A 226259-nucleotide genomic window follows, 5' to 3' on the forward strand; every position below is an offset into this window, starting at 1 on the left:
ACCCCCCGCCAGAAACGCACCATCGATGTCGGCCGTCACCGACGACAGATCCAGCACCCGGCCATCCGGCCCGAGCACACACGGCCGCTCCTCACCCACCGGTCCCACCCGCAACAGCTTCACGATCTTGGCCTCTCCGCTGGTTCACAGGGCCGCATGCCGTGCCGAGCCTGCCAGATTCATCGGGTTGAAGTAAAGGCTTTGGACGGATATCTGGCGACTTGCCTTGACCTTCTCCCGGCGCGACCCTACTGTTCCATACATATTCATCGGATCAATTGGAGTTCGCCCATGCCGACGATCACCTCTGTGAACGTGATCGACATCAGGTTCCCGACCTCCGCGACGCTCGACGGCTCGGACGCCATGAACCCGGACGGCGACTACTCCGCGGCGTACGTGGTGCTGGAGACTGACGACGCCGACCTGGCGGGGTACGGTCTGACGTTCACGATCGGGCGGGGCAACGACCTGTGCGTGGCCGCGGCCCGGCAGATCGGGGCGCGCCTGGCCGGACGCGACGTGGACGAGCTGGCCGGGAACCTCGGCGGCCTCTATCGGGAGATCATGGCCGACAGCCAGATGCGCTGGCTCGGGCCGGAGAAGGGCGTGGTGCATCTGTCCGCCGCGGGCGTCCTCAACGCGGCGTGGGACCTGGCGGCCCGCCGGGCCGGCAAGCCCCTGTGGCGCCTCGTCGCCGACATGACACCCGAGGAACTGGTCGCCGCCTGCGACTTCCGTTACCTGTCCGACGTGCTGACCCCCGCCGAGGCCGTGGAGATGCTGGCCGCGCTCGCCCCCACGCGCGAGGAGCGGATCGCCGAGCTGGCCGAGCACGGCTATCCGGCGTACACGACCTCTCCGGGCTGGCTCGGCTACGACGACGGCAAGCTGCGCCGGCTGTGCCGCCAGGCCGTCGCCGACGGCTGGACCCACGTCAAGCTCAAGGTCGGCGCCAACGTGGAGGACGACGTCCGCCGCCTGTCGATCGCCCGGGAGGAGCTCGGCGACCGCGTCCTGATGATCGACGCCAACCAGGTGTGGGACGTGCCCCAGGCCATCGAGTGGGTCAACCGGCTCGCGCCGTACGAGCCGCTGTGGATCGAGGAGCCGACCAGCCCCGACGACGTGCTCGGCCACGCGGCCATCCGCAAGGCGATCGCCCCCGTCGGCGTCGCCACCGGAGAGCACTGCCACAACCGGGTGATGTTCAAGCAGCTCCTGCAGGCGGGCGCGATCGACTTCTGCCAGATCGACTCCTGCCGCCTCGCGTCGGTCAACGAGATCGTGCCGGTGCTGCTGATGGCCGCCAAGTTCGGCGTGCCGGTCTGCCCCCACGCGGGCGGCGTCGGTCTGTGCGAGCTGGTCCAGCACATGGCCGTGGTCGACTACGTGTGCGTGAGCGGCAGCCTGGAGGGCCGCGTTCTGGAGTACGTCGACCACCTGCACGAGCACTTCACCGACCCCGTCCGCATCGAGCGCGGCCGCTACCTGCTGCCCGAAGAGCCGGGTTACAGCGCTCGTATGCACTCCGAGTCGATCGCCGCGTACCGCTACCCTGATGGTCACCACTGGGGAGGCTGACGTGGGCGTCATCGAGACGGCGATCGACACGATCAAGCAGATGATCATCGATGGGGAGCTGCGCCCGGGGCAGAAGCTCCCCGTCGAGAAGAATCTGGCCGAACAGCTCGGTGTCGCCCGCAACACGCTGCGCGAGGCCGTGCGCGCGCTGGTCGCCATGCGGGTCCTGCAGACGCGGCAGGGCGACGGCACCTACGTCACCAGCCTCTCTCCCGACCTGCTGCTCGACGGGATGAGTTTCGTCGCCGACATCCACGTGGACGCCGGGGCGGGGGAGTTCCTGCACGTGCGCAGGATTCTGGAGGCGGAGGCGACGGCGCTGGCGGCCACGCGCATCCCGGACGCCGATCTCGTCCATCTGGGCGATCTGCTCGACGAGGCCGAGACAGTCGCCGCCTGCGATCCCGTCGACCACGAGAAACTGATCGCTCTCGACCAGGACTTCCACGCCCTCATCGCCTCCCACTGCGGCAACGCCGTCCTCGCCGCCGTCATCCAGAACATGTCCGGCCGCACCGTGCGCGCCCGCATCTGGCGGGGCATGAGCGACCCCGAGGCCGTTCACCGGACCCTCCGGGAGCACCGGGCCGTCCATCGGGCTCTGCTGGCGCGCGACTCCGAACGGGCCAGGCTCCATGCCGCCCTGCACGTCCTCGGCGTCGAGGAGAGCCTCACCGGCCCGCGTGCCTTCGAAGGCGAGGCCGCTCGTGGCTGATCGTCCCGCTTCCATGGGAGAAAGGACGCCGGACGCCGGTCAGGCGGGCGCGATGAGCGACGCCATGGACAGGCTGACGGCCCGGCTGCGCCGTGAGGACGCGGTCGTCGTCGCCTACTCCGGTGGCGCCGACTCCGCGTTGCTCGCCTTCGCCGCCGCGAGGGCGCTCGGCAGGCGCGCACTGGCCGTCACCGCGGTCTCACCCAGCCTCGCCGCCTCCGAGCGGGCCGCGGCCCGTGACTTCGCGCGAGCCCACGGTCTGGCCCATCTGGAGGTGTGCACGGACGAGGCCGACCGGCCCGAGTACGCCGCCAACGGCGCCGACCGCTGCTACCACTGCAAGTCGGCGCTGTTCGACGCGCTCACGCCGCTGGCGGCCGCCATGGGTGCCAGGATCGCGCTCGGCACCAACCTCGACGACCTCGGCGACCACCGCCCCGGGCAGCGGGCCGCGGCCGAGCGCGGGGCCATCGCGCCGCTGGTGGAGGCCGGGCTCACCAAGACCGACGTCCGCGCGGTCAGCCGGGAGCTCGGCCTGGTCACCGCGGACAAGCCCGCAGCGCCCTGCCTGGCCTCGCGGGTGAGCTACGGCGACCCCGTCACGCCGGAGGTCCTGCGCAGGATCGAGACCGCCGAGGGCGCGCTGCGCGATCTCGGCTTCCCGGTGTGCCGGGTGCGCGCCCACGCCGGCGGCACGCTCGCCCGGGTCGAGGTTCCGGGCACTGAGATTCCCCGCGCGTGCGAGCTGCGCGAGCGCGTCGATGCCGCGGTCCGTGGCGCCGGCTTCACCTTCTGCTCACTGGACCTGTCCGGTTTCGCGTCCGGACGCCTCAACGCCCTGCTGCCGCTGCTCCCGTCCTGACGGGCTCTCCCCGGCCCGAGCCGGAGGGCCGGGTGATCCCCGTCCGCAGTCGAAGCGGGAACCACCCGGCCGTCTCTGAACCCGTACGCGGCGATGAGCGGGGGGACCGGTCCGGGGATCGGCCTCCCCTTCTCGTCATTCCTGCGACTTGCCGCCGGTCAGGCGGGAGATCGCGAGCGCGGTGAGGATGATCGCCCCGTTGAGCGCCTGGATCCACTGCGCGGGGACGCCCGCGAGGGTGAGGACGTTCTGGATCATGTAGAGCAGCAGGATGCCGGTGAACGCGCCGAACACCGTGCCCTTGCCGCCGTTGAGGCTGACTCCGCCGATGACGGCGGCGGCGAACACGGTGAAGATCGCGCCGTCGCCCTGGGCGGCGGCTACGGAGGCGAGCCTGCCGGTCAGCAGGAGACCGCCGATCGCGGCCAGCAGGCTCGCGGAGATCAGCACGATCCACAGCACCCGGTCGGTGCGGATCCCGGCCGCCTTTGCGGCGTCGACGTTTCCGCCGATCGCGTAGAGCGCCCGGCCGAACCGGGTGAATCCCATGACCACGACGCCGGCGGCGAACAGCAGCAGGCATATCCAGATGGACGCGGGCACGCCGAGCCACATCGCCGAGCCGAGGTAGGTCATCGAGTCCGGGAGGTTGAAGAACGTCTGCCCGCCGGAGATGCCGGTGAGGAGGCCGCGGAGCACGATGAGCATGCCCAGGGTGACGATGAAGCCGTTGAGCCCGAAGCGGACGATGAACAGCGCGTTCACCGCCCCGATCAGCACTCCCACCGCGAGGGTGACGGGGATTCCCCAGGCGCCGGGCAGCAGTCCGAGCCCGGGTCCCGTTCCGGCGGCGACCGTCAGCCAGGCGGCCACACCGGGGGCCAGCCCGAAGGTCGACTCGAGCGACAGGTCCATCCTGCCGGCGATCAGCACGAGCGTCTGCGCCAGGACGAGCAGCGAGATCTCCGACATGGTCTGCAGGATGTTGATCAGGTTGTCGCTCTGCAGGAAGATCGGGTTGACGATCTGCCCGACGATCGCGATCACGATGATCGCGGGGACGAGCGCGAAGTCCCGCAGCCGCGCCAGGGGGATCGCCGGACGGCGCCTTCCCGCCTCCTCCGGCGCCGCCGGGCTCGGCGGGTGTCCCGTCGTGGCGTGAGCGGTGGTGCTGTCAGGCATCGAGGTCGACTCCTTCCATGGCGGCCACCATCTCGTGGTCGTGCCAGCCGGCGGCCAGTTCCGCGACGACGCGGCCGTGGAACATCACGAGCACCCGGTTGCACAGCCGCAGGTCATCAAGTTCATCGGAGGCGATCACGACGCCGGTTCCGTTGTCGGCGATCTCCTCGACCTTGCCGAGCAGGAACTCCTTCGACCGGACGTCGACTCCGGCGGTCGGTGTGATCAGTACGAGCAGGCGGGGGTCGCTGGCCAGGGCGCGAGCCATCACGACCTTCTGCTGGTTGCCGCCGGACAGCCCGGAAACGGGGAGCTCCGGGCCGGGTGTCTTGATCGCGAGATTCGTGATCATCTCGCGGGCCAGCGCGTCCTTGCGCCGGCCGCTGACGAAGCCCGCCTGACCGAGCCGCTCGGGCACGGTCATCGTGGTGTTGTCGGCGATGGACATCAGGGGGACGAGCCCCTGGTGGTGACGGTCGCGGGGCACGAAGCCCACCCCGGCGGCCAGCGACTCCGGCACACTCCCGGGGCGCGGGCGGCTCCCGGCCACCTCCAGGGTCCCGTCCTTGGGAGCCCGCAGCCCGGCGATGGTCTCGGCGAGCTCGGTCTTCCCGCTGCCGCCCAGGCCCGCCAGCCCCACGATCTCCCCGGCCCGGACCCGCAGGTCGACGTCCTGGTAGACGTCGCCGTCGCACAGGCCCCGTACGTCGAGGACCACCGGGGCCTGCGCCGGGGCCGGCGGACGGACCGCGTGCTCCCGCAGGCCCGCGGCCTCACCGGTCATCGCCGCCACCAGCTCGCCCTGCGGCAGGTCCGCCACCGGCGCGGTGAGGATGTGCCGGGCGTCCCGGAACACCGTGACCACGTCGCAGATCTCGTAGATCTCCTGCAGGTGATGACTGATGAACAGGAAGGTGACTCCCTGCTCCCGCATCGCCCGCATCCGCTCGAAGAGCCGGGAGATCGCCGCGCCGTCCAGCTGGGCGGTGGGCTCGTCCAGGATGATGAACCTCGCGCCGAACGACAGCGCCCGGGCGATCTCCACGAACTGCCGCTGCTCCACCCCGAGCTCCCCGGCCGGCCGGCGGACGTCGACGTCCACCGACCACGCCTCCAGCAGGTCGGCGGCCTTCCGCCACAGACCCTTCCAGCCGACCAGCCCCAGCCGGTTGCGGTCGTGCCGGTTCAGGTAGAGGTTCTCCGCCACGGTCAGCTCAGGGATGATCGTGGACTTCTGGTAGACGCAGGCGACCCGTTCCCGCCAGGCGTCACGGTCCGACAGCCGCGGCGCCGGGGACCCGGCGAAGCGGACCTCGCCCTCGTCCGGCGCCTGCAGCCCCGTCAGGATGGAGACCAGGGTCGACTTCCCCGCACCGTTGCGCCCGACCAGCGCGTGCGTCTCACCGGGCCCGATCGCTATGTGGGCGCGGTTCAGTGCCGTCGTCTCGCCGTACCTTTTGGTGATGCGCTCCGCCTCGGCGACGGGCGGGTCCGACCGGACCGGCCCGCCGTCACGGGCGGGTGGAGGGCTCGCGGGCCCTCCCGCGAACTCTTCCATGGCCACGCCCTCTCAGCTCAGGTTGTTGCCCCACAGCGACTTGTCGTCGTGCTTCACGCTGGGGATGCCGCCGTAGGTGCCGCCGTCCGCGGTGACGAGCGGTGCGGACAGCTGGTCCTCCAGCAGGCCGGGCCGCACCTGGATGATGGTGCTGTCGTGATCGGTCTTGCCCGGCTGGAAGGTCTTGCCCTCGATCGCGGCCTGGGCGTACGACAGCGCCCACTTGGCGTACAGGTCCGCGGGCTGGGAGACGGTGGCGTCGATGTTCCCGGCGGCGATGTCCTTGAGCTCCTGCGGGATGCCGTCGTTGGAGACCACGAAGACGTGCTTGGGGTCAGTCGGCGGCACCAGGAGGCCGCGCTGCTTGAGCACCTGCAGCGTGCCGGCGAGGGCGAAGCTCGACTGCATGTAGACGCCCTTGACGTCGGGGTTCGCGGTCAGGACCGTGGAGAGCTTCTGCGAGGCCACGGCGCCGTCCCAGTTCGTCGCCTCGCCGAACACGGTGATGCCGGGGTAGTTCTGCTTCATGCAGTCGTTGAACGCCTCGGTGCGGTCCCGGCCGTTGATGGAGGCCAGGTCGCCCTCCAGCATGACCACCTTGCCCTTGCCGCCGAGCTTCTCACCCAGGAACTTGCAGGCCTTCTCCCCGTACGCGCGGTTGTCGGCCCGTACGACCATGAAGGCGTTGCCGGTGTCGGGCCGGGTGTCCACCAGCACGGCGGGAATCTTCTTGCTCTCGAGCTGCTGCAGGGTGGGCGCCACCGCAGCGGTGTCCTGCGGCGCCATGACCACGCCCTTCACGCCCTGACCCACCAGGGTCTGCACATTGGCGGTGAGCTTGGCGATGTCGTTCTGGGAGTTGGTGGTCTTGACCTCCGCGCCCAGCTCGCCGGCGAACTTCGGCACGTAGCTGATGTAGGAGTTCCAGAAGTCCGTATCGGAACGTGGATAGTCGACGCCGATGACCGGCTTCGCCGCTGCGTTGTCCCCGCCGCCGGAGTTGTCGTTCCCAGTACCGCTGTTCCCGCCGCAGGCCGCGGCGAGGCACCCCGAGATGACTAAGGCCGCGGTGAGCGCGAACCGTCTGCGTTCCATCGTCTCTCCTTCTGAAGCACCACGGCTCCATGCCGTCGCTGACCGCGCCACGCTCAGGTGACGCCCGGGGCTTGGGCGAGACTCGCCGTGAGCGGGCTCATCACGCACAGGACATGGGATGTCTTTCTATGCTCTAACCCCGCCAGTGTCCAGACCTTGAGGACAGAATGGTGATATTCCGTTATTTGGGCGGCTCTTATCGGCAAGGGATCCGACGTATCGACTGTCCGGGCCGGACCGGAGATCAAGACACATCGCATGTCTGTCCCGGCTGAAGGCACGGCACGATGGGTCCGTGCCAGGCGGCCCACGCCACGGCGCCCCTCATCCGGCAGAGGCGCGGCTGGTTCCGAGAGCGTTCCCACGCACCCGGAGGGACCGTGTGGAGGTCCGCTGTCCTGACATACCAAAATGCAGGTATGTCGTTGACGGAGCAGGCGATCGAACGCATCAGGCAGCTCATCAAGGACGGGACGCTTCCCCCGGGCGCCCGGCTGCCTCCCGAACAGGAGTTGGCCGCCGAGCTGGGCCTGTCCCGCAACCTGCTCAGAGAGGCCGTCCGCTCCCTCGTCACCACGCGCGTGCTGGAGGTACGCAGGGGCGACGGCACCTACGTCACGAGCCTTTCGCCGGAACTGCTGCTCGAAGGAGTCGGCCTCGCCGTCGAGATGATGCGGGGCGACGATCTGCTCGAGATCACCGAGGTGCGGCGCCTGTTCGAGCCGGTGGCCACGGGTCTGGCCGCCGCCCGGATCACCGCCGACCAGCTCGCGGACGTCGAACGGCACCTCAACGCGATGATCGCGGCGCAGGACGACATCGAAGCGCTCAACCACCACGACGACGCCTTCCACCGGACGGTTTTCGAGGCGACGGGCAACAAGTCCCTGTCCGCCCTGCTCGGCGGCATCGCCAGCCGGACGCTCCGGGCCCGTGTCTGGCGCGGGCTCGTCGAGGAGAACGCGGCCGGCCGTACGATCGCCGAGCACGCCGCCATCTACCGCGCACTCGCGGCCGGCGACGCCCCCCTCGCCCAGGCGGTCGCGCTCGTGCACGTCAGCACCACGGAGACCTGGCTGCGGGAGAACCTCGGCCGTTCGCGGTCCGGCGCGGACCCGGATCCGGTGAGGTAGTCACGGCGGAGATCGCGCCGGGCGGCGCGCGGGGCATCGCCCCATGCCCCATCAGGCACCCCACGACGGCCCCCACCCGGCCCGAGGTCAGCCGGCCGCGGGCTCGGACGGCGCGTCGCCGTCGTCGGGCAACCGGTGCAGGGACTCCTCGACCCCGATGAGATGGTTGGCCATCCGGATGCGCGCCCGTTCGGGATCGCGCGCCGCGAGCGCCGCCCAGATCGCCACGTGCTCTTCGTGAGTGCGCCGGTCGGCCCCCTCCTCGTGCAGGCTTCGCCACAGCCGGCCGCGGACGGTGCGCCTGGCGAACGCCTCGATCAGGCCGACCATGACCGGGTTGTCGGTATGGGCGGCGATGATGCGGTGGAAGGCGATGTCGATCTCGATGAGACGCTCGTGGTCGTGGGGTGCCTGACCGACGATCCGGGCCGACTCGCCGAGCAGGTCCCTGGCCTGGCGGAGCGCCTCATCGGTGATCCTGGTCGCGGCCAGCCGTGCCGCTTCCGACTCGAGCAGGCGCCGTACGGAGTACACGTGCCGCGGGTCGCCCTGGCCGTGCAGCTCGACGACGAAGCCCATCGGCGCCAGCAACTGCGTCGCGTCGAGGTTCGTGATATACGTCCCGTCACCCTGCCGGGTGCTGACGATCCCGAGGATCGACAGCGCCGACACCCCTTCGCGCAACGCCCCGCGCGAGACGCCCAGCGACTCGGCGAGGTCCTTCTCGACGGGCAGGCGGTCGCCGGGCCGCAGGACGCCGTCGAGGATCATCCGCTTGATGCTGTCCACTACATCGTCTGTGCGTGACATGGCAGGTAGGTTCCTAGAGTCCGGCCGGGGCGGGGAGTTCACCCGTCCACCACGGGCAGCGAGGGGGCGGAGGCCTGCCCGCACGTCGCCGTCGCCCATGGTCATCGGGTGGTCATCGGGAATCGGTGCTGCTCTACGGATACAGGACGCGACCTCGTACCGCTACTCGGCGGTCTGTGGCCTTCCCCGGCCCGGTCCCGCCCGGGCCCACTGCCCGGTGGCGCGGGTAACGCCCTCTCGTGGCCGCCCGCGACGTCCGGCTCCCTCCGTCGCCCACGTCCCACCCATCGCGACCTGGATTAGTGCCCAAAGGTTAGATGTTTCCCAGCGGTCGAGGGGCCAGATGACCTCCTTTCGGGCGGTTCTATAAGAATCGTTGACCGATACATCAAATCTTTGTAGCTTTGCCATCACCCCCTACACAGCCTCGTCACGCAGCCGGTCCCGCCGAACTCCGCCAGTCTCCTCGATGCCGGATTCGCAGCCCCATTGGCGCGGTGCCGGCCGTCGGCAAGGCCGCAGTGCGCTTGGAGAGCGAATGCCAGATCTGACGCGAAGGCAATTGATGAAGATCGGCACGGTCGGAGCCGGAGCTCTGATGCTGCCGATGCAATGGACAGCGGTCGCCCGAGCCGGATCGGTGGCGCCTTCGGAGGTGCGCGCGGCCGACGACCTGGCGCTGTGGTACGACAAGGGCGCCGGCACGGACTGGCTCCGCGCCCTCCCCATCGGCAACGGGCGCCTCGGTGCCATGGTGTTCGGCAACGTCGACGCCGAGCGGCTGCAGCTCAACGAGGACACCGTCTGGGGCGGAGGGCCGTACGACCAGAGCAACCCCAAGGGCCTGGCGGCGCTGCCGGAGATCCGGCGTCTCGTCTTCGAGGACAAATGGACCGAGGCCCAGAATCTGATCGACCAGAACATGCTGGGCAGACCCGCGGGCCAGCTCGCCTACCAGACGGTCGGCAACATCAGGTTGAACTTCCCCGGCACCAGCGGGTTCTCGGAGTACAACCGCCAGCTCGACCTCACCACCGCCACCACGTCCGTCAACTACCTTCTGAACGGCGTGCGGTACAGGCGTGAGGTGTTCGCGAGCGCACCCGACCAGGTCATCGTCGTTCGCCTGACCGCCGACAAGCCCGGCTCGATCACGTTCACGGCGACGTTCGACAGCCCTCAGCGCACGACACGCTCCAGCCCGGACGGCACGACGGTGGCGCTCGACGGCGTCTCGGGCAACTTCGAGGGCATCACCGGCTCGGTCAAGTTCCTGGCGCTGGCCCGGGCCCTCGCCGAGGGCGGCAGCGTCACCAGTTCCGGCGGAACGCTCCAGGTGTCCGCCGCCGACAGCGTGACACTGCTGATCTCCATCGGCTCCAGCTACGTGAACTACAAGGACGTCGGCGGCGACTACCAGGGCATCGCACGACGGCACCTCGAGGCCGCCCAGCAGACGCCCTACGACGAGCTGCGCAGCCGGCACGTGGCCGACTATCAGGCATTGTTCAAGCGGGCGACGCTCGAACTGGACCGTACAGACGCGGCCGACCAGCCCACGGACGTCCGGATCGCGCAGCACTCGGCCGTCGACGATCCGCAGTTCTCCGCCCTGCTGTTCCAGTTCGGCAGATACCTGCTGATCAGTTGCTCGCGTCCCGGGACCCAGCCGGCCAACCTGCAGGGCATCTGGAACGATTCCCTGACCCCGTCGTGGGACTCGAAGTACACCATCAACGCCAACCTGCCGATGAACTACTGGCCCGCCGGATCGACGAACCTGTCCGAGTGCTACGAGCCGGTGTTCGACATGATCCAGGACCTCACGGTGACCGGTGCCCGCACGGCCCAGGTGCAGTACGGCGCCGGCGGCTGGGTCACTCACCACAACACCGACGCGTGGCGGGCCACCTCGGTCGTCGACGGCGCGTTCTGGGGCATGTGGCAGACCGGCGGCGCGTGGCTGGCCACCATGATCTGGGACCACTACCTGTACACCGGCGACGTCGAGTTCCTCCGGAAGAACTACCCGGCGATGAAGGGCGCCGCCCAGTTCTTCCTCGACACCCTCGTGGAGGAACCGAAGCTGGGATACCTGGTCACGAACCCGTCGAACTCGCCCGAGCTCAGCCATCACGCGAACGCCAGCGTGGCCGCCGGTCCGACGATGGACAACCAGATCCTGCGGGACCTGTTCGACGGCTGCGCCGAGGCGAGCGAGGTTCTCGGCATGGACGCCGGCTTCCGGGCGCAGGTCCTGGAGGCCCGGAAGCGGCTGGCTCCGATGAAGATCGGCTCGCGCGGCAACATCCAGGAGTGGCTGTACGACTGGGTGGAGACCGAGCGGACCCACCGGCACATCTCGCACCTCTACGGTCTGCACCCCAGCCACCAGATCACCAAGCGAGACACCCCCGAGCTGTTCGAGGCCGCGCGGCGGACGCTGGAACTGCGCGGCGACGACGGCACGGGCTGGTCGCTGGCCTGGAAGATCAACTATTGGGCGCGGATGGAGGAGGGCAAACGGGCGCACGACCTGGTCCGCCTCCTCGTGACGCCGGCCAGGCTCGCCCCGAACATGTTCGACCTGCACCCTCCGTTCCAGATCGACGGCAACTTCGGCGCGACGTCCGGCATCGCGGAGATGCTGCTGCACAGCCGCAACGGCGAGCTGCACCTGCTGCCGGCCCTGCCGGAGGCCTGGCGGAAGGGACGGGTCAAGGGCCTGCGGGGCCGCGGCGGTTACACCGTCGGCGCGGCGTGGAGCGACGGGCAGGCCGACGAGTACCTCATCACGCCCGACCGTGACGGCGTCGTCAAGGTACGCGGCGCGATCTTCGCCGGGCGCTACAAGGTGGTCGACGACACACGCGGCGGCACGGCCCGCACCGAGAAGGCCGAGTCCGACCTGATCGAACTGACCGGGAAGGCCGGGCACGCCTACCGCGCCTACGCCCTGCAGAAGGTCAAGATCAGCGCGCCCGTCGAGGTGAGCCCGGGCCAGGAGGCGAAGGTCGGCGTCACCGTCCGGGCGGTCGAGATGCCGCTGGCGCCCAGGACGATCGTGACGGTCGAGGCTCCGGAAGGGTGGAGCGTCTCACCGGAGCGGGTCGAGCTGCCGCCCCTGCCGCCCGGCGCGGAGCGCACCGTCGATTTCACCGTCATCCCCGCCCAGGGCCAGGCCGCGGGCGACGTGGCCCTGATCGGCAAGGCGAGCGGCACCCAGGCCGGCAGCGACTGGACCGCGTCCGCGAAGGTCACGGTCCGGGTATGGGACGGCAGGGAGAAACCGCTGGAGGAGCTCTTCAGCAACGTCGCCGTCACCGACGACGCGAACACCGCTCCCGGGAACTTCGACGGCAACGGCGCCAGCATCTCCGCCCAGGCGCTGGCCCAGGCCGGTGTCACCCCGGGGAGCACCGTCACCAAGAACGGGGTGAACTTCACGTGGCCCGGCGTCGCGGTGGGCACCCCCGACAACGCCATCGCCTCGGGGCAGTCGCTCAAGGTGACCGGCACCGGCAAGACGCTCGGCTTCCTGTTGTCCGGCACGTACGGCGCGGTGTCCGGACCGGCCACCGTCGTCTACAAGGACGGCACGAGGCAGACCTTCACCCTCAGCTCGCCGGACTGGTACGGCGGACCCAGGCCGGAGGGCGACGCCGCCGTCGTGGCCGCCTACCAGAACCGGCCGAACAACCAGCGGCAGAACACCGCCGCCACCATCTACTACGCGGGCGTGTCCCTGCAGAACAAGGAGGTGTCCCGCGTCGACCTGCCCAACATCAGCGCGCGGGCGGCGAACGGGGTGGCGACCATGCACATCTTCGCCATCGCCATCGGCGGATAGCACCCGCCTGAGCTAGCCGGACGACGTGGCCGGGGGCGTGGTGTGGGACAACCCGCACCGCGCCCCCGGCTCACGCATGCCGATCGCCTCGCTTCGTGATCTTCCACGATCGATGAAACTTTCAGACATCCCATTTCTCGGCAGCCGGGGGATCATTGCTCTCCCATACGTGGGTGGGCTGCCGGCCGTGCAGGGGAGGGTTCGACGCTGCGGACGCGGCATGCGCAAACGTGTGGACTCGCGCTCCTCGTGCTCGTCTCCGCTTGTCGCGCGCCCTAGGATCAGCCGCGCCGGATCGCGTCGCCTTCCCGTCCGGCGGTGGGGGAGTGTAGACAGATCGCCGCGCTTGGCATACAACGACATCCAATGTCTCTGCGGTGACCGTCCTTTCATCTTCGTGAAACATCCCGGGGATCGTGTCCATAGCGTCCCGTTGTCGAATCCCCCGATCGTGAGAGGTGCCTCCCCATGTCCGCATCCTCGTTCCGGCTCAGTCGCAGGCAGTTGCTCGTCGCAGCGGGGGCCGCCACGGCCGCCGGTGTGCTGAAGGCCGGTCCCGCGTGGGCCACCGCCGGTCCGCAGAGCTACAGCCCGAGCTGGTCGTCGGTGGACCAGCACCCGCCGGCGGCCGAGTGGTTCCAGGACGCCAAGTTCGGCATCTACTACCACTGGGGCGTGTTCAGCGTCCCCGCGTACGCGAACGAGTGGTATCCGCGGAACATGTACAACAACGGGTCGAATGAGAACAATCATCACAAGAGCGTCTATGGCGACCCGTCGGTGTGGCCGTACCACAACTTCATCAACGGTGCGCGGGACAAGGCCGGCAACTGGGTGCAGTTCGCACCGAAGCTGACGTCGGCCGGGGGTAGCTTCGACCCGAACGAGTGGGCGCAGCTGTTCGCCGACGCCGGTGCCAGGTTCGCCGGGCCGGTGGCCGAGCATCACGACGGTTACTCGATGTGGAACAGCCGGGTGAACGAGTGGAACTCGGTCGCCACCGGCCCCAAGCTCGACCTGCTGCGGTTGCACGCCGACGCCATCCGGGCCAAGGGCCTGAAACTGCTCGTGGCCATGCACCACGCCTACAACTTCACCGGCTTCTACCAGTGGGTGCCGGCCCAGTCCTCGACCTCCCTGAAGAAGCTGTACGGCCAGCTTAGCTTCGCCGAGGAGCAGCAGCTGTGGTACGACAAGCTCAAGGAGGTCATCGACGGCTACCAGCCCGACATCATCTGGCAGGACTTCAACCTCAGCCGGCTGGATGAGTCCCGGAGGCTGGACTTCCTGGCGTACTACTACAACCAGGCGGTGGCCTGGAACAGGGACGTGGTGGCGACCTACAAGGACGGGTTCAACACCCGGGGCGAGGTCTTCGACTACGAGCGCGGCGGCCCGGCCGCCATCCAGAACCCCTACTGGCTGACCGACGACAGCATCTCCAGCTCCAGCTGGTGCTACACCGTCGGCATCGGCTACTACTCGCTCAACGCCATGCTGCACTCGCTGATCGACCGGGTCAGCAAGAACGGTAACATGCTGCTGAACATCGCCCCGATGGCCGACGGCACCATCCCGTCCGGGCAGCGGTCGATCCTGCTGGGCATCGGGGACTACCTCAAGCGATTCGGCGAGTCCATCTACGCCACCCGGGCCTGGGCGATCCACGGCGAGGGCCCCACCCAGATGGGCGGCGGTTCCTTCACCACGCCGCGGGCGGGCACCAACACCGACATCCGCTTCACCCGCAGCAAGGACAACACCGTGCTGTACGCCACCGTGCTGGGCTGGCCGGGCAGCACCCTGCACATCACGACGCTGAACTCCAACCGGATCAACCTGAGCAACCTGGCCTCGGTGCAGCTTCTCGGCTCCTCGGCCGGCCAGTACACCACTCTGCCCAACCGCACGCAGGATGGCTCGGGGCTGCACATCGCGATGCCCTCGTCGACCGCCCCGTTCAGCGCCCCGGCGTACGTGGTCAAGCTGACCTTCAACGGCCAGATCCCCGCCCTGGGCTCCGGCGGCACCCCCACCGGCTACGTGCGGATCGCCAACGTCGCCACCGGCCTGGTGCTGGACAGCGGCGGCAACGTGGCGTCGGGGTCGAACCTCAAGCAGTGGAACTGGGACGGCAGCACGAACCTGCAGTGGCAGCTGGTCGACCTGGGCGGCGGGTGGTATCGGATCGTCAACCGCACCAACGGCATGGTGGCCGACAGCTGGGGCAACACCGCCAACGGCGCCAACGCCAGGCAGTCGGCCTGGAACGGCGGCAACAACCAGCAGTGGCGCCTCAACGATCTGGGCAACGGCCGCTACCAGATCGTCAACCGCGGCACCGGGACGTCTCTCGACGGCATGGGCTACACCACCGCCGGCTCGGCCGTCGGCATGTGGACGCCCAACAGCAGCACCAACAACCAATGGACCATCACCGCGCTCTGACCAGACGCACCACGCATCCGCTCTCGACCCGTGCGGCTCGACGCGGGACACGGCTGCGACGACTTGTGCCTCAGCGCCTTAGCCTTCTCCCGCTCGGACACAGCTGCTGACCGTCACCTTCCTGGCGAGGGGAGGTCTCCGATGCGAAGGGACTTCGTTCCTCCGCGTCGGAGACCCTCGGGTGAGGGCCCCTCGATGGACGGCGTCGCGGCCGAGGGTGAGGCAGCGCCTCGCCCTTCGTCGTCCGCGGCGGACGGACAGGCTTGTCGCGAAGCGGCCCGGCAGCTCGTGGGAGCGGGGGTGGTCAACTGCCCGCGGCCATGGCTTTCAGCTCGTCGAACGACTCGCGAACGAGCCGGGCCAGGTCCGGCTCGCCGGTCCCGCTGATCCAGCGCTCGAACGCTATTTTGAACACGGCGATCCCCGCCTCGGCGGCCAGGCTCGCGGCCGGGTCCGGGACGCCGCGCCGCCGCAGGGCGTCGGCGAGCGCCGCGGACAACGACGCGAGCTTGATCAGCTCGCGTTCCCGGAGTTCCGCGTTGGCCGCGATGACGGCCTGCCGCTGCCGGGCGCTCTCGCGACGCTCGTCGAACAGGACGCCGACGCTCTCGACGGCTCCGGCGATCACCTCGATCGGCGCCGCGGAGTCCGGCGCGGCGCCGACGGCGTTCACGAGGTGATCCCGCAGCGTGCCCGAGCCCCAGAACAGCACCTCGCGTTTGTCGGCGAAGTGCCGGAAGAACGTGCGCTCCGTCAGCCCCGCCCGCTTGGCGATCTCAGCCACCGTGGTCTGCTCGTATCCGCGCTCGACGTAGAGCTCGATCGCCGCCTGCTCGAGACGGCCGCGCGCGTTCGGCTCCCATCGACCCATGCCCCGGATCCTACCCTGATGACAGCGACTGACATCAGTGCTATGTTGATGACAGTCACTGACATCGCCATCCGCTCGGGGTGCACGGGAGTCTCGGCGTGCACCGGTGCGGAGGGCAATCGACCACTTGGAGTACGTCATGCGCGTATTCGTCACCGGCGCATCCGGCTGGATCGGCTCCGCCGTCGTCCCCGAACTCATCGACGCGGGGCACGAGGTCGTCGGCCTGGCGCGGTCCGACGCCTCGGCCGCCGCACTCACCAGGGCCGGGGCGCAGGTGTGCCGTGGCACCATCGACGATCTCGACACCCTGCGGAGCGCGGCCGCGGCGTCGGACGGCGTGATCCACCTCGCGTTCAAGCACGACATCGCCTTCACCGGCGACTTCCAGGGCGCCGCCGACGCGGATCGCCGCGCCGTCGAGACGTTCGGCGAGACGCTCGCGGGCTCCGATCGGCCGTTCGTCCTCGCCTCCGGACTCCTCGGGCTCACACCGGGGCGGGTGGCGACAGAACGGGATGGGCGTGACCCCGGCTCCGACGCGGGCCACGAGGGCCCGCGGGCCCGGCAGGCCACCGCGCTGAGGACGCTCGACCTCGCCTCCCAGGGCGTCCGCTCGTCGGTGCTGCGCCTGCCCCCCACGGTGTACGGCGAGGGAGACCACGGCTTCATGGCGGCCCTGGTCGGCATCGCCCGCGACAGGGGCGTCTCCGGTTACGTCGGGGACGGGTCCAACCGCTGGCCCGGCGTGCATCGGCTCGACGCCGCGCACCTGTTCCGCCTCGCACTGGAGCAGGCCCCGGCGGGATCCGTGCTGCACGCGGTCACCGACGAGGGCGTGCCGATCCGCGCCGTCGCCGAGGTGATCGGCCGCCACCTCGGCCTGCCGGTGGTCTCGATTCCCCGCGAGGAGGCGGGCGAGCACTTCTCCTGGCTGGGCGGCATGATCGGGACCGACGCCCCGGCGTCCAGCGCCCTGACCCGTGAACTGCTGGGATGGCAGCCGGTGCAGCCGGGGCTGATCGACGACCTCGACAAGGGCCACTATTTCCGTGCCGGGTGACCGGCGACCGCCGGCGCGGCGGTGCGGGCTTGTCAGGGCCGGGGGAGGGCGATCGAGGTCGCGATGTGCCCGTCGCTCACCAGCCACCGGCCCTGCAGGGCGTTCGTTCCCATGGCCGGGTCGGCGGCCAGGAGCCGTGCGCGGAACGTACCGGAGGGCTCGATGTCCACGACCGCCTCGGAGAAGTCGAGCCAGCGGCCGGTCAGCGGAAACCACACCTTGTAGACGGACTCCTTGGCGCTGAACAGGATTCTGTCCCAGCAGACCTCGCCGTCCGCGCCGCCCAGCGCCCGGAGGGCGGCGATCTCCTCGGGCGAGGCGATCGTGGCAAGGACCTCCTCCGGGAGGGGTTCGTGCGGTTCCGCGTCGATGCCGACCGCGCGGGCGACGTCCGCGGAGGCGACGGCCGCCGCGCGGTAGCCCGAGCAGTGCGTGATGCTGCCGACCGTGCCCGCGGGCCAGACGGGCGCGCCCCGCTCGCCGCGCGGGATCGGCACCGGCGTCACGCCGATCCGGGCCAGCGCGAGCCGGGCGCAGTGGCGTCCGGTGACGAACTCGCGTCGCCGCCGGTCGACGGCCCGCGCGATGAGCGGCCTCTCTTCCGGGAACAGCGTCTCCTCCGGCACGTCGCCGAACTTCTCGGCCGACGCCACCCACGGCGGCAGGATCTCGCTGATCATGCGGCGGTGCACCGTCCCCCCATGCTGCCCTCCGAAGCGCTGTCGCAGATAAGCGGTGGGAGTCGCCTGCGCCGCGGCGGGGAGTTCTCCCAGGAGGGCACCGAGGTTATCGCAGACAATGGCTTACTTTCTGGGATAACTAGTGTGGTGACGACCGAATCCAACGCCGGATGGCGCTACTACGAGGGGCAACACCGTGTGGCGGCCCAGTCGACCAGGGGGTGCGGCAGACCGTTGTGCAACAGTGGGAGCCGTGCAACAGTGGGAGCCGTCCGACCCCGCCACCGGCCTGCCGATCCGGCAGTAGACGGGATGGTCGTGGGAATCACCGCAGGAGCCCCAAACGACGATCATCTCGATCGCTTCCGGCCTCAGTCCGTCGGCACGCTTTCTCGCAGACGGGGGGCGTTCGCAAGACCGAGCCGTTACAGCGAGCGGTTGCTCGCGGCGGCGAACATCGGATGGTTCTCAGGGGAGCGGCCAGTTGCGTAGGGCGGCTTCGGCCATCTCCTGGAGTTCATCGCGGCCGACGCCACTCGCGGCTTGCACGGCGATGCCGAATGCCAAGGTGGTGACATAGCGGGCAAGGAGCCCCGGATCGGTATCCGGAGGCAGATCGCCGTCGTCGACGGCTCGCTGGAACCGCTCTCGGACGCGGGCGCAGCCGTTGTTGCGCCAGGCGGCGAGAAGGTCACGGACTCCACGCCCGGAGTCGCTGGCGGCCAGGGCGCCCTGGACGCCCAGGCACCCGTGGGGGTGGGCCGGGCGGGTGGTGGTTCGGACGGTGCCGGCCAGGATCGCGGTGGCGACGCCCAGGGCGGTCGGCTCCTCCAGGGCCCGGGCCAGGTATGCGCTCGGGCCTTCGGTGTAGCGCTCCAGGGCCTTGCGAAACAGCTCTTCCTTGTTGCCGAAGGCTGCGTACATGCTTTTGGCGGAGATGCTCATCGCCTCGGTCAGCCTGGCCAGGCTGGCTCCCTCGTAGCCGTGCTCCCAGAAGACCAGCATGGCGCGCTCGAGAGCGTCGTCGGCGTCGAATCCTCGCGGCCGGCCCATGAGACCGCTCCGGTTAGTCTCCACCCCCGCAGCCTACCCCTTCCGCAGCGATCGCTGCAGAAGTGCTACCGTTCGACTTCTGCAGCGATCGCTGCAGAAGTCGAAAGAGGTTATTCACATGGGACTACTTGAGGGCAAGACCGCTCTCGTCACCGGCGGCAGCAGCGGAATCGGCCTGGCCAGTGCCCGACGGCTGGCAACCGAAGGCGCACACGTGTTCATCACCGGCCGGCGCAAGGCCGAACTCGACGCGGCCGTCGAAGCGATCGGCTCAGCGGCTACCGCGGTGATCGGCGATATCTCGAACCTCACCGACCTGGACCGGATCTACGAGACGATCCGCAGCCGGGGGCGGGGCTTGGACGTCCTGTTCGCGAATGCCTCCGTCGCCGCGTTCGTGCCGCTTGAGCAGGTCACAGAGGAGCACTTCGACACCCTCTTCGGCATCAACGTCCGGGGCACGCTGTTCACCGTTCAAAAGGCCCTGCCCCTGCTCAACGACGGCGCCTCGGTGATCTTGAACGGCTCTACCAACGTGGACGTCGGCGCGGAGGCGTTCGGAGTGTACGCGGCGACCAAGGCCGCCACCCGATCGTTCGCCCGGACCTGGGCCAACGAACTCAAGGGACGCGGCATCCGGGTCAACACCATCACGCCCGGCCCGACCGACACCCCTGGTCTGTCGGGGCTCGCTCCCGACCCGGAACAGGCCGCCGCCCTCAAGCAGCACCTGGCCACACAGGTGCCGCTGGGCCGGCTCGGGCGCCCGGAGGAGATCGCCGCCGCCGTGACCTTCCTCGCCTCCGAGCAGAGCAGCTTCATCACCGGTTCGAGCCTGTACGTCGACGGCGGCCTGAACCAGATCTGAGTTCCGTGGCCGCACATCCGGCGAGGACGACACCTGGCCGGCCGCGCTCGCTCGGGCGGGCGAGCCCGGCAGCCTCGATCGCAAGCCGGCCGGCGGACAGAGGCCAAGCCCCCAGCAGCACGAAGGTGATCCAGTGCACCAGCGGCTTCCTGCCGCTGGGCACCGGACACGAGCCACGCTGCTGAACGCGGCGCGCCAGGCGCTCGCCGCGGTCTCGGCCTGCTACCGGCGCCTCGCCGAGCAGACCCGCGGCCAGGGCATCACCGCCGACGGCTCGGCCGAGGAGCCGATCCCGGCCGACCGGGGCCTGCCCGGCCACGGCGATCCACTACCGCTTCCCGATTGACGCTCGATCACGGCGAGCGATCAGCGGGCCCATCCGCGGACCGGAACCGGCCTGGTGCCGAGCCGGCCGCGTCGGCCGGCCCCTGCCGGAGGGCTGCCGCGCGCTCCTCGCGGCGGTTCCTGTACTGGCTCGCCCCCACGGAGATCACGAGGCAGGCGCAGATGACCGTGAGCGACAGCCATACAGGGATCTTGTACACGTCCGCCAGGAGCATCTTCGCGCCGACGAACACGAGGATCGCCGCCAGGCCGTACCGCAGATAGCCGAACCGGTGCATGGCCCCGGCCAGGAGGAAGTACATCGCCCGCAGCCCCAGGATCGCGAACGCGTTGGAGGTGAAGACGAGGAACGGCTCGGAGGTGACGGCGAAGATCGCCGGGATCGAGTCGACGGCGAAGACGATGTCGCTGGTCTCCACCGCGACCAGGACGGCCAGCAGCGGCGTCGCGGCCCACCGGCCGCCGGGCCGTCCGTCCGCGTCCTGCCGTACGAGGAACCGCTGGCCCTGGAAGGAGTCGGTCACGGGGATGAGCCGGCGCATCGCGCGCAGCACCGGGTTGCGGTCGGGGTGCACCTCGATCGCCGAATGCCTGGCCATCTTCACGCCGGTGTAGAGCAGGAACGCGCCGAAGACGTACAGGATCCAGTGGAAGCGGTCGAGCAGGACGGCGCCTGCGCCGATGAACGCCGCGCGGAAGACCAGTGCGCCGAGCACGCCGAAGAACAGCACGCGATGCTGCAGTTCGCGGGGGACCGCGAAGAACGAGAACAGCAGCGCGATCACGAAGACGTTGTCGACGGCCAGGGACTTCTCGATGAGATAACCGGCCAGGTACTGCCCGCCCGCGTCCGGCCCCCAGACCAGCCAGACCACGACCCCGAAGCCGAGGCCCAGCGCGATCCACACTCCCGACCAGGCCAGCGCCTCGCGGACGCCCACCACGTGGGCGCGGCGATGGGCGAACAGGTCCACGGCGAGCATGGCAAGGATGACCGCCAGAACCACGGCCCAGATCCACAGGGGCACAGACATCGTCAACCTCCTCACCGCCGCATGGGCGGGCTCGGCAGGCCGACGGTCTCCCCGTGCCACCGCCAGCGGTGACCCTCGCGCCGGGACGCCCTACGACGGCGGCCGTGATGACGACGCTGAGGAAGCCGGGTACTCCCCCTCGAACTGTGTTCAAGTATTCACGAAATCAGTTTCGTGCGTCAACCGCAGCCCCGAACAGTTCGAGGAACTCGCCGATGTGCCGGTGCCGCTCGATCGGGTGGCGGAACGGGGCGAGCGGGTTGATCGTGTAGTGGTTGCGCCGTCCCACGCGCTCACGGCGCAGGTAACCGGCCGCCTCCAGGTCGGAGACGATCGCCTGGGCCGCCCGCTCGGTGATGCCGACCGACTCGGCGACGTCTCGCAGCCGCGCGTCGGGATCGCGGGACAGCGCGAGCAGGACGTGGGCGTGGTTGGTGAGGAACGTCCAGCCGCCCGCAGGGGAGGAGGTGCTCATACCTCATTATGCGATGGGCGATTCACGAAACCCAGGTCGGCCACCCGCGGCGCCGTCATGGCGAAGACCGGCCCTGGCCGTCGAGGCGTACGTGCACGCGGAGAAGTGGGCCGCATATCGGGCAGAATGGGGCTTTCGGGATCTTTGGGAGGCCTCACGTGACCATCGACGTCGAACAGGTACGGGCGGATACGCCGGGGTGTGAGCACGTCGTCCACCTCAACAACGCCGGTTCGTCCTTGCCGCCCCGTCAGGTGACCGAGGCCGTGGTCGACCACCTGCGTCTGGAAGAGCGCGTCGGCGGCTACGAGGCGGCCGCCGCCACGCTCGATCTGTCCGAGCGGACCTACGACGCGCTGGCCGATCTCGTCGGCGCGGACCGCGACGAGATCGCCCTCGTGGAGAACGCCACCCGCGCCTGGGACATGGCCTTCTACTCTCTGCGGTGGAAGCCGGGCGACCGCATCCTCACCTCGCGCGCCGAGTACGCCAGCAACGCGATCGCCTTCCTGCAGATCGCCAGGCGGCACGACGTGCGGGTCGAGGTGGTGCCCGACGACGAGACCGGTGCCCTGTCCGTCGAGGCGCTGCGGGACATGATCGACGAGCGGGTCAAGCTGATCGCCGTCACCCACGTGCCGACCCAGGGCGGACTGGTCAACCCGGCGGCCGAGATCGGCGCCGTGGCGCGGGAGGCCGGGGTGACGTTCCTGCTGGACGCCTGTCAGTCGGTCGGGCAGTTGCGGGTCGACGTCCGCGAGATCGGTTGCGACCTGCTGTCCGCGACCGGCCGCAAGTTCCTGCGCGGGCCGCGCGGCACCGGGTTCCTGTACTGCTCGCGGCACATCCTCGACCGCCTGGAGCCGCCGTTCCTCGACCTGCACGCCGCCACCTGGACCTCCGCCGACTCCTATGAGGTGCGCGGCGACGCCCGGCGGTTCGAGAACTGGGAGGGCTACGTGGCCGGCAAGATCGGTCTCGGCGTGGCCGCCGACTACGCGCTGAGCCTCGGGCTCGACGCCATCGAGGAGCGGGTGACCGGCCTCGCCGAGGCGCTGCGCGGGCGGCTGGCCGCGCTCCCCGGAGTGACCGTGCACGACCGGGGCGCGCGACGGTGCGGCATCGTGACGTTCACCGTGGACGGGCACGACAGCCGGGACGTGGCCGCCCGGCTGTCGGCCGCGAAGGTCAACGTCTCGGTGTCCGCCGCGTCCTCCGCCCGGTGGGACTTCGAGGCCCGCGCGCTGCCCTCGCTCGTGCGGTCCTCGGTGCACTACTACAACACCGAGGAGGATCTGGACCGGCTGTGCGAGTCGCTGCCCTCGGCGTGAGCTAGAGGCTCCAGTCGATGACCGGCCCCGCGGGCACGATGCGCAGCGGGTTGATCTTCGGGTGGGTGCCGTAGTAGTGCCGCTTGATGTGGTCGAAGTTCGTCGTGCCGCCGAAGGCGGGGTTCGCGTACAGGTCGCGGGCGTAGCGCCAGAGGTTGGGGTAGTCGGCCAGGCGGCGGAGGTTCGCCTTGAAGTGGGTCACGTACACCGTGTCGAACCGGGCCAGCGTGACCCACAGGCGCACATCGGCCTCGGTGAGCCGGTCGCCGAACAGGTAGCGGCGGCCGGCCAGGCGCTCCTCGAGCTCGTCGAGCGCCGCGAACAACGTCGTCACGGCCGCGTCGTACGCCTCCTGGCTCTCGGCGAAGCCGCACTTGTACACGCCGTTGTTGACGTCGGCGTACACGCGCTCGTTGAGCGCGTCGATGTCGCGCCGCAGGTCCTCCGGGTAGAGGTCCATTCCCGGCCTGGCCCACCGTGCGAACGCCTGGCCGAGGTCGAGGCTGATGTCGGGGAAGTTGTTGCTGACGATCCGGCGGGTGCGCCGGTCCCACAGCACGGGCACCGACACGTGGCCGTCGTAGCCGGGCTCGGTCGCCTCGTACGCCTCCCGCAGCAGGGTGAAGCCGTTGAGGTCGTCGGGACCGTGGCCGGGGCCCTCGCGGAACGCCCACCCGCGCCCGTCGCGGACGGGATCGACGACGGACATCGACACGACGTCCTCCAGGCCGAGGAGCGCCCGCACGATGACCGAGCGGTGGGCCCACGGGCAGGCCAACGACACGTACAGGTGGTACCGGCCGGGCTCGGCGGGATATCCGCCGCTCCCGTCGGCCGTCACTCGGTCGCGGAAGCGGTACAGGGGCCGCTCGAACGACCCGTCCGGCCGGGTGGCCGCCTTGATCGTGTAGTCGCCGTAGGCCGCGAAGTCCACCGGACTCGCGACGGGGGCCGTTGTCGTCACGCCGCCACCGTCCTCTCGTCTCCGACGAGACGAGAGTAACGGGAGCCGGTGACATGACCGGCCATGGCATCGACGGCGCAGCCGGCCACCCCTCGCCGTCCTCGCGACTGATGACCTCCAGCCCCGACCTCTGACCGCGCCACGCCGCCAAAGCCTCTGAAAGGCGTCGTACTCGCTGCGCCGGCAGGCCGGGTCGACCCACCATCGGGCCGGCATCGCGGGAGCGGCCGCGTCGGACGGCGGTGCCGCGCCTGCGCGCCGCGTGACCGGTGCGGGGCGCCGCCCGCCGTCGGCAGGGGGCCGGTCAGTGGGCCGGGCCCATGTGTGCTGGTCCCGTCGTGCGGAAGCCGCCGGGCTGCCCGCGCTCCATCATGCCGAACCGCATGGTCGCCAGGCCGAAGAGCAGGATGAGCGCGCCGACGACCACGTTGCTGATGATCGTCGAGGTGGTCGCCATGCCTCCGCGGATCACCCAGGGGGCGATGATGGTCCAGATACCGAGCAGCGGGGCGACCCAGGAGATTCCGTAGGTGCGCCCGAACGCCGAACTGTACCCCATCGCCAGGAGCGCCACGGCGAGGCCCGTGATCAGGTTGTTCACGGCAAGCGGAGTTCGCGTGCCGCTGAATCCGACGATCCACGGCGAGAGCGCTAGATACAGGCCGCTCAAGAGCGTGAGACCGTCGGCGAGCTGCGCGGCGGGATTCGCCGCGGCGGCCTCGTAGCGAGCGCGCATCTGCATGATGTCGGGATGCGTCCCGATGTCGGCACCGTGTGTCATACGTCACACCACCCTTCAGAGGTGTGTGCTGTAGTCCTTATTCCTAGCGTACGCCCGATTCGTCACCTTTTCCCGTTTTGGTGGGATTGTGTTTGCGGGGTGTGAGCGGCGACACGCCGGGCGGCGTTTAGCCCCTTCACCAGCGGAAAGAGGGAGTTCGTCAGCTTCTGGAACCGAGAGGAGAGCCCGGATGAGCACGGAGGACAAGTTCCGCAACAAGTCGGAAGAGGTCGCCGGCAAGGCCAAGGAAGGGCTCGGCAGGGTCACCGACGACGAGAGCCTGGAGGCCGAGGGCCGGGCCGACCAGTCCAAGAGCCACATGAAGCAGGCCGGTGAGAAGGTCAAGGACGCCGCCGGCAAGGTGAAGGACGCCTTCAAGGACTGACCCGCGCGACGACGATTTCGCGGGAGGCGACAGGCCGTACAGGGCCCGTGCGAACGGGTCGGTGGCCGTCGCCGGGAGACGAGGGGCCGCCGAGCCGGGCACGATGTGCCCGGCGCTCCCGTCCCCTTGATGGTGTGGAGAGCGGCCGGCTCCCTAGGGAGCCGGCTTCCGCGTTCACCGGGCGTTCAACTGTGCTTTCACTGGCTGTGGCTCACGTGATGACGGGCGACGGTCGTCTCCGGACCCGTGATTCGGGCGGGCGACGCCGGCCCGCGATGACGAAAGACGTCCGCCGGTCAGGTCGCGTGCGGCAGTGAGACGCGGAAAGTCGACGTCACAAGAGCCTGGATGAGACGCACGAGCAGCGCCTCCAGGACCATGAGGGCCGCCCGGGAGAGTACGGCGGCGAGGAACTCAGACACTTCACACCTCGATAGGACAAATCGGCTTCTAGGGAAGAGTGACGCATCAACCTCCCAAAACGGCGTAGTTAAGGTTACCGTTCGGTGAACGGTCGGTGACCGTTGCGGATACACGTCCTGATCATGCGTCCCCTGCCATGTCCCCGATCATGATTGGTCCCTGCGTGGCCGGGCGTGCCGCGGCCTCGCATCGCCCCCTGCCGGTCCTCCGCCGGCTGCCTCCGGACGCGCGCCGGTCGCGCGGTGCCGCCGGTTCGCGGACCCGCGCGAGGCGCCCTGCGTTACTTGGCGCCGGCCCTGGTGCGCCGGGTGGTGGTGGCGGGGGTCTTCGCCTCGCCCTTGGCCGTGGTGGTTCTCCTCCCGGCCGCCCGACCCGTCGTCGGCGCCGCCGGCTCCTGCATGGTTCCGGCTCCGGTGGCGGCCGTCCCCGGAGTGGGCGCCGCCGTCCCGCGGGTCTCCCGCTGCGGGCCGCCCAGCGGGGACCAGCGCTGCTCGCGGGCCCTGGCGCGCTGGGCGATCAAGGTGCCCGCGCCGATCGCCGCCGCCACCGGCCATTCGAGGATGCCGAGCGCGGCCAGCGCACCGAGACCGCCGTAGTACATGATGCGCTCGGGCGGCGGAAGGAACGTCCGGGCGACGTCCATGGCGTGCCCGACGTCACGGCCGCTGATGTGCGGCATTTCCACGTGCGGCAGGTGCATTTCGGGCGCCCGCAGCTGGAGTCGCAGGAACGGCAGGTTCAGGTCCAGCTGAGGCCGGTGCTCCTCCTTCATCTCCATGCCCGGGCCGGTGGGCGGAGTGGGCGTGGGTGTGGGCGGCTTGGTCGTCGTCCGGGCACGGGTCGTCCGGCCCCGGGCGGTCGTCGTGCCGGTCGTGGCCGTGCCGGCAGTCGTGCCTGCCGTGGTCGTGCCCGGCGTCGCCTCGGTCGTGGTCATGGATCCTCCCCGATGACGTGTCCCCCGACGCGGATCTCTGCCGACCCGCGAGAGCTTCGGGAAAATGACCTTTCTATCCTCTATCGAGCCTCCTGTGGTTGCTGGTGCTGATAGCGACTATTTGCCCATTTTTGCCGGTGCTTTCGTCTCCGAACCCCCCTGCGCGAGGATGGCGGGCATGACACGGATAGGGATCTTGCTGTTCGACCGGGTGGAGGAACTGGACGCGGTGGGTCCGTGGGAGGTCTTCGGCGTGTGGGCCAAACTGCGTCCGGACGAGGCGGAGGTCGTCGCGTTCGCGCCTCGGGCGGGAGCCGTACGGGCATCCAAAGGGCTCACCCTGCACGCCGACAGGTCGGCGGCCGACGTCGGCCACCTCGACGTCCTCGTGCACCCGGGCGGGGCCGGGACCCGTCCCCAGCTCACGGACCCGGACCACCTCGCATGGGTGCGGGACCAGTGCGAACGCGTGCCCCTGATGACCAGCGTCTGCACCGGATCGCTCGTCTTCGCCGCGGCCGGGCTGCTGGCGGGCCGCCCCGCGACCACGCACTGGGGCGCCCTCGACCTGCTCGCCGAGCTGGACCCGACCATCGACGTCCGCCGCGAGGAGCGCTTCGTCGACGACGGCGACATCGTCACCTCGTCCGGGGTGTCGGCGGGCATCGACATGGCGCTCCACCTGGTGGCACGGCTCGCGGGGGTCGAGCGGGCCCGCGAGGTGCGCCGGCACATGCAGTACGACCCGGAGCCGCCTGTGTAGTGAAGCGGCTCGACGGTCTACCGGTCGAGGACGTGCAGCGCGCGGGAGCCGGTGCTGAGCAGCTCCGGTCCCTCCTCACCGCACACGACCACGTCGGCCACCCGGGCGCCGAAGAGGTCGGGCAGGTAGATGGCGGGCTCCAGGCAGACGGTCATCCCGGCCTCGAACCTCTCCCCGGCCGCCAGCCAGGGCCCCTCCGCCGGGCTCAGCCCGATGCCCCGGCCGGCCCGGGCGGCGGCGTAGTCGCCGTAGCCGCTGCCGTCGATGACCTCGCCGGCGATCGTCGCGGCCTCGGCGCAGGCCACTCCGGGCCGTACGCGGTCGACGGCGGCCCGCTGGGCGGCGAGGACGACCGAGTACATGGCGTCGAAGTCCTCCGGCGGCTCGGCGACCGCGAAGACCCGGGCGACCTCGGCGCAGTAGCCGTTCCAGCGTCCGCCGACCGAGACGAGCAGCGCGTCGCCGGGGTTGATCACCCGCTCGCACGGCCGGTGACGCGCGTCGGCGGAGTGCTCGCCCGCGGCGACGAGCACGGAGGGCGCCCCTTCGCAGCCCGTCTCGGCGAGCATCGCCCGCAGCCTGCGGGCCATCGCCTGCTCGGTCGCGCCGAACCACGCCAGTTCGCGCGCGGCGAGCAGCACGGCGTCGGCCGCCGCGGCGGCGTGCCGCATCGCGGCCACCTCGTCGGTCCGCTTGCGCAGGCGGAGCGGCGCGAGCACGGCCGAGGCCAGCACGAGTTCCGCGTCCAGGCGCAGCGCGAACAGCTCGGCGGCGTGCATCTGCGGGTCCACCGCCACGCGGCGGGCCGTCGGCGGCACGAGGGCCGCCGCCTGCGCGGGGTCGTCGGCCGGAGCGGGCGGCCCGTCGAGCGCCACCACGAGGTAGCTCTCCTCGCCGCCCGCGGCCGACGGCGGGGCCGCCCGCAGATACCGGAAGTCCGGGGAGGGCCGCAGCACGAGGGCGTCGATGCCCGCCCCGGCCATCCCGGCGCGTACGTCCTCCAGCATGAGCGGGTCGATCATGACGTGGAGGACGGCTCCGGCGCGTGCAGCCAGCAGGCCGCCGGCCCGAAGTCCGGCTCCCGCTCCCGGCACACGTCCATGACGAACGGGCAGCGGGGATGGAACCGGCAGCCCGCCGGGGGATCGGCGGGGTCGGGCACGTCCCCGGGCAGCTCGGCGGGCAGCACCCCGGCGCCGTCGGGGGAGGGGATCGCGGCGAGCAGCGCCCGCGTGTACGGGTGCTTCGGGTCGGCCCACACCTCCGCGGTCGGCCCTGTCTCCACGACCTTGCCGAGGTACATGACCGCGATCCGGTCGGCGATCAGCCGTACGACGGACAGGTCGTGGCTGATGAACAGCAGACCCGCGCCGGACTCCACGGCGAGGTCGCGCATCAGCCGGGCCACCTGCGCCTGGGCGGAGGCGTCCAGGGCGGAGATCGGCTCGTCCCCGATCAGCAGCGAGGGCCGGGCGGCGAGCGCCCGCGCGATCGCGACGCGCTGCCGCTGTCCTCCGGAGAACTCGTGCGGGTATCGGCCGGCGAACGCGCGCGAAAGCCCGACCCGTTCGAGCAGGTCGTCGGGCTCGGTCGCGGTGTCGCCCGCCGTACGCAGCCCGTCGGCGATCTGCGCGCCGACGCGGCGGCGCGGGTTCAGCGAGGAGTACGGATCCTGGAACACCATCTGCACGCCGGTCAGCGCCGGGTCCCTGCGGCGCAGCCCGAGGGGCGTCACCGGGTGCCCGCCGACGAGGATCCGTCCCGAGGCCGCGCCGTGCAGCCCGCACACCGCCCGGGCCAGGGTGGACTTGCCGCATCCCGACTCGCCGACCAGGCCGACGACCTCGCCGGCGGCGACGTGCAGGCTGGCCCCGGCCACGGCCTTCACGACCGGGCGGCCCGGCGTGCGATGCTCCACGACCAGGTCCTCCACGGACAACAGGGGCCCAGTAAGAGGCACGGTCATGGCGAGTTCTCCCCAGGAGGCACGGGCAGGGCGTCGAGCAGCGAACGGGTGTAGGGGTGGCGCGGCTCGCGCAGCACCTGGCCGCGCGGGCCGGTCTCCACGACCAGCCCGTCCTTCATCACGCTCACTTCGTCGGCGACCGCCGACATCACGCCGAGGTCGTGGGTGACGAGGAGGACGGCGAGGCCGAGGTCGTCGCACAGGCCGCGCAGCAGGCGGAGGATCCCGGCCTGCACGGTCACGTCGAGCGCGGTCGTCGGCTCGTCGGCGATGAGGACCTCGGGCTCGCAGGCCAGCGCGACGGCGATGGCGATCCGCTGCCGCATGCCGCCGGAGAACTGGTGCGGATAGCGCTTCAGCGCCTCCTCCGGGCCGGGGATGCGCACCTTGGCGAGCAGGCCGGCGGCCCGCTCGCGCGCTTCCTTCCTGCCGATGCCCAGGTGGTGGCGCATGTGCTCGGTGAGCTGCCGCTCCACCGTCAGCATCGGGTGCAGGCTGGTCGCCGGGTCCTGGAAGACCATGGCGATCTTCGCGCCGCGCACCTCGTTGAGCTCACGGGCCGGCATCCCCAGCAGGTCCCGGCCGCCGAAGGCGATCCGTCCCGACGCGCGGGAGCCGTGGGGGAGCAGGCCGAGCACGGCGAGGCCGGTCATGGTCTTGCCCGAGCCGCTCTCGCCGGCGAGGCCGTGCACACGGCCCGCCTCCAGGCTCAGGTCGACGCCGTGCAGGACGTCGTGGCCGCCGATCGACACCCGCAGCCCCTCGATCGTCAACGTCGCCGTCCCTGATTCGGCTGTCACAGGGCACGCTCCTTGATCGCCCGGGCGGTACGCGGGTCGAGCGCGTCGCGCAGCGTGTCGCCGAGGAAGTTGAACGCGAGGACGACCGTCAGGATCGCGAGCCCGGGGAACGTCGCGACCCACCAGCTGTCGAAGACATCCACCCCGGCGGCGACCATCGCGCCCCACTCGGGCGACGGCGGCTTGGCGCCGAGCCCGAGGAACGACAGGCCCGACAGCAGCAGCAGCGCGGTGCCGATGTCGAGGGTGGCCAGCACCAGGACGGGCCCGGTGACGTTCGGCAGCACGTCCACCCGCAGCGAGCGCCAGGCGGAAAAGCCCAGCAGCCGCCCGCTCAGCACGAACTCCCGCTCCCGTACGCCGAGCACGAGCCCGCGGGTCACCCGCGCGTACGCCGGCCAGGCGACGACGAGCACGGCGAGCACCGCGTTGCCGAGGCTCGCGCCGAGGGCGGCGGCGACGACCATCGCGAGGATGACGGTGGGGAAGGCGAACACGAGGTCGGCCAGGCGCATGATCGTCTCGTCCACCCACCGGCCGAAGTATCCGGCGCAGGCGCCGAGCAGGCCGCCGATCAGCACCGACAGCACCACGAGCAGCAGCGTGAGCGGGATGGACACCCGCGCGCCGTACATGATCCGGCTGAGGATGTCGCGGCCGAGCTGGTCGGTGCCGAGCCAGTGGCCCGGGCCGGGCGGCGCGAGCCTGGGCAGCTCCTGCGCCAGCGGGTCGTGCGGCGCGAGCGCCGGCGCGGCCAGCGCGACCATGATCCAGGCCAGCGCGACGACGGTGCCGACGATCGCCAGCGGCCGCCGCCACGCCTGCGGGAGGCGGCTCACGCGGGTGCGCGCGAACAGGCCGGCGCGCTTCATGAGACCCTCACCCTCGGGTCGATGACGCCGTAGAGCACGTCGACGACCAGGTTGATGACGAGGTAGACCACGCCCACCACGAGACCGACGCCCATGACGGCGGGCAGGTCGAGGGTGGTGGCGCTCTTGTAGGCGTACTGGCCGACCCCCGGCCAGGCGAAGACGGCCTCCACCAGCACGGTGCCGGACAGCAGGCTGCCGAACGCCAGGCCGGCGACGGTGATGACGGGCACGAGCGCAGGACGCAGGACGTAACGGAACAGCACCACCCGGCCGGGCAGGCCCTTGGCGCGGGCGGCGCGTACGTAGTCCTGCCCGAGCACCTCAAGCACGGCCGAGCGGGTGAACCGCGTCAGCAGGCCGATCGTGTAGAGGGCCAGCACGAGCGCCGGCGCGGCCAGGTGGCCGACGGCAGAGGAGAACGCGTCCCAGCGTCCCGACAGCAGGGCGTCGACCGTGTACAGGCCGGTGACCTGCGGCGGCGGGGTCATCCCCGGATCGATGCGGCCGCTGCCCGGGGTGACCTGCAACCGGAAGAAGAACACGTAGAACGCCACCAGCGCGAGCCAGAACGTCGGCACCGAGATGCCGACCAGGCTCAGCACCCGCAGCACGTGGTCGGAGAGCCGGTCGCGGCGCAGCGCCGCGACCACCCCGAATCCGACGCCGAGGACCAGCGAGACGAGGATCGCCGCCCCGGCCAGCTCCAGCGTGGCCGGCACGGACTCGGCGAGGTCGTCCAGCACCGGGCGGTGGCTCTGCTGGCTCGTCCCGAGGTCGCCGTGCAGCAGTCCTTCGAGGTGCATCAGGTATTGCTGCGGCAGCGGCCGGTCGAGGCCGTGATCGGCGCGCCACTGGGCCACGATCGCCGGGTCGCCGAGAGCCCGCTGGCCGAGGTTGGCCGACACCGGGTCGCCCGGCACCAGGTTGGTCAGCACGAAGGTGACCAGCGTGATCCCCACCGCCAGCAGCACCGCCGTGACGATCCGCCGGACCAGGAACCGGGCGAGCGGGCTGCGCAGTGCCCGGTTCCCCGTACGGCGGCTACTTGGCGCCGAGGCCGGCGACATTGATCGTCCACACGGGGTGGTACTCCACACCGGTGACGGACGCCGCCGTCACGATGTTCTGGCCGGGCTGGATCAGCGGCATGAACGGACCGGTCGCATTGAGCTTCTGCTGGAAGTCGGTGTACGCCTGCTTGCGGTCGTCGTCGATCACCGCGGCGCCGGCCTTGTCGGCCGCGGCCTCGACGTCCTTGTCCGCGCCCGCCTTCCATCCGGCCCGCAGGCCGACCAGCTTGCCCGGGGCGAACGACAGGTAGTTGCTGGGATCGGGGAAGTCGGGGCCCCAGTACCACAGGCCCAGCTCCTCCTTGCCGTTGCGGTAGTTGTCCAGCGCGGTGGTGACCGGAGCGGGGGTCAGCTCGACCGTGATGCCGACCTCCTTGAGATTGGCCTGGATGCGCTCGGCCAGCGGCTGGAAGGACAGGCCGTTCACGGTCAGCTCGCTGGGGTACTCCAGCTTGACCGTGGGGTCGGTCACGCCGCTCTGCTGGAGCGCCGCCTTGGCGCCCTCGACGTCGCGCTTGGCCGCCTGGTCGGCCGGGAGCGCGCCGAGGAACATCGACGGGATGATGCCCGACGCCTGCGTCGAGCCCTCGCCGGCCAGCTCCAGCAGGCCCGGGTAGTCGATGCCCTTGCGCACGGCCTCGACGAACTTGGGGTTGGAGGTGACCTTGCTGACGCCCGAGTCCTGGTTGGCGAGCAGGAAGAACACGTACGCCGACGCGGTCCGCTTGACCTGCAGGCCGCCGGAGATGCCGGCCACCTGGTCGCCGGACAGGTTCAGCGCCACCTGGCTGTCGCCGCGCTGCACGTTGAGCTTCTGCGTGGCCGACTCGACGTTGCGGATGACCACCTTGTCGTAGTACGGCTTCTTCGCGCCCCAGTACTGCGCGTTCGCCTTCAGCACGACCTGGCTGCTCACGTTGAACGACTCGATCGTGTACGGACCCGAGCCGGCCGAGGCGGAGTTCAGGTACTGCTCGGCCTTGTCGTTCGGGTCGTTCGTCGCGCCGTGCTCCTTGGCCACCTTCGAGTTGAGGATGCCGAGAGCCGGGTTCGGCAGGATGTACGGAAGCGCCGGGTTGGGGGTCTTCGACGTCAGCGTGATGGTCGTGTCGTCGGTCTTGGCGATCTCCACGCCGTCGAGCAGGAACGACGGGGTGCCCTTCATGTCGCGCACGCGGGTGAGGGAGAACACCACGTCGTCGGCGGTCACCGGGGAGCCGTCGGCGAACTTGGCGCCCTGCCTCAGCTTGAGCGTGAGCTCCTTGCCGTCGGGCGACAGTTCGTACGACTCGGCGAGCGCGGGCACCGGCTTGGTGACGTCGGAGCCTTCGAACGTGAGAAGCGTGTCGTAGGTCGCCTTGTCGACGATGAGACCGGTGGGCTCGTAGGTCCGTCCCGGGTCGGCCGTCTTGAGGTCGAACGAGGTGTCTATCACGAGCGTCTTGCCCGCGGCGCCGCTTGGGGTGCTGCTGGACGAGCCGCCGCCGGAGCAGGCCGCGAGGGCGAGTGCGCCGGTCAGCGCGACCGGCAGAAGGCCGGCCCTCGCCTGCCACGAACGGGTCGTCATTGTGGTCCTCCGAAAATTGGCCAACCCTTGGCCGTGTGGACGTTTGGTCGCCGATCGTCCAGGATTGTCCGGCAGAAAGTCCAGCTCCTGCGGCCAAGCCGAGACGAATCTCCCACGGAGGATGAACCAGTGACCGAAATGTCAAGCAACTCGGGGTCCGGGGGCGGTGCCACTGGACGGATCGGCATCGGCCTGGAGCTGGACGCCACCCATCTGAAGATCCTCGAGGTGCTCAGGGACAACGGGCGGGTCTCGGTGTCCGCCCTCGCCGAGCGGGTGGGGATCTCCCGGGCCAACGCCTACACGCGCTTCGAGGCGCTGCGCGCCGACGGCGTGATCAGGCGCTTCACGGCCGAGATCGACCACCAGCGGGCCGGCCTCGGCATCGTGGCGCTGATCTTCGTGACCGTGCGCCAGCAGATGTGGCGGCAGTTCCGCGCCCAGCTCGCGCAGATGCCGGAGGTGGAGTACTGCGCCATCACCACCGGTCAGCACGACGCCATGATCCAGGTCAGGATGGCCGACGTGGCCGAGGTGCACGCGATGGTCACCGAACGCCTGGCCAACATCCCGGCCGTCAAGGCCACCGAGACCGTGTTCATCCTCGACGAGGTGCTCAGGCGGCCGTACGTGCTGCCGAGCGACCGGGAGCGGGACCGGGGCCGCGGCGCCCCGCGGCGGCCCGGCCCCTCGCCCTCGCCGGACCCCGAGCAGGGACAGGGGCAGGGGCTGCCGCTCGGCAAGATGCGTTTCGTCGGCGCGGCCGAGGGCCGCGCCGCGCTGCGCGACGCGACCTAGCTAGACCACTTCGGCGCAGACGCTGACGTGGGTGGCGTCGTCGCCCTCGAACTGGAACTCCTCCACTAGGCGCAGCCGGCCGTCATCGGCCGTCTCGATGCGGCTGGTGCTGCGGCCGCTCGCGCGCTCGCCGGTCTTCAGCAGGTGGACGTAGGACAGCTCGATGCGGTCGGCGTCCCGCGTGCCGACGAACCGGCCGTGGACGACGGTGTCGCCCGTGTAGTGCCCCCAGATGACGCCGCCCGACTCCTCGTAGGCGAACTCGGTGGGCGCGTCGGCGTCCACCTCGCTGGCCGTGGAGCTGATCATGACGAAGCGGCGGCCGTTGAGCAGGTCTGTGTCGTTCACGAGTCCGCATCGTGCCGGACCGAACGAGATTCGCAACCCGTTCTGGACGTTCCGTTCACCGGACCCAGGCCGGGTGTGTGATCCGTCCAGATCATCCGCCGCGGCCGGGCCCGATCGCGAACAGGTGTCAGCGGCCGACGATCTCGGCGAGAGCGGCGAGCGCCGCGCCCCGGGCGCCGGCCATGTCGAGGTCCTCTACCAGAGTCACCGCGGCCACCCGCCGCTGCTCCTCGCGCAGCAGGGTGTGCTCGCGGACCTTCTCGAGGAACCACTCGCGGAAGTGCGGGGCCGCCTCGACCACCCCTCCGCCGAGGAAGTACGCGTCCGGGTCGGTGAAGTTGGCCGCGATGGTGAACAGCCTGCCGATGGCCATGGCCTGCTGCTCGAAGACCTTGAGCGCGAGCGGGTCGCCGTTCTCGGCGTAGCCGCGCAGCAGCTTGGCGGCCTTCCCGACGGGCTCGACCCCGTGGAGCTCGTGTCCGGGGAAGCGGGTCAGCCAGTAGGGCAGCAGGTTCTTCTCGATGCCGGTCAGCGAGGCGACGCTCTCGGCGTCCCCGACGAAGCCGCAGTTGCACTCGGGCAGCGGCTGGCCCTCCTCCAGCAGGCCCTGCAGGGGGATGTGGACATGCCCGAGCTCGCCGGCCATCCCGGCGGCGCCCTTCACCACGTGTCCCGACTGGATGACCCCGCCGCCGAGGCCGGTGCCGACGATGGCCGAGACCGACGAGTGCTGCCAGGCGTCCGGCCCGAAGCGTACGTGGTGGGAGTAGAGGGCGGCGGCGTTGCCGTCGTTGTTGTAGACGACCGGCAGCCCAAGCCGGGACTCCAGGGCCCCGCGGAAGTCGAAGCCGAACCAGCCGGGATCGACGAAGTTGGTCGCGCCCTTCGAAGAGATCACGCCGTCGGCGCTGGCCGGGCCCGGGGTGTCCAGGCCCACCGCCCGTACGGTGGAGCGCGGCGTGCCGGTCAGCTCCAGCACGTTGTCGAGGGCGAGCAGAAGCTGCTCGACCGCGACCTCGGGACCCTCCCGTACGAGGCTGGGCGTCTCGACCATCCGGTCCACGAGGAACCGCCCTGAGGCGTCGAGAACGGTCGCGTTGTTGCTTGTGCCGCCGTTGTCGAGCCCGACGACGACCCAGGACCCTGCATCTGCCATTGGGGGTTGTCCTTTGCGTTCGCGCGTGTCAGTGCGAAGACTACGAGAGTCGGACGCCCGGGGCACCGGCCAGGGCACAACAGGCGGCGGGCGGCGGGCGTGGCGCGTTCCGCGTGCGAGCGCGCGCGGGTGCCCAGGGTGAAAGATTCAGTTCGCCCCGTGCTCCGCGCCCGGCGGTCTCCGGCCGCCGCCGTGCCCCTGAGCTGCGCGGGTGCCGTCGCCGCGCGGGCGGGTCCGGCCCGGGAGCGGCGGCGTCCGTTGACCGGTTCCGCGACCCGGAGAAAACATCTGCGTCCGGGGGCCGCAGCGTCGCGACCCATCTGTCCCAGTGGCCGCGGCCCCGAGCGGGAGCGCCTGACCTCGCCTGTCCGTGCTCGTTTTCTGGAGGGGGCGGGGCGCGCGAGCCGGGTGGCGTGCCGAACGAGCAGATGCGCAGAAATCGAGGTACGCATGAAGCAGTTCCGTCCCGTCCGAGGGCTTCGCCCCGCCGCCCGCGGCCTGCCGGGCTCTCCGGCGGCGCGCCTGGTCGCGGCCCTGGCCGCCCTGGTCGCCGGCCTCGTGGTCGTGCTGGTGCCCGGCGCCGCCTCCGCGGCTCCCGTCTGCAAGGTGGACTACACGACCAACCAGTGGCCGGGCGGCTTCACCGCGTCGGTGCGGCTCACCAACCTCGGCTCGGCGGTCAGCGGATGGACGCTGCGCTGGACGGCGGGCACCGGCCAGCAGATCACCAACGCCTGGAACGCTCAGGTCAGCCAGTCGGGCACGACCGTGACCGCGACCAACGTCGCCTGGAACGGCTCGCTGGCCACCGGCGGCGCCGCCGATTTCGGATTCCAGGGCACCTGGTCGGGCAGCCTCACGACGCCGTCCGACTGGTCGCTGAACGGCGTGCCGTGCGGCGGCACCTCCTCTCCCTCGCCGTCGCCGACCCCGTCGCCCACGGTGGACCACTCGCCGTCGCCGTCCCCCTCGCCCACGCCGTCACCGACGGTGGACCACTCGCCGTCGCCCTCACCTTCGGTGACGCCCTCCCCGTCCATCGACCCGTCGCCCTCGCCCTCGGTGACGCCCACGCCGTCCGGCTGCTCGGGGACGGGTCTGGTCGTCTGCTCCGGCTTCGAGGACCAGTCGGGCACGCCGTCGGGTGAGTGGCAGGTGACCACCCCGAACTGCTCGGGCACCGGCACCGCCACGATCGACACCGCCACCGCGCACAGCGGCGGCAGGTCGCTGCGGATCAACGGCGGCGGCAACTACTGCAACCACATCTTCGCCGCGACCACCAAGAACGTCTCCGGTGTCTCGCCCGTGGTGTACGGGCGCATGTGGGTGCGCCACACGACCGCGCTCCCGGCGGGCCACGTCGCGATGATCACAATGGCGGACTCCAGGGACGGCGGCAAGGACCTGCGGATCGGCGGCCAGAACGGCGCGCTGCAGTGGAACCGGGAGTCCGACGACGCCACGCTGCCCGAGCAGAGCCCCTCCGGCGTCGCGCTGAGCGCCCCGCTGCCCGTCAACCGCTGGGTCTGCCTGCGCTTCCAGATCGACACCACGCAGCAGGCCATGCGTACGTACCTGGACGACCAGGAGATCGTCGGCCTGCGGGTGGACGGAACGCCGACCACCGACGTGGACGCCCAGTGGCTGCGCCGCTCCACCGCGCCGCGGCCCACGACGTTCCGCCTGGGCTGGGAGAGCTACGGCGGTGACTCGGACACCGTCTGGTACGACGACGTGGCGCTGGGGTCGAGCCCGATCGGCTGCTGATCACCCCACGGCAGGGGTAGATAGCCGGGTGTCCGCCATGTGCGGTCAGGCTCGACCGTGGTCCCGTTTCGTCCGGCGCCCGGCCTCCCGCGGGGAGGCCGGGCGCCGTATCCGAGGGGAGAGGGACATGACCGACGTGCAGCACCCGGTGCCCGAACTGATGAAGGAAGGCGACGTCGTCGACCTGCTCGTCCACCAGCACTCGCTGATCAGGGACATGTTCGACGAGGTGGAGCAGGCCGCGCCGGGCAGGCGCCACGAGCCGTTCCGGCGGCTGGTGCGCATGCTGGCCGTCCACGAGACGGCGGAGGAGGAGATCGTCCACCCCTACACCCGGCTGCGGGTGGACGGGGGAGCGGGTGTGGTGGCCGACCGGCTCAAGGAGGAGCACGAGGCCAAGGAGATGCTCCGCAGGCTGGACGTGATGGGCCCGGAGCACCCCGGCTTCATGCCCGAGCTGAACAAGCTGCGGATGGCCGTGCTCACGCACGCGCGGGCCGAGGAGCGCTACGAGTTCACCAGGCTCCGAGCCGAGACGACGGCGGCGGAGCGGCGGGCGATGGCGCTCGGCGTCCGGGCCGCCGAGGCGATGGCGCCGACCCGTCCGCACCCGGGGGTGGAGTCGATGACGAAGAACCTGCTGCTGGGCCCGCCCGCGGCGATCATGGATCGGGCGCGCGACCTGATCCGCCAGGCGCTGCGCAGGTAGGAGCGTGATCCCCGGCTCGGGTCCGTACGCGTGGGTGCGGGCCCGGGCCGGGACCCGTCCTCAGCGGGTGCGCAGGCTGTAGAGGGGGTGGGCGCCCTCGGTCTCCATGCGGTACTCGTCGCCCGACCTGGCGCGGTTCTCGTCGATGACGCGCTCGCTGGGCGGCTCCTCCCCGCCCATCAGCTGCTCCTGCCAGCGCTGGAAGCGCTCGTGGGCCTCCTGGACGTACCCGGTGCCCAGCGTCGTGTAGTCGATCTGCGTGGCGATCAGCTCGCGCAGGTACTCCTTGTTCGGCTCGAACGTCACCGGCTTCGGCAGCTCCCGGGCCACCAGCTGCTCCGGATCGCGCCCGTCGTGCTGGCGGAACAGGTCCGCGGCGATCCGCAGGTGCTCCAGCTCCATGTTCAGATGCAGCTCCCAGATCGCCTTGATCCTCGGGTCGGACTCGGTCTCCATGAACGAGTGGTACAGGTAGCACTCGTTGTACTCGTGGTTGAGCCACTGCTCCCACCACGTCTCACCTGGGTCGAGCAACGACTCGTAGTGCGTGACGTGCTCTTCCTCGATGAGCCCGATCTCCTGGTAGAGCTGCCGCGCGATGGGCTCCATGTACATCGGGCCCACGTTCATGTAGAAGTTCATCGTCTGCTGCTCCGCGGACATGATCGTCAACGCGTGCAGCTTCGAGATCGGCTTCGCCTTCTCCCGGTCGTAGTGCTCGCGGACGTTGTCGATCGGGTGGCGGTGGTGCATCTTCGTCGGCCGGCCCGGCATCACCTCGGTCAGCCGGTCGACGATCTTCTCGGCCTTGCGGTGCTCGATCATCTCGTACAGGTTGGCGTACCGGTACAAGTGGTCGAAGTCCTCCAGCACGCCGAACTGGTAGGCCTGTTTGAGATAGGGATCGGGCTCCATCCGGGCCACCCAGGCGGTCAGGTCCACCGCCACCTGCTCGTAGGCGAGGGTCGTCTCCAGCACCGAGGCCAGACCCGGCAGCAGCCAGTTGACCGCCTTCTGCTGCTGGGCCTCGATGTAGCGCACCTCCGCCAGGCGCTGCCGCACCTCCAGGTCGGGGCAGCGCCTGGCGAAATGATGGCTGAACATGATCGCTTCGATCTCGATGCCGTTCATCGTGATGATCCGGCACCGGGTGTAGGGATCGGCGCGGTCCGGATCGATCGGCGTGACATTCAGCTCGCGCCAGTTGCGCACCTGCCGATCCAGCGGGATTCCCCGCTCCTGCAGCGGATTGAACGTCATCTCGGTGCTCCTCCCCACGATTGGCGCTGGGCGTACCCAAACCGTGGAATGCGACAAACGTGGACATTCGGAGGCTTTGACCGGGATTGTCATCCGGTGGCGTGGGGTCCCTCAGCCGGTGGACGCCGTCTCGGAGTGCGGATCGCCGACCTTCTTCGACTGCGGTGAGCCCCGCTCGCGCAGGAAGATCGCCAGCAGGACCATGGAGGCGACCGCCAGGAACTCCGACTGCCAGTTCTGCAGCGTGCGGTTCCAGAAGTCGGGGGAGGTCACGTAGCCGGCCCAGCCGACGGGGTCCTCCAGCCGGGCGAGCTGCTCGTTGTTGTAGGCCGCGAGACCGGCGACCGACTGGGCCAGCCAGGACAGCAGGAAGAGCAGGCCCATCACCATGCCCAGGGAATGACTGAAGACCGTCCGCCGCCAGCCGGGCGCCGCCGCCCAGGCGGGGGAGCCGGGGCCGGCGTACGGGCCGACCTTCTGCTCGGCATCGGACTCCAGGCCCTCCTCGCCCCTCTTCTTCGACTCCGGCGAGCCGCGCTGGATCAGCCAGACGGTGATGAGGATGTAGAGGAAGAACTGCAGATACTCCGACTGCCAGTTCTCGGCCACGTCGACGGCGAAGCTCGACGAGGTGACGTATTGGGTCCAGGTGACGGGGGAGCCGCCGTCGGCCACCTGTTCCTCGTTGAAGGCCGCCGCGCCCGCGACCGACTGCCCGGCCAGGGTGATCAGGAACAGCAGCAGAAAGCACAGCGCGAGCGCGTTCTCCCTGACCAGACGCTTCATCGGCGTCACCTCCCCGCCAGGCCGACGACGATCACGTACGCGAGGACCAGTGCGATCGTGACCAGCAGCACCGCGTAGAGCGTGCGCGCACCGTTCACGTGTCCACCTCGCATTCGTACGGCTGCTCCGGGCGGGGCTCGCAGCCCGCGGCCCGCACCCGCCAGCCGTCGGGGAACCGGTGCAGGAAGAGTGTGTCGCCGTCCACCCGTACGCGTGCCTCGTCGCCCCAGACGTCGACACCGCGTACCGCGCCCGCCCGCAGTCCGGCCGACACGATCTGTTTCTCGCAGTCGTCCAGTGACCGCGCGGCCCTGGGTGCCAGGAGCAGACACGCCTCCCCTCCCCGGCCTTCCCCGGCCGCGGACAGGAACCGCTCCGCCGTCCCGGCGACCGAGGTGTCCTCCGCTGAGGCGCACCCTGTGACGATCAGCGCGGGGGCGACCAGCGCGAGGCAGACGACCGCCGTTGCTCGTATGCCCATGGACCGCGACTACCCGGGCGGCGGAAGTGAAACCTGAACAGAGTTTTCGTCGGTTATATGGGATTAATCACCCGTCACGCGTAATATGGGCGAGGCCGGAAGCGGTCCGGATAGGGTCGTCTCACCAGCGGAGGTGGGACCCTTGCACGACTTCCAGGTGTCGGTGGCGCAGTCGCCTCCCTTCACCCTCGTCACGCTCAGCGGCGAACTCGATGTGATCACGGTCCCCAAGCTGCGTGAGCGGGTGGCTCCCCTCCTGGCCTGTCCCGCGACACGGATCCTGTTCGACGTGGAGAAGCTGAGGTTCATCGACAGCGCCGGCATGAGGGTGCTCATCGACGCCTGCGTCCGCACCCCGCCGAAGGACGGTGACGGCGCCGTCTGCGGGATGAGCCCGCAGATGCGTCACCTGTTCTCGCTGCTCGGCCTCATCTCGCGGCTCATCGTGTATCCGACCCGCGCCGACGCGTTGCGTCATCCGGCGGCCATGCCCTCCGACACGGCCCGGATGAACTGACCGGCCGGCGCGGAACCGGCTTCTCACAAAATCGTCTGCCACCAGCCGTCCACCGGCGGCGGGTCGTCGACCGTGACGCGTTCGCCCGGTCGCGGCACCACGAGGCGCACGTCGCGTGCCTTGGCCTCCCGCCACAGCTGGTCGATCGGGTCGTTCCAGGCGTGCGGGGCGAGCGCGAACGTGCCCCAGTGCACCGGCAGCAGCACCCGGGCGCGCAGGTCGAGGTGGGCGAGGATCGCCTCCTCCGGCGTCATGTGGATGTCCGGCCAGCCCTTGCTGTAGGCGCCGATCTGGATCACCGACAGGTCGAACGGCCCGTGTGCCTCGCCGATCGCCGCGTACCCGTCGAAGTAGCCGGAGTCACCGCTGTAGAAGACCCGCCTGCGCTCACCCGCGACGACCCACGAGGCCCAGAGGGTCTGGTCCCTGCGGAACCCGCGGCCGGAGAAGTGACGGCCGGGGGTCGCCGCGAACCGGAGGCCGGACACCGTGGCCTCCTCGTTCCAGTCCAGCTCGATGATCCGGGACGCGGGCACCCGCCACCGTTCGAGATGGGCGCCGACCCCGAGCGGCACCAGGAACGGCGCGGACTGCGTGCGGGCCAGCAGGCGCACCGTGTCCATGTCGAGGTGGTCGTAGTGGTCGTGCGAGATGACGATCGCGTCGAGTTCGGGCAGCTCGTACAGCGGCACCGGCGGAGGGTGCAGACGGCGCGGCCCGGTGAACGACGCCGGGGAGCAACGCTCGCTCCACACGGGATCGAGCAGCACCCGCCGCCCCTCGATCTCGATCAGCGCCGAAGAGTGGCCGTACCAGACGGCGTCGAGGTCGCCGCCCCGGAACGAGCCGGGAGCCATCAGGGGAACGGGCAGGCGGGGCTTGCGCTGCGTCCGGCGGAGGAACTCGCGGGCGACCTGCTGCCTGGTCCCCGGAGGGAGGACGGGACTGGGCGTGGTGTTGCGGAACGCGCCGTCGCGGAACTGTCTGGAGCGCCGCACCCGCAGCGCCCGCTCGCCCGACGGCCGCGCCCCCAGCGCGGCGGGGACGTTCCGCACCGCCCACACCGCCGCCGCCAGGGCGGCCGCTCCCGCGACGAGCCCCACACGACGGCCCAGGTCACTACTTCTCAAACCACCGGTCTTCAACGGCAATCTCCTTGCTGAGTTCTGCCGATCAGACTAGGCAATCTCCGCGCCGGTCGCGCCGACGGCGCCTTGTCTGTGGACAACCCTCCCTGGAGACTGCGTGGTGAATGAAAGCATGCAGAAGCGATCGGCCCGGCGCGGGCCGGCGAGGTGGGGGATGATGAACACCGGCCACAACGCGGATGACGGCCCGGCCGCCCACCGCGACGACTCCGCCGACTTCGGCGGCCGTGACGCCCTCGGCGATCGGGGCGACCGTGACGGCGACGCCGCGTCCCGCCTGCTGCGGCTGTTCGAGGGGCACCGCCTGACACCCGTGCAGCGCAGGATCGCCCACTGTCTCGCGCAGCACGCCGCCGACGCGCCGTTCCTGTCGAGCATCGAAGTGGCCGAGCTGGCCGGGGTCAGCCAGCCGTCGGTGACCCGCTTCGCGATGGCGCTGGGCTACAGCGGATACCCCGGCCTCCGGCGCAGGTTCCGTGAGCTCGGCGTACGGCCCGGCCGGAACGGGGAGGGCACCGGACCGGATGCCCGCGCTTCCGCGCCCACGACCGCCCGCCGGCTTTCCGACGGCGACACGGCCGGGCAGGACGGGGGCAGAGGGCAGGGGCCCGCGGAGACGCTTCGTGCCACGCCGGAGGACTCGCGTCGCCCGTCGTCGCGACCCGGCGCGCCCGTGCGCCCCATGCCTGTAGACACCGGGCCCGAAGACACCCCGCCGGAAGACACCCCGCCGGAAGACACCCCGCCCGAAGACACCGCGCCTGAGGATCCCGATCCTGGCCTGGAACGGGCGACGGGACCGGGCGGCGAATACCGGCGGGCCGTGCTGGCGGAGATCGAGAACCTGCGCGCCCTCGCCCGGTCGCTGGACGACCCCGGGCCCGTCGCCGAGGCCGCCCGCCTGCTCGCCGCCTCGCGGCCGCTGCCGGTGCTGGGCCTGCGGGCCGCCGCGGCCCAGGCCGCCGGGTTCGCCTACTTCGCGGCGAAGGTTCACCCCGACGTACGGCCCCTGCACGAGGCGGGGTCGCTCCTGGCCGACCGTATCGAGCAGGCGGCGGCGGCCGGGGCGACGGCCCTGCTGTGCTTCGCCCTGCCCCGCTACCCGGCCGAACTGGTGGACGCCCTCCGGGCCGCCCACATGGCCGGACTGACCGTCGTCACGGTCGCGGACCGGCGGGTGCCGTCCCTCGCCGGCCTGTCGCACGTTCTGCTCATCGCCGCGGTGGGCACGCACCTGGTGTTCGACACGGCGTGCGCGCCGATGATGCTCGGCCGGGTGCTGCTCGAGGCGATGTGCGACGAACTGCCGGGGGCGCAGGCACGCCTGGAGGCGTTCGAGACGTCGGCCGCCGCCCGTGGGGTGTTCCTCATTGACTGAATCTATTCATTCACCCAGGATGGATGGGACTCACTGAATGGGACCATGCGCCGCGGGCGCGGGTGGAAGGAGGACTCGTGGCTGACGACGGCGGCAGCGCCCTCAACGACCGGGCTCACCACGGCCAGGCTTCCGGCGACAGGGCTCCCGTCCGGGCCCCGCGCGGCGGCACGCTGAACACGCGCGGCTGGCAGCAGGAGGCCGCCCTGCGCATGCTGATGAACAACCTCGACCCCGAGGTCGCCGAGCATCCGGAGCGGCTCGTCGTCTACGGCGGCAGCGGCAAGGCGGCCCGCGACTGGCCGTCGTACGACGCCATCGTGCGCGAGCTCACCACCCTGCGGGCCGACGAGACGCTGCTGGTGCAGTCGGGGCGGCCGGTCGGCGTGATGACCACCCACGAGTGGGCCCCCAGGGTGCTGATCGCCAACTCCAACCTCGTCGGCGACTGGGCGACGTGGCCCGAGTTCCGGCGGCTGGAGCGGCTCGGACTCACGATGTACGGCCAGATGACGGCCGGTTCGTGGATCTACATCGGCACCCAGGGCATCCTGCAGGGGACGTACGAGACGTTCGCGGCGGTCGCCGCCAAGCGGTTCGGCGGCACTCTCGCAGGGACGATCACCCTCACCGCCGGGCTCGGCGGCATGGGCGGCGCCCAGCCCCTCGCGGTCACGATGAACGGCGGCGTGGCGATCTGCGTCGACTGCGACCCGCGCAGCGTCGAGCGCCGCATCGACCACCGCTATCTCGACGTGCGGGCCGAGAGCCTGGACGAGGCGCTGCGCCTGGCGTACGAGGCCAGGGACGCGCGCCGCCCGCTGTCCATCGGGATCGTGGCCAACGCCGCCGAGGCCGTGCCCGCGCTGCTGGCCGGGGGCGCGGAGATCGACATCGTGACCGATCAGACGAGCGCGCACGACCCGCTGGCGTACCTGCCGCTGGGCGTCGCGTTCGAGGACATGGCCGCACTGGCGCGCAAGGACCCCGAGGGGTTCACCCGCCGGGCCCGCGAGTCGATGGCCCGGCATGTCGAGGCGATGGTCGGCTTCCAGGACGCGGGCGCGGAGGTGTTCGACTACGGCAACTCGATCAGGGGCGAGGCGAGCCTCGCCGGGTACGCGCGGGCGTTCGACTTCCCGGGGTTCGTGCCGGCCTACATCCGGCCGCTGTTCTGTGAGGGGAAGGGTCCGTTCCGGTGGGCGGCGCTGTCCGGCGACCCGGCCGACATCGCGACGACCGACCGCGCGATCCTCGATCTGTTCCCCGACAACGAGCCGCTCGCCCGCTGGATCAGGATGGCGGGGGAGCGGGTGCGGTTCCAGGGCCTGCCCGCGCGGATCTGCTGGCTGGGGTACGGCGAGCGCGACCGGGCCGGCGAGCGGTTCAACGACCTCGTGGCCTCGGGGGAGATCTCCGCGCCCATCGTGATCGGGCGCGACCACCTCGACTGCGGCTCGGTCGCCTCGCCCTACCGGGAGACGGAGGGCATGCTGGACGGCTCCGACGCGATCGCCGACTGGCCGCTGCTCAACGCCATGGTCAACGTCGCCTCCGGCGCGTCCTGGGTGTCGATCCACCACGGTGGCGGGGTCGGCATCGGCCGTTCCATCCACGCCGGACAGGTCACCGTCGCCGACGGCACGCCGCTGGCGGGGGAGAAGATCCGGCGGGTGCTGACCAACGACCCCGGCATGGGCGTCATCCGGCACGTGGACGCCGGATACGACCGGGCCGCCGAGGTCGCCGGTGAGCGCGGCGTACGGGTTCCGATGGCCGGGGCGGAGCCCGCCGGCTCCGACGCCGATGTCTGAGGGGGCGGCGCGGGTCCTGCCTGAGGAGGTGGCGGACGGCTTCCGCCGCATGTGGCGCGACCTGCTCCCCGTGGGTCGGCACGACGCGACGGGCGGATACCGCAGGCACGCCTGGACGGCGGCGGACGCGGAGTGCCGGGCCTGGTTCGCCGAACAGGCCCGGGAGCGCGGCCTGACGTACGAGACCGACCGCAACGGCAACCAGTGGGCCTGGCTGGGCGATCCCCGGGCCGGGAACGCCGTGGTGACCGGCTCCCACCTGGACTCGGTGCCCGACGGCGGCGCGTACGACGGCCCGCTGGGCGTGGTGGGGGCGTTCGCCGCGCTCGACGCGCTGCTGGCGCGCGGGTTCCGGCCGGAGCGGCCGCTGGCGGTGGTGAACTTCACCGAGGAGGAGGGCGCCAGGTTCGGCCTGGCCTGCCTGGGATCGCGGCTGATGACCGGCGCCGTCCGCCCCGAGACGGCGGGGGCGCTGCGCGACACGGACGGCGTCACCCTGGCGGCGGCGATGGAACGGGCGGGACGCGACCCGGGGGCCGCCGGGCGTGACGACGAGCGCCTCGCGCGGATCGGCGCGTTCGTGGAACTGCACGTGGAGCAGGGCCGCCACCTCGCCGCCACGCCGCACCCGGTCGGCGTCGCCTCCGCGATCTGGCCGCACGGCCGCTGGCGCTTCGACTTCCGGGGAGAGGCCAACCACGCCGGGACCACCCGGCTGGAGGACCGGCGCGATCCCATGCCGGCGTACGCGGCGGCGGTGCTGGCCGCGCGGGCGAACGCCGAGCGCCTGGGGGCCCTGGCCACCTTCGGCAGGATCAGGGTCGAGCCCAACGGCACCAACGCCATCGCCTCGCTGGTCAGCGCCTGGCTCGACTGCCGGGCGCCGGAGGCCGCCCTGCTGGACAGGCTCGTCGAGGAGACGGCCCAGGCGGCCGAGGGGGCCGAGGTGACCCGGGAGTCCTACACGGCGGTCGTGAACTTCGACGTGCCCCTGCGTGACCGCGTCGCGCGTGCCCTCGGTGGCGCGCCGGTGCTGCCCACGGGGGCGGGGCACGACGCGGGCATCCTCGCCGGCGAGGTTCCCGCGGCCATGCTGTTCGTGCGCAACCCCACGGGCGTCTCGCACTCGCCGTACGAGCACGCCGAGGAGGCCGACTGCCTCGCCGGGGTCGCCGCCCTCGCCGCCGTTCTCGAGGACCTGCTCGCGACGGCCGCCGCCGGCCCCGGCGCGGCTCGCTGAGCGCGCGGGCGGGATGGGACGGTCGCCCCGCGTCCGCTGCCTCGCGGGGCATTTTCTGTTACCGGACACGGGCCCGGCGCACCGAAGGGGGCGCCGGGCGCGAGCGGCCGGCTGATCGGGATGGGCGCGTCAGCGGGAGCGGCGGTCGCCGGAACCGGGATCGGCCAGACCGGCCCGGCGCAGGGCCTCTGCCATGGCCCCGCCGGCGGCGCCGCCCGAGCCCCGGCCGTTGCCGCGGCCCGATCCGCCCCTGCCGTTCTGGTTCTGACCACCCTGGTTCTGGCGGGACTGGTTCTGGCGCGGCTGGCCGCGCCGGCCGCCCTGCCGGTCGTCGCGGGCCTCGCCGTTCGGCCCGCCCCTGCGGCCGTTGCCCGACGTCTCGTCCTCCAGGCGCAGCGTGAGGGAGATGCGCTTGCGCTGGAGGTCCACGTCGAGCACCTTGACGCGGACGATGTCGCCGGGCTTGACCACCTCGCGCGGGTCCTTCACGAACGAGTTGGACATCGCGGACACGTGGACCAGGCCGTCCTGGTGCACGCCGACGTCGACGAACGCTCCGAACGCGGCGACGTTGGTGACAACGCCCTCGAGGATCATGCCGGGCGACAGGTCGGAGGGCTTCTCGACGCCCTCCTTGAACGTGGCGGTCTTGAACGCCGGGCGGGGGTCGCGGCCCGGCTTCTCCAGTTCCTTGAGGATGTCGGTGACGGTCGGCAGGCCGAAGGTCTCGTCGACGAAGTTCGACGGCTTCAGCGAGCGGAGCGCGGAGGTGTTGCCGATCAGCGTGCGCAGGTCGCTCTTGGTGAAGTCGAGGATGCGGCGCACCACCGGGTAGGCCTCCGGGTGCACGCTGGAGGCGTCGAGTGGGTCGTCGCCGCCCGGGATGCGCAGGAAGCCCGCGCACTGCTCGAACGCCTTCGGGCCGAGCCGCGGCACCTCCTTCAGCCCGGTCCGGGAGCGGAACGGCCCGTTGGAGTCCCGGTGCGCGACGATGTTCTCCGCGAGTCCGGCGCTGATGCCGGAGACGCGGGTCAGCAGCGGGGCGGACGCGGTGTTGACGTCCACGCCCACCGCGTTCACGCAGTCCTCCACCACCGCGTCAAGCGAGCGCGACAGCTTCACCTCGGACACGTCGTGCTGGTACTGGCCGACGCCGATGGACTTGGGGTCGATCTTGACCAGCTCGGCCAGCGGGTCCTGCAGGCGCCGTGCGATCGACACCGCGCCGCGCAGCGAGACGTCCAGGCCGGGCAGCTCCTGTGAGGCGTAGGCCGAGGCCGAATACACCGAGGCCCCGGCCTCCGAAACCACGATCTTGGTGAGGTGCGGCATGTGCTTGACCAGCTCACCGGCGAGCTTGTCGGTCTCCCGCGACGCGGTGCCGTTGCCGATGGCGATCAGCTCCACCTTGTGCTCGGTCGCCAGCCGGGCCAGCACCGCGAGCGACTGGTCCCACTGCCGCTTGGGCTCGTGCGGGTAGATCGTCTCGGTGGCCACGACCTTGCCGGTGCCGTCCACGACCGCGACCTTCACACCGGTGCGCAGCCCCGGGTCGAGGCCCATGGTCGGCCTCGTCCCGGCGGGAGCGGCCAGCAGCAGGTCGCGCAGGTTGGCCGCGAACACGCGCACGGCCTCCTCCTCGGCCGCCTGCCACAGCCGGGTGCGCAGGTCGATGCCCAGGTGAACGAGGACGCGTGTCCGCCAGGCCCAGCGCACGGTGTCGAGCAGCCACTTGTCGGCCGGGCGGCCGAGGTCGGCGATGCCGAAGCGCCGGGCGATCCGCGCCTCGTAGTCGTTCGGCTCCTCGGCCTCCGGGTCGAGGGTGAGCGTGAGCACCTCCTCCTTCTCGCCCCGGAACATCGCGAGGATGCGGTGCGAGGGGAGCCGGGTGAAGGGCTCGGAGAAGTCGAAGTAGTCGGAGAACTTGGCCCCGGACTCCTGCTTGTCCTCCCGCACCTGGGAGATCAGACGCCCGCGGGACCACATCCGCTCCCGCAGGTCGCCGATGAGGTCGGCGTCCTCGGCGAAGCGCTCGACCAGGATGGCCCTGGCGCCCTCCAGCGCGGCGGCGGCGTCGGCCACGCCCTCGCGCACGTAGCCCTCCGCGGTCGCCTGGGGGTCCAGCGACGGGTCGGCGAGCAGCGCGTCCGCCAGCGGCTCCAGCCCCAGCTCCCTGGCGATCTGCGCCTTGGTGCGGCGCTTGGGCTTGAAGGGCAGGTAGATGTCCTCCAGCCGGGCCTTCGAGTCGGCCTCCATGATCCGCGCTTCCAGGGCCTCGTCGAGCTTGCCCTGGGAACGGATCGAGTCGAGGATGGCGGCCCGCCGCTCCTCCAGCTCGCGCAGGTAGCGCAGCCGCTCCTCCAGCGTGCGCAGCTGGGCGTCGTCGAGCGCGCCCGTGGCCTCCTTGCGGTAGCGGGCGATGAACGGCACCGTCGCCCCGCCGTCGAGCAGGTCGACGGCCGCGGTGACCTGACTCTCGCGCACGCCGAGCTCTTCGGCGATCCGCTGCTGAATGGACGTCGTCACGATCCTGATCCGCCTTCTTCCGAGTCCGCCCTCTCCGCGGGGCCGCCCTCTCCGGGGGCTCTCATTCTGCCGGATCCGCCGGGCCCCCTCGCCCCACCTGTGGATAACCCCGTGCGGCCCCGATGTCGGCCGCCACCGCTATCGTCTGTCCCGCCGCCCTCGAAGAGACGAGGGCCGACGAGGAGAGTGAGCCGGGGTGACGACGTCCACACGGCGGCAGTCCGCGGGCGACAGAACCGGGGACGACCGAGCCCGGAGCGGCGGGACCGGGGCACTTCGGGCCTGGTTGCTCGAGGGCCTCCAGCGCGACCCGGGCGCGACGGGGCCGCACGCCGGCCAGCCGGGCACACGCCACCCGTGGTGGCAGGTGATGTGCCTCACCGGTGTCGACTACTTCTCCACGCTCGGCTACCAGCCGGGCATCGCCGCCCTGGCCGCCGGGGCGCTGTCGCCGATCGCGACGGCGATGCTGGTGGCGCTCACGCTGTTCGGCGCCCTGCCCACCTACCGCGCGGTCGCGGCGCGCAGCCCGCACGGCATGGGGTCGATCGCGATGCTGGAGCGGCTGCTGCCGCACTGGTGGGGCAAGCTCCTGGTGCTCGTGCTGCTCGGCTTCGTCGCCACCGCGTTCGTCTTCACCATCACGCTGTCGGCGTCCGACGCGACCGCGCATCTGATCGAGAACCCGTTCTTCCCCGACGTCCTGTCGGGGCAGCGGGTGCCCATCACGCTGCTGCTGATCGCGATCCTCGGGGTGATCTTCCTGCGGGGGTTCAGCGAGGCGATCGGGCTGGCCGTGGTCCTCGTGGGGGTCTACCTCGCCCTCAACACCGTGGTCGTGGTGGTGGCGCTGCGCGAGGTGGTCACCCACCCGGACCTGCTGGCGAACTGGCGGGGCGCGTTGAGCGCCGATCACTCCGGCCCGCTCGCGATGATCGGCATGTCGCTGCTGGTGCTGCCCAAACTGGCCCTCGGACTGTCGGGCTTCGAGACAGGCGTCGCGGTGATGCCGCAGATCAGGGGCGAACTGGACGAGCGCGTCCGCGGCACCCGGCGCCTGCTCACCACCGCCGCGCTGGTCATGAGCGTCTTCCTGCTCGCCAGCAGCGTGGCGACCAGCGTGCTCATCCCGGCCGCCGAGTTCCGGGAGGGCGGCAGTGCCAACGGGCGTGCGCTGGCCTACCTGGCGCACCAGTATCTGGGCGACTGGTTCGGCAGCGCCTACGACCTGAGCACGATCGCCATCCTGTGGTTCGCCGGGGCCTCGGCGCTGACCGGCCTGCTCAACATCGTGCCGCGCTACCTGCCCCGATACGGCATGGCGCCCGACTGGGCCCGCGCCGTACGGCCCCTGGTGCTGGTGTTCACCGCGATCGCGTTCGGCATCACGATCCTGTTCCGGGCCGGGGTGGAGGCGCAGGGCGGCGCGTACGCGACGGGGGTGCTCGCGCTGATCCTCTCGGCGGCGGTGGCCGTCACGATCAACGTCGCCCAGGAGGGCAGGAAGGGGCCGGCGATCGCCTTCGGCGTGATCTCCGTCGTGGTCCTGTACGCGGCCGTGGAGAACATCAGGGAACGGCCCGACGGCCTGAAGATCGCGCTGTTCTTCGTCGTCGCCATCGTCGTCACCTCGCTCATCTCCAGGGCGACCCGCTCGACCGAGCTGCGCGCCACCCGGGTCGAGCTCGACGAGACCGCACGCGCGATCGTGCTGGGCGTCAAGGGAGAGCTGCGGCTGATCGCCAACGAGCCGGACGCACGCGATCCGGCCGAGTACGCCGACAAGGACCGGGAGACGCGGGAGTACCACCACCTCCCCGAGGACGAGCCGATGATCTTCCTGGAGGTCACCCTCGACGACGCCTCGGAGTTCGAGTCGGAGTTGCGCGTCGAGGGGGAGGAGCGGCACGGCTACCGGGTGCTCACCGTGCGGAGCCCCGCCGTGGCGAACACGATCGCGGCGATCCTGTTCCACCTGCGCGACCTCACGGGCAAACGGCCGCACGTGTACTTCCACTGGGCCGAGGGCAATCCGGTCGGGGCCCTGCTGCGTTACCTCGTCTTCGGCGGCGGGGACGTGCCGCCGCTGACTCGTGAGGTCATTCGCAAGGCCGAACCCGATCTCGCCCGGCGTCCCCAGGTCCACGTGAGCTGACCGACAGCGGCGATCCGGCGCCGGGAGTGCCCGGCACGGGACTCAGCGGGCGTGGAGCCGCTCGTACAGGCCGGCGCCGGTCAGCAGCAGGAGTGTGAGGGTGATCAGCGCGTGCGGCGCGAACGGCGCGCCCCGGGTGGGGCTCTCGCCGGCCGGGGCCCGCAGCGCGGGCCGGCCCAGCGTGATCTCCGGGTGGTGCGCCAGGTAGCCGGTGGGGAACGTGGTCACGGTCCCGCAGCCGCACCCGGGGCAGGTCGTCCCGGACCAGGGCGGCTCGACGGTCACGTCGTCCCGGATCCACACCACGACGTCGATGCCCTGCTCGTCGCGTGCGCGGTGGACGACATACTCCTCCTCCCAGACCCGCAGGCAGTGCAGGCACTCGAACGGCCACGTCTCCCTGCTGCTGATTCCCTCCCGCACCGGTACCACCCCCGAATTCACGCCCCCCGCCTATGAGTCTCAACACAGGGTGAAACCACTGCAAGTGGTGCTAAGGCCACGATCGGTAATGATTGCCCAGCCGGGGTGAGTGCTTCTCGTGATCCGTCAGACCACTTCGAGCAGCTCGTCGACCAGGCCGAGCGCCAGCGTCTTGTAGCCCACGGAGTCGAACAGCACGGTGATCCGGTCCTGCTCGCGGCTCATCACGATCCCGTGCCCCCACTCGGCGTGCCGTACGTCCGCGTGCATGGGGAACCGCCCGTCGCCGGTCTCCGGCGCGGTCGCCGTCCCCGAGCGGCAGGTGTCGCAGTCGCCGCACGACCGCTCGTACGGCTCGCCGAAGTACTCCAGCAGGAAGCGGCGCCGGCAGCCGGTCGTCTCCGCGTAGCCGCGCATCATCTCCAGCCGGGAGTCCTCCATCCGGTGCCGGAGGTCGTCGATCTCCACCGCGTGGGCGGCGGCCTCGTCCGGCGGCGGGCCGTCCGGCGCGTAACGCAGGGCGCCGCCGTGGGTGACCTCGACCGCGCCCGCCCGTTCCAGCAGGTTGACGTGCGAGGTCAGCCTGGCGGCCCCGATGTCGAGGAGTTCGCGCAGGTCGGCGGGGGCCACCTCCCCGCCGTGCTCGTGGACCAGCGTCGCGACGCGCCGCATCAGGGACTCGTCCGCGCGGCCCGCGGCGAAGAACTTGCGCAGCCCCAGGTCCTCGGGCCGGTAGAACAGCACGGCGTCGGCCGGGTTGCCGTCCCGGCCCGCCCGGCCGATCTCCTGGTAGTACGCGTCGAGCGACTCGGGGGGCGCGGCGTGCAGCACGTAGCGCACGTCGTGCTTGTCGATGCCCATCCCGAAGGCCGAGGTCGCCACGACGGTGTCGAGGTCGTCGTCCTGGAACCGCTCGTGGATGCGGCGGCGTTCCTTCGCCTTCATCCCCGCGTGGTACGCCTCGGCCCGGCGGCCCCGCTCCTTCAGCAGCTCCGCGTACTCCTCGGCCTGGCGCCGCGTCGCCACGTAGATCAGCCCCACGCCGTCCAGCCCGGCGGCGTGGTCGGCCAGGGCCCTGCGCTTGTCGTCGTCGCTCGTGAACCGGTGGACCTCGAGGTGCAGGTTGGGCCGGTCGAATCCCCGCACGATCTGCTGCGCCCCGACCAGGCCGAGCGACTCGACGATCTCCTCGCGCACGGTCGGCGCGGCCGTGGCCGTCATCGCGATCACCGGGGGATGGCCCAGACGCTCGATGACCTTGCCGAGCCGCAGGTATTCCGGCCGGAAGTCGTGGCCCCAGGCGGACACGCAGTGTGCCTCGTCCACGGCGATCAGCGAGGGCCGGGCCTGGGCCAGCCGCTCGACCACCTCGGGCTTGGCGAGCTGCTCCGGCGACAGGAACACGTACTCGGCGTCGCCCGCCGTGACCTGGTCGAGCCCCGCCTCGACCGAGCCGGCCGAGTTGACCGCCACCGCGCCCGCGGCCCCCGCCTTCAGCAGGCCCATGACCTGGTCCCGCTGCAGGGCGATGAGCGGAGAGACGACGACCGTCGGGCCCTCCAGGAGCAATCCGGGCACCTGGTAGACGGCCGACTTCCCGCCGCCCGTCGGCATCACCAGCAGCACGTCGCGCCCCGCGAGCAGGAGCTCCATCGCCTCCTGCTGGCCCGGACGCAGCTGCTGCCAGCCGAACGCCTCCCTGGCCGTGGCCCGCAGGCGCCTGCCCCTGCGTCCGAAATGCCGTCCGAAGCGGCCCCCCGCCCAGCCCCTGGCCCAGCTTCCCGACCAGTCCCTCGACCAGCCGCCCCCCGTGCCGCCGAGCCTGTCACCGGGCCTTCCACCGGACAGGCCCCCATACCTCTGCCTGACGCTCATTCCACCGCACCCCCTCGCCCGATCGGCCTGCAACTACCCGAGCGGAAAGGGCCGAACCGGAATAGCGTCGCCGACCCGGCGGCTTAGAGCCGGTATGAGAGCGATCGTGTATTCCGAGACCGGTGACAGCGGCGTCCTGCGCCTGACCGACCGGCCGGTGCCCGAGCCGGGGCCCGGCGAGGTACGAGTGCGAGTGGTGCGGTCGGGCGTCAATCCCACCGACTGGAAGGCGCGGCGCGGCGCGCTGAGCCATCCGGAGGCCGTGCCCAACCAGGACGGCGCGGGAATCGTGGACGCCACCGGGCCGGGCGTGACGGGGGTGGCCCCGGGAGACCGGGTGTGGCTGTGGGAGGCCGCCTGGGGGCGGCCGGACGGCACCGCCCAGGAGTACGTCGTGCTGCCCGAGCGGCAGGTCGTGCCGCTGCCGGACGGAGCCTCCCTGGACCTCGGCGCGAGCCTCGGCATCCCCGCGCTGACCGCGCATCGCTGCCTGACCGTGGCCGAGGGCGGGCCGGACCGGCTCGCCCCCGGCGCCCTCGACGGCCGGACCGTCCTCGTCGCGGGCGGCGCCGGGGCCGTGGGCAACGCGGCGATCCAGCTCGCCCGCTGGGCCGGGGCGACCGTGGTGGCCACGGTCAGCGGGCCGGAGAAGGCGGCGCTGGCCAGGGCCGCGGGGGCGCACCACGTGGTCAACTATCGCACCGGGGATCCGGCGGCGGAGATCCGCGCCGTGGCCCCGGATGGCGCCGACATCGTGGTTGAGGTCGCGCCGGGGCCGAACGCCGCCCTCGACGCGGCGGTCACCGCGCCGCAGGGGGTCGTCGCGGTGTACGCGAACAACGGGGGAGACGAGGTAACGCTGCCGGTGCGCGCGCTGCTCACCCGCAACGTCCGCTACCACTTCGTGCTCGTCTATACGGTCACCGCGGCCGCCAAGGACGCCGCGGTGGCGGACGTGCGCGCCGCGGTCGAGGCGGGGGCGCTGCGGGCGGGAGAGGAGGCCGGGCTGCCCCTCCACCACTTCCCGCTGGAGCGTACGGCGGACGCCCACGACGCGGTCGAGTCGGGCGTGGTCGGCAAGGTGCTCGTGGACGTCGCGCCGGAGTGAGCCACAGGTGGGTCCGGGGCCGGGAGGGGCCATGGATCTTTTCCGCGCGGGCGGTAGCGTCGAGGGCATGCGACTCGGAGTCCTGGACGTCGGTTCCAACACGGTGCACCTGCTGGTGATGGACGCGCATCAGGGTGCCCGGCCTCTGCCCGCGTTCTCCCACAAGGAGGAGCTGCGGCTGGCCGAGCATCTCGTCGACGGCGACAGGCTCAGCGGGGAGGGCGCGGCGCGGCTTGGGGCCTTCGTCCGCGAGGCGGCCCGCATCGCCGAGGACAAGGGCGTGGAGGACCTGGTCGCCTTCGCCACCTCGGCCGTCCGCGACGCGGTCAACGGCGAGGACGTGCTGGCTCAGATCAAGGCCGACACCCGGGTGGACATCCAGGTGCTGTCGGGGGACGACGAGGCCAGGCTGACGTTCCTGGCCGTACGCCGCTGGTTCGGCTGGTCCTCCGGGCGGTTGCTGGTGACTGACATCGGGGGCGGCTCGCTGGAGATCGCCTCCGGCATCGACGAGGAGCCCGATGTCGCCGTCTCCCTCCCGCTCGGCGCGGGGCGGCTCACCCGCGACTGGTTCACCGCCGACCCGCCCGACCCCGAGGAGGTACGCGCGCTGCGACGGCACGTACGCACCGAGATCGCGCGGACGGTCGGGGCGGTCGCCAGGTACGGCAGGCCGGACCACGCGGTCGCCACGTCCAAGACCTTCCGCCAGCTCGCGCGCATCGCCGGGGCGGCGTCGTCCGGCGAGGGCCCGTACGTCAAGCGGACGCTGACGCACGAGGACCTGGTCGAGTGGACGGCCCGGCTGGCCACGATGCCGGCGGCCCGCCGGGCGGAGCTTCCCGGCGTGTCCGCGGGGCGGGCCGCACAGCTTCTCGCCGGCGCGGTCGTCGCGGACGCCGCGATGGACCTGTTCGAGCTGCCGGTGCTGGAGATCTGCCCGTGGGCGCTGCGGGAGGGAGTGATCCTGCGCAGGCTCGACGGCCTGCCCATGGGTGGGCCCCCGCTGGCCGATCAGTAAGGTATGAGGGTCATCCAAACGGGGCAAGGCACCAATAACCGGCAAATTCCGTTCCTCTACGTGGCGGGTGATGTTCCACCGGCCACCGGAGTGCCGTAATCGGGGTCGACCTCTGGAGGAATCTAAATGGTGGAGCTGCTGGGAGCCGTGGTCTCCCTGGCGGCGGTGGCGGTGCTGGTGCTCGGAGCCGTGGTGGTGATCGCGATCGTGACCCTGCTCTGGCTGGGCGCGATGGCGGTGAGCACCGGGCGCGAGTCCTACGGGCGGGCGGCACCCGTCCCGGTGGGCACGGGCACGGACGGGCGCGCGCGGAACTCCCTGGCCGGGGAGACCGGTGCGCCCGCCGGCGGATCCGGCAAGGCACCCGCGATCGGGCTCGTCAACGGGTCCGGCAAGGCACCCGGGAAAGCGTCCGTCAACGCGTCCGGCAACGGCCACGTGAACGGGCGCGCCGCGGGCAGGGGCGCGGACCGGCAGGTCCGGGCCGTCGCCGCCTCCGCACGTCGCTAGCGAGGCCCACACCGGCGTCAGCGTCCCCGTCAGGTCTTCCCTGGCGGGGACGCCGTCGTTCTGGCGCCTCGCGGCCGGACGGGGGCGCCGTCAGCGGCTCTCCCTGCCCTGGCCGGACAGCGACTTGACCAGCTCGGTGAGGTGGGCGACCTGAGTCTCCAGCCCGCGTACGCGTGCCTCGAGCTCGGACAGGGTGGGGGCCTGGTAGCCGTCGGCGATCTGCCTGCTCATCGTTCCTCCCGAGCGGGACCGGCCGGGGGAGACCGGTGTAGGGGTGCAGGGCATGAGGGTCGTGCGAGTCCTGAATCCCTATTCCCCGAATACGTGATTTGGCACCTCTTCTCTGCGGGGAAGATGGAACGGTGAAGGTCGTCGTGCTCGCGGACACCCACGCTCCCCGGCGCTGGAAGTCCTGCCCGCCCGCGGTCGCCGAGCACCTGCGGGGGGCGGACCTGATCCTGCACGCCGGCGACGTCTGCACCGCGGACGTCCTGGTGGAGCTGTCCGCGTACGCTCCGGTCCACGCGGTGCTCGGCAACAACGACGGCCCGGACGTCGCGGCCTGGGGTGCCCCCGAGACGCTCGAACTCGACTTCGGCGGGCTCCGGGTGGCGATGATCCACGACAGCGGGCAGGCCGCCGGGCGGACCGCGCGGATGCGGCGCCGCTTCCCCGAGGCCGACATGGTCGTCTTCGGCCACTCGCACATCCCCATGGACCTGACCGGCGACGGGGTGCGGGTGTTCAACCCCGGCTCGCCCACCGACCGCCGCCGCCAGCCGCACGGCACCATCGGAATCCTCGACGTCGAGGGCGGCGTACTGCGGCGGGCCGAGATCGTCCCCGTCACCTGACCTGCCTAAGGGCCGTACGGCGGGGCATGGGGCCGGTATGAGAGAGAACAGACCACAGCCCGACCCGCGTTCGCGGTTCGAGGACGAAGGCATTCCGGACCTGCAGGAGGGCACGCCCGAGCAGCAGTGGGCCGAGGACCCGCAGGAGATGCCGCTGCCCGGCGACCGGCCCCTGGGCCTCGACGAGTACGGCACCACGCCCAACGAGATGCGCGAGGGCGAGTCCCTCGGCCGTCGCCTGTCCCGTGAGGTCCCCGACGTGGACGTCCGGTTCGGCACGGAGCCCGGCACCGCGGGTGGCCGCCGCGAGGAGAAGGCCGGCGAGGCCGACGACGAGTTGCTCGACTCCTCCGAGGACGAGCTTGCCTACTCCTCCAGAGCCGAGGCCGACGTCCTCGGCGAGAGCGGCGACCAGCCGTACGAGAGGTACGGGACCGGCACCGGCGACGAGGCCGGCGGCTACGGGTCCGGCGATCCGGCCGATTACGCGACGGTCAACCCGGCCCAGCCCGGCAGGTACGGCACCGCGGAGCCCGGCCAGGCCGGCCGGCTCGTCGATCCGGACGGCGGCATGGGCGTGGACACCGAGAAGGACATGATCGCCGAGGACGTGGGGCCGGATTTCGGCGGCTACACGGCCGAGGAGCAGGCGATGCGCGTGGAGGACGAGACGCCGTAGGACGGGACGCCACAGGGGGAGACGGCGGCGGCCGTGCGACCGGGCCGCCGCCGCGTGGCGTGGAGGGCCGGGAAGGAGCCGCGAGACGTCCTCGCATTCGTTACGCTGCCTCGATGGCGGGAGTTGAGGAGCCGCGGCACGAATGGCGGGTGCCGCGCGGGATCGTTGCGCTGAAGGCCGTCGGCACGGTGCTGTGCGGTGTGCTGGCCGTCGCAGGCGACGGCGCGCAGCTCTTCCTCGCCGGCGTCGCCACTCTGGGGTTCGGCCTGCTGACCGGCCGCGACCTGGTCGCGCCGGTGCGGCTCGCGGCGGGGCAGGACGGGCTGGTCGTCACCGGGCTGGCCGGCCGGGAACGCATCTCCTGGAACGACGTGGACCGCATCCGGGTGGACTCCCACCGCCGCTACGGCCTGACGACCGAGCTGCTGGAGATCGACGCCGGCGAGCAGATCCACCTGTTCAGCCGTTTCGACCTCGGCGAGCCGGTCGTCGACGTGGCCGAGACGCTCATGCGGATGCGCCCCTGAGCCGGGCGCGCGTCGCGGTTCGGGAGCCGCGATTCGGGAACCGTGCAAGCAGATCGCAAGCGCCGGGCCCTAAGGTCCGATCGTGTCACAAAGCGCTCTCATCACACTGATTCTGTCGGGTCTCGGACTCGTCTTCGGCCTCATCGGCGGTGGCATCACCATGAACGCCCGGGAGTTCCGCCGCCGGGCGCAGCGCACCCGCGGCCTGGTCGTAGGACTGCGGGCGAGCCGGTCCGACGACGGCACCTCGTACTACCCGACCATTCGCTTCACCACCATTTACGGCCAGCAGGTCGAGGCCGAGACCACCTACGGGAGCAACCCGCCGCCCGCCCGCCCGGGTGAGGAGGTCACGGTGCTGTACGACCCGGCCAAGCCGACGCGGATCCGCATCGACAGCGCGGCGGGGAGCGGCACCCTCCTCGGTGGCATCTTCCTCGCGGTCGGCATCGTCCTGTTCACCGCGGGGGCGGGGGTCGCGCTGGCCCAGATGTTCTGAGCACAGTCGTTCTGAGCCCAGACGTCTCGAGGGCCCGGGCGTCCCCGCCCCCTCCGGCGCATGGTCATCCGGTCGCGCAGGCCGTCCCGTTCAGGGTGAACGCGGTGGGGGCGGGGTTGGCGCCGCTGTAGGACCCCTGGAAGCCGAAGCTCGCCGTGCCGCCGCCCGCGCCGATGGTTCCGTTCCAGGTGGCGTTGGACGCGGTGACCTGCTGGCCCGACTGCGTGATCGTCGAGTTCCAGTAGCCGGTGACCTTCTGGTTGCCGGCGTAGGTCCACTGCAGCCGCCAGCCGTCGACCGGGCTCGACGACCTGTTGGTGATCGTCACGTCGGCGGTGAACCCGCTGCCCCAGTCGTTCACCTTGTACGTCACCACGCACCCGCCGGAGGACGGCGACGGCGACGGCGACGGGCTGGCGCTGGGCGAGGGGCTGGGGGACGGAGAGACCGACGGAGACGGGGACGGCGACGGCGATGGCGAGGACGACGGCGAGGGCGAAGGGGAGGGGGACGGGCTGGAGCCTGTGTAGGTCAGCCCGAAGCCGTACTCGAACAGCGCCTGCTTGCCGTCCCCGGCGTTGATCGGCTGCTGGTCGGCGCTGCGCATCCAGGTCATCGGCAGCTTCGCGGTGGGGGCGTAGTCGCCGAACAGCACGTCGGCCACGCCGCGGCCCTCGGTGCCCGGAAGCCAGGCCGCCACCAGCGCGTTCCACTGGTCGATCTGGCCGGCGATGTCCAGCGGCCGGCCGGAGACGAGCACCACGACCAGCGGCACGCCGGACGCCTTGAGCCGCTGCAGCGTGGCCAGGTCGGTCGAGTCGAGGCCCATCGACCCGGTCCGGTCGCCCTGGCCCTCGGCGTACGGCGTCTCGCCCACGACGGCGATCGCCGCGCGGTAGGAGGAGTCGATGCCGCTGCCGTCGCGGTTGTAGGTGACCTGCGTGCCGGAGCCGACGGCGTCGCGGATGCCCTGCAGGATCGTGGTCCCCTGCGTGATGTTCCCGGACGAGCCCTGCCAGCTGATCGTCCAGCCACCGCTCTGGTTGCCGATGTCGTCGGCGCTCTTGCCGGCCACGAAGATCTTGCCGCCGCTCTTGCCGAGCGGGAGCACGTTGCCCGCGTTCTTCAGCAGGACCAGCGACTTGCGCACGGCCTCGCGGGCGATGGCGCGGTGCGCCGCGCTGCCCACGGTGGACGTGTAGGACCGGTCGGTCAGCGGCCTCTCGAACAGCCCCAGCTCGAACTTCTTGGCCAGGATGCGCCGGTTGGCGTCGTCGATCCGCGACATCGCGATGCGCCCGGCCTGCACCTCCTGCTTGAGCAGCGAGATGAACTTCTTGTAGTCGGTCGGCACCATCACCATGTCCACGCCCGCGTTGATCGCCGTGGTGATCTCGTTCGCGGTGAAGCCGGTCTGGCCGTCGAGCTGGTCGATGCCCGCCCAGTCGGTGACCACGAAGCCCGTGAAGCCCAGCTCGCCCTTCAGCACGTCGGTGAGCAGGTACTTGTTGCCGTGCATCTTGACGCCGTTCCAGGAGCTGTAGGACACCATGACGGAGCCCACGCCGCGCTGCACGGCGGCCTTGAACGGCGCGAGGTGGATGGCCCGCAGGTCGGCCTCGCTGAGCTCGGTGTTGCCCTGGTCCTTTCCGCCCGTGGTGCCGCCGTCGCCCACGTAGTGCTTTGCGGTGGCGAGGATGGAGGCGTTCCCGGCCTTCTGGAAGCCGTCCACGATCGTCGTCATCTGGGTGACGAGCTGCGGGTCCTCGCTGAAGGACTCGTACGTGCGGCCCCAGCGGTCGTTGCGGGCCACGCACAGGCAGGGGGCGAAGGTCCAGTCGATCCCGGTGCCCGACACCTCCTCGGCCGCCGCCCGCCCGACCCGCTCCACCAGGTCGGGGTCGCGGGTCGCCCCCAGCCCGATGTTGTGCGGGAAGATCGTCGCGCCGACGACGTTGTTGTTCCCGTGCACGGCGTCGATCCCGTAGATCATCGGAATGCCGAGCGGGGTGGACAGCGCCTGCCGCTGGAAGTTGTCGTACATGTCGGCCCAGGACGACGGGGTGTTCGGTGAGGGCGCCGAGCCGCCGCCAGACAGGATCGACCCCAGCCGGTAGGTCGCCACGTCGGAGGCCGTCGTCAGGACCGACCGGTCGGCCTGGGTCATCTGCCCGACCTTGTCGTCCAGCGACATCCTGGACAGCAGGTCGTCCACTCGCGCCGCCACCGGAAGGCTCGGATCCTTGTAGGGGGCGTCGGCCGCCCGCGCGACCCCGCGGTCGGCGGTGAAGACGGCGCCCAGCGCCACGGCGAGCAGCGCCACGAGCGCGGTGACCCAGACGGGTCTCAGGCGGGATGTCATCAGGTCCTCCTCGATGTTCCCGCCGACCGTAGGAATCGCCGCGAATTCGGGTCAAACGATGTGACTCCCGGACAGTCGCCACCAGCCGCGCACCACGAAACTTTCACGCACGCATCCCGGTTTTGCGCTCCTGGCGGATCCGCTGCCGGCGAAGTTTCCGCCTACGGCCGTTCCGCCGGTTCTAGCGTCGCGGCATGGACGTCGTCGAACTTCTGCCCAGCCTGTATTTCCTGCGGTTTCCCGTCGGGCACGTCTACGTGTGGCGTGACCCGGACGGGCTCACGCTGATCGACTCCGGGGTTCCCGGCTCCGCGCCGCTCATCGAGGATGCCGTCCGTTCGCTCGGGCACGCTCCGTCCGACGTACGGCGCCTGGTGCTGACGCACTTCCACGAGGACCACACCGGCTCGGCCGCCGACATCGTCTCCTGGGGCGAAGTGACCGTGTACGCCCACCGCGACGATGCGCCCTTCGTCCGGGGCGAGGCGGCCGGGCCCCCGCCGGTCCTGTCCGGGTGAGAGCGGGAGCTGTGGGACGCGGTCCACGCCGGCATGCCGCACGTGCCCGCGCCGCCCGTGCGCGTGGACCGCGAACTGGGCGACGGCGACACCCTGGACTTCGGCGGCGGGGCCCGGGTGCTGGCCGTGCCCGGTCACACCCCCGGCAGCCTCGCGGTGCACCTGCCCGGGCCGGGCGTGCTGTTCACCGGCGACACCATCGCCCGCGCTCCCGACGGGCAGGTCATCCTCGGCGTGTTCAACGCCGACCCGCCCGCGGCCGTCGCCTCGTTCGCGCGGCAGGCGGCCCTCGACGTCGAGATCGCCTGTTTCGGCCACGGGGAACCCGTCACGGAGGGCGCGTCCGGCCTCCTGCGGGCCGCCGCCCTGCGGATGTCACCGGATCCCGAGTGAACGGGCCGCCGCAGGGGCATGAACCCTGCCGGTCCCGTCCCCCAGCCTGTCCGAGCCAGCCGAGCCCGATCGTCCGAGCCTGACCGTGTGTGCCGGGGTGCCGGCCGCGACCAGAGGGGCGCCATGCGCATCACCGCCGTCGAATCCACCGAGCTGTTCGTCCGCACGGTCACCGGCGACGGCCCTCGCCAGGTGGTCCGCGTCGTACTCGACGAGGTGCCGGACGGCGCGTCCCCGGTAGTCGAGGTCACCGGTCCCGGGGTGCGGGGCGAGCACCCGGAGGACGGCCGGTCCTCCAGCCTGGTGGTGGAGGTGCCCGTGGAGGCCGCCGCGCCCGCCGCGGTCCCGGGCGCGCGCGTCCCGATCGACGTGCGCGCCGCCGCGGGCCGGGAGCGGTGCACGGCCGAGGGCGAACTTCTCGTGGCCGAGCCGGGGTGGACGGTCTGGATGATTCCCCACTTCCACTACGACCCGGTCTGGTGGAACACCCAGGCCGCCTACACCGCCACCTGGGACCACGCGGGCGGCCTGGCGCAGGCGAACCGGCAGGAGTTCCAGCACGCGGGATTCGACCTCGTCCGGCTCCACCTGGACACCGCCAGGAGGGAGCCCGGCTACACGTTCGTCCTCGCGGAGGTCGACTACCTCAAGCCGTACTGGAACGCCCACCCCGAGGACCGGGCATACCTGCGCCGCCTGCTCGCGGAGGGCCGGCTGGAGATCATGGGCGGCACCTACAACGAGCCGAACAGCAACCTGACCGGCCCCGAGGCGACGATCCGCAACATCGTCCACGGGATCGGCTTCCAGCGCGACGTGCTCGGCGGGGATCCGGCGACGGCCTGGCAGCTCGACGCGTTCGGGCACGACCCGCAGTTTCCCGGGCTGATCGCCGAGGCGGGGCTGACCTCCAGCTCGTGGGCGCGCGGGCCCTACCACCAGTGGGGCCCGATGCTCGCCGGCGGCGGCTGGGGCGACCCGTCGGTCATGCAGTTCCCCTCGGAGTTCGAGTGGCTGTCGCCGTCGGGACGCGGGGTCACCACCCACTACATGCCGGCCCACTACAGCGCCGGGTGGTGGATGGACTCCGCGCCGGACCTGGAGCAGGCCGAGGCCGCCGTCTACGAGCTGTTCACGCTGCTCAAGAAGGTCGCCGCGACCCGCAACGTGCTGCTGCCCGTCGGCACCGACTACACCCCGCCCAACAAGTGGGTCATGGAGATCCAGCGCGACTGGAACCGGCGCTACGTCTCGCCCCGGTTCGTCTGCGGGCTGCCCAGGCAGTTCTTCGCCGCCGTGCGGGACGAGGGCGTCCGCCTGACGCCGCAGACGCGGGACATGAACCCCATCTACACCGGCAAGGACGTGTCGTACATCGACACCAAGCAGGCGCAGCGGCACGCCGAGACGCGGCTCGCCGACGCCGAGAAGTTCGCCGCCGTCGCCGCGGCGACCCTCGGCGCGCCCTACCCGCACGCCGCCCTCGACAAGGCCTGGCGCCAGATCGCGTACGGCGCGCACCACGACGGCATCACCGGATCGGAGTCCGACCAGGTCTACCTGGACCTGATGACGGGCTGGCGGGAGGCGTACGACCTGGGCGGGCGGGTCCTCGACGCGTCGCTGCGCCGCCTCGGTGAGGGGCTGACCGGCGTCGCCGTCTGGAACCCCTCCTCCTGGCCCAGGACCGACCTCGTCCGCGTACGGCTGACGCTGCCCGAGCCGGGATCGTACGGCGTCGCGCTCGACCCGCCCGCGCGCGGTCTGCTGCTGGAGCATCCCGAGCGGCACCCCGACGGCAGCCTCGCGGCCGTGGACGCGGTCTTCGTCGCCGACGACGTGCCCGCGCTCGGGTATCGCACCTTCCGGCTGGTGCCCACCGCCGCGCCCGCCCCGATCGGCTGGGCCGTACGCGAGGGGACCCGCATCGGGAACGCCACACACGCGGTGGAGGTCGACCCCGAACGCGGCGGGACGGTGTCGAGCCTCACGGTCGAGGGCCGCGAACTGCTGCAGCAGGACCGGGTGGGCAACGAACTGCTCGTCTACGACGAGCACCCGGCGCACCCCCGGTTCGGCGAGGGCCCCTGGCACCTGGTGCCGAGCGGCGGGGTGAGCGGCTCGGCCGCGGCCCCCGCCGAGGTCGCCGTCGCAGAGTGCCCGGCGGGGCGGCGGATCACCGTCGGCGGCAGGGTCGGCCCGGTCGTCTACACGCAGGAGATCACGCTCTGGGACGGGCTGCCGCGAGTCGACCTCACCACCCACGTGGACGAGTTCCACGGCTCCGACGTGCTGGTGCGGCTGCGCTGGCCGGTGCGGGTGCCGGGGGCGCTGCCGGTCAGCGAGGTCGCCGGCGCCGTCGTCGGCCGGGGGTTCGGCCTGATCGACGTGGACTCCGGGCAGCACCCGTGGACGCTGGACAACCCGGCGCACAACTGGTTCGCGCTGTCGTCCACGGCCCGCGTCGTGCTGCGCTCGCCCGCCGGACGCCTCCTCGGCGCGCGGGCCGTCGGCGTCGCCGAGATCATCGCGCCGCCGGACGCGGCCGCCGACGACCTGAGAGACCTCGCCGTGGCGCTCGTACGGCAGGGCGTGACCTCGACGTGCTCCACCGGGCCCGGCCCCCGATACGGGAACCTCGCCGTGGACTCCAACCTGCCCGACGTGCGCATCGCGGTCGGCACGCCCGAGGAGAACCCGTTCGTCGCGGCGCTGCTCGACGACGCGGAGGCCGCGGAGCTGCGCGTGCGCCTCGACGCCGAGGGCCGGGCCCGCCTGTGGGTGCCTGCCGACGAGCCGCTGGAGAAGGTCTGGGTGCCGGGCGCCGACCTGACCGGCCTCCGCGACCTTCCGGTGCTCGTCGTCTGCGGCGAGGGCGCGGTCGAGGAACTGGTCGCGGACCTCGCCGACGCGGCCGTGGAGGTGGTGACGGACGCCGAGCCTGCCGACGCGATTCTCGACGACTACACGATCGGGCTGGTGAACCGCGGCATCCCGGGCTTCGCGGTCGATCCGTCGGGGGCGTTGCACGTGTCGCTGATGCGGTCGTGCACCGGCTGGCCGTCCGGCGTGTGGATCGACCCGCCGCGCCGCACCGCGCCCGACGGCTCCGGCTTCCAGCTCCAGCACTGGACCCACACGTTCGAGTGCTCCCTGGTGGCCGCCCCCGGCGACTGGCGCGCGGCCGACCTCGTGCGGCTCGGCCACGACGTCAACCACCCGCTGGCGGCGACCGTGGGGCAGGACGGGCCGGCCGGTGAGTCGCGGTCGTTCCTGGAGACCGGGCCCGGCCTGGTCCTCACCGCGCTCAAGGCGGCCGGGAACCCGATCGCCTCGGGCCGGACGCCCGGCGCGGTGACCGCGCTGACCGCCCGCGTGTACGAGGCCGGCGGCCGGACCGTCCCGCTGTCGATCGCCACGACACTGCCCCTGGGCACGGGCTCCGGGGGAGCGGCATCGTGGCGGCGGGCCGACCTCCTGGAGAACGCCACCGGGGACGCCCCCGGCACGCTCGACGGCATGGAGATCGTCACGCTGGTCGCCCCGCTCCGTCCCCCGCCCGCGACCACGGACGGCACGCAGGCGGCCCGCGGCACCGCATCGGACGCCGCGGACGTGGGCGGGGGGCGGGCCGGCGGCCTTGAGGCGGGCGTCGCGGCGGGCGGCCGGGCGGTGGCCCGCGGGAGCGCGCCGCCGGTGCCGGAGACCGAGCCGCACCAGCCGGTCCACACACGCTACTGGTTGAACAACACCGGGCCCGCCCCGATGGGCGACCTGCCGGTCGCCGTGCACCTGTCCCCGCCCGACCTCGACGTCGCGGGGCCGGTGGACCTGACCCTGACCATCGCCTCCGGCCTCACGGAGGAGCGGGCGGAGGGCGTGGTCACGCTCACCGCCCCCGACGGCTGGTCGGTGGCGCCCGCCGTCCGGCCGTACGTGCTGCCTCCGGGGGGCCACGCCACCGTGCCGGTGCGGCTCACGCCGCCTCCCGGCGCCGAGGGCGGCCTCCACCTGTTCACCGCGCGCACCGAGTTCGGCGGCCAGGCGTACGAGGACGTGACCCGGCTGCACGTGTTCCGGCCGGGCGAGGGCGGACGGCGGTCGCCGGGCCTGGAGGTGACGCTGGAGGGTCTCGGCCACCCGCCACACCTGCGGCTGACGCCCGGCGGCCGGGCGGAGGTCGTGGTCCGGCTGCGGTCCGAGGCGCGGTCGCCGGTTTCGGCGCAGGCACAGGTCGTCAGCCCATGGCAGACGTTCGAGATGTTCCCCGAGTGGAACGGCGGGGCCGTCGTGCCGCCCGAGGGCGAGGCGGAGGTGCGCTTCCCGGTGCGCGTGCCACCGGGCACTCGTCCGGGCCGCTGGTGGGCGCTCGTGAAGATCGCCTGCGCCGGGTGGCTGCACTACACCGACACGATCGAGGTCGAGGTCGAGCCGTGAACGGCCCGGGCGCTTCCCGGACCGGCGGCTCCGCACAGGTGTCCCGTGGAGAGGACGGCGGGCGGCGCTCCGACGGTCGCCCACACCCCGATACGAGAACCGCGGCGACGGTGGGGGATCGAGTGATCACGGTCGCCGAGGTGGACCGGCGGCTGCGTCTGATGCGCAGCGGCCCGCTCGCGGCCCGGCTGCCGCGCCCGGAGACCGCCGAGGGCCGCAACCTGCGCCGCTGGCTGGTGCAGGTCATGGTGGCCGAGGCGCTGGCCGAGCAGGAGGCGGCCCGCCTCGGTCTGCCGGCCGGGCACTCGGCGCCGCCGGGACAGTCGCTCTCGCCGGGGCCGCAGGCGGCGCTCACGCTGGCCGGCGCGCTCCGGACGGGCGGCGTCGCGGCCGCCGTCCTGGCGACGAGCCCTGCGGCCAGGGCGGTGTGCCGGGCGCTCGCCGCGGGCCGCGAGCCGTCCGAGGACGAGGTGCGCGACTACTACCGGCGCAACCTCGACCGGTTCGCCACGCCGGAGACGCGCTGGGTCCGCACGTTCGGGCCGGTCCGGCGGGGGCAGATGGCCGGGCCGATCGAGGACGCCGTGTTCGCCGCCCGGGAAGGTGAGACGGTCGGGCCCGTGGAGGGCCCCGGCGGCCCCTGGATCCTGGTGGTCGAGCGGATCGAGGCGGCGCGGCGGGAGCCGTACGCGGCCGTGCGGGGGCGGATCCGCGCGGAGCTGGCGAAGGAGAGCGGGGAGCGGGCCTTCGCCCGCTGGCTCGACGCACGGAACGCCGACTCGGTCGTGCTCACGCCGGGGCACGAGCATCCGGCCGACCCGGCCCAGCCCGACGCCGACCACCGGCACTGACCAGCGAAATCTCCGGTTCGGGGGTGGCCCGGGCGGTCCGACCCCGGCGTTTCGGGGCACGTGAGTAGGCATGGCACAGCAAGTCAGCGCCTTCGACGCGCAGTTCCTCAACTTCGAGACGAGCACCAACCTCGCGCACATCGCGGCGCTCACGATTCTCGACCCCTCCGGCAGGCCGGGCGGCGTGCTGACCCGCGAGGACCTGATCGGGCTGCTCAAGCGGCGGCTCCATCTCGCGCCGCCGCTGCGCAGGCGGCTGGTCGAGGTGCCCTTCGGGCTCGACCACCCCTACTGGGCGGAGGACCGCGAGGTCGACTTCGACTACCACGTACGGGACCTGGCGCTGCCTCCTCCCGGCGACGACCACAAGCTCGCCGAGCAGGTGGCCCGGCTGCACGGGGCACGGCTCGACCGGGGGCGGCCGTTGTGGGAGATCTACCTGATCCAGGGCCTGGCCGGGGGCCGGGTGGCCATCTACACGAAGGTCCACCACGCCGCCGTCGACGGCGTCACCGGGGCCGAGGTGCTTGCCGCCGTGATGGACTTCGAGCCCGAGCCCGCCGCCGTTCCCGCCCCGGAGGCCGGGGCCGAGCCGCAGCCGGCCCCCGACGCGGTGGAGATGGTGATCAGGGGCGTCGCGCGGGTGCTCGACAACCCGTTCGCCCTGCTGCGATTCATCGCCGAGGCGGTGCCGCGGCTGGACGAGGTGCCGTTCGTGGCGCAGCTCCCGGGTGCGGGGCCGGTCTCGCGGTTCGTCCGGGGCATCGGGGGCGGGGATGCCGAGCCTCTGCCCGAACTGCCCCGCATGGTGGTGCCGCGCACGCCGTTCTCCGGGCCGATCTCGCGGCACCGCCGATTCGCATTCGGCCAGTTGCCCCTGGACGAGGTCAAGCGGATCAAGAACGCCTTCGGCGTCACCGTGAACGACGTCGTCATGGCGATGTGCGCCACGGCGCTGCGGCGCTGGCTGGCCAAGCGCGACGAGTTGCCCCGTCAGCCGCTCGTCGCCGGGATCCCGGTCTCCACTCGGGGACAGGCCGCCAACGGCTCGGCCGCCAACGAGGTCATGCTGACCATGACCACCCTGCCGACGGACGTGGCCGACTCGCGTGACCGGCTGCTGTCGGTGAACCGCTCGATGGGCCTGATCAAGGAACGGCTCGCCGCGGCGCCGGCGGCCTGGCTCCTGGAGTTCAGCCAGGCGATGCCGGCCGCGCTGAGCGCACTGGCGGCCAGGTCCGCCTTCCGGATCGCCTCGCGTGCGGCTCCCGCCATGAACCTGCTGGTCTCCAACGTGCCGGGGCCCCAGACGCCGCTCTACGTGTGCGGGGCGCGGGTCACCGCGCTCTACCCGATGTCCGTGATCACGGACGTCAGCGGGGGGATCAACATCACGGTGTTCTCCTACGACGGCAGGCTCGGCTTCGGGATCGTCACCGACCGCGACATGGTGCCCGACGTGTGGGATCTCATCGACTACCTGCGGGACTCCCTGGCCGAGTACGGCGCGCTGGCGGCCTCCGCCGAGCCGGGTACGGCGGGCCCGGGAAAGCGCGCAGAGCCGGGAAAGCCCGCGAAGCCCCGGAGGACGGCGAAGGCCGGCGCGGCGGCGGCCCGCGGCGCGCGGGCGGCAGAGGGGCCGCAGCAGGAGCCGGCTACGGCGCCGAAGCCGAGGCGGACGCGCAAGCCTCCGGAGGCGCCGCCCGCCTGAGGTCCGTTGGCACGTCCCGGCCCATGACCGGCCCGTCGGTCAGGAGTGGGCGTCGTCCGTCGTGTGCGGTCCGGTGTGGTCCGCGCCGAGGCCGGACGTGGAGCCGGGGACGGTAGGGGGCCGTGTCCCAGGCCATGTCCCCTGGCCGCCGTCTCCCAGGGCCAGCGCCGCGATCCCGGCGGTGAGCAGCAGCGCGAAGACGGCGGCGATCACGGCGAACACGATCGACTGCCGGGACATGCCGGTGCGCGGCGGGAGCGCGGGAGCCGACCCCTGCCGGGGGCCCTTCGGCCGGTCACCATCTGACCGGTGACCACGTGGCCGGGGGCCCGGCGCCGCGTTCGGCGCGGTCGCCGCGCGGCGCAGGTCCTGACCGCTCGCGGGAACGCCTCCGGCCGGGCCGGTGAGCGAGTGCCCCGCTGCGGCCGGGGCTCGGGTCTCGACAGGCCGCCGCTCCCCGGGGTGCTGACTGGGCGCCGCGACCGGCCCGGAGGGGGACGGAGCGCTCCACCCCGGGGTGTCGCCGGCCGGGCCCCCGGGTGTGCCGGAGCGCCCGTGATCCGCGGAGGCGGAGCCGTCTGGCGCCAGGGCGGCGAGCGCGTCCCGCAGCCCGGCGGCCGTCCCGATCCGCTGGGCCGGATCGGTCGCCATGCCATGGCGCAGGACGGCGGTGAGCGCGGCGGGCACGCCGGGGATGTCGGGGATCGGCAGGCGATGCAGCGCCATGATGGCGGCGATGTTCACCACGCCGCTGTCCGGGAAGCGCGGCGGCCTGCCCTGGAGCAGGGCGTACAACGTGGCCGCGAGCGCGTACACGTCCCCGGCGGCCGTGGGCTCGGTGAGGTCGAACGCCTCCGGCGGGGCGTAGGCGGGCGTGAGCGACTCGCGCGTGACCGACACCTCGCCCCGCGCCGCGCCGCCCTGCCCCGGCATCGTGGCCAGCCCGAAGTCCGACAGGGCCACCATGCCGTACGAGTTGACCAGGATGTTGGCGGGCTTGACGTCGCGGTGGAGGACGCCCACGGCGTGGGCGGCGGCCAGCGCGTCGGCGATCTTGATGCCGATGTCGCGCACCTCGCGGGGGCCGAGCGGGCCGGCGTCGCGCAGCCGGTCGGCCAGCGAGCCGTTCGGGCACAGCTCAAGCACCATGTACGGCCGGCCGTCGGGCAGCACGCCCGCGTCGTACACGTCGGCCACGTGGGGGTGGCCGGACAGGGCGCCGGCGGAGGTCACCTCGCGCATGAACCTGCGCCGGTCGCGGTCGGAGACGAGCACGCGGTTGTCGACCTTGAGCGCGACCTCGCGGCCCACCGCGAGCTGCCTGGCCCGGTACACGACCCCGAAGCCTCCCTGGCCGAGGATGCCGAGCACCTCGTAGCCCGGCACCAGCGGCCCGCCCGCCTCGCCCACCCCGCACCTCCAGAGGACCCGGCGGAACCGGGACACCACAACCGTGACACCACAACCGTGACACCACAAAAACCCGGACCAGAAAACCCGCGTCCGGCACATTACCGGAGTGATCGCCCATAGGGCCCTGTCTTGATCCAGGAGACGCGGAATCGGCACCTATGCTGTGCTCATGACGGGGCTCACGACGGGAGGCACCAGCACGGGCGGCCGGAGCCCGGAGCGGCGCAGGGACCTGCTCGACGCGGCCGACCGGGTGATCCGCAGGGAGGGCCCGCAGGCGTCGATGGCCGCGATCGCGGCGGAGGCGGGGATCACCAAGCCGATCCTCTACCGCCACTTCGGGGACAAGAGCGGCCTTTACCAGGCGCTCGCGGAACGCCACACGCGCGTCGTGATCGACCTGCTGCGCCCGGAGTTCGCCAGGGCCATGGCCGACCCCCGGGTCCGCGCCCGGGGCACCATAGAGGCGTACCTGGAGACCATCTCGGCCAACCCCAACCTCTATCGCTTCCTGTTCCACCGGGCCAGCGCCGAGGACAGCCGCACCCGCACGCAGATGGCGGCCATCGTGCGCAGCGTCGGCGAGGAGCTGGGCGCGGTGCTCGCGGAGGAGGGCGTCGCCGACCCCGTACGCGCCCGGGTGCTCGGCCACGCGTTCGTCGGCATGGTGCGGGCGATCGGCGACTGGTGGCTGGAGAACCCCGGGCTCGACCGGGACACGGTGGTGGACAGCCTCGTCGACGTGATCGCCGGGGCGCTCACGTCCTGACGCGGCCTCCTCCGTCGCCCTCAATCAGGTCAGATAACGCCCAAATCCGTTTAAGGGCCCCATAGGGGCCTTCATTGCGCATGCCCGCGAAACATCGATGTCACCCGGTCGGGGTAATTTAGTTGCGCTAACTAACTGTCCGTCCGTCGCGCCGCGCGGAAACAGGCCGTGCGCTGTACGGACCAAGAGGAGGGGAACCACTCCGTGGCCGTAGCGAACCAGTCCCTGGCGGGGGCGTCGCCGCACTCGGCGCCGTCCTCGCGGTACAAATGGATCGCGCTGTCCAACACCACCCTCGGCGTCCTGATGGTGACGATCAACCAGTCCATCGTGCTGATCGCCCTTCCGGACGTCTTCCGCGGCATCCACCTGAACCCGCTCGACCCCGGCAACACGGGCTACCTGCTGTGGATGATGATGGGCTTCATGGTCGTCACGGCCGTGCTGGTGGTGATGTTCGGCCGCCTGGGCGACATGTTCGGCCGGGTCCGCATGTACAACCTCGGGTTCGCGGTCTTCAGCCTGTGCTCGATCATGCTGTCGCTGACCTGGATGGACGGCGACGCCGGGGCGATGTGGCTGATCGGATGGCGGATCGTGCAGGGCATCGGCGGCGCGTTGCTGTTCGCCAACTCCACCGCGATCCTCACCGACGCCTTCCCCGTACGCCAGCGCGGCACCGCGCTCGGCATCAACTCGATCGCCGCCATCGCGGGCTCCTTCCTCGGCCTGGTCATCGGAGGGGTCCTCGCCCCGGTGAACTGGAAGGCGATCTTCCTCGTCTCCGTGCCGTTCGGCGTCTTCGGCACCATCTGGGCGTACGTCAAGCTCAAGGACAACGGCGTGCGGCGCCGGGCGCGGATGGACTGGTGGGGCAACGCGACCTTCGCCGTCGGCCTCATCGCGCTGCTGGTCGGCATCACCTACGGCATCCAGCCGTACGGGACCGGCGTGATGGGCTGGGGCAACCCCTGGGTGATCGCCGCGCTCGGCGGAGGCGTCCTGCTGCTCGCGCTGTTCGCCTGGATCGAGACCAGGGTGGACGAGCCGCTGTTCCGGCTCGCGCTGTTCCGCAACCGCGCCTTCCTCGCGGGCAACGTCGCCAGCCTGCTGACCGCCCTCGGGCGCGGCGGCCTGCAGTTCATGCTGATCATCTGGCTGCAGGGCATCTGGCTGCCGCTGCACGGCTACAGCTTCGAGGAGACGCCCCTGTGGGCGGGCATCTACATGATCCCGCTGACCGTGGGCTTCCTGCTGTCGGCTCCGGTCTCCGGCTGGCTGTCGGACCGGTTCGGGCCGAGGATGTTCACGGTCGGCGGCGCCCTGGTCACCGCGGCGAGCTTCTACGCCCTGATGACCCTGCCGACGGACTTCGGCTACGGCGTCTTCGCGCTGCTCATCCTGATCAACGGCGTCGGGTCCGGCCTGTTCTCCTCGCCCAACCGGGCGGAGATCATGAACTCGGTCCCGGCGGAGTCCCGCGGTGTCGGCGCGGGCATGACCGCCACCTTCCAGAACTCCTCGATGGTCCTGTCCATCGGCGTGTTCTTCAGCCTGATGATCGCGGGTCTGGCGCAGTCGCTGCCGCACACGATGCACGACGAGCTGGTCGCCCAGGGCGTGCCCGCCGCGCAGGCCGAGGGCATCGCCCAGCTGCCGCCGATCGCCGTGCTGTTCGCGGCGTTCCTCGGGTACAACCCGTTCCGGCAGCTCCTCGGCGGCATCCTGGACCGGCTGCCCGACGGCGGCGCCCACCTGACGAGCAAGGAGTTCTTCCCGCACCTCATCGCGGGCCCCTTCCATCAGGGCCTGGTCATCGCCTTCTGGTTCGCCGTGGCCGCGTGTCTGGTGGCCGCCCTGTCGTCGCTGCTGACCGGCCGCGTCGGCCGCAGGCACCGCGCCGCCGCCCACGAGTCGCTCGGCTCCGAGCTCGCCGCGGTCTCCGGCGAGGCCGGCCTGGCCGGCAACGAGCTGGTCATCCCGGACGAGGAGTTCGGCGCCCGGCGCGCCGCACCGGACACGACGAAGCCCTGACGTTCCCGCCGCGTCCCCGGCTCGTCCTCACGGGGCCGGGGCGCGGCGGGTCGGGCCGGCACCTCGGCGGGCCGGATCACGCCGTACCGGCGGGGTGGCGGCCCGCCGTACCGGCGGGCCGGATCACGCCGGGAGGGCGTCGAGGGGGTCGAGCACCACGACCGGGATGCGGCGCGGCGTCATGCCCTTGTAAACCTCGTAGACGGGGTGCCGCCGGCTCATCGTCCGCCACAGGCGCTCGTACTCCTCGCCCGTGGCCTCGACGGCGCGCACCCTGAGCGCGGTGAGCCCGGCGTCGCCGCCCACCTCGATCTCGGCGACGGGGTCGTCCCGCAGGTTGAGCCACCAGGCGGGAGTGGTGTCGTCGCCGCCGTTGGAGGCGATCACGACGAAGCGCCGGCCGTCCCTGCCGTAGCCGACCGGCCGGGTCCGGGGCAGGCCGGTCCTGCGGCCCCGGGTGGTGAGGAGCAGGACGGGGATGCCGCGCATGGTGGCGGGCCTTCGCCCGCCGGTCCTGCGGTAGGTGCGCACCTGCCAGTCGCAGATGCACTTGATCGCCAGGTTGAACAGGCGGGAGCGTCGTGCCATGTCCGCTCAGCTCCCGAAGACGATCCGCCGGCGGCGCCGGTGTCCGGGGCGGAGCAGTATCAGCAGCAGGCTGAGGACCGGCCCGGCGAGCTTGCGGATGTGCGCCATCTCGTCCGGGCTCGCGTACCGGTCGACCCAGGCGAGCTCGAAACGCGGGTCGCCGCCCCTGAGCGATTTCTCCATCTCCTTCCAGTCGGCCGCCGGCACGTACTTCTCGATGACCGGGAAGATCCTGCGCTCCTCCTCCTCGATGTGCTCGTCGATGAGCTCCGACAGCGTGCGCAGCGCGGCCGCCAGGTCGCCGACGCCCCGGCCGCCCGCGAAGGCCCGTGCCGTCGCGCGGACCCGGTCGAGCAGGGGGTCGAGTTCGGAGTGGTCGTCGGAGAGGTCGGCGAGGTCCACGGCGGCGCCCGCCGACCGTTCGATCACCGGCCAGACGACCTCGTCCTCCCTGCTGTGGTGGTGATGGATCGCCGCGCAGACGTCCTCCGCGTAGCGGGCGACGGCGGCGGCGCGGGCGGAGTCGGCCCGTCCGCGTCCCGCGTCGAGGTCCTCGGCGAGCGCGCGGAGCCGGTGCAGGTCGCCGCGCATGGCGCGGTGGATGATGCGGATCCCGGTGAGGTCGGGCGTGTCCAACGTGAGCCTCCATGATGTCCGAATCGGTCTCGGAACCACGGTGGCCCCGCCCGCTAAACGCCTGTTTGGCGGCCACTTGGCGGTGTTGTCCTCACGATTTCAGCATGTCGAGCGCCCGCGTCGCCTCCTCACGCCAGTGCGGCGAGCCGAGCCGTCCGGCGACGCCCGCCGCCGTGGCGTAGTGCTCCGCCGCCGCGGCGGGATCGCCCAGGAACTCCGCCAGCCGCCCGAGTACGAGGCCGGTGGGGCCGAGCGTGATCGCGACGGTGTGCAGGCCGGCCATCTCTCCCCGGAACGGAAGGAGAAGCCGGTAGCACTCCTCGGCCACCTCCCGGGCGCCGAGGGCCATCGCGGTGCCGGCGCGGAGCGCCACGTTGATCGTGTGATAGACCCACCGGGTCGGCCAGCGGTCCGGCCAGGCGGACCGGGCTTCCTCAAGACGCCCGGCGGCGACCAGCGCGCCGACGTAGAACTCGTCGATCTCGTCGGGGATGGCCTCGCGGGCGGCGGCGAGTTCGGCCACCGACTCGTGCGCACGGCCACAGGCGAGGCGTACGACGAACCGGGCCAGGCTCCCGAAGACCATGTCGTTCTGGCCCCCCGCCTCTCCCATCCGGTCGGACAGCACCGTGTAGGCCGCCTCGGCCTGCTCGAACTCTCCCTCAACCAGGAGGCGGAGGGCGTCGAGGAACGCGATGATGGCCAGGACGAGGCCCAGCTGGCCGCTGGTGGAGTATTCCACCGCCCGCGCGGCGTGCGTCTGGGCCGTGGCCCAATCGTTTCGCCCCAGCGCGACCATGGTCAGCGCGTGGTGGGCGACGGTCTGGTAGCCGAGCAGCCCGTCCCGTGCGGAGATCTCCAGCAGTTCGTGCCCGATCGCCTCCAGCTCGTCGCGGTGGCCCGGCACGAACGTCGACCAGTAGCGTGCGCCGAGCGCCAGGCACAGCAGGCGGGGGTCGCCGAGGCCCCGGGCGATCTCGACGGCCTCGGCGCTCGCGACCCCGACGAGCTCTTCGTCGTGACCGCCCATCTCGTAGGCCAGGGCGGCGAGCAGCCGGCAGCGGAGTTCGCCGGCCACGACCGGCAGACAGGAGCGGATGGCGTCCACGAGGTCCGGGTCGGCGGTGGGATCGTTCTTCCAGATCATGGGCGCGTCGTTGGCGACCGCGGCGCGGGCGACGGCGAGGGGGTCGCCGAGCCGCCGGGCCGTCGCCAGGGCACGCGTGCGCGTGGCCGTCGCCCGTACGAGATCGCCCGCGCTCGCCTGCGCGGAGACCAGGCGGCACAACAGGTCCAGCCGGAGATCGTCCGCGGGCTCGGTCGCGAGATCCAGGGCCTCGAGTGCGCCCTCGAGCAGGGTCGCCGCCTCCCTGTGGGCGTACACGCCGGACGCCTGCTCGGCCGCCCGGCATGCGTACTCCGCGGCCGCGCGCGCCGTGGCCGGCGTGGCGGCGGCGAGCGCGTGGTAGCCGAGCGCGCCGACGTCGCCCGGGTGCACCCGCTCCAGTGCGGTGAGCACCCTCGCGTGCAGCCGCGTACGGCGCAGCCGGGGGATGTCCTCGTAGAGGGTCTCGCGGACCAGGACGTGCGTGAACCGGACCCTGCCGGGGGTCGGCTCGGTGAGCAGCCCGGCGAGCACCCCCGCCTCCAGGCCGTCGAGGACGGTCTCCTCGACGGCGTCCTGGACGGCGACCAGCACGTCGACGTCGGCGTCCCTGCCCATGACGGCGGCGTTGCGCAGGGTCGTCTGCGCCGTCGCGGGGAGGCGGGCGATCCGCCTGCGGATGAGGTCGCGGACCCCGGGCGGCAGCGAGCGCGCCGCCGACACGCCCTCGGTCGCCAGCAGCCGGGCGGTCTCGGCCACGAACAGCGGATTGCCTCCGGTGCGCTCGGCGACCGTCCGGACGGTGCCGGGGTCCACCTCCATGCCGGACCGTTCCACCAGCAGGCGCCGGACGTCGTCCTCGCCGAGCCCCTGCAGGGTCACGTTCTCGGCCGTCTGCACGGCCAGGGCGGCTCCGGCCGCCGTCAGGTCGTCGCCCGCCTCGGACGGCCGGTGGGTGAGGACCACCAGGACCGGGGTGCCCGCCAGCCTGGCCGCCAGATGGCGGAGCAGCTCGAGGGTCGCGTCGTCGGCGCGGTGCGCGTCCTCAAGCACGAGCAGCAGCGGCCCCGGCACGCTCTCCAGGTAGTCGCCCACCGCCTGAGCCAGCCGGAACTGACCGGCACCGGGGGAGTCCTCCTTCAGCAGGGGCGCGAGCCGCGCCTCCGTCGCGGGATCCGGGGGATGGGCGGCGAACAGGGTCCGCAGGACCTCGCTCCACGCCCACGCGGGAGGCACTCCGCCGAGCGTCTCGGGGCACCGGCCGACCGCGACCCGCCAGCCCTCGTCGCCGAGACGCCGCAGCAGGGCGTCGGCCAGCGTGCTCTTGCCCGCGCCGGGATCCCCGCCGACCCAGGCCACGCGGAACCCGCGCCCGGCCTGCTCCGCGGCGGAGACCAGGCGGGCGAGCTCCGCCGTACGGCTGATCATCCGGGGCGGCGGCGCGGCCGGCGACGGAGCGCGCAGTGACGGTGCGGTCGGCGACTGCGCGGCCCGTGACTGCGCGGCCCGTGACTGCGCGGCCGCTGACTGTGCGGCAGGTGGCGGGGCGACAGACGCGGGCGCGGTGACGGTCTTCGGCGCGTCGAGGGCCTCGCTGTGCGCGAGAATGCCGGCTTCGAGCGCCCGCAGGGCGGGGCCCGGGTCCATGCCCAGCTCTTCCGCGAGCCTGGCCCGGGTCCTGCGCAGCGCCGCCAGGGCGTCGGCCTGCCGTCCCGAGCGGTAGTAGGCGAGGGCCAGGAGCCGTACGGCGTCCTCGCGCAACGGGTGGTCGGCGACGTGCCGCTCCAGCTCCGGCACGACCTCGGCATGCCGCCCGAGGGCGAGCTTCGCCTCCGCGCGATACTCGGCGGCCAGGACCCGCAGCTCCTCCAGCCGCGCCGCCTCCGGCACCGCCCAGTCCTCGTCGCCGAACTCGGCGAAGGCGGCCCCCCTCCACAGCGACAGGGCCTCGTCGATCACGCGCAGTGCCCCCGGCGGATCTCCCTCGGCGAGGAGGGCGGACGCCGTGTTCACGAGCGTGGGGAGACGCCAGGCGTCGACGGCGTCGGCGTCGAGGTGCAGCGCGTATCCGGGCGGGGCGGTCACCAGGACCTTCGCCGGGGTCCGCGGCGCGCGGCCAGGTTCGAGGAGACGGCGCAGGTTGGACACGTAGACCTGCAGCGCCCCCAGCGCCTTCGGCGGGGGCTGGCCTTGCCACAGGTCGTCGATGAACCGGTCGGTCGAGACCACGTGCCCGCCGGCACAGATCAGCCGCGCCAGCACCGCCCGCTGCAGCGGCGGCCCCAGATCGACAGGACGCCCGCCCACCTCGGCCCGGAACTGCCCGAGAACCCATAAACGCACCATTTCCAGGAGAGCATAGGGACCGTTCCCATGCCTGGTATAGATCCGCATCCGCAGATCGACGCGCGGCCCGCTCCGGCTCGGGACCGGCGGACCGCGCCACGCCCGGGCCGGTGGCGCGCTCAGACGGCGACGACGAGCTTGGTCGCCGAGATGCCGCCTCGAAGCTGCCGCAGCGCGTCGGGGACGCGGGCGAGTCCGTGGCCGACGACGGTGGCGTCCGGTGCGGCCCGGTAGGCGCCGGTGGCGAGCGCGGTCGGGAGGAAACCGGCGTAGATCGCCGGTCCGACCTCGTTGTCCTTCAGAGTGCCGCCCCAGATCCCGGTCACCCGCACCCCGAGTCGCCGTGCCCGCGGGGACCGTATGCGTACGAGCCACCCGGGCTGCGCCGACGCGACGCGCTTGCTGCCCGTGGTGCGGGATGCGATCGCGACCGCCGGTGCGAGTGACCCGGATCCGATGGCGAGCGTGCCGGCGAGCGGGCTGTCGCCGATCCGGTCCACGATCTCGTCGACCGCGGCGGGGCTGCGGCGGTCGACCGCCTCGGCCGCGCCCAGAGACCGGACGTAGTCGAAGTTGCGCGGTGAGGCGGTCGCCACCACGCGGTAGCCGGCGTTGCGGGCGAGCTGGATCGCGTTGCTCCCGACGCTCGTCGAACCGCCCCACACGAGCACCGTCTCCGGCCGCTCGACGGGGTCGGAGACGGGCATCGCCAGCCCGAGGTGGTCCTGCTGGAACATGCCGGTCGCCGCGGTCGAAAGCGCCAGCGGCAGCACGGCGGCCCGCTCGAAGGACAGCGAGTCGGGAATCGGGGAGACCATGTGCTGCATGAGCACGACATAGTGCTGGAAGGCGCCCTCCGCAGCGCGGTTTCGCGACTTCTCGACGCCGAACGCGTGCCCGAGAACGCGATCGCCCGGTCGCAGCCGCGTGACGCCTGTGCCGACCTCGACGACCTCGCCGGCGACGTCCGAGCCCACCACGGCCGGGAAGGTCAGCCAGGGCAGGACCACGCGATACAGGAAGCCCGGTATGCCGTCGATGAAGTTCACGGCGACCGCCCGCACTCGGACGACGACCTCGTTCGCCGCCGGGGGTGTGTAGGGGGCGGGCCCCACCTCGAAGCGCGCGCCTCGCTTCGGCAGCCACAGTGCGATGTTCTGCTCGCTCATCTCAAGGTCTCTTTCCTCGTGTGATCGCTGGGCTGCGTCGTCGGACCACGCGAGCCGCATCCGCAGACTAGACACTGTCTAGTATCTAGTCAACGTCTACTTTCAGTATCATGAGGTCGTGACCGCTCGGCCTTTCCACCATGGCAATCTCCGGGCCGTGCTGCTCGACCGGGCGGAGGCGGTGCTTCGCGAGCGTGGGATCGACGCCCTGTCCCTCCGGGAACTGGCGCGTGAGGCGGGCGTCAGTCATGGAGCCCCCCGGAGTCATTTCATCGATCGGAGCGCGCTCCTCGACGCTTTGGCGGAACGGGGCTTCGTCCGGCTCGCCGACGAGATCCGCGAGGCGGCTGCGAGCGAGCCCGACGACTATGCACGCGCCCTTCACGCGGCGGCCTCGGCGTACGTGAGGTTCGCCGTGAAGGAGCCGGCACTGCTCGATCTCATGTTCGCGGCGAAGGTGGACGCCCCGTCGCAGGCGGTCCGAAACGCCGCGGAGCGCCTGTTCGACATCATGACCGGCATCATGAGCGCGGGTGTCGGAGCGGGCGCAGACGACGCAGACGACGCCGGCCGGCTGACGCTGCTGCTGGCCGCGACCGTTCAGGGCATCTCGGCGCTCGTCACGTCCCGGCGGATCACGATGTCCCAGGGCGAGGCGCTCGTCGACGACGCGATCACACGCTTCCTCGTGGGGCCGGCGACCGGGCGGTAGCCGTACCGCGGAGGCCGGTCCGCTCGGGCGGGCGCCCAGTGGTCACGCACCGCACGTTCCGGCACACCCTCCTGGCGGCGGGGGGCATCCCCACGTCCGATCGGGGGGCCTCTCGGATTTCGCCGCGCATGCGTCTCGACGAGCGTGAGAGACAGCGGCACAACCCGAAGGAGGACACGACGCATGCGTGGCAGAACACGACTCGTGGCCGCCGGGCTCGCGACGGCGGCGATGACGGCCGGGCTCGTCCCGGCGCAGGCCCGGGCCGCGGGGGAGCGGCCGGCGATCGAGTGGACGGCCTGCGCCGATGGCGGGCTCCCGGCGGGAACGCGGTGCGGCACGATCGACGTGCCGCTCGACTGGGCGCACCCGGACGGGAGAACGACGACCCTGCGCATCGCGCGGGTGCCGGCCACCGATCCCGCACACCGGATCGGCGGAGTGCTGCACATCCCCGGCGGCCCCGGCAACAGCGGGATCGAGGACATCAAACGGGCGGCGGGGGACCTCGCCGAGATCAGGGAGCGCTTCGACCTCATCGCCTACGATCCGCGCAACACCGGGCTCGCCGCCACGCTGCCCGAGTCCTGCGCGCAGCCGGCGGTGCCGGCCCTGACCGAGCCCCGCGACCGGGCCGAGTACGACGCCCAGGCCGGGGCGATCGCCGCGGCCATGCGCAGGTGCCTGGCCGAGGACCGCAGCGGGCTGTACGGCAGGCTCGACTCGGTGTCGGTGGCCCGCGACATGGAGGCGATCCGCGCGGCCCTGGGCGAGCGGCGGCTCAGCTTCATGGCCAACTCCGCCGGAGGGGTGCCGGCCGAGGCCTACCTCCGGCTGTTCCCGGAACACGTCCGCGCCATGTACCTCGACGGCGTGATCAACCAGACCGCCGGCTGGGCGAACCAGTATCTGCTGGCCTACCCGGGCCTGGAGCGGATGTTCGGCCGCTTCACCGCCTGGTGCGCGGAGACCACCGCCTGCGCCCTGCACGGGGAGGACGCCGGGAAGGTCTGGCGCGACCTCACCGCGCGGGCCGACAGGTCGCCGATCCCGGTCACCTCCGAGCGGTTCGGCCCGGGGAAGCTGACCGGCTCCTCCCTGCGCTGGTTCGGGTTCCCCGCCGACCCCGGGCCGGGGAACTCCCGATGGCCGACCTTCGCGGAGGCGGTCGACAAGGCCCGGCACGGCGACGGCTCGGGCTTCGCCGACGCCGCCCTGGGCAACTCCCGCGTCTGGACGATGCCCCTCCTGCTCGGCATGACCTGCGGCGACGACCGGGGCTACCACGGGTACGAGGAGTACGTCAGGGTCCGCCGCGAGGCGCGCAGGATCTCCCCGAACCTCGGCGGCGCGACCTTCGACCAGCTCGGCTGCGCGGGGTGGCCGCTGCCGGTCGCGAACCCGTCCCGTCCCCTGCCGGTCCGCGGCCTGCCGCCGCTGCTCGGCGCGGGCACCTGGGGCGACTTCGCGTGGACCGACAGCCTGGTCCGGCGGGTCCCCGGCTCGGCCACGATCCAGTACGAGGGACCCGGCCACGTCCTCTATCTGTCCGGCAACCGGTGCGCGATCGGGCACGCCACGCGGTATCTCACGGACCTGACGCTGCCCCCGCGCGGCACCGTCTGCCTGCCCGGCGACTGACCGGGCTCCCCGGGCTCCCTGGATGCGGCCTCCGCACCGCCGTGGCGGAGGCCGCCGGCCGGGTCACCCGTACACCTGTCACTCATACACGTGCGAGACCCGGCGCTCGTAGGAGCGGCGCCAGGAGAGCCGGTAGAGGATCCACATGATGGCCGGAGCGGTCCCGAAGATGGGGTCGCGGTCGGCGGGGGTGGCCACGTCGAGCAGCCAGGCGGCGAGCATCGGCAGGTCGCGGCCGTGGCTCTTGGTGACCTTCTTGCCCGACTCCTCCTACCAGGCCGCGCTGACGTGCTCCCTGATCAGCGGGACGACCTCGGACTCCTCCAGGTCGAGGTGGGTGTTCAGCAGCCGGTCGAGCGCGCGCAGGTCGGCCGCGACCTCGCGGGCCGGCCTGCCACCGCCGGAGAGCCTGCCGGTGACGGTGTCCATCTCCTGGTGGTCGGCCTCCAGCCGGTCCAGCGTCGCGGCGGCTTCCGGGACGAGACCGCGGAGCAGCGGCCAGATCGCCTCGTCCTCCTCGGTGTGGTGGTGGTGCACGCGCTGCAGCAGCGCGTGGTGCTCGTCGACGACCGCGCGGCGCCGCTCGTCGCGGGGGTCGCAGCGGTCGAGGACCTCGGCCAGCCTGCCGAACTCGCGCCGCAGGCCGGCGTGGAAGACGAGGAACGTGACGAGGTCGGGAGCGGGGTCGCCCGGCCGGCGCCGGGTCTGCGTCGGTGTTGTCATGGCCGCACGATGCGCGAGCCGCCTTCACCGCCACTCAACGCCCACTTGCGGCCCACCCCCGGCGGCGTCAGCGTGTCGTGAAGGGGATGTCGGACGCGCCGGGACGCACGAGGCCCTCCTCGTACGCGAGGACGACGGCCTGGACGCGATCGCGCAGGCCGAGCTTGGCGAGCAGGTGGGTGATGTGCGTCTTCACCGTCGCCTCGGACAGGTGCAGCTCACGCGCGATCTCCGCGTTCGACAGGGCCCTGGCCATGGCGCGGAGCACGTCGGTCTCGCGTTCGGTGAGCCGAGCCAGCCGCTCGCCGGGCACTCGCGTGGCGGCGGGTTGCTGGGCGAATCGCTCGATCAACCGCCGGGTCACCGAGGGGGCGAGCAGGGCCTGCCCGGCGGCGACGGTGCGGACGGCGGGGGCGAGCCGGTCGGCGGGCGTGTCCTTGAGCAGGAACCCACTGGCCCCCGCGCGCAGCGCGGCGTAGACGTACTCGTCGAGGTCGAACGTGGTGAGCATCAGGACCCGCAGCGGGGTGGAGTCGTCGGCGAGCAGCCGACGGGTGGCGGCGAGCCCGTCGAGGTGCGGCATCCGGACGTCCATCAGCACGACCTCCGGCCGAAGCCGCCGGCACGCTTCGACCGCCTCGAGCCCGTCGTTCGCCTCGGCGACCACCTCGATGTCGCCGTCGTTCTCGAGAATGGCACGGAACCCGCCGCGGACGAGCGCCTGATCGTCGGCGATGACGACGCGGATCATGCGGCAGGCTCCGGCAGCGGGAGGGTGGCGCGCACGAGGTAGCCGCCGCCGGCCCGGGGGCCCGCCTCGAGCCGCCCGCCGAACAGCGCGACCCGTTCCCGCATCCCGACGAGCCCGTGCCCCGCGCCCGCCCGGGCCAGCACGGGCCGCCGTCCGCCGGCGTTGGACACCTGCAGGTCCAGCCGGCCCTGGCCGTAGCCGATGCGGACCGTGGCCGTGGTCGGCCCGGCGTGCTTGAGCGCGTTGGTCAGCGCCTCCTGCACGATCCGGTACGCCGACAGGTCCAGGCCCGGCGGCAGGTCGCGTCGTGCGCCGTGGACCTCCAGACGCACGTCGAGACCGGACGCCCGCAGCTGCGCGAGCAGGTCGTCGATCCCGGCCAGGCCCGGCTGCGGGTCCACGGCGGTCGCCTCGTCGCCGGCGCGGAGCACCCCGAGCAGCTGCCTGAGCTCGCCCAGCGCCTCCCGCCCGCTGTTCTCCACCACACGCAGCGCCTCCTCCGCGGCGGCGGGATCGCGCCGCAACCGCAGCCGGGCCGACCCGGCCTGCACCACCATCACGCTCACGCTGTGCGCGACGACGTCATGGAGTTCACGGGCGATCCGGGCCCGCTCGGCGGCCGCGGCGGCCTGTTCGCGCAGCGCCGCCGACTCGGCCAGGGTCAGCAGGTCGTCCCCGAGCAGCTCGTGCCGGCGCTGCCAGCCCCGCATCACCTGCCCGGCCGCCCATCCGACGCCGAACACACCCGTGGAGAACGCCACCTCGTTGAGACTGCGGAAGACCGGGAGCGCGGTGGCGACCAGCGCGACGGTCACGGCCGGCACCGGCAGCGCCCAACGGTCCCGTGGCGGAGCGGCGTGACGGGAGGCGCTGTAGACCGCCACGTCGAGGGTCATCGGCCCGCCCCAGAACGGGATGCTGCGGTCGACGACGAGGGTCGGCAGGGCCATCGCCAGCCCGACCAGCACCAGGACCGTCAGGGGGGCGCGACGCCGCCAGACCAGCGGCAGCGGGATCAGCGCGGCCAGCACGGCGCTGACGGCGTACGGCGCGCTGCCCAGGTAGCCGACGCTGCCGTACCGCACCTCGACCTGACCCACGACGACCAGCGCCAGCGCCAGCGCCGCGTCCGCGGGCCGGCCACGCACCCGATCACGCCACACGCCCGTCAGTCTAGGCAGGCCGGTGGCGCCGCCACATCGGCACAAGGTCGGTCCCCGCCATCGATCGAAGGTCGTAGCCGGGCCCCGGGGATCTGCGCGTCGAGGTCGATCCGCCGAGGACCCGCGCGCTCCTACGGTTCGGCCATCACCAGCCGGACGAACCGAAAGGACACGCACGTGACCACCAGTGAGACGAGCCCCCGGCTGCTGGCGGGCTCGATGACCGCGGCGGCGGTCTGCCTCGTGCTCGGGCATCTGTGGAACACGCCCTCGACGCTGTCGGCGGCCGACTATGTCAACGAGGTCACCCGGGCCCACGGCCGGTTCGCCGCCGCCACCCTGCTCACCTCGATCGCCGCGGTGCTGCTGGCGCCCTCGGCGTACGGGATCGGCCGGCTCGCCGGCGAGCGCAGCCCCCGCCTCGCCGCCGTCGGCGCGACGCTCGCGGCCGTCGGCGCGGCCGGTCTCGCCGTCGGCGCCTCCACCATCGGGTTCACCATGGGCATGCTCACGGCGCACGACCCGGTGCTCGCACGGAAGGTCTACGACATGGCCTCGGACGACGCCTTCATCGGCGTGCCCTTCTACCTGGCCCCCCTGTTCACCGTGGGGATGCTGGTGCTCGCCGCCGCGCTGATCCGCACCCGTGCGACTCCGCTCTGGCAGCCCGTCCTGCTCGTCGTCGCGGCGGTCGCGGCATTCGGCGCTCCGGCCGGCGGGGTCGCCGGTGCCGCCGGGCACGCGCCGCTCGCCGTCGCCCTGGTCGCGTTCGCCACGATGCTGTGGCGCGGCGGCGGTGTGGTCGCGGCGCGGCCTGCGGCGTCCCCGGCCACGGGCTGAGGCCGGACGCGCCGGGTCAGGGCGCGAGCCGGTCGCGTTCGCGGGCGATGCGGACGGCCCACCAGGTGAGCCCGTTCGCCGCGCAGCGCTTCTGCGCCGCCTCCAGATGCGCCCGCGCCGTCTCCGGCCCCGCCGCCCGGCCCCAGGTGCGCCATCCGGCCCAGGTAGTAGCCGACGGGCCCGGCGCAGAACGTCCCCGCCCCGAAGGCGATCCTGTCCTCGTACGGCAGGAGCCTGCGGTAGGTGCGGGCGCACGCCTCGTGGTCGCCCGCGACGATCTGGGCCTCGCCCTGCAGGCACAGTCCCGGCAGCTCGCCGAAGTCGCGCGGCAGCGGGTGCCAGCCCTGCTCACGCGCCGCCTCGGCCGCCGTTCGGTCGCCCCGCCAGTCGCCGATGAGCACGCCCATCACCTGGCGGTGGGCGGGAAAGGGGGAGTGGTGCGCCATCAGCTCCTCGGCGCCGTCGAAGTCCCCCATCGCGAAGTGCCGGGTGAGCAGCGCCGACGAGAGCGTGCTGCTCGTGTGCCACAGGTTGAGCCGCTCCCCGGCCTCGGCCGCCGCGGCGTACGCGTTGCCCGCGCCCTCGAAGTCGCCGTCGAGCAGGCGCCGGGTCCCGGTCCAGATCAGGTGCTGGAACCGGGGCCAGGGCAGGTCGAGCCGCTCGACCAGCACTCCCGCCCGCTCGGCGGCCCGGTCGGCGCCGGCCTTGTCGAACAGGTCGATCCGGGTCCGCTCTCTGATCATGTAGCCGAGCAGCTCGAACCCGGGCAGCCCGAGCCCGGTGAGCTCCTCGCCGATCGCGTCGAGCTCCGCCATGTACTCGGGGAGCTGCACGCCCAGATACCGCGCATTCAGAGTGATCGCCAGCAGTTCCGGGCCGGCCTCCCCGGAGACCACCAGACGGCGGGCCATCGCCAGCGCCTCGGCCGTGGCGGTGTCGCAGCGGGGGTCGGCCGAGCCGTCGTAACGTTCCATCCCCAGGCACCCGAGCAGCCTGCAGCGCAGTTCCGAGTCCCCCTCCGGCAGCGCGGCGAGGGCGTCCTCGATGCGCCGCACGGTGTGCAGCTCGATGTCGCCGTAGGTGTAGAACTTCCACAACCCCGGGGCGTCCAGACTGGTCAGCGCCCGCGCGGCGAGCAGCGGGGTCGCCCGACCTGTCGGCCGCGAGCACCGCCTCCGCCCGGGTCTGCCGGGCCGAGAAGCCGTGACCGGCGGCGAGCTGCGCGCGGACCAGTTGGAGCAGGAGCTCGACATGCTCGCGGGGGTCCGCGCCGGGCAGCGTCCCGTGCGCCTCGGCCGCCCGGCGCCACCACTGCGCGGCGTCCTCGTACGCGTGCCGTCCGGCCGCCTGCACCGCCGTGGCCGACGCCCAGCGCACCGCGTCGGCCACGGCGACATCTGGGGGCCGCGCGCCGCCAGGGCCATCGTCACGCGGGCGGTGTCGTCGCCGAGCACGCCCCTGACCCGGCGGACGTCGGCCGGGCCGTCCGGCGCCGCCGGGTCCATGCCGATCACGTGGCCGCCGGTGACGATCAGGTCATTGGTGAGAGGCATCCTTCGCTCCTTCGATGGTCGGGGTGATGCCTCTTTGCGCCACCGCACGCTTGTGGCCGTCTTGACGCGGCGCGCGCCGCCCCGTCAAGCCGGCCACAAGTCCGTACGAATCCTCAGGACGCGGGCGCGGTCGTCTCCAGTTCGTGGACGCGCGGGTCGCCCTGGTCGGCGAAGTAGTCCTCGGGCCGGGTGCCGTCCGGGCCGTCGGCGCTCTTGAACGCGCGGGCCACGAAGGTCCCGAGCACGGCGACGACCAGGTTGACGATCAGCGCGAGGAACCCGGCGTACATCGTGATCTTGGTGTCGAGCCCGAGCTGCGACAACGGGAAGGCCGAACCGCCGAAGTGGGCGTGGTTGGTGGCCGGGTTGGCGATGTTGTACAGCAGCAGCATCCCGGCCGCCATGCCCGCGGCCCAGCCCGCGATGAGGCCGCCCCGGTGGAACCACCGGGTGTAGAGGCCGAGGCCGACCGACGGGAGGGTCTGCAGGATGATCACGCCGCCGATGAGCTGGAGGTCGATCGAGAACTGCGGGTCGATGAGCAGGATGACCAGCACCGCGCCGATCTTCACGACCAGCGACGCGACCTTGCTGACCGTGGCCTCCTGGGCGGCGGTGGCGTTCCGGTTGATGTACTCCCGGTAGATGTTACGGGCGAACAGGTTGGCCGCCGCGATCGACATGATGGCGGCGGGCACGAGCGCGCCGATGCCGACGGCGGCGAAGGCGACCCCCGCGAACCAGTCGGGGAACACGTTGTCGAACAGTTGCGGCACGATCGTGTTGTTGTCCTTGCCGATCGGCTTGACCCCCGCCGCGATCGCCATGTAGCCGAGCAGCGCGATCAGGCCGAGCAGCAGGCTGTAGGCCGGCAGGGCCGACATGTTCCGCTTGATCACGTTGCGGTTCCGCGAGGCCAGGATGCCGGTGACGCTGTGCGGGTAGAGGAACAGCGCCAGCGCCGAGCCGAAGGCGAGCGTGACGTACTGGAGCTGATTGTTGGCGTTCAGCAGGGGGCCGTCGGCCTGGTTCGGGGTCGCGTCGAACTTCTCCTTCACGGCGCCGAAGATCGTATCCCAGCCGCCGAGCTTGGCCGGGATGTAGATGATCGCGACCAGGATCACCAGGTAGATCAGCGAGTCCTTGACGAACGCGATCAGCGCGGGGGCGCGCAGCCCGGACTGGTAGGTGTAGGCCGCGAGGATCGCGAACGCGATGATCAGCGGCAGGTCGCCCGTCAGCCCCATCGTCTTCAGCACCGCCTCGATGCCGACGAGCTGCAGGGCGATGTACGGCATGGTCGCGACGATGCCGGTGATCGCCACGAGCAGCGCCAGCGTGGGGGAGCCGAAGCGCACGCGGACGAAGTCGGCCGGCGTGACGAGGTTGTGCACGTGCGAGACCGACCACAGCCGGACCAGCACGAGCATCACCATCGGATAGACGACCACCGTGTACGGCACGGCGTAGAAGCCCATGGCGCCCGCGCCGAAGATCAGGGCGGGCACGGCCACGAAGGTGTAGGCCGTGTAGAGGTCACCGCCGATCAGGAACCAGGTGATCCAGCTGCCGAAGCTGCGCCCGCCGAGGCCCCACTCGTCGAGGGTGGCGAGGTCGCCGGGACGGCGCCAGCGGGCGGCCACGAATCCCAGGCCGCTGACGACCAGGAACAGGAGCGTGAAGATGACGATCTCGGTGGTCTTCACCGGCTCCTCCTCGTCGCGCGGTAGACGAGGGTGGTCGTGGTCACGCCGAGGATGATGAAGGCGAGTTGCAGCCAGTAGAACATCGGGATGCCGAACAGCCGCGGTTCGTCGGCGTTGAACAGGGGCGGGATGAGCGGGATCACGATCGGCAGCAGGAGCAGCCAGTTCAGCGGGCTCCGGTCGGGGTTTCGGCCGCGGTCGGCGCGGGGGGTCGTCACACGTTCTCCAATCGGACACGGACCAGGCGTGCCCGGCAGATCCGCGTGACGGGGCCGTCGCGCGGACCAGCGGGACGGTTACTCGGCGGCAGCGTAAGGACTCACGGGTAACAGGGGGATCACCAATCGCCGAACGGTCGTGTTGACGCGCCCAGCGACGATGAGGGAGTGGCGACGACGACCCGGGTGCCCATGGCGGCACTCGCGAGGGAAGCGGCCGTCACCCGGCCCGCGCCGCCGGCCACATGCCGGCCCGATACCTGACGCCGCCTGACAGGAACGGGCGGTAGCCTCCCCCGGGAAGGAGGCGATGCGATGCGGTACGTGGCGCTGCTGCGCGGCATCAACGTCAACCCCGCCACAACGCTGGCGATGGCCGATCTCAAGGCATTGCTGGAACGGCTCGGGTATGGGAACGTCCGCACGCACCTGCGCAGCGGGAACGCTTTGTTCACCGCGGACGGGGACGCCGAGTCGATCGCCACCGCGATCGAGCGCGGGCTCCAGGAGGAGTTCGGCCTGTCCGTAGCGGTGATCGTCCGTACGGCCGAGCAGCTTCGCGGCGTGGTGGAGCGCAACCCCCTGGAGGTCCGGGACCCCGCCCGGTTCGCCGTGGTCTTCCTGGCCCGGCCGCCGGACCGGGAGGGGCTGGCGAGCATTGATCCGGCGGCGTACGCCCCCGAGGAGATGCGGATAGGCGAGCGGGAGCTCTACATCTACTTCCCCGACGGGCTGCGGCGTCCCAAGCTGCCGCCGCTCATGGAGAAGCATTCGGCCGGCCCGGCGACCATGCGCAACTGGAACACCGTCACCCGCCTGCTCGCGCTCGCCGAGGACCTCTAGGAATAGTCCAGGAACTCGCCCTCGGGCACGGCGACTTTCCGCCCGTCAGGCTCCGGCGTGCAGGTAGGGGGCCCACAGCGAGGGTGTCTGCGGGAACCGGTCGCGTACGGCGCGCACCGCGCGGTGCAGGGCCTCCGCGGACCGGCCGAGGTCCAGGGCTCCGTTCTCGGTGCGAAGGCCCTGGTAGAAGGCGCCGGCGAGCTCCAGGGTGACCGCGTCGTCGATCTCCCACAGGGTGCCGACGACGTGGCGGACGCCGATGGCCTGGAACGCCGCGGCGAGCGTGATGGCCTCGTCGAGCAGGTCACGTCCGCGGTTCAGCCGCCCGACGAGGGCGGCGAGGTGCGGCAGCTCGGTCCGGGCCGGTTGGGCGAGCTCGACCGTGCCCAGCGTGACGACGTTCATCTGCGCGGTGCTGCAGGCCGACAGGTAGACCAGCTCGGCGGCGCTCAGACCGGCGGCGGCGAGATCGGCCACGGTCAACGGGGCCGTCTCGTGGTCCGCCAGCAGCAGCCTGCTCCTCGCCGGATCGAGGGCCTCGCTGACGCCGTGACATGCGAAGTGGGCGATCGGCGCGTCCGCCATCGCGGCCAGCACCGCGTCGCGGGCAGGGGAGGTCAGCACGAGCGAGCCGGGCAACGCGCCCCGGAGCAGCTCGGCCTCCTCCGCGGCATAGGGCAGCGGCGCGGCGCCCGGGGTCTGCGGCATCGCGACGACCAGGGCCCGGCCGGCGCCGCGCGCCCCGGCGGCCGGGGGCGGACGTCGTGCGTCGAGGAGGGCACGGACCGTCGGAGCGTACGACGAGACAACCCGGTCCAGGGCCGTACGGCCGTCGGCGGCGCGGTGGTGGCCGGCCGCGTGGAGCGGGAACACGCTCAGCATGCCGCCGGGCACCCACCAGACCCGCGGCAACGGGGTGCCGGAGTCGGGCGGCGGCGCCGGGCAACCGAGCGCGTCCAGCACCGGAGCCGCGGCGGCGTCCCACAGCCATTCCAGGGTGGCGTTGATGTCGTCCTGCGCCGCCACCCTCTCCCGCCATCCCGCCTCCGGGTCGTCGGCACCGCGCAACGCGGTGAGAAAGGCATGGAACCGCTCGGGCGCGGCGGCGAGGTCGGGTAGCGGAAGGTGGTCGACGCCGTCGGGGGTGAGCAGGATCGCGTCGCTGCGGTAGCGGCTGACGTTGAACACCACGATCGGGCCGTCTTCCGCGGCGGCGCACAACTCGGCCAGGCCGGGCAGCGGCGGGCTCTGCCGGATGCGGCCCAGCAGGATCGACCGGCCGGATTCCAGCAGGCGCAGGGCCCGCAGCGCGGGTGGTTCGGACCCGTCCCGCCGCCGCGGCGGCAATGCGGAGGGGACGGACAGGGCGAGCGCGGCGGCGTCGGCGGCCAGCCGTGCGTAGGTTTTCAGCTCGTGCTGCCTGTCGCTCCAGCTCGGGCCCGCCGGAATCGTCTCGGGCAGCAGGGCGACCGCGGACTCCAGCAGGTCCGCGGCGAGTGCCGGCCGCGTGTCGTGTACCAGGTCCGCCGCCGCCCGGGCGGCGGAGATCCGGAGGTCCAGCGGGCCAGACGGGTCGCCGAGCGCGCTCCGGTAGGCGGCCAGCGCCTCCCCGGCGCCTTCGCCCGAACGCTCGGCCAGGGCGCGCAGCGCATTGCCGAGGAAGGCGACGTGCACGGCTCGCTGTGGTGAACCGTCAGGGGTCGCCTCGACGGCCTTCCGGGCGACGGCGACGGCGGCGTGCAGGTCATCGGGTGCGCCCGTCGCCCTGGAGCGGTCGCCGTGGGCCTCGGCGAGCGTCGCCAGGAAGATCGAGCGCGTCGGCGAGCCGGGCGGGGTCGCGTTCACCGCCTCGCGTCCCGCTCTGATCGCCCTGTCGAGGTCCGACACATCGCCGGTGAGCGTGAACCGGTCCCGCAATGCCACGCCGAGGTTGTGCAGCACGCCCGCCCGGAACGGGCGCCCTGCCGGCATCGCGTCCACGGCGTCCTGGAAGGCCTCGACGGCGGCCTGAAGGTCGTGGAAATCGCCGGTACGCCGGTAGCGCACGTGATGTGCCGTGCCCAGGTCCGACAGCAGGGTCGCGCGGCGCGGGTGGCCGGCGGGGACCGCGCCGACGGCCTGCGTGCCCATCTCGACGGCCGCGTCGAGGTCGGCCGACGAGCGGCGGAGTTCGAACCGCAGGCGGAGGGCGAGGGCCAGGTTGCTCATCCGGGCCGGGCGCTCGGGATCACCGGGCGGGGTGGCGTCGACGGCCTCCCGGCCGACCGACACGGCTCGCTCGATGTCGCCGGATGCGCCGTCGGTCTCATGGCGCCGCAGGAGCGCGAGGCTCAGATTGTTCAACGCGGCGGCGCGCTCCGGCCGGCCCGGCGGGACGGCGCGTACGGCTTCCTCGCTGAGGGCGAGCGCTCGCTCCAGGTCCTCTCGTCCGCCCGTGACACCGAAGCGGTCGAGCAGGGAGATGCCGAGATTGGTGAGCGGCGTGCCGCGGTCGTCGGCGGGGGTGCGGGCCAGGGACTCCCCGCCCGCTTCGATGGCGGCCTCGAGATCGCCCGCGTCTCCCGTCTGGTCGAACCTGCTCCGCAGGGCCACAGCGAGGTTGCCGAGGACGTGGTGGGCCGGCCCGTCCCGCGTCGTCAGGGCCCGTCGGCACGCCTCGATCGCGAGGTCCAGGTCGGCGACGTCGCCCGTACGGCGGAACCGTGTGACGAGCAGGACGCCCGCGTTGTACCAGAACCCGGCGGTCTGGAAGGCGGCGATCGCCTCGTCGAGGTCCGCGGCGTCGCCAGTGCGCTCGAACCTCGTGTTCAGCGCGCCTGCCAGGTTGCCCAGGAAGCCGGCGTGGTCGGGGTGGCCGGGCGTGGCGGCGGCCACGGCCCGGCGATTCGCCTCGACGACCTCGTCCAGGTCGGCGGGCGCCTGTGTGACGTCGAACCTGGCGCACAGCGCCGCGCCGAGCAGCCATTGGTAGGTGCCGTTCCCGGGGACGGCGTCGGCCGCGAGCCGTGCGGCCTCGATCGCCGCGCTCAGATCACCCGGCGCGCCTGTGCGGCGGAACCTGTCCAGAAGGGCGCGGCCGAGCCGGTGCTGCTGCTCGGGCACGTCGCCGCCCCGCGACAGGGCCACGGTGACCGCGAGACTCAGCGTCTCGACGGCCTCGTCCAAGAGCCCGGCAGAGCCGGTCCGCTCGGCCAGCATCTGCAGGGCGACGCCCCAGCCGCCGATGTACCGGGCCCGGGCGGCGTCGTCGGGCGAGGCCGCGGCCACGATGCGCTGCCAGACGAGGGCGGCGGTCTCCAGGCCGTCCGGCCCCCGCGTCTGCAGCCCCTGCTGGGTCATCGCGATCGCCACGGGCTCCGCGACGTCGGCGAGAACGGGCAGCAGCGGTTCGGGCAGCGGTTCGGCGCCGGCCACGAAACAGCCGACGAAGGCACGCAGGGCGGCCCGCAGCTCGTCGCGGTCCTGGCCTTCGGGCAGGGCGCTGTAGCGATACCAGTGCAGCCAGCCGAGCGCGAACCCGGCGTCGAGGTCCTCGTCGTCGCCGAGCGCCTCCGTCAGCCGGCGGATGTCCGCCGTCACCTCGGGAGCCAATGCGTCCCGGGGTGTCCGGATGCGCGCCAGATGCGCCTGGACGGCGGCGAGGTGCTGTTCCCGCATGACGACCCCTGTCCCGGCGTCGGACCCATGCGAGCGTAACGTCCGTGCGGGCCGAGCCGCTTACAGATTGGTAGGTCATCGGCTCCGCCGGGACTCGCCCGGAGGTGAGAATGAGCGATCGGACGGCCGCCGCGATCGGCTATGTCTGCGGTCACCTGGCCGACATCCGCGAGCACCTGGAAGCACTCGGAGACACCGGGCCGCTCGACCGGCTGCTGGCCGCCGTACGCTCCGGGGAGGAGGTCGCCGGACCGCTGGACCGGCTGCACGGGGCGCTGGTGGCGGGCGGCGACGTGCTCGGGGTGTACGGCAACGCCGGGCGTGGCCTGCGCGCTCTCGCCGTCGAACCCGACCCGGGCGAGTTCGTCTACCTGTGCCCGCAGCGGCGGTGCGCGCGGTATCGCTGGCCCTCTCCCGGGTCCGGCGCCGCGCCGTCCTGCGAGATCGGCGGGACGCCGATGACCCGCGAACGGCTGCGCTGACATGGGCGGCCTGCTGGCCGAGCTCGGGAAGAAGCTGGCCGAGCGCTGGCTGACCCTGCTCGTCCTACCCGGGGCGCTGTACCTCGCCGCCCTGGTCGCCGCGGCGACGCTCGGGCACGCGCATCCGTTCGACGAACGTCTCATGACGACCCGGCTGGACCAGTGGACCGTGCCGTACGGCACGGGGCGTGCCGCGGTGCTCCTCACCACGTTCCTGCTGGGGTCGGCCGCGGCCGGGGTGGCCGCACAGGCCCTGGCCGCCGTGGTCGAACGGTTCTGGCTGGCCGAGGGATGGGGTTCCTGGCCGCCACCGCTGCGGCAGGCCGCCGCCCGGCTCACCCGGCGCCGGCGCTCCCACTGGTCCCGTGCCGTGAAGCGGTACCACCAGGCCAGGGAGGACGCCGCCGCCGCTCTGGCCCGCGCTCGCCTGGAAGAGGACCCGGTCTCCGGCGCACCGGGCCGCGCGGCGCCCCCGTCGGGGCTCGACGCCGCACGGCGGCGGCTGCGGCACATCGGCACGGAGGAACCGGAGCGGCCCACGTGGATGGGCGACCGGATGCAGGCGGTCGCGACCCGTCTGGACCGGCAGCTGGACCTCGACCTGGCCACGGTCTGGCCCTACCTGTGGCTGACCGTACCGGAGACCGTCCGCGCCGAGATCACCGCGGCCCGCGAGACTCTCGGCCGGGCCACCACGCTGGCCGGGTGGGGGCTGCTCTATGCGACGGTGGGGGCGCTGTGGTGGCCGGGCCTGCTCATCGCGGCCGCCGTCTTCGCCACGGGATGGCGCCGCGCCCGTACGGCCGTCGACGCCTACGCCGAGCTGGTCGAGGCGACAGTGCGCCTGCGCACCGCCGCCCTGGCAGGTGACCTGGGCCTGGAGCACACCGGCCCGCTCGGCCCGGCGACCGGCAAGGCCGTCACCGACCTCCTCCGCCACCGCGGGCCGGTGCCGTGACGACGGGAGGAGCCGCTCGCCACGTGCGGCTCGACTCATTGTGTGACGATCAGTCAGAGCAGTGTGGGGAGGATCACCGCCGAGGGATGGCGGGGGTCGTGCAGGATCTCCTGGTCGGAGGCGACCATGGGGGTGCCCGCCGTCAGCGGCGCGCCGGTCCCCGGGTTGCGCGCGATGCGCGGGTAGGCCCCGCTCGCCACCTGCACCCGGACGCGGTGACCGCGGCGGAACCGGTGGCCCATCGGCCACAGGTCGATCTCCACCCGGCGCACGCCGTCCTCGTCGCCGCGGTCCGCGGGGGTCAGGCGCCGCACGCCCTCGCAGACGTTCATCGACGAGCCGTCGGGATGCACGTCGCACACCCGTACGACGAAGTCGGTGTGCTCCCTGCCGGTGCGGACGAACAGTTCGGCGCTCACCGGGCCGATCATGTCGGTGTCCCGGCCGAGCACGTCCGAGGTGTAGACGAGCACGTCACGCCGGGCCTCGAGACGCCGGTTGTCCCTCGGCTCGGAGTTGCCGATCAGCACCGGGCCGCCGACCACCGGCGTGGGGTGCGCGGGGTCGTAGCGGTAGCGGTCCGGCTCGCCGCCCGCCGGATTGTCCCGCGACAGGGCGAAGCCCGGCTGTAGGTGCCAGCGCTCGCGCCGCATCCCGGGCGGCGGCCAGTCGGGCTCGTCCCGCCACTCGCCCGCGCCGGTGACGTACAGCCGGACGGGGGAGGGGCGCAGCCCCGACGGGTCGCCGAGCAGGTGGGCACGGAACCAGGCCAGGGCGTCGGCGTTGGCGGCCCGCCCGTGGCGGATGTCGGCGTGATACCACGGCCCGATCGTCAGGTAGGGCCGCCGCCCGGCCGCCCGCAGCGCCGCGTAGTCCTTGAGCTGCCAGGGCAGGAACACGTCGTACCAGCCGCCGGTCATCGTGATCTCCGCGCCGACCTGCCCAACCGAAGCGGAGAAGTCCGCTCTGTCCCAGTACGTGCAGAGGGTCTCGCCGTGGTGGGCCAGCAGTTCGCGGAAGAACGGCAGCGGCCTGCCCGCCGACAGCAGGTCGAGCTCGTGCAGCGGGCGGCCCGACAGCACGGCCCGCCGCGTGCGCCGGGGCGCGATGAACGCGGCCACGCCGCCCAGCCTGCCCTCCAGGTGCGCGGTGAGCGTCGTCCAGATCAGCGTCGACTCCAGCGCGAACGACCCCCCGACGTACGCCGCGTCGCGGAAGCACGAGGCGGTCACCTGGATGGACATCGCCCGCAGGTCGGGGGTCTCCGCCGCGATCGCCCACTGCGTGTAGCCGAGGTAGGAGGGCCCGTGCATGGCGAAGCTGCCGCCATACCACGCCTGCGCGCGCATCCACTCGACCGTCGCCAGGCCGTCCTCCTGCTCGTGGACCAGGGGATCGAGCCGGCCGCCGGAGCCGAAGCCGCCCCGGCAGCTCTGCAGCAGCACCTGGAACCCGTGCCGGGCGAAGGTCCAGCCGTACATCCAGCCGACCACCCCGCCCCTGCCGTACGGCGTGCGGATCAGGATCGTCGGCGGCCGGTCGGCGCCGATGGGCGCATAGTGATCGGCCAGGAGGGTCACGCCGTCCGGCATGGGCACGGGAACGTCGCGGCGGACCCGGACCCGGCGGCCCTGCGGCCCGCTCGAACCCCCGTTCGTACCTCTCGGCCCGCCCGGCTCTCCCGGGCGGCGGCGGTGCACCGGCACGCGGACCATGGCCCCTCCTTCCCCGGCCTCGGGCCCACGGCCCCGCGCCGAGAGTGAGGTTTCCCGACCAGTAACAGAATATCTATCCGCTATTCGCCCTTCCAGTCATGCCGCGTTGCATGATCGCGGCTCCCGCCGCTACCCTTGACGCATGCGAACTCATGCACCCTCCCAGTGGTGGCGCCGCTGACAGGCGGCGTTTTCGCATTCGCGTCGAATAGACCGGCCGCCCCATGAGTGGCGGCCTTCTGTGTGTCCGCCCCGGGGCATACGAAAAAAGGGGCGTGGACAGTGGAGATCAGCGGATATACCACGGCCGGCGGCATCGCGGTCGAGCGCCGGGTGCGCGAGGTGCCCGAGGAGGCGCTGGAGGAGATCGTCACGTCGCTGGGGGAGCGGCGCGGCGGGGCCTTCTCGTCCGGCATGGATTACCCGGGCCGTTACAGCAGATGGGCGTTCGGCTACGTCGATCCCTGCCTGGAGATCGTGGCGAAGGGACGGCGGATCTCCGCCCGCGCGCTCAACGAGCGCGGCCAGGTCGTGCTGCCGGTCGTCGCCTCCTGCCTGCTGGCGGCCGGCAAGCCGGTGTCCGAGCCGACCCACGGCTACGTCGAGGTGCACGTCCCCGAGTCCGAGGACCTGCTGCCGGAGGAGATGCGCAGCCGCAGGCCCACCGTCTTCACCGCCATCCGCGAGATCATCGCGGCCTTCCGGTCCGACGACCCGCACCTCGGCCTGTACGGCGCCTTCGGCTACGACCTGGCCTTCCAGTTCGAGCCGATCCGCTACCGGCTCACCCGCCCCGGCGACCAGCGTGACCTGGTGCTGCACCTGCCCGACCGGCTCGTCGTGATCGACCGGGTCCGCGAGACCAGTGTGGAGCACTGCTACGAGTTCACCGTGGACGGCACCTCCACCAGCGGCCTGGAGCGCGCCGGGGAGACGATCCCCCTGGTCGCGCCCCGGGAGATCCCGCCGAACCCGGTGAGGGGGACCTACGCCGAGGTCGTCGCCAAGGCCAAGGAGAAGTTCCAGCGCGGCGACCTGTTCGAGGTCGTCCCCGGCCAGGTCTTCCACGGCGCCTGCGCCGACCCGTCCGCCTTCTACCGCTCGCTGCGCACCGAGAACCCCGCGCCGTACGAGTTCCTGCTCAACCTCGGCGACGGCGAGCACCTGGTCGGCGCCTCGCCCGAAATGTACGTCCGGGTGGCCGGTGACCGCGTCGAGACCTGCCCGATCTCGGGCACCATCGCCCGCGGGGCCAACCCCGTCGAGGACGCCGAGGCCATCCGCACGCTCCTGTCCAGCGTGAAGGAGGAGTCGGAGCTGACCATGTGCACGGACGTGGACCGCAACGACAAGTCGCGGATCTGCGTCCCCGGCAGCGTCCGGGTGATCGGCCGCCGCCAGATCGAGATGTACTCCCGGCTGATCCACACCGTCGACCACATCGAGGGCCGCCTGCGTCCCGAGTTCGACGCCCTCGACGCGTTCCTCACCCACATGTGGGCCGTCACCGTCACCGGCGCTCCCAAGACGTGGGCCATGCAGTTCATCGAGGACCACGAGGAGACCACCCGGCGCTGGTACGGCGGCGCGGTCGGCTTCATCGGTTTCGACGGCTCGATGAACACCGGCCTGACCCTGCGCACCGCGCAGATCCGCGACGGTGTCGCCACCGTGCGCGCCGGGGCCACGCTGTTGTACGACTCCGACCCCGAGGCCGAGGAGCGGGAGACCGAGCTCAAGGCCAGCGCCCTCCTCGGCGCGCTCGCCGCGTCCGCTCGCCCCCGGGAGGAGGCCCGGACCGAGCCCCGGGCCGACCTGCCGGGCGAGGGCCACCGCGTGCTGCTCGTGGACCACGAGGACTCCTTCGTCAACACGCTCGCCGACTACTTCCGGCAGCAGGGCGCGTCGGTGGTCACGCTGCGGCACGGCTTCCCGCTGGAGAAGCTGGACGAGATCGCGCCCACGCTCGTCGTGCTGTCGCCCGGCCCCGGCTGGCCGTCCGACTTCGGCTGCTCGGCGCTGATCGAGGCGCTGTACTCCCGGAGGCTGCCGGTGTTCGGGGTGTGCCTGGGCCTGCAGGCCATGGTCGAGCAGGCGGGCGGCACGCTCGAACTGCTGCCCTACCCGGAGCACGGCAAGCGCGGCCGGGTCCGCCGCGAGGGCGACAGCGCGCTGCTCGACGGGCTGCCCGGCGAGTTCGTCGCGGCACGCTACCACTCCGTGCACGCCAAGGAGCCTGGGGTCAAGGGCTTCCGGGTCACCGCGTACACGCCGGACGGCGCGGCCATGGCGATCGAGGACGCCGAGAACCTGCGCTTCGGCGTGCAGTTCCACCCCGAGTCGATCCTGACCACGCAGGGCGGCGCCGGGGCGCGGATCATCGCCAACGTCCTGCGGCTTTGCGCGCGTCATGGCTGAGTAAAGAGGCCGTCTGGGGCGGCGCCGGCGCGGCGGGGGAGCCGTAGAGTCCACTGCCGTGCCGGAGCCGAGATCCCACGACATGCTGCCCGTACCCCTTCCCGACGCGGTGCGGGCGGCTCTGCTCGCGCCCGTGGTCGACCAGCACTGCCACGGCGTGCGCCGCGACGACACCACCAGGTCGGGGTTCGAGCAGCTCATCGGCGAAGGCGGCACGCCCGCGCCGCCCGGCACCACGCACTTCGACACCCCGGCGGGCGCCGCCATCCGCCGCTGGTGCGCGCCGGTCCTCGGCCTGGAGCCGCACGCCTCGGCCACCGTCTACCTGTCGCGCCGGGCCGAGCTCGGCGCGGCCGAGGTCAACCGGCGGCTGCTGCGCGGCGCCGGGGTGTCGGCCTTCCTGGTCGACACCGGGCTCGACGTCCCTGGGCTGCTCTCACCCGCCGAGATGGGACGTCTCGGTTCGGCCGCCGCCGACGAGATCGTCCGGCTGGAGCAGGTCGAGCAGGACGTCGCCGAGGCCGGGCTGCCCGCCGCCGACTACGCCGGGACGCTGCGGGACGAGCTCGCGGCCCGCGCGGCCCGCGCCGCCGCGCTCAAATCGGTCGCGGCGCACCGCTGCGGCCTCGGCTTCGACCCCTCCCGGCCCTCGCGCGGCAGCGTGATCGCGGCGGCCGGCCACAGGCTGGCCGACCCCAAGTCACGCCTGGACGACCCCGTCCTCGTACGGCACCTGCTGTGGGCGGCGGTCGACGTCGCGCGGGAGCGGGGCCTGCCGCTGCAGTTCCACTGTGGCTTGTCCGGCGGTGGCTTGTCCGGCGGTGGTCCGTCGGGCTGGGGCCCGTCCGGTGGTGGTCCGTCGGGTCTCGGTGTGGGCCACCTGGCCGATCCCGCGCTGCTGACCGGGTTCGTCCGCGCCCTCGTCCCGCTCGGGGTGCCGGTCGTCCTGCTGCACTGCTATCCCTACCACCGCCAGGCGGCGTACCTGGCGGGCGTTTTCCCGCACGTCTACGTGGACGCCGGGCCCGCCGTCGCCCACACCGCAGCCGGCTCCGGGCAGGTTCTGCGCGAGCTGCTCGAACTCGTCCCGTTCCACAAGCAGATGTACGGTTCCGGCTGCCACGGCGCCGCCGAGCTGTGTTTCCTGGCCGCGCTCTGCCATCGCCGCGGCCTGGCCCGCGTGCTCGCCGACCGGATCGCCGAGGGCGAGTGGAGCCCGGCCGACGCCGCCCGGATCGCTCACATGATCGGCTCGGGTAACGCCCGCCGCGTTTACCGCCTCTGAAATTCGGAATTTGTCCGAGCCGAAACGATCCTCCTTTAAGAGGATGATTCTCGATTTATCGCGCGGAATAATCGCGCCCGATGTCTGCCATTGAGATTAGAAATCTGGTGAAGTCGTTCGGGCCCGTGAAGGCCGTGGACGGCGTCTCGTTCAGCGTGGAGGCCGGATCCGTCACCGGATATCTCGGCCCCAACGGAGCCGGTAAGACGACCACGCTCCGCTGCCTGCTCGGCCTGGTCACGCCCGGCTCGGGTGAGGCGCTGGTGAACGGCGAGCGCTACGTCACGCTCGCCAATCCGGCTGCCGAGGTCGGCGCCGTGCTCGAGGCCACGAGCTTCCACCCCGGCCGCACCGCCCGCAACCACCTGCGCATCCTGTGCACGGCGGCCGGGCTGCCCGACGCCCGCGCGGACGAGGCGCTGGAGCAGGTCGGCCTCGCGGACGCCGCCGGCAAGCGCGTGGGCGGCTTCTCGCTGGGCATGCGGCAGCGGCTCGCGCTCGCCTCCGCCCTGCTCGGCCGGCCCCGGGTGTACATCCTCGACGAACCGGCCAACGGTCTCGACCCTTCGGGCATCGAGTGGCTGCGCGGGTTCCTGCGCCACCTCGCCCATGACCAGGGCGCGGCGGTGCTCGTCTCCAGCCACGTCCTGGCCGAGGTCGAGCAGACCGTCGACGACGTCGTGATCATCGCCAAGGGCCGCCTGGTGCGTCAGGGAAGCCTGGCCGAGCTCACCAGCGACGGCGCGGACGCGGTCCGGGTGCGGGCCGCCAAGGCCGCCGACCTCGCCCCCGCGCTCGAAGCGGCCGGCGGGATGGTCGAACGCGTCGAGGACGGCCTGCTGCGCGTGCGCGGGCTGGACCCGGAGGCCGTCGGCCGGATCGCCTTGGACCGGCGCGTCGTGCTCACCGAGGTGGCGCAGGAGCGATCCGGGCTGCACAAGGTCTTCCTCGATCTGACGGAGGGGCGATGAGCGGGCTCGTCAGGGCGGAGCTGCGCAAGCTGTTCACCACCCGGCTGTGGTGGATCATGCTGCTCGTCATGCTGGTGCTGGTCGGGGTGGGCCTCGGCTTCCTCATCGCGTTGGCGGGGGTGGAGCAGAACGGCGGCGCGCTGCCCGCGCGGGACACCGCGGAGTGGGCCGAGATCGCCTGGTCGAGCGGGTCCAGCGGCGGGATCTTCGTGATGATCCTCGGCGTCGTCATGATGACCTCCGAGTATCGCTACCAGACGATCACGGGGACCTTCCTCGCCACCCCTCGACGAGGCCTGGTGATCGTCGCCAAACTGGTGGCCGGGCTGCTCGTGGGCGCATTGTTCGCCCTGGCCGTGCTGGTCTTCCAGGCGGTCACGGTGATCCCGGCCGTGATGCTCTCCGGGGGCGAGTTCGCACTGTCCGCCTCGCGCGTCCCGCAGATCAGCCTCGGCATCCTGGTCACCCTGGCGCTGTACGCGGTGTTCGGCATCGGGCTGGGGGCGCTCGTCCGCAACCAGATCGCCGGGATCGTCGCGGCGGTCGCCTGGGCGTACGTGATCGAGAGCATCTTCACGGGAATCCCGGCCCTGCACTCCGTGGGCAAGTGGCTGCCGGGCGGGGCCGCGCAGGCGCTGATGAGCATCGACGTCGACACCGGCCTGGGCAGGCCAGAATGGCTGCCCGCCTGGGCGGGCGCTCTCGTCCTGGTCGGTTACGGCCTGCTGTTCGCCGCCGTCGCCACCGCCACCACGGTGCGCCGCGACATCACCTGATGGTCCACACCCGGGGACGACCCCCGGACTCCGCCAGGGCCCCGAGGGCGGGGGCCGGGTCGCGATCGTGGGCCCGAGCTGGTTTGCTTGGACGGTCACCCATCGGCACCACTTCACGGGGAATGTGAATGCGCAGCGTCGAGCCCGAGGTCTTCCTCGTCGCCAAACCGTCTGTCGACTACGACGAGCTGGCCCGCTACCTCCACGAGATCGGCGGGGAGAGCTGGCTCGAGCGGCTGGAGCGGGGCGAGTTCGACGCCCAGAACCTCGCCGAGTTCGCCGGTCGGCTGTGCTACCGGTCGTTCGAGCCCGGCCTGAACCCCAACGTCACGAGGGTGCGCACCGACCAGGAGGCGTACCTGCGCAACATCCTGGCCAGCGCGCACGGCAGCGTGCTGGAGCACCTCAGCTTCAGCTTCGTGCTGCACAACGTCTCGCGGGTGCTCACCCACGAGCTGGTACGGCACCGGCCCGGGGTGGCGATCTCGCAGGAGTCGCTGCGGTTCGTCCGGCTGAGCGACATCCCGTTCTGGTTCCCCGAGTGGGCGCGCGGGGACGCCGAGCTGATGAAGCGGGCGACCGAGATGCTCGACCGGATGGAGGAGTTCCAGAACTGGATGGCGACCCACTTCGGGCTGGACGAGGACGGCGTGGCGTTCGCGGAGAAGAAGCACCGCACCTCGTTCATGCGCCGCTTCGCCCCTGAGGGCGTCGCCACCGGCCTGGTCTGGACGGCCAACGTGCGCACCCTGCGGCACACGATCGAAGCCCGTACGGCCGCGGGAGCCGAGGAGGAGATCCGCCTCATCTTCAACCGCATCGGGGAGATCATGCGGGAGGAGGCCCCGGCCCTGTTCGGCGACTACGTCGTCGAGGACGGCGCCTGGGTTCCCGGCTACCGCAAGGTCTGAGCCGCCGAGGCCTGGGCCGCGAGGGCCAATGAGGTCTGATCCGCGGAGGTCGTGAACCGCCGCCCCGCGGTCGCCCGGAAGGGCGCCGCGGGACGGCGGTGGCGGGTCAGAGGACGGCGGCCCGTACGGACAGCACGTCGGGCAGGTGACGGGCGATCAGTGACCAGGTCTCGCCCGCGTCGGCCGACCCGTACACCTCGCCGTCCCGGGTGCCGAAGAACACCCCCGCGGGCCCCGCGGACATCGCGTCCCTGAGCACCGAGGCGTGCACCGGGCCCTCGGGCAGCCCGGCGGAGTGTCCGTGCCAGGTCTCTCCGGCGTCGTCGCTGCGGAACACCTGGTATCGGTGGCCGAGCGGCGTCCGGTCGACGTCGCCGTGCAGCGGGAAGACGTACAGCCTGTCGGGGTGGTCCGGGTCCACCGCGATCGGGAACCCGAAGTCGGACGGCAGGCCGGACCCGATCTCGGTCCAGGAGTCGCCGAAGTCGTCGGACCGGTAGACCCCGAAGTGGTGCTGCAGGTAGAGCCGCTCGGGGGTCGCGGGATGCTGCGCCACCTTGTGCACGCACTGGCCGAACTCGGGATACTGCGCGCCCTCCGGCAGGAAGGGGGCGCGGATGTTCTTGTTGGACGGCCGCCAGGTGGCCCCCGCGTCGTCGCTGCGGAAGAACCCCACAGCGGAGGCGGCGACCCCGATGCGCCGCGGGTCGGTGGGGTGGGGGATCACGGTGTGGAGGCACAGGCCGCCGCCGCCGGGCTGCCACTGGGGCCGGGTGGGGTGGTCCCACAGGCCGTCGACCATCGTGTACGTGGCCCCGCGGTCCTCCGACCGGAACAGCGCGGCGGGCTCGGCGCCCGCCCAGACCACGTCCGGCTCGGACGGTGACGGCTGGAGCTGCCAGACCCGGGCCAGCGCGGCCCCGGTGCGCTCGGGAAAGGCGACCGGCGGGGTCGTCGCCTCCTCCCAGGTCTCGCCGAGGTCGTCGGACCACATCACCGACGGGCCGAAGTGGCCGTACTCGATGCCGGCGAGGAGGCGGGGCGTGGTCCCGCGGGTGTCGATCGCGACCGAGTGGACCGCGATCGTGGAGAACCGCACGGGCTCGACCTCGAACGAGCCGCCGTCCGAGGAACGCGCGAGGAACAATCCTTTGCGAGTGCCGATCGCGAGCAGTGCGGTCATATGTCCTCCCTGTGCCGATTTCGATTATGTTTTCGATTCGAATCCTGCCAGGAAACTCTCGACGTCGCCCGCCGTTCCGGTCAAGCCTCGCTCTGCACCGGATCCCGGTGGATCCGCGCGAGCGGCACCCCCGAGCTCTGCAGGCGCCGTACGGTTTCGTTCACCATCGCGGGCGGCCCGCAGACGTACGCCTCGTGGTCGGCCCACGAGTGGAACCTCTCGACCACGTCGGGGAGCCGGCCGCGCATTCCGTCGTAGGCCGGGTCGTCGGAGACCACCGGCACGACCCGCAGCCAGGGGAAGGCGGCCTCCATCCTCGCCAGGTCCGGCATGTCGTACAGGTCGCACGCGCGCCGGACGCCGAACAGCAGGTGGATGTTCGGGCGGTCGCCGGAGGCGATGACGTGCTCGATGAGGGCCTTGAGCGGCGCGAGGCCGGTTCCTCCGGCGACGCAGAGGAGGTCGCGGTCGGACTCGGGCGGCGTCATCGTGCCCACCGGCGGGCCGAGCAGGAGCTGGTCGCCGATGCGGGTGTGGCGGACCAGTGCCGTGCTCACCCAGCCGCCCGGCACGGCGCGCACGTGCAGGCGCAGCGAGCCGTCCGCGCGGGGCGCGTTGGCGATGGAGAACCTCCGCCACACGCGCGGCCATCTGGCCGTCTGGACCGTGACGTACTGCCCGGGGACGAAGTCCATGCGCTGCGAGGGCCGCAGCGTGAGCACCGCGATGTCCCGGGTGCGCGGCTCGTGGTCGGTCACCTCCGCCAGCCACCATGGGGGTGTGGTCTCCGCGTCGGCGGCGTCGATCATGATCTTCGCCGCCATGGCGTACGCCTCGGTCCAGGCGGCCTCGATCTCGTCGGTCCAGATCTCGGCGGCGAAGTGCCTGATCGTGGCGAGGAGTGCGCTTCCCACGGCTGTGTAGTGCTCGGGGGACACTCCGTACTTGCGATGATCCCGCCCGAGCTGGGCGAGATAGGACGCCAGCCCCTCGGGGCTGTCGAGCATCCAGACGACCCTCGTGAGCGCGTTGAAGAGCCGGTCGCGCTGCACCTCCATGCCCGGCGGGAACATGCCCCGCATGTGCGGGCACTGCGTGAACAGTCGTCCGTAGAAGTACCCCGCGGCCTTCTCGGCGACGGGCTCGACGACCGAGAAGCTCTCCTTGACGAGGCGTGGATTCAGCGGCATCAGTTGTGTCCCACCCTAGGGACCGGAATCGTGCTCCGGTCTGTCGATCCACCTCCCTGACGGCTCCGGGTGACGAGCGCCGGCGGCCCCGGCTCAACCGATCGCTCAACGGGGAGTGTTCCACTCGCTCTCGGGCGTCACAACCGATTCCCCGCAAGGCAACCGACTGTAAACACTTCGTTATTTTTCGTGATGTTGCTGCTGTGACTGGTGTGACTGATGTGAAAATTGACAAAAAGGAAAACGATCTGCGCCATGATGGGCCTGCCTGCTCGCACACCCCCAGGAGATGGCCATGGCGCGTCCCATCGTCGGCATCACCACCTATCTCGAGGCCGCGCGCTGGGGCACGTGGGTTCGTGAGGCGGCGGTCTCGCCCCAGGCGTACGCGCGCGCGGTGGAGAAGGCGGGCGGCGCGCCCGTCCTGCTGCCGCCGCTGAGCCCCGTGTCCGCCGGCGACTACGTGCGCCGCCTGGACGCGGTCATCCTCGCCGGGGGCGTCGAGATCGATCCGGCGCTGTACGGCGAGGCCCCGGCGGGGGAGCAGGACGACGACGGGCTCGGCGGGCCGCAGCCCCAGCGCGACCGGTTCGAGACCGCGCTGGCGCAGGCGGCGGTGGAGGCGGACGTGCCGCTGCTGGCGATCTCGCGCGGCATGCACGTGCTCAACGTCGCCCAGGGCGGCACGCTGATCACGTCCCTGCGGGAGGCCGTCGGCCACGACCGTCACGAGACGGCCGCGCACGTGGTCACCGTCAGTGTGTCGAGCAGGGTCGGCAAGGCCGTGGGCGACCGCGCGGAGGTGATCGGCGCGCACCGCCGGGCCGTCCGGCGGCTCGGCACCGGCCTGATCGCGGTTGCGTGGGCGGACGACCAGATCGTCGAGGCCGTCGAACTCCAGGGGCACAGGTTCGCGGTCGGCGTCCAGTGGCACCCCGAGCGTGGCGCGGACAACCGCCTGGTCGAGGCCCTGGTGGACGCGGCCCGTCCCTGACCCCGTACGGACCGGTGTCCCGGAGGCGGCGCGGGCGGCTTGCCGGCCGGGAGAGCGCGGTGCGGCCGCTTCGGCGGTTGTGTCGGCGCCCGCTGTTACTGTGCGGGGCATGGCGTTGCATCCCCAGGCGGAGGCCTATCTCAAGCTGTTCCCCTCGGATCTCGGCGTCGACCTCGCCTCCCTCACCCGCGCGCGGATCGCCGAGCTGCGGTCCCTGGACGGGATGGTCGAGCAGCGCGGGCCGAGGATCGGCCTGCCGGTGGTCAGGGACGAGACGGCGGCCGGGGTGCCGGTCCGGATCTACCGCCCCGAGCCGGGCGAGCATCCGCTGCCGGCGCTCGTCTACTTCCACGGCGGCGGCTGGGTCTTCGGCAGCGTCGAGCGCAACGACGCCCTGGGCCGCGACCTCGCCCACAGGACCGGAGCGGTCGTCGTCTCGGTGGACTACCGCCTCGCGCCCGAGCACCCGTTCCCCGCGGCCGCCGAGGACGCCTTCGGCGTGGTCCGCGACGTGCACACCCGCCCCGCGTTCTACGGCGCGGACGCGCGCAGGGTGGCGGTCGTCGGCGACAGCGCCGGGGGCAACCTCGCGGCGGTGGCGGCCTGGCTGGCCAGGGACGCCGGGCTCCGCCTCGCCCACCAGGCGCTGATCTGCCCGGTCACCGACGTCGCCACCGACACGCCCAGCTACGAGGCGTACGGGAAGGGGTTCGGGCTCGACGCGGCGGAGATGAGGTGGTTCATCGAGCAGTACGCCGCCGGCGCCGACCCCCGCGACCCCCGTCTCGCGCCGATCCACCTGCCGGACAAGTCGGGCCTGGCGCCCGCGACGGTGATCACGGCGGAGTGCGACCCGCTGTGCGACGAGGGTGCGGCCTACGCGCGCGCGCTCGCCGAGGCGGGCGTCCCCGTGGAGCACCGCTGCTTCGAGGGCGCGCTGCACGGCTTCCTCGGCCTGCCCGGGTTCTTCGACCAGGCGCTGGAGGGCCGCGACTTCCTCGCCGCCAGGATCAGGGACGCGCTGCGCCTGCCCGACGGACGGTGGGCCGCGTCGTGAGGGAGTACGAGAAGCTGAAGATCGACTGGGCGGCGGACGGCGTCCTGCGCGTCGTGATCAGCGAGCCGTCCCGGCGCAACGCCGTGGACCGCACCGGTCACCGTGAGCTGGCCGAGATCTGGCGCGACGTGGACCGCGACGACGACGTCAGGGCGGTGATCGTGCGCGGAGAGGGCGAGGCGTTCTCGGCGGGCGGCGACCTGTCGATGATCGAGGAGATGACCCGCGACCACGCCACCCGACTGGAGGTCTTCGCCGAGGCCCGCGACATCGTCTACAACGTGCTCAACTGCTCGAAGCCTGTCGTCTCGGCCATCCAGGGCCCCGCGGTGGGGGCGGGGCTCGCCGTCGCGCTGCTGGCCGACATCTCGGTGGCCGGGCGGACGGCCCGCATCATCGACGGCCACACCCGGCTCGGCGTCGCGGCGGGCGACCACGCGGCGATCGTCTGGCCGCTGCTGTGCGGGATGGCCAAGGCCAAGTATCACCTCCTGCTGTGCGAGCCGGTCACCGGCGAGCAGGCCGAGGCGATGGGGCTCGTGAGCCTGTGCGTCGACGACGACCAGGTCCACGACAGGGCGCTGGACGTCGCGACGCGGCTGGCCGCCGGGTCGGCCGAGGCGATCCGGCTGACCAAGTACGCGCTGAACAACTGGCTGCGCATGGCGGGGCCGTCGTTCGACGCCTCGCTGGCCATGGAGTTCCTCGGCTTCACCGGCCCCGACGCCGCCGAGGGCGTGCTGGCCCTGCGGGAGAAGCGCCCGCCCCGGTTCAGGCCTAGCTGAAGCGCTTGCGCAGCGACTCCAGGCCGGGGACGAAGACGCCCCGGGTGAGGATCTTGGCGATCTTCTCCGGGTCGTCGGCCTCGAAGCTCGCGTACCACTCCACGAACGCCTGCCCGGAGTCGGTCACCGGGGCGACCCGGCAGGTCGCGTGGTAGTCGCGCATGGGCAGCGGGGACTCGATGGTGGTGTACGTCAGCGTGCGGGCCTCGTCGTCGAGGGTCAGCAACCGCTCGCGGAACACCCCGCCCGACCCCTCGACCCGCCGCACGACCCCCGGGGCGAGCGGCGCGCCGTCCTCGATCGCGCAGGCGGACACGCCCGGCAGCCACTCGTGGAGGTTGCCGAACTCGCGCACATACCCCCAGACGTCCCCGGCGTCCGCGCTGATCATCGTGCTGGCGTACGGACCGCGCATGTGTGACTCCTTCCGCTGCCTCAAGTACGTGCCCCGCCGGGGCGGCGCGCAAGCGGCCGGAAGCGGTCAGAAGCTCCTGGGCAGGCCGAGCACCTGAGTGGCCAGGTAGTTGAGCAGCAGTTCCTCGGTCACCGGCGCGATCCGGCCGATCCTGGCGTCGGCCAGCAGCCGCGCGACGGGGTACTCCAGCGAGTACGCCATGCCCCCGTGGGTCTGGAAGGCGGCGTCGGCGGCCTCCCAGGCGGCCTGCGAGGCCGTCAGCTTGGCGATGTTGGCCTCCGTGCCGCAGGGCAGACCGTTGTCGAACGACCATGCCGCCTTGTACAGCATCAGCCTGGCCAGTTCGATCTTGGCCTTGACCTGCGCCAGCGGGAACGCGATGGCCTGGTTGGCCCCGATGGGCCGGCCGAAGACCTCCCGCTGCTTGGCGTAGTCCACGCCCACCCGCAGCGCCACCTCGGCCCCGCCGAGCGCACTGGCCGCCAGCAGGATCCGCTCGGGGTTCAGCACGTCCCACAGCACGGCCACCCCCCGGTCCACCTCGCCGAGCACGCTGGAGGCGGGCAGTCGCAGGTCGTCGATGAAGACCATGTTGGACGGCGTGGTGTTCGCGCCCATCTTGGGGATCGGCCGGTAGGACAGCCGCCCCGCCGCCACGGCCTCCGGCACGTTCACCAGGAACACCGTCAGCCCGTCGCTGCGCGGCTTGGCCTGGGCCGCCGGGATCGTCCGGGTGACGAGCAGCATCCAGGCGGCCCGCTGGACCCCGGTGATCCAGACCTTCTGGCCGTTCACGACGAAGTCGTCGCCGTCCCTGCGGGCGAAGGTCGAGATCGCCAGGGAGTTGGACCCGGCGTCGGGCTCGGTCAGCGCGAAGCAGGTCTCGATCTCTCCCGTCGCCAGCTTCGGCAGCAGCGCGGCCTTCTGCTCGGCCGAGCCGTGCCTGGCCAGCGTGAGCGCCCCGAACCCCGGCGTCAGCACGTACATGAACGCCGAACCGCCGGCGGAGCCGGAGGCCGACAGGGTCTCGGTGGCCACGGCCAGCTCCAGCAGGCCCTGTCCGGCCCCGCCGTACTCCTCGGGCACGGCCAGGCCGAGCCAGCCGCCCTTGGCCAGCTCGGCCCACACCTCCTCGGGCCAGCGCTTGTCCGATTCGCAGCGCTGCCAGTAGTCCATGTCGTATCGCGAGCAGATGTCCGCGATGCCCCGGCGTACCGCCTGCGCGCTCTCCGGCAGCGTGAAGTCCATGCCCGCCACTCTAGAACGCCATTCGGCGGGCTGCGAGATCACCGGCGGGGGCGGCGCGCGTGGTAGACGAAGGCGGGCGGCAGGTTCCGCCACACCGTGCGCCCGGCCACCACCTCCTCGAACGCCTCGCCCAGCCTGCGGCGGAACCGCAGGGCCGCGGGCAGGGCGCGGGCGTGGACGTAGGAGAACGTCGTGAACGCGCCTCCGGGCGCGAGCGAGGCGACCACGGCCCGCAGCAGCTCCGCCTGGTGGCTGGGGGGGAACGCCGCCCAGGGCAGCCCGCTCACGATCACGTCGGCGGCGGCCACGCCCCGGCCGGCGAGCAGCTCGGGCAGCCGTGCGGCGTTGTCGACCACGAGCTCGACCCCCGGGTAGCGGGCGCCGAGGTGGCCGGCCAGCCGCGGATTGATCTCGACCGCCAGGTGCCGCCCCCGCCCGCCGATGCGGCGCTGGATCTCGGCGGTGAAGGGACCGGTGCCCGGCCCCAGCTCGACCACGACGGGGTCGCCGCGCTCCGGCACCGGCACGCACACCGCCTCCGACAACCGCCGTGAGCTGGGCGCGACCGCCCCGGTCACGGCGGGGGAGCGCAGGAACTGCCCGAAGAAGATCGCTGTTTCGTTGGCCATGCGGTGACGCTAGGGCCGCGCGACCGCCCGGACCGCCCGCCGTCCGGACCGACCTGGCGGCCGGGTGGATCAGCGTGTACGGCCCTTCGGCGGGCGGGTCCGGCCAGAAGGAGGAGAAGCGTCCTCCCAACGGAGGACCGGCCTCCGCGCGGGCGGGCGGTAGCGTTCCCTCATGCGGTGGCCCTCGACACGCCGGCTCGTCATTCAGCGTCCCTTCACCGGCAGGCCCTTCGCGCTCTCGCGCGGCACGGCCCTCGACATCGGCCTGGCGTTGTGCGGGACCGGGCTCGACGTGCTCGTCAGCGCCGGTTCCTGGAGCGGACGGAGCGGCCCTGCCCCGGTGTGGGTGGGGATGGGCTTCGCTCTGCTGGCCGGGCTGCCGATGGGCCTGGTGCGCCGATGGCCCGGCCCGGTGGCCGTCTACATGTCCGTGCTGCTGGTGGTCTGCGACCAGATCGGCGCGTTCACCGTCGACACCCTGCAGGTCCTGCTGCCGATCTCGGTGGGCGTGCTGGCCAGGTCGCGCGGCTGGGGCTGGACGGCGCCGGTCGCCGTGCTCGCCTCCGTCGCGACGGCCGTGAACCTCGCCGACCCCGGCATCGCCCTCACGAGGAACACGTGGTTCTACTCCGTCGGCCTGATCGCCGCCCCGGTGCTGGTCGGCCGCTACCTGCGCGGCCAGGAGGGACGCCGCAAGGAGGACCCCGCGCCGCTGCTCGACGTGCTCCTCGCCGGCGGCGGGATGGCGCTGTCGGTGCTGACCACCTGGCCGTACTGGCACGGCGGTGAGCCGCCCGTGTGGGCGGTCGCGCTCGGGGTGATGTTCGCGGGGCTCGCGCTGGGCGTCGTGCGGCACCTGCCCGGCGCGGTGCTGCTGCTGGAGAGCCTCGGGCTGGTCGTGGCCGACCAGTACGTCCCGAGGACCGGCAACAGCCTGCAGCTGCTCGCACTGGTGGCCCTCGGCGTGTTCGCGACCCGCGCCACCTGGCCGTGGGTCGCCGCGGCGTACGCCCTGACCTGCTCGGTCGCCGCGATCGTGGTCGTGGACGATCCCACCGACGTCACCCCGTTCCGGGTGGTGGCGTTGATGACGATGGTGACCGCGCCCGTGGCGATCGGCCGGTACGTGGGCGTGCGGCAGGCCCAGGCCAGGCACGCCGCCGAACTGGCAGCGGAGCGGGCCAGGGCCGGCCGTCTCGCGGAGCGGGAGCGGATCGCCCGCGAGGTCCACGACATCGTGGCCCACCACGTGGGGGCGATGGTGCTGCGGGCGAGCGCGGCGCAGTACGCGGGGGCCGACGGCCCGGCCGCCGAGGCGCTGGCCGACATCAGGGACACCGGCCACCGCGTGCTGGAGGACCTGCGCGGGCTGCTGGCCGTGCTGCGCGACCCGGAAGAGGCACTGGGTTCCGATCTCATGCTCGCGAACATGCTGGCCGACCCCGGCGACGTGCTGCGCGACGCCGTGTCCCGGATGTCGGCGGCAGGCCTTCGGGTGGACCTGCGTCTTGCGCCCGAGGCGGAACGGGCCCCGCTGGTGGTGCGGGCGTCGGCGGCGAGGATCGTCCAGGAAGGGCTGACGAACGTGCTCAAGCACGCCGGGCCGGGGGCCCGCGCGGAGGTCGATGTGGCGATGCGCCCGGACGCGCTCACGGTCGAGGTGCGCAACGGCCCCGGCACGTCCGGTCCCCCGGACGTGCTGCCGTCCCACGGCCACGGCATCGCGGGCATGCGGGAACGGGCCCGCGCCTTCGGCGGGCACGTCACCGCGGGCCCGGCCGAGGGCGGCGGCTGGCGGCTGACCGCCTCGCTGCCGGTCCCGCGCGAGAGCCGGTCGGATTGCCGCATGGCGGGGAGGTTCGCGTGATCCGCGTCGTGGTCGCCGACGACCAGGCCCTGGTGCGGGCGGGCGTCCGGATGATGCTGGAGGCGGCCGGCGACATGGAGGTGTGCGGGGAGGCCGCCGACGGGGCCGAGGCCGTACGGCTGGCCGAGCGGCACCGCCCCGACGTGGTGCTGATGGACCTGCGGATGCCACGCGTCGACGGCCTGGAGGCCACCCGCAGGATCCTCGCCGCCCAGCCGTCCGCCCGGATCGTCGTGCTCACCACGTTCTCCGAGGACGAGAACCTCTACGCCGCGCTGGGCGCGGGCGCGCTCGGGTTCCTGGTCAAGGACGACCCGCCTGCCCGGATGGTCGAGTCGGTGCGGCGGGCCGCGACGGGGGAGCCCCCGCTCGCGCCGTCGGTGCTGCGGCGCGTGGTGGAACGGGCCCTGGCGGCCGAGCGGCAGGCGGTGCCGCTTCCGCCCGGCCTCACCGAGCGTGAGGCGCAGGTGCTCACCCTGGTCGGGGTGGGCCTGTCCAACGCCGAGATCGCCGACCGGCTGCACGTGGGGGTCACGACGGTCAAGAGCCACGTCGCCGCGCTCATCGAGAAGCTGGGGTTGCGCAACCGCACCCAGGCGGCGGTGATGGCGCACCGGTTCGGCTTGGTCGACAATGGGTTCAACCCCGTGGCTCCTGCCCGGAGCGACCGGGGGAGTGGCATGTAGGGTCTGGGGCGTGAACGCTGCCGAGGACCGGATCTGGACGGTGCCCAACCTGCTGAGCGCCCTGCGGCTGCTCGGCGTCCCCGTCTTCCTCTGGCTCGTGCTGGGTCCCCACGCCGACGGGTGGGCCATCGCGCTGCTGGCGCTCGCGGGCTTCAGCGACTGGCTCGACGGCAAGCTCGCCCGTGCCTGGAACCAGATCAGCAGGCTGGGCCGGCTCATCGACCCGCTCGCCGACCGGCTCTACATCCTCGCCACACTGATCGGCCTGGTGTTGCGAGGCGCCGTCCCCTGGTGGCTGGCGCTCGCGGTGCCGCTGCGCGACGTACTGCTGCTGTGGATGCCGCCCGTGCTGCGGCGGCACGGCTACGGCCCGGCGCTGCCCGTCCACTTCCTCGGCAAGGCCGGCACCGCCGCCCTGATGTACGCCTTCCCGCTGCTGTTCCTCGCCTCCCATGAGGGGTGGTACGCCGAGATTGCCGCGATCTTCGGATGGGCCTTCGCCATCTGGGGAACTGGTCTGTATTGGTGGGCGGGGGTGTTGTATGTCGTACAGGTGCGCCAGCTAACGAAGGGGTGACCCGTGAAGGCCGTCGTCATGGCGGGCGGGGAGGGGACACGGCTGCGGCCGATGACCGCGAACCAGCCCAAGCCCCTGCTCCCCATCATCAACCGGCCGATCATGGAACACGTGCTCCGGCTGCTGAAGCGGCACGGGTTCACCGAGACCGTGGTGACCGTGCAGTTCCTGGCCGCGCTGATCCGCAACTATTTCGGCGACGGCGACGAGCTGGGCATGACCTTGCACTACGCCACCGAGGAGGTCCCCCTCGGGACGGCCGGCAGCGTGAAGAACGCCGCCGACAAGCTCCGCGACGACCGCTTCCTGGTCATCTCCGGCGACGCGCTCACCGACATCGACCTGACCGACATGCTCCGCTTCCACCGCGAGAACCGGGCGCTGGTCACCATCGGGCTCAAGCGCGTGCCCAACCCGCTGGAGTTCGGGATCATCATCGTGGACGAGAGCGGCCGCATCCAGCGCTTCCTGGAGAAGCCCACCTGGGGCCAGGTGTTCTCCGACACGGTCAACACCGGCATCTACATCATGGAGCCGTCGGTCCTCGACGAGATCGCCCCCGCCCAGTCGGTCGACTGGTCGTCCGACATCTTCCCCGAGATGCTCGAACGGGGGTGCCGGCTGTTCGGCTACGTGGCCGAGGGCTACTGGGAGGACGTCGGCACGCACGAGAGCTACCTCAAGGCCCAGGCCGACGTGCTGGAGGGCAAGGTCAAGGTCGACTTCGACGCGTTCGAACTGGCCCCCGGCGTGTGGGCCGCCGAGGGCGCGTCGGTGGACCCCGAGGCCGTGCTCAAGGGCCCCCTCTACATCGGCGACTACGCCAAGGTCGAGGCCGGCGCCGAACTGCGGGAGTACACCGTGCTCGGCAGCAACGCCGTCGTCAAGGAGGGCGCGTTCCTGCACCGCGCCGTGGTCAGCGACAACGTGTACGTCGGTCCGGCCGCCCACCTGCGCGGCTGTGTGATCGGCAAGAACACCGACGTGATGACCGGCGCCAGGATCGAGGAGAACGCCGTCGTCGGCGACGAGTGCGTCATCGAGGCCGAGGCGTACGTCTCCTCCGGCGTGAAGATCTACCCGTTCAAGACGATCGAGGCGGGCACGGTCGTCAACACCAGCGTCATCTGGGAGTCGCGCGGCCAGCGCAGCCTGTTCGGCCCCCGAGGGGTCTCCGGGCTGGTCAACGTCGAGATCACCCCGGAGCTGTGCGTACGGCTGGCCAGTGCGTACGCCACGACGCTGCGCAAGGGCGACACGGTCGTCACCTCCCGCGACGCCTCGCGCGCGGCGCGGGCGCTCAAGCGGGCGGTGATCAGCGCGCTGAACTCCAGCGCGATCAACGTGGTCGACCTGGAGGCCGCCGCCCTGCCGGTGGCCAGGTTCAACACCTCGCGGGAGAACGTCAGGGGCGGCATCGCCCTGCGCACCACGGCGGGCGACCCCCAGAGCGTCGACATCGTCTTCATGGACGAGACGGGGGCCGACCTGTCCCAGGCGGCCCAGCGCAAGCTGGAGCGGGTCTTCTCCCGGCAGGAGTATCGGCGGGCCTTCCCCGGCGAGATCGCCGAGCTGACCTTCCCCGCCCGCGCCGTGGACACGTACGCCCGGGAGTTGCTGGCCTGCATCGACATGTCCGGGGTGAAGGACACCGAGATGAAGGTCGTGGTCGACTGCGCGGGCGGCACCTCCTCGCTCGTGCTGCCGAGCCTGCTGGGCCGGGCCGGGGTCGACGTGCTCACCGTGAACAACCGCCTCGACGACGCCTCGCCGACCGAGACGCTCGCCGAGCGCCGCCGCGACCTGCAGCGCCTGGCGGAGCTGGTGGCCTCGGCGCGGGCCGCCTTCGGCGTACGGTTCGACCCGGTGGGGGAGCGGGTCTCCCTGGTGGACGAGATGGGCCAGCTGATCAGCGAGGAACGGGCGCTGCTCGTCGTGCTCGACCTGGTGGCGGCCGAGCGCCGGGGCGGCCGGGTGGCCCTGCCGGTCACCACGACCCGGGTGGCGGAGATGGTGTGCCGCTTCCACGGCGTGCAGGTCGACTGGACGGCCACGAGCCTCGACACTCTGACGCGGGCCGCCAGGCACCCTGACACGATCTTCGCCGGCGACGGGAGGGGCGGCTTCATCGTCCCGGAGTTCGCGCCCACCGTGGACGGCCTGGCGGTGTTCCTGCGCCTGCTCGGCCTTGTGGCGCGCACGCGGCTGTCGCTCAGCCAGATCGACGCCCGCATCCCGGAGGCCAAGCTGCTCAAGCGGACCGTTCCCACGCCCTGGGCGCACAAGGGGGCCGTGATGCGCTCGGTCGTCGAGGCGGCCGAGGGCCATCGCCTGGACACCACCGACGGCGTCCGCGTCGTGGAGGACGACGGAAGCTGGGCCCTCGTCCTGCCCGACCCCGCCGAGGCCGTCACCCACCTGTGGGCCGAGGGCCACGACATGGACACCGCCCAGGCCCTCCTGGAGCGCTGGGCCCACGTCGTCGAACAGGCCGCCGGCGCCCACTGATATCCCTTCGGATACGGCGCGCAACCGTCCCGCGAAGCGGCTGCCCCATGCGAGGTTTACGGCGCGCAACCGTCACGCGAGGGGCGCGGCGGCGACTGGACTGAGGAGAGAGGAAGCGAGGAACGAGCTTCCGAACGACGAGGGAAGGAGCCGCCTGAAGGCGCCCCGAGCCGGGCTTGCCGGAGGCGAGGCCAATGAACACTGTGTGGCGGGATGGACCTTGAACCTCCGCTGGCTGTAGCGTTGGTCAGTCCACGCCCAGCCGCGGTCTTGACCTTTGTGCCTGATCAGCGTAAGTTGCGGCATTCGCAGTTTGAGCTAGTCCTAGAGCAAGTCGTGAGAGAGGCCGAGCCGTTCGATGCCCAGCGTCTACTGCACGCAGTGCGGTCATGCCAACCCCGAGGATGCCCGTTTCTGTTCACGATGCGGTTCGCCGCTGAGCGCTCCGGCGCCCGTCGCAGCCGATACGACCTCGACGATCTCACTCGAGGCGCTTGAGGCGGAGACGGGCCAGACGCTTCTGCCGGACAGAGCCGCGGTCGAGCAGTTGCCGCCCGGCACGGCTCTTCTGGTGGTCATGCGGGGCCCGAACGCGGGCAGCCGATTTCTGCTCGACAGCGACCTCACTACGGCGGGTCGCCACCCGGAAAGCGACATTTTCCTGGACGATGTGACCGTGTCCAGGAGACACGTGGAGTTCTACCGGCGCGGCGGCCAGTTCACCGTGCGTGACGTGGGCAGCCTCAACGGCACCTACGTCAACCGGGAGCGCATCGAGGAGTCCCCGTTGCAGGGCGGCGACGAGGTGCAGATCGGCAAGTTCCGGCTGGTGTTCCTCACGCGTGGTCCCGGAGGGCTGTGATCGGTGAGGAGGAGGAGTCATGAGCGCGCAGGCCGTACGGGCGTTCATGAGCATCGGGGAGGTGCTCGCCCTGCTGCAGGGCGAGTTCCCGGACGTGACCGTCTCCAAGATCCGGTTTCTGGAGGGTGAGGGGCTGATCGAGCCCCAGCGGAGCCCGTCGGGGTACCGCAAGTTCACCTACAACGACGTCGAGCGCCTGCGGTACATCCTGCGTGCGCAGCGTGACCAATACCTGCCGCTCCGGGTGATCAAGGATCAGCTGGACGAGCAGGCGGCGCGTCCGCACGCCGTGTCCGCCGGCGCCCCGCCCGTGCGCCTCAGCCGGGAGGAGTTCATCGAGGCCGCCGGCATCGACGAGGAGACCCTGGCCGAGATGGAGAGTTTCGGCCTGGTCGCTCCCGTGGCGCGCCGGTACGACGGGGAGGCGCTGGAGGTCGCGCGCAGCGTGGGGGCGCTGGCGCGCTTCGGCCTGCAGGCGCGGCACCTGAGGGCGATCCGCGCCGCGGTGGAGCGGGAGGCCGGTCTGATCGAGCAGGCGGTGGCCCCGCTGCTGCGGCGCAAGGCGCCGGGAGCGATCGCGGAGGCGGACGAGACCGCCCGGGAGATCTCCGGACTTCTCCAGGAACTGCACAATGCGTTACTGCGTGGGAGTGTTCGCGGCGTTCTGGGGCGGTGACCGGCACATCCGCACCTCCGTGGGTGTTACGTTGAATGCCTGGTGATATGCCGCGACGCTTGAGACGGAGCCGCCCGTGTTGCAGATGGAGGTCGTGGGGGTTCGCGTTGAGATGCCCACCAACCAGCCGATCGTTCTCCTGAAGGAGACGAGCGGTGATCGGTATCTGCCGATCTGGATAGGCATGACCGAGGCGACCGCTATCGCGTTGGCCCAGGCGGAGGAGCCGCCGCCCAGGCCGCTGACCCACGACTTGTTCCGTGACGTTCTTGAGGCCTTGGGGGTGCGGTTGCGCACCGTCAACATCGTCGCCCTCCGCGATGGAATCTTCTTCGCCGATCTGGTCTTCTCCAACGGCGTGGAGGTCAGCGCCCGTCCTTCGGACTCGATCGCGCTGGCGTTGCGTACGGGCGCGACGATCTACGCGAGTGAGGACGTGATCCAGGAGGCGGGCGTGAGCATGCCCGACGACCAGGAAGACGAAGTGGAAAAGTTCCGCGAGTTCCTGGACAAAATCACACCGGAAGACTTCGGCCGGGCGGGCTGACGTGCCGGACGATTTCGGGAGATTACGCTTCACGACGCGCCGGACGGGGTCGTTGACTGACGATGGCCCCGGTCCTACGGTGCAAGGGAAACCACGGTTGTAATTCACGAACCCCCAGATCAGACCGTGGGATGAGAGAAAGCCGGAGGTCCGCAGTGGCGGTCAGCAGCGGCGAGGGTAAGTCGGCCGGCCAGCACGACCCGGTTCGGCAGGCGGCGCGTGAGCGCGCCGGCGAACAGGGTCTGCTGTTCGACGAGCAGCCGACGGCGCTGCCCCAGGGCATCGGATACCGCGGGCCCACGGCGTGCGCGGCGGCCGGGATCACCTACCGGCAGCTCGACTACTGGGCCCGGACCGAACTGGTGCTCCCGACGATAAGGGCCGCCCAGGGATCCGGGTCCCAGCGACTGTACAGCTTCCGCGACATCCTCGTCCTGAAGGTCGTCAAACGTCTCCTGGACACGGGGGTCTCCCTGCAGCAGATACGCACCGCCGTACGGCATCTGCGCGACCGCGGCGTCAACGACCTGGCCCAGATCACTTTGATGAGCGACGGCGTGAGCGTCTACGAGTGCACGAGTGCCGACGAGGTGATCGACCTGCTGCAGGGCGGCCAGGGCGTGTTCGGCATCGCGCTGGGGCGGGTCTGGCGGGAGGTCGAGGGATCGCTGGCCGAGCTTCCGGGCGAGCGCGCGGAGGCCGCTCCGGATGCGGAGGGGGACCATCCGGCGGACGAGCTGGCCCGTCGAAGAAAGGCCCGCAGGACCGGCTGAGCGGATGCCCCGGCGAGCGCTGGGCCCTGCGGGCCGAGCGGAGGCCGGGGTCGTGCCCGGAACGGAAGTGGTCAGGCGGTGTAGTCAGGCGCGTGTGGCGGGCCTGGCCGGGGGCAGGTCGAACTCGTCGTCGCGCATCCGCAGCAGGGCGACGGAGGCGCCGGCGAAGCCCACGGCCGCGGCCACGAGGCCGATGCCCGACGCGACGTGTCCGGGCATGAACGGGTGCGTGAACCCGCCGGCCGCGAGGACGATGCCCATCCAGGCGGGCGCCGCGCCGCTGCGCCAGAGCGCGAGGCCGAGCAGCAGCAGGCCGACGACGATGCCCACGATGAACAGCAGGCCCGCCACCAGCTGTACGGGGTCGTCCTCGAGCGCGTTCTGAATCCTCGACGTGGTCGCCACATCGAAGTGCCTCGTCGCCGTCAGGTACGCGAGGTCGTCGCCGCCGCGGATCAGGGGGAAGCCGGCCAGATCGCCGAGCAGCGCGAGGAGCGCCCCCGCCGTGGTGAGCCTGGGAGCGCCGCGACGGGCCACCCAGGCCACGGCGAAGGTGGCCGGGATCAGCCCGACCAGGAACGGCAGGGCGAACCATCGGATCGCGCCCGCGGTCTGCTCGTGGGCCGCGTACGCCGCGACCGTGGCCTCGAACGACTCACCGCCGTCCACGGGGCTCAGGATGTAGTGGATTCCCATGCCGAGCATGGGGAGCGGGGCGACGACGGCGAGCAGCACCCGCCAGAAGCCGCGAACGTCCCGGAGCGGCTTGCGGGTGGTGGCGCGGGTGTCGGTGTCCGGCTGCATGACGATCCTCTCGAAAGGTCTGGTGGTCATCCGGTCGGGTCCGACGGTGACGGCCGCACGCTCCCGCCGTCGTGGGCGTGGTCTCCCGGTCCGGTCCCGGCCGCTCCCGTCGGCCCCGGGAACGCGCTCCTATGGCCGATGGGAGCGGCGGGACCCGATGATGAGTCCATGGCAGTCAGGCGCGCCGGCCCGGTCGCGGTGCTCACCCTCACCACCGTCGTGGTCGCCGCGGCGTGGGTGTCCTGGTTCCTCGGCGGGCTCACCTTCGCCGACGCGGCCGACGACTCCTACCTGCTGACCAACAGCGCCCAGGCGCTGACCTTCACCACGTTCGGCGCGACGGTGCTGGCGCACCGGCCCGGGCACCGCGTCGGGCTCCTGTTCGTGGGGTACGGCGCCTGCTACAGCCTGAGCGTGGCCTGCCTGGGCCTGCTCTCCGGCGCGGTGGGGCTGCCGGAGCGGTGGGCGCGGGCGGTCGAGCTGTTCGGCATCACCGTGTGGATCCCGGCGCCCGCCGTCTGCCTTCCGCTGATCATCCAGCTGTTCCCGGACGGCAGGCCGCTGTCCCGGCGCTGGCGACCGCTGGCCGTCGCGACCCTCGCCGTCCTGCCGCTCACGCCGGTCCTGACGCTGCCTGTGGCGGCCGGGGTCGCCGAGGGGGGACCGGCCGCGGGCGACCCGATCCTGCCCGCCGCGGCAGGCGAGGCCGCCCTGCGGCTGACACCGGTGTTCGCCGCCGCCGACGCGCTGGTGCTGCTGGCCTCCCTCGGCGCGCTCGGCCTGCGCACCCGCCGGTCGCGCGGCGTGCCGCGGCTGCAGCTCATGTGGCTGCTGTGGGCCGTGGGACTGTTCGCGGCGCTCAACGTCCAGCGGATCGTGACGACCGACGGGCCGGTGCTGTTCCTGCTGACCCTGCCGCTGATCCCGGCCGCGGCCACGGTGGCGATCCTGCGCCACCGGCTGTACGACATCGAGCTGATCGTCAACCGGTCGCTGGTGTACGGGGTGCTCACGCTCGGCGTCGTGCTGGCCTACCTGTGCATCGTCGCGGGGCTGTCCGCGCTGGCGCAGGACCGGCTGTCGGCCACGCCCGTCATCGCGACCGCGGCCATCGCCCTCGCTTTCGCGCCCGCCCGCTCCGCCGTGCAGTCGGCGGTGGACAGGGTCATGTACGGCCAGCGCCGCGATCCCGCCGCGGCCGCCGCCCGGGTCGGCCTGCGGCTCGGCGCCGGCCTCGACGGGGTGTTGCGGGCCGTGTGCGAGGCGCTGCGGCTGCCGTACGCCGCGGTCAGCTCCGACGGGCGGCTGGTCGCGACGTACGGCCGGCCGCCGCAGCTGCGGCACACCGTGTCGCTGGAGGTGGCCGACGGGCCGCCCGCCGACCTGCTCGTCGGGCTGCGCGCGGGGGAGAACCGGCTGTCCGGCGCCGACCGGCGCGCCCTTGGCCTGCTGGCAGCCCCGGTCGGCCTGGCCCTGCAGGCGGTGCGCCTGTCGGAGCAACTGGGCGAGTCCCGCACGCGGATCGTGGCCGCCCGGGAGGAGGAACGCCGGCGGCTGCGCCGCGACCTGCACGACGGCCTCGGCACGGTGCTCACGGCGGTGACCCTCAAGGCCGACGCGGCCCACAATCTGCGCGACAGCGACCCGGTGCGGAGCGGGCGGCTCCTGCTCGACCTGCGCGCCGACCTGACCGCCGCGATCGCCGACATCCGGCGCCTCGTCTACGACCTGCGCCCGCCCGACCTCGACGAGCTCGGACTGCTGGGCGCGCTGCGCCAGCGCGCCCAGCAGTCCTGGCGGCGCGAGCACGCCGGGTGCGTGGTGACGGTCGACGCCCCGGAGGACCTGCCGCCGCTGGCCGCCGCGGTGGAGGTGGCCGCCTATCGCATCGCCACCGAGGCGGTCACCAACGCGCTGCGCCACGGCGGGGCGACGGCGTGCCGGGTCTCCCTGCGGGCCGATCACGCCCTGCACGTGGAGGTGAGCGACAACGGCTCCGGGGGCGCCGGCGCCTGGCCGCACGGCGTCGGCCTGCGATCCATGCACGAGCGGGCCGCCGAACTGGGCGGTACGCTCACCGCCGGCCCGACCGACCGCGGCGGCCGCGTCCACGCCCGCCTTCCACTGGAGCAGAGATGACCGCCGGGGAACCGATCAGGATCGTCGTCGTCGACGACCACCCGCTGATGCGGGAGGGTCTGCGCGCCCTGGTGACGTCGCTGCCGGACATCGAGGTGGTGGGCGAGGCCGGAGACGGCGACGCCGCCCGTCGTGAGGTCCAGCTCGCGCGCCCCGACGTCGTGGTCATGGACCTGCACATGCCGGGTGTCAACGGGGTGGAGGCCACCAGGGCCATCGTGCGCGCCGTGCCCGCCACCCGGGTGCTCGTACTCACGATGTTCGAGGACGACGAGTCGGTGTTCGCCGCGATGCGCGCCGGAGCCTTCGGATACCTGGTCAAGGGAGCGAAGCAGGAGGAGATCGTCCGGGCGGTCCGCTCGGTCGCGGCCGGCCACGCCGTCTTCGGCCCGAGTGTGGCCCGCCGGATCATCGACTTCTTCGCCGGCGGGGCCTCCCGCGCGCCGGCCCCGGAGCCCTTTCCCGAGCTCACCGCGCGTGAACGGGAGGTCCTCGACCTCATCGCGGCCGGACGGTCCAACTCCGCGATCGCCCGGCACCTGGCCATCAGCGGCAAGACGGTCAGCAACCACATCACCGCCATCTTCGCGAAGCTGGCGGTCGCCGACCGGGCCGAGGCCATCGTCCGCGCCCGCCAGGCCGGTCTCGGCGCCGATCTCGGGCCGGGTGCGAGTCGGGCGGATCCGGGGTAACGGGTAGAGTGGGACCAGGCCGACGACCTCGTGCGGGAGAGACCCCTGGACTTCAGGGGCGCCGAAGGAGCAAACCTCCCCGGAATCTCTCAGGCACCCGTACCGCACGGACGAGGCGACTCTGAAAAGCAGGCCCGCCGGCCAGGCGGCGCCTCACCGAAGGGGAAAGCCGGGCTCGACGGCCCGGTGAAGCTCTCAGGTCCGATGACAGAGGGGGAGACCGCTTCACGACCGGCCGCGCCACGCAGGCGCCGGGCGGTCGCCGCAGGTCTCGACCCGCCCAGGAGGCCCCTGTCATGAGCGACCGGTCCACACTTCGCGATCTTTCAGCTCCGCCCTTCGCCACCCGTCATATCGGCCCCTCCGAGGGCGACCGCGCCCGCATGCTGGAGGCGGTCGGCTACGAGTCGGTGGCCGACCTGCTCGCCGTGGCCGTGCCCGAGGCGATCCGCACGCGCGGCCCGCTGAACCTGCCCGAGGCGGTGGGGGAGGCCGAGGCCCTGGCCGAACTGCGCGCCCTCGCCGGCCGCAACCGGGTGCTGACCCCGATGATCGGCCTCGGTTACTACGACACGATCACCCCGGGCGTCGTCCTCCGCAACGTGATGGAGAACCCCGGCTGGTACACCGCGTACACGCCCTACCAGCCGGAGATCTCGCAGGGGCGGCTGGAGGCGCTGCTGAACTTCCAGACGGTCGTGTCGGATCTCACCGGCCTCGACGTCGCTGGCGCGTCCCTGCTCGACGAGGCGACGGCCGCGGCCGAGGCGATGACGCTGGCCCGGCGGGCGAGCAAGGCGAAGACCGACGTGTTCCTGGTGGACGCCGACGCGCTGCCGCAGACCAAGGCCGTGCTGGCGACCCGCGCCGAGCCGCTCGGCATCACGCTGGTGGAGTCGGACCTCGCCGGTGAGCTGCCCGAGTGCTTCGGCGTCCTCGTGCAGTATCCGGGCGCGAGCGGCCGGGCGGCGTCCTTCCGCGCGGTCGCCGAGCGGGCGCACGCCCAGGGGGCGCTGCTGGTGGCCGCGGCCGACCTGCTGGCGCTGACCCTGCTGGAGTCCCCCGGCGAGCAGGGCGCCGACATCGCCGTCGGCTCCTCCCAGCGCTTCGGCGTCCCGCTGGGCTACGGCGGCCCCCACGCGGCGTACATGGCCGTACGCGAGGGCCTGCAGCGGCAGATGCCGGGCCGCCTGGTCGGGGTCTCGGTGGACGCCGACGGCCGCACGGCCTACCGGCTGGCCCTGCAGACCCGCGAGCAGCACATCCGGCGGGAGAAGGCGACCAGCAACATCTGCACCGCGCAGGTGCTGCTCGCCGTGATGGCGTCGATGTACGCCGTCTACCACGGCCCGGAGGGCCTCAGGAGGATCGCCCAGCGGGTGCACCGCCACGCGGCCGTCCTCGCCGCCGGGCTCCGCGAGAGCGGCGTGGAGGTCGTCCACGACGAGTTCTTCGACACCGTGCTCACCCGCGTGCCCGGGCGGGCCGCCCAGGTCGTGGCCGCCGCCGCGGAGCGGGGCGTGAACCTGCGCCTGGCCGGCGACGACCACGTCGGCGTCGCCTGCGACGAGAAGACCACCACGGACCACCTGCGGGCGGTCTGGGCGGCGTTCGGCGCGTCCGAACCCGTGGTCGAGGACCTCGACCGGGTGACCTCCGACGCGCTCCCGGCCGACCTGCAGCGGACCTCGGACTTCCTCACCCACCCGGTGTTCCACTCCCACCGGTCCGAGACGGCCATGCTGCGCTATCTGCGGCGCCTGCAGGACAAGGACATCGCGCTCGACCGCTCGATGATCCCGCTGGGCTCCTGCACGATGAAGCTCAACGCGACCACCGAGATGGAGCCGGTCACCTGGCCGGAGTTCGCCTCGATCCACCCGTTCGCGCCGGCGGAGCAGGCCGAGGGGTACGCCGAGCTGATCGCGACGCTGGAGGGCTGGCTGGCCGAGGTCACCGGCTACGACCGGGTGTCGATCCAGCCGAACGCGGGCTCCCAGGGCGAGTTCGCCGGGCTGCTGGCGATCAGGTCCTACCACCGCTCCAGGGGTGAGGACGGGCGCGACGTGTGCCTGATCCCGTCCTCCGCGCACGGCACCAACGCCGCCAGCGCCGTCATGGCGGGCATGCGGGTGGTCGTGGTGGCCTGCGACCAGAACGGCAACGTCGACCTGGCCGATCTCGCCGCCAAGATCGACAAGCACCGCGACGCGCTCGCCGCGATCATGGTGACCTACCCGTCCACCCACGGGGTCTACGAGGAGACGATCGTCGAGATCTGCGAGCGGGTCCACGAGGCCGGCGGGCAGGTCTACGTCGACGGGGCCAACCTCAACGCGCTGGTGGGCCTGGCCAAGCTGGGCGAGTTCGGCGCGGACGTCTCCCATCTGAACCTGCACAAGACCTTCTGCATCCCGCACGGCGGCGGCGGCCCCGGTGTCGGCCCGGTGGCGGTCAAGGCCCACCTCGCCGAGCACCTGCCGGCGCACGTGTCCGCCGCGCCGTACGGCTCGGCGGGCATCCTGCCGATCTCCTGGGCGTACGTCAGGATGATGGGCGCGGACGGGCTGCGGCAGGCCACCGAGCAGGCGATCCTGTCGGCCAACTACCTGGCCCGGCGGCTGGCGCCGCACTACCCGGTGCTGTACACCGGCCGGGACGGCCTGGTCGCCCACGAGTGCATCGTCGACCTACGCCAGATCACCAAGGAGACCGGCGTCACGGTCGACGACGTGGCCAAGCGGCTGATCGACTACGGCTTCCACGCGCCCACGATGTCGTTCCCCGTCGCCGGGACGCTCATGATCGAGCCGACCGAGAGCGAGGATCTGGCGGAGCTCGACCGCTTCGCCGCCGCGATGATCGCCATCCGGGACGAGATCGCGAAGGTGGCGTCGGGAGAGTACGACAAGACCGACAACCCGCTCCGCAACGCCCCGCACACGGCCGAGTGCCTCACCGCCGACGAGTGGACCCACCCGTACGCGCGGGCGGTGGCCGCCTACCCGGTGCCCGGTCTGCGGGACGACAAGTACTGGTCGCCGGTGCGCCGGATCGACCAGGCGTACGGCGACCGCAACCTGGTCTGCTCCTGCCCGCCCCTCGAGGCGTACGAGGACTGATCAGTTGAGTATGTGGGCCCCGCCCGGCGGCCGGTCTCGTTAAGATCGCGGTGATCGTTCCTCATCACCTGCGACCATGCGAGGCCCCTGTATGACGGCCATCGATTCCGGGCGGCGGTCCGACCGGCTCGACCACGCGCGCCGGCTCGCCGAGGGCGGCGACCTCGACGGCGCGGCCGCGATCTTCGCGGAACTCGCCGCGGACGAGGACGCGCCGGACCGCCGCGAGGCCGGCGAGGGCCTGTCCGTCGTGGTCGAGCGGTGGGCCGAGCGGCTGCTGGAGGACGGCGAGCCCGAGCGGGCCGCCGACGTCCTGCTCGAGGCGCTGTCGGTCAGCGCGGTGGCCGACCCGGCGCGCCTGCGGGTGCTGCTCGGCATGGCGCACCTGGAGATGGCGTGCGCGCAGTTCGCCGGGGCCGTGGAGGACAGCCGCCAGGAGGGGGCCGAGGCCGGCACCGGCGCGCTCGCGATCGAACTGCTGGCCCGCACGCTGCCGCTGCGGGGCCGCGACGCGGACGCGGAGACCGTGTGGCGCTACGGCCTCGACCATCCCGACCCCGCGCTCGCCGAGCAGGTGCTGCTGCGGCTGGGCCGGGACGTCCGTCCCGCGATGGAGGCCGGCGCGGCCGGCTGAGGGCGCTCGGCCCGGTGTCAGCGCTGGGAGCGGCGGCTGACGGCGTAGGCGAAGTTGACGGCGATGATCCCGCCCCAGGCGAGGAGGAGCCCCGGGCCGCCCGCGTTCGCCACCGCGATCCCGGTCAGCGGGATGCCCAGTGCCAGCGACCCCATGGCCACGCCCACGGCGCTGTCCTTCTGCTTGACCGGGGGGCCGGGCGGCTGGTGACGTAGCTGGGCCGCCACCTCGTTGCGTATCCGTGCGGCGATCTCGACGTCGAGCTTGTCGAGGAACGAGTCGACCAGCGCGTCCTCGTACTCGGGGCCGAGGTCGCGGCGGGCCGCCATGACGGCGCGCAGGTCCTCGCGGGTCGAGGGGGCCGTCGGCGGCGGAGGGACGGGATGCCCGGTCGCGGGCGGCGGCTGCTGCGATGTGATGTCCGTCACCGTGACATTCTGGCCCCTTTCGCGGGCGCGTGCCATCCTCCGATCGGAGGGTCGCCTCCTCCTGCTCCGGTCGGACCCGCTACCGTCACCCGCATGGAGATCGAGACCCCGCACGGCCGCGCTGTGGCCGAGGTGGACGAGGCGGCCGATCCGCGGCTGCTGCTGGTCCTGACCCACGGGTCCGGGGGAGGTGTCGACGCCCCCGACCTGCTCGCCGTACGGGACGCGGTGCTGGCGGCCGGGGGGACCGTCGCACGGGTGACCCAGCCGTTCCGCCTGCGCGGCGCGCGGGCGCCGGGATCGGCGGTCAAGCAGGACGAGGCGTGGCTGTCGATCGTCGCCGCGCTCCGCGAGCGCCACCCGGGCCTGCCACTCGTTCAGGGCGGGCGGAGCAACGGCGCGCGGGTCGCCTGCCGCACCGCGCGCGCCGCCGGGGCCGAGGCGGTGGTGGCGCTCGCGTTCCCGCTCCACCCGCCGGGCAAGCCGGAACGGTCGCGGGCGGAAGAACTGCGGCAGGCGGGGACCCCCGTGCTCGTGGTCAACGGGGATCGGGATCCGTTCGGCGTGCCGGACGAGAAGGACGCCGCACGTCTCGTGGTCCTCCCGGGGGAGGGGCACGAGTTCAAGAAGGACCCCGCCCGGGTGGGCGAGGTGGTGGCGCGGTGGCTGCTTTCGCCTCTGCCGGTGGAGGGCTAGGCCGCGCTGATGGCCATGTCGGTGGGGCGGTGCGGGGCGATGACGCCGCCGTCGGGCAGCAGCTCGCCGGTGTCCTCGAACAGCACGACGCCGTTGCAGAGCAGGCTCCAGCCCTGCTCGGGGTGACAGGCTATCGTGCGGGCGGCTTCTCGGTCCTTCGCGTCCGCGCTGGGACAGGCCGGTTCATGAGGGCACATCGCCGGGGCTCCGTGTCTTTATCGTTCGCTCGTTTTGTCTTCCGGGTGTCCGTGGGGTATGACGCACACCACACTGGACTACACCAGTTTGCGGCTCGGCCGCATCCGTACGACATAGTCAGTTCGGAGCATTTCCGCCGGTCGGGCAGGGGACCCGACCGCACCCCGAGCAGGCTCACGCACACTGATGTGACCTAGTACACAAGAATGCCCCATTGGAGGCAACGGTCCGGCCTCGACACGCCGACGGCCGGGTAACCGAGAGATCACAGATTCCGGCGGCCGGAAGCGACCGTTGTGGACGACCCGGAAATTCCCAGGTCTCAGCCGCCGAGGCCGGCGATCAGCGCGTCGAGGCCGTGCTCGAAGTCGCGCTCGCCCTCTGCGGTGCGGGCGTCGCGCACCTCGGCGTCCGGGTCGGCCCACCCCGACTGCTGGACCTCCACCGCCACGCTGCCGAACACGTAGGCCCGCAGCGCCCGGACCGCTCCGGCCGGGTCGCCCGCCCCCGCTTCGCGCAACTGCTCGGTCTGCTCCCCGATCGCGATGAGAGCCGACCCCTTCGGAGGCTTGGTCAGGGCCAGCGACAGCACGCCCGGGTGCTCGAGCAGCGCCGCACGGCTCGCGCGGGCCCAGGCGCGCGCCCTGTCCTGCCAGGTGGTGGCGGTGGCCGGATCGACCTCCACGGTCGTCACGTGCTCGGCGAGGGCGTCCATCAGCGCCTCCTTGCCCCGCGGCAGGTGGTGGTAGATGGCCATGGCCTCCACCTGGAGGGCGTCGCCGAGTCGGCGCATGGTCAGCCGGCGCAGGCCCTGGCCGTCGGCGATGTGCAGGGCGGCGTCGATGATCCGCTCGCGGGACAGGGGGACGGGTGGTCGCTTGGCAGGCACGGCGATCATGCTGCCACATCGGCCCTTACTTGGTAAAGGGCGGCGCACCCTGCGGTGCGGGCCCCCGCGCGGAGCGCGTACGCTACCGGTTGCGACGCGAGTTCGAGTGCGCAAGTCCGATTGCGTGAGTTCGATACCGAAGGGGCTGACGATGGCGTTTTTCCGTCCGCGGGTGAGCCGGGAGGCGGAGGTCCGCTACCACGCGGACCTGGAGATCCGGAAGGACTTCGACCAGGTGCTGGAGAAGGTCCGGGTGGCGCAGCGGCGGTTCCAGGAGGCGAAGGCGGCGGGCGCGCCGCTCCCCGAGCTTCGTGAGGCGGCCCTGGGCCTCGACGCGGCCCTGACCGAGGCGCTGCGCGCCGCGGAGGCGGGCCAGCGCGCCACGTTCGGCGTGAAGTCCTACGACAGCAGGATCGCCCGTCGCAAGGCCAAGGCCACCCCTGACGGCGCGCTGTGGACCGACGAGGTGAACCGCCTGCGCACGCTGCGCGAGGCGCACCGCCTGAGCGGCATCCCCCGGGTGCCCCGCGCCTCCAAGACGGGCGACCCCGCCCGCCTGACCCCGCGCGACGTGCGCAAGGGCCTGGCCGCCGCGCACCACTAGGCACGAGCAGGTCCACGCAGGCCCGCCCGCCGGCCCGCCGGGGTTCTTCCGCCCTGGCGGGCCGGTCGTCGTTCTGCCCGGCATGCCCTGGCGACGAAGGGATCCCGCCTCCTGACAGGGGGACTCGCAAGGTCTACGATCACGCCTCACACCCGGGCGTTCGCATCGTTGGAAAGGCCCGGGGTCCAGAGAGGCAGGCCCCCTTGACTACCGACTCACGGTTCGCGCCGCGCGCGGGAACACTGACGTCGTTGCCGCTCGAACCCCTCTTCACCAGGGAATACGACGCCGACCCGGCCCTCGTCCACGAACGGCTCCGCACGACGTACGGGCCCGTGGCCCCCGTCGACCTCCTCGGCGTCCCTGTCTGGTTCGTCCTCGGCTACGGAGAGGTGCTGCACGTCCTGCAGAACGCGGGCGACCGGTGGAGCAAGTGCGTGGCCAACTGGCGCGCGTACACCGAGGGCCGCGTTCCCGCCGATTGGCCGCCGTTGACCCTCCTCGCGGCGGACAACACCGGGTTCCAGGACGGGGACAGGCACCGTCTGGGCCGCGCGGCCTGGGACGCGGCGCTGCGGCCATACCAGGACCCCGCTCATCCGCAGGCCCAGGCGATGGAACGCGCCATCCTGCGGTACTGCGACGATCTCATCGACGTCGTCACGGAGGGGACGTCCTCCGGGCTCGCGGACCTGTGCGCCCAGTACGGGCGGCCGCTGCCGTTGATGGTCGCCAACCGTCTCCTCGGCGTCACCCTCGAGTACGGGGACGACATGGTGATGGACTTCTGGCGCCTGCTGGACGGTCCGGACTCCGGCGGGGCGTACCAGCGGCTCTACGCCGCCCTTCACGATCTCGTGACGGCCAAACGGAGCCGCCCCGGTGAGGACTTCATCTCCTACCTGTTCGCCGCCAAGCCGGACTTCACCGATGACGAGCTGGCCCGCGAGCTGTTCCTGCTGCCCGCCTTCCTCGACTTCACCGGCAGCCTCATCTGCAACGCGGTGGTCGAAGTGATCACCAACCCGCGGCTGCGGACGACTCTCTCGACGGGCGCGATCGAGGAGGCGGTGAACCGGGTCGCGATGCTGAAACCGGCGATCGCCAACGTCACCCTCCGCTACGCCAGGGCGGACGTGAAGCTTGGGGGTTTCACGATCACCGCGGGCGACCCCGTGCTGCTGTCCGTCGCGGCGGCGAACAACGATCCGCAGATCGCCTCCGCGCTGAGCGACGACACCGTGCGCAGCACCCGGGCCCACCTGTCGTGGGGCGCGGGACCGCACCGGTGCCCGAGCCGGCGGCTGGCCACCCAGATCACCACGATCGCCGTGCGCCGGCTGCTGGAGCGATTCTCGACGCTGAAACTCGCCCTCCCGCCCGATCAGCTGCCCTGGCGTCCCTCTCCCTTCATGCGCGCGCTGCGGTCCCTTCCCGTGCAGTACGAGGTCCGCCAGGACTTCGTACTGCCGCCTCGCCGGGAGACCCGGGAGACAGGGGCAGGCGACTCGGCGGGCCGGCCGCAGGGCATCCCCGGCGACGGCGACAGTCCACCCGCCCGCTCCGCACTGTGGGCGTTCCTGCACCGCCTCCGCGGCGGCAGAAGGGACGACCACCAGGCCGGCTGAAAAGCCGTACGGCCCGCGCCCTCTGAGGGCGCGGGCCGTACGGATATGTGAATCATCCGGACCAGACGTCAGCTGGCCCAGATCTCAGCTGGCACAAATTTCAGCTAGCCCAGTCGAGCAGCGGGCGGGTGTTGCTTGGGTGGCGCAGCTTGGACAGGGACTCCTTCTCCAGCTGGCGGATCCGCTCCCGGGTCAGGCCCAGGTGCTTGCCGATCTCGTCCAGCGTGTGCGGCTTGCCGTCGGCCAGGCCGAAGCGCAGGCTCATGATCTTGGCCTCGCGCGGCGACAGGTTGCTCAGCACACCCTTGAGCTGCTCGGCCAGCAGCTGGCGGTCGACGACCTCGGACGCCTCGGGGGAGTCGACGTCCTCGATGAGGTCGCCGATGCGGGTCTCGCCGTCCTCGCCGATGGTCGAGTCGAGGCTGATCGGCTGCCGGCTGGTGCGCAGCAGCTCCTCGATCTGGTCCGGGGTCTTGTCCAGCTCGACGGCCAGCTCCTCCGGCGTGGGCTCCCGGCCGAGCCGCTGGTGCATGTCACGCTCGACGCGCGACAGCTTCGACAGCATCTCCAGCACGTGGACGGGCAGCCGGATCGTCCGGGCCGAGTCGGCGAAGCCGCGCTGGATGGCCTGCCGGATCCACCACATGGCGTACGTCGAGAACTTGTAGCCCTTGGTGTAGTCGAACTTCTCGACGGCGCGGATCAGGCCGAGGTTGCCCTCCTGCACGACGTCGAGCAGGGCCATGCCGCGGTCGGTGTACTTCTTGGCCACCGAGACGACCAGGCGGAGGTTGGCCTCCAGCATGTGGTCCTTGGCCCGCCTGCCGTCCTCGATGACCCACTCCAGGTCCTCGCGCACGTGCGGGGGCAGGTGCTCGCCGTTCTCCAGCGCGGTCTCCAGCTTGTACTCGGCGTACAGGCCGGCCTCGATGCGCTTGGCCAGCTCCACCTCCTGGGCGGCGGTGAGCAGGGTGCGGCGGCCGATGGACTTCAGGTAGGTGTGCACCGAGTCGCCCATGACCGAGGAGGTGTCGTCGAGGTCGAGCGTCTCGCCGTCCTCCGCCTCGGCCTCGTCGGCCTGCAGCTCCTCCTCGTACGGCTCCTCGTCGGCGGCCTTGGCCGTCTTCTTCGCGGCGCTCCTGGAGGCCGGCGCGCTCTTGGCGGCCTGCGCCGCGGCCTGGGCGGCCCGGCGGGACTTCCTGGCCGGCGCCTTGGCCGGGGTCCGCGCCCCCGTCTCGGCGGTCGTCTGCGCGCCCGGCTCGTTCTCCGTGCCGTTGTCGGTGGCCAGGTTCACGCCCGCCTCGGTGAGCTCGCGCAGGATCGAGCGGCCCTCGACGGGGCTGACGCCGGCCTTCGCGAAGGCCTCGCGCAGCTCCGACAGGGAAAGGCGACCCTGTGCACGGCCTCGCTCCAGCAGCAGGTCGAGCGTCGTCGGGGTCGCCTCGCGCTCGGGCGAGTCCGCCACGGCGGTCCGGGGCATGAGGACACCTCCTCCTTGCGGAGTTCATGGTTGGTTCGAGGTTTCTGATGCTTGCGATCGGGGCGCGGCGTCCGCCCGCTCAGCGCACCAGTATCAATAACGCTCTCGCGCCTGGTTTGTTCCCTCACCCCGCGGGGGAGGCCTGCCGGATCCGGCGGAGCGGCCCGGTCATTCGGGGATGATGACGCTGACCTCGGGCACCGGCATGGGGTCAGCGCCCTTGATGCGCTCGCGCGTCCAGTAGTCGGCGACCCCGTCCGGGTCGTCCGTGAGGACCTTGGACATCACGCCGGGGTCGTCGGCCTCGGGAGTGGACCGCGCCCCGGTGAGGTCGCGGCCGGAATCGTCGGGGGAGACCTCGACCGATCCTCCGTGGCCGCCCGTCGCAGGGCCGAGCTTGGCGGCGGGGGCGTCGCCCGCCTTCGCGACGTCGTCGAGGCGGCCGGCGAAGGCGGCGGCCGTGACCGACGCTCCGCCCACGATGACGACGCCGACGAGCACGGCGGAGGCCATCATCTTGTGGGCCGGCGTGAGGCGGATCGGTTGCATGCGGCGTCCCCTTCCCCTGCTCTTACAGACGCACGAAGGTCATCCGCGGTTCCGGTTCTTGAGTTCGACCATATCGGGTTTGCCGTTGGGCAGGAGCGGGATCTGGGACACCAGCTCGACGGCGCGCGGCGCGGCGTAGGCGGGCAGCCGCTCCTTGGCGAAGTCCCTCAGCTCCCCGAGCGTGACCTCGCCGCCGTCGCGGGAAACCACGACGGCGACCACGATCTCGCCCCACTCGGGGTCGGGCCTGCCCACCACGACGACGTCGCGTACGGCGGGGTGCCCGGCCAGGACCTCGGCGACCGCGCCGGCCACGACCTTGCGGCCGCCGGTGTTGATCACGTCGTCGGCCCGGCCCAGCACGGTGAGCCGTCCGTCCTCGATCGTGCCCAGGTCGGAGGTGACGAACCAGCCGCCCTCGAAGGGCCGTTCCGCGCGCAGGCGGTAACCCGAGAACAGCACCGGGCCCGCGATCCGCACCCGCCCGTCGCCGCCGATCTTGACCTCGACTCCGTCGAGCGGCACGCCGTCGTACACGCACCCGCCGCTCGTCTCGCTCGAGCCGTACGTGGTGACGATCCTGGCCCCCGCCGCGCGTGCCTCGGCCAGCAGGCCCGAGGGAGCGGCGGCCCCGCCGAGCAGGATCGTGCCGAAGGCCGCGACGCCGGCCCCCGCGTCCAGCATCCGCCGCAGCTGGGTGGGGACGAGCGAGACGTGGTCGGCCCCGCTCGCGGCGACGTCGGCGGGGGAGAAGCGCGCGTGGACGATCGGCTCGGTGCCGCACAGCAGCGACCTGATGAGCACCTGCGCGCCCGAGATGTGCGACGGCGGCAGGCAGCACAGCCAGCGGTCGCCTTCACGGGCGCCGAGCCTGGCCAGCGAGGCACGGGCCGAGGCGAGCAGCGCCTCGGCCGTCAGCTCCACCCCCTTGGGAGTGCCGGTGGAGCCGGAGGTCGCGATGATCAGCGCCGCGTCCGACGGCTCCCCGTCCGGCATGCGCCGGACGCCGTCGGCGGTGACGACATGGGTGGGGCGCAGCGCGGCGAGCGTCGCCTCCAGCGCGGGCCGCGGCAGGTCGGGCGACAGCGGCAGCACGGCGGGCCCGTCGCCGGCCAGGGCCTGCCGTACGGCCTCGGACAGGGCGGGCCCCGGAGGCAGGACGAGGGCGTGCACGGGTCGCTGTCCCGGGCGGTGTCCTGGAGTGCTGAGCACGGTCGTAAGGTTAGTCCCGGCGCCGTGGCCGGAGGCGACCGCCTGGTCGGTGACGGCGCCTGATTGATGACGACGCCTGGTTGGTGACGACGAAGGAGCGGGTGTGACGAGCGGGGTCGACTGGAAGCGGTCGGGCGAGTACGAGGACATCATCTACGAGACCGCGGAGGGGATGGCGAAGATCACGATCAACCGCCCCGAGCGGCACAACGCCTTCCGACCGACGACCTTGTTCGAGCTCCGCGAGGCCTTCAACCGCGCCCAGGAGGACACCGAGGTCGGTGTGATCATCTTCACCGGCGCCGGGGACAAGGCGTTCTGCTCGGGCGGCGACCAGAAGATCCGGGGCGACGACGGCTACGTGGACGACAAGACCCACGGCATCGGCCGGCTCAACGTCCTGGACCTGCAGGTGCAGATCCGCCGCTGCCCCAAGCCGGTCATCGCCATGGTGGCGGGCTACGCCATCGGCGGCGGTCACGTGCTGCACGTCTGCTGCGACCTGACGATCGCCGCCGACAACGCGAGGTTCGGCCAGACCGGTCCGAAGGTGGGCTCGTTCGACGGCGGGTACGGCTCCTGGCTGCTCGCCGAGACCGTGGGCCTCAAGCGGGCCCGCGAGATCTGGTACCTGTGCCGCCAGTACGACGCCCAGACCGCGCTCCAGTGGGGCCTGGTCAACGCGGTGGTGCCGCTGGAGCGCCTGGAGGAGGAGACCGTCCAGTGGGCCCGCGAGCTGCTGGAGAAGTCGCCCCTCGCGCTGCGCATGCTGAAGGGCGCGCTCAACGCGGTGACCGACGGCGCGGCCGGCATGCAGCAGTTCGCCGGCGACGCGACGCTGATCTACTACATGAGCGAGGAGGCCCAGGAGGGCCGCGACGCGTTCAAGGAGAAGCGCAAGCCGGACTTCTCGAAGTTCCCCCGCCGCCCCTAGAAGGGCGCGTGATGACGGCGGCCTCTCCGTTTTGCCGTACGCTTGCGGCTGCGGGAACGGGAGGAGACGGGCGGGTGGACAGGAACCGGGCCGGTCTGGGCGTTCTGAATCTGGGCGTTCTGGAGGCGCGGCGGTGAACCCGGCGACCGCCCTCTCGACCGTCCTGATCGACGAACTGGTGCGTTGCGGGGTCACCGACGTGGTGCTCGCCCCGGGCTCCCGGTCCGCGCCGCTGGCGCTGGCCGCGCACGCCGAGTCGCGGGTGCGGCTGCACGTGCGCGTCGACGAGCGGTCGGCCTCGTACGTCGCGCTCGGACTGGCCAAGCGGTCCGAGCGCCCGGTGGCCCTGATCTGCACCTCGGGCACGGCGGCGGCCAACTTCCACCCCGCCGTGATCGAGGCGTCCGAGTCGGGCGTGCCGCTGCTCGTGCTGACCGCCGACCGGCCGCCCGAGCTGCGCGGCACCGGCGCCAACCAGACGATCGACCAGGTCAAACTGTACGGCTCGGCCGTGCGCTGGTTCGCCGAGGTCGGCGTGCCGGAGGAGCGGCCGGGCCAGGTGGCCTACTGGCGGTCGCTGGTGTGCCGGGCCTGCCAGCGCGCCGCCGGGCCGCCGGACCCCGGGCCCGTCCACCTCAACGTGGCCTTCCGCGAGCCGCTGATCCCCGACGGCGACGCGAGCTGGTGCGAGCCGCTGGACGGCGACGCCTCCGGCGCGTGGTTCCGGGCGCGGGTCGCGCCGCCCTCCGCCGCCCTGCACATCCCGCCGACCCGGCGCGGGGTGCTGATCGTCGGCGACGGCGCCGCCAACGTGCGGCGATACGTCGCCGCCGCGGGCATGGCGGGCTGGCCCGTGCTGTCGGAGCCCAACGGCGGCGGCCGGTACGGCGACCACGCGATCTCGACCTACCACTTCCTGCTGGGCGACCAGGAGTGGGCCGACGCCCACCGGCCCGACGTCGTGGTCACTCTCGGCCGCCCCGGGCTGTCGCGCCCGCTGCTGTCGTGGCTGCGCCGGGCCGAGGAGCACATCGTGGTGGCCTCCGACCTGACCCGGTGGCCCGACCCGACCCGCTCGGCGACCCAGGTGGCCCAGGCGGTGGAGATCCCGATCGCGGCCGGCGGGGACGCCTGGCTGCGCGCCTGGCGGCACGCCGACCACGTGGCCCGCGAGGCGATCGACGCCGTGCTCGACTCCTCCGGGCTGACCGAGCCACGGCTGGCCAGGGACCTCGTCGAGGTGCTGCCCAACGGCTCGCTGCTGTTCTGCGGCTCGTCCATGCCGATCCGCGACCTCGACCAGGCCATGCGCCCCCGGCGGGGGCTGCGGCTGATGGCCAACCGGGGCGCGTCGGGCATCGACGGCCTGGTCTCCACCGCCGTCGGGGCCGCGCTCGCCCACAACGGCCCGGCGTACGCGCTGATCGGCGACCTCACGCTGCTGCACGACCAGAACGGCCTGATCCTCGGCCCGCGCGAGCCCCGGCCCGACCTGTGCCTGGTGGTGGTGAACAACGACGGCGGCGGGATCTTCTCGCTGCTGCCTCAGGCCGCGCTGGAGGACCCGTTCGAGCGGGTCTTCGGCACCCCCCACGGGGTGGACCTCGGCTACCTGGCCGCCGCGAGCGGCCTGCCGTACACGCTTGTCGAGGACCCGGAGGAGCTGTCCAGGGCGATCAAGGGGGACGGCCTGCGGATCGTGGAGGCGCGCACCGACCGGGTGAGCAACGCGGCCGTCCACGTCGCGATGCGCGACGCCGTACGCGCGGCGATGCGCGACTGATCGTCTTCCGGTCGGAGGCGGGGCACGCCCGTCCTTCCAGCGGGTTACCCGCCTTGGTCCTTTCGGCGGATGTCGCACCCCTGAGGCGACGGCAGAATGGGTGCTGTTACCGCGTTGAGGGAGTGAGATGCACGTCGACGAGTGGCTGCAGACCATCCCGTCCGTATGGGTCTACGTGCTCGTGGGCGCCGTCATCGGGCTGGAGAGCCTGGGCATCCCGCTCCCGGGTGAGATCGTGCTGGTGAGCGCCGCGCTGCTGTCGTCCAGAGGGGTTGTGGACCCCGTGGTCCTTGGGCTCTGCGCGAGCGGCGGCGCGATCGTGGGGGACTCCATCGGCTACCTGATCGGCCGCAAGGGCGGACGGGCGCTGTTCGACCGGCTGGGACGGCGCTTCCCCAAGCATTTCGGCCCCGCGCACATCGCCAAGGCGGAGCACATGTTCAACCGCCACGGGATGTGGGCGGTGTTCTTCGGCCGCTTCATCGCCCTGCTGCGGATCCTCGCGGGGCCGCTGGCCGGGGCCCTGCACATGCCCTACTGGCGCTTCCTCGTCGCCAACGTCCTCGGCGGCGTCGCCTGGGCCGGTGGGACCACGGCCGCGATCTACTACCTGGGCGTGGTGGCCGACAAGTGGCTCAAGGGCTTCTCCTGGGTGGGGCTGGTGATCGCCGTCCTGTTCGGCCTGGGCACCACGGTGTGGCTCAAGCGCAAGGCCGCCAAGGCGGCGGGCGAGGAGGAGAGCGTGCCGGAGACCGTCAGCGCCTCGTAACGCGCCGTCCGTTTTCCGCCAGCCTTCCGGACGGCCGGAAGACCACGATGAGGGCATGGCGTTCGAGATCAGGGCCATCGAGCCCGACGTGCTTGACCAGCTCAGGAAGACCGACGACGCCGGGCGCCGGCCGCGCCGGATCGTCGAGGAGGAGGGCGGCAACCCGCTGCGCTGCTGCCTGCGCCGCTCCCGGCCCGGGGAAGCGGTCCTGCTCGCGGCCTACGCGCCGCTGCGCCGCTGGGCGCTGGAGACCGGCGCCGACCCCGGGGCGTACGAGGAGGTCGGGCCGGTTTTCGTCCACGAGGAGCCGTGCGAGGGACCGCAGCCCGGCTATCCGTCGGCCATGGGCGGCCCGCGGCGGGTCTTCCGCACCTACCGCGCCGACGGCTCCATCCTGAACGGGCACCTCGTGGAGGCGCACCAGTCGGCCGACCCCGTCGCGGCGTCGATCCTGCTGGACACCCTGCTGGAGGACCCGGACACGGCGGTGGTCCACGTGCGGGCCGTGGAGTTCGGCTGCTTCCTGTTCGAGGTACGGCGCGACGTGTTGGAGAATCCCACTACGGGCAACGCGCCGGTTCGTTGAGGTGAACGAAGCAGCGGCGGGAAAGGACGCCTAGCGTTCGGGCAACGGCCCGGCGACGAAAGGACCTCCTCCGATGGCTGAAGTGGCAGGACGATGGCAGACCCGGCTCGGTGAGCTGATCGCCGAGTACGAGGTCCCCGGAGCGACCCTGGCCTTCCTGCACGAGGGAGAGGTCCACGAGTTCGCCGCCGGGGTGCTCAACGTCGCCACCGGCGTCGAGGCGACTCCCGACTCGCTCTTCCAGATCGGCTCGATCACCAAGCTGTGGACCTCGACGCAGATCATGCTGCTCGTCGAGCAGGGACGGGTCACCCTCGACACCCCGGTGCGGGAGATCCTGCCGGAGTTCAAGGTGGCCGACCCGGAGGTGACCGAGACGGTCACGCTCCGGCACCTGCTGTCGCACACCTCGGGCATCGACGGCGACCTGTTCCTCGACACCGGCCGGGGCGACGACTGCCTGGAGAAGTACGTCGAGGCGTGCGCCAACCTCGCCCAGAACCACCCGCTCGGCGCCACCCAGTCGTACTGCAACTCCGGCTTCTCCGTCGCGGGGCGGGTGGTCGAGCGGCTGACCGGCACGGTGTGGGACGCCGCGCTGCGCGAGCAGGTCGTCGAGCCGCTCGGCCTGACCCACACCTGGACCCTGCCGGAGGACGTCCTGCGCTTCCGCGCGGCCATGGGCCACATGGGCGGCGCGCCCGCGCCGATGTGGGGTCTGATGCGCTCGGCCGGGCCCGCCGGGCTGATCTGCGCCCGCGCCGCCGACGTCGTGGCCTTCGCCCGCGCCCACCTCGAAGGCGGCCTGCTGGCCGACCCGCGGGCGATGTGGGAGCCGCAGGTGGACGTGCCCAACCCGCACACGCTGGGCAGGCAGTGGGGGATCGGCTGGATCCTCGACGAGTGGGACGGCCACCGGGTGATCTCCCACGGCGGCAACACGATCGGCCAGGCGGCCATGCTCTGGGCGGTCCCCGACACGGGCACGGCCGTGTGCGTGCTGGCCAACGGCGGCCATACCTCCGCCTTCCAGCACGCGGTGGCCACCGAGCTGTTCGCCGACCTGCTCGGCCTGGCCGTCCCGCCCGTGCTCGGCCCGCCGGCCGAGCCGTACGAGACCGACGTGGAGCGGTACGCCGGGATCTACGAGCGGGCCGGCATGCGCATCACGATGACCGTGCGCGACGGGGTGCTCGCGACGCACATGGAGGCCACCGGGGCCCTCGCCGACGCGCAGCCGCCCATGGACTTCGACCTCGTGCCGGTGGACGACGTCACCTTCGTCGGCCGGCCGCAGGGGCAGCCCGACTGGTGGTCGGCGGTGTTCTTCCGGCTCGCCGACGGCACGCCGTACGTCCACCTCGGCGCGCGGGCCACGCCCAGGATCGGCTGAGGCGGGGGATGACCGCACGGCCGCGCGCCACCCTGCGCCGGGTCCTGGAGGACCTCGGCAGCACGGTGCTCGACGTGGCCGCCTCACCCGGTGACCTCGACGCAGAGGTCACCGGGGTGCACATCTACGACCCCCTGGACGAGCTGCTGCTTCAGGAGGGGGCTCTCGTGCTCGCCGTCGGGGTGGACTCGGCCGAGCGGGTCCGGGCTCTGCTCGACGCGGCCGGTCCGGCGGCAGGCATCGTCGTCAAGCAGCCGGTGGAGGTGGACGAGCCGCTCCGCGCGAAGGTCCTGGAGACCGGAGTGGCGGTGCTCGGCCTCACCCGCGCCGCCTCCTGGGCCCAGGTGGCGGCGCTGCTGCGCTCCCTGCTGGCCGAGCTCCGGGGTGAAGGCGATCTCACCGCGTCCGGACAGCCGCCGCCGGACGGCCTTTTCTCACTGGCCAACGCCGTGTGCGCGCTGCTGGACGCGCCGGTGACCATCGAGGACCGCTCCTCGCGCGTGCTGGCCTACTCGGAGCGGCAGGAGGAGGCCGACCCCGGGCGGGTGGCGACCGTGCTCGGCCGCCAGGTGCCGGAGCGGTATCGGCGGATGCTGGAGGAAGGGGGCGTCTTCCGCCGGCTCTACCAGAGCCGCGAGCCGATCTACATCGAACTCGACGACGAGGGGATCAACCGGGCGGCGGTGGCCGTCCGCTCGGGGGACGAGATCCTCGGCTCCATCTGGGCCGCGGTGCGCGAGCCGCTGAGCGAGCAGCGGCGGCGCGCCCTCGCCGACGCCGCCACGATCGTCGCGCTGCAGCTCCTGCGGCAGCGCGCCGGGGCCGACACCAGCAGGCGGCTGCGCGCCGACCTGCTGTCGACCGTGCTCGCCGGTGGCCGCGACGCGGCGGAGGCGGCGGGCCGGCTGGGCGTCGCGAGCGAGCGCCTGTGCGTGCTCGCGGCCCAGCTCACCGAGGAGACGTACGACGACGCCGCGCGGCTGGAGGGCGACCGGCAGCGGTTCTGCGACGCCCTCGCCCTGCACGTCGGGGCCATCCACCCGAAGGCCGCCGCCGCGCTGGTCGGCTCCGTTGCCTACGCCGTGCTGCCCCTGCAGGCGGGCGGGCAGGAGGAGACGCGGGCCGTGAGTGTGGCCGAGAGTTTCCTGACCAGGGTCGGCCCCCGGCATGCGGCCAACATCGGCGTGGGGCGCCTGGCGGCCGACCTCACCGAGGTGGCGCGGTCGCGGGCCGACGCCGACCGGGCGCTGCGGGTGCTGCGCGCCAGGGGCGCCTCCGGCCGGGTGACCGGGTATACCAGCGTGCACTTCGAGGCGTTGCTGCTCCAGCTGTCCGATCTGGTCAGGGCGGAGAAGCAGGCGCCCACCGGGCCGTACGAGCGGCTGCTCGCCTACGACGCCGAGCACGGCAGCGAGCTGGTCGCCACCCTGCGGGCCTACCTGGACGCCTTCGGCGACGTCAACGCCGCCGCCACGCGGGTCCACGTGCACCCCAACACCTTCCGCTACCGCCTCAAGCGGCTGGCGGAGATCGGCGGGCTGGACCTGGCCGACCCCGACGCGCGGCTCGGTGTCATGCTCCAGATGCGGATCTTCGGCCGGTAGCACGACGCGCGCCGTTCCGTGGCCATGCCGTTTCCTGCGATGGACGTGACGCGGCCTCAGGGTTCGCGGGCGCGGAGGTACGCGTCCAGGCCGGCGGCGCCCTCGAGCATGGCGCGGCCCCGGGCGGACAGGCGGGCCTGCCAGTCACGCAGGGCCGACTCCAGCGGGGCGACGCCTCCGGCGGAGCGGACCTGAGCGATCAGCGGAGCGATCTGCTCCAGCAGGTAGCCGCCCCGCCTGAGCTGGTGGGCCAGCCGGGCGTCGCGTACGTCGGCCGCGCTGTAGATGCGGTAGCCGGTCTGCGGATCGCGGCGCGGCCGGACCAGCCCGGCGTTCTCCCATTTGCGCAGGGTGGCAGGGCGGAGGCCGAGCCTCCTGGCCAGGGGACCGATGAACGTGTCGCCGCGCTCCTGGGGCATGGGCGCCAGATCGCGGAGCGCGGCTTCGACGGCCTGGAGGGTGCGGCGGTCGTCGAGGAGCTGGCCGTGGCTCTCGTCGATGAGCCGCAGCGCGTCCTCGGTGGCGCCCCGGTTGACCGCCTGCATGATCGACGTGGCCGTCCGGTGACCGTGCCCGGTTACGAGGGCGAGGAACGCGCGCAGGGCCTGCGCGTGCAGCGGCGTGTAGGTGCGGTAGCCGTGGACGGTGCGTTCGGCGGCGGGCAGGATGCCGGCGTCCTCGTAGTTCCTGATCGCCTGGGTGGACAGGCCGTGCTCGCGCGCCAGGTCCACTGGCCTCATGGATGCATCACCGATTGAAGGTCCATCGCGGTGGAAGGGGGGGTTTCGGAGAAAAGTTTACATGGAAGGTTCAGCGATACCGTTGAAGGCATGAACATCAAGGACACGGCCCGGCAGCTCGATGGCGCGGGCATCTCGGCGTTCCTCCGGTCGCTTCCCGCCGAGCCCCTGCTGCTGGGCCTGGGCGAGGCCAGACACTTCGTGGGGGAACTCGGCGAGTTGCGCAACGAGATCTTCCGGCATCTGGTCGAACACGAGGGCTACCGGTCGTTCGCCATCGAGAGCGACTGTCTCATGGGCCTCGTGGTGGACGACTACATCGCGACGGGCGCGGGCACGCTCGACGACGTCATGGAACGCGGCTTCAGCCACGGCTTCGGCGCCTCACCGGCCAACCGCGAGCTCGTGCGCTGGATGCGGGCGTACAACGAGGAGCATGACGAAAAGCTCCGGTTCTTCGGGTTCGACGGCCCTCTGGAGTATTGGGCGGCGAGCCCGCGCCAGGCGCTCACCGCCCTCCACGCCCTCCTCGACGGCCCGCTTCTCCCCGCTGTGGTAACCGGGGAAACCCTCGACACGCTGCTGGGCCCGGACGACCGGTGGTCGAACGAGGCCGCGGCCATGGATCCGTCCCAGTCGATCGGCCGGTCCGCCGACGCCCAGCGGCTGCGACTGATCGCCGACGACCTGGTGGCGCTGATCGGAACGCAGGCGCCGCAGCTGAGCGCGGAGGACAGGGAGCGGGCGGCACTGTACGGGCGCACCGCCACCGGCCTGCTCCGCTACCACTACTGGATGGCCGACGCGTCCCCGGCACGGTGGACCCGGCTGTCGGCCCTGCGGGACGCGATGATGGCCGCCAACCTGCGTGCCGTCGCCGAGCACGGCCCGGCCCTGGTCTTCGCCGGCAATCTCCACCTGCAGCGGAACAAGAGCCTGATGCCGTTCGGCGACCAGCTGCTGGAGTGGTGGAGCGCCGGAGCGATCACCGCGACGCATCTGGGCGACCGGTACGCCTTCCTGGCCTCGGCCTTCGGCACGGTCGCCGACGACGCCCCGCCCCCGGACACCGTCGAGGGCATCCTGTCCACGCTGCCGTGGGACCACTCTCTCGTCGACGCCCGCCGCCTGGCCGAGGCCATCACGATGCCGGACCCGCGCGTCTCCCGCGATTTCGCCTACTTCCCGCTGGACCCGGCCCAGCTCGACATGATCGACGGCGTCGTCTTCCTCAAGTTCCTCAAGCAGGTTGTCGAGCTGAGTTGACCGACGTGCAACTTATGGTTGCGTGAAGTCGGCCCTCCGGATAGGTTGATGTGCAACCAAACGTTGCGGGAGGCTGACATGGAGTTCGGCACCATCGAGCGCGAGATCTACATCGAGGCGTCGCCGGAGATCGTCTTCGAGGTGGTGAGCAGTCCCGACCACCTCAAGGAGTGGTGGCCGGACGACGCCAGGTACGAGCCGGCGCCCGGGGCGGCAGGGGAGATCGTCTTCGGCGACCGCGACGCCGGCGGGGCGGTGGTGTCGTTCACCGTCGTCGACGTGCGGCCGCCGCGGACGTTCTCGTTCCGCTGGACGCACCCGGCCGGCGAGATCGCGGCCGAGGGCAATTCGCTGCTGGTCACCTTCGACCTGACCCCCTCGGGCGGCGGGACGCTGCTCAAGATGACCGAGTCCGGCTTCCGCGAGATGGGCTGGGAGGCCGCCGTCCTCGAACAGCAGTACCGGGAGCACCTCACCGGCTGGGACTTCTACCTGCCGCGCCTGGTGCCGTACGTCGCGACGCTGCGGGTGCGGCCGTGAGCGCCACGGCGGCGGAGAACGTCGACGACGACCTCTGGTCGGCGATCGGAGATCCGACCCGGCGCCGGATGCTCGACCTGCTGCTCATCGAGGGCGACGGCACCGCGACCTCGCTGGCCCAGCGGCTCCCGGTCACCCGTCAGGCGGTGGCCAAGCACCTCGGCGTCCTCGACCGGGTCGGCCTGGTCCGGGGGACGCCGGCGGGCCGGGAGAAGCGGTATCGGGTGGACGACGCCCAGCTCGCCCGGGCGGTGGCCCAGCTGTCGTCCGTCGGGGCGGCCTGGGACGCCCGGCTGCAGCGGATCAAGCGCATCGCCGAGGCGATCCAGCGCACCCAACAGGACTGACGAGACCAAGGAGAACCGAAGATGGCGGACATCCTGCACAGGATCGGCGTCAAGACCCCGACGCCGGAGAAGGTGTACGACGCGCTGACGACCGTCGAGGGCCTCGCCGGCTGGTGGACCGACGACACGAAGGGGAGCGGCGACGTCGGCGGCGTGCTCGAGTTCCGGTTCCCGGTCGGCGGCTTCGACATGGAGGTCGTCGAACTGCGGCCGTCCGAGCGCGTGGCGTGGCGGGTGGCCGACGGCCCCGAGGAGTGGATCGGGACGACGATCGACTGGGATCTGCGCCAGGACGGCGACTACACGATCGTGCTGTTCAAGCACCGGGGCTGGAAGGAGCCCGTGGAGTTCATGCACCACTGCAGCACCAAGTGGGGCACGTTCCTGATGAGCCTGAAGTCCCTGGTGGAGACCGGCGAGGGCGCGCCGGCGCCCCGGGACGTGCAGATCAGCGACTGGCACTGAGCCGGGCGCGTTGCTTGCCTACCGGGACCGGGGGCGTAGCCCATCCAGGATGAGCTGGGCGATGTGCGCGGAGCGCTCGCGGCTGGTTTCCGCGCCGGCGTGGCGGATCGCGGCGAAGGCGCCGGCGACCAGTGCCATCACCTCGTCGACGGTGAGGTCGGGACGCACGGCGCCGGCCGCGTGCGCGCGCTCCAGCAGGTCCGCGACATGGCGCGTGAGATCCGCCGCGACGTCCGGCGCGGCGGTGCGCAGGTCGAACTCGGCGGCCACCAGCGCGCTCTTCACCGCTGCGTTCTCCGCGCCGCTGGCCATCATCGCGGACAGCAGCGTGAACAGGGCCGCGGGATCGCCGGTCGCGGTGAGTGCTTCCGCTTCCGCCACCAGGTGCCTGAGCTGGTCGGTCGCGACGGCGAGATACAGGGCTTCCTTCGTCGGGAAGTGCCGGTGAACGGTGCCGGGGCCGACACCCGCACGGCGGGCGATCTCATCGAGCGAGACGCCGAGACCCTCCGTCGCGAACAGTTGCTGCGCGGTCCGCAGGACACGCTCGCGATTGCGGCGTGCGTCGGCTCGCAGCTCCCGCTCGCTCCCATGAGCTGCCGTCGGGTTCGCCTGAGCCGGCTGAGGTGGCTGGCTGGACATGTCGGTATCAGCATAACCGGGGCGCCGCACCGCATAGTATGGCCATAACCGGGGCGGCGCACCGGTTGGAGCTCGCGCCGCTCGTCATGACCGACCCGTCAGCCGCGAGGAGACCACGCCGATGACCACACGCGAGAACGCGGCCGCCCAGGTGAAGCAGGTGCAGGTGCAGCTGGTGCGGCGGATGCAGGAGTGCTTCAACAGCCGGCGATTCGACCAGGCCGCCGACCTGCACACCCCGGACTTCTTCAGCCATCCGCTCGGCATCCCTGGGTTCGAGGCGGGCAAAGACGCCTGGCGCGCACTCGTCGCCCGGTTCCCCGACGTACGGGTCCTCCTGGTCGACGGCGACAAGGCCGCCGTGCGCTCGACCGTCGAGGGGATCACGGGCCCGGACGGCGACGCGCAGCCCATGCTGTTCGAGATCTTCCGCATCGAGGACGGCCGGTTCGCCGAGATGTGGGGGGCCAGCACGGGATTCCCGCCCGCGGCCAGTCCCGAGGACGTGGCCGCCGGGTGAGCCGCGGGGGCCTGCCGACAGGCGTCAGAGTGGGATCCACTCGGTGGCGACGGTGACCTCGTCCAGCAGCGACGGGATCGGCTCGACCCCGATGCCCGGGCCGGTGGGCACGGTCAGATGCCCGTCCTCGAGCTCGAAGGGCGGGGTGATGTCGGTGGCGTAGTAGCGGCGGGAGCCGGAGGTGTCACCGGGCAGGGTGAAGCCGGGCAACGCGGCCAGCGCCACGTTGGTCGCCCGGCCGATCCCGGTCTCCAGCATGCCGCCGCACCAGACCGTGACGCCGTGGGCGCGGCACAGGTCGTGGATTCGCCGGGCTTCGAGATAGCCGCCGACCCGGCCGGGCTTGATGTTGACGACCGAGCAGGCGCCGAGGGAGATGGCCGCCGCCGCGTGCTCGGCGGACTCGATCGACTCGTCCAGGCAGACGGGGGTGCTGATCGAGGCGGCCAGCCGGGCGTGCTGGACCATGTCGTCGTCGGCCAGCGGCTGCTCGATGAGCAGCAGGCCGAACTCGTCCAGCCGCGCCAGGTGCGGGGCGTCGGCGAGGGTGTAGGCGGCGTTCGCGTCGACCTGCAGCGGCAGCTCGGGCCCGAAGCGCTCGCGCACGGCGCGTACGGGCTCGAGGTCCCAGCCCGGCTGGATCTTGAGCTTGATGCGGACGTAGCCCTCGTCCAGGTAACCGGCGACGGCGTCGAGCAGTTCGGGGACGGAGTTCATGATGCCGACCGAGACCCCGGCGGCCACGCGGCTCCTCGTGGCGCCGAGGAAGCCGGCGAACGACTGCCCGGCGGCACGCAGGTGGGCGTCCAGCACGGCCGTCTCCAGCGCCGCCTTGGCCATGCGGTGCCCCTTGATCGGGCGCAGCGCCTCGTTGACGGCGTACGGGCCGGGCCGCGCGGGCAGCGCGGGGATCAAAAACCGGCGCAACACGTCGGCCGCGCCTTCGGCGTACTCGGAGGAGTAGAGCGGCTGGGACATCGCCACGCACTCGCCCCAGCCCTCGGCGTCGGGCGTGACGACGCGCAGCAACAGCACGTCACGCCGCGTCTCGGTGCCGAAGGACGTGCGGAACGGCGCGACCAGCGGCATCGCGATCCGCCGCAGCTCGATACCAGTGATCTTCATGCCCGTGGTTCTCATCCCCGTGGTTTTCATCACACTGTGCGGCCGTCGCCGCCTCTCCCTTCGTCGCGGGCGCCCCGGCGGACGACGTAGCAGGACTTGTCATGAAATCCGGTGACCCGCGCGCCGTCGCGCAGCAGGTCGCCGAGCACCTCGCGCAGGGCCAGCCGCCAGGCCCTGGCCGCGGCCGGATCCGTCACGCGCAGGGTCTCGATGTCCCCGGGCACGGTGACCAGCACCGTCTCGGCGTCGGTGCGGCCCCGCACGGGCCGGCCGCCGTCGTCGTCCAGCCCGGTGGCCGCGTCCGGCGGGATATCCACCGGCGACGACTCACCCCGTACGGCGGCGAGCACGTGCGGCGAGGTCAGACGCCAGACGGCGAGCACCCGGTCGGACTCGTCCCCGGCGTTGATCGCGTCGCCCATGGTGCCGTAGAAGGCCGGCAGGTACTCCTCGGGCCGCGCGCCGAGCTTGGCGATGTTGAAGTGGGCGTTGCGGCGCACCAGCGGATCGTACGTCCAGGTGATCGTTTCGAGGCCCCGGTCGAGCGCCCACTCCCGCTGGTGCAGCTTCAGCGCGAAGCCGATGCCCCACCCGGCGAGAGTCCCGGTGACGTGGGAGTGCAGCGCCCGCCGCGGCGGGGCCGCGACGAACCCGACCGACGCGCCGACCAGCCGATCGTGCCGGTAGGCCCCGGCGACGTAGTTGCCGGCGTGCGAGAGCGCCCGCATCATCTCCACCGTGATCGGCTCGCCTCCGGGATCCGGCCGCCAGATGCCGCCGAACAGGCGGCAGACGTCCTCGAACTCCTCGATGGTGTCGAGTTCACGCAGACGCAGGCCGCCGAGAGCGCTCATCGACGCACCGCCTCGACCAGGCCCGCCAGCAGGGCCGCACGGCCCGGCATCTCGGCCACGACCACGTGCTCGTCGTCGGCGTGCGCGCCGCCGCCGACCGCGCCGAGCCCGTCGAGGGTGGGGCAGCCCACCCCGGCGGTGAGGTTGCCGTCCGACGCGCCGCCGACGGCGGCGCCCGACAGAGGAGCGAGCCCGAGTCCGGCGGCGACCCGCCGGGCGAGCGCGAACAGGCCGGCCGACGAGGACGGTTCGAGCGGCGGGCGGTTGGGACCGCCGAGAACCTCCAGGCGGGTTCCGGGCGTCCGTGGTGACAGCGCCCGCATCAGCGCGTCCACGCGCAACTGGGCCGCGACCGTGGGCACGCGGACGTCGACGGCCAGGCGGGCCAGCGCGGGCACGGTGTTCATGGTGGTGCCTCCCGACAGCAGCGTGGGCGTGACCGTCGTGCCGTCCGTGCCGTCCGTGCCGTCGGTGCCGTCGGTGCCGTCGGTGCCGTCCGGGCCGTCGGTGGTCGCCATCGCGGCGACCGCGAGGATCTGGTGGGCGAGCTCCACTCCGGCGTTGGCCCCCTTCCCGGGGTCGAGGCCCGCGTGAGCGGCCCGGCCGTGCACCACGACCTCGTACGCCGAGATGCCCTTGCGCGCGGTCTTCAGTGCGCCGCCCTCGGCGCTCGCCTCCAGCACGAAGGCGGCGGCGCAGCCGCGCGCCGACTCCTCGACCAGGGTGCGGGAGGACGGCGACCCGACCTCCTCGTCGCCCGTGACGAGCACGCACACGCCGTCCGGGGAGGGCAGCGCGGCCAGCGCGTGGAACATCTGCACCAGCCCGGCCTTCATGTCGAACACCCCGGGCCCCCGCGCGATCCCGCCGGTCACCGACCACGGCCGCGTGCGCAGGGAGCCGATCGGCCAGACCGTGTCGTGGTGACCGAGCAGCAGCACGCGCGGCTCGCCGAAGCTCCAGCGCAGGTGTGTCACGCCGTCGACCACGATCGTCTCGGGAGGTACGCCGAGCAGGCGGCGCCCCTGGCCGGCGACCACGGCGGCGCTGCGGGCCACCGCCTCGTGGTCGGCGGAGAACGACTCGCAGCAGACGAGCTCCTCCAGGTCGGCGAGCATGGCGGCGGGATTCACCGTGACAGTCACCGGGGCCTGCCCAGTTCGGCGCGGAACAGCCGCCGCACGTTGCCGCCGAGGATCTTCACGATGTCGTCGCCGGGCAGGCCCCGCCGCAGCAGGGCCTCGGTGACCAGGGGAAGCCCGCGTGGCCCGTCCAGCCCGGGCAGGGCGGCGCCGGGGTCGATCCCGTCGAAGCCGAAGTCCTCACAGCACGGGGGAGTGACGTCGTGCAGCACCTCGCGGACGAAGTCCGGCCCCAGTCCCACGTGGTCGATCCCGGCGACTCCCGCGACGTGCTCGATATGGTCCACCAGCCGGTCCACCGTGTGGCCGGCCGGGTCCTCGGCGAGGAAGACGGGGAAGAAGTTGACGCAGACGACCCCGCCGGTCGCGGCGACGCCGCGGATCTGGTCGTCGGTGAGGTTGCGGTGGTGGTCGCGCAGGGCGCGGGCGGACGAATGCGTCGCCATCACCGGGCGGGTGGCCAGCTCCAGCACGTGCTCGACCCCGCGTGCGCCCAGGTGGGAGACGTCGAAGATCATGCCGAGCCGCTCCATCTCGCGTACGGCCGCCACCCCGGCGTGGGTCAGCCGGCCGCCGGTGGCGTCCTCGCCGCTGCCGTCCGCCAGCGGCGTGCGCCCCCAGTGGGCGATCGAGGCGATCCGCACGCCGAGCCGGTGCAGGGTGGGCAGCAGTTCGACCGAGGAGTCCAGACCGGGCATGCTCTCCATCGCCAGGACCAGGGCGATCACGCCGTCGTCGAGCGCCCGGTCGACCTGCGCGCCGTCCAGGCACAGCCGTACGGCGTCCGCGTTGCCCTCGGCCAGCGTGTGCGCGCACTCGATCATGCGCAGGGTCTGGCGCAGCGCGCCCTCCGGGCGGTAGCGGTCGTCTACGAAGACCGGCAGCACCTGGAGGTCCACTCCGCCGTCCCGCAACTGGGGCAGCCACCGTTCCCGGAAGAACTCCGCCCACCGGGCCGGCGGGCGTTCGGCGACCGCCATCAGCAGGTCGTTGTGCGTGTCCGCGACGACCGCGCGGTGGTGGAGATGGGAGGGGAACTCGACTGACACCCGCCGACGGTACGGCAGGGAGGGAGCGGGGCAATTCGTCCGCGTTCACCAAAGAACGGCGCAATCTTCGTCCATCCGTCCAATGGCCTCACATTACTTTGTAAAGGCGGCCCGCTGAATAAGCTGATCTCGTGGCAGCGCCGTACCGGACGATCAGGGACATCGTCGAGCACGAGATCGAGATCCGCCGTTCGCGCTTCATCTGCGCGCTCGCCCCCGCGGCCACGGAGGAGGCCGCGCGCGAGTTCGTCGCCGAGCGCAGGCGGCTCTACGCCGACGCGACCCACAACTGCTCGGCGTACGTCGTCGGCGAGGGCGTGCGCAGGGCGGACGACGACGGGGAGCCGGGCGGCACGGCCGGCACGCCGATGCTGGAGATGCTCACCCGGCGCGGCTTCGCCGACGTGGCCGCCGTCGTCACCCGTTACTTCGGCGGCGTGCTGCTGGGCGCGGGCGGCCTCGCCCGGGCGTACGGCGGCGCGGTGGGGGAGACACTCGACCGGGCGGAGGTGGTCGAGATGGTCCCCGCGGCGGTCGTGACCGTGTCGGTCGGCCACGCGCAGGCCGGAAGGCTGGAAAGCGACCTGCGCGCCTCGCCGTACGCGCTGCGGGGTGTGGACTACGGCGCGCGGGTCGCCTTCGAGGTGGCGGTGGCCGAGGACCGGCTGCCCGTCTTCGAGGAGTGGATCGCGGCGGTCACCGCCGGGCGGGCACAGACCGCGCTCGGCGGCACCGTCCACCTCGCCCGCTGACACGAGAAGACGCGCGTCACCCCTCCAGGGCGTACCGCATCACGCGGAGCTTGGCCTGCGCCTCGGCGAGTTCGGCGGCGGGGTCCGACCCGGCCATGATGCCGCAGCCGGCGAACAGCCGGGCGCGCCTGCCCGAGACGTACGCGCAGCGCAGCGCGATGCCCCACTCGCCGTCGCCGCGCGAGTCGATCCAGCCGACCGGCCCGGCGTAGCCCGCGCGGTCCATGCCCTCCAGTTCGCGGATGACGCCGAGCGCGGCGCCGGTGGGCGTCCCGCCGACGGCGGCCGTGGGGTGCATGGCCGCCACCACGTCGAGCACCGACGCGCCGTCGGACAGCCGGCCGGTGACCCGGCTGGCCAGGTGCTGCACGTTGGGCAGCACCAGAAGCTCGGGCTCGTCGGGGACGTGCAGCTCCGAGCACAGGGGGGCGAGGGCCTCCCGGACCGAGGCGACCGCGCAGGCGTGCTCGTGGCGGTCCTTCTCCGAGGCGTACAGCGCGGCGGCGCGGGCGGCGTCGTCGGCCGCGCCGTCGCCCCGCGCCGTCGTGCCCGCGAGGACCAGCGACTCCACCGCCTGGCCGGTGTGCCGCACCAGCAGTTCCGGCGTCGCGCCGACCAGCCCGTCCACGGAGAACGTGTAGCACTCGGGGTAGCGCTCGGCCAGCCGCGCCAGCAGCACGCGGGGGTCGATGTCCCGCTCGGCGACGGCCGTCAGGTCGCGGGCGAGCACGACCTTGTCCAGCGCGCCGTCCTTGATCCGCCGTACGGCACGCGCGACCCGGTGCTCCCACTCGGGCGCCGTCAGCGAGCCGTCGGCGTACCGGATGCGGCCGGGCTCCCTCGGCGGGGTGACCAGGTCGAAGGCGTTGTCGCCGATCGTGGTGAGCCAGGCGCGGCCGTCCCGCCGGGCGAGCACCACGCGGGGGACGACCAGCACGGTCCCCTGAGCGTCGCCGTCGAAGGTGAAGGAGCCGAAGGCGACCGGTCCCGAGCCCGGCACGCCCACCTCGTCCTCGATGAGTGCCCCGGCGAACAGCGAGGAGAGCCAGCCGCGCGCCCATTCGAACCGGCCGGGGCCGGGCGGCACCGCGGCCCGTGCCGCCTCCCCCCAGCCCACGAGTCCTTCACCGTGTCTGATCCAGGCGTACGGCGCGGCGTCGGGCAGACGCGCCAGCAGATCGTCAGGGTCGCTCACCGCGACCGTGCGAACCACGAGGGGCCGGATAAGAGCGACACTCACCCGACTCACTCTACGCAGGATCTGAACATGTTCGACAAGAGGCCCCCCTTGCGGTCCCGGGCTCCCCCTGTCAAGCCGCGATAGGAACTTGGTCATGGAAGGCTCGCCTTCCCTGGTGGCGATAGAGCGCACCTCCATGCGATCCCTACCTTTGATCTCCCGGAGGTGCCCATGATCAAGAAGATCACGCCGGTCCTGGCCACGGCTGTCCTGCTCGTGCCGACCGGCGCCCACGCCCGTACGACTCCCGCCGTGATGGCGGCGCTGGGTGACTCGATCAGCGCGGGGTTCAACGCCTGCGGCTGGTACGTCGCCTGCACGTCCCGCTCGTGGTCCGCAGGCGACTCGCCGTCGGTGAACAGCCACTACCTGCGCCTGCTTGCCATGGGGAGCGCGATCAAGGGGCACAACCTGAACTTCGCCGTCCCGGGGGCGACCAGCGCCGATCTGGACGGGCAGGCGCGGCAGGCCGTCCAGGCCGGGGCCGGCTACGTCACCGTGCTCATCGGCGCGCAGGACGCCTGTGTGGGCTCCGAGAAGGAGATGACCCCCGTGAGCGCGTTCCGGCGCAACATCGACCAGGCCTTCGACGTGCTGCGGACCAGCGGCGCGCGGATCTACGTCGCGAGCATCCCGGACGTCAAGCGCCTGTGGCGGGTCGGCAAGGACAACGGGTGGGCGCGCCTCTTCTGGGGAATCGGTCACATCTGCCAGTCGATGCTGGCCAACCCGAAGTCGACCGCCAAGAAGGACGAGGCCAGGCGTGACCGGGTGCGCGAGCGGGTGATGGACTACAACGAGCAGCTCAGGCAGGCATGCGAGAGCTACGGCCCCGCCTGCCGCTACGACGGGGGTGCGGTCTTCTCCTATCCCTTCACCCTGAAGCAGGTGAGCGGGTGGGACTACTTCCACCCCAACGCCGACGGCCAGAAGGCCCTCGCCAAGATCACTTTCGACGCGGGCCTCTTCTCCGACGTCGAGCCCTGATCCCGGGTGGCGCCCGGACATACCGCCACACTCACGTTCCCGCTGTCCGCGATCGGCTGACGCCGTCCCGGCGAGGTCAGCAGGCACCTCGCCTACGGGTTCACTGTTCGCGCCCGGCAGGCCTGCGCGTAGTGCCGCCAAGGCGAGCCAGGCCGGCTGCCACTCCCGCTACGGCCAGAGCCATGAGCGTGGCCAGCAGGGCGAACCAGTACGGCTCGCTCTGGGTGTTGTGATCGTACGGCCGCGGACCGATCGCCACATAGATGGACCAGATCAGCAGGGGACCGGCCACGCCTGCGAGGAGCCCCGAACTCCAGCTCGCGTCCCGTCGCGCCGTTCGGGACGCGACCGCCGCCACCACGACGGCGGGGGCGATCAGACCCAACGCCAATGAAAGGTATCCGGGCTCCAATGAGCCCAGGTGAACAGCCTTCCACTGGACGTCCGCCAGCTCATTGGCGGTGTAGAGCAGAACGAAGGAGACCAGCCCCTCCCGTGCCCCCGTGTGCCGGAGCGCCACGGATCCGGCCGCGGCCCCGATGCCGCCACCGGCCAGCGAGGCCAGCAGGGCCACACCTGCGGGCTTGCTCTCCACGCCCAGCGCCTGCGCGTACTGCACGGGGCCGGCCGTTATCGCGCATCCGATCCAGGCGGCGAGGGGCGTCGCGACGAAGGCGCCACGCCCGCCGGGTAACCTGGCGGCGATCACCGAGGCGAGGACGACCGACGCGGCGGGATGCCAGAAGGCACCGGTGAGGTCGCGATACCAGCCCGCTCCGTCCCACTCGTGATAGTCGACCCACTGAGTCACCTCGAAGACCTTGGCGGCGACGAGCTGCCCGCAGGCCAGCACCGCGGCGATCAACGCGGCGGCGCCCACCGCGCCCACGGTGGGCCTTGTTCCGGCAGGCACCCTCCTGGCGGCGACCAGGTAGGCGACAACGGCTCCCGCCGCCCAACCCGGCCATCCGGGCAGGCCGAACCAGCTGCCCATCGCGTTTGCCGATTGTCCGAGGAAGTCCTCCGCGACGGGCAATGTCACGACGACGGCCGCGACGCCGCCGTACAGGGTCGCGACGGCCGCCCTTGCAGGCTCTCCCCGTAACAGCGATCCCGCCACCAGGCCGGTCGACAGGCCGGCAGGCTCGAGACGACCGGTCACGGCCAGCAGTACGGACACCACCGGCGCCAGCACCGCGACCACGATGACGACTCGTGCATTCGACATCCGTCCAGGCAATCACGACAGATGCGACGGCGGGACGAATTCGGTCACCGGGTGGCTCCCGCCCGCTCGTAGCAGTCTTCCCGGTGCTTCGCCCGGCCCTCGTCGGCCTGGGCTCCCGGGTCTCGCTTGTTCCGCCAGGCGCTCTCAGCCTGTCTGGCGAAGGCGGTCGAGGGTCTGCTCCAGTTCCTCCTGCAGCACGCGGCCCGCGCCGTCGGCGTCACCGCGCTCGACGGCGCCGACGAACGCCGCGTGGGTCTCGTCTCCCGGGTTCGGGTCGCCCGCCCGCAGGCCGAGCAGGTCCACCAGGGCGACCAGACCTTCCCGTAGCCGGGGGACGAACTCGGCGAACAGGTCGGTCAGCACCGGGTTGTGCGCGGCGGCGACGACGGCCGCGTGCAGGGCGATGTCGGCGTCGACGAAGGCGGTGTCGCTCTCCCGCGCGGCGGCCCGCCGGGCCTCCAGCGCCGCGTGCAGCGCCGTCACGTCGTCCGGCGTACGGCGCAGCGCCGCCAGCCGGGCGGCCTGCACCTCGACCAGCATGCGCACCTCGTAGACGTCGGCCACGGCGGCCCGCCGCAGGCGGGCCGTCCAGTCCTCGGCAGGGCTGGTGGCGATGACGAAGACCCCGGCGCCCTGCCGCGCCTGCACCAGCCCGGCTCCGGCCAGCGCCCGCAGGGCCTCGCGGACGGTGGAACGGCCCACGCCCAGGGTCTTGGCCAGGGTCGTCTCGCCGGGCAGCCGGGTGCCGACCGGCCAGCGGCCCTCCGCGATCTGCTCGCGCAGGCTCTCGACGGCCTGGTCGACGAGGGGACTGCGGTGGAGCGCACCGAGCGCCATCGAGCTTCACCTCTCAGGTTGTCTGAGGAGTTGTCTTGTGGTTAGTCTAACCGCCATGTCGTCGCACTGGTCCTTCGGCCGTCTTTCCGGCCTGCTTCTCGGCCGCCGCGGCGGGGTTTGATCCGATGACCGGCACCCCGCCGCGGGGTGCCGTGCCGCCGGTCGCCCGTAGACCGACCGAAGGATCATCTCCGTGACCACCGTCTCCACTCCCTTCCCCACGCTTCGCACACCTTTCCCCACGCTGCGCACTCCGGAAGGCCCGGTGCCCGCCGATGCTCCCGCGTGGAATCCCCAGCGGGGCAGCGCGATGCCGTACCACCGCTACCGGCCGGCGCACGAGCGGGTCGAGATTCCCGAGATCCCGCGCGTCTGGCCGGGGCGCAGGATCGAGCGGGCCCCGCTGTGGGTGCCCGTGGACCTGCGCGACGGCAACCAGGCGCTGGCCGAGCCGATGGACACGCCGCGCAAGCGCCGCATGTTCGACCTCCTCGTCGCGATGGGGTTCAAGGAGATCGAGGTCGGCTATCCGTCGTCGAGCCGGACCGACTTCGACTTCGTCCGTCACCTGGCCGGAAGTGGCGTGGTGCCGGACGACGTGACCCCCGTGGTGTTCACGGCGGCCCGCCGCGACCTCATCGAGCAGACCTTCGCCTCCCTCCAGGGCATGCCGCGGGCGGTGGTGCACCTGTACACGGCGACCGCGCCGGTCTGGCGCGACGTCGTGCTCGGACAGGACCGGGCCGGGCTGCTCGCGCTCATCCGGGAGGCCGCCGAGCACATCGCGCGGCTCGCCGACGCCATGCCGGGGACGGCGGTGCGGTTCGAGTTCTCCCCGGAGGTGTTCAACTGCACGGAGCCCGACTTCGTCCTGGAGGTCTGCAACGGCCTCACCCGGTTGTGGGACGCCTCGCCCGACCGGCCGGTGATCCACAACCTGCCCGCCACCGTCGAGATCGCCACGCCGAACCTGTACGCCGACCAGATCGAGTACATGCACCGCCACCTCGAACGGCGTGACGCGGTCATCCTCTCGGTCCACCCGCACAACGACAGGGGCACGGGGGTGGCCTGTGCGGAGCTCGCCGTACTGGCCGGGGCGCAGCGCGTCGAGGGCTGCCTGTTCGGCAACGGCGAGCGCACCGGGAACGTCGACCTGGTCACCCTCGCGCTCAACCTGTACGCGCAGGGCGTCGACCCGATGATCGACTTCTCTGACATCGACGTCGTCCGGCGGACCGTCGAGGAGTGCAACCGCCTGCCGGTCCACGTACGGCATCCGTACGGGGGAGACCTGGTCTACACGGCCTTCTCCGGGACCCACCAGGACGCGATCAGCAAGGGGCTCGCCCACCACGAGCGGGTGGCGGCCGAGCGGGGCGTGCCGGTGCGGGAGGCTCCCTGGTCGGTGCCCTACCTGCCGATCGACCCGGCCGACGTCGGGCGCACGTACGAGGCGGTCATCCGGGTCAACAGCCAGTCGGGCAAGGGCGGCATCGCCCACCTCCTCCAGGCGCACCACGGGCTCGACCTGCCGAAGGCGCTCCGCGCCGAGTTCTCCCGCGTCGTGCAGGACGCGACGGACCGCAGCGGGCGGGAGGCCACGCCGAAGGACCTGCTCCAGTTGTTCCGCGCCGCGTACATGGCGGAGGACGGGCCGGTCAGGCTGTCGTCGTGCACCGTCGGCGGCGACGGCTTCCACTGCCGGATCCGGCGGGACGGGCGCGCAAGCGAGGGGAGCGGCGCCGAACCGGCGGCGGCCCTCACCGCCGCGCTTGAGGCGTCCGGGATCGCGGTGGAGGTGCTCTGGCAGGGCGGGCATCCGGTGGAGGGCGGCGCCGTCGCCTACGCCCGGTGCCGCGTCGGCGACACGCCCGCCTGGGGGGCGGCCGAGGACGCCGACACCGTGACGGCGTCCGCGCGGGCGGTGCTCGCCGCCGTCAACCGCGCCCTGGCCGGCTAAGGACACGTGGACCTAGGAGATCGACAGCGAACGAGGTCTCCGGCAGGTGGCGATCGACCAAGACGAACCCCCCCACCGGAGACCTCGTGGCCCCTCAGCGTAAGAAGGCGGTGGCGGTACGGGTGCCGCCGCTGCCGGCACCCGAGCGGCCGGGGCGGCGGCCATCGCTGATACAGGCCCCTTAGCGGCGTACCCTGAACTTCAGGTGCAGCACGCGGTCGCCCTGGATGACCACGTGGGGGTCCTCCAGCAGGTGCTGCCCATCGATGCCGCCGAAGTAGCGTTTGCCCGACCCGAACACCACCGGCACCACGTCCATCGCCACCTCGTCCACGAGACCGGCCGCGAGGATCTGGCCGCCCACCTCGCCGGCGTTCACCGCGACGGTTCTCTCCCCGGCGAGCTCCTGGGCCTTGTCGATCGCAGCCGTCACGCCGTCGACGAAATGGTACGACGCCTCGGGGTGCCAGCCCTCGGGCTTGGGCCGGTGGGAAACCACGATCACGTGGTCACCCGCGGGCGGCTGGCCTTCCCAGCCGTTCACCAGGTCGAACAGGGTGCGGCCCATGACGATCACGCCGATTGCCTCCCACATCGGCCGGACGTACTCCGCCGATGCACGTGAGACCTTGAAGCCGCTGCCGGCTCCGGAATGATCGTATCGCTGGTCGCCGTCTTCGGTGATCGGGGTGTCCCCGCTGAAGTACCAGTCGTGGAGTGGCCCGACGTCGTCGTTCTCGTCGGCGATGAAACCGTCCACCGACACCACGCTGTGCATGATCACTGTGCCCACAGGTTCTCCTCGAGGCTCCTTGCGCGTCCGCCCCCGATCTTGTCGGTCCTGTGGGTGACTTGGCTTGTAGAAAATCAATCAGCGGGCATCGGACCGCTGTCCGGTGGGAACCCCTGCTCGGCGGGGAATCGGCGCCGCAGGGCCAGGTATTCGGTCGGGGTGTGGCCGGTGAAGTCCTTGAACTCCCTGCTGAAGTGGGCCTGGTCGAAGTAGCCCGCCGTCTGGGCGAGCTCCGACCAGTCGACCGGACGCAGGGCGTCTACGGACAGGATCAGCCGCGCGAAGCGGTAGATCCGCGCCACCCGCTTCGGGGTGACCCCGACATGAGACTTGAACTGCGTGGCCAGGTGATTGCCGCTCACCCCGGCGGCATCGGCCAGCGCACCGACGGGGACCGCGCCGTGGGAAGTCTCCAAACGCCCGCCTGTGTGCCGGACCAGGCCGAGGCTGCGCGACGGTGCCTCGGCGAACCGCGATCGCAGCTCCTCCTCCAACGCCCGCAGTGTCTCGGTGGCCGATGCGATGTCGCCGACCTGGTCGCGAAACCGGTCCAACGACCGTTGCCAGACGCCGTCGACCGGCACCCACCGGTCCCGCAGCTCGATCGCCGGCACGTCGACGAACGGCGACATCCCCCACGGCTTGAAGTGCACCCCGACGAGCCGCACCCGTGTGGGGTACTCGAAGAGGAAACGCCTGGTCCATACACCCATGAACCACGCATCGACGAGCATCGCCGGCGGCACCGAAGGGTCGGAATCCCACAGGCGGACGGGTTCGCCCAGGTTCACGAACAGGTGTGCCGACGGCATCGGCGGGACGTTCATCCGGCGGTGGCGTGGCACCCCGGTCAGGCAGTAGATGTCGTCGATGAACTGGTCGAGCGGTGGCGCGGGCACCCGGCCGACGTATTCCACGCACTCAGTGTGGCCGACGACGGTCCGATTCGCGAGAGAGGTCGCCGGCCCCGCCGATACAGGCCCTGGCGAAGCGGCCGTCTGGACTCTCCCACGGTGGGAGGCCTCATGCTGTTCCCAGCGGTCCCCAGTGATTGATCACGGCGTACACCAAGGATGGGGACGGTGTGACCGTTCGCCGCGTCAGCATGAGGAGAGCGACGCATGACCATCGTGAAGGACATCGAGGCCCGTGGCATGCACCACTGCGAGACGACGGCGCTGGGAGTGCTGTTGCGGCATGAGGGACTCGATCTGTCCGAGCCCATGCTGTTCGGGCTGGGCTCGGGCCTGTCCTTCATCTATTGGGACAGCAAGGGCATGCCGTTCCCCTTTCTCGGAGGACGCGTCAAGCCTTTCGACCTCACCAGGAACCTGGCCGCCAGGCTGGGGCTGACGTTGACGGCCGAGGAGACCACCTCACCACGCAAGGCGTGGGCGAACGTGGCCGCCCCCATCGACGCCGGGCGGCCGGTCGGCCTCCAGCTCGACTGCTACCACCTGGACTATTTCCGCACCACGGTGCACTTCGGCGGTCATATCGTCGCCATGTACGGCTACGACGAGCACGACGTCTACCTCGTGGACACCGACCAGCAGGGAGGCGCGGTGCGCACCAGCCGCGCCGGCCTCGCCGCGGCGCGGGCCGAACGCGGCCCGATGACCGCCAGGAACCGCTCCTTCACCATCTCCCTGCCGGCTCATCCGCTCTCCTGGCAGGACCAGATCATCCCCGCCGTCAAGGACTGCGCCGACGCCTTCCTCGCCGCTCCCATCGCGAACCTGGGCCACCGTGGCATCGAGAAGGCCGGAAAACAGGTGCCCAGGTGGCTGCTGCGCGCCGGCGAGCCGCGGCAGGACCTGCCGCAGGCCGCCCTCCTCATGGAGAAGGGCGGCACCGGCGGCGCCCTGTTTCGCGCCCTCTATCGTGACTTCCTCGACGAGTGCACCCGGCTGGTCGACGACCGTAACCTCCGCGCCGGTCACAGGTTGTACGCCGAGGCCGCCGTCCTGTGGACGCACGTGTCCACCCTGATCGCGAAGGCTGGGGAGAACGGCGACGCGGGGTTCCTGGAGCAGGCCGGCGTCATCCTCCACGATCTTTCGCGCATCGAGAAGGACGCCATGCAGGTGCTGTGCCGGTTGTAGACGCCCTCAGCGATCAGGCGGGCAGGTCGGCCACCCGGGCGGCGACCGGGCCGAACAGGTCGCCGATCGTGGTCAGGGCGGCGGCGTGCAGGGCCTGCGCCGGGATCGGCGCGCCGTCCGGACCCGCGAGGGGCCGGGTCGCGCACGCCTCGGCCACGACGGTGGGCCGGTAGCCGAGGTTGAACGCGCTCTGGGCGGTGAACTGGACGCACATGTGGGTCATGAAGCCCGCCAGCACCAGGTCCGGCCCGGCGTCCAGGCCGCGCAGCACCTCCAGCAGGTCGGTGCCGTGGAAGGAGTCCGGGAAGTTCTTCACCACGACCGGCTCGCCGTCCCGGGGTGCGACGCGCGCCTCGATCCGCCCGATCTCGGCCCGGATGTCGTACGGGCTGCCTTCGCCGCCGTCGTTGACCACGTGCACCACCGGGGCGCCGGCGGCGCGGGCGCGGTCCAGGAGGCGGGCGGCGGCGTCCAGGGCGTGGTCGGCGTCCGGCAGCGCCATGACGCCGGTGCGATAGGTGTTCTGAAAATCGATCATGATCAGCGTGCTCGCCGAAAGCGCCGGCAGTGCGCCGTCCAGGCCGATCACGTCACGCAGGGTCGTCGAAACGGTCATCACGGTCTCCTTGCACAGAGAGAAAAGGGCAGGACGATGCGCCGGCCCTGCCGGGCCGGGGCAAAGGGGGGAAAGATCAGGCGGCGGTGCGGAAGCGCCGCCGGTAGGCCGCTGGAGTGGTGGACAGCCGCCGCCTGAACACACGGTGCAGGGTCTCCACCGAGCCCAGGCCGGCCGCGGCGGCGACCCGCTCCAGCGGCTCGTCGGTGCTCTCCAGCAGCCGCCGCGCCGCCTCCGTCCGCGCCGCCTCGACGTACGCGGCCGGGGTTTCGCCGGTCTCCTTCCGGAAGACCCGGGTGAAGTGCCGTTCACTCAGGCACATCCGCTCGGCGAGCGCGGCGGCGGACAGGTCGGCGGTCAGGTTCTCGGTGATCCACGCCCGCAGCTCGTCGAGGTCGCGGCGCTCGGCCGGGGCCCGCCACAGCGGGACGCTGAACTGGCTCTGCCCGCCCTGCCGCTTGAGGTACATCACCAGCTGCCGGGCCACCGCCAGCGCCAGCCGCTCACCGTGGTCCTCGGCGACCAGGGCCAGCGCGAGATCCATGCACGCGCTGATCCCCGCGCCCGTCCACACCTTCCCCGAGCGGACGTAGATCGGGTCCGGGTCCACGACGACGTCGGGGTGGTCGGCCGCCAGCCGGTCGGCGGTGGCCCAGTGCGTGGTCGCCGTCCGGCCGGACAGGAGGCCCGCGGCGGCCAGCAGGTGCGCGCCGACGCACACCGAGGCGACCCGGCGGGCGTGCCGGGAGGTCTCGCCGATCCAGCCGACCAGGTGCGGGTCGATCACCGGCGCCCCGTCGCGGTCCACCGCTCCGGGCACCACGAGGGTGTCCACCCGGTCGCCGACCTGGGCGAAGGTCAGGTCGGTGGCGAGCCGGACGCCGGCGGCGGTGCGCACCTGGCCGCCGTCCGGGCCGGCCAGCAGCACCTGGTAGGGCGGCCGGTCGGACATCTCCCGGTTGGCGACCGCGAACACCTCCGCGGGCCCGGTGACGTCGAGGAGATCGACGTCGGGGAACACGGCGATGACGACACGGTGCGGGGCGGGCATGCACCTATTGTCGCCATTTCGCCCCTATGGCCGCCATGACGGGGTTCTGTCACATGCGGACATCCGGGCGGGCGCCCGTCAGCGCGATCACATGCCGGTGCGGAATGGCAGGAGACGGAACAACAACCTCTAGCCTTCGCGGGAGCGGTGCGCCCGGACCTTGTGGCGGTTGCCGCACCGCTCCATCGAGCACCAGCGCCTGCTGCCCGGGCGCGAGGTGTCGACGAAGATGAGAGCGCAGTTGTCCCCCGCGCACTCCCGCACGCGGTCCGCCAGCGGGCCGGTGAACAGCTCGATCGCGTCCCTCGCGACGGTCGCGACCACCTGGCCCCCGGTCGCCGGGGTGGCCCAGGATCGCAGCCTGTCCGCCGTCATCAGGGGTGTCAGCGGCGGCGCCGACGCCGCCAGGTTGACCGCGTCCACGTCCGCCTGTCTCGGCGTGCGTCCGTGGACGCGGTCGCCGGCCAGCCCCCACAGGGCGGTGCGCAGGGCTTTCGCGCGGGCGAGGTCGGCGGCCGTCGCGTCCGCTTCCTCCAGGCCGAGCCGGGACACCGCGGCCCACCGCGCCAGGTCCGCCGGCTCGTGCAGCGTCTCGTAGTGGGCGTAGACGCCCACGCCGCCGCTGACCAGGAACTCCAGGCAGAGGGCACCCGGGTCGAAGCGGAAGGAGGCCCCGTGGCGTGGGTGTAGCGTCAGGCTCATGTAACCACTATAAAGGGTTACATGACTCTCGAATGGAAGCTCGTCATCGACTGCGCGGACCCGCACGCGCAGGCCGCGTTCTGGGCGGAGGCCCTGGGCTACGAGGTGGAGGACAACAGCGTGCTGGTCGGCCGGCTCCTGGCCGCCGGCGTCGTGGGGGAGGAGGCGGTGACCCCTGACCGTATGGCCTTCCGGACGCTGCGGGCCGTACGGCACCCGGACGACCCGTTCGATCCGGACAGTGGCACCGGTCTCGGCCGCCGGATCCTCTTCCAGGCGGTCCCCGAGTCGAAGGCCGGCAAGAACCGCCTGCACATCGACCTGCACGCGGGCCCCGAGCGCAGGGACGCCGAGGTGGACCGGCTCAAGGCACTGGGCGCCACCGTGCTATGGACGGTCCGGGAGCCCGGGAGTCACCACGTGACCATGGCCGACCCCGAGGGCAACGAGTTCGACGTGCAGTGACCCTCTACAGCCAGCCGTTGTGGCGGGCCAGGCGGGCGGCCTCGATCCGGTTCCTGGTGCCGGTCTTGCCGATGGCCGACGACAGGTAGTTGCGCACGGTGCTCTCCGACAGGTGGAGGCGGGCCGAGATGTCGGAGATCGTCGAGCCGTCGGCCGCCGCGGCCAGGACGTCCCGTTCCCGGTCGGTCAGCGGGCTCGGGCCGGTGCTCAGCGCGGCCGCCGCGAGAGCGGGGTCGATGACCCGCTCACCGCGCAGCACCCGGCGGACGGCGTCGGCGAGATCCTCGACCGGGCCGTCCTTGACCAGGAACCCGCGCGCCCCGGCTTCCATGGCGCGGCGCAGGTAGCCGGGCCGCCCGAACGTCGTGAGGATGAGCACGGCGCAGCCGGGCAGGCGCTCGCGCAGGTCGGCGGCGGTCTCCAGCCCGCCGCGGCCCGGCATCTCGATGTCGAGCAGGGCCACGTCGGGCCGGGTGCGCAGGGCGGTGTCCACCACCTCGTCGCCGTGGCCGACCTGGGCGACGACCTCGATGTCCTCCTCCAGGCTGAGGAGCAGGGCCAGCGCGCCGCGCATCATGCCCTGGTCCTCGGCCAATAGCACCTTGATCAACGACCGTCCTCCTTCGCGTATGGCACGGCCACCCGGAGCAGGAACCCTCCGTCGGGCGGGGCGGTGGTCTCCACGGTGCCGGCGGCGGCCTTCACCCGCTCGCGCAGGCCGATCAGCCCGTTGCCGTGCCCGTGGGCCTTCTTCGGCGGGCCGTCGTCGCGGATCTCCAGCACCAGGAGCCCGCCGTCGTCGCGCAGGCCGATCTCGCAGGCCGACGCGCGGCTGTGCCGTACGACGTTGGTCACGCCCTCGCGCACGGCCCAGCCGAGCAGGGCGTCGGTCTCGGGATCGGGCCGTACGGAGGAGGTGCGGACGGTCGCCTCGATGCCGGCGTCCGCGAGCGCGGCGCGGGCGGAGTCGAGTTCGGCGGTGAGCCCCCTGCCGCGGTAGCCGGTGACGGCGGCCCGCACCTCGGCCAGCGCCTGCCGCCCGATCTGCTCGATGTCGGCCGCCTGCCCGGCCGCCGCGTCCGCGTCCACCCGCGACAGCCGGCGTACGGCCTCGGCCTTGACGACCATGATCGAGAGGGTGTGCCCGAGCAGGTCGTGCAGGTCGCGGGAGAAACGCAGCCGCTCCTCGGTCACCGCGGCCCGGGCGAGCTCCTCGCGGGTGGCCTTGAGTTCGTGGATGGCCTCCCACAACCGGATGATGATCGCCGGGATGAGGCCCGCGGTGAACGTGCCCCAGACCAGTGCGAGGATGCCGGCGAGGTCGGCGCCGGCCCCTGCGGCCACGGCCAGAGCGGCGGCGCACTCGGCGAACAGCACCACCGGAAGGACCTTGCCGCGCACGGTGATCCCGGTGGCGACGGCCAGCATGACGACCAGGTAGAGCCAGTTGTGCCGGAACCCGGCGGCGGAGGCCAGGACCACCACCGCGAGCAGCCCGAGCACCGGCAGGGCGCGCCGCCGGTCGGCGAAGGCGTAGTGCGTGGTCACCGCGTAGAGCCCGGCGGCGGCCAGCGCGGCAGGCCAGGCCAGCCAGAGGGGATGGGACCGGCCGTGTGCGATGTCCCACACGGGCGCCGCCGTCACGGCCGCCCACATGTACATGCCCTTGGCGTCGGGGCCGCGCTCGCCCTCGCGCAGCGGGTCGAGCCAGGTGTCGCGCTCTGTCGTCATCGGGAACGTCACATTAGCGGTCAGGCCCGGCGGCCGGCGCGGCGGTAGCCGTACACCGCGTAGACGCCGAAGACGAGCAGCCAGGCCGACAGGAGGACGACCTGACGGAGGGTGGGGACGTCGCCGAACGCGATCCGCCAGGATAGGCCCGCGTAGCTGTTCGACGGGGTCCACTCGGCGATCGCCCGCAGCCAGGACGGGAAGTTCTCGACCGGCACCCACAGGCCGCCGAGGATCGCCAGCGTCAGCATGGTCGCGATGTTGGCCATCGCCGCCGACTGGCCCGACAGGCGGTAGCCGTTGCCGAGACCGAGCAGGGAGAACGGAACGGTCCCCGCCCACAGGAGCACGACGACGGCCAGCCACCGCTGCGGAGGGAGCGTGACGTGGTTGACCAGCACGCCGGCCAGCAGCACGGCCGCGATGCTCGGCACCACGCCGACCACCCCGGTGACGACCTTCCCGGCCACCACCTGGGCCGGAGTCAGCGGGGTGAGCCGCAACTGCCGCAGCCACCCCGCCGCGCGGTCCTCCGCGATGCCGCTGCCGTTGTTGAACGCGCCGCCGAGCGCGCCGTACGCCGCCATGCTGACCATCGTGTAGATCGCGGCGTCGTGCCGGTCGCCGGGGGCCAGGCCGAGGTTGGTGAAGACGAGGTACATGACGACCGGCATCACGATCCCGAAGATCACGTAGCCGCCGTCGCGCATGGTCCTGATCAGTTCGAGCCGTACGTATCCGAGCATCACGCGTTCTCCTTCGCCGTGAGGGCCACGAAAGCGTCCTCAAGGTCGGCCGGGACGACCTCCAGGTCGCGTACGGCGCCCGCGCGAGCGAGGGCCATGACGGTGGCGTCGGAGTCGCCGCTGCGCAGGTGGACCCGGCCACCCCTGATCTCCATGTGGCGCACGCCCGGCAGGGTCGCGAGCCAGGCGGACTCGCCGTCGGCGGTCACGCTCACCGTGGTCAGCGCCACCGCCCGCTTGATCTCCGCGCTGGTGCCGTCGGCGATCACCTGGCCGTGGCCGAGCACGACCACGCGGTCGGCGTGCTCGTCGGCCTCGTCCAGGTAGTGGGTGCTGAACAGGATGGTCTTGCCCTGGCTGGCCAGCCCGCGCATGCCGTCCCAGAACTCGCGCCGGGCCTCCACGTCGAGCGCCGCGGTGGGCTCGTCGAGGACGATCAGGTCGGGGTCGCCGCACATCGCCATGGCGAACCGCACGCGCTGCGCCTGCCCGCCGGACAGTCGGTCCACCCGGCGGTCGCGCAGGTCCCCGATCCGGGCGAGCGCGAGCACCCGGTCGAGGGGGAGGGGAGCGGCGTAGGTCCCGGCCACGAAGGTCAGCAACTCGCCGACCGTGACCCGGGGGATCAGGCCGCCCTCCTGCGGCATCGCGCCCACCAGGCCCTGCCGTACGGCCTGTTCGGGCCCGAGCCCGAACAGCGCGGCCCGCCCGGAGTCGGGCGGCAGCAGCCCGAGCAGCAGCGCGATGGTGGTCGACTTGCCCGCGCCGTTGGGGCCGAGGAGGGCCACCGTCTGGCCCCGGGGGATGGCGAGCGTGAGCCCGTCCACGGCCCGTACGGGGCCGAAGCGTTTGGTCGCCGAGGTCAGGGACACGGCGTCGGGGGTTTTCGCGGTCATGGGGACGACGGTAGGCAGGTGCCGTCGGCCCAGGTAGATCCATCGATACGGCCCTGGGCAGGACAATTGTCCCACCCAGGGAATCTACAATGTAAAGGCGTCGGCGTGTCAGGCCACCTCGGCCAAGACCATGGCCAGATCATCCGGGCGGGAGAGCATCGGCCAGTGACCGGTCGGCAGTTCACGCAGCTCCCACTCCGGCCCGCTCAGCGGCGCGAACGCCGGATGCCCTGTCGTGATCAGCTCCTTGACCTGCGCGAGCGGGAACGAGCAGCTCACCAGCGTCTTCGGCAGCGTGGCGAACGCGGTGGCGTCGTCGCCCAGGGCGAGGGGCTGGGTGATCGTGCCGAGCGGCTGGTCGGTGGCCCGGGCGGTCATCAGCGCACGCTCGCGCTCGCCCAGCCCCTCCAGACTCGCGCCCGACTCCTGCAGTTCGTCCCATGAGGGCATGGGGTAGCGCCAGCCATCCTCGACGCGCTTCTCGACGAACTCCCGCCCGGTGAGGTCGATCTGGGCCATGCCGTCCGGCACCGGGCCGCTCTCGACGTACACGACCCGGCTCACCCGGCCGGCCGCGCGGGCGGCGGCTCCGGTGACCGCGGCGCCGCTCCCGCTGTGGCCGACGAGGACCACGTCGTGCAGGTCCTCGGCCTCGACGAGGCGGGTGATGTCGCGGATGTGGGTGTCCAGGTCGAGATCGGGAGAGGCGAGGTGGGCGCGGTCGGCGAGGCCGGTGAGGGTCAGGGGGTGGACCTCGTGCCCCATCCCCCGCAGGGCGGCGGTGACGTCCCGCCATGCCCACGCGCCGAGCCAGAAACCAGGAACGAGTACGTATGTCGTCATGCGTCGACACTAGAGCCGAATCAGGGCAGAATCGGTCCTGATATGACGACCAATCGCGTTCTCGCCTTTTTGGAGCTGCTGCAGGCCAGGCCCGGGCTCACCGGTCCCGAGCTGGCCGAGCGCCTGGAGGTGGACGTGCGGAGCGTGCGCCGCTACGTGCGCAGGCTGGAGGACCTCGGCATTCCGGTGGAGGCCGAGCGGGGACGCTATGGCGGCTACCGGCTGATGCCGGGATATCGGCTGCCGCCGCTCATGCTGAGCGGCGACGAGGCCGCCGCCGTGGTGCTCGGGCTGCTCGCGGGCCGCCGCGCGGGCCTGACCGTGGGAGAGGGAGCGGCCGAGAGCGCGCTCGCGAAGATCCAACGGGTGCTGCCCGACGCCCTGCGCGACCGGGTCGGCGCCGTCGAGGACATGGTCGGCCTGACCACCCGGTCCGCCGCGACCTCCCGGCCGAGCGGCGCCACGCTGCTGACGCTGGCCGACGCGGCCCGCCGTCGTCTGCGCGTACGGCTGGCCTACCGGTCCTACCGGGGACAGGACAGCGAGCGGGCGGTCGATCCCTACGGGCTGGTGTTCCACTCGGGCCGCTGGTATCTGACCGGCCACGACCACCGCAGGGGCGAGGTGCGGACGTTCCGGGTCGACCGGATCGGCCGTGCGGAGATGACGGAGGAGGGGTTTCCCGCCCCGGGAGAGTTCGACGCGGTCGCCCACGTCATGGAGTCGCTGGCCGGCGTGCCGTACCGGTATGAGGTCGAGGTGGTGCTCGCCACGACGATGGAGGAGGCGCGGCGGCGGATCCCGCCGACGGTGGCCGCGCTCGCTCCGGTGGACGGCGGCGTCCGGATGACCGGCCGCGCCGAACGGCTGGACGGCATGGCCCAGGTGCTGGCCGGCCTCGGCGTGCCGTTCACCGTGGTCAGGCCGCCCGAACTACGGGAGGCGGTCCGGGCGCTCGCCCGTCGCCTGCAGGAGTGGGCCGGTCAGTCCCCGAGGCGCTGACTCGTCCGGCGTACGGCCGATGTCGGACGCGGCGGCGCCGAGGGGGCCCGGCCGTTCCCCGGCGTCGTGCTCGCCGGTCCCGGCCGGCCCCTGCGCGAGCGGGTCGCCGGGCGGGAGACCGCGCCGCCGGGCCACCAGGCCGGACAGCAGGTCCTCCCACCGGGCGCCGATGACGTCGAGGTCGTAACGGGCGGCCGTCTTCAGCGCGTTGGCGCCCATCTCGCGGCGCAGGTCCTCGTCCTCGATGAGCGCGCAGATGGCGTCGGCCATCGCGTGGATCTTCTCCGGCTTCACCAGCAGCCCATCGTGGCCGTGGGTGATCATCTCCTTGGGGCCGGTCGGGCAGTCGTAGCTGACGACCGGGACGCCCTTGCTCATCGCCTCCAGGATGACCATCGGCATGCCCTCGTGGCGGGAGCTCAGCACGAACATCGAGGCGTCCGCGAGGACGGCGCCGACGTCCTCGGCCGGGCCTTCGAGGAACACCCGCTCGGAGAGCCCGCGCTTGTCGATCGACGCCTGGAGCTTCTCCTGCCGGGGGCCGCCGCCGTAGATCCGCAGCGTCCAGTCCGGATGCCGCGCCGCCACGTGCGCCCACGCGCGGATGAGCAGGTCGTAGCCCTTGCCCCAGGTCAGGCGGCCCACGGTGACGACGGTCTTCGCGGTGAGCGGCGAGACGCCGCCGTTCAGGCGGGGCGTCGCGTTGGGCACCTGCGCCAGCACGGCGGGGAGGTCCTTGCGCGCCTTCCCGAAGGAGCGCTCATAGGTGCGCAGGTCGGCCTGGGTGAGGGTGACGACCGCGTCGTGCCTGCCGTACCTGCGGATGATCTGCTTGCGCACCAGCGGCTGGTGCGAGGACAGGTTCCCGTGCTCCTGGGCCACCGTGATGATCTCCGGGGGAGCGAAGCGCGCGGCGATCAAATTCAGGCCGGGCCGGGTCCCGATGAGGATGCCCCGGCGGCGGGAGCGGATGTAGCGGACCAGCTTGAGATCGGTGCGCAGGGTGAACCAGTGGTAGGCCGCCTCGTCCTTCGGCACCAGCCTGCTCGGGAACCGCGACAGCAGGCCCTTGCGGCGGGGCAGCCGGTCGTCGAGGTAGCGGACGCGCACTCCGGGGGGCACGGGGAGGAAGGGCTCCTCGCGTTCCCGCACGACGCTCACGATCTCCACGTCGTGGGTGCGCGCCAGATATCCGGCGAGGTTGAAGACCGTCCGGATCGTGCCCCCCATGCCGTTGGCGTGCAGCAGCAGGATGCGGATCTCGCGACCGTCGGGCGGCGGCGCCGACCTGGCACGCTGGCGGTCACGGGCCTCCAGCGCCCGTACGACCACCCTGGCCGCTTTCCTTGCCACCCTGCGGTGAAGAGAAGCCACAGTCACGCCCCGTTTCGCGTCAGATGAAGATCCCCTTTCCCTATGACGTAACCGGCAGTTGTTCCGTTGTTGTGAACTAGGTCACATCGTGCCTGGAAAGCCGATATATGGTCGTCCGTTTGCTGGGGGCGTCCTCCAGGAAGACCGGCACCTGGTGCACCGCGACCTGCTCGAACACGCCTTCAGGGAGATAGGAGCAGGCGCGGTCGGGCACTCCGATAAGGACATCGCCGCCTGCTCGGGACAGGAACGGGGTGACCCGCCGGGCCAGCGGCTCCTCGTAGTAGACGTCCCCGGCCAGCACGACCTGCTGGGACGGAGTTCCGTCGAGCAGGTCGCCTTCGGCGACCCGCACCGCGACGCCGTTGGCGCGGGCGTTCACGCGGACGGCCGCCAGCGCGTACGGGTCGACGTCGTTGGCGACGACCAGGGCGGCGCCGGCCAGCGCCGCGGCGACCGCGACCAGCCCCGAGCCCGTGGCGAGGTCGAGGACGGTGCGGCCCCGCACGATCTCGGGGTGGTCGAGCACGTGCCGGGCCAGCGCCTGCCCGCCGGCCCAGGGGCAGGCCCAGAAGGGCAGCCGCCCGGCACGCTCCCACAGCTCGTACACGCGGTCGTCCCCGCCCGCGTCCGGCACGGCACCCGGAGCGGCGGCCGGCGTGATCAGGCGCAGCCGTATCTCCGGCACGTACGGCACGACCGCGAGCCTGGTGTGCGCGCGGACGAAGTCCTCGGCGTCGTCCTCCACGGCCGCCGATCGTAGCCGCACGGACACGGGTCCGGGCTACGAGTCCGCGAGGAGGATCGGAACGGCCGGCAGCGACGAAACCGCGTCTCCGCGCCGGAAAGGGGCGTGCGTCATACCGTACGGCTCGCTCGTGGTCCGTCCAGCCTCCATGAGACGATCTTGGTGGGCGTGATCCTGATGATCTCTCGGGACAGGCCGGGCAGGGGTGGCTCCTGATCCGTCAGCGCCACCGCCGTGCCCCGGATCTCGATGCCCCGGGGCACCCACGGATCGGCCGTCGCCTAATCGAGTTCGGCCTGGGTGAAGATCATAGATGTCATTCCTTCCGTTGCTCCTGTCGTGACGGTCGCGACCAGCTTGCCCTCCGGCTGCCGAGGCCGATCGGCGTAGGCCGGGGTCCTCACATCTGGATGTCGTCGGCGACAGTGGAGGCCGGGGTGTTGAGGATGCCGTCGAACGCGTCGAGGACGGGGGTGTGCACGTAGGCGCTCTGTATCCGGATGCGGTCGGGGCCGGGGATCTCGTGGCCCGCCCGGCGGAGATCGGCGATGCTGAGCCCCAGACCGGCGTCGGCGAAGGCGGCTTCGACGCTTCCGGGCTCAGGCGGCTCCAGGGCGGTGTTGTCGACGGCGAAACCGAAGCGGGCGTTCTCGTCGGGACGCATGTCGGCGGTGTACCCGGTGATGCTGGTCAGGGCGAGGGCGACGTAGTCATCGCCCAGGGAGTTGTGCAGATGCTGTCCCATCGGGAGCCCCGTGAGGTGTCCGTCGAAGGAGATCGGCGTTTTCTGGATGTGGGCGTTGTGGGCCGCCAGCACGATGCGGGTTCCGGGGCCGAGGCGCTCCAGGTGCCACAGGACCGACCCGGCCATGTAGGCGTCCCGGGCCGAGGCGTCGGCGGTCAGGCCGCTTCCGGCGTACAGGTCGGCCATGGCGCGGAAGGTGTAGTCGCCCTGGCAGGCGCCTTCCAGGCGGCGCAAAGCGATGTCATAGCCGCGCTGGTCTGAGCGGGAGACGTACAGCGGTTCGACGGCGCGGAACCGGATGAGCAGGCGCATCAGGATCGCGCTGAGGGCGTCCTGTTCGGCGCTGGTCAGGCGGGTCCACGCGGGCGCGGCTGCGGCCGCGGAGGCACCGGCGAACGATCCGGCGATCCGCATCGCCGTCTGGACCGCCGGTAGGGCTTCGGGGTCGACCTGGCGGAGGTAGTCGGCGACCGGGGCCAGGGCGGGAAGCAAGGACCCACCGGCCGCCGGGATGTCGATCCCGGCGAAACGCACCGGCACCGCGGCTGTGGCGTTGTGTCGGCGGATCCAGCGCAGTGGCTCGTCGACTCCCACCGGGATCGCCATGGCGAGATGGGCCGACAGATCATGGTCCGTGCCCTCCCCCTGAGCCCAGGCGTCGAGGGGGAAGCCTTCGCTGAAGCCGTACTCGAAGGCCAGGACGGTGAAGCCGCAGCGTTCGACCAGGAACCGCAGGATTCGCCGGCGCATGAGAGAGAACTCCGTGATGAAGTGGGAGTTCTCGCCGATCGCGACGACGCGCGCGTTGCCGACTATGTCGCGCAACGGCTCCAGATCATCGAGTGGCGCCGCCGAATCGAGGTGGGTGAGCGGAACGGCATGGCGGCGAAGCCAGCCGGCGAACGGGTTGTGGTGGGACGAAGCGGGCATGCTGATGGCTCGATTCCGAAGTGCTGGAACTCTGACGTGCTGAAACGTGAGTGGATCATCGGTGCGGGGGCGCCGACGCCGCGGTCTCCAGGTCGTCGATGCTTCCGGACATGATCGTGCGGAGGTATTCGGTGATGTGCTGGAGCGGCCAGTCCCACCAGGCCACCGCGAGGAGACGCTCGATGTCCGCGTCGCTGTAGCGGCGGCGGATGAGCCGGGCGGGGTTGCCGCCCACGATGCCGTAGTCGGGGACGTCGTCGACGACGACGGATCCGGAGGCGACGATCGCTCCGTGACCGATGCGTACGCCGGGCATCACCATGGACCGGTATCCGAGCCAGACGTCGTTGCCGACCACGGTGTCGCCCCGTGCGGGCAGGCCGGTGACGAGGTCGAAGTGCTCCGTCCAGGAGCCGCCCATGATCGGGAAGGGGAACGTCGAGGGGCCGTCCATGCGATGGTTGGCGCCGTTCATGATGAACCGCACGCCCTCGCCCAGCGCGCAGAACTTCCCGATGACCAGTTTCTCCGGCCCGTAGTGGTACAGCACGTTGCGGGTCTCGAAGGCGGTCGGCTCGTCCGGGTCGTCGTAGTAGGAGAACTCGCCGACCTCGATCAGCGGTGAGGTGATCAGCGGTTTGAGCAGCACCACCCGCGGCTGCTCGGGCATCGGATGCAGCACGGTCGGGTCGGCGGGCACGGTCGGCATCACCGGTCGTTTCCTTTCAAGGGGGTGTTCGCGGGCCTGGGCGCGTCAGGCGTTGAGGACCTCTGACGGCTCGCCGAGCTTGCGCGCCAGGGCGAGAGACTGCGCAGTCCACAGGAGCCGGCCGACCGGCGCCGAGAGCCGGGCGGCAGGCGCGGCGGGATGTCTTGCCGAGTTCGTTCTCACGGGCGATCCCGACCCGCGATGAGCGAACAGGTCACCGAGTCACGGGCGAGCCTGCGGGCGAAGGACGTGGCGACGGCAAGAGCGGTGATCTGTGCGGGCATTCGGGCGCTCGGAAGCACTCGGGGACAGGGCGGCCGTCAGAGGCCGCACGGCCGGGCGAGCGCTTCGGGAGAGCATCGACGACTCCATTATTGCGACAGTTGATGCATTAAGATACTGCCACGACGCCGTCCCACCGAGCAACCGGACCGCCAGCGATGACTCCTTCAGCGCCACAACCCGAGGGTTCCGGCCCCGTGCCGCCGTCCAGGCGCCGCCCCGGCGGCCGTACCGCCCGTATCCGCAGGCAGGTGCTCGACGCGGTCCTCGCGGAGCTCGGGGAACGCGGTTATGACGGGCTCAGCATGGACGCCGTCGCCGCCCGCGCGGGTGTGCACCGTGCGACGGTGTACCGGCGCTGGGGAGATGTCGGAGGGCTGCTCGCCGACGTCCTGGACGCGGCCAGTGACGACGCCTGGCAACCCCCGGACACCGGCTCCCTGGAGGGCGACCTGGCGGCGCTGAACCGTGAGATCCAGGACGCGCTGACCGCACAGCCGCCGATCGTGTCGGCCCTGATCGCCGCCTCGTTCCGCTCCGACAAGGCCGAGCACGCCCAACGGCGGCTCTGGGAGGACCGCTACGTCCGCTGCGAGATCATCGTCGACCGGGCCATCCGGCGCGCCGAACTCCCCCCGCACACCGACGCCCGGCCACTGCTCATCGCCGCCACCGCACCCGTGTACCACCACCTGGTGCTTCTCCGCACACCACCCGACCCCGGCCTGCCCGGCCAGGCGGCCAGAACCGCCGCCCTCGCCGCAGCCGCCGGCGCCTTCACCGCGCCCTCGCCGGCCGGCGGCACCTGACGGGCCCGGCCAGGGCCGCCCCCGCCGATCCGGGTACGTGACGTGTGGCGGTCCGCGCGGCCGGTTGCACGGGAATCCTGCGGATGGAAGGCCGCTACCTAAAGGAGCGTGAGCTGTTCGGGCGTCGCGGCCGGTGCGGGCGGGGGGACCGGCCGCTCGCCGGGCCGCTGCCCAACACCGGCGCCGCGCGCCTCTGCTGCTCGATCGCCGCGCGCTCCTGCTGCTTCGCCCCCGCGCGGGGCCGACCGGCCGATGCCGTGCTCGCGGGCGAGCGTGCGCACGGCCTGGCTGATCCGTTCCTGGTATGCCTTGGGGGCGTAGGCGCCCCGGCCGTACAGCTCCAGATAGCGGGGGACGAGCCGGGGATGCTCGCGCGACAGCCAGGCCATGAACCACTCGCGCGCGCCCGGCCGCAGGTGGAGCACGATCGGTGTGACGTGCGTCGCGCCGGTCTCGGCGATGCGGCGCACGGTGGTCTCCAGCGCCCGCGGGGAGTCGCAGAGATAGGGGAGGATCGGCGCCATGAGCACGCCGCACGGGATGCCGTGCTCGTTCAGCGTGGCGCACACCTCCAGCCGCTTGCGCGGTGACGGGGTGCCGGGCTCGACGGCCCGCCACAGCGACTCGTCCGTGAATCCGACCGAAACGGCGGTGCTGACGTCGGTCACCTCGGCCGCCTCGGCGAGCAGGTCGAGGTCGCGCAGGATCAGCGAGCCCTTGGTGAGGATCGAGAACGGGTTGCGGGCGTCCCGCAGGGCCGCGAGGATGCCCGGCATCAGCTGGTAGCGGCCCTCGGCCCGCTGGTAGCAGTCGACGTTGGTCCCCATCGCGATGGGGTGCCCGCCCCATCGAGGCGCCGCCAGCTCCCTGCGTACGAGGTCGGGGGCGTTGACCTTCACGATGATCTTCGAGTCGAAGTCGCGGCCGGAGTCCAGGTCGAGGTATTCGTGCGTCCTGCGGGCGAAGCAGTACGTGCACGCATGGGTGCAGCCCCGGTAGGGATTGATCGTCCATTCGAACGGGACCCGGCTGGCCGAGGGGACCCGATTGATGATCGACCGCGCGTGGATCTCGTAGAACGTCACGCCCCGGAACTCCGGGGTGTCGAAGGTCCGCGTCACGGCCGACCGGGCGAACAGGGGCGTCGTCTCGCCCCGCCCGCCGTCTTGCCCGCCGTCCCCTGTGTCCATGCCCACGTCGAGGCGCAGCCCGTCCCACCGCACTCTCTGATTAGAACAGAGGTTCGATGGAGATCGCAACGTGCAACGCGTCGTAAATCGCGGCCCTGGAAACGGCTAACGATCTTCATCGTTGGGCAGAACGTCGGCACATACCTTGCGTTCTGGGAGTGTTGCGCGATGGCCTGGTCGCAGGACGAAGAGCGGATGCTGGCGATGATCGAGCGGCACCTCACCGACGAGGACCCGAAGCTTGCGGCCAGGCTCGAGTCGTTCAACCACCGTGCGGGGCGCGGGCGGCAGGGGCGGGGTGCGGGCCGTCGCCGGCCGGGCCGCTCCACCGTGATCATCGCGGTGAGCTGGCTGCTCATCGCCACGTTGATCGCGACCTTGCTGGTCATGGCCCTGCGGCACGACGCCGCGGCTCTCCCGGTGTAGCCGCGTTCAGGACCTCGCCGACCAGGCCGGTGCCGAGCCCGTCATGAGCCGGCGCTGCCGGGTTCTGTCCGGACGGAGGGCGCGGTCTCGCCCAGCCGCTCGGCGAGGAAGCGCCGTTCCGGCTCGGTCTGCGCGAGGTCGAGCGCCCGGCGGTAGGCGTGGTGAGCCTCGGCGGCGCGGCCGGCGCGACGCAGGAACTCTGCGCGGGTGGCGTGGAAGTACCGGTAGTGGCCGAGGTCGAGGCGGTCGAGGATGGCCAGGCCGGCTTCGGGCCCGTCGATCTCGGCCACGGCGATGGCCCGGTTCATTTCGACGATCGAAGAACGGGTCTGCCGGGCGAGCGTCTGGTACAGCGCGGCGATCTGCCGCCAGTCGCGGGGCTCATGCAGGTGCAGGTCGGCGATGGCCGCTTGGACCAGGTAGGGCCCGGGGCGGCCTCGTGCCATGGCCCGCCGCAACAGCGCCAGGCCCTCGTCGATCTGCCGCGTGTCCCACAGAGTACGGTCCTGGTCGTCGAGGGGGACGATCCGCCCGTCGCGCAGGCGGGCCGCTTTGCGCGCGTCGTGCAGCAGCATCAGCGCCAGCAGCGCGAGTACTTCAGGTTCGTCAGGCATCAGGCCGGCGAGCGCCCGGCCGAGGTGGATCGCTTCCGCGGTAAGGTCGACGCGGCCGCCGCCCCAGCCCTGGTTGAAGATCAGATAGACCACGGCGAGGACGGCCGCCAGCCGGTCGGGCAACTGGTGATCGGGCGGCACGGCGAACCGGATGCCCGCGTCGCGGATCTTGTGTTTGGCCCTGGTCAGCCGCTTGCTCATGGTCTCGAATGGGACGAGGAACGCCAGCGCGATCTCGTCGGTGGACAGGCCGCCGAGGGTGCGCAGGGTGAGCGCCACCTGCGCCTCGAGGGCGAGCGCCGGGTGACAGCAGGTGAAGATCAGCTCCAGTCGCTCGTCCGGGATGGCGGCGTCATCCATGGGTGCCTCCGGTGGCTGTGACCCCGTCTCGATGTCGCGGGTGAGCAACTTCGTCTTGTCGGCCAGGACCTGCCGGCGGCGCAGGTGGTCGATGGCGCGGTTGCGCGCGGTGGTGATGAGCCAGCCGGTGGGGTTGGCCGGTTCCCCGTCGCGTGGCCAGCGTTCGGCGGCGACGGCGAACGCTTCGGCGGCCGCGTCCTCGGCCAGTTCTATGTCGCCGAGGATCCCGACCAGTGTGGCCAGCACGCGACCCCACTGGTCGCGGAAGACGGCGTCAAGCGCCACGGAGGCGTCCGCCGAGGATGGGCCGCACCTCGATCGCGGTGCCGGGTCTGGTCACCTGGAGCAGTTCCGCAGCGGTGGCGAGTGCCCCGTCGAGATCGTCGGCCTCGATCAGGATCAGGCCGGCGAGATACTCCTTGCTGTCGATGAACGGCCCGTCGGTCAGCAGCATCCGCCCTTCTTCGTTGCGCAGCGTGGTCGCCGACTCCTCCGCGTGGAGCCGTGCCCAGCCGGTGACGTCCGGCCGGTCGAGCAGGGGGGCGAGAGCGTCCGGTATCGGGCGCGTCGCCCGGTCCGTGTCCTCCGCCGGGCTGTAGGCCAGCAACGCGTACTGCATGAGTCCTCCGGTCACGGGTCGGTGCCGCGTCAAGTATGAGACGAACGGCGTCGCCGCGGACGGACAGCGATTGCCGGGTGTTTTTTTCCAGCGGCGGTGTCCGTCCGGCGCGTGCCCGTTCGTCACTGCTGCGGATCCGCCGACAGGGGGCGGCGGGGGCGCTGGAGGAGCCGATGACGAACACCGGATTTCCGTCCGCCGATACCCCTGCCCGGCCGCCGGAGACGGAGGATCCCTGATTCCCGCGGCATCTCAGCGAATAAGGAGTATCGATGACCACCGAACCCATGCCCGGCCTGGACACCGCTCGGCTCGAGCGCACCTACGACGCTCCGGCGGAGCTCGTCTGGGAGCTGTTGACCACCGCCGCCGGCCTCGAGGAGTGGTGGGTGCCCGACGGTTTCGAGATCCGGGTGAGCGAGCTCGAACTCAGGCCCGGCGGTCAGCTGCGGTACAGCATGACCGCGACCGCGCCGGAACAGGTCGCGTTCATGCGGAACACCGGCAATCCACTCTCGACCGAGTTCCGCAAGACGTTCACCGAGGTCGCACCGGCGGCCCGCCTCGCCTACCTGTCGCTGATCGACTTCGTGTCCGGCCACGAGCCGTACGAGCACCTGACGACCATCGACATCGAGCCCGCAGGTGACCGCACGAACCTGGTCATGACGCTCGATCCCCTGCACGACGAAACCTGGACGCAGCAGCACCGCGCCCATCGCGGCAACGAGCTCGACAATCTCGCGGCGTTGATCAGGCGACGCACCAGGTGACCGCACATGCCTGAGCCCGCCTCGGCGGGGCCGGCCCGGATGCCAGGGGTGCGGGGGCTCGGCGGTGAAGACGTCGCCCGGAGCGGGAGGCCCGTCCGGTACGGCGGGCGCGGTCGCCCATCGCGTTCCCGACGTCAGGACAGGGACTTGAGGAAGTGCGCGGCGACGGGGGCGGCCACCTCGCCGCCCATGCCGCCGGCCTCCACGACGACCGCGAAGGCCAGGTCGCCGCGGAAGCCCATGAACCAGGCGTGCGAGTCGAGTTCGGGCCCGGTGCCGAACTCGGCGGTCCCGGTCTTGCCCGCCGTACCCGCGGGCAGTCCGGCGGCGTGGGCGGTGCCCTTGGTGACGACCGCCCGCATCATCGACCGCAGGTTCGTGACGACCTCCTCCGGCAGCTTCTTGGGAGCGGTCTTCTGCTCCAGCGAGGGCACCAGCGTGGGCGGCCGCCAGGAGCCGTCGGCCACCGCCGCGGCCACGGTCGCGATCACCAGCGGGCTGGCGGTGATCCTGGCCTGCCCGAACGACTCCGCGGCGAGTTCGGCGTCGCTGGTGGCCTTCGGCATGCTGCCGGGGGTCGCCGGGACGCCGATGCGCAGCGGCTGGTTGAAGCCCAGGTCCGTCGCCAGGTCGTACAGCTTGCGCGCGCCCAGCTTCTGGGCCGCGAGCGGGGCGAACGTCGTGTTGCACGAGTGGGCGTAGGAGTCGAGGAACGACAGCGACCCGAACGCCTCGTGGTCGGAGTTGCGGATCTTCAGTCCGCCGACGACCGCCTCCTTGGGACAGGTCACCCGGCTCGACGGGGTCAGTCCCTCGGCCAGCAGCCCGGCCGCCGTGACCGTCTTGAACGTGGATCCGGGAGCGTACTTGCCGTCCAGCGCCCGGTTGAACCCGCCCCTGTTGTTCACGACGGCGAGGATCTCGCCCGTCGAAGGCTTGACGGCGACGAGCGAGGCGATTTTGTTCAGGTCGCGCACCGCGTCGGCGGCGGCCTTCTGCACCTTCAGGTCGAGACTGGTCCGCAGGTCCTTGCCGGGGGAGCCCTTGACGGTGTGCAGGGTCTTCCGGCTCTCGCCCACCACCTGGATCTCGGTGGTGGGAGTGCCGGCGAGCTGCTTCTGGAACGTCTCCTGCAGGCCGCCGCGGCCCACGGCGTCGCCCTTCTTGTAGGCGGTGCCCAGCTTCTCGACGTCCTCGTCCTTGGCCTTGTCCAGGAAGCCGACGAGTTGCTGCACCGAGCCGCCCACGTCGCCGCCGTCGATGCGGTCGCCGTTGGCGTCGGTGACGGCCCCCCGCTGCGGCCACGACGTCTTCAGCGCCAGGTGGTTGGTCCCGTCGAGCGCGGGGTGGACCGCGGACGGCGACCAGTCGACCTTCCAGTAGTGGTCCTTGACCACGAGCTTGAGCGAGCCCTTGTAGGTCCAGTCGCCGACGTTCTTCACGGTGGCGGTGGCGGTGTAGGAGGCGGTCGCCCGGTCGTCCTTCGCCGCGCCGGCCCGTACGTCGCGGACGGCGACCTTCGTGACCGCGAGGTTCTTGGTGAGCTCGGCGTACGCCGCGTCGAAGCCGGCGGCGGGTGAGGCGAGCTCGGCCTTCATCGCCGCGAGGTCGCCCCTCGACCAGGCGGCGGTGAACCGGGCCGCGGTCTCCTGCGGCGTGCCGCGCGTGTGCAGCACGTAGTAGGCGCCACCGGCGGCCGCCCCCGCCAGCACGACGGCCACGACGGCCGAGATCGCGATAGTACGTCCTCGTGGCACGCGCACCCCCAACGACGGCCCTGTGGTCGGGACCAGAGCCTAGCGGGGCCAAATCGTTATTTACACTCCTGCTTCTCCGGCGCCCTTGACGCTGGCGCCGTACCGGGGGACGTACTCCTGGCCGGACAGGCGCTGGATCGCGGCCATGACCTCGTCGGTCACCCGCCGCCGGTCCCGGGCGCTGCCCGGGTCGCCGGTGAAGGTCATCGGCTCGCCGAACCGCACGCCGATGCCGTGCAAACGCGGCACCGAGGTGCCGGGCGGCAGCACCTTCTCGGTGCCGAGCATGGCGACGGGCACGACCGGGGCGCCGGTGGTCAGCGTGAGCCAGGCCACGCCCACCTTCCCCCGGTACAGGCGTCCGTCGGGGGAGCGGGTGCCCTCGGGGTAGATGCCGAACAGCTCGCCCGCCTTCAGCACCTCCACCGCGGCGTCGAGCATGTCCTGGGCGGCGGAGACGTTCTCCCGGTCGATCTCCATCGCGCCCATCGCGCGCATCCAGGCCGCGACGAGGGGGTTGCCGGTGAAGTACTCCTTCTTCGCCACGAACCGCACCATGCGCGGCACCACGGCCGGCATGAAGAACGAGTCGAGCACGGACAGGTGGTTGGAGGCGAGGATCGCGGGCCCGTGCGCGGGGACGTGCTCACGTCCTTCCATCCGCGGCCGCCACAGCGCGTGCATGACGGGAACGCTGACGAACTTCAGGGCGGGGTAGAGCACGGCCTCTCCTTCTCCGGTCCGACGGACATACCCTAGGCCGCCCGGACCCCCGTTCAGGTGTACGACCCCTGCAACACACTCCCTCATGTTTTGTTCGGCTTCACCAACACTTCTCTGTACCTACTAGTATGTACGGCATGAGCGCACCGGACCGCCTGATCGAGAGCACCCGCGAACTGCTGTGGGAGCGCGGCTACGTCGGGACCAGCCCGCGGGCCATCCAGCAGCGGGCGGGAGCCGGGCAGGGCAGCATGTATCACCACTTCTCCGGCAAGCCTGACCTCGCACTGGCCGCGATCGGCCGTACGGCGGAGGAGATGCGCGCCGGGGTCCAGGAGATCCTGGACGGCCCGGGCACGGCCCTCGAGCGCGTGTCGGCCTACCTGCGGCGCGAGCGGGAGGTGCTGCGGGGCTGCCCGATCGGCCGGCTCACCCAGGACCCCGACGTCATGGCCGATCCGGCGCTGCGGCGGCCGGTGGAGGAGACGTTCGCGTGGCTGCGCGACCGGCTCGCGGCGGTGCTGGCCGAGGGACGCGACCGGGGCGAACTCGGCGCCGGTTTCGATCCCGGAGCGACCGCCGCGACGGTCGTGGCGGTGCTGCAGGGCGGCTACGTCCTGGCCCGCGCGGCCGGCTCGCATGAGCCGTTCCACCAGGCCGTCGACGGCGTGCTCGCCCTGCTGTCCCGCCTCTGAGCGTCCGAGGAGACCCCGCCGTGTACGCGATGCAGTACGAGATCACCCTGCCCGCCGACTACGACATGTCGATCATCCGGGATCGGGTGGCCACCCGCGGCCACGCCCTCGACGACCGGGCCGGGCTCGGCCTCAAGGCCTACCTGATCCGAGAGCGGGGCGGCGCCGGGTCGCCGGTCAACCAGTACGCGCCGTTCTACCTCTGGCACGACGCCGGGAGGATGGGTGAGTTCCTGGCCGGCGGGGGCGGCTTCCAGGGGATCGTCGGCGACTTCGGCCGGCCGGTCGTCCAGCACTGGACGGGCCTGGCCGTCGAGGCCGGCCCGGCCGGAGGCACGGCGCCCCTCGCGGCGTCGCGCCGGCTGACGCCGATGCCCGCCTCGGCCGACCCGGCGGAGCAGGTGGCCGGAGCCCTCGCCGAACTGCGTGACCTGAGCGGCGCCGAGGGCCTGCACACCGCCGCACTCGCCGTGGACCCGCATCACTGGCGGCTGGTGACCTTCGCGCTGTGGGAGCGGGAGGTGCCCGCCGCCGCGCACGCCGGCGCGGAACGCTACGAGGTGCTGCACCTGTCCGCGCCCGGCCTGGGGAGCCTGCCCCGGGGCCGGGCCTGGTGAGCAGGGCGGGAAAAGAACGACGCCCCGCGAGAACGAGTCTCGCGGGGCGCCCACGTCGAGGGCCGATGTGGCGGTCGCCTCCTCGGCGAGATGCACAACACGGCTCCAGCCGAACGGTATTCCGTGAAGGCGGTGATTGCGGCCCGGGGGACACAAACCACATCGGCCATGAATGACTTTAGCCGACTTCCGCCCCTGCTTTCTCCCGCCCCCCGCATCGGGGTCCGTCATCAGCGCCCCAAGAAGCCTGCGTGCACTATCGTCGGCAGGTGGCGAATTCGATCAAAACAGAACGGCTCGTGCTGCGGCGCTGGCGCGAGGAGGACAAGGAGCCCTTCGCCGCTTTGAACGCCGATCCGGTCGTCATGGAGCACTTCCCGGCCACGCTCTCCCGGGAGGAGAGCGACGCGCTGGTCGAGCGCATCGAGGCCGGTTTCGACGAGCGCGGGTTCGGCTGGTGGGCGGTCGAGGCGGACGGGGAGTTCATCGGCTTCACCGGATTGCAGGTCCCGAGGTTCACCGCCCACTTCACGCCGTGTGTGGAGATCGGCTGGCGGCTCGCCCGCTCCGCCTGGGGGCGCGGGTACGCCACGGAGGCGGCGCGGGCGTCGCTGGAGGACGGGTTCGGCCGGGTCGGCCTGACCGAGGTCGTCTCGTTCACGGCGGTGCCGAACGTCCGCTCGCAGGCGGTCATGCGACGGCTCGGGATGACCCACGACCCGGCCGGGGACTTCGACCACCCGGTGCTTCCCGAGGGGCACCCGCTGCGCCGCCACGTGCTGTACCGGATCCGGAGGCAGGGGTGAGCGGCATGCGGTTGCTGGTGCTGGGCGGCACGACGTTCGTCGGCCGGTGGGTGGTCACGGCCGCCGTGGAGCGAGGCTGGCACGTCACCACGTTCACCCGCGGGCTCGCGGGATGGGCCCACCCCGGGGCCGAGGCGGTGACCGGTGACCGGCTCCGTCCGGCCGACCTGGCCCCGCTCGCCGAGGGCCGCTGGGACGCCGTGGTGGACACCTGGGCCGGCGCGCCCCGGGTCGTGCGCGACAGCGCCCGCGCGCTGGCGGGGTGCGCGGACAGGTATGTGTACGTCTCCAGCAGGGCGGTGTACGCGCCCCCGACGCCGGCCGGCCTGAACGAGGACTGGCACACGGTCGAGGCGTCGGCGGACGCCGGGGACACCGACTACGCCCCCAACAAGCGCGGCGGCGAGATCGCCGTGGAGGAGGCCTTCGGCGACCGCGCCGTACTGGCCCGGGCCGGGCTGATCCTCGGGCCGTACGAGCTTCCGGGGCAGCTGCCGCACTGGCTGCTGCGGGCCGCGCGGGGCGGGGAGATGCTCGCCCCCGGCCCGGCCGACCAGCCGTTCCGCTACGTGGACGTACGGGACCTCGCGGCCTGGATCCTCGACGCGACCGAGGGCGGCGTGCCCGGCCCGGTCAACCTGGTCAACCCGGAGGGGCACGCGACGACCCGCGACCTGTTGGAGTCCGCGGTCGCCGTCACCGGCGGGCTGACGGAGCTGGTCTGGGTCGAGCCCGAGGCGATCGAGGCCGCCGGGATCGACCGGTGGGCGGCGCTGCCGGGATGGATCCCGCCCGGTCCCGCGCTGGCCGGGCTGATCCGGACCGACGTCGGCCGGGCCCTGGCGACCGGGCTGCGGTGCCGTCCGGTGGTGGAGACCGTCGCGGACACGTGGGCGTGGCTGACCGGGTCCGGCGAGATCCCCTCGTTCCCGCCCGGGCTCGACCCCGCCGAGGAGCGTGCCGTGATCGACGCCTGGCGGCGGTCGGCGCCCCCGACGCCATGACGGACGACCTGCGCGAGGCGGCGCGACGGGCCGCGGACGCCGCGGCGGGCCATCTGGCCGCGGTTCCCGGCGGGCCGGTGTGGCGGCCGGTGGCCGGCCCGGACCTGGAATGGCTGACGCGGCAGCCGCTGCCCGCCGCGGGGCGCCCGCTCGCGGAACTGCTGGGCGACGTGGACCGGCACGTGCTGCCCTACCCGATGGGCAACGGGCACCCCCGGTTCTTCGGCTGGGTCAACTCCCCGCCCTCGGCGGCGGGCGTCGTGGTCGCCCCGTTGGCCGCGGCGATGAACCCGAGCTGCGCCGGGGGCGAGCATGCGGGCGTCCTGCTGGAGCGCACCGCCGTCCGGTGGCTGGCGGAGCTGGCGGGCTTCCCCCACCGGCCGGGCGCGGGCCTGCTGACCAGCGGAGCGTCCATGGCCACCGTCGTCGCGCTCGCCGCGGCGCGGCAGCGCGCCGTCCCGGACGTCCGGGAGACGGGCCTGTACGGGCAGCCTCCGCTGGCCCTCTATCTGCCGGAGGAGGGCCACAGCTGCCTGCGCAAGGCGGCCGAGCTGCTCGGCCTGGGCAGCGGGCACATCCGCACCGTCCCCGTCGACGAGGCGTTCCGCATGGACACCGCCGCGCTGCGCCGCCTCGTCGTGGCGGACCGTGAGGCGGGAGCGCGCCCGTTCTTCGTGGCGGCAAGCGCGGGGACGGTCAACACCGGGGCCGTCGATCCTCTGGAGGACGTCGCCGAGGTCGCGCGCGAGCACGGGCTGTGGTTCCACGTCGACGGCGCCTACGGCGCGCTCGGCGTGCTCGCGGACGAGTGCCGCCCCGCGTACGCCGGACTGGAGCTGGCGGACTCCCTCGCGCTGGACCCGCACAAGTGGCTCGGCGTCCCGGTCGACTGCGGATGCGTCCTGTTCCGCGACGCCTCCGGCCCGCGCGCGGCGTTCAGCCTCGTCCCGCCGTACCTGCGGGACGACGACGCCGGTGAGCTGGGGTGGTTCTCCGAGTACGGGCCGGAGCAGACCCGGCCGTTCCGCGCGCTGCGCGTGTGGGCCACGATCGCGCACCTGGGCCGTGACGGCGTCGCCGGACTGGTGCGGCACACCACCCGGCTGGCGCGCGTTCTGGCCGCGATGATCGAGGACGCCGCCGACTTCGACCTGCTCGCCCCGGTCGTCACCTCGGTCGTCGCGTTCCGGCACCGGCCCGCAGGCCTCGACACCGCCGAGGTGGAGAGCCTGAACGAGGCGATCCCCGCCGCCGTGCAGCGGCGCGGGCGCGCCTTCCTCACCGGCACCCGGCTGCGCGGCGCGGCGGCCCTGCGCGCCTGCGTGCTCCACCCGGACACGACCGAGGCCGACCTCGCGGTCCTGCTGGAGGAGATCCGGGCCGTCGTGTGACGCCTCAGGCGGCGGCCGTCAGGTCGCGGATCGCCCGCAGCACCTCCTCGGCCCGCTCGACGTGGAGGTGCTGATGGGAGGCGCCGTCGATGACGCGCTGCTCTCCCGCGGGCACCGAGCGGGCGATCGCCGCGTGCAGGGCGCGCACCCCGTCGTGCGCCTCACGCACCACCTCCTCCGGCATGAACTTCGCCCAGTAGGGGTTCGCGCCGCCCGCGGTCAGCACGATCAGCGGGACGTCGGGCAGCGGCCCGCCGCCGCGCAGCTCGCCGTAGATCTCGGTCTCGAAGTTCTCCGTCTCCGACAGGCTCGTCCGCCACGACGCCAGGTGGTGGTCGATCAGCGCCTCGCGCACCGGCGCGGGCCACCCGGCGTACAGGCGGGCGTACGCCTCGCGGGCGGCCCGGCGCTGCTCGTCGGTCAGCTCCGGCATCCGCGCCGGGTCCGGACGCATCCGCTCGGCCAGCTCGGCTGCCTGCGCCGGCATGTGGTCGAGGATGTCCTCGTGGCCGGGGTCCAGCAGGAGGAGACCGGCGACCTCGCCCGGGAAGAGCTGCGCGTACCGGCGCGCGTAGAAGGCGCCGAGGGAGTGGCCGACCAGGAGGAAAGGCCCGGGAACCGCCGCGGCCCGCAGGAGGTCGCGCAGTTCGACGGCGACCTCGGCCGCGCCGCGGGGGAGAGGCACGGACGTGCTCCAGCCCGTGCCGGCGCGGTCGTACAGCACGCTCGTGGTGAACGCGGCTGCGCCCTCCTGGACGTTGAGGAAGTCGAGGCCCACCAGGCCCGCGCCGGGCAGGAACACCACGCTCGGCCCGCCCGAGCCCGAGCGGTGCAGCATCAGCCGCCGTTCTCCGACGTCGTACAGGCGCCCCAGTGGCGGGGCCGTTGTCTCCGATGACGGTCGTCCCATGCCGTTCTCTCCCGCACTGATCGTTCGCATTTCTGCGAACGGTCGCACACATGCGATCATTCGGACCATGGACGTGATGGAGGTGCTCGCGCATCCGGTGCGGCTGCGCGTCGTGCAGGCACTCGCCGGTGGGCGGGTTCTCACGACATCGCAGCTGTGCGAGCGCATATCGGATGTGCACAAGGCGACCGTCTACCGCCACGTGAGCGCGCTCGCCGACGCCGGCGTGCTGGAGGTGGACGGCGAGCACCGCGTGCGCGGCGCGGTGGAACGGCGCTACCGGCTGCGCGAGCGCGTGGTGATCGACGCCGACACCGTGGCGGCGATGTCGCCGGAGGACCACCGGCGAACCTTCGCCACGGCGATGGCCGCGCTGATCTCCGAATTCGACGCCTATCTCGGCCTGGACGGCGCCGATCCGGTGGCCGACGAGGTGGGTTACCGGCAGCACGTGCTGTGGCTGAGCCGGGAGGAGCGCGCCGAGATGATCGAGGAATTGCGTGCGATCATCGTCGCGCGGATGAGGAACGAGCCCGCGCCGCATCGCAGGCGGCACCTGCTCAGCCCGATCCTGTTCCCGGTCGAGACGCCCCCGCCGGACGACGGGGCGTGACCGGCCTCGGGGACGTCGCGCTGCTGGCCGCCGCCGGGGTGCTCGCCGGGCTGGTCGGCACCGCGGGCGGCATCACCTCCCTCATCTCCTATCCGGCCCTGCTCGCGGCGGGCCTTCCCGCCCTCGCGGCGAACGTGGCCAACATCGTCGCGCTCGTCGCCTGCTGGCCAGGCTCGGCCCTGGCCTCGCAGCCCGAGCTGCGCGGGAAGGGGTCGTGGCTGCGGCGATGGGTGCCGCTGTCGGCGCTCGGCGGGGCGGCGGGGTCGGCGTTGCTGCTGTCCACCCCGTCCGATGTCTTCGCCCGCGTCGTGCCGTTCCTCGTGGCCGCGGGTTCGCTCGCGTTGCTCGCGCAGCCTCGGCTCGCCGTACGCCACGAGCGGCGCGGTTCACCTGACGCCGTGCTTCCGCTCGGGCTGACCGCCCTGTCGGTCTACAACGGATACTTCGGCGCGGGGTCGGGGGTGATGATCCTCGCGCTCCTCCTGGTGACCGCCGAGCCGCGGCTGCCCGCCGCCAACGCCCTGAAGAACATGCTTCTCGGCGCCGGCGCCCTGGTCTCCGCCGCCGGATTCGCCGTCTTCGGGCCCGTCGACTGGGCCGCCGTCGCCCCTCTCGCCGTGGGCCTGTTCGCCGGGTCCACGCTCGGCCCCCGGGTCACCCGGCGCCTGCCGGCCGGGCTGCTGCGCTGGCTGGTCGCCCTGATCGGCCTCGGCCTGGCGGTCCGCCTGTGGGTCGCACCCGGCGGCTGATCGCCGATTTCACGTGCGCCGCGGGTGGACCTGGTCGACTCGGGAGCCGCTGGGAATGACCGCGGGCGCGTTCAGTCCGCTGTCGCACCGGCGGGGTTCGCGTCGTCGCCGAGATACGTCCCATACCCGTCGACCACCAGCGGGCCGTCGAAGACAAGCACCTCGTTGACCAGGCCGCCCTTCTGGTTGCGGTAGTTGATGACCAGGCAATCGACGCCGATGTAGACGTTGAGGACCTCGAACCGAAGGTCGGGGATGCGCCGCAGCCCCTCCACCCAGTAGGCGCGCAGAGCCGCCTTGCCCTGGATGGTCCCATCGCCACCGACAAGCTGCGCCGCGACCGGCGAACGGAACGTCACATCCTCCGCGAAGTGAGCCAGCACCGCGTCCACGTCATGGGCGTTCCACGCCTTCACCCAGCTGTCCACGAATTCCCGCACCAGACCATGATCCATACACGCGATTATGTCACGAGCAGCCTTTCAGTTGACTCACCGATCAATTGAATATAGGTCTGAGTCCATGGAAAGTGAGACCAGGCGCCCGTATCGCATGGGTGCCCGGGCCGCGGCGGTGGAGGTCACGCGTACGCGCGTGCTTGAGGCGGCGGCCGCGCTGTGGATGCGGCATTGGTACGACGACGTCACGCTGCAGGACGTCGCCGACGAGGCGGGTGTGTCGGTGCAGACGATCGTCAACCGCTTCGGCGGCAAGGACGGGCTGGCCGACGCCGTCGCCGACCTGGTGGCGTCGCAAGCGGCGGTCACCCGTCAGGCGCCGACCGGTGATGTCGCGGAGATCGTGGCCGTGCTCTTCGAGGACTACGAGCGGCACGGCGACGCCAACGTGCTCTGGACCGCGCAGATGGACCGCGTCCCGGCGATCGCCCGGGCGGCCGCCCACGCTCGCGCACAGCATCGGGAGTGGCTGGAACGGGTCTTCGCCGACCGCCTCCCGGCCCCGGGCCCCGCCCGCGAGCACGCGCTGAACCTGCACCACGCCGCCACGGACGTCTACCTGTGGAAGCTGTGGCGGCGGGACCTCGGCCTGTCGCGTGAGGACGCCGAACGTGCCATGTGCGACCTGTTGACCGCGATCGACCCCCGAAAGAGCCACGATGCGTAGGAATTTCCTGTTCGCCACCTGGTCGGGCGGCGGAGCCGTGCCGCCCGTCCGGTCGATCGCCCGCGCGCTGCGCGAACGCGGCCACGGCGTCCGGGTGCCGGCCGACAGGTCACTGCACGAGGAAGTGGTCGCCAGCGGTGTGGAACCGGTCGCCTGGACCACGGCGCCCCAGGGCGACGCCACCGATCCGGCCAAGGACGTCATCAAGGACTTCGAGGCCCGCACGCCGCTGGGCGCGTTCGTGCGGCTGAGGGATCGCATCGTCTGCGGGCCCGCGGCCGATTACGCCCGGGACACGCTGGCCGAGTTGCGTGCCCGCCCGGCCGACGTGCTGGTCGCCGAGCACATGCTGCTCGGCGCGCTCACCGGCGGCGAGGCCGCCGGAATTCCCCTGGCCTCGCTGGTGACGACCCTTTATCCGTTCCCCACCCCGGGGGCGCCACCGCCCGGCCCGGGCCTCGCCCCCGCCTCGGGCGTGCTGGGACGCCTGCGCGATCGGGTGCTGACACAGCTGATCCTCAAACCGTGGGGGAAGGGGTTGCCGGCGCTGAACACCGCCCGCACCGCGCACGGCCTACCGCCGGTGGACTCGGTGATCGACGCGTTCGATCTCGTCGACCGGCTGCTCGTGCTGTCCCCGCGTGCGCTGGACTACCCCGGCAGGCGCTTCCCCGCTCACCTGCGGCACGTCGGCCCGCGGCTCGACGACCCGGCCTGGGCCGGGGGACTGGAGCTGCCGGAAGGTGACGCACCGCTGGTCCTGGCCGGCCTGAGCTCGTCGTTCATGAACCAGCACACGCAACTCCAGCGCATCGCCGAAGCCCTCGGCACGCTGCCGGTGCGCGGGCTGCTGACCACCGGCCCGGCCGTGGATCCCGCGACGGTCCGCGCGCCCGGCAACGTCCTGGTCACCTCGGCCGCCCCGCACAACACCGCGCTGCGCCACGCCGCGGTGACGATCACGCACGCCGGCCACGGGACGGCCGTCAAGTCCCTGGCCGCCGGGGTCCCCCTGGTCTGCGTGCCGCTCGGACGCGATCAGATCGAGGTGGCACGGCATGTCGAAGTCGCCGGCGCCGGGATCGCCGTGAGCAAGAACGCCTCCCCCCGCACGATCGCCCGGGCGGTCGACCGTGTCCTCCACGAGCCCTCCTACCAGCGCGAAGCGCGGCGCCTGGCGGCCGAGATCGCGGCCGAGACGGCCACCGACCGAGCGGTCGCCGAACTCGAGGCCCTCGCCGGACGAGCGACCGGCAGAGGCGAGGGCGCCCCCGGAGCGAGCCGGCCGAACCGTCCGGGCCATCACGGACGTTGTCGAACTGACCCCACAGGCCGCCGGCCGCATCCCATGGACCACCCCGTCCGCATCAACCCACAGGTCGTACCACTTCTGGCTGGACGGCGCGGGGCAGTGGACGAGCAAGTCCAAGCGGGTGCAGGCCGGGGATGTGTGGGCAGAGGTGACGGCCTCCCCACGGCGGCTCGTCGTCTCCCCGGAAGCGGGCCTGCCCGATGTCGTTTGCGATGGCCCGGGTACGCCGTACGACCCGCATCGCCCGCCGGAGGAGCAGGAGAGCGGCTGCGCCTATCTGCATGAGCGGTTGTCGGCCGGCCAGCCGCGCGACGCCGGGGCGCGATGTGGCGGAGGTCTGGGGGAGTGGGAGGCCCGCTGGCCCCGATCAGCCGGTCCACCTCCTATGCCCTGCCCGTGGCCGAGGCGCAGGCCCTGGTCGCGGACTGACTTTTAAGAAGTTCGCTTCCGGATGGTGCGCACGTGGACGTGTGAGACGGTCACGGCCCTTCCCTTGCCGAGGCGGCGCCGGTCACCGATGTTCCTGCTCGTCGTGGTCTTCATCGGGGCGGGCATGCTGGCCGGGCAGTACGCCTACACCGAGCTCGACCAGCGCAGGCCGCTGCTGATGGTCGCCCGGGACGTCCCCATAGGGCAGGTGATCACCGCCGATGATCTGGCCTCGGTGCAGATCTCGGCGGACCCCCGGATTGCCACCGTCCCGGCGGAGCGGCTGGCGTCTACGGTCGGCCGGGTCGCGGCCGCCGGCCTTACGGCCGGCGCGCTCCTGGCGGAGAGCCAGACGACGGACGCGATGACGCCGGGCCCCGGCCAGCAGTTGGTGCCGCTCGCGCTCAAGCCGGGTCAGCTTCCGGCCCGGGGCCTTCATGCCGGTGACCGCGTTCTGGTCGCCGCCGAGCTGACCGATCCCGGGCAGGAGACCCGGGCCGTGACGAAGGACGTGCCCGCCGTTGTCGACCGGGTGGGGGAGCCGGACCCTGACGGCGTGCGGGTCGTCGACCTGCTGGTCGGCCCTGGGGCCGGTGGCTTCATCGCGCGTGAGGCCATGGGCGGGCACATCGCCCTCATCCTCACCTCCCGGAGGGACGGGGCGTGATCGGTCGAGGTTCCTCCGTGTGGTGGCCGCGCTGCTGCCGGTACGGCTCGCGGGTGTCGGCCGCCAGGGCTCCGTTGTCCGCTGTGCCGCTGCCGTCCTGCATGGGAGTGGGCGGATGACGCTGATCGCGGTCGCGTCTCCCGGTGGAGCGCCCGGAGTCACCACGGTGTGCCTGGCCACCGCGTTCACCTGGCCCAACCCCGTGCTGCTCGCCGAATGCGACCCCTCCGGTGGCGGCGTGTTGCCGGGCTACTTCGCCGGACGGCAGCCATACCGGACCGGGGTGGCCGAGGTGGCCATGACGGCGGCACGCGACCTGCAGGCGGCGCGGGCGCAGTTGACCGAGGAGGCCGTCGCGCTGGACGGGGACGCCCGGCGCAGACTGCTGCTGCCGGGGGTGGCCGACCCGCGGCAGGCCCTGCAGATCAAGGACTCCTGGCCGCAGATCGCCCAGGTGCTGACCACCGCCGGGCGGGACGTCATCGCCGATGTAGGCGCGCTCGGCGTGGAGAGCGTGCCGTACGCGATCCTCACCGCGGCCGACGCCGTGGTGCTCGTGCTGCGGCCGACGGTGCGGTTCGTTGCGATGGCCGGGCCGCGGATCGAGGCCCTCAGCCGCGGCGCCCTCGCCAGCACGCCCCGCTTCCTGCTCCTGATCGGCGAAGGGCCCTACCCTGCGGCGGAGGTCAGCCAGGCGCTCGGCGGTACGCCCGTCCTGGGGACGGTGCCGATGCTGCCGAAGGCCGCGCACATCCTGTCGGACGGGGCGCCGGGGCGCACGCGATGGGCCGGCCGGCTGCAGATGTCCTCCCTGCTGCGGACGGTGGGCAACCTTGGCGCGGAACTGCGCGAGCGCCTCGACGCCGCACCCGAGGAGCAGCGGGCCGCCCCGGTTGGGGTGGTGCCGCCTGCGTCCTTCGGCGCTGGCCCCGACCTTCACCCCGGTCCTGCCGCAGGTGTTGACTCGGCGGGAGGGCTGCGATGAGCGAGCACCCGCTGTGGCTGGTCGAGGAGCTTCCCGCTGCCCCCGCCGCCCGGCCGACCGGGCCGGGGAGTCTGCCGCCGACCCCCGGCATACCCGCCCCAGTCGGCGATGGCCTCGACGACGTGGCGTTCCGTACGGCGGTCGGCGACATCAGCGCCCGCGTGGCCGATGCCCTGGAAGGGGCGGCCAGCCGGGAGGAGGCCGTCCAGCTCATCGACGCCGCAACCGCCGCCTGGGCCCGCGAGCGGCTCACCGACGGCGTGGTCATCTCACCCGGGACGCACGCCCGGTTGGTGCGCGCGGTCGAGGACGAGCGTTACGGCCTGGGCGCGCTGCAACCGCTGATCGCCGATCCGGCGGTGCAGAACATCGACATCAACGGCTGCCGCGAGGTCTGGGTCACCTACGCCGACGGGCGCAAGGTGCGCGGCCCGGCGGTCGCCGGCAGCGACGAGGAGCTCATCCAGCGGATCCGGATGTGGGGCGTCCACGGCGGTCAGACCTCCCGGGAGTTCTCCACCGTCACCCCCATGCTGAACACCGCCTTGAAGGAGCGGGTGCGGCTGTCGGCGGTCATGGCGATCACGCCGCGCCCGCACGTGTCGATCCGCTGCCACCGGCACGTCGACGTCACCCTCGCCGACCTGGTCGAGCTCGGCACCCTCGAGGCCGGGCTGGCGTCGTTCCTCGCCGCGGCCGTGCGGGCGCGCAAGGACATCCTGGTCACCGGCGGGGTCAACGCCGGCAAGACGACGATGCTGCGGGCCTTGGCCGCCGAGATCGACCCGGATGAGCGGATCGCCACGCTGGAAAGCGAATACGAGCTCTACCTGGACCAGCTGCCGCACCGGCACCGCGACGTGGTGGCCTTCGAGTCGCGCCAAGCCAACAGCGAAGGCCACGGCCAGATCACCCTCGATGCGGCGATCAAGCACTCACTGCGGATGAACCCCGTGCGGATCATCGTCGGCGAGGTCCGCGCCGACGAGGCCTGGTCGATGTTGCAGGCCATGAACTCGGGCCAGGAAGGCTCGCTGTGCACCATCCACGCCAACTCCGCCGAAGAGGTCTTCCCCCGCCTGCTCATGCTGTGCCGCTCCGGCGGCCTCACCCTCGACAGCGAAGACATCCACGGCCTGGTCGGCATGGCCGTCGACTTCGTCGTCCACCTGCGGCGCGACGTGCGCACCAACCGCCGCTACGTCACCGAGGTGCTGAAGGTGCTGCCGCCCGCCGACACACCGACGCCCGCGCGCAACCACATCTACCGCCCCGGCCCCGACGGACGGGCCGCACCGGCGACCTCACCCCAGTGCCTGGACGACCTGGTCGCCGCAGGGTTCGACCCCGCCGCATTGTGGAGGGGCCCATGACCGGGTCGCTGCTGGCGCCGCTGGCCGGCGGGCTGCTCGCGGTCGGGATCGTCTGCCTCGTGCTCGCCGTACGCGGGCGGGCCCCGGCACCGCCACGACCGGACGGCCGCCTGACCACCCTTGCCCGCGCGGCCGGGGACCCGGCGGTGCGCCGGGAGGCCGGAGCGGCGGTCCTGCTCGGCCCCACGGTGTCCCTGCTAACCGGCTGGCCCGTCGCCGGCCTCGCCGCCATCGGCGCCTGCTTCGCCGTGCCGCGCCTGGCCGGAGGCCGCGGCGCCCGCTCGCGCATCGCCCGCCTGGAAGGGCTGGAGCAGTGGACCCGCAGGCTTTCCGACCTGCTGAGTGCCGCCTCCGGGCTCGAGGACGCCCTGGCCCGCAGCGCTGAGCACCCGCCCGAGGCGATCGCCGCCGAAGTGCGCGATCTGGGCCGCAAACTCGCCGCGCGCGCGGACACCGAGCAGGCGCTGCGCGCCTTCGCCGACACTCTCGACGACGCGGTGGCCGACCTGATCGCCGCCGCTCTCATCCGCGCCGCGTCCCGGCGCGGCGCCGGCGTACGGCACGTCCTCGCCAATCTGGCGGCCATGGTCGCGGCCAACGTCGTCGCCCGGCGCGAGGTTGAAGCCGAACGCGCCCGCCACCGCGCCACCGTCCGCTGGATCATGACCTTCCTCCTCGGCTACAGCGGCTTCGCCGCCCTCAACAGGGATTATGTGGCCCCGTTCGGCACCACCGCCGGACAGGTCGCGCTCGCGGTCGTCGTCGCCTGCTACGCCGTCGGCCTGTGGTGGCTGCACTGCCTGGGCACCGCCCGCCCACCCGGCCGCTTCCTCACCGGAGGGCCGCGATGAATCTGTTCCTGTTTGCCGGGGCCCTGGTCGGGTTCGGGCTGTTCCTGCTGGTGCGCGAGCTGCGTCCGGCGCCGCCCCGGCTGGAAGAGGCGGTCGCCCGCCTGCGCGCCGACTACATCCCACCCGACACCTCCGGCGACCTGGCTTATCGGCTCGGCCGCCTCATGGCCACCCGCCTGGGGTCGCTGCCGTGCCCGTACCGCGACCTGGCCCTGCTCGGCCGGCCGGTCGAACGCTTCCTCGCCACCAAGCTCGCCTTGGCCGTGCTCGGCCTGCTGCTGCCCGCCGCGATCTCCGCGCTGATGACGGCCACGGGCGGCACCCCCGGGCTGGCGCTGCCCGCCGGCGCGTCCCTGCTCGGCGGAGTGGTGCTGTTCTTCGTCCCCGACCTGACCGTGCGGTCCGAGGCCGCTCGTCGGCGGGCCGACTTCCGGCACGCCATCACCGGCTACCTCGACCTGGTGGCCCTGGAACGCAGCGCCGGCGCCGGGCCCGTCGACGCCCTGGAAAAGGCCGCCTCGGTCAGCGACGGCTGGGCGTTCGCCCGCATCACCGCGGTGCTGGAGCAGGCCCGCCGCAACCAGCGCCCTGCATGGGAAGGACTCGCCCGGCTGGGCGAACAGGTCGGCATCACCGAACTCACCGACCTGGCCGACATCGCCGCCCTCGCCGGGCAGGAAGGCGCCCGCGTCCTGGACACCCTCATCAGCAAGGCCGCCTCCATGCGCGGCCAGGCCCTGGCCGCAGCCAAAGCCGAGGCCAACGGCCGCACCACCGCCATGGTCATCCCCATCGCCCTGCTCGGCGCGGCCTTCCTGCTCCTGTTGACCTTCCCCCAGATTTACCGGCTGGCCATCGCCGGCTGACCCACGAGGAGAACCATGCGCCTTCCCACCATGCCCCCGCAGCTCACCCTCCTGCTCGTGCGCGCGCAAGGTGCCCTGCAGCGTCTGCGCGAGGACCGCGGCGCCAGCACCCTCGAATGGGTCGTCCTCACCACCCTGATCATCGCCATCGCCATCGCCATCGCCATCGCCGCCGCGGCGGTGATGAAGGACAAGGTCACTGAATGGCTCGCCAAAATCCCGTGACCACTCCTCATGCCGCCGGCCCGCGCCGTTCCCGCCGCAGCGTGCGGCGCCGGGTGTCCGGCGATCGCGGAGCGGCCACCTTGGAGATGGTCATCCTGTTCCCGCTGCTGCTCCTGGTCGTGGCCGCGGCCGTCCAGGCCGTCCTCGTCTACCAGGCCCACTCCACCGCCCAAGCTGCGGCGCAGGAAGGCGTCCGGGCGGCCCGCGCCGACGGCGACGCCGGGACCGTCGAGGTCGTGGTCACCGGCCGGGTGCCGTCGTTCTTGCCCGCAGCCGACTGGAGCGTCTCGGAAGTCTCTCGTGCCCCGGTCGAACGCTTCATCCCTGCGAGCCGCCCGTGAAACGCTGTAGACCCGCCTGCAGTAGGCGGGGGAGGGGTGAGCGGGGAAGTGCGACGCTGGAACTGGTAGTCTTCGCGCCCGCGCTGCTGGCACTCATCGCCCTGGTCGTCCTCACCGGGCGCATCGCCACCGCCTACGGCGCGGTCGAGTCGGCCGCTCGCGACGCCGCCCGGCAAGCCTCCATCGCCCGCGACCCCGCCCAAGCCCGGCGCGCCGCCACGACCAGCGCCACCGCCACGCTTCGCCGTGAGGATCTGCGCTGCGCCCCATCGATCGCGGTGGACACCAGTGGGTTCTCCCGCCAGGTCGGAACCGCCGCCCAGGTCGTCGCCCGCGTGAGCTGCACCGTCCGGCTCGGCGACCTGCTGCCGGGGCTGCCCGGCCAGAAGACGGTCCGCGCGTCCTTCGTCTCGCCCATCGACCCCTATCGGGGGAGAGCTCTGGGGTTCGCAGTTCCTGGCGGTTCCTCAGCCGGCAACGAGCGTGCCGAGACGGGAGGCGTCCGTGTGTGAAGGTGTGAGCTGGCGGACCGAGACGAGCCGCCTGCCGGATTGTGCGAGCTCAGTGATTGGTGCGGAGGTGCCGGCGGGCCCGGTTCCACACGTCTTCGAACTCGGCCGCAGTCAGTGCGTGGGGCTCGTATCCGTCCCACTCCTGCACAGGGGTCTCAGCGGTCAGGCCGTAGGTCGCCTCGTACTGGCTGAGCCGGCCTGCTGCCTGAGCCTGCTGCCATTCCGTCAGGGACGCAGCAGCGATGGGTATGCCGTCCGGTCCGCGGAGTTCGACTTGGCGGCTCACCCAACCGTCGGCATCGACCTCGAAGTAGAACCAGATGTCCTCTTCGTCCCAATAGGTGCGGAACCAGCGCGTCATGGATTCAGCATGCCGGACGCGACTGACACGGCACGTCGTGACGAGGCCGAAATGGTCGGGGGCTGCGGCGCAGCGGGTGGCAGCGTGGACGCAAGCGCCAATCAGGTGACTGTCCCCTCGCCCACCAGCACCTTCGCAGGCCAGATGATTGATCAACGCCACGCGGCGCTGGTGGGGGCATGACCAGGACACGCGACCGCGGGTCGGTCACCCTTTTCACCGCCGTAGCGGTCTTCCCGCTGATGCTGGTGCTCGCCGGCTTCCTGTGGGACGGCACCGCCAAGCTGCGTGCCGGCCGCGAGGCCTACAACATCGCGGAAGAAGCAGCGCGGGCCGGCGCCGGATACGTCGACCGGCGCGCCGCCTACACCGACGGCCGCTACATCGTCGACCAGGCCGCCGCCCTGCGCGCCGCGCGCTCCTACCTCGCCACCACCGGCCACACCGGGTCCGCCGCACCGGCCGGCACCCACGCCATCCAGATCCGCGTACGGGTGACCGAGCCCACCCTGTTCCTGGCCCTGATCGGCATCAACGACATCGCGGTGACCGGAACGGCCACCGCCCGCCTCGTCCCCGGCGTAGAGGGAGAACTGCGATGACCAGGTTCCGCCTGCTGGACGGGCTACGGGCGCTGCTGGCCGCCGCCGTCTTGACCGCGCTCATCGCCGGCGTGCCACTCGTCCTGTACGCGCTGGCCGGATCCCCCGTGCCCGCCCATCTCCCGGGCCTGGGCGAGATCGGCCACGCGCTGACCCACCGCGATGACGGCACCCTCTTCCTCGCCGTGGTAAAGGCCGCCAGCTGGGCGGCGTGGGCGAGCTTCGTGGCCAGCACACTGATCGAGGTCGCCTCCCGAATCCGCGGCCGCGCCACCCCGCACCTGCCCGGGCTCGGCGCCGCCCAATGGCTGTCGGCCCAGCTCATCTCCTCGGTCGCGCTGGCCGCCGGCTCGCCAGCCGCGTTCGTCATGGCTGCCGTCCCGCCCGCCGCCGTCATCGCGGCCGCCCCGGCCGCACTGGCCGACACCGCCACCGCCTCACCGGACGCCGGGCACGACCCTCTACGCTTCACCGGCGCTGACACGTCGTCAGAGGCTGGACAGCTCACCACGACCCGGACGCACGGTCCGTCCGACCAGGCACACGCCCGGGTGCTGCGGCTCACGCACTCGGCGTACCAGGTGCGCCGCGGCGACTGCCTGTGGACCATCGCCGAACGCCACCTCGGCGACGGCGACCGCTACACCGAAATCGCCGACCTCAACATGGGCCGCGTCATGACCGACGGCGCCCGCTTCACCCAACCGGACGTAATCCGTCCCGGCTGGGTGCTGCGCATGCCCGCCGTCGCGACCGACCTCGACCGGGCGCAACCGCCCATCCCGGATCGCCACCCCAGCCACCCGAGCGACGCACCTGAGTTCTCCCGCCCGCACGACGGCGCCCCCTCCTCGCCCCAGCCTCCCGCCGTGCACAAATCCCCGAACACGGGGGAACTGCCGGCAGCCGGGCGAGACGAGGCGCCACCCGCGCACACGCCGCATCCTCAGCAGGCGCGCGCATCGGCGCCGGAACCGACCGCGATCCTGCTCACCGACGGCGCCGAGGCGGATGACAGCGGCCCCAGCACACCCGTGGCGGCATTTGCCGGGGGAGTGGCCGTCGGCTCCCTGCTCACCCTCGCCCGCCTCCGCCACGCCCAACGCCAAGCACGCCGCCGCGGCCGCCGCATCGCCCTGCCCGCCGACCCTGACACCCTGCGCACCGAGCAGGAACTACGCCGCCTGGCCGCACCCGACGCCCACGCACACACGCCACGCCCTGGCCCGGCTCGGCGACGTCATCACCGCCACCAGCCGCCACCTGCCGCACGTCCTCGGCGCACGCGTCAGCGCCGACATCGTCGAACTGCTGCTGGCCCAGCCCTCCGGCACGCCACCCGCCCCGTTCACCCCGGGCCGGACCAAGGCGGCCTGGCATATCGACCTCAACAGCGCACCCCACGCGGACAGCTCCCGCGACGTGCTCCCCGCACTGCTCACCACCGGATACCTCGACGACGGACACGCACTCCTGGTGAACCTCGAACGCCTGCAGACCGCCACCGCAACCGGACCCGCCGACCTGGTCGACCGCTTCCTCACCACCGCGGCCACCGAACTCATCACCGGCGACAGGCCATGGTTTGACGTGCTCGCCGTCGGCTTCCCCGAACTCGAGGCTGCCGGTGCTCGCATACGATCCTGCTCCGATCTGACCGAAGCGCTGGGCCTGCTCGCCGACCGAGCCCGCGACCTCCGCGGACGGCTCGCCACCAGCGACGGACCGCCCGGTGTGGCCGACCGGCGCCTGCACGACCCCGACGGCGACTGGACCCTCACGGTCCTGATCAGCAGAAACACCCCATCACCCGATCAGCTGGCCCGGCTGGTCGACACCGTCACCGCCCTGCCCGGCGGTCTGGCCGCCCTCGTGCCTGCAGATGCCGCGAGCGCACCAGCCCGGTTCGTGCTGTCGGAGGACGACCAGGGCCCGCTGCTGAACGTCACCCCGCCCGGCCTGACTGTCCGTCCGCACCTGATGCCGACCGAGTCCTACCAGCGGCTCGGGGAACTGCTCACCGTCGCCGCCAACACCAGCGACGTCGCCGCCGACGACTCCCCGTACGACGCGCATGTGTGCGAGAGCCCGATGCCGCCGGCGAGCGGCACGAACGCGCCGTCGACCTCGATACCGGTCGACAACCAGCAGGAAGACCGGGAGTCAGGGGTTGAACCCGCACGGCCAGAGTTGGCGGAGCCCGAGTCGCAGCGCGATGAGGCGATGGACATGGTGCAGGTGTCCATCCTCGGACCACTGGAGATCACCGGCACCGTCGCCGACCTCCAACCGAAGATGGCCGAACTCGTACTCGCCCTGGCCCTGGCCGGGCCGACCGGACTACGCAACATCCAGCTCGCCGCCATGATGGGCCCCGACCCCGACACCCCCAAACCCTCCGACCAGCTCCGCCAGCTCATCACCCGCACCCGCGGCAAACTCGGGCAAATCCCCCGACGGCCAGGCACGCATCGTGTGCGACTCCGCCTACGTCTACCGCACCCATGCCATCGCCCTGGACTGGGCACGCTTCCAGGAACTCGCCGACCATGGCGCCAAACGCAACTCCACCACCGACCTGTGGGACGCCCTCGCACTCGTGCGGGGACCGGTGCTGGACGGCTGCTACCACTGGTGGCTGGAAACGCCGCTCATGGAAAACATCCGCGCCGAAATCGTCGACGCCGCCGACCTGCTCGCCGAACTCGAGCTCGACGCCAGCCGCCCCGACCGCTCCGCACGCGCCGCCCGCCAAGGACTCGCGTCGGACCCCTATGCCGAACAACTGTGGCGCGCCCTGATGCGGGCCGAGTACGAGTCCGGGAACATGAGCCGCGTCCACGAGGCGTGGAAGGCCTGTCTGAAGGCGGTTGCCGAAGTCAGCGCCGACGGCGACCCCCACCCCGAAACCGCCGCCCTCTACCGGCGGCTCACCGCCGCCCGCCGCTCTGCCTGACGTCTCTCATCTGCCTGGGAGAAGTGGCTTCGGCGTGACCGAAGCAGCTTCCACGACGGGCGGGCTGACCGCGATTACGTGATCCAGCCCTCCCGGCTCGGGCAGCCTAAATCACATTTCAACCTCGACTGCAATCCCCGTTTCGGAGACTTTTATCTGCCGGGGTCGCAGCTCTGGATCATTCGTGTTGGCATTCGGTGTGACGCTTGCGCTCGTCATGTCAATAGTGAATTGAGTGATGTGATGTAAATCGCAGGTCCTCGTTCCGTTGTCTCCTCCCCGTATTGGAACGTGCCTGGTAGGAACCTTGAAGATCGGAATGAGACCTGTCGTCTAGATGACGGCGCGTGATCACCCAGATGCGAAGTAGATCTTGACCTGTGGTTTTCAGGCACGCATGATCCCGTTTGGTCTCTTTATTTCGGCTTTATAGAGGCGAGCGGCCGTGCCGTGCCGCGCGCTTCGCTTTGCCTGCGGAGGGGTTCGGCGTGCCGATTTCGCGTGCCCGGAAACTGCTGCCCAGCACGGTCCACGGCCGTTTTTCACGGGCGTGGATCGGGGCGGTGGTCGCTCTCGGTGTGTTCGTCGCCGGGATCGGTGTGCCGGACGGGTTGGTCACCCCGGCGAGCGCCGCGACCGAGACGCAGACGCAGCAGGAGCGCAGCGTCGAGGGCCGGCCGGTCGCGGCGCCCACTCCCCATGTGAAGGCCGAGGAGGCGTCCCACCTCGCGAAGAAGCCGCCGGCGCCGGTGTGGCCGAAGAGCGGGTCGGCGCGGGTGGACGTGGTGGCGGGCAAGGCTTCGGCCGTACCGGGGTTGCCGGTGGCGGTGGCCGCCGCTGATGCGGCCGGGGCCACGCCGGGTTCATCGCCGAGCGCGTCGCCCTCTCCTGCGCCCTCACCCATGAGCAAGAAGTGGGTGTCCGGGTGGGATGAGAAGTCGCCGAAGGCGGAGGCGTCGCAGGAGCCGGTGATGGAGTCTCCGGCGTCCGTGATGGTGAAGACGTTCGACAACACTGTGGCGCGCAAGGTCGGTGGTGTCGGCATGGTGCTGCAGCTGACCCGGGCGGACGGCGGCACCTCTTCGGCGGCGGCCAAGGTGACCGTGGATTACTCGTCGTTCCGGGGTGCGGGCGGGGGTGGATTCGCCTCCCGGTTGACGCTGGTGCGGTTGCCGGCGTGCGTGCTGGCCCAGCCGCTGACGCCCGAGTGCGCCAAGCAGCGGGCGGCGCAGCTGCGGGTGCTGCCGGTGGTCAACGACGTGAAGACCGGCCATCTGACCGCCGAGGTCGAGGTCGCTCCCGCCGCAGACGGCACGACGCCGGGCGCAGGGAACAGCGCCGGAGGCAGCGGTGCGCAGGCTACGCCGACCACCGCGACTACTGCTTCGGCGAAGGCCTCGCTTGCATCGCCCGCAGCTGCCAGTGGTGGCACCGCTGACGCTTTCGTCTACGTGGTGGCGGCTTCGGCTGCCGCCACGGCGCAGGGATCGATGGCGGGTGATTTCTCCGCCTCGCCGTTGAAGCCGTCGGGGACGTGGCAGGCGGGCCAGGCCGGTGGGGCGTTCACCTACAGCTACCCCATCACCGCTCCGCCCGCCCCGTCGGGAGATGCTCCGAAGCTGGCGTTGCAGTACTCCTCGGCGGCGGTGGACTCGCTGACCTCTCAGACGAACAACCAGTCCGGGATTGCGGGGATGGGCTGGGAATTGGAGACCGGGTTCATCGAGCGGTCGTTCGTGTCGTGTTCGGGGTATGCCAAGTCGGGCCGGTTGGGCTACAACACCGCCCAGGTGGGGTGGCCGGACAAGTGCTGGCAGTCGCCGTACTCCTCCGACCCGGGCGGCTCAAAGCTGACGTTGTCCGTGGATGGCCACTCCACCGACATTGTTAAGGACTCGTCCGGTAAGTGGCGCACGGTCGAGGACTACGGCTGGAAGATCGAGCCGATGTCCGAGCAGTCGTGGTGGCGGATCACCACTCAGGACGGCACGGTCTACCGGTTCGGCTACAACGAAGATTCCTCGCTGACGATGTCATTTATCGGCGACGACGAGGGCGAGAAGTGTCACGAGTATTACCCCGCGCCGGGCAGCGGCGAGTCCACCGTTGAGCAGGTCTGTGAGGACACCTGGCGCTGGATGCTGGACCGGGAGGTCGATCCGAACGGCAACGTGATCGACTACTCCTACACCAAGGAAGACGGCGCCTACTGCTCGCCGGCGTATGACTGGGATTGGGACTGCGCCCCGGAGTACGACAAGGCCGCTCACGTGCGCGAGGTCGACTACGGCCACAACATCAACGTCACCGGCTCGACCCCGACCGCGCGGATCGTGTTCACCACCACCGGCCGGGCCTCCGGCAACATCACCGACGTGCCGACATGGTGCGAGGACGGAACCCCCGGATACTGCCTGTTCAACGAGGGGCCGTCCTTCTACACCACCCAGAAGCTGAGCTCGATCACCACCCAGACCCTGATCCCGGGCAGCACCGACTGGACGGTTCCCAGCAGCTGGGAGGACGTCACCCGGTGGAACCTGTCGTATCAGTGGCTGACCGGCGATATCTGGAACGCCGACAAGTACCCCATCTTGTGGCTGGACTCCATCCAGCAGGTCGGCCTCGCCGGCGGCAAGGGGACGCAGATCGCGCTACCGCCGACCACGTTCGATGCAACCTTCCTGGACAACGCCGTCAGCGTCGGGCTGGACCCGGTGCAGTTCCCCCGCATCGGCGCGGTGAACAACGGCCTGGGCGGGCGCAGCGAGGTGGAATACGGCCAGCCCCACCCCTGCCCCAACCCCTGGCAGTACCCGCCGACCGATGGCTGGGACACCCGCGGGCTTGACTGCTACTTCGTCACCACCAACCAAGAGATCATCAACGGGACGTGGAACTACTACGGCGAGGTCTACGCCAAGTGGCTGGTCATGTCGGTCACCGACATCGACCTGGTCGGCGGCTCACCGGAGCAGGTCACCAGCTACTCCTACGGCGGCGACCCCGCCTGGGCGGTCCCGGACAACCCCTTGGCGGTGCGCCAGCCCTTCCGGCGTAACGACTACACCGAATGGCGTGGCTACGGTCAGGTGACCACCACCGTCGGCGACGGGTTGAGCGGTTCCGGGGTCAGTACGACTTCGGCCAAGTTCTTCCGCGGCATGTCCGGCCAGAACCTGACCGACTTCGACGGCAACAGCTACCCCGATCGTATTGAGCTGAACGGGCGCACCCTGCAGGAGCAGGCCCGGGACAACAACGGGGAGAACAGCTCCACCCGGTATGAGTACGCGGTGACCGTCACCGGCACCGCCCCAGGTACCCGCAAACCCTCCCGCGTGGACCAGACACGGAAGGTGGCACGGGAGAAGACCACCACTGGCTGGCGGTACACCGAGACCAAGACCACCTACAACAGCGACGGGCTGCCGACCAAGGTCAACGACTACGGCGACACCAGCACAGCCTCCGACAACACCTGCACCGCCACCACCTACGCCCGCAACACCACCAACTGGTTGATCGACTACGAGGCGTCGAAGGAGGAACACGCAGGTGACGATTGCACCGCCGGTGACCTGCTGAGCCGGACGGTCTATCTCTACGATGGAGCGAACGACCCGGCCGCTAACACCCCCACCCGCGGGAACGTCACCGAAACCCGCGCGTACTCCACTAACACGGACTACGTCAGGTCCCTGTCGACCTTCGACAACTACGGCCGGCCAATTACGACGACTGAACCGATCAGCAACACGGCCGATCCGGAAGAGATCAAGACGACCACCATCACCTACGACCCCGCCATCGGCTGGCCGAAGGACGGCGTGAAGGTCAAGAACCCGCTCGGGCACGAGGTGAAGACCTGGTCCTCCCAGTACAACGGGCAGCCGGTCGGCAAGAAGGACGCCAACGGCAACGCCGTCAACATCGACTACGACGTCTTGGGTCGCACGCTGCAGCTGTGGACCCCCGAGGCGCCCAAGCCTGCCGACGACGACCTCGACCACAGCGACAATCCCCCCGCGGCGAAGGTCACCTACACCGTCACGTCTGGCCAGCCACCCCGGACCGCGGTGGCCCGCCTGCAGTCCGGCGCCCGCACCAACACCGCCACATACACCTCCACCTACACCTACAGCGACGGCTTCGGCCGCCAACGTGAGGTACAGACCGCATCCCCCGCAGGCGGCCGGATCGTGCAGGTCACCACCTACGACGGGCGCGGGCTGACCGCGGCGACCTCCACGCCGGTGCACAACGGAAGTGCGCCGGGATTAGGCCTGCTGAACCCCGCATGGGACACGGTTCCGCAGTGGTCCAAGCCGGTGTATGACGGGCTGGGCCGGGTCACCGCCCAGGTGGACATGAACGGCTCCACCGAGTTCCGCCGCACGACCGCCAACTACCTGGGTGCGGACAAGTACGAGGTGATCCCGCCGGTGGGCGGCAAGACGGTGTACTACACCGACGCGGCCGACCAGGTCACCAAGATTGAGGAATGGCTCAGTGGAACCGGTACCGCCCAGCAGAGTGCGGCGGTTGCCGGTCCGACTCCGCCGACGTCATCGAAGACCTCTTCCGCTGCCGCTGCCGCAGAGGCCGAGCAGGATGGGGCGGCCGAGCCCCAGACGGTCAGCGCCGCCCCCACTGCGGATGCGGCGGCTGCAGAGTTGCAGGCCGCGCGTACCCGCGCGGCGGCGGAGGCGAAGAAGTCGGGCAAGCCCGTCGAGGTAAGTGAGCTGACCGACGAGTCGAGCATCACCTACGCCCAGCCGGACGGCAAGACATTCACCACGCAGGTCGGCTCGGGCCCGGTCCGGACCCGGCGCGGGGATGACTGGGTGCCGATCGACACGACCTTGACCGAACAGAACGGAACGTTGACGCCGAAGGCGATCACCGGCGGTGCCACTGTGGAGGTCTCCACCGGTGGCGAAGGCGCGTTCGTCACGATGACCGCCCGCGGGCAGAAGTACGCATTGAGCTGGCCGACCCCGCTCCCCAAACCCACCGTCAGCGGCAACGTGGCCACCTTCCCCGACGCGGCCGGCAAGGGCGCTGACCTTGTGGTGACGGTGCTGGCGACCGGGTTCCGCCATGACGTGGTGCTACGCGAGCGGCCCACTAAGCCTGTGGAGATCCGCATCGGCGTGCAGAGCAAGGGCCTGACCCTGTCAGAGGGTGCCGATGGGCGTCTGCTGCTCAAGGACGGTAAGGACAAGAAGCCGGTGGCCTCGGCGCCGCAGCCCGTGATGTGGGACGCCCCGCCCGGCAGCGACGGCGGGCAGGACGCCACCGGCAAGCCAGGCAAGATCGCCACCGATGTGGTTGCCGACGACGGCGAGCAGACTCTGGTGCTCCGCCCGGACCCCGCGTTCCTCGCTGATCCCGCCACCCGGTATCCGGTGACGATCGACCCCACCGTCACGTTGCCTCTGACCACGGACACCACCGTGATCTCGGGCCAGATGGCTAACTACTCCGGGGACACCACCATCAGTGCCGGGTACTACGGCGGGACCCTGTCGCGCGCCTTGGTGAAGTTCGACACCTCCGCCCTGACCGGTGCGACCGTCTCCAGCGCGACACTGCAGGCCTACAAGAACTCGGTCAAAACATCCGCCTGCCCGCGTGCGGGGGTCCGCGCCTCGCAGGTCACCGCCGCGTGGGATCCGGCGACGGTCACCTACGCCAACCAGCCCGCCTACATCGACGGGACGATCACCCTTGATACCAGCGGGTGCGCGGCCAAGACGAACATGAGCTGGACGGTCACCTCGATCGTCCAGGCCTGGGCGTCCGGCACTCCCAATTACGGGGTCCAGCTGCGTGGGAACGTCGAGACCAGCTCGGCGGACTACCGGGTTTTGTTCGACAGCAGCGAGGCTGGCACCGGCCGCGCCCCCTCCCTCAGCGTTACCTACACCATCAACTCCGCCCCCACCGCTGGGAACCTGTCGATCACCCCGGTCACCGGGTCCGCGGTGTCGTCGCTGACGCCGACCCTGCACGCCACCGTCTCCGACCCGGCCGGGGGGAACCTGCGGGCCGACTACGAGGTCGAACACGACCCCGCCTACACCGCAGAAGGCACCGGTCAGATCTGGGCCGGCAGTTCCGCCACCGTCACCTCCGGCAACGACGCCACCGTCGCCGTCCCGGCGGGGAAGCTGACCGACGGGTGGCACATCCGCTGGCGGGCCCGCGCCACCAACACCGGCACCTCCGTCTCCTCGGCCTGGTCGGCCTGGCAAACCGCCACCGTGAACGTGCCGGACCCGGTGGTCGACCAGCTGCAGGTCACCCCCTCACAAGACCTGTCGGGGGAGAAGGTCACCTCCACGCTCACTCCCGCGCTGGCAGCCCGCGTCACCACCCCTGACGCGGCGGCGTCCCGGGTGGAGTTCGAACTCGAGCACGACCTGGCCGACACCGCCCACGGCACCGGCCAGATCTGGACCACCGGGGCCGACAACATCGCCTCCGGCGCCCAAGCCACGGTCACGGTCCCGACCGGCAAACTGGCCGACGGCTGGAAGGTCCGCTGGCGCGCCCGCGCTGTCGCCGCCGGATCCAACACCTCAGCATGGAGCCAGTGGCAGTCGCTGACGGTGAAGGTCCCGGCCGCCACCGTCTCCCAGCTGCAGATCACCCCCGCCCAGACCTCCGGGCAGACCACCACGGTCACCTCGCTCACCCCGCAGCTGCTGGCCACCGTCACCGACGCCTACGGGCAGCCGCTGCGGGCGGAGTTCGAACTCGAACACGACCCCGCCGACACCCAGCACGGCACCGGCCAGATTTGGACCACCGCGGTCGACAACATCGCCTCCGGCACCCAAGCGTCGGTTACCGTCCCCGGCGGGAAACTGAACAACGCGTGGGGCATCCGCTGGCGCGTCCGCGCGGTCAACACCGCCACTCAGGTGACCTCCGCCTGGTCGGACTGGCAGTCGGCCACCGTCGATCTCGGCAATGTCCCGTCTGAGCCGGCGGTGAGCGCGCTACAGGTCGCTCCCTCCCAGGTCATCGACGGCACCACAGTGACCTCGTCGCTGACGCCGCAACTGCTCGCCCAGGTCACCAACCCCGCCGGCGGCACCATGCGGGCGGAGTTCGAAGTCGAACACGACCCCGCCGACACCGAGCACGGTACTGGCCAGATCTGGACCACCGCGGTCGACGACGTCCCCGCCGGCACCCAGGCGACCGTCACCGTCCCCGCCGACACATTGAGTGAGGGCTGGTTGGTGCGCTGGCGCGCCCGCGCCGTCGCCGGTGAAGCCGCCTCGGCCTGGTCGGACTGGCAGACCGTCCGCGTGGACCAGCCCGACCCGGTGCTGGGCACCCTGCAGGCCACCCCATCCGAGGTCGTGGGCGGCAAGACGATCAGCTCGTCGCTGACCCCGCAGCTGCTCGCCCAGGTCACCGACCCCGCAGGCGGGAAGGTGCGGGCCGAGTTCGAGCTCGAACACGACCCCGCCGCCCCCCAAGGCCAGGGCAACGGCCAGATCTGGACCACCGCTGTCGATGACGTGACCTCCGGCACCCAGGCGTCCGTGACCGTGCCCGACGGTAAGCTGTCCGACGGGTGGCTGGTGCGCTGGCGGGCCCGCGCCGTCACCGCCGGTGGAACCTCCGCCTGGTCGGACTGGCAGCAGCTGACCGTGACCGACGGCTCGCTCATCCCGGTCGTCGGCAACCCCCGTACCCGCCCTGCCAACAACGGCACGACGACCACATTGACTCCCGCCCTGCTGGCCACCGTGAGCTCGGACCAAGGCGGGCAGCTCGGCGCCGAGTTCGAAGTCGAACACGACCCCGCCGACACGCAGCACGGCACCGGCCAGATCTGGACCACTTCGGTCAGCGGCGTGGCCTCCGGGAACGACGCCACCGTCACCATTCCCGCCGGTGCCGTCAGCAACGGCTGGAGGGTCCGCTGGCATGCCCGCGCCGTCAAGAACGGCCTCGCCTCGGACTGGACGGCCTGGCAATCGGTCACCGTAAACGTCCCGAACCACTACGACACCACGTATGAGTACGACCGCGACGGACAGCTGATCAAACAGACCGACGCCAACGGCAACATCCGCACCTTCACCTACGACCTGCTCGGCCGCCGCACCGCATCCCACGACCCCGACGCCGGCGACTCTCAGCAGGCATACGACGCCGCCGGCCGCCTGGCGTGGACGACCGACGGCAAGGGCCAGAAGGTTTCCTACTCCTATGACGCCCTTGGCAGGACCACTACGCGATGGTCGGGGGAGGCTGGGACCGGTACTAAAACGGCCGAATGGGCCTATGACACCGCCGCTGAGGGCATAGGCAGGCTGACGTCAGCCACGCGCTACACCAACGGGCATGCCTACGTCACCGCGGTGACCGGTTACGACTTGATGGGCCGCCCGACCGGTTCCAGCATCACCATCCCCGCCGTCGAAGGCGCGCTAGCCGGCACATACACGTTCACCGCCGACTACGACACCGCCGGGAACCTTTCACAGATAGGCATGCCTGCCAAGGGCGGACTCCCCGCGGAGACACTCACCTTCACCTTCACCGATCTGAACCTCCCCCAGGCTGTCACCTCTGACCTGGACGGCGGCACCACCTACGTCAGCACCACCGCCTACACACAGACCGCCCGCCTTGCCAATCGCCGCTATGGGGCCAATGGACAAATCAACCGGACTTTCGCCTGGGACGAGACCACCGGCCGGCTAACCGGCGTTATCACCAAGACCAAGGCCGACACTCCCACCCCGGTCACCGTCCAGGACGATGTCTTCTCTTACAACATCGACGACACGATCAACAACATCCTCGACAAGGCCGCCGCCACCGGTGGCTCAAGTGGCCAGCTTGAATGCTTCACCTACGACGGCCTGCACCGCCTGACGCAGGCATGGACCACCACCGCCACCTCCTGCGGAACAGGAACCGCAGCGGCTGACGGGCTCGGCATCGACCCCTACTCCCAGTCCTACGCCTGGGACGGCGTGGGCAACCTCACCTCCCTGACCTCCAACGGCCAGACCGCCACCTACACCTACTCCCCTCCCGGAGCGAGCGCCGTCCGCCCCGACGCCGTCACCTCCATCACCCGGCCCAACGGAACCGACTCCTACGGCTACGACAACGCCGGCCAGATGACCTCCCGCACCATCGACGGCAAACAGTCCACCTTCACATACGACGAACTCGGCGAACTGACCAAGGCCGTCGTTGACGGCCAGACAACCGACAACGTCTACGATGCCGACGGCCAGCGCCTGATCCGCCGCACCCCCGACGGCAAGACCACCCTCTACCTCGGGTCCATGGAACTCGAGCTGTCCGCTGGCACGGTGACAGGCAAGCGCTACTACACCACCGCCGACGGCTCCCAAATCGCCATCCGCACCCCCGCCACACTCACCTGGCTCCTCAGCGGCAATGCCGGCAGCGAACAACTGGCCATCGACGACACCACCCAAGCCGCCCGCCACGAACGCTACCTGCCCTTCGGCCAGCGGCGCGGCGACGACGACCTGCCCTTCACCGACCGTGGGTTCCTCGGCAAGATCGAGGACGACTCCACAGGCCTCACCCTGCTCGGTGCCCGCTTCTACGACCCCACGATCGCCAAGTTCCTGTCCCCCGACCCGCTGCTCAACCTCGCCAACCCCGGACTCACCAACGCCTACGGATACGCCGGCGGGGACCCGGCCAACCTGTCCGACCCCGACGGCTTCGAACCCCGCCCCTGGCAAGCCTCGGACTGGAATGAGAAATCTCTGAAAGAACGCCGGAAAATCCTCAAGAAGTACTGGGACGGAGAGCGCAGAGCCCAGAGAGAATCTAGTAGGCGGCAGGGAGAAAATGCCCTCCGTAACGACAAAAAAGGCCTCGGTGACCGCGCGAGTGAACAAATTCGTTTCCGCAATCAGGTAGGCAACACGCGCCACCATCAAGCCGTTTGGGATGAAGCATGCAGGAAGGACTTCGTGTGTAGCAACCTGAAGGAGATGGATGCCACTACCAAATCTAGGGGAGCCGGCTCGCTGGCGGACGTCGTCGCGACTGGAGGCGGCCCCGGTGTGGGTAGCGGCGGCTTCGCCGGTATGGGCATGGTCAGATCCTTGGGTTCCAACCGCGGAGGGCGCACCGTCCTACCTCCACCTAGGCTTAGGTCTAGGCCATGTAGCTTCGTTCCCGGAACGAAGATTCTCATGGCAGATGGGTCGTTGAAACCCATCGAGGATGTGAAGGCCGGCGATCACCTTGTTGCAACGGATCCACAAACAGGAAAAACGGAATATCATATCGTCCTGGAGCCGCTTGCAAGTGATGGGCCGAAGTCCCTTGTGAAGCTGACCACCGATACCGATGGAAAACGAGGCAACGCCACCGGGACGGTCACCGCCACCGACAATCACCCCTTCTGGGTCCAAGACGTCAAGGCGTGGGTACCCGCGGGAGAGCTCAAACCCGCCTCCTGGCTTCGCACTTCGGCTGGCACTTACGTCAAGGTTGTTTCGCTCCAGCATCGAGTGGTGAGCAGGCAGCGCGTTCACAATCTGAGCGTTGAAGGCATCCACGCGTACTATGTGCTCGCCGGTGCAGTGCCCGTACTGGTGCACAATTCGGGATTGTGTAACGAGAAGATCGACGAGGTCTTCCATAACCCCAGCGGAAGATCTTCTCAGGATCAGTTTGAATACCACTGGGACAAGCATGCAAAGGGGCGCGGTGTCACGCGTGAGCAGTACCTCCAGGATGCGCAAGACTGGGCGACGGGAATTGCCCAGCCAGGAGGGAAGAGGGGGCTCAACGCCAGCTTGGAGACGCTGGCGGACGGTACGCGCGGGATAAAATACGTGGACCCCCGGACGGGTAAGGGCGGGATCATCGGCCCCGGCGGCAAGGCCGTAACCTTCTGGTATGGCGCCGACTAATGAGAGGACGAGTCGTTGTCGGACTTCATGGAGAGATACGCCCTCTGGCGATCCTTGCCGTTTCCCCGTCTACGCCGCGGTGAGAATCTGTTGCGCTCGGGAGAGAACCTTGCACTCATCCATGGCGACCTAGCTCTCGCCGACGAACATGTGACCCAGGTGATCCTTTTTGTCGACGAGGGGATATTCAGGCCGAGCCGGGCGGACGTCATGGGGTTGCTTGAAGGGGTCATCTCTCGCCTGGAACGATTCGGCGAAAGCATGGCTGTCGAAGAGCGAGAAGTTGTCGACGCCCATTATCGATATGCAGTTCTGCTGCATCAAATCTATGCTGAATTTCTGCGCATAGGGGCTCCGTAGCCCGTCACCTGGCCGGCAGGGAATAACAATGAGCCGCCACACGTGGTGGGCGGCTCATTGTTTCTGTTGGAGCCTTTGTGCGCGCGACGCGGTTGCAGGTCGTGTCGGCGAACTTCCCGTCTCTCCAAGTCGAAAACTGATCAGCCCACTGGCCCGCCATGTCACGCCCGTCAGCTCGGTCTCCAGATCGCGATGCGGCCGCTGCAATCGTTCCGATCGTGCCGACGCGAGGCTCGCCATACAGTGGCGTGTCCTAAGGTGCTCAAGACCATCGCGGTGACGGCGGACGACCTCACAGCCCTCCCAGGCCGACCCGCGTGAACGGAGCCACATCTCCTGGTAACTTCACGGAACGCTAGTTCCCGGAACTATTCAGCGGCGGGCATAAGCCAACCTGCCGCATCAGGTTGTCACGCCGCATGCCGGTGTGCATGGACGACCCTGGACAGATCGGCGATGTCTCGAGCCAACTGGTCGTGCCGAGGGATGTGAACAGCACGGACCAGGTCGCGGCGGCCTGCACCCTGCACGGTCGCCGCCCCGGTCATAGGCCCACCCGCAGCATCGGGTTGTTCTTCCACTTGTCGCGATGGCGGATGTACTGCATCACCACCGGGGACTTCTCCGACCATCGGCCGTGCTGGCAGATCCCCGACATCGTCGCGCCGGCGTCGGCCGCGTCCGTGGCCCCGCCGGCGCGCAGGCCGTGCGCGGAGTAGCGGTCGGCGTGCGGGAGGTCGGCCGCTCGAGCGGTCTCCTTCACTACCAGATTGATCGCCTCGGGGGTCATGCGGATGCCGTCGCCGCGGCCGGCCCGCCGTACGGGCGCGCCGTCGTCGCCGATCGCGCCCGCGATGCGGCCGTTCTTGTCGATCGCGCGGAACACCGGCCCGCTGGTGATGCCGTGCTCGGCGAGGATGTCCAGCCATGCCGATTCCACTCGCACCGGGCAGGTTCCCGGATGGGAGCCGTACGGCAGCGGCACGCTGACGCCACGCGCGTCGCGGTCGGTCTTCGACATCGCGATGAAGACCTCCAGCCCTTCCCGCAGGAAGGTGAGGTCTCCGATGTTCAGGTTGTGCAGCTCGATCCGGCGGGTCATCGCCGCGTACCCGACGGTCAGGATGGCCCGGTTGCGCTGTCCCGTGGGTGTGTCGTCCGGCTGGGCCTCGATCATGGCCCGCAGGATCTCGATGGTGATGGGTAGCGAGCGCCGCGGCCGGAAGCCGGCCTTGGCCTGCAGCTTGCGGTAGGCGCGCAGGGCCTCCCGGATCGGCCGGGTGTCCGGCCGCTCGGCACCCGTGTCGGTGTGGATGGACAGGATCGCCGAGACGGCCCGGTCGACCGTGGCCGGGGCCCGGCCCAGACTGCTGAGGTAGGCGATGTAGTTGAGGACCGTCGTCGTGGTGGCCGGCAGCGGGGACGCGCCGTGGGCGGCGCACCAGTCGGAGAACCTGGCCCAGTCTCCGGCGTAGGCCCGGTGGGTGTTGCCGGAGCGGGCCTGCTGGAGCAGTTCGGCGGCCTCGTCGCTGAGGATCTCCTCGACTGCGGCGAGGTTCATTGTGCGCGGGACGATACGTCCCTCGATGGCCGGTTCTGGCTCCACTTCACCGCGCATGTCCGATGTACCTCAGGATCCTCGAAGCTGATTTCCGATAAGATACGTTATCGAAACTCAAAAAATTAGAAGGGATAATGTCGAAGATTCGATTGGAGTCAATGCATCCCGATGTGCTGGCGGCCATTTGTGCATCCGGTTGGCTGCCTGGGCGTAGTGTGGACACTGCAGAATGGATAAGACTCTTAGCGGGCGAAGGCTATCTTGCAAGCCCTCTTGCCGTAGAGGTGCTGTCCTCTCTGGGAGGGCTGGTGATTGATCCGGTCAATTCGCGTGGGCCTAATTTCAGCAATGACGAGCCTTTCAGTGTTGACCCGATCTCCGCGGGATCGGGTCAACGTGAGCTGATCCAGGAGGTTGAGGGGATTCTTGGGGGTAGCTATTTTCCCATAGGTGAGTGGCTAAGCTATTCGGGTGTATTTCTAGAGGTACAGGGGAGGGTGATTGCTGCGGGCATGGGCTGGATCTGGGAGCTGGGCAGGACATTCGAAGAAGGGCTAGAGTTGGCTATCAGGGCGCATCGGCCCTTGGTATGCCTGCATTCTGACCCTGGCCTCGATCCTTGGCCAGCACCTATCCTCTAGCGTTGGCCACGCCGTATAACGTTGTCCGGATGCTCCGGGCGCGATCGGCGATGTCTCGATTCACCGGTCGTGACGGGAGATGATCGGCATGGACCGGCGTGTGGCGCGCTGATCGCTAAGTCGGTTAAGGCGTTGGGGAGTAAGCAAATGAGGACCGCGACTATCGATGCCCTTCTCTGCCTGATTGGATCTTGAGCAATGAGTGCCGAAGATTCTTCCCTGTACTGGAGCCTGGACATCCCCGGCCTCACGGAAGAGCAAGCGTCCTGGCTCCGATCGATAATTGACCGAAGTGGGTATGACCTGAAGGCGGAGGTGGTAGATCCGAGGACGTTTCTGACGATGCATATGGATGCGGACACCGCGCAAACGATCAGTCGAGCTCTAAGCGCACTGGAAGCGAATGACATAGCTGCAGCTCTTAAGGAGAATATTGACCACTGGCTCGACTATGTAGCCCAAGAATCGGAGGGGCCGTGACGCGGTCACAGTCACCCGAGCCGATCCACCCGCCACCCTCAAGTGGGAGACCCTCCAAGGCGCCAGGTGCTGGCCGTCCGCCCGGGCAGCCCGCCTGGCGGTCTTCGCCTGGATTACCCGCTACAACACCCGAAGGAGGCGCTCGAGCCTGGGCTACCTCAGCCCGATCGACTACGAACAGCAGCCCGACAAGGTGCTGATCGCCGCATAACAGCCGGTGTCCACACTTCGAGGGCCACCCTATCTTGGGGGTGCCTACGGCAGGTGCCTATCAAACGACGGAAATCGTCGGTGTGGGCGCCGCCGCGATCCCCACCCGGAGCCGCCCCGACTGGAGCGGTGGTACGCGCCCCTCGTCGGCGCGGCTCCACCCTTCGTCAGGAAGCCGCATCTCCTGGGTGGTCTACGCGTTCGAGCTTGGTCCAGCCGGTCCAGCCTCGCCTCTTGAGCAGCTCGATCAGCCGACGGGCCGGCGGCACGGTGTCGAACGCCAGTGCGTCCATCAGCCTGACCAGCGGTGGCTCGACATCGACGTCGTCGACGTAGTCCTCGCCCTTCTCCTCGGCCATCTGCATGAAGTAGGTGGCCAGTTCATCGGCCAGTTCCACCAGCCGCGAATTGTCGTCGGCTCGGTCGAGAGCCTCGCTCAGGGTGAGGTAGAAGTCGACGAACCGCGGGTCGTCGAGCTGCTCCCGTTTGCGTGCCATCCACTCCGGGACTCGTTCGGGTGAGTGCGCGGCCAGCAGGATCCAGCCGTCGCGCTCGACCTGGACGATCCGCTCGTCGATTCCGAGCACCCGCAGCCGGTCGAGATAGGCGACCACCTCCGGGGGCAGCGCCAGGCTGTCGCCGGAGGCGAGCCGGGCGATCCGGTCCCGGTGCCGCTGCCGCTGCCGGATCTCGGCCCGCAGCCGCTTGTCGATGTCCGCGACCGCTGCGGCGAACTCCTCCTCGTCGGCCCGCAGCAGCTCTCGCACCCGTGCCAGCGGGACCCCGGCCTCGGCGAGGGTCCGGATCTTGATCAGCTCGATCACGGCGCCGGCGTCGTACCTGCGGTAGCCGGAGCGGTCCCGCTCGGGCTCCGGCAGCAGTCCTTTCGCGTGATAGTGCCGCACCGCACGCACCGTCACTCCGGCGTACGACGCCAGCTCACCGATGGTCAGCATGGCACCAGTCTTCCTACGGGGTGTTCACGGAGTCGCCTGGCCGACCGGGCCTTGCGTACTCCGGATGATCTGAGCGATTTCCGCGGCGTGGGTGAAGACCAGCCGGTGGTCGGCATCGAGCGGGAACATGGCGACGTGCGGCTGCTCGCGGACAAGCCGCTCGCCACCGGCACGCCAGTTCTGATTGAGCCGCGGCGCATGCCCGTCGGCGCTGTCGCCGGCCATCGCGGTGGACATGATCACGCTGATGGGCAGGTCGATCCGCCTGTACCGGTCAAGGATCCCGGACCGCACCGCATCGATCTCCACGTTCAGGTCGAGAATCTCCTTGGCGGTGAGCAACACCTGACGCGCGGTGCCCCGCTCGGCCTCCTGCTGTGTCGCCATGTCCTCCCACATGGCGCGGAACTCCGGCAGAACGGCCTCGGTGATGAACGGTTCGGGCACCGGGTTGGCGCCGTCGATGAGAACAAGGCCGGCGACGCTGCCAGGATGCTCGGAGGCATAGTGCACGGCCAGGTCCGCGCCCAGCGAGTAGCCCACAAGCACGGGTGCGGCGTCCAGACCCCGGCGTCCCAGCTCCGCCATCACAGCGACCAGATCGCTGAGGAACGCCTCGAAGGAATACCGGTCAGCGGCCGAGGCGAAGCCATGGCCCCGCAGGTCGAAGGTCACCACATCATGGTCGCACCGCAGCAGATCGGCCAGCTCGCGCAGGTCGGCCTGCGTCGAGTTCAGCCCAGGGCACAGGACCAGCGGTCGTCCCCGACCGCCGCGAGACACCGGGATCGTGACGCCGTCGTGGTGAATCGTGAAGTGCCCCATCGTCCTGTCGCCTCTCTCGGCCCGCTCCCCATCGCCGCCGTAGCCGCCGTACGGCTTGCGCAGTCCGGAGACCTTCGTCGCACTGGTTTTCCCGGTCATGCCACCATGTTGAGAGATTGACCCTGCGTCAGGGGCAAACCGTCGTGGTGACGGACCTCGGCACCGCCGCGACTGACGGCGTCGGCCCGCACATCGGCCGGGACGACCGTGTCCTATGAGCGCGCTGCGTTTGTCCGCCATGGCGGCACCGCACTACCGTGACCATGTGGACCTCTTCACGCGCTCGTGGTCGGCATTGCGCAGGGCGGTCGCCGAACTCCCGGACGAGGATTTCGCACAGCCGTCCGGCTGTGCCGGCTGGCTCGTGCGGGACCTGGTGTGCCACCTGGTGATCGACGCTCAGGACGTCCTGATCACCCTCGTGACCCCCGCGGAAACGGAACCGACCCGTGACGCGGTGACCTATTGGGACGTCACCCGAACGCCGCCGACGGGCGACGACCCGCTCGACGCGCTGGTCGTCCGGCTGGCCGCCGCCTACGAGGAGCCTCGGCTGCTCAAGTTCCACCTCGACGACGTCGGCTCCGCCGCCGGCCGCGCCGCGGGGCTCGCCGACCCAGGCCTCCGGGTCGGCACCCGCGGCGAGGTCCTCACCGCGGGCGACTACCTTTCGGCGTATGTCCTGGAGTGGACGCTGCACCACCTCGACCTGGTCGCGCACCTCTCCGCTCCGGCGGAACCGCCCGCCGAAGGGCTCGCCCGGTCCCGCGAGATGCTGGAGAAGATCGCCGGGACCGCCTTCCCCGCGTCGTTCTCCGACAAGGACGCTCTGCTGGTCGGCACGGGACGCCGCGTTCCGACCGACGCCGAGAAGGCCGAACTGGGCGAGCTGGCCGCAAAACTCCCATTCGTCCTCGGCTGATCGTCTGGTGGCCGTGCTCGGCGGCTATCGCTCCGAGGCCATCATCGATGCCGGGGCAGAAGCCATCGGGGCGAGGCCGAGGCCGGCGAGCACGGCCGCGCCGCGCTCGGCATGGTCGCCCCCGGCGAGCACCAGGGTCCGTGCGTACTGGTAGCGGCAGTCTGCGGCGTCGAACGCGTCCGCCGCGGCGAGCAGCGCCTCCTGGTCGTCGTCGAGCAGGGCTTCTGCTCGTTCCACGATGGCACAGGCGACCGGATTGCCGGCCACGACGACCCGGGCCTCGGCCACGCAGTCGCGAGCGCCCGGGCTCCCGGCGAGCACGGCGGCCTCGGCGCGCAGTGCGACATACCAGTGGTGCCAGATCCAGGTGACCCACTTCCACACCTGCCTGGGCTCGGGGGCCATCCGCTCCAGCGCCTCCGGTGCCTGCCCATGGTGGAGCAGGAGTACGGCGTCGAAAACCGCCCCGTAGCCGTAGGTATGCTCCGGTGAGGTGCCGAGCTGATCCAGGATCTCCTGCCACTCGCGCCTGGCGTCATGGTCGTCGCGCAGGCCGTGGATCATCGCCACACCGGCCGCCGCCGGGGCGAGGATGGACCGGGCGGGGCTGCCTGCCCGCCGCCACGCGTCGAGGAACCGGACGCTGCCGGTGAGCACCTCGTCGACGTCGCCCGCCAGCGCAGCAACCATCAGCAGCCGGCACGTGGCGCGGTGACCGATCTCCGCCAGCGACGGATGGCCGGCCAGTTGCCGTGCCCATCGGCGGGCGCGCGGCACATCTCCCGCGCCGAGGCTGGCCTCGGTGACTATACCGAGCGCGTCGATCAGCTCGTGGGTGCCGGCCGGCGAGATCGGCAGGGACGCCAGGAGTGTGATCCGGCGCCGGGCCGTGGCCGCGGTGGCGAACGTGTCGCCGGCCCAGCTTTGAGCGCCGGTGAGCGCGTCGAGTGCGGCCGACTCGGCGAGCGGGTCGCCGGTCCGGCGGGCCAGCTCGACCGCGCGCTCGGCGCGCGCGATCGTCACCGGTACGGCGTTGCCGGCCGGGCCTTGGGCGGCGCCGAACGCGTCGGTGAGCACCGCGGCCTCGGCCAGTGCCATCGCGGCCTGCGCGGCCGGGTCGTCGCCGGCCGACTCCCGCGCCTCGGTGATCAGCGCGAGCGCGTCCTCCAGGGACGGAAGCCGCACGAACGTGGTCGAGAACCGGAAGGCGATGGTGGCGGCGGTCGCCAGGTCGGCGGCGGCGCCGGCGATGTCGCCGGCGCCGCGGGCGGCGTCCGCGGCCGCGAGACGCAGGCGGTACATGTCATCACCGGTCGTCCGGCAGCCGGCCACGGCCGCGGCCTGCCGGAGCATCGACGCTGTGGCGGCGGGGTCGGTCGCGAGCTCGGCCGCCTGCTCATAGCGCCGCTGGGACTCGCCGGTCAGGTGACGGGTGAAGGTCAGCTCCGCCAGGTGCCTGGCGAGCTCGTACGCGTCGGCGCGCTGCTCCGGCCGGTCGGCCGCCCAGGCCAGGGCCGCGCGGAGGTCGTCCGCCACCAGGTCGAACCGGGCCCGCCAGTCCTGTCGCACCACTGCCAGGCCGGCGGCCTCGGCCAGGCACCAGCGAAGGTGCCGGGATCGGGCGTCGACCAGCTCACCGGCCTCGGCGAGCCGCTCCGTCGCGTACTGGCGGATGGTTTCCAGCGCGCGGTACTCCGTGCCGCCGGGGGACGCCGTCACCACCAGCAGGCTCTGTTCGGCGAGCCGGGCCAGTCCGTCGGCGACCAGGCCCTCCTCGTCCCCGGTCACCTCCGCCGCCGCGGCAGTGGTGAACGGCGCCACGAACACCGACACCCGGCGTAGCAGCGCCCGGTCGGCCGGCTCCAGCAGGGCGTGGCTCCAGTCCAGCGCAGCCCGCACCGAACGGTGCCGTTCATCGGCGCGGGAGCCGCCGGTGAGCATCCGGAGCGGGTGGGACAGTGCGGCGGTGATGCCGTCGAGCCCGAGCGTGGGATATCGGGCGGCGGCCAGCTCGATCGCCAGGGCCATTCCGTCCAGCCGCGCGCAGATCGCGGCGATCTGGTCGCGCAGTGGAGGATCCAGCGGCCAGCCGACCGCCGCCGCCCGCTCCATGAACAACGCGACCGCGTCCGACTCGCCGTCGACGGCCAGCGACAGCGGCGGGACCGCATACACCCGTTCGAACGGCACCATCAGCCGTGCCCGGCTGGTCGCCAGCACCGTCAACCGAGGGCACCTCGCCAGCAGCCGCTCGATGAGCAGAGCCACCCCGTGCACCACTTGCTCGCAGTTGTCCAGCACCAGCAGCGCATGACGGTCGGCCAGCGCGGCGACCACGGACCCGGTCATGTCGCGGCCGGGCTGCTCGCCGAGGCCGAGCGCCCCGGCGACCGCAGTCGCGATCATGTCCGGATCGGTGACCGGGACGAGGTCGACGAACCACACCCCGTCGGCGTACTCGCCGGCCGCCTCCGCGGCCACGGCCAGCGCGAGCCGGGTCTTGCCCACTCCGCCGGGACCGACCGCGGTCACCTGACGGTGCGCTCTGATCAGCCCGGTCAGGTCGGTCCGCTCGCTCACCCGGCCGACGAACGAGGTCAGCGGGGCCGGCAGAACCGGTGCGCGGTGCGAGGGAGCGGCGCCGGCCGGCTTGGGCGCGCGCTGGGCGAGCGCCCGCCGATCCTGCACCTCCAGCTTGCGCAGCAGGGAGGAGACGTGACTCTCGACAGTACGCACCGAGATGAACAGCCGGGCCGCGATCTCGGCGTTGCTGAGATGGGCTCCGACCAGTTCCAGCACCTCGGCTTCCCGAGGTGAGATCTCCACTCCTGTCACCACTGTCCCAGTTTGCCGTATCCCCTTCACGAGCGATCCCTGCCGCCGATCCGTGTCGCCGGTCCGTGGCCGGTTCCGTGGTCGCCACGGATGCCGGCCAACCAGACCCGAAGGAAAGCTGTGAACACGCGAACGGCGGGTCGAAGCGACCCACGGCTACAGGAGTGACCATGACCGGCTCTTCCACCCAGGGCATCAGGACCGTGCTGCACCCCGTGTCCGACCTGGCGAAGGCCAAGGCGGTGTACGCGGCCCTGCTCGGTGTCCCGCCAAAGACCGACTCGTCCTACTACGTCGGCTTCGAGGCCGAAGGTCAGCACATCGGGCTGGTGCCGGGCGGTGGACCGCAGGGCATGACCTCGCCGGTGGCCTACTGGCACGTGCCGGACATCGAGGCGCGGCTGGCCGAGCTGATCGCCGCGGGGGCCGTCGTGAAGGAGGCCGCGCACGAGGTCGGTGGCGGCCGCCTGGTGGCCACCGTCTCCGACCCCGACGGCAACGTCCTCGGCCTCCTGCAGGACCGTTGAGCGCCCCCCTGCCCCTGCCGTCTCCGCCGCCGGCGGCGGCCGGCGCGACCACGAATCCACCTCGCCGAAAGGACCTGCCATGACCTCCTTCGAATCCGTGATCCTCGAAGTTCCCGACCCCACGGCCGCCGACGCCTTCTACGAAGCCTTCGGTCTGGGCCCGTACGTGAACGTGCGCGCCTCGGATGCGCCGACGACCGGTTTCCGTGGGTTCGCGCTGTCACTCGTGGTGTCCCAGCCGGCCGACGTCGACGCCCTCATCGGCGCCGCCCTCGGCGCCGGCGCCACGACGCTGAAGCCGGCCACGAAGGGGTTCTGGGGTTACGGCGGCGTCGTACGCGCGCCGGACGGGACGATCTGCAAGATCGCAACCTCGAACAAGAAGGACACCGGCCCCGCAACCCGGCACATCGACCAGGTCGCGCTCCTCTTGGGCGTGGCCGACGTCAAGGCGAGCAAGCGGTTCTACGTCGACCGCGGCCTGGCCGTGGCGAAGAGCTTCGGCGGCAAGTACGTCGAGTTCGCCACCCCGGCGTCGGCCGTCACGCTGGCGCTCTACCCGCGCCGCGCCCTCGCCAAGGACGCCGGCGTCTCCCAGGAGGGCGCCGGATCGCACCGGATCGTGATCGGCGGCGATGCCGGACCCTTCACCGACCCGGACGGGTTCGTCTGGGAGGCCGCATCCGTCTGAGGCGGGCGGCCGGCTCGCGTACGGCCTTCGCGCGCGACATGCCCCGGCGGAGCCCGCGGCCCACACGTGCCGCGCCGCGGCTTCGCCACCCGTCGGGGTGTTCCTCGATGGGTCCGGTCTCCGCCAGGGCCCGTGCGAAGGCGCGTACCCGGGCGGTCTCGTGGTCGCGATGCCAGACGAGCCCCAACGTGGAGTCCGGCAGACCGGTCACCGGAACGAAGGTCAGCGCGCGGCGGCCGTGGTACTCCGCGGTGGGCTCGCACAGCAGCATCGCGCCCCGGCCCGCCGCCAATGGCAGTCCTTCCTGCAGCGTTCCGACCCTCGGACCGGCACCGATCGGACGTCCCCGCGGGGTGGCGGCGGGCGCGACGGCGGCGCGCCAGCGTGCCGACGCCGGGCTGTCCACTCCGATCAGCTCGCACCCGGACAGCTCCTCGGCCTGCACGAAGGAGCGGCCCGCGAAGGCATGGCCCGTCGAGACGGCGAGCGTCCGCGGCTGCCGCGAGAACGCCGCCCCCACCACCAGGTCGTTCTCCACGACCGGCAGTTGCAGCGCCTGGAGACGATGGACCGGGTGCCGCGCTCGACCGCCGCGTGCCTGACCGCCCAGGCCCTCAACATCGGCTATGCGCCCGTGACCAAGCCGGGGGCCGTGGCGCTGGAACGCGGGCGCCTGTCACACGTCGCCCAGAACTACCTGTCGGCCGAGACCTACGCCCTGGCCAACGCCCCGCTCATCGAGGAGCAGGCGAAGATCGGTTTCGCCCAAATCCGGCGGGTCAGCTTCCTGCGCTGACTCGTGACGGCACGCTGCCGGCTTCCTCCTCCGGCACCCGCGCGGGGTGCGGCCCGGCCACGCGGCCGGGCCGCACCAGGTGGTCTCAGGCCGGGATCAACTGCCATTGCTGGTTGGCGCCGCCGTTGGCGGTCCACTGCACGACCGGGGCACCGTCGGAGGTCGAGGCGCCATACACGTCCGCCACCAGCCCGCTGCTGTAGCTGACGATCGTGTAATAGCCGTCGCCGGTGGACCGCAGGTACCACAGCTGGTTGGTGCCGCCGTTGGCGGTCCACTGCTGCAGTTGCAGCCCTTGGGTCGTACTGCCGCCGTTGACGTCGAGGACCTTGCCGGTGGGGACGTAGCGCAGGGTGTACGCACCGCCCTGACCGCTGGTGACCGTCCAGGCGGCGGAGCCGGTCTGCTGCACGACCTTGGCGCCGTCGGCGGTGGAGCCGCCGGCCACGGCGAGCGGCTTGCCGCTGTTGCGGTTGACGATACGGTAGGCCGCGCCCGACACCGGGCCGCCCGAACCTGAGCCGAGGTTGAAGTACTCGACCGCGTCGGTGAACGTCGTGGCACCCGACTTGGTGGTAGTCAGTATCAGGTACACCCGTGAGCCGCTCGCGGGTGTCGTGAAGGTGACCGGCTGGGTGACCCGCGAGCCGAGTGGGATGTTCAGTGTGGTCTGCCCCGACGCGACGACGGGGCCGTCGGGCCGGTCGAGCCGTGCCGACCAGGAGAATCCGACGGAGGTGCCGCGCAGGTCGTCGTTGAAGACGGTGATGTTGCGGGTCACGGGGGCGTTGTAGGCGTAGGTGTTCACGGCCTGCGGCAGCGGGAAGGTGCCGTAGGCGTCGGAGACCCCGGACGCCGACCAGTAGGGCAGGTCGATCGCCGTGACCGGGTTGAACGCGGCTTGAACGCGCTGGATCTGGGGGTTGCTCCAGGGATCGGACAGGTTGTCCGCACCGTAGAGCGGATGGCCGCCCTCCTCCGGCACGAAGTCCGTGGTACGCACGCCGGGCACGAAACCGGCCCACGCGGACAACAGTGTGTACGGGCGCAGGTCGGCGGCATCCTTGCCACGCTTGGCGGCCGTCGCCGTGGCGAACCACATGAAGCCCTGCTTGGTGTTGCACTTGTTCCAGACGTACTCGCCCTCACCGTCGGGTCGGCCGGTCACGGAAGCCACGCGCTCACCGTACTGTCCGACGCCGTCGAGGTAGTGCGAGAAGATCGCGAAGTTGGCGTACCTCATGTTCGGGTAACGGCTGGGTGAGTCGGCGCCGGGCGCGGCGTCGAGGCTGACCGGGCGGGTGCCGTCGTTGCCGTTCATCGCCGCGTATAGATCCTGCTCGAACTGCTCGGAGTCATTGCCGAAGGTCGGTTCGTTGGCCTGGCTCCAGCGGATGACGGCGGGATGATTGCGGTCCCGTAACGTGAGTGCGCGGGCGTGAGCGACCATGTGGTCATGCCCTGCGACGAAGTCTTGCGCGCTGCCGCGGATGCCGGTCTCGTCGATGATCATCAGGCCCATCTCGTCGGCCACGTCGAGCATGTACGGGCTGGCCGGCTCCTGGTGGATGCGCACCACGTTGTAGTTGAGCCGCTGGTAGTTGTCCACGGCCTGCGGCCAGCCGCCGTTGCTCGCCGAAGGCGGGAGGAAGCCGGGCAGCGTGTCGTAGGCGTCGCCCTTGCCTCCGTTGTCGACCCGGTCGTAGTCCGCACCCTGCAGGTTGTCACCGCGGAAGTTCACCCGGACGCCGTTGATGTAGTAGTACTCGCCGTTCTGGGTGGTCTCCCGGAACCCGAACCGGTATGTCGCGTCACTTGTCCGGCCGTCGTCGGTCGCTGCGCGAACCTTAAGACGGTGAAGCTGGGCTCGATACCCCGATCGGTAAGGGACGTTCGGCCACCAGTACGAGGTGCTGCCGAGGTTCCACGGGACGGAATCGACCGTGACCTTGGCCGTCGACCGCGCCCCCACGGTCACGGTGCGGGCCGCCGGCTCCGGGTAACTGAACGTCCCGCCGCCGTCCGACGACAGCTCGCCGGTCACCGTCACCGATCGAGCGCTGCTCGAGGTGTTGGTCACCCACACGTCGTAGCCGAGGGTCTGATTCGCCACCGACGTGCGGATGAACGTGTCACTGACGTACACGGCCGGATACACCCGCAGGAACGCGGAGCGGAAGATGCCCTGCGGGACCGCCTCGGACCAGTCGGCGGCCACGGGCACGATGTACTTGCCGTTCGCCGGGTTCTTCAGGGCGTCGCGGCCCTTCACGTCAACGGTGATCGTATGAGTGGTGCCGGGGGCGGCATAGGCGCTGATGTCGAACTTCGACGGGGTGAAGGCCGTGGTCTGCGTCGCGACCACCCGGCCGTCCACCGACAAGGTCGCCTGATGGTTCACGGCGCCGAACTCGATCCACGTCGACTGCGGCTGCCCCGAGTCCGGCACCGTCACCGTACGCGAGTACACCGCCTGGGACACATCGGTGAAACCCTGCTTGTACCAGCCGCCTCCGGGCACCTTGATCGACGTCGTCGACCGGCCCGCCGGGGTGAAGCTCCAGGTCCCGGCGAGATCGACCGAGGCGATCGCGGCATTGCCCGCGGTGAAGCCGTCGATGTCCCCAGCGGCGGCGGCAACCGTCGCGGTGGACTCCGGCGGCGCGGACTGCTGTGCCGCCACAGCCGGCTGAGCCCCGATCATCGCGACCAGCAAGGCCGCCACCACAGTCGTCCATTTGCTCACCGGCCGTCGGGCGCGATGAGGAAGATCGCTCCGATCCATGCGTAATCCTTTCGAGTGCATCCCTTGCGCGATGTGCGTCTCATCCGGGCGTTCAGGCATCCGTCCGTCACGCCCGCGGTGATCGTGCCGTCCCTCTGCGGACGCCACTGCCGGCTGTTCAGGCCGTCGCCGTTCGTCCGCGAAAACCGACGGCTTGATGGGGGCACGCTGTCTCCTGGTAATGGGAGCGCCGTATCGGTTCGACGGCATGGCCGGACCTCACACCTAAGCCCCGGGGTCCGTCCTGTCAAGGTTCACGGTTCGACAGACATAGGATTACTTCGGCCCTACGGTTCCACCACAGCTGCTTCACGCCGGGCAACCACCACCGTTATGCAACTTTCAGACCGCGTCGGATGCCTCGTACATAGGATGTATCAGTGGTTCCTAGATCGAGAACCGGAAGCGCATGAGGCAGGAACATCCCGACTGCGTCGGACTTCTCTAGCGATTCGATTCGACGCCATCGGACAGTGGGGCTTGGTCGAACGCGCGGGACTCGGCCTGCTGATGCGGAGGCGAATGCCCGCCCGCGCCTCTTCGCGCCAGGCGCCGTCGAGGGCGGGCGGGCGTCCGCAGGGCGGTCGCCGCGCAGGACGCTGCGGATCATCTGCGCGGCACTGGGGATCGCACCGGTCATGTGGGTGGGGGGGTGCGCTGGCCGCGGCGGCACTGCTCACCGTCCTGCCCAGGTCGGGCACGACGGCGCGCCCCAGATGAACGGCCGATGGGATTTTTGTGAGTGCGGCTTGACGATTTCCACGCAGGCGTGCGATTCTGATTACGGGATAGAGGTTGACAATTCCGATAAATGTGGACATCCGTTTGCAGTTTGCTTTATGCTGCCCTTCCACGCTCGCCCTCGGCATCCCACTCCTGCATATCGACTGAGCTGTCGTCCGGCGTGCGCGTAGTCAGTTGCGAGCCCTCGGAAGGACACCTGTTGGCATCCTCGCCCCGCGCTTTCGCCGTACCCGCCGGTCCTCGCCGCGTCTCTTTCGCGCGTATCGAGGAGCCGCTCGAAGTACCCGACCTTCTCGCCCTGCAGACCGAGTCCTTCGACTGGCTGGTGGGCAACGAGAAATGGAAGGGCCGGGTTGAGGCGGCTCGCCAGGCCGGGCGCAAGGACGTCCCGGCCCAGTCGGGTCTCGAAGAGATCTTCGAGGAGATCAGTCCCATCGAGGACTTCTCCGGAACCATGTCCCTGTCGTTCCGGGACCACAGGTTCGAGCCGCCCAAGTACTCAGTCGATGAGTGCAAAGACAAGGACATGACCTACTCCGCCCCGATGTTCGTCACGGCGGAGTTCATCAACAACACCACAGGTGAGATCAAGAGCCAGACGGTGTTCATGGGCGACTTCCCGCTCATGACGTCGAAGGGCACCTTCATCGTCAACGGCACCGAGCGCGTCGTGGTCTCCCAGCTCGTCCGGTCGCCGGGTGTCTATTTCGAGCGCAGCGTCGACAAGACGTCGGACAAGGAGCTCCACGGAGGCAAGGTCATCCCGTCCAGGGGAGCCTGGCTGGAGTTCGAGATCGACAAGCGCGACAGTGTCGGCGTGCGCATCGACCGCAAGCGCAAGCAGCCCGTCACCGTGCTGCTGAAGGCGCTCGGCTGGACCGGCGACCAGATTCTGGAGCGTTTCGGCCAGTACGAGTCGATGCGGGCGACCCTGGAGAAGGACCACACCTCCGGCCAGGACGACGCGCTGCTGGACATCTACCGCAAGCTGCGTCCGGGCGAGCCGCCGACCAAGGAGTCGGCGCAGGCGCTGCTGGAGAACCTGTACTTCAACCCGAAGCGTTACGACCTGGCCAAGGTCGGCCGCTACAAGATCAACAAGAAGCTGGGCGTCCAGGCCGACATCACCCAGGGCACGCTCACCGAGGACGACATCGTCGCCACCATCGAATACCTTGTGCGCCTGCATGCGGGTGAGCAGTCGATGCGAGTCGCCGACGGGGAGGTCATCGTCGAGATCGACGACATCGACCACTTCGGCAACCGCCGTCTGCGCACGGTGGGCGAGCTGATCCAGAACCAGGTCCGGCTGGGCCTGGCCCGCATGGAGCGCGTCGTCCGCGAGCGCATGACCACGCAGGATGTCGAGGCGATCACGCCGCAGACTCTGATCAACATCCGCCCGGTCGTGGCGTCGATCAAGGAGTTCTTCGGCACCTCGCAGCTGTCGCAGTTCATGGACCACATCAACCCCCTGGCGGCCCTGACGCAGAAGCGGCGCCTGAACGCGCTGGGTCCCGGTGGTCTGTCGCGTGAGCGGGCCGGCTTCGAGGTCCGCGACGTGCACCCGTCCCACTACGGCCGGATGTGCCCGATCGAGTCGCCGGAAGGGCCGAACATCGGTCTGATCGGCTCGCTGGCCTCCTACGGGCGGGTCAACGCCTTCGGCTTCGTCGAGACGCCCTACCGCCGCGTCGTCGACGGCCGGGTCACCGACGAGATCGACTACCTGACCGCGGACGAGGAGGACCGATACGTCAAGGCGCAGGCCAACACGGCCCTCAATCCCGATGGCTCGTTCGCCGAGCCCCGCGTCCTGGTGAGGACCAAGGGAGGTGAGACCGAGCTCGCGCGTGCCGAGGAGGTCGACTACATCGACGTGTCGCCGCGTCAGATGGTGTCGGTGGCGACCGCCATGATCCCCTTCCTCGAGCACGACGACGCCAACCGCGCGCTGATGGGTTCGAACATGCAGCGTCAGTCGGTGCCTTTGCTGAAGAGCGAGGCGCCGCTGGTCG

202 protein-coding genes, 3 pseudogenes and 1 riboswitch are annotated in these 226259 nt (G+C 71.6%); of the genes and pseudogenes, 112 read left to right on the plus strand and 93 right to left on the minus strand.

From position 1 onward, the window contains the following. Positions 1 to 291 precede the first annotated feature (291 nt). Genes IL992_RS27515 through larE form a run of 3 tightly spaced genes read left to right on the plus strand, consistent with a single transcriptional unit; the run spans position 292 to position 3161 of the window. Positions 292 to 1584 (plus strand): L-fuconate dehydratase, encoded by a 1293-nt coding sequence (locus IL992_RS27515; protein WP_193206285.1) that lies wholly within the window; start codon positions 292 to 294, stop codon positions 1582 to 1584. Between the two features lies 1 nt (position 1585). Further along, on the plus strand, positions 1586 to 2299 hold the full coding sequence (locus tag IL992_RS27520; RefSeq protein WP_193206286.1) for a FadR/GntR family transcriptional regulator: 714 nt from the start codon (positions 1586 to 1588) through the stop codon (positions 2297 to 2299). 13 nt (positions 2300 to 2312) lie between these two features. Continuing rightward, positions 2313 to 3161: an ATP-dependent sacrificial sulfur transferase LarE gene (gene larE, locus IL992_RS27525; protein WP_226873900.1), complete on the plus strand. Its 849-nt coding sequence runs from the start codon at positions 2313 to 2315 to the stop codon at positions 3159 to 3161. A gap of 135 nt (positions 3162 to 3296) precedes the next feature. On the opposite strand, the gene IL992_RS27530 is transcribed toward larE, so the two are convergent. From IL992_RS27530 to IL992_RS27540, 3 genes are read right to left on the minus strand one after another with little or no spacing between them, the layout of a single operon-like run. Next, a complete protein-coding gene (locus tag IL992_RS27530) occupies positions 3297 to 4343 on the minus strand; it encodes an ABC transporter permease (RefSeq protein WP_193206287.1) in 1047 nt (348 codons plus the stop codon). Beyond that, the gene (locus IL992_RS27535; protein WP_193206288.1) at positions 4336 to 5901 is read right to left on the minus strand and encodes a sugar ABC transporter ATP-binding protein; all 1566 of its coding nucleotides are present in this window, start codon (positions 5899 to 5901) and stop codon (positions 4336 to 4338) included. Before IL992_RS27535 ends, IL992_RS27530 begins: the two co-directional genes overlap by 8 nt. A gap of 12 nt (positions 5902 to 5913) precedes the next feature. Further along, the gene (locus IL992_RS27540; RefSeq protein WP_193206289.1) at positions 5914 to 6996 is read right to left on the minus strand and encodes a sugar ABC transporter substrate-binding protein; all 1083 of its coding nucleotides are present in this window, start codon (positions 6994 to 6996) and stop codon (positions 5914 to 5916) included. Between the two features lie 419 nt (positions 6997 to 7415). Between IL992_RS27540 and IL992_RS27545 the strand changes: the two genes are divergently transcribed. Beyond that, a complete protein-coding gene (locus tag IL992_RS27545; protein ID WP_193206290.1) occupies positions 7416 to 8129 on the plus strand; it encodes a FadR/GntR family transcriptional regulator in 714 nt (237 codons plus the stop codon). 87 nt (positions 8130 to 8216) lie between these two features. Here IL992_RS27545 and IL992_RS27550 read toward each other — a convergent pair whose 3' ends face one another. Further along, a complete protein-coding gene (locus IL992_RS27550; protein ID WP_193206291.1) occupies positions 8217 to 8939 on the minus strand; it encodes a FadR/GntR family transcriptional regulator in 723 nt (240 codons plus the stop codon). 607 nt (positions 8940 to 9546) lie between these two features. Here IL992_RS27550 and IL992_RS27555 point away from each other — a divergent pair. Further along, on the plus strand, positions 9547 to 12789 hold the full coding sequence (locus tag IL992_RS27555) for a glycosyl hydrolase family 95 catalytic domain-containing protein (protein ID WP_226873901.1): 3243 nt from the start codon (positions 9547 to 9549) through the stop codon (positions 12787 to 12789). A 468-nt stretch (positions 12790 to 13257) separates the two neighbouring features. Continuing rightward, positions 13258 to 15237 carry an alpha-L-fucosidase gene (locus IL992_RS27560; protein WP_193206293.1) on the plus strand — a complete coding sequence of 660 codons (1980 nt, stop codon included), beginning with the start codon at positions 13258 to 13260 and terminating at the stop codon, positions 15235 to 15237. A 304-nt stretch (positions 15238 to 15541) separates the two neighbouring features. On the opposite strand, the gene IL992_RS27565 is transcribed toward IL992_RS27560, so the two are convergent. Beyond that, a complete protein-coding gene (locus IL992_RS27565; RefSeq protein WP_193206294.1) occupies positions 15542 to 16108 on the minus strand; it encodes a TetR/AcrR family transcriptional regulator in 567 nt (188 codons plus the stop codon). 139 nt (positions 16109 to 16247) lie between these two features. Here IL992_RS27565 and IL992_RS27570 point away from each other — a divergent pair, with 139 nt between their 5' ends. Beyond that, positions 16248 to 17171 (plus strand): SDR family oxidoreductase, encoded by a 924-nt coding sequence (locus tag IL992_RS27570; RefSeq protein WP_193206295.1) that lies wholly within the window; start codon positions 16248 to 16250, stop codon positions 17169 to 17171. A 32-nt stretch (positions 17172 to 17203) separates the two neighbouring features. Here IL992_RS27570 and IL992_RS27575 read toward each other — a convergent pair whose 3' ends face one another. Next, positions 17204 to 17851 carry a 4'-phosphopantetheinyl transferase family protein gene (locus tag IL992_RS27575; RefSeq protein ID WP_193206296.1) on the minus strand — a complete coding sequence of 216 codons (648 nt, stop codon included), beginning with the start codon at positions 17849 to 17851 and terminating at the stop codon, positions 17204 to 17206. A 468-nt stretch (positions 17852 to 18319) separates the two neighbouring features. Beyond that, positions 18320 to 18928, minus strand: coding sequence for a TetR/AcrR family transcriptional regulator (locus IL992_RS27580; protein ID WP_193206297.1), 609 nt, complete (start codon positions 18926 to 18928; stop codon positions 18320 to 18322). A 94-nt stretch (positions 18929 to 19022) separates the two neighbouring features. Between IL992_RS27580 and IL992_RS27585 the strand changes: the two genes are divergently transcribed. Both IL992_RS27585 and IL992_RS27590 read left to right on the plus strand, forming a co-directional pair. Then, a complete protein-coding gene (locus IL992_RS27585; RefSeq protein WP_193206454.1) occupies positions 19023 to 19772 on the plus strand; it encodes an SDR family oxidoreductase in 750 nt (249 codons plus the stop codon). A gap of 133 nt (positions 19773 to 19905) precedes the next feature. Beyond that, entirely contained in the window at positions 19906 to 20118 is a 213-nt protein-coding gene (locus tag IL992_RS27590; RefSeq protein ID WP_193206298.1) for a hypothetical protein, read from the plus strand. Positions 20119 to 20125: 7 nt separating this feature from the next. Here the strand turns inward: IL992_RS27590 and IL992_RS27595 are convergent, their stop codons facing one another. Both IL992_RS27595 and IL992_RS27600 read right to left on the minus strand, forming a co-directional pair. Next, positions 20126 to 21151 (minus strand): TerC family protein, encoded by a 1026-nt coding sequence (locus tag IL992_RS27595; protein ID WP_193206299.1) that lies wholly within the window; start codon positions 21149 to 21151, stop codon positions 20126 to 20128. Between the two features lie 166 nt (positions 21152 to 21317). Further along, positions 21318 to 21626 carry a helix-turn-helix transcriptional regulator gene (locus IL992_RS27600; protein ID WP_193206300.1) on the minus strand — a complete coding sequence of 103 codons (309 nt, stop codon included), beginning with the start codon at positions 21624 to 21626 and terminating at the stop codon, positions 21318 to 21320. A gap of 158 nt (positions 21627 to 21784) precedes the next feature. Between IL992_RS27600 and IL992_RS27605 the strand changes: the two genes are divergently transcribed. After that, on the plus strand, positions 21785 to 22957 hold the full coding sequence (locus IL992_RS27605) for an aminotransferase class V-fold PLP-dependent enzyme (RefSeq protein WP_319018866.1): 1173 nt from the start codon (positions 21785 to 21787) through the stop codon (positions 22955 to 22957). 1 nt (position 22958) lies between these two features. On the opposite strand, the gene IL992_RS27610 is transcribed toward IL992_RS27605, so the two are convergent. Together IL992_RS27610 and IL992_RS27615 are read right to left on the minus strand one after the other, a co-directional pair. Beyond that, entirely contained in the window at positions 22959 to 23921 is a 963-nt protein-coding gene (locus IL992_RS27610) for a glutathione S-transferase family protein (RefSeq protein ID WP_193206302.1), read from the minus strand. Positions 23922 to 24225: 304 nt separating this feature from the next. Next, positions 24226 to 24702: an SPW repeat protein gene (locus IL992_RS27615; RefSeq protein WP_183532790.1), complete on the minus strand. Its 477-nt coding sequence runs from the start codon at positions 24700 to 24702 to the stop codon at positions 24226 to 24228. A 190-nt stretch (positions 24703 to 24892) separates the two neighbouring features. On the opposite strand from IL992_RS27615, the gene IL992_RS27620 reads away from it, so the two are divergent. Then, positions 24893 to 25087 carry a CsbD family protein gene (locus IL992_RS27620; RefSeq protein WP_142560504.1) on the plus strand — a complete coding sequence of 65 codons (195 nt, stop codon included), beginning with the start codon at positions 24893 to 24895 and terminating at the stop codon, positions 25085 to 25087. A 296-nt stretch (positions 25088 to 25383) separates the two neighbouring features. Here IL992_RS27620 and IL992_RS47835 read toward each other — a convergent pair whose 3' ends face one another. Beyond that, positions 25384 to 25509, minus strand: coding sequence for a hypothetical protein (locus IL992_RS47835; RefSeq protein WP_264295104.1), 126 nt, complete (start codon positions 25507 to 25509; stop codon positions 25384 to 25386). Positions 25510 to 25790: 281 nt separating this feature from the next. After that, positions 25791 to 26444: a hypothetical protein gene (locus IL992_RS27625; RefSeq protein ID WP_193206303.1), complete on the minus strand. Its 654-nt coding sequence runs from the start codon at positions 26442 to 26444 to the stop codon at positions 25791 to 25793. Positions 26445 to 26622: 178 nt separating this feature from the next. Here IL992_RS27625 and IL992_RS27630 point away from each other — a divergent pair, with 178 nt between their 5' ends. Continuing rightward, on the plus strand, positions 26623 to 27207 hold the full coding sequence (locus tag IL992_RS27630; RefSeq protein WP_193206304.1) for a DJ-1/PfpI family protein: 585 nt from the start codon (positions 26623 to 26625) through the stop codon (positions 27205 to 27207). A gap of 17 nt (positions 27208 to 27224) precedes the next feature. Here IL992_RS27630 and IL992_RS27635 read toward each other — a convergent pair whose 3' ends face one another. The 6 genes from IL992_RS27635 to IL992_RS27660 are packed head-to-tail and all read right to left on the minus strand — an operon-like array spanning position 27225 to position 33485. Beyond that, on the minus strand, positions 27225 to 28229 hold the full coding sequence (locus tag IL992_RS27635) for a M24 family metallopeptidase (protein WP_226873902.1): 1005 nt from the start codon (positions 28227 to 28229) through the stop codon (positions 27225 to 27227). Next, positions 28226 to 29173, minus strand: a complete 948-nt coding sequence (locus IL992_RS27640; protein WP_193206305.1) for an ABC transporter ATP-binding protein — start codon at positions 29171 to 29173, stop codon at positions 28226 to 28228. The genes IL992_RS27635 and IL992_RS27640 overlap by 4 nt, the downstream gene beginning before the upstream one ends. Beyond that, on the minus strand, positions 29170 to 29973 hold the full coding sequence (locus tag IL992_RS27645) for an ABC transporter ATP-binding protein (RefSeq protein WP_193206306.1): 804 nt from the start codon (positions 29971 to 29973) through the stop codon (positions 29170 to 29172). The genes IL992_RS27640 and IL992_RS27645 overlap by 4 nt, the downstream gene beginning before the upstream one ends. After that, entirely contained in the window at positions 29970 to 30845 is an 876-nt protein-coding gene (locus tag IL992_RS27650) for an ABC transporter permease (RefSeq protein ID WP_193206307.1), read from the minus strand. Before IL992_RS27650 ends, IL992_RS27645 begins: the two co-directional genes overlap by 4 nt. Next, positions 30842 to 31915 (minus strand): ABC transporter permease, encoded by a 1074-nt coding sequence (locus IL992_RS27655; RefSeq protein WP_193206308.1) that lies wholly within the window; start codon positions 31913 to 31915, stop codon positions 30842 to 30844. Before IL992_RS27655 ends, IL992_RS27650 begins: the two co-directional genes overlap by 4 nt. After that, the gene (locus tag IL992_RS27660; RefSeq protein ID WP_193206309.1) at positions 31890 to 33485 is read right to left on the minus strand and encodes an ABC transporter substrate-binding protein; all 1596 of its coding nucleotides are present in this window, start codon (positions 33483 to 33485) and stop codon (positions 31890 to 31892) included. The genes IL992_RS27655 and IL992_RS27660 overlap by 26 nt, the downstream gene beginning before the upstream one ends. A 138-nt stretch (positions 33486 to 33623) precedes the next feature. Here IL992_RS27660 and IL992_RS27665 point away from each other — a divergent pair, with 138 nt between their 5' ends. Then, entirely contained in the window at positions 33624 to 34283 is a 660-nt protein-coding gene (locus IL992_RS27665; protein ID WP_226873921.1) for an Lrp/AsnC family transcriptional regulator, read from the plus strand. Here the strand turns inward: IL992_RS27665 and IL992_RS27670 are convergent, their stop codons facing one another. Both IL992_RS27670 and IL992_RS27675 read right to left on the minus strand, forming a co-directional pair. Then, entirely contained in the window at positions 34284 to 34631 is a 348-nt protein-coding gene (locus IL992_RS27670; RefSeq protein ID WP_319018867.1) for a hypothetical protein, read from the minus strand. 127 nt (positions 34632 to 34758) lie between these two features. Beyond that, positions 34759 to 35787 (minus strand): ROK family protein, encoded by a 1029-nt coding sequence (locus IL992_RS27675; protein WP_193206311.1) that lies wholly within the window; start codon positions 35785 to 35787, stop codon positions 34759 to 34761. Positions 35788 to 36237: 450 nt separating this feature from the next. Between IL992_RS27675 and IL992_RS27680 the strand changes: the two genes are divergently transcribed. Both IL992_RS27680 and IL992_RS27685 read left to right on the plus strand, forming a co-directional pair. Continuing rightward, positions 36238 to 37557 (plus strand): cellulose-binding domain-containing protein, encoded by a 1320-nt coding sequence (locus IL992_RS27680; protein WP_193206312.1) that lies wholly within the window; start codon positions 36238 to 36240, stop codon positions 37555 to 37557. 127 nt (positions 37558 to 37684) lie between these two features. After that, on the plus strand, positions 37685 to 38266 hold the full coding sequence (locus tag IL992_RS27685; protein ID WP_193206313.1) for a hemerythrin domain-containing protein: 582 nt from the start codon (positions 37685 to 37687) through the stop codon (positions 38264 to 38266). A 60-nt stretch (positions 38267 to 38326) separates the two neighbouring features. Here the strand turns inward: IL992_RS27685 and IL992_RS27690 are convergent, their stop codons facing one another. From IL992_RS27690 to IL992_RS27700, 3 genes are all read right to left on the minus strand, one after another. Beyond that, positions 38327 to 39526 carry a hypothetical protein gene (locus IL992_RS27690; RefSeq protein WP_193206314.1) on the minus strand — a complete coding sequence of 400 codons (1200 nt, stop codon included), beginning with the start codon at positions 39524 to 39526 and terminating at the stop codon, positions 38327 to 38329. 111 nt (positions 39527 to 39637) lie between these two features. Then, entirely contained in the window at positions 39638 to 40312 is a 675-nt protein-coding gene (locus IL992_RS27695; protein WP_193206315.1) for a DUF6766 family protein, read from the minus strand. Positions 40313 to 40406: 94 nt separating this feature from the next. Next, complete coding sequence (locus tag IL992_RS27700) at positions 40407 to 40793, minus strand: hypothetical protein (RefSeq protein ID WP_193206316.1); 387 nt, start codon at positions 40791 to 40793, stop codon at positions 40407 to 40409. 142 nt (positions 40794 to 40935) lie between these two features. Here IL992_RS27700 and IL992_RS27705 point away from each other — a divergent pair, with 142 nt between their 5' ends. Continuing rightward, a complete protein-coding gene (locus IL992_RS27705; RefSeq protein ID WP_193206317.1) occupies positions 40936 to 41310 on the plus strand; it encodes an STAS domain-containing protein in 375 nt (124 codons plus the stop codon). Between the two features lie 23 nt (positions 41311 to 41333). Here IL992_RS27705 and IL992_RS27710 read toward each other — a convergent pair whose 3' ends face one another. After that, a complete protein-coding gene (locus IL992_RS27710; protein WP_226873903.1) occupies positions 41334 to 42455 on the minus strand; it encodes an MBL fold metallo-hydrolase in 1122 nt (373 codons plus the stop codon). Between the two features lie 115 nt (positions 42456 to 42570). Between IL992_RS27710 and IL992_RS46595 the strand changes: the two genes are divergently transcribed. The 3 genes from IL992_RS46595 (at position 42571) to IL992_RS27730 (ending at position 46890) form a co-directional block, all read left to right on the plus strand. Next, a complete protein-coding gene (locus IL992_RS46595; RefSeq protein WP_226873904.1) occupies positions 42571 to 43836 on the plus strand; it encodes a MurR/RpiR family transcriptional regulator in 1266 nt (421 codons plus the stop codon). Between the two features lie 77 nt (positions 43837 to 43913). Beyond that, the gene (gene hutU, locus IL992_RS27725) at positions 43914 to 45650 is read left to right on the plus strand and encodes a urocanate hydratase (protein ID WP_319018868.1); all 1737 of its coding nucleotides are present in this window, start codon (positions 43914 to 43916) and stop codon (positions 45648 to 45650) included. After that, positions 45643 to 46890 carry an allantoate amidohydrolase gene (locus IL992_RS27730; protein ID WP_226873905.1) on the plus strand — a complete coding sequence of 416 codons (1248 nt, stop codon included), beginning with the start codon at positions 45643 to 45645 and terminating at the stop codon, positions 46888 to 46890. The genes hutU and IL992_RS27730 overlap by 8 nt, the downstream gene beginning before the upstream one ends. A gap of 129 nt (positions 46891 to 47019) precedes the next feature. On the opposite strand, the gene IL992_RS27735 is transcribed toward IL992_RS27730, so the two are convergent. Continuing rightward, entirely contained in the window at positions 47020 to 49416 is a 2397-nt protein-coding gene (locus IL992_RS27735) for a Tex family protein (RefSeq protein ID WP_193206319.1), read from the minus strand. A gap of 196 nt (positions 49417 to 49612) precedes the next feature. Between IL992_RS27735 and IL992_RS27740 the strand changes: the two genes are divergently transcribed. Then, positions 49613 to 51571, plus strand: coding sequence for an APC family permease (locus IL992_RS27740; RefSeq protein ID WP_319018869.1), 1959 nt, complete (start codon positions 49613 to 49615; stop codon positions 51569 to 51571). A gap of 42 nt (positions 51572 to 51613) precedes the next feature. Here the strand turns inward: IL992_RS27740 and IL992_RS27745 are convergent, their stop codons facing one another. Together IL992_RS27745 and IL992_RS27750 are read right to left on the minus strand one after the other, a co-directional pair. Continuing rightward, complete coding sequence (locus IL992_RS27745; protein ID WP_193206320.1) at positions 51614 to 51994, minus strand: hypothetical protein; 381 nt, start codon at positions 51992 to 51994, stop codon at positions 51614 to 51616. A 126-nt stretch (positions 51995 to 52120) separates the two neighbouring features. After that, positions 52121 to 53869, minus strand: a complete 1749-nt coding sequence (locus IL992_RS27750) for a RecQ family ATP-dependent DNA helicase (protein ID WP_193206321.1) — start codon at positions 53867 to 53869, stop codon at positions 52121 to 52123. 94 nt (positions 53870 to 53963) lie between these two features. On the opposite strand from IL992_RS27750, the gene IL992_RS27755 reads away from it, so the two are divergent. From IL992_RS27755 to IL992_RS27765, 3 genes are all read left to right on the plus strand, one after another. Next, positions 53964 to 54977: an NADPH:quinone reductase gene (locus IL992_RS27755; RefSeq protein WP_193206322.1), complete on the plus strand. Its 1014-nt coding sequence runs from the start codon at positions 53964 to 53966 to the stop codon at positions 54975 to 54977. Positions 54978 to 55044: 67 nt separating this feature from the next. Beyond that, positions 55045 to 55998, plus strand: coding sequence for a Ppx/GppA phosphatase family protein (locus IL992_RS27760; RefSeq protein WP_193206323.1), 954 nt, complete (start codon positions 55045 to 55047; stop codon positions 55996 to 55998). Positions 55999 to 56124: 126 nt separating this feature from the next. Then, a complete protein-coding gene (locus IL992_RS27765) occupies positions 56125 to 56508 on the plus strand; it encodes a hypothetical protein (protein WP_193206324.1) in 384 nt (127 codons plus the stop codon). Between the two features lie 90 nt (positions 56509 to 56598). Here IL992_RS27765 and IL992_RS27770 read toward each other — a convergent pair whose 3' ends face one another. Further along, on the minus strand, positions 56599 to 56739 hold the full coding sequence (locus tag IL992_RS27770; RefSeq protein ID WP_193206325.1) for a hypothetical protein: 141 nt from the start codon (positions 56737 to 56739) through the stop codon (positions 56599 to 56601). A gap of 131 nt (positions 56740 to 56870) precedes the next feature. Here IL992_RS27770 and IL992_RS27775 point away from each other — a divergent pair, with 131 nt between their 5' ends. From IL992_RS27775 to IL992_RS27790, 4 genes are all read left to right on the plus strand, one after another. Continuing rightward, positions 56871 to 57362, plus strand: a complete 492-nt coding sequence (locus IL992_RS27775; RefSeq protein ID WP_193206326.1) for a metallophosphoesterase family protein — start codon at positions 56871 to 56873, stop codon at positions 57360 to 57362. 37 nt (positions 57363 to 57399) lie between these two features. Further along, complete coding sequence (locus tag IL992_RS27780; RefSeq protein WP_193206327.1) at positions 57400 to 58041, plus strand: DUF5709 domain-containing protein; 642 nt, start codon at positions 57400 to 57402, stop codon at positions 58039 to 58041. 113 nt (positions 58042 to 58154) lie between these two features. Then, positions 58155 to 58568, plus strand: a complete 414-nt coding sequence (locus IL992_RS27785; RefSeq protein ID WP_226873907.1) for a PH domain-containing protein — start codon at positions 58155 to 58157, stop codon at positions 58566 to 58568. Between the two features lie 82 nt (positions 58569 to 58650). Further along, complete coding sequence (locus tag IL992_RS27790) at positions 58651 to 59067, plus strand: DUF3592 domain-containing protein (RefSeq protein WP_193206328.1); 417 nt, start codon at positions 58651 to 58653, stop codon at positions 59065 to 59067. A 64-nt stretch (positions 59068 to 59131) separates the two neighbouring features. Here IL992_RS27790 and IL992_RS27795 read toward each other — a convergent pair whose 3' ends face one another. After that, a complete protein-coding gene (locus IL992_RS27795) occupies positions 59132 to 61429 on the minus strand; it encodes a glycoside hydrolase family 3 N-terminal domain-containing protein (protein WP_193206329.1) in 2298 nt (765 codons plus the stop codon). A 194-nt stretch (positions 61430 to 61623) separates the two neighbouring features. On the opposite strand from IL992_RS27795, the pseudogene IL992_RS27800 reads away from it, so the two are divergent. The 4 genes and pseudogenes from IL992_RS27800 (at position 61624) to IL992_RS27815 (ending at position 69339) form a co-directional block, all read left to right on the plus strand. Beyond that, a pseudogene (locus IL992_RS27800) lies at positions 61624 to 62340 on the plus strand (MBL fold metallo-hydrolase). A 123-nt stretch (positions 62341 to 62463) separates the two neighbouring features. After that, on the plus strand, positions 62464 to 66777 hold the full coding sequence (locus IL992_RS27805; protein WP_193206330.1) for a glycoside hydrolase family 38 N-terminal domain-containing protein: 4314 nt from the start codon (positions 62464 to 62466) through the stop codon (positions 66775 to 66777). A gap of 110 nt (positions 66778 to 66887) precedes the next feature. Next, positions 66888 to 67628 (plus strand): peptidylprolyl isomerase, encoded by a 741-nt coding sequence (locus IL992_RS27810; RefSeq protein ID WP_193206331.1) that lies wholly within the window; start codon positions 66888 to 66890, stop codon positions 67626 to 67628. A gap of 70 nt (positions 67629 to 67698) precedes the next feature. Further along, positions 67699 to 69339, plus strand: coding sequence for a WS/DGAT/MGAT family O-acyltransferase (locus IL992_RS27815; protein WP_193206332.1), 1641 nt, complete (start codon positions 67699 to 67701; stop codon positions 69337 to 69339). A gap of 39 nt (positions 69340 to 69378) precedes the next feature. Here IL992_RS27815 and IL992_RS46600 read toward each other — a convergent pair whose 3' ends face one another. Continuing rightward, on the minus strand, positions 69379 to 70749 hold the full coding sequence (locus tag IL992_RS46600; RefSeq protein ID WP_319018870.1) for a serine/threonine-protein kinase: 1371 nt from the start codon (positions 70747 to 70749) through the stop codon (positions 69379 to 69381). A 172-nt stretch (positions 70750 to 70921) separates the two neighbouring features. Here IL992_RS46600 and IL992_RS27825 point away from each other — a divergent pair, with 172 nt between their 5' ends. Next, on the plus strand, positions 70922 to 71521 hold the full coding sequence (locus IL992_RS27825; RefSeq protein ID WP_193206333.1) for a TetR family transcriptional regulator: 600 nt from the start codon (positions 70922 to 70924) through the stop codon (positions 71519 to 71521). Between the two features lie 204 nt (positions 71522 to 71725). Then, a complete protein-coding gene (locus IL992_RS27830; protein WP_319018871.1) occupies positions 71726 to 73555 on the plus strand; it encodes an MFS transporter in 1830 nt (609 codons plus the stop codon). A 123-nt stretch (positions 73556 to 73678) separates the two neighbouring features. Here the strand turns inward: IL992_RS27830 and IL992_RS27835 are convergent, their stop codons facing one another. The 4 genes from IL992_RS27835 to IL992_RS27850 form a co-directional block, all read right to left on the minus strand. Then, on the minus strand, positions 73679 to 74143 hold the full coding sequence (locus IL992_RS27835) for a nitroreductase/quinone reductase family protein (RefSeq protein WP_193206334.1): 465 nt from the start codon (positions 74141 to 74143) through the stop codon (positions 73679 to 73681). Between the two features lie 6 nt (positions 74144 to 74149). Next, positions 74150 to 74779 (minus strand): hemerythrin domain-containing protein, encoded by a 630-nt coding sequence (locus tag IL992_RS27840; protein ID WP_226873909.1) that lies wholly within the window; start codon positions 74777 to 74779, stop codon positions 74150 to 74152. 91 nt (positions 74780 to 74870) lie between these two features. Next, entirely contained in the window at positions 74871 to 78230 is a 3360-nt protein-coding gene (locus tag IL992_RS27845) for a BTAD domain-containing putative transcriptional regulator (RefSeq protein WP_193206335.1), read from the minus strand. Positions 78231 to 78349: 119 nt separating this feature from the next. Beyond that, a complete protein-coding gene (locus IL992_RS27850; RefSeq protein WP_193206336.1) occupies positions 78350 to 79399 on the minus strand; it encodes a zinc-binding alcohol dehydrogenase family protein in 1050 nt (349 codons plus the stop codon). Between the two features lie 118 nt (positions 79400 to 79517). Between IL992_RS27850 and IL992_RS27855 the strand changes: the two genes are divergently transcribed. Together IL992_RS27855 and IL992_RS27860 are read left to right on the plus strand one after the other, a co-directional pair. Then, positions 79518 to 80111, plus strand: a complete 594-nt coding sequence (locus IL992_RS27855) for a TetR/AcrR family transcriptional regulator (protein ID WP_193206337.1) — start codon at positions 79518 to 79520, stop codon at positions 80109 to 80111. Positions 80112 to 80294: 183 nt separating this feature from the next. Beyond that, entirely contained in the window at positions 80295 to 81752 is a 1458-nt protein-coding gene (locus tag IL992_RS27860; RefSeq protein WP_193206338.1) for an alpha/beta fold hydrolase, read from the plus strand. Between the two features lie 78 nt (positions 81753 to 81830). Here the strand turns inward: IL992_RS27860 and IL992_RS27865 are convergent, their stop codons facing one another. The 4 genes from IL992_RS27865 to IL992_RS48535 all read right to left on the minus strand — a co-directional run bounded on the left by IL992_RS27865 (position 81831) and on the right by IL992_RS48535 (position 84389). Further along, positions 81831 to 81974: a hypothetical protein gene (locus IL992_RS27865; RefSeq protein ID WP_193206339.1), complete on the minus strand. Its 144-nt coding sequence runs from the start codon at positions 81972 to 81974 to the stop codon at positions 81831 to 81833. Between the two features lie 48 nt (positions 81975 to 82022). After that, the gene (locus IL992_RS27870; RefSeq protein WP_193206340.1) at positions 82023 to 82475 is read right to left on the minus strand and encodes a hemerythrin domain-containing protein; all 453 of its coding nucleotides are present in this window, start codon (positions 82473 to 82475) and stop codon (positions 82023 to 82025) included. 67 nt (positions 82476 to 82542) lie between these two features. Next, the gene (locus IL992_RS27875) at positions 82543 to 83226 is read right to left on the minus strand and encodes a response regulator (RefSeq protein ID WP_193206341.1); all 684 of its coding nucleotides are present in this window, start codon (positions 83224 to 83226) and stop codon (positions 82543 to 82545) included. Then, the gene (locus tag IL992_RS48535) at positions 83223 to 84389 is read right to left on the minus strand and encodes a sensor histidine kinase (protein WP_193206342.1); all 1167 of its coding nucleotides are present in this window, start codon (positions 84387 to 84389) and stop codon (positions 83223 to 83225) included. The genes IL992_RS27875 and IL992_RS48535 overlap by 4 nt, the downstream gene beginning before the upstream one ends. A 177-nt stretch (positions 84390 to 84566) precedes the next feature. On the opposite strand from IL992_RS48535, the gene IL992_RS27885 reads away from it, so the two are divergent. Next, on the plus strand, positions 84567 to 85229 hold the full coding sequence (locus IL992_RS27885; RefSeq protein WP_193206343.1) for a DUF4386 family protein: 663 nt from the start codon (positions 84567 to 84569) through the stop codon (positions 85227 to 85229). 1666 nt (positions 85230 to 86895) lie between these two features. Here the strand turns inward: IL992_RS27885 and mctP are convergent. Further along, on the minus strand, positions 86896 to 88488 hold the full coding sequence (mctP, locus tag IL992_RS27890) for a monocarboxylate uptake permease MctP (RefSeq protein WP_193206344.1): 1593 nt from the start codon (positions 88486 to 88488) through the stop codon (positions 86896 to 86898). Continuing rightward, the gene (locus tag IL992_RS27895; RefSeq protein WP_319018872.1) at positions 88485 to 88706 is read right to left on the minus strand and encodes a DUF3311 domain-containing protein; all 222 of its coding nucleotides are present in this window, start codon (positions 88704 to 88706) and stop codon (positions 88485 to 88487) included. The genes mctP and IL992_RS27895 overlap by 4 nt, the downstream gene beginning before the upstream one ends. Before the next feature lie 315 nt (positions 88707 to 89021). Between IL992_RS27895 and IL992_RS27900 the strand changes: the two genes are divergently transcribed. Further along, positions 89022 to 89549, plus strand: a complete 528-nt coding sequence (locus tag IL992_RS27900; RefSeq protein WP_193206345.1) for a DUF1697 domain-containing protein — start codon at positions 89022 to 89024, stop codon at positions 89547 to 89549. Between the two features lie 45 nt (positions 89550 to 89594). Here IL992_RS27900 and IL992_RS27905 read toward each other — a convergent pair whose 3' ends face one another. Then, positions 89595 to 93206 carry a CHAT domain-containing protein gene (locus IL992_RS27905; RefSeq protein ID WP_193206346.1) on the minus strand — a complete coding sequence of 1204 codons (3612 nt, stop codon included), beginning with the start codon at positions 93204 to 93206 and terminating at the stop codon, positions 89595 to 89597. A 110-nt stretch (positions 93207 to 93316) separates the two neighbouring features. On the opposite strand from IL992_RS27905, the gene IL992_RS27910 reads away from it, so the two are divergent. Next, complete coding sequence (locus IL992_RS27910; protein WP_193206347.1) at positions 93317 to 93688, plus strand: hypothetical protein; 372 nt, start codon at positions 93317 to 93319, stop codon at positions 93686 to 93688. Between the two features lies 1 nt (position 93689). Continuing rightward, entirely contained in the window at positions 93690 to 94646 is a 957-nt protein-coding gene (locus IL992_RS27915) for a hypothetical protein (RefSeq protein WP_193206348.1), read from the plus strand. Positions 94647 to 94699: 53 nt separating this feature from the next. Here the strand turns inward: IL992_RS27915 and IL992_RS27920 are convergent, their stop codons facing one another. Continuing rightward, positions 94700 to 96361, minus strand: a complete 1662-nt coding sequence (locus IL992_RS27920; protein WP_193206349.1) for a CocE/NonD family hydrolase — start codon at positions 96359 to 96361, stop codon at positions 94700 to 94702. Positions 96362 to 96643: 282 nt separating this feature from the next. Here IL992_RS27920 and IL992_RS27925 point away from each other — a divergent pair, with 282 nt between their 5' ends. From IL992_RS27925 to thyX, 5 genes are all read left to right on the plus strand, one after another. Beyond that, positions 96644 to 98779 (plus strand): anthranilate synthase component I, encoded by a 2136-nt coding sequence (locus tag IL992_RS27925; protein ID WP_193206350.1) that lies wholly within the window; start codon positions 96644 to 96646, stop codon positions 98777 to 98779. A 58-nt stretch (positions 98780 to 98837) separates the two neighbouring features. Further along, a complete protein-coding gene (locus IL992_RS27930) occupies positions 98838 to 100064 on the plus strand; it encodes an amidohydrolase family protein (RefSeq protein ID WP_319018874.1) in 1227 nt (408 codons plus the stop codon). Positions 100065 to 100144: 80 nt separating this feature from the next. Beyond that, positions 100145 to 101035: an ABC transporter ATP-binding protein gene (locus tag IL992_RS27935; protein WP_193206351.1), complete on the plus strand. Its 891-nt coding sequence runs from the start codon at positions 100145 to 100147 to the stop codon at positions 101033 to 101035. Beyond that, complete coding sequence (locus IL992_RS27940) at positions 101032 to 101811, plus strand: ABC transporter permease (protein ID WP_193206352.1); 780 nt, start codon at positions 101032 to 101034, stop codon at positions 101809 to 101811. Before IL992_RS27935 ends, IL992_RS27940 begins: the two co-directional genes overlap by 4 nt. Before the next feature lie 128 nt (positions 101812 to 101939). Further along, positions 101940 to 102722, plus strand: coding sequence for an FAD-dependent thymidylate synthase (gene thyX, locus IL992_RS27945; protein WP_193206353.1), 783 nt, complete (start codon positions 101940 to 101942; stop codon positions 102720 to 102722). 106 nt (positions 102723 to 102828) lie between these two features. Here thyX and IL992_RS27950 read toward each other — a convergent pair whose 3' ends face one another. Together IL992_RS27950 and IL992_RS27955 are read right to left on the minus strand one after the other, a co-directional pair. Next, the gene (locus tag IL992_RS27950) at positions 102829 to 103905 is read right to left on the minus strand and encodes a WD40/YVTN/BNR-like repeat-containing protein (protein WP_193206354.1); all 1077 of its coding nucleotides are present in this window, start codon (positions 103903 to 103905) and stop codon (positions 102829 to 102831) included. Positions 103906 to 103985: 80 nt separating this feature from the next. Then, positions 103986 to 105095 (minus strand): globin domain-containing protein, encoded by a 1110-nt coding sequence (locus tag IL992_RS27955; RefSeq protein WP_193206355.1) that lies wholly within the window; start codon positions 105093 to 105095, stop codon positions 103986 to 103988. 295 nt (positions 105096 to 105390) lie between these two features. Between IL992_RS27955 and IL992_RS27960 the strand changes: the two genes are divergently transcribed. The 3 genes from IL992_RS27960 (at position 105391) to IL992_RS27970 (ending at position 107931) form a co-directional block, all read left to right on the plus strand. Next, positions 105391 to 106089 (plus strand): gamma-glutamyl-gamma-aminobutyrate hydrolase family protein, encoded by a 699-nt coding sequence (locus IL992_RS27960; protein WP_193206356.1) that lies wholly within the window; start codon positions 105391 to 105393, stop codon positions 106087 to 106089. A 109-nt stretch (positions 106090 to 106198) separates the two neighbouring features. Then, positions 106199 to 107146: an alpha/beta hydrolase gene (locus tag IL992_RS27965; protein WP_193206357.1), complete on the plus strand. Its 948-nt coding sequence runs from the start codon at positions 106199 to 106201 to the stop codon at positions 107144 to 107146. Beyond that, positions 107143 to 107931 carry an enoyl-CoA hydratase/isomerase family protein gene (locus IL992_RS27970; protein WP_193206358.1) on the plus strand — a complete coding sequence of 263 codons (789 nt, stop codon included), beginning with the start codon at positions 107143 to 107145 and terminating at the stop codon, positions 107929 to 107931. Before IL992_RS27965 ends, IL992_RS27970 begins: the two co-directional genes overlap by 4 nt. On the opposite strand, the gene IL992_RS27975 is transcribed toward IL992_RS27970, so the two are convergent. The 3 genes from IL992_RS27975 to IL992_RS27985 form a co-directional block, all read right to left on the minus strand. Further along, positions 107924 to 108346 carry an SRPBCC family protein gene (locus IL992_RS27975; RefSeq protein ID WP_193206359.1) on the minus strand — a complete coding sequence of 141 codons (423 nt, stop codon included), beginning with the start codon at positions 108344 to 108346 and terminating at the stop codon, positions 107924 to 107926. The genes IL992_RS27970 and IL992_RS27975 overlap by 8 nt on opposite strands. A 66-nt stretch (positions 108347 to 108412) precedes the next feature. Further along, positions 108413 to 109594 (minus strand): acyl-CoA dehydrogenase family protein, encoded by a 1182-nt coding sequence (locus tag IL992_RS27980; RefSeq protein WP_193206360.1) that lies wholly within the window; start codon positions 109592 to 109594, stop codon positions 108413 to 108415. A gap of 38 nt (positions 109595 to 109632) precedes the next feature. Continuing rightward, on the minus strand, positions 109633 to 110223 hold the full coding sequence (locus tag IL992_RS27985; protein ID WP_193206361.1) for a class I SAM-dependent methyltransferase: 591 nt from the start codon (positions 110221 to 110223) through the stop codon (positions 109633 to 109635). A gap of 172 nt (positions 110224 to 110395) precedes the next feature. Between IL992_RS27985 and IL992_RS27990 the strand changes: the two genes are divergently transcribed. The 8 genes from IL992_RS27990 to IL992_RS28025 all read left to right on the plus strand — a co-directional run bounded on the left by IL992_RS27990 (position 110396) and on the right by IL992_RS28025 (position 118719). After that, positions 110396 to 112090: an ATP-binding protein gene (locus IL992_RS27990; protein WP_226873910.1), complete on the plus strand. Its 1695-nt coding sequence runs from the start codon at positions 110396 to 110398 to the stop codon at positions 112088 to 112090. After that, on the plus strand, positions 112087 to 112776 hold the full coding sequence (locus IL992_RS27995; RefSeq protein WP_193206362.1) for a response regulator: 690 nt from the start codon (positions 112087 to 112089) through the stop codon (positions 112774 to 112776). Before IL992_RS27990 ends, IL992_RS27995 begins: the two co-directional genes overlap by 4 nt. Positions 112777 to 112786: 10 nt before the next feature. Further along, positions 112787 to 113353 (plus strand): CDP-alcohol phosphatidyltransferase family protein, encoded by a 567-nt coding sequence (locus IL992_RS28000; RefSeq protein WP_079313915.1) that lies wholly within the window; start codon positions 112787 to 112789, stop codon positions 113351 to 113353. A 3-nt stretch (positions 113354 to 113356) separates the two neighbouring features. Continuing rightward, a complete protein-coding gene (locus IL992_RS28005) occupies positions 113357 to 115861 on the plus strand; it encodes a sugar phosphate nucleotidyltransferase (RefSeq protein WP_193206364.1) in 2505 nt (834 codons plus the stop codon). Between the two features lie 358 nt (positions 115862 to 116219). Next, positions 116220 to 116723, plus strand: a complete 504-nt coding sequence (locus IL992_RS28010; protein WP_079313913.1) for an FHA domain-containing protein — start codon at positions 116220 to 116222, stop codon at positions 116721 to 116723. A gap of 19 nt (positions 116724 to 116742) precedes the next feature. Further along, positions 116743 to 117399, plus strand: a complete 657-nt coding sequence (ftsR, locus tag IL992_RS28015) for a transcriptional regulator FtsR (protein ID WP_193206365.1) — start codon at positions 116743 to 116745, stop codon at positions 117397 to 117399. A gap of 76 nt (positions 117400 to 117475) precedes the next feature. Then, complete coding sequence (locus tag IL992_RS28020; protein WP_139577972.1) at positions 117476 to 117946, plus strand: bifunctional nuclease family protein; 471 nt, start codon at positions 117476 to 117478, stop codon at positions 117944 to 117946. A gap of 155 nt (positions 117947 to 118101) precedes the next feature. Next, a complete protein-coding gene (locus tag IL992_RS28025) occupies positions 118102 to 118719 on the plus strand; it encodes a MerR family transcriptional regulator (protein WP_030506528.1) in 618 nt (205 codons plus the stop codon). An 84-nt stretch (positions 118720 to 118803) separates the two neighbouring features. Here IL992_RS28025 and IL992_RS28030 read toward each other — a convergent pair whose 3' ends face one another. After that, on the minus strand, positions 118804 to 119553 hold the full coding sequence (locus IL992_RS28030) for a hypothetical protein (RefSeq protein WP_193206366.1): 750 nt from the start codon (positions 119551 to 119553) through the stop codon (positions 118804 to 118806). Positions 119554 to 119691: 138 nt separating this feature from the next. Here IL992_RS28030 and IL992_RS28035 point away from each other — a divergent pair, with 138 nt between their 5' ends. The 4 genes from IL992_RS28035 (at position 119692) to IL992_RS28050 (ending at position 126110) form a co-directional block, all read left to right on the plus strand. Then, positions 119692 to 121662, plus strand: a complete 1971-nt coding sequence (locus IL992_RS28035) for a sensor histidine kinase (protein ID WP_193206367.1) — start codon at positions 119692 to 119694, stop codon at positions 121660 to 121662. Then, positions 121659 to 122354, plus strand: a complete 696-nt coding sequence (locus IL992_RS28040; RefSeq protein ID WP_193206368.1) for a response regulator — start codon at positions 121659 to 121661, stop codon at positions 122352 to 122354. Before IL992_RS28035 ends, IL992_RS28040 begins: the two co-directional genes overlap by 4 nt. A 23-nt stretch (positions 122355 to 122377) precedes the next feature. Beyond that, a riboswitch (glycine riboswitch) is annotated at positions 122378 to 122469 on the plus strand. Between the two features lie 181 nt (positions 122470 to 122650). Then, positions 122651 to 125476, plus strand: a complete 2826-nt coding sequence (gene gcvP, locus IL992_RS28045) for an aminomethyl-transferring glycine dehydrogenase (protein ID WP_193206369.1) — start codon at positions 122651 to 122653, stop codon at positions 125474 to 125476. A gap of 91 nt (positions 125477 to 125567) precedes the next feature. Beyond that, positions 125568 to 126110: a hypothetical protein gene (locus IL992_RS28050; protein WP_193206370.1), complete on the plus strand. Its 543-nt coding sequence runs from the start codon at positions 125568 to 125570 to the stop codon at positions 126108 to 126110. Positions 126111 to 126127: 17 nt separating this feature from the next. Here the strand turns inward: IL992_RS28050 and IL992_RS28055 are convergent, their stop codons facing one another. Next, positions 126128 to 126538 (minus strand): hypothetical protein, encoded by a 411-nt coding sequence (locus tag IL992_RS28055; RefSeq protein ID WP_193206371.1) that lies wholly within the window; start codon positions 126536 to 126538, stop codon positions 126128 to 126130. Between the two features lie 93 nt (positions 126539 to 126631). On the opposite strand from IL992_RS28055, the gene IL992_RS28060 reads away from it, so the two are divergent. Further along, on the plus strand, positions 126632 to 127234 hold the full coding sequence (locus IL992_RS28060; RefSeq protein ID WP_193206372.1) for an alpha/beta hydrolase family protein: 603 nt from the start codon (positions 126632 to 126634) through the stop codon (positions 127232 to 127234). Here IL992_RS28060 and IL992_RS28065 read toward each other — a convergent pair. Further along, on the minus strand, positions 127231 to 127431 hold the full coding sequence (locus IL992_RS28065; RefSeq protein WP_079313908.1) for a DUF5999 family protein: 201 nt from the start codon (positions 127429 to 127431) through the stop codon (positions 127231 to 127233). The two genes, IL992_RS28060 and IL992_RS28065, sit on opposite strands and share 4 nt — an antisense overlap. A 323-nt stretch (positions 127432 to 127754) precedes the next feature. Beyond that, the gene (locus IL992_RS28070) at positions 127755 to 128330 is read right to left on the minus strand and encodes a TetR/AcrR family transcriptional regulator C-terminal domain-containing protein (protein WP_193206373.1); all 576 of its coding nucleotides are present in this window, start codon (positions 128328 to 128330) and stop codon (positions 127755 to 127757) included. A gap of 142 nt (positions 128331 to 128472) precedes the next feature. Here IL992_RS28070 and IL992_RS28075 point away from each other — a divergent pair, with 142 nt between their 5' ends. Both IL992_RS28075 and IL992_RS28080 read left to right on the plus strand, forming a co-directional pair. Further along, positions 128473 to 128925 carry a hypothetical protein gene (locus IL992_RS28075; RefSeq protein ID WP_226873912.1) on the plus strand — a complete coding sequence of 151 codons (453 nt, stop codon included), beginning with the start codon at positions 128473 to 128475 and terminating at the stop codon, positions 128923 to 128925. A 251-nt stretch (positions 128926 to 129176) separates the two neighbouring features. After that, positions 129177 to 130553 carry a cytochrome P450 gene (locus tag IL992_RS28080; RefSeq protein WP_226873913.1) on the plus strand — a complete coding sequence of 459 codons (1377 nt, stop codon included), beginning with the start codon at positions 129177 to 129179 and terminating at the stop codon, positions 130551 to 130553. A 100-nt stretch (positions 130554 to 130653) separates the two neighbouring features. Here the strand turns inward: IL992_RS28080 and IL992_RS28085 are convergent, their stop codons facing one another. The 3 genes from IL992_RS28085 to IL992_RS28095 form a co-directional block, all read right to left on the minus strand. Beyond that, positions 130654 to 132033: an RNA polymerase sigma factor gene (locus IL992_RS28085; protein ID WP_193206375.1), complete on the minus strand. Its 1380-nt coding sequence runs from the start codon at positions 132031 to 132033 to the stop codon at positions 130654 to 130656. A 168-nt stretch (positions 132034 to 132201) separates the two neighbouring features. Further along, positions 132202 to 132582, minus strand: coding sequence for a hypothetical protein (locus tag IL992_RS28090; RefSeq protein ID WP_193206376.1), 381 nt, complete (start codon positions 132580 to 132582; stop codon positions 132202 to 132204). Positions 132583 to 132621: 39 nt separating this feature from the next. Then, complete coding sequence (locus IL992_RS28095; RefSeq protein ID WP_319018875.1) at positions 132622 to 133794, minus strand: AMP-binding protein; 1173 nt, start codon at positions 133792 to 133794, stop codon at positions 132622 to 132624. Positions 133795 to 133897: 103 nt separating this feature from the next. Here IL992_RS28095 and menB point away from each other — a divergent pair, with 103 nt between their 5' ends. From menB to IL992_RS28125, 6 genes are all read left to right on the plus strand, one after another. Further along, the gene (gene menB / locus IL992_RS28100) at positions 133898 to 134728 is read left to right on the plus strand and encodes a 1,4-dihydroxy-2-naphthoyl-CoA synthase (protein WP_079313902.1); all 831 of its coding nucleotides are present in this window, start codon (positions 133898 to 133900) and stop codon (positions 134726 to 134728) included. Positions 134729 to 134861: 133 nt separating this feature from the next. Continuing rightward, positions 134862 to 136511, plus strand: coding sequence for a 2-succinyl-5-enolpyruvyl-6-hydroxy-3-cyclohexene-1-carboxylic-acid synthase (gene menD / locus IL992_RS28105; protein ID WP_193206377.1), 1650 nt, complete (start codon positions 134862 to 134864; stop codon positions 136509 to 136511). Positions 136512 to 136638: 127 nt separating this feature from the next. After that, positions 136639 to 137280, plus strand: a complete 642-nt coding sequence (locus IL992_RS28110; protein WP_193206378.1) for a DedA family protein — start codon at positions 136639 to 136641, stop codon at positions 137278 to 137280. A gap of 55 nt (positions 137281 to 137335) precedes the next feature. After that, a complete protein-coding gene (locus IL992_RS28115) occupies positions 137336 to 137866 on the plus strand; it encodes a DUF1203 domain-containing protein (protein ID WP_193206379.1) in 531 nt (176 codons plus the stop codon). 73 nt (positions 137867 to 137939) lie between these two features. After that, complete coding sequence (locus IL992_RS28120) at positions 137940 to 139259, plus strand: serine hydrolase domain-containing protein (RefSeq protein WP_193206380.1); 1320 nt, start codon at positions 137940 to 137942, stop codon at positions 139257 to 139259. Between the two features lie 8 nt (positions 139260 to 139267). Continuing rightward, complete coding sequence (locus tag IL992_RS28125; protein WP_193206381.1) at positions 139268 to 140863, plus strand: helix-turn-helix domain-containing protein; 1596 nt, start codon at positions 139268 to 139270, stop codon at positions 140861 to 140863. Between the two features lie 56 nt (positions 140864 to 140919). Here IL992_RS28125 and IL992_RS28130 read toward each other — a convergent pair whose 3' ends face one another. Next, positions 140920 to 141603: a TioE family transcriptional regulator gene (locus IL992_RS28130; protein ID WP_193206382.1), complete on the minus strand. Its 684-nt coding sequence runs from the start codon at positions 141601 to 141603 to the stop codon at positions 140920 to 140922. 90 nt (positions 141604 to 141693) lie between these two features. On the opposite strand from IL992_RS28130, the gene IL992_RS28135 reads away from it, so the two are divergent. The 4 genes from IL992_RS28135 (at position 141694) to IL992_RS28150 (ending at position 144221) form a co-directional block, all read left to right on the plus strand. Then, a complete protein-coding gene (locus tag IL992_RS28135) occupies positions 141694 to 142869 on the plus strand; it encodes an erythromycin esterase family protein (protein ID WP_193206383.1) in 1176 nt (391 codons plus the stop codon). 78 nt (positions 142870 to 142947) lie between these two features. After that, a complete protein-coding gene (locus IL992_RS28140; protein ID WP_193206384.1) occupies positions 142948 to 143409 on the plus strand; it encodes an SRPBCC family protein in 462 nt (153 codons plus the stop codon). After that, complete coding sequence (locus IL992_RS28145; protein ID WP_193206385.1) at positions 143406 to 143756, plus strand: ArsR/SmtB family transcription factor; 351 nt, start codon at positions 143406 to 143408, stop codon at positions 143754 to 143756. The genes IL992_RS28140 and IL992_RS28145 overlap by 4 nt, the downstream gene beginning before the upstream one ends. A 21-nt stretch (positions 143757 to 143777) precedes the next feature. Next, on the plus strand, positions 143778 to 144221 hold the full coding sequence (locus tag IL992_RS28150; RefSeq protein ID WP_193206386.1) for an SRPBCC family protein: 444 nt from the start codon (positions 143778 to 143780) through the stop codon (positions 144219 to 144221). A gap of 18 nt (positions 144222 to 144239) precedes the next feature. Here IL992_RS28150 and IL992_RS28155 read toward each other — a convergent pair whose 3' ends face one another. Next, positions 144240 to 144863, minus strand: a complete 624-nt coding sequence (locus tag IL992_RS28155) for a TetR/AcrR family transcriptional regulator (RefSeq protein ID WP_193206387.1) — start codon at positions 144861 to 144863, stop codon at positions 144240 to 144242. A 121-nt stretch (positions 144864 to 144984) separates the two neighbouring features. On the opposite strand from IL992_RS28155, the gene IL992_RS28160 reads away from it, so the two are divergent. Further along, positions 144985 to 145383 carry an ester cyclase gene (locus IL992_RS28160; RefSeq protein WP_193206388.1) on the plus strand — a complete coding sequence of 133 codons (399 nt, stop codon included), beginning with the start codon at positions 144985 to 144987 and terminating at the stop codon, positions 145381 to 145383. A 24-nt stretch (positions 145384 to 145407) separates the two neighbouring features. On the opposite strand, the gene menC is transcribed toward IL992_RS28160, so the two are convergent. From menC to IL992_RS28180, 4 genes are read right to left on the minus strand one after another with little or no spacing between them, the layout of a single operon-like run. Next, the gene (menC, locus tag IL992_RS28165) at positions 145408 to 146508 is read right to left on the minus strand and encodes an o-succinylbenzoate synthase (RefSeq protein WP_193206389.1); all 1101 of its coding nucleotides are present in this window, start codon (positions 146506 to 146508) and stop codon (positions 145408 to 145410) included. A gap of 29 nt (positions 146509 to 146537) precedes the next feature. Then, on the minus strand, positions 146538 to 147362 hold the full coding sequence (locus IL992_RS28170) for a GNAT family N-acetyltransferase (protein WP_193206390.1): 825 nt from the start codon (positions 147360 to 147362) through the stop codon (positions 146538 to 146540). Next, the gene (locus IL992_RS28175) at positions 147359 to 148507 is read right to left on the minus strand and encodes a M20 family metallopeptidase (protein ID WP_319018876.1); all 1149 of its coding nucleotides are present in this window, start codon (positions 148505 to 148507) and stop codon (positions 147359 to 147361) included. Before IL992_RS28175 ends, IL992_RS28170 begins: the two co-directional genes overlap by 4 nt. Beyond that, entirely contained in the window at positions 148504 to 149553 is a 1050-nt protein-coding gene (locus IL992_RS28180; RefSeq protein ID WP_193206391.1) for a dipeptidase, read from the minus strand. Before IL992_RS28180 ends, IL992_RS28175 begins: the two co-directional genes overlap by 4 nt. Positions 149554 to 149684: 131 nt before the next feature. Between IL992_RS28180 and IL992_RS28185 the strand changes: the two genes are divergently transcribed. Continuing rightward, complete coding sequence (locus IL992_RS28185) at positions 149685 to 150305, plus strand: IMPACT family protein (protein WP_193206392.1); 621 nt, start codon at positions 149685 to 149687, stop codon at positions 150303 to 150305. Between the two features lie 16 nt (positions 150306 to 150321). On the opposite strand, the gene IL992_RS28190 is transcribed toward IL992_RS28185, so the two are convergent. Then, positions 150322 to 151545, minus strand: coding sequence for an isochorismate synthase (locus tag IL992_RS28190; protein ID WP_319018877.1), 1224 nt, complete (start codon positions 151543 to 151545; stop codon positions 150322 to 150324). Positions 151546 to 151716: 171 nt separating this feature from the next. On the opposite strand from IL992_RS28190, the gene IL992_RS28195 reads away from it, so the two are divergent. Continuing rightward, entirely contained in the window at positions 151717 to 152532 is an 816-nt protein-coding gene (locus IL992_RS28195; protein WP_193206394.1) for an SGNH/GDSL hydrolase family protein, read from the plus strand. A 100-nt stretch (positions 152533 to 152632) separates the two neighbouring features. On the opposite strand, the gene IL992_RS28200 is transcribed toward IL992_RS28195, so the two are convergent. Together IL992_RS28200 and IL992_RS28205 are read right to left on the minus strand one after the other, a co-directional pair. Next, positions 152633 to 153760 (minus strand): hypothetical protein, encoded by a 1128-nt coding sequence (locus IL992_RS28200; RefSeq protein WP_193206395.1) that lies wholly within the window; start codon positions 153758 to 153760, stop codon positions 152633 to 152635. A gap of 144 nt (positions 153761 to 153904) precedes the next feature. Further along, on the minus strand, positions 153905 to 154597 hold the full coding sequence (locus tag IL992_RS28205; protein WP_193206396.1) for a FadR/GntR family transcriptional regulator: 693 nt from the start codon (positions 154595 to 154597) through the stop codon (positions 153905 to 153907). Between the two features lie 310 nt (positions 154598 to 154907). On the opposite strand from IL992_RS28205, the gene IL992_RS28210 reads away from it, so the two are divergent. Next, a complete protein-coding gene (locus IL992_RS28210) occupies positions 154908 to 156560 on the plus strand; it encodes a 2-isopropylmalate synthase (RefSeq protein ID WP_193206468.1) in 1653 nt (550 codons plus the stop codon). A 181-nt stretch (positions 156561 to 156741) separates the two neighbouring features. Here IL992_RS28210 and IL992_RS28215 read toward each other — a convergent pair whose 3' ends face one another. Further along, positions 156742 to 157353: a dihydrofolate reductase family protein gene (locus IL992_RS28215; RefSeq protein WP_193206397.1), complete on the minus strand. Its 612-nt coding sequence runs from the start codon at positions 157351 to 157353 to the stop codon at positions 156742 to 156744. Between the two features lie 74 nt (positions 157354 to 157427). Beyond that, complete coding sequence (locus tag IL992_RS28220) at positions 157428 to 158270, minus strand: helix-turn-helix domain-containing protein (protein ID WP_193206398.1); 843 nt, start codon at positions 158268 to 158270, stop codon at positions 157428 to 157430. Positions 158271 to 158474: 204 nt separating this feature from the next. Between IL992_RS28220 and IL992_RS28225 the strand changes: the two genes are divergently transcribed. Then, positions 158475 to 159458 carry a BtrH N-terminal domain-containing protein gene (locus IL992_RS28225; RefSeq protein ID WP_193206399.1) on the plus strand — a complete coding sequence of 328 codons (984 nt, stop codon included), beginning with the start codon at positions 158475 to 158477 and terminating at the stop codon, positions 159456 to 159458. A 13-nt stretch (positions 159459 to 159471) separates the two neighbouring features. Here the strand turns inward: IL992_RS28225 and IL992_RS28230 are convergent, their stop codons facing one another. The 3 genes from IL992_RS28230 to IL992_RS28240 form a co-directional block, all read right to left on the minus strand. After that, a complete protein-coding gene (locus tag IL992_RS28230; RefSeq protein ID WP_193206400.1) occupies positions 159472 to 160074 on the minus strand; it encodes a cysteine hydrolase family protein in 603 nt (200 codons plus the stop codon). A gap of 76 nt (positions 160075 to 160150) precedes the next feature. Further along, the gene (locus tag IL992_RS28235) at positions 160151 to 161125 is read right to left on the minus strand and encodes a GlxA family transcriptional regulator (RefSeq protein ID WP_193206401.1); all 975 of its coding nucleotides are present in this window, start codon (positions 161123 to 161125) and stop codon (positions 160151 to 160153) included. Between the two features lie 129 nt (positions 161126 to 161254). Continuing rightward, complete coding sequence (locus tag IL992_RS28240) at positions 161255 to 161827, minus strand: CGNR zinc finger domain-containing protein (RefSeq protein WP_193206402.1); 573 nt, start codon at positions 161825 to 161827, stop codon at positions 161255 to 161257. Between the two features lie 21 nt (positions 161828 to 161848). On the opposite strand from IL992_RS28240, the gene IL992_RS28245 reads away from it, so the two are divergent. Continuing rightward, positions 161849 to 162292, plus strand: coding sequence for a VOC family protein (locus tag IL992_RS28245; protein ID WP_193206403.1), 444 nt, complete (start codon positions 161849 to 161851; stop codon positions 162290 to 162292). A gap of 4 nt (positions 162293 to 162296) precedes the next feature. Here IL992_RS28245 and IL992_RS28250 read toward each other — a convergent pair whose 3' ends face one another. The 5 genes from IL992_RS28250 to IL992_RS28270 all read right to left on the minus strand — a co-directional run bounded on the left by IL992_RS28250 (position 162297) and on the right by IL992_RS28270 (position 166508). Further along, the gene (locus tag IL992_RS28250; protein WP_193206404.1) at positions 162297 to 162902 is read right to left on the minus strand and encodes a response regulator transcription factor; all 606 of its coding nucleotides are present in this window, start codon (positions 162900 to 162902) and stop codon (positions 162297 to 162299) included. Then, positions 162899 to 164023 (minus strand): sensor histidine kinase, encoded by a 1125-nt coding sequence (locus tag IL992_RS28255; protein ID WP_193206405.1) that lies wholly within the window; start codon positions 164021 to 164023, stop codon positions 162899 to 162901. Before IL992_RS28255 ends, IL992_RS28250 begins: the two co-directional genes overlap by 4 nt. 20 nt (positions 164024 to 164043) lie before the next feature. Continuing rightward, positions 164044 to 164769 (minus strand): ABC transporter permease, encoded by a 726-nt coding sequence (locus IL992_RS28260; RefSeq protein WP_193206469.1) that lies wholly within the window; start codon positions 164767 to 164769, stop codon positions 164044 to 164046. After that, positions 164769 to 165665 carry an ABC transporter ATP-binding protein gene (locus IL992_RS28265; protein WP_193206406.1) on the minus strand — a complete coding sequence of 299 codons (897 nt, stop codon included), beginning with the start codon at positions 165663 to 165665 and terminating at the stop codon, positions 164769 to 164771. The genes IL992_RS28260 and IL992_RS28265 overlap by 1 nt, the downstream gene beginning before the upstream one ends. A 108-nt stretch (positions 165666 to 165773) precedes the next feature. After that, the gene (locus IL992_RS28270) at positions 165774 to 166508 is read right to left on the minus strand and encodes an alpha/beta fold hydrolase (RefSeq protein WP_193206407.1); all 735 of its coding nucleotides are present in this window, start codon (positions 166506 to 166508) and stop codon (positions 165774 to 165776) included. A 42-nt stretch (positions 166509 to 166550) separates the two neighbouring features. Between IL992_RS28270 and IL992_RS28275 the strand changes: the two genes are divergently transcribed. Then, positions 166551 to 167510 carry a helix-turn-helix transcriptional regulator gene (locus tag IL992_RS28275; protein ID WP_193206408.1) on the plus strand — a complete coding sequence of 320 codons (960 nt, stop codon included), beginning with the start codon at positions 166551 to 166553 and terminating at the stop codon, positions 167508 to 167510. On the opposite strand, the gene IL992_RS28280 is transcribed toward IL992_RS28275, so the two are convergent. The 4 genes from IL992_RS28280 to IL992_RS28295 all read right to left on the minus strand — a co-directional run bounded on the left by IL992_RS28280 (position 167442) and on the right by IL992_RS28295 (position 172016). Then, complete coding sequence (locus tag IL992_RS28280) at positions 167442 to 168863, minus strand: glycosyltransferase family 4 protein (protein ID WP_319018879.1); 1422 nt, start codon at positions 168861 to 168863, stop codon at positions 167442 to 167444. The two genes, IL992_RS28275 and IL992_RS28280, sit on opposite strands and share 69 nt — an antisense overlap. 97 nt (positions 168864 to 168960) lie before the next feature. Then, a complete protein-coding gene (locus IL992_RS28285) occupies positions 168961 to 169632 on the minus strand; it encodes a class I SAM-dependent methyltransferase (protein ID WP_193206410.1) in 672 nt (223 codons plus the stop codon). A gap of 400 nt (positions 169633 to 170032) precedes the next feature. After that, complete coding sequence (locus tag IL992_RS28290) at positions 170033 to 171307, minus strand: erythromycin esterase family protein (protein ID WP_193206411.1); 1275 nt, start codon at positions 171305 to 171307, stop codon at positions 170033 to 170035. 55 nt (positions 171308 to 171362) lie between these two features. Further along, a complete protein-coding gene (locus IL992_RS28295; protein ID WP_193206412.1) occupies positions 171363 to 172016 on the minus strand; it encodes a CatB-related O-acetyltransferase in 654 nt (217 codons plus the stop codon). 479 nt (positions 172017 to 172495) lie between these two features. Here IL992_RS28295 and IL992_RS28300 point away from each other — a divergent pair, with 479 nt between their 5' ends. Then, a complete protein-coding gene (locus IL992_RS28300; protein WP_319018880.1) occupies positions 172496 to 173107 on the plus strand; it encodes a TetR/AcrR family transcriptional regulator in 612 nt (203 codons plus the stop codon). A gap of 98 nt (positions 173108 to 173205) precedes the next feature. Here the strand turns inward: IL992_RS28300 and IL992_RS28305 are convergent, their stop codons facing one another. Beyond that, positions 173206 to 174330, minus strand: a complete 1125-nt coding sequence (locus IL992_RS28305; protein WP_319018881.1) for an Rv2578c family radical SAM protein — start codon at positions 174328 to 174330, stop codon at positions 173206 to 173208. Positions 174331 to 174465: 135 nt separating this feature from the next. Between IL992_RS28305 and IL992_RS28310 the strand changes: the two genes are divergently transcribed. After that, positions 174466 to 174723, plus strand: coding sequence for a DUF3040 domain-containing protein (locus IL992_RS28310; protein ID WP_079313873.1), 258 nt, complete (start codon positions 174466 to 174468; stop codon positions 174721 to 174723). Positions 174724 to 174764: 41 nt separating this feature from the next. On the opposite strand, the gene IL992_RS28315 is transcribed toward IL992_RS28310, so the two are convergent. Further along, the gene (locus IL992_RS28315) at positions 174765 to 175982 is read right to left on the minus strand and encodes an RNA polymerase sigma factor (RefSeq protein ID WP_193206414.1); all 1218 of its coding nucleotides are present in this window, start codon (positions 175980 to 175982) and stop codon (positions 174765 to 174767) included. Continuing rightward, positions 175972 to 176316 (minus strand): YciI family protein, encoded by a 345-nt coding sequence (locus IL992_RS28320; RefSeq protein WP_193206415.1) that lies wholly within the window; start codon positions 176314 to 176316, stop codon positions 175972 to 175974. Before IL992_RS28320 ends, IL992_RS28315 begins: the two co-directional genes overlap by 11 nt. A gap of 272 nt (positions 176317 to 176588) precedes the next feature. On the opposite strand from IL992_RS28320, the gene IL992_RS28325 reads away from it, so the two are divergent. Further along, entirely contained in the window at positions 176589 to 177089 is a 501-nt protein-coding gene (locus tag IL992_RS28325; RefSeq protein WP_193206416.1) for an SRPBCC family protein, read from the plus strand. 134 nt (positions 177090 to 177223) lie between these two features. On the opposite strand, the gene IL992_RS28330 is transcribed toward IL992_RS28325, so the two are convergent. Then, entirely contained in the window at positions 177224 to 178846 is a 1623-nt protein-coding gene (locus IL992_RS28330) for a penicillin-binding transpeptidase domain-containing protein (RefSeq protein WP_193206417.1), read from the minus strand. Positions 178847 to 178906: 60 nt separating this feature from the next. Beyond that, positions 178907 to 179530, minus strand: a complete 624-nt coding sequence (locus tag IL992_RS28335; RefSeq protein ID WP_193206471.1) for a lysophospholipid acyltransferase family protein — start codon at positions 179528 to 179530, stop codon at positions 178907 to 178909. Between the two features lie 176 nt (positions 179531 to 179706). On the opposite strand from IL992_RS28335, the gene IL992_RS28340 reads away from it, so the two are divergent. From IL992_RS28340 to IL992_RS28360, 5 genes are all read left to right on the plus strand, one after another. Next, positions 179707 to 180264 (plus strand): TetR/AcrR family transcriptional regulator, encoded by a 558-nt coding sequence (locus IL992_RS28340; protein ID WP_193206418.1) that lies wholly within the window; start codon positions 179707 to 179709, stop codon positions 180262 to 180264. Positions 180265 to 180293: 29 nt separating this feature from the next. Further along, positions 180294 to 180881 carry a DUF4865 family protein gene (locus IL992_RS28345; RefSeq protein ID WP_226873943.1) on the plus strand — a complete coding sequence of 196 codons (588 nt, stop codon included), beginning with the start codon at positions 180294 to 180296 and terminating at the stop codon, positions 180879 to 180881. A gap of 269 nt (positions 180882 to 181150) precedes the next feature. Next, positions 181151 to 181687 (plus strand): GNAT family N-acetyltransferase, encoded by a 537-nt coding sequence (locus tag IL992_RS28350; protein ID WP_319018883.1) that lies wholly within the window; start codon positions 181151 to 181153, stop codon positions 181685 to 181687. 5 nt (positions 181688 to 181692) lie between these two features. Then, a complete protein-coding gene (locus tag IL992_RS28355; RefSeq protein ID WP_193206420.1) occupies positions 181693 to 182691 on the plus strand; it encodes an NAD-dependent epimerase/dehydratase family protein in 999 nt (332 codons plus the stop codon). Then, entirely contained in the window at positions 182688 to 184082 is a 1395-nt protein-coding gene (locus IL992_RS28360; protein ID WP_193206421.1) for a pyridoxal phosphate-dependent decarboxylase family protein, read from the plus strand. The genes IL992_RS28355 and IL992_RS28360 overlap by 4 nt, the downstream gene beginning before the upstream one ends. A 4-nt stretch (positions 184083 to 184086) precedes the next feature. Here IL992_RS28360 and IL992_RS28365 read toward each other — a convergent pair whose 3' ends face one another. Continuing rightward, on the minus strand, positions 184087 to 184992 hold the full coding sequence (locus tag IL992_RS28365; protein WP_226873914.1) for an alpha/beta fold hydrolase: 906 nt from the start codon (positions 184990 to 184992) through the stop codon (positions 184087 to 184089). Positions 184993 to 185059: 67 nt separating this feature from the next. Here IL992_RS28365 and IL992_RS28370 point away from each other — a divergent pair, with 67 nt between their 5' ends. Both IL992_RS28370 and IL992_RS28375 read left to right on the plus strand, forming a co-directional pair. Beyond that, complete coding sequence (locus IL992_RS28370) at positions 185060 to 185605, plus strand: helix-turn-helix domain-containing protein (RefSeq protein ID WP_193206422.1); 546 nt, start codon at positions 185060 to 185062, stop codon at positions 185603 to 185605. Further along, positions 185602 to 186354 (plus strand): sulfite exporter TauE/SafE family protein, encoded by a 753-nt coding sequence (locus IL992_RS28375; protein ID WP_193206423.1) that lies wholly within the window; start codon positions 185602 to 185604, stop codon positions 186352 to 186354. Before IL992_RS28370 ends, IL992_RS28375 begins: the two co-directional genes overlap by 4 nt. Positions 186355 to 186425: 71 nt before the next feature. Here the strand turns inward: IL992_RS28375 and IL992_RS28380 are convergent, their stop codons facing one another. After that, positions 186426 to 186809, minus strand: a complete 384-nt coding sequence (locus IL992_RS28380; protein WP_193206424.1) for a YybH family protein — start codon at positions 186807 to 186809, stop codon at positions 186426 to 186428. A gap of 97 nt (positions 186810 to 186906) precedes the next feature. On the opposite strand from IL992_RS28380, the gene IL992_RS28385 reads away from it, so the two are divergent. From IL992_RS28385 to IL992_RS28430, 10 genes are all read left to right on the plus strand, one after another. Further along, positions 186907 to 187479, plus strand: a complete 573-nt coding sequence (locus tag IL992_RS28385; protein WP_193206425.1) for a TetR/AcrR family transcriptional regulator — start codon at positions 186907 to 186909, stop codon at positions 187477 to 187479. Continuing rightward, positions 187472 to 189076, plus strand: a complete 1605-nt coding sequence (locus tag IL992_RS28390; RefSeq protein ID WP_193206426.1) for a glycosyltransferase — start codon at positions 187472 to 187474, stop codon at positions 189074 to 189076. The genes IL992_RS28385 and IL992_RS28390 overlap by 8 nt, the downstream gene beginning before the upstream one ends. A 232-nt stretch (positions 189077 to 189308) precedes the next feature. Beyond that, positions 189309 to 189887, plus strand: a complete 579-nt coding sequence (locus IL992_RS28395) for an SAF domain-containing protein (protein WP_193206427.1) — start codon at positions 189309 to 189311, stop codon at positions 189885 to 189887. A gap of 115 nt (positions 189888 to 190002) precedes the next feature. After that, positions 190003 to 190872: a hypothetical protein gene (locus IL992_RS28400; protein WP_193206428.1), complete on the plus strand. Its 870-nt coding sequence runs from the start codon at positions 190003 to 190005 to the stop codon at positions 190870 to 190872. Next, complete coding sequence (locus IL992_RS28405) at positions 190869 to 192245, plus strand: CpaF family protein (RefSeq protein ID WP_193206429.1); 1377 nt, start codon at positions 190869 to 190871, stop codon at positions 192243 to 192245. Before IL992_RS28400 ends, IL992_RS28405 begins: the two co-directional genes overlap by 4 nt. Further along, positions 192242 to 193096 (plus strand): type II secretion system F family protein, encoded by an 855-nt coding sequence (locus IL992_RS28410; protein ID WP_193206430.1) that lies wholly within the window; start codon positions 192242 to 192244, stop codon positions 193094 to 193096. The genes IL992_RS28405 and IL992_RS28410 overlap by 4 nt, the downstream gene beginning before the upstream one ends. Continuing rightward, positions 193093 to 193962, plus strand: coding sequence for a type II secretion system F family protein (locus tag IL992_RS28415; protein WP_193206431.1), 870 nt, complete (start codon positions 193093 to 193095; stop codon positions 193960 to 193962). The genes IL992_RS28410 and IL992_RS28415 overlap by 4 nt, the downstream gene beginning before the upstream one ends. A gap of 15 nt (positions 193963 to 193977) precedes the next feature. Beyond that, positions 193978 to 194187: a hypothetical protein gene (locus IL992_RS28420; RefSeq protein ID WP_193206432.1), complete on the plus strand. Its 210-nt coding sequence runs from the start codon at positions 193978 to 193980 to the stop codon at positions 194185 to 194187. Further along, a complete protein-coding gene (locus tag IL992_RS28425) occupies positions 194184 to 194528 on the plus strand; it encodes a TadE/TadG family type IV pilus assembly protein (RefSeq protein WP_193206433.1) in 345 nt (114 codons plus the stop codon). Before IL992_RS28420 ends, IL992_RS28425 begins: the two co-directional genes overlap by 4 nt. Next, positions 194525 to 195040: a TadE/TadG family type IV pilus assembly protein gene (locus tag IL992_RS28430; RefSeq protein ID WP_193206434.1), complete on the plus strand. Its 516-nt coding sequence runs from the start codon at positions 194525 to 194527 to the stop codon at positions 195038 to 195040. The genes IL992_RS28425 and IL992_RS28430 overlap by 4 nt, the downstream gene beginning before the upstream one ends. Before the next feature lie 49 nt (positions 195041 to 195089). Here the strand turns inward: IL992_RS28430 and IL992_RS28435 are convergent, their stop codons facing one another. Then, entirely contained in the window at positions 195090 to 195401 is a 312-nt protein-coding gene (locus IL992_RS28435) for a hypothetical protein (protein WP_193206435.1), read from the minus strand. Between the two features lie 9 nt (positions 195402 to 195410). On the opposite strand from IL992_RS28435, the gene IL992_RS28440 reads away from it, so the two are divergent. From IL992_RS28440 to IL992_RS28450, 3 genes are read left to right on the plus strand one after another with little or no spacing between them, the layout of a single operon-like run. Continuing rightward, entirely contained in the window at positions 195411 to 195584 is a 174-nt protein-coding gene (locus IL992_RS28440; RefSeq protein WP_193206436.1) for a hypothetical protein, read from the plus strand. Continuing rightward, entirely contained in the window at positions 195581 to 196003 is a 423-nt protein-coding gene (locus IL992_RS47840; protein ID WP_193206437.1) for a pilus assembly protein TadG-related protein, read from the plus strand. Before IL992_RS28440 ends, IL992_RS47840 begins: the two co-directional genes overlap by 4 nt. Next, a complete protein-coding gene (locus IL992_RS28450) occupies positions 196000 to 197592 on the plus strand; it encodes a LysM peptidoglycan-binding domain-containing protein (protein ID WP_193206438.1) in 1593 nt (530 codons plus the stop codon). Before IL992_RS47840 ends, IL992_RS28450 begins: the two co-directional genes overlap by 4 nt. Positions 197593 to 197997: 405 nt before the next feature. Here the strand turns inward: IL992_RS28450 and IL992_RS28455 are convergent, their stop codons facing one another. Beyond that, positions 197998 to 198147 (minus strand): hypothetical protein, encoded by a 150-nt coding sequence (locus IL992_RS28455; protein WP_193206439.1) that lies wholly within the window; start codon positions 198145 to 198147, stop codon positions 197998 to 198000. 329 nt (positions 198148 to 198476) lie between these two features. On the opposite strand from IL992_RS28455, the gene IL992_RS28460 reads away from it, so the two are divergent. The 3 genes from IL992_RS28460 (at position 198477) to IL992_RS28470 (ending at position 210268) form a co-directional block, all read left to right on the plus strand. Next, complete coding sequence (locus IL992_RS28460) at positions 198477 to 198959, plus strand: AfsR/SARP family transcriptional regulator (RefSeq protein ID WP_193206440.1); 483 nt, start codon at positions 198477 to 198479, stop codon at positions 198957 to 198959. Positions 198960 to 199447: 488 nt separating this feature from the next. Then, positions 199448 to 209908 carry a DNRLRE domain-containing protein gene (locus tag IL992_RS28465; RefSeq protein WP_193206441.1) on the plus strand — a complete coding sequence of 3487 codons (10461 nt, stop codon included), beginning with the start codon at positions 199448 to 199450 and terminating at the stop codon, positions 209906 to 209908. A gap of 15 nt (positions 209909 to 209923) precedes the next feature. Next, positions 209924 to 210268: a hypothetical protein gene (locus tag IL992_RS28470; protein ID WP_193206442.1), complete on the plus strand. Its 345-nt coding sequence runs from the start codon at positions 209924 to 209926 to the stop codon at positions 210266 to 210268. Between the two features lie 544 nt (positions 210269 to 210812). Here IL992_RS28470 and IL992_RS28475 read toward each other — a convergent pair. Continuing rightward, positions 210813 to 211829, minus strand: coding sequence for a site-specific integrase (locus IL992_RS28475; RefSeq protein WP_193206443.1), 1017 nt, complete (start codon positions 211827 to 211829; stop codon positions 210813 to 210815). 158 nt (positions 211830 to 211987) lie between these two features. Here IL992_RS28475 and IL992_RS49030 point away from each other — a divergent pair, with 158 nt between their 5' ends. Both IL992_RS49030 and IL992_RS28485 read left to right on the plus strand, forming a co-directional pair. After that, positions 211988 to 212470 carry an SUKH-3 domain-containing protein gene (locus IL992_RS49030; RefSeq protein ID WP_226873949.1) on the plus strand — a complete coding sequence of 161 codons (483 nt, stop codon included), beginning with the start codon at positions 211988 to 211990 and terminating at the stop codon, positions 212468 to 212470. A gap of 526 nt (positions 212471 to 212996) precedes the next feature. Then, a pseudogene (locus IL992_RS28485) lies at positions 212997 to 213161 on the plus strand (integrase core domain-containing protein); the annotation flags it as partial. A gap of 166 nt (positions 213162 to 213327) precedes the next feature. Here the strand turns inward: IL992_RS28485 and IL992_RS28490 are convergent. Together IL992_RS28490 and IL992_RS28495 are read right to left on the minus strand one after the other, a co-directional pair. Beyond that, the gene (locus IL992_RS28490; protein ID WP_193206445.1) at positions 213328 to 214116 is read right to left on the minus strand and encodes a MerR family DNA-binding transcriptional regulator; all 789 of its coding nucleotides are present in this window, start codon (positions 214114 to 214116) and stop codon (positions 213328 to 213330) included. 24 nt (positions 214117 to 214140) lie between these two features. Next, complete coding sequence (locus IL992_RS28495) at positions 214141 to 215040, minus strand: alpha/beta fold hydrolase (protein WP_193206446.1); 900 nt, start codon at positions 215038 to 215040, stop codon at positions 214141 to 214143. A gap of 166 nt (positions 215041 to 215206) precedes the next feature. On the opposite strand from IL992_RS28495, the gene IL992_RS28500 reads away from it, so the two are divergent. Then, entirely contained in the window at positions 215207 to 215863 is a 657-nt protein-coding gene (locus tag IL992_RS28500; RefSeq protein ID WP_193206447.1) for a maleylpyruvate isomerase N-terminal domain-containing protein, read from the plus strand. A gap of 24 nt (positions 215864 to 215887) precedes the next feature. Here the strand turns inward: IL992_RS28500 and IL992_RS48540 are convergent, their stop codons facing one another. Beyond that, positions 215888 to 218689 (minus strand): ATP-binding protein, encoded by a 2802-nt coding sequence (locus IL992_RS48540; RefSeq protein ID WP_319018884.1) that lies wholly within the window; start codon positions 218687 to 218689, stop codon positions 215888 to 215890. A gap of 179 nt (positions 218690 to 218868) precedes the next feature. Here IL992_RS48540 and IL992_RS28510 point away from each other — a divergent pair, with 179 nt between their 5' ends. Together IL992_RS28510 and IL992_RS28515 are read left to right on the plus strand one after the other, a co-directional pair. Next, positions 218869 to 219225 carry a VOC family protein gene (locus IL992_RS28510; RefSeq protein ID WP_193206449.1) on the plus strand — a complete coding sequence of 119 codons (357 nt, stop codon included), beginning with the start codon at positions 218869 to 218871 and terminating at the stop codon, positions 219223 to 219225. Between the two features lie 79 nt (positions 219226 to 219304). After that, positions 219305 to 219916, plus strand: coding sequence for a VOC family protein (locus tag IL992_RS28515; RefSeq protein ID WP_193206450.1), 612 nt, complete (start codon positions 219305 to 219307; stop codon positions 219914 to 219916). On the opposite strand, the gene IL992_RS28520 is transcribed toward IL992_RS28515, so the two are convergent. Next, positions 219873 to 220454 (minus strand): LysR substrate-binding domain-containing protein, encoded by a 582-nt coding sequence (locus IL992_RS28520; protein WP_319018885.1) that lies wholly within the window; start codon positions 220452 to 220454, stop codon positions 219873 to 219875. The two genes, IL992_RS28515 and IL992_RS28520, sit on opposite strands and share 44 nt — an antisense overlap. A gap of 9 nt (positions 220455 to 220463) precedes the next feature. Here IL992_RS28520 and IL992_RS28525 point away from each other — a divergent pair, with 9 nt between their 5' ends. Next, a complete protein-coding gene (locus IL992_RS28525; RefSeq protein ID WP_193206451.1) occupies positions 220464 to 220712 on the plus strand; it encodes a Tn3 family transposase in 249 nt (82 codons plus the stop codon). A gap of 85 nt (positions 220713 to 220797) precedes the next feature. On the opposite strand, the gene IL992_RS28530 is transcribed toward IL992_RS28525, so the two are convergent. Next, a complete protein-coding gene (locus IL992_RS28530) occupies positions 220798 to 223497 on the minus strand; it encodes an RICIN domain-containing protein (RefSeq protein WP_193206452.1) in 2700 nt (899 codons plus the stop codon). 943 nt (positions 223498 to 224440) lie between these two features. On the opposite strand from IL992_RS28530, the pseudogene IL992_RS28535 reads away from it, so the two are divergent. Beyond that, a pseudogene (locus IL992_RS28535) lies at positions 224441 to 226259 on the plus strand (DNA-directed RNA polymerase subunit beta); the annotation flags it as partial.

Source organism: Microbispora sitophila (genome assembly GCF_014892245.1).
GTDB lineage: Bacteria > Actinomycetota > Actinomycetes > Streptosporangiales > Streptosporangiaceae > Microbispora > Microbispora siamensis.

Excerpts from the sequence above, each read along its gene's own strand:
- IL992_RS27515 (WP_193206285.1), top strand. The coding sequence starts at position 292 with ATGCCGACGATCACCTCTGTGAACGTGATCGACATCAGGTTCCCGACC.
- larE (WP_226873900.1), top strand. The coding sequence starts at position 2,313 with ATGGGAGAAAGGACGCCGGACGCCGGTCAGGCGGGCGCGATGAGCGAC.
- IL992_RS27530 (WP_193206287.1), bottom strand. The coding sequence starts at position 4,343 with ATGCCTGACAGCACCACCGCTCACGCCACGACGGGACACCCGCCGAGC.
- IL992_RS27535 (WP_193206288.1), bottom strand. The coding sequence starts at position 5,901 with ATGGAAGAGTTCGCGGGAGGGCCCGCGAGCCCTCCACCCGCCCGTGAC.
- IL992_RS27540 (WP_193206289.1), bottom strand. The coding sequence starts at position 6,996 with ATGGAACGCAGACGGTTCGCGCTCACCGCGGCCTTAGTCATCTCGGGG.
- IL992_RS27545 (WP_193206290.1), top strand. The coding sequence starts at position 7,416 with ATGTCGTTGACGGAGCAGGCGATCGAACGCATCAGGCAGCTCATCAAG.
- IL992_RS27550 (WP_193206291.1), bottom strand. The coding sequence starts at position 8,939 with ATGTCACGCACAGACGATGTAGTGGACAGCATCAAGCGGATGATCCTC.
- IL992_RS27555 (WP_226873901.1), top strand. The coding sequence starts at position 9,547 with ATGCAATGGACAGCGGTCGCCCGAGCCGGATCGGTGGCGCCTTCGGAG.
- IL992_RS27560 (WP_193206293.1), top strand. The coding sequence starts at position 13,258 with ATGTCCGCATCCTCGTTCCGGCTCAGTCGCAGGCAGTTGCTCGTCGCA.
- IL992_RS27565 (WP_193206294.1), bottom strand. The coding sequence starts at position 16,108 with ATGGGTCGATGGGAGCCGAACGCGCGCGGCCGTCTCGAGCAGGCGGCG.
- IL992_RS27570 (WP_193206295.1), top strand. The coding sequence starts at position 16,248 with ATGCGCGTATTCGTCACCGGCGCATCCGGCTGGATCGGCTCCGCCGTC.
- IL992_RS27575 (WP_193206296.1), bottom strand. The coding sequence starts at position 17,851 with ATGATCAGCGAGATCCTGCCGCCGTGGGTGGCGTCGGCCGAGAAGTTC.
- IL992_RS27585 (WP_193206454.1), top strand. The coding sequence starts at position 19,023 with ATGGGACTACTTGAGGGCAAGACCGCTCTCGTCACCGGCGGCAGCAGC.
- IL992_RS27595 (WP_193206299.1), bottom strand. The coding sequence starts at position 21,151 with ATGTCTGTGCCCCTGTGGATCTGGGCCGTGGTTCTGGCGGTCATCCTT.
- IL992_RS27600 (WP_193206300.1), bottom strand. The coding sequence starts at position 21,626 with ATGAGCACCTCCTCCCCTGCGGGCGGCTGGACGTTCCTCACCAACCAC.
- IL992_RS27615 (WP_183532790.1), bottom strand. The coding sequence starts at position 24,702 with ATGACACACGGTGCCGACATCGGGACGCATCCCGACATCATGCAGATG.
- IL992_RS27620 (WP_142560504.1), top strand. The coding sequence starts at position 24,893 with ATGAGCACGGAGGACAAGTTCCGCAACAAGTCGGAAGAGGTCGCCGGC.
- IL992_RS27625 (WP_193206303.1), bottom strand. The coding sequence starts at position 26,444 with ATGACCACGACCGAGGCGACGCCGGGCACGACCACGGCAGGCACGACT.
- IL992_RS27630 (WP_193206304.1), top strand. The coding sequence starts at position 26,623 with ATGACACGGATAGGGATCTTGCTGTTCGACCGGGTGGAGGAACTGGAC.
- IL992_RS27635 (WP_226873902.1), bottom strand. The coding sequence starts at position 28,229 with ATGATCGACCCGCTCATGCTGGAGGACGTACGCGCCGGGATGGCCGGG.
- IL992_RS27640 (WP_193206305.1), bottom strand. The coding sequence starts at position 29,173 with ATGACCGTGCCTCTTACTGGGCCCCTGTTGTCCGTGGAGGACCTGGTC.
- IL992_RS27650 (WP_193206307.1), bottom strand. The coding sequence starts at position 30,845 with ATGAAGCGCGCCGGCCTGTTCGCGCGCACCCGCGTGAGCCGCCTCCCG.
- IL992_RS27655 (WP_193206308.1), bottom strand. The coding sequence starts at position 31,915 with ATGTCGCCGGCCTCGGCGCCAAGTAGCCGCCGTACGGGGAACCGGGCA.
- IL992_RS27660 (WP_193206309.1), bottom strand. The coding sequence starts at position 33,485 with ATGACGACCCGTTCGTGGCAGGCGAGGGCCGGCCTTCTGCCGGTCGCG.
- IL992_RS27665 (WP_226873921.1), top strand. The coding sequence starts at position 33,624 with ATGTCAAGCAACTCGGGGTCCGGGGGCGGTGCCACTGGACGGATCGGC.
- IL992_RS27675 (WP_193206311.1), bottom strand. The coding sequence starts at position 35,787 with ATGGCAGATGCAGGGTCCTGGGTCGTCGTCGGGCTCGACAACGGCGGC.
- IL992_RS27680 (WP_193206312.1), top strand. The coding sequence starts at position 36,238 with ATGAAGCAGTTCCGTCCCGTCCGAGGGCTTCGCCCCGCCGCCCGCGGC.
- IL992_RS27685 (WP_193206313.1), top strand. The coding sequence starts at position 37,685 with ATGACCGACGTGCAGCACCCGGTGCCCGAACTGATGAAGGAAGGCGAC.
- IL992_RS27690 (WP_193206314.1), bottom strand. The coding sequence starts at position 39,526 with ATGACGTTCAATCCGCTGCAGGAGCGGGGAATCCCGCTGGATCGGCAG.
- IL992_RS27695 (WP_193206315.1), bottom strand. The coding sequence starts at position 40,312 with ATGAAGCGTCTGGTCAGGGAGAACGCGCTCGCGCTGTGCTTTCTGCTG.
- IL992_RS27700 (WP_193206316.1), bottom strand. The coding sequence starts at position 40,793 with ATGGGCATACGAGCAACGGCGGTCGTCTGCCTCGCGCTGGTCGCCCCC.
- IL992_RS46595 (WP_226873904.1), top strand. The coding sequence starts at position 42,571 with ATGCAGAAGCGATCGGCCCGGCGCGGGCCGGCGAGGTGGGGGATGATG.
- IL992_RS27730 (WP_226873905.1), top strand. The coding sequence starts at position 45,643 with ATGTCTGAGGGGGCGGCGCGGGTCCTGCCTGAGGAGGTGGCGGACGGC.
- IL992_RS27750 (WP_193206321.1), bottom strand. The coding sequence starts at position 53,869 with ATGAGCGTCAGGCAGAGGTATGGGGGCCTGTCCGGTGGAAGGCCCGGT.
- IL992_RS27755 (WP_193206322.1), top strand. The coding sequence starts at position 53,964 with ATGAGAGCGATCGTGTATTCCGAGACCGGTGACAGCGGCGTCCTGCGC.
- IL992_RS27760 (WP_193206323.1), top strand. The coding sequence starts at position 55,045 with ATGCGACTCGGAGTCCTGGACGTCGGTTCCAACACGGTGCACCTGCTG.
- IL992_RS27765 (WP_193206324.1), top strand. The coding sequence starts at position 56,125 with ATGGTGGAGCTGCTGGGAGCCGTGGTCTCCCTGGCGGCGGTGGCGGTG.
- IL992_RS27770 (WP_193206325.1), bottom strand. The coding sequence starts at position 56,739 with ATGAGCAGGCAGATCGCCGACGGCTACCAGGCCCCCACCCTGTCCGAG.
- IL992_RS27780 (WP_193206327.1), top strand. The coding sequence starts at position 57,400 with ATGAGAGAGAACAGACCACAGCCCGACCCGCGTTCGCGGTTCGAGGAC.
- IL992_RS27785 (WP_226873907.1), top strand. The coding sequence starts at position 58,155 with ATGGCGGGAGTTGAGGAGCCGCGGCACGAATGGCGGGTGCCGCGCGGG.
- IL992_RS27795 (WP_193206329.1), bottom strand. The coding sequence starts at position 61,429 with ATGACATCCCGCCTGAGACCCGTCTGGGTCACCGCGCTCGTGGCGCTG.
- IL992_RS27805 (WP_193206330.1), top strand. The coding sequence starts at position 62,464 with ATGCGCATCACCGCCGTCGAATCCACCGAGCTGTTCGTCCGCACGGTC.
- IL992_RS27815 (WP_193206332.1), top strand. The coding sequence starts at position 67,699 with ATGGCACAGCAAGTCAGCGCCTTCGACGCGCAGTTCCTCAACTTCGAG.
- IL992_RS27825 (WP_193206333.1), top strand. The coding sequence starts at position 70,922 with ATGACGGGGCTCACGACGGGAGGCACCAGCACGGGCGGCCGGAGCCCG.
- IL992_RS27835 (WP_193206334.1), bottom strand. The coding sequence starts at position 74,143 with ATGGCACGACGCTCCCGCCTGTTCAACCTGGCGATCAAGTGCATCTGC.
- IL992_RS27845 (WP_193206335.1), bottom strand. The coding sequence starts at position 78,230 with ATGGTGCGTTTATGGGTTCTCGGGCAGTTCCGGGCCGAGGTGGGCGGG.
- IL992_RS27850 (WP_193206336.1), bottom strand. The coding sequence starts at position 79,399 with ATGAGCGAGCAGAACATCGCACTGTGGCTGCCGAAGCGAGGCGCGCGC.
- IL992_RS27860 (WP_193206338.1), top strand. The coding sequence starts at position 80,295 with ATGCGTGGCAGAACACGACTCGTGGCCGCCGGGCTCGCGACGGCGGCG.
- IL992_RS27865 (WP_193206339.1), bottom strand. The coding sequence starts at position 81,974 with ATGCTCGCCGCCTGGCTGCTCGACGTGGCCACCCCCGCCGACCGCGAC.
- IL992_RS27870 (WP_193206340.1), bottom strand. The coding sequence starts at position 82,475 with ATGACAACACCGACGCAGACCCGGCGCCGGCCGGGCGACCCCGCTCCC.
- IL992_RS27875 (WP_193206341.1), bottom strand. The coding sequence starts at position 83,226 with ATGATCCGCGTCGTCATCGCCGACGATCAGGCGCTCGTCCGCGGCGGG.
- IL992_RS27900 (WP_193206345.1), top strand. The coding sequence starts at position 89,022 with ATGCGGTACGTGGCGCTGCTGCGCGGCATCAACGTCAACCCCGCCACA.
- IL992_RS27905 (WP_193206346.1), bottom strand. The coding sequence starts at position 93,206 with ATGCGGGAACAGCACCTCGCCGCCGTCCAGGCGCATCTGGCGCGCATC.
- IL992_RS27910 (WP_193206347.1), top strand. The coding sequence starts at position 93,317 with ATGAGCGATCGGACGGCCGCCGCGATCGGCTATGTCTGCGGTCACCTG.
- IL992_RS27915 (WP_193206348.1), top strand. The coding sequence starts at position 93,690 with ATGGGCGGCCTGCTGGCCGAGCTCGGGAAGAAGCTGGCCGAGCGCTGG.
- IL992_RS27920 (WP_193206349.1), bottom strand. The coding sequence starts at position 96,361 with ATGGTCCGCGTGCCGGTGCACCGCCGCCGCCCGGGAGAGCCGGGCGGG.
- IL992_RS27935 (WP_193206351.1), top strand. The coding sequence starts at position 100,145 with ATGTCTGCCATTGAGATTAGAAATCTGGTGAAGTCGTTCGGGCCCGTG.
- IL992_RS27940 (WP_193206352.1), top strand. The coding sequence starts at position 101,032 with ATGAGCGGGCTCGTCAGGGCGGAGCTGCGCAAGCTGTTCACCACCCGG.
- thyX (WP_193206353.1), top strand. The coding sequence starts at position 101,940 with ATGCGCAGCGTCGAGCCCGAGGTCTTCCTCGTCGCCAAACCGTCTGTC.
- IL992_RS27950 (WP_193206354.1), bottom strand. The coding sequence starts at position 103,905 with ATGACCGCACTGCTCGCGATCGGCACTCGCAAAGGATTGTTCCTCGCG.
- IL992_RS27955 (WP_193206355.1), bottom strand. The coding sequence starts at position 105,095 with ATGCCGCTGAATCCACGCCTCGTCAAGGAGAGCTTCTCGGTCGTCGAG.
- IL992_RS27960 (WP_193206356.1), top strand. The coding sequence starts at position 105,391 with ATGGCGCGTCCCATCGTCGGCATCACCACCTATCTCGAGGCCGCGCGC.
- IL992_RS27965 (WP_193206357.1), top strand. The coding sequence starts at position 106,199 with ATGGCGTTGCATCCCCAGGCGGAGGCCTATCTCAAGCTGTTCCCCTCG.
- IL992_RS27975 (WP_193206359.1), bottom strand. The coding sequence starts at position 108,346 with ATGCGCGGTCCGTACGCCAGCACGATGATCAGCGCGGACGCCGGGGAC.
- IL992_RS27980 (WP_193206360.1), bottom strand. The coding sequence starts at position 109,594 with ATGGACTTCACGCTGCCGGAGAGCGCGCAGGCGGTACGCCGGGGCATC.
- IL992_RS27985 (WP_193206361.1), bottom strand. The coding sequence starts at position 110,223 with ATGGCCAACGAAACAGCGATCTTCTTCGGGCAGTTCCTGCGCTCCCCC.
- IL992_RS27990 (WP_226873910.1), top strand. The coding sequence starts at position 110,396 with ATGCGGTGGCCCTCGACACGCCGGCTCGTCATTCAGCGTCCCTTCACC.
- IL992_RS28010 (WP_079313913.1), top strand. The coding sequence starts at position 116,220 with ATGCCCAGCGTCTACTGCACGCAGTGCGGTCATGCCAACCCCGAGGAT.
- ftsR (WP_193206365.1), top strand. The coding sequence starts at position 116,743 with ATGAGCGCGCAGGCCGTACGGGCGTTCATGAGCATCGGGGAGGTGCTC.
- IL992_RS28030 (WP_193206366.1), bottom strand. The coding sequence starts at position 119,553 with ATGACCACCAGACCTTTCGAGAGGATCGTCATGCAGCCGGACACCGAC.
- IL992_RS28035 (WP_193206367.1), top strand. The coding sequence starts at position 119,692 with ATGGCAGTCAGGCGCGCCGGCCCGGTCGCGGTGCTCACCCTCACCACC.
- IL992_RS28040 (WP_193206368.1), top strand. The coding sequence starts at position 121,659 with ATGACCGCCGGGGAACCGATCAGGATCGTCGTCGTCGACGACCACCCG.
- gcvP (WP_193206369.1), top strand. The coding sequence starts at position 122,651 with ATGAGCGACCGGTCCACACTTCGCGATCTTTCAGCTCCGCCCTTCGCC.
- IL992_RS28050 (WP_193206370.1), top strand. The coding sequence starts at position 125,568 with ATGACGGCCATCGATTCCGGGCGGCGGTCCGACCGGCTCGACCACGCG.
- IL992_RS28060 (WP_193206372.1), top strand. The coding sequence starts at position 126,632 with ATGGAGATCGAGACCCCGCACGGCCGCGCTGTGGCCGAGGTGGACGAG.
- IL992_RS28065 (WP_079313908.1), bottom strand. The coding sequence starts at position 127,431 with ATGTGCCCTCATGAACCGGCCTGTCCCAGCGCGGACGCGAAGGACCGA.
- IL992_RS28070 (WP_193206373.1), bottom strand. The coding sequence starts at position 128,330 with ATGATCGCCGTGCCTGCCAAGCGACCACCCGTCCCCCTGTCCCGCGAG.
- IL992_RS28075 (WP_226873912.1), top strand. The coding sequence starts at position 128,473 with ATGGCGTTTTTCCGTCCGCGGGTGAGCCGGGAGGCGGAGGTCCGCTAC.
- IL992_RS28085 (WP_193206375.1), bottom strand. The coding sequence starts at position 132,033 with ATGCCCCGGACCGCCGTGGCGGACTCGCCCGAGCGCGAGGCGACCCCG.
- IL992_RS28090 (WP_193206376.1), bottom strand. The coding sequence starts at position 132,582 with ATGCAACCGATCCGCCTCACGCCGGCCCACAAGATGATGGCCTCCGCC.
- IL992_RS28110 (WP_193206378.1), top strand. The coding sequence starts at position 136,639 with ATGCACGTCGACGAGTGGCTGCAGACCATCCCGTCCGTATGGGTCTAC.
- IL992_RS28115 (WP_193206379.1), top strand. The coding sequence starts at position 137,336 with ATGGCGTTCGAGATCAGGGCCATCGAGCCCGACGTGCTTGACCAGCTC.
- IL992_RS28120 (WP_193206380.1), top strand. The coding sequence starts at position 137,940 with ATGGCTGAAGTGGCAGGACGATGGCAGACCCGGCTCGGTGAGCTGATC.
- IL992_RS28125 (WP_193206381.1), top strand. The coding sequence starts at position 139,268 with ATGACCGCACGGCCGCGCGCCACCCTGCGCCGGGTCCTGGAGGACCTC.
- IL992_RS28130 (WP_193206382.1), bottom strand. The coding sequence starts at position 141,603 with ATGAGGCCAGTGGACCTGGCGCGCGAGCACGGCCTGTCCACCCAGGCG.
- IL992_RS28135 (WP_193206383.1), top strand. The coding sequence starts at position 141,694 with ATGAACATCAAGGACACGGCCCGGCAGCTCGATGGCGCGGGCATCTCG.
- IL992_RS28140 (WP_193206384.1), top strand. The coding sequence starts at position 142,948 with ATGGAGTTCGGCACCATCGAGCGCGAGATCTACATCGAGGCGTCGCCG.
- IL992_RS28150 (WP_193206386.1), top strand. The coding sequence starts at position 143,778 with ATGGCGGACATCCTGCACAGGATCGGCGTCAAGACCCCGACGCCGGAG.
- IL992_RS28155 (WP_193206387.1), bottom strand. The coding sequence starts at position 144,863 with ATGTCCAGCCAGCCACCTCAGCCGGCTCAGGCGAACCCGACGGCAGCT.
- IL992_RS28160 (WP_193206388.1), top strand. The coding sequence starts at position 144,985 with ATGACCACACGCGAGAACGCGGCCGCCCAGGTGAAGCAGGTGCAGGTG.
- menC (WP_193206389.1), bottom strand. The coding sequence starts at position 146,508 with ATGAAGATCACTGGTATCGAGCTGCGGCGGATCGCGATGCCGCTGGTC.
- IL992_RS28170 (WP_193206390.1), bottom strand. The coding sequence starts at position 147,362 with ATGAGCGCTCTCGGCGGCCTGCGTCTGCGTGAACTCGACACCATCGAG.
- IL992_RS28195 (WP_193206394.1), top strand. The coding sequence starts at position 151,717 with ATGATCAAGAAGATCACGCCGGTCCTGGCCACGGCTGTCCTGCTCGTG.
- IL992_RS28200 (WP_193206395.1), bottom strand. The coding sequence starts at position 153,760 with ATGTCGAATGCACGAGTCGTCATCGTGGTCGCGGTGCTGGCGCCGGTG.
- IL992_RS28205 (WP_193206396.1), bottom strand. The coding sequence starts at position 154,597 with ATGGCGCTCGGTGCGCTCCACCGCAGTCCCCTCGTCGACCAGGCCGTC.
- IL992_RS28210 (WP_193206468.1), top strand. The coding sequence starts at position 154,908 with ATGCCGTACCACCGCTACCGGCCGGCGCACGAGCGGGTCGAGATTCCC.
- IL992_RS28225 (WP_193206399.1), top strand. The coding sequence starts at position 158,475 with ATGACCATCGTGAAGGACATCGAGGCCCGTGGCATGCACCACTGCGAG.
- IL992_RS28230 (WP_193206400.1), bottom strand. The coding sequence starts at position 160,074 with ATGACCGTTTCGACGACCCTGCGTGACGTGATCGGCCTGGACGGCGCA.
- IL992_RS28235 (WP_193206401.1), bottom strand. The coding sequence starts at position 161,125 with ATGCCCGCCCCGCACCGTGTCGTCATCGCCGTGTTCCCCGACGTCGAT.
- IL992_RS28240 (WP_193206402.1), bottom strand. The coding sequence starts at position 161,827 with ATGAGCCTGACGCTACACCCACGCCACGGGGCCTCCTTCCGCTTCGAC.
- IL992_RS28245 (WP_193206403.1), top strand. The coding sequence starts at position 161,849 with ATGACTCTCGAATGGAAGCTCGTCATCGACTGCGCGGACCCGCACGCG.
- IL992_RS28255 (WP_193206405.1), bottom strand. The coding sequence starts at position 164,023 with ATGACGACAGAGCGCGACACCTGGCTCGACCCGCTGCGCGAGGGCGAG.
- IL992_RS28260 (WP_193206469.1), bottom strand. The coding sequence starts at position 164,769 with ATGCTCGGATACGTACGGCTCGAACTGATCAGGACCATGCGCGACGGC.
- IL992_RS28265 (WP_193206406.1), bottom strand. The coding sequence starts at position 165,665 with ATGACCGCGAAAACCCCCGACGCCGTGTCCCTGACCTCGGCGACCAAA.
- IL992_RS28270 (WP_193206407.1), bottom strand. The coding sequence starts at position 166,508 with ATGACGACATACGTACTCGTTCCTGGTTTCTGGCTCGGCGCGTGGGCA.
- IL992_RS28275 (WP_193206408.1), top strand. The coding sequence starts at position 166,551 with ATGACGACCAATCGCGTTCTCGCCTTTTTGGAGCTGCTGCAGGCCAGG.
- IL992_RS28290 (WP_193206411.1), bottom strand. The coding sequence starts at position 171,307 with ATGCCCGCTTCGTCCCACCACAACCCGTTCGCCGGCTGGCTTCGCCGC.
- IL992_RS28295 (WP_193206412.1), bottom strand. The coding sequence starts at position 172,016 with ATGCCGACCGTGCCCGCCGACCCGACCGTGCTGCATCCGATGCCCGAG.
- IL992_RS28310 (WP_079313873.1), top strand. The coding sequence starts at position 174,466 with ATGGCCTGGTCGCAGGACGAAGAGCGGATGCTGGCGATGATCGAGCGG.
- IL992_RS28320 (WP_193206415.1), bottom strand. The coding sequence starts at position 176,316 with ATGCAGTACGCGTTGCTGGCCTACAGCCCGGCGGAGGACACGGACCGG.
- IL992_RS28325 (WP_193206416.1), top strand. The coding sequence starts at position 176,589 with ATGACCACCGAACCCATGCCCGGCCTGGACACCGCTCGGCTCGAGCGC.
- IL992_RS28335 (WP_193206471.1), bottom strand. The coding sequence starts at position 179,530 with ATGCACGCGCTGTGGCGGCCGCGGATGGAAGGACGTGAGCACGTCCCC.
- IL992_RS28340 (WP_193206418.1), top strand. The coding sequence starts at position 179,707 with ATGAGCGCACCGGACCGCCTGATCGAGAGCACCCGCGAACTGCTGTGG.
- IL992_RS28345 (WP_226873943.1), top strand. The coding sequence starts at position 180,294 with ATGCAGTACGAGATCACCCTGCCCGCCGACTACGACATGTCGATCATC.
- IL992_RS28355 (WP_193206420.1), top strand. The coding sequence starts at position 181,693 with ATGCGGTTGCTGGTGCTGGGCGGCACGACGTTCGTCGGCCGGTGGGTG.
- IL992_RS28360 (WP_193206421.1), top strand. The coding sequence starts at position 182,688 with ATGACGGACGACCTGCGCGAGGCGGCGCGACGGGCCGCGGACGCCGCG.
- IL992_RS28365 (WP_226873914.1), bottom strand. The coding sequence starts at position 184,992 with ATGGGACGACCGTCATCGGAGACAACGGCCCCGCCACTGGGGCGCCTG.
- IL992_RS28370 (WP_193206422.1), top strand. The coding sequence starts at position 185,060 with ATGGACGTGATGGAGGTGCTCGCGCATCCGGTGCGGCTGCGCGTCGTG.
- IL992_RS28380 (WP_193206424.1), bottom strand. The coding sequence starts at position 186,809 with ATGGATCATGGTCTGGTGCGGGAATTCGTGGACAGCTGGGTGAAGGCG.
- IL992_RS28385 (WP_193206425.1), top strand. The coding sequence starts at position 186,907 with ATGGGTGCCCGGGCCGCGGCGGTGGAGGTCACGCGTACGCGCGTGCTT.
- IL992_RS28390 (WP_193206426.1), top strand. The coding sequence starts at position 187,472 with ATGCGTAGGAATTTCCTGTTCGCCACCTGGTCGGGCGGCGGAGCCGTG.
- IL992_RS28395 (WP_193206427.1), top strand. The coding sequence starts at position 189,309 with ATGTTCCTGCTCGTCGTGGTCTTCATCGGGGCGGGCATGCTGGCCGGG.
- IL992_RS28400 (WP_193206428.1), top strand. The coding sequence starts at position 190,003 with ATGACGCTGATCGCGGTCGCGTCTCCCGGTGGAGCGCCCGGAGTCACC.
- IL992_RS28405 (WP_193206429.1), top strand. The coding sequence starts at position 190,869 with ATGAGCGAGCACCCGCTGTGGCTGGTCGAGGAGCTTCCCGCTGCCCCC.
- IL992_RS28410 (WP_193206430.1), top strand. The coding sequence starts at position 192,242 with ATGACCGGGTCGCTGCTGGCGCCGCTGGCCGGCGGGCTGCTCGCGGTC.
- IL992_RS28415 (WP_193206431.1), top strand. The coding sequence starts at position 193,093 with ATGAATCTGTTCCTGTTTGCCGGGGCCCTGGTCGGGTTCGGGCTGTTC.
- IL992_RS28420 (WP_193206432.1), top strand. The coding sequence starts at position 193,978 with ATGCGCCTTCCCACCATGCCCCCGCAGCTCACCCTCCTGCTCGTGCGC.
- IL992_RS28435 (WP_193206435.1), bottom strand. The coding sequence starts at position 195,401 with ATGACGCGCTGGTTCCGCACCTATTGGGACGAAGAGGACATCTGGTTC.
- IL992_RS28440 (WP_193206436.1), top strand. The coding sequence starts at position 195,411 with ATGCCGGACGCGACTGACACGGCACGTCGTGACGAGGCCGAAATGGTC.
- IL992_RS47840 (WP_193206437.1), top strand. The coding sequence starts at position 195,581 with ATGACCAGGACACGCGACCGCGGGTCGGTCACCCTTTTCACCGCCGTA.
- IL992_RS28450 (WP_193206438.1), top strand. The coding sequence starts at position 196,000 with ATGACCAGGTTCCGCCTGCTGGACGGGCTACGGGCGCTGCTGGCCGCC.
- IL992_RS28475 (WP_193206443.1), bottom strand. The coding sequence starts at position 211,829 with ATGAACCTCGCCGCAGTCGAGGAGATCCTCAGCGACGAGGCCGCCGAA.
- IL992_RS49030 (WP_226873949.1), top strand. The coding sequence starts at position 211,988 with ATGCATCCCGATGTGCTGGCGGCCATTTGTGCATCCGGTTGGCTGCCT.
- IL992_RS28490 (WP_193206445.1), bottom strand. The coding sequence starts at position 214,116 with ATGCTGACCATCGGTGAGCTGGCGTCGTACGCCGGAGTGACGGTGCGT.
- IL992_RS28495 (WP_193206446.1), bottom strand. The coding sequence starts at position 215,040 with ATGACCGGGAAAACCAGTGCGACGAAGGTCTCCGGACTGCGCAAGCCG.
- IL992_RS28510 (WP_193206449.1), top strand. The coding sequence starts at position 218,869 with ATGACCGGCTCTTCCACCCAGGGCATCAGGACCGTGCTGCACCCCGTG.
- IL992_RS28515 (WP_193206450.1), top strand. The coding sequence starts at position 219,305 with ATGACCTCCTTCGAATCCGTGATCCTCGAAGTTCCCGACCCCACGGCC.
- IL992_RS28530 (WP_193206452.1), bottom strand. The coding sequence starts at position 223,497 with ATGGATCGGAGCGATCTTCCTCATCGCGCCCGACGGCCGGTGAGCAAA.